This is a genomic window from Zhengella sp. (genome assembly GCF_041397485.1).
Taxonomy (GTDB): Bacteria; Pseudomonadota; Alphaproteobacteria; order Rhizobiales; family Rhizobiaceae; genus Zhengella.
In genome coordinates this window covers 1-230686 of record NZ_JAWKWO010000001.1, presented here as the reverse complement: position 1 = coordinate 230686, position 230686 = coordinate 1, and the positions used below count along the sequence as shown (strand labels likewise).

189 protein-coding genes, 3 tRNA genes and 2 pseudogenes (1 of these 194 cut by a window edge) are annotated in these 230686 nt (G+C 63.8%); 127 read left to right on the top strand and 67 right to left on the bottom strand.

Annotated features, from left to right (window positions below; all coding sequences use genetic code 11):
• Positions 1-2114: the 3' portion of a valine--tRNA ligase gene (locus tag R3D65_RS00970; RefSeq protein WP_371273360.1), read on the top strand. Its footprint begins 730 nt before the window's first position; 2114 of the gene's 2844 nt are visible here — the last part of the coding sequence; its start codon lies beyond the left edge, outside the window; its stop codon occupies positions 2112-2114.
• Positions 2115-2222: 108 nt separating this feature from the next.
• On the opposite strand, the gene ppk2 is transcribed toward R3D65_RS00970, so the two are convergent.
• The gene (gene ppk2 / locus R3D65_RS00965; protein WP_371273359.1) at positions 2223-3251 is read right to left on the bottom strand and encodes a polyphosphate kinase 2; all 1029 of its coding nucleotides are present in this window, start codon (positions 3249-3251) and stop codon (positions 2223-2225) included.
• 371 nt (positions 3252-3622) lie between these two features.
• Between ppk2 and R3D65_RS00960 the strand changes: the two genes are divergently transcribed.
• A complete protein-coding gene (locus tag R3D65_RS00960; protein WP_371273358.1) occupies positions 3623-4429 on the top strand; it encodes a tetratricopeptide repeat protein in 807 nt (268 codons plus the stop codon).
• Positions 4430-4519: 90 nt separating this feature from the next.
• Here R3D65_RS00960 and R3D65_RS00955 read toward each other — a convergent pair whose 3' ends face one another.
• Both R3D65_RS00955 and xth read right to left on the bottom strand, forming a co-directional pair.
• Entirely contained in the window at positions 4520-4891 is a 372-nt protein-coding gene (locus R3D65_RS00955) for a hypothetical protein (protein ID WP_371273357.1), read from the bottom strand.
• A gap of 31 nt (positions 4892-4922) precedes the next feature.
• Complete coding sequence (gene xth / locus R3D65_RS00950; protein WP_371273356.1) at positions 4923-5705, bottom strand: exodeoxyribonuclease III; 783 nt, start codon at positions 5703-5705, stop codon at positions 4923-4925.
• Between the two features lie 134 nt (positions 5706-5839).
• Here xth and R3D65_RS00945 point away from each other — a divergent pair, with 134 nt between their 5' ends.
• The gene (locus R3D65_RS00945) at positions 5840-7213 is read left to right on the top strand and encodes a uracil-xanthine permease family protein (RefSeq protein ID WP_371273355.1); all 1374 of its coding nucleotides are present in this window, start codon (positions 5840-5842) and stop codon (positions 7211-7213) included.
• Between the two features lie 80 nt (positions 7214-7293).
• On the opposite strand, the gene R3D65_RS00940 is transcribed toward R3D65_RS00945, so the two are convergent.
• Positions 7294-7644: a HesB/IscA family protein gene (locus R3D65_RS00940; RefSeq protein WP_371273354.1), complete on the bottom strand. Its 351-nt coding sequence runs from the start codon at positions 7642-7644 to the stop codon at positions 7294-7296.
• Positions 7645-7757: 113 nt separating this feature from the next.
• On the opposite strand from R3D65_RS00940, the gene R3D65_RS00935 reads away from it, so the two are divergent.
• The 14 genes from R3D65_RS00935 to R3D65_RS00870 all read left to right on the top strand — a co-directional run bounded on the left by R3D65_RS00935 (position 7758) and on the right by R3D65_RS00870 (position 24824).
• On the top strand, positions 7758-8966 hold the full coding sequence (locus tag R3D65_RS00935; RefSeq protein ID WP_371273353.1) for a deoxyguanosinetriphosphate triphosphohydrolase: 1209 nt from the start codon (positions 7758-7760) through the stop codon (positions 8964-8966).
• Between the two features lie 59 nt (positions 8967-9025).
• Positions 9026-10783 carry an arginine--tRNA ligase gene (gene argS, locus R3D65_RS00930; protein ID WP_371273352.1) on the top strand — a complete coding sequence of 586 codons (1758 nt, stop codon included), beginning with the start codon at positions 9026-9028 and terminating at the stop codon, positions 10781-10783.
• 102 nt (positions 10784-10885) lie between these two features.
• Positions 10886-14569 carry an SPOR domain-containing protein gene (locus R3D65_RS00925; RefSeq protein WP_371273351.1) on the top strand — a complete coding sequence of 1228 codons (3684 nt, stop codon included), beginning with the start codon at positions 10886-10888 and terminating at the stop codon, positions 14567-14569.
• A gap of 125 nt (positions 14570-14694) precedes the next feature.
• Entirely contained in the window at positions 14695-15711 is a 1017-nt protein-coding gene (gene nagZ / locus R3D65_RS00920; protein ID WP_371273350.1) for a beta-N-acetylhexosaminidase, read from the top strand.
• A 52-nt stretch (positions 15712-15763) separates the two neighbouring features.
• The gene (locus R3D65_RS00915; RefSeq protein WP_371274331.1) at positions 15764-16561 is read left to right on the top strand and encodes a ScpA family protein; all 798 of its coding nucleotides are present in this window, start codon (positions 15764-15766) and stop codon (positions 16559-16561) included.
• Positions 16554-17300 carry an SMC-Scp complex subunit ScpB gene (scpB, locus tag R3D65_RS00910; RefSeq protein WP_371273349.1) on the top strand — a complete coding sequence of 249 codons (747 nt, stop codon included), beginning with the start codon at positions 16554-16556 and terminating at the stop codon, positions 17298-17300. The genes R3D65_RS00915 and scpB overlap by 8 nt, the downstream gene beginning before the upstream one ends.
• A 50-nt stretch (positions 17301-17350) precedes the next feature.
• The gene (locus R3D65_RS00905) at positions 17351-18448 is read left to right on the top strand and encodes an ABC transporter ATP-binding protein (protein ID WP_371273348.1); all 1098 of its coding nucleotides are present in this window, start codon (positions 17351-17353) and stop codon (positions 18446-18448) included.
• A gap of 33 nt (positions 18449-18481) precedes the next feature.
• Positions 18482-18703, top strand: a complete 222-nt coding sequence (locus R3D65_RS00900; RefSeq protein ID WP_371273347.1) for a twin-arginine translocase TatA/TatE family subunit — start codon at positions 18482-18484, stop codon at positions 18701-18703.
• A gap of 77 nt (positions 18704-18780) precedes the next feature.
• Positions 18781-19236 (top strand): Sec-independent protein translocase protein TatB, encoded by a 456-nt coding sequence (gene tatB / locus R3D65_RS00895; RefSeq protein WP_371273346.1) that lies wholly within the window; start codon positions 18781-18783, stop codon positions 19234-19236.
• Positions 19233-20138, top strand: coding sequence for a twin-arginine translocase subunit TatC (tatC, locus tag R3D65_RS00890; protein WP_371273345.1), 906 nt, complete (start codon positions 19233-19235; stop codon positions 20136-20138). The genes tatB and tatC overlap by 4 nt, the downstream gene beginning before the upstream one ends.
• Positions 20139-20248: 110 nt before the next feature.
• The gene (gene serS / locus R3D65_RS00885) at positions 20249-21538 is read left to right on the top strand and encodes a serine--tRNA ligase (protein WP_371273344.1); all 1290 of its coding nucleotides are present in this window, start codon (positions 20249-20251) and stop codon (positions 21536-21538) included.
• A gap of 30 nt (positions 21539-21568) precedes the next feature.
• Positions 21569-22324, top strand: coding sequence for a 5'/3'-nucleotidase SurE (surE, locus tag R3D65_RS00880; protein ID WP_371273343.1), 756 nt, complete (start codon positions 21569-21571; stop codon positions 22322-22324).
• Complete coding sequence (locus tag R3D65_RS00875; protein WP_371273342.1) at positions 22324-22980, top strand: protein-L-isoaspartate(D-aspartate) O-methyltransferase; 657 nt, start codon at positions 22324-22326, stop codon at positions 22978-22980. The genes surE and R3D65_RS00875 overlap by 1 nt, the downstream gene beginning before the upstream one ends.
• Before the next feature lie 206 nt (positions 22981-23186).
• A complete protein-coding gene (locus tag R3D65_RS00870; RefSeq protein WP_371273341.1) occupies positions 23187-24824 on the top strand; it encodes a peptidoglycan DD-metalloendopeptidase family protein in 1638 nt (545 codons plus the stop codon).
• Between the two features lie 124 nt (positions 24825-24948).
• Here R3D65_RS00870 and R3D65_RS00865 read toward each other — a convergent pair whose 3' ends face one another.
• Positions 24949-25827 carry an ATP-binding protein gene (locus tag R3D65_RS00865; protein WP_371273339.1) on the bottom strand — a complete coding sequence of 293 codons (879 nt, stop codon included), beginning with the start codon at positions 25825-25827 and terminating at the stop codon, positions 24949-24951.
• Positions 25828-25991: 164 nt separating this feature from the next.
• On the opposite strand from R3D65_RS00865, the gene yajC reads away from it, so the two are divergent.
• The 7 genes from yajC to R3D65_RS00830 all read left to right on the top strand — a co-directional run bounded on the left by yajC (position 25992) and on the right by R3D65_RS00830 (position 32070).
• Positions 25992-26333, top strand: a complete 342-nt coding sequence (gene yajC, locus R3D65_RS00860) for a preprotein translocase subunit YajC (RefSeq protein ID WP_371273338.1) — start codon at positions 25992-25994, stop codon at positions 26331-26333.
• A 56-nt stretch (positions 26334-26389) separates the two neighbouring features.
• On the top strand, positions 26390-28945 hold the full coding sequence (secDF, locus tag R3D65_RS00855) for a protein translocase subunit SecDF (RefSeq protein WP_371273337.1): 2556 nt from the start codon (positions 26390-26392) through the stop codon (positions 28943-28945).
• 4 nt (positions 28946-28949) lie between these two features.
• Positions 28950-29336 carry an Mth938-like domain-containing protein gene (locus tag R3D65_RS00850; RefSeq protein WP_371273336.1) on the top strand — a complete coding sequence of 129 codons (387 nt, stop codon included), beginning with the start codon at positions 28950-28952 and terminating at the stop codon, positions 29334-29336.
• Positions 29336-30187, top strand: a complete 852-nt coding sequence (locus tag R3D65_RS00845; RefSeq protein ID WP_371273335.1) for a phytoene/squalene synthase family protein — start codon at positions 29336-29338, stop codon at positions 30185-30187. The genes R3D65_RS00850 and R3D65_RS00845 overlap by 1 nt, the downstream gene beginning before the upstream one ends.
• 99 nt (positions 30188-30286) lie before the next feature.
• Positions 30287-30691, top strand: a complete 405-nt coding sequence (locus tag R3D65_RS00840) for a hypothetical protein (protein ID WP_371273334.1) — start codon at positions 30287-30289, stop codon at positions 30689-30691.
• Positions 30692-30708: 17 nt separating this feature from the next.
• The gene (locus R3D65_RS00835) at positions 30709-31665 is read left to right on the top strand and encodes a sterol desaturase family protein (RefSeq protein ID WP_371273333.1); all 957 of its coding nucleotides are present in this window, start codon (positions 30709-30711) and stop codon (positions 31663-31665) included.
• 132 nt (positions 31666-31797) lie between these two features.
• Positions 31798-32070, top strand: coding sequence for an usg protein (locus tag R3D65_RS00830; protein WP_371273332.1), 273 nt, complete (start codon positions 31798-31800; stop codon positions 32068-32070).
• Positions 32071-32082: 12 nt separating this feature from the next.
• Here R3D65_RS00830 and R3D65_RS00825 read toward each other — a convergent pair whose 3' ends face one another.
• The 3 genes from R3D65_RS00825 to trmFO all read right to left on the bottom strand — a co-directional run bounded on the left by R3D65_RS00825 (position 32083) and on the right by trmFO (position 35069).
• Positions 32083-32916 (bottom strand): crotonase/enoyl-CoA hydratase family protein, encoded by an 834-nt coding sequence (locus R3D65_RS00825; RefSeq protein ID WP_371273331.1) that lies wholly within the window; start codon positions 32914-32916, stop codon positions 32083-32085.
• Positions 32917-32981: 65 nt separating this feature from the next.
• Positions 32982-33575: a hypothetical protein gene (locus R3D65_RS00820; RefSeq protein ID WP_371273330.1), complete on the bottom strand. Its 594-nt coding sequence runs from the start codon at positions 33573-33575 to the stop codon at positions 32982-32984.
• Positions 33576-33653: 78 nt separating this feature from the next.
• Positions 33654-35069: a methylenetetrahydrofolate--tRNA-(uracil(54)-C(5))-methyltransferase (FADH(2)-oxidizing) TrmFO gene (gene trmFO, locus R3D65_RS00815; protein ID WP_371273329.1), complete on the bottom strand. Its 1416-nt coding sequence runs from the start codon at positions 35067-35069 to the stop codon at positions 33654-33656.
• A gap of 140 nt (positions 35070-35209) precedes the next feature.
• Between trmFO and R3D65_RS00810 the strand changes: the two genes are divergently transcribed.
• On the top strand, positions 35210-35815 hold the full coding sequence (locus tag R3D65_RS00810) for a hypothetical protein (RefSeq protein ID WP_371273328.1): 606 nt from the start codon (positions 35210-35212) through the stop codon (positions 35813-35815).
• Positions 35816-35972: 157 nt separating this feature from the next.
• Here the strand turns inward: R3D65_RS00810 and R3D65_RS00805 are convergent, their stop codons facing one another.
• A complete protein-coding gene (locus R3D65_RS00805) occupies positions 35973-36113 on the bottom strand; it encodes a DUF1127 domain-containing protein (protein ID WP_371273327.1) in 141 nt (46 codons plus the stop codon).
• Positions 36114-36530: 417 nt separating this feature from the next.
• Between R3D65_RS00805 and R3D65_RS00800 the strand changes: the two genes are divergently transcribed.
• A tRNA-Leu gene (locus R3D65_RS00800) sits at positions 36531-36615 on the top strand.
• A gap of 93 nt (positions 36616-36708) precedes the next feature.
• A complete protein-coding gene (gene tig / locus R3D65_RS00795; RefSeq protein WP_371273326.1) occupies positions 36709-38145 on the top strand; it encodes a trigger factor in 1437 nt (478 codons plus the stop codon).
• Between the two features lie 72 nt (positions 38146-38217).
• Here tig and radC read toward each other — a convergent pair whose 3' ends face one another.
• From radC to sfsA, 3 genes are all read right to left on the bottom strand, one after another.
• On the bottom strand, positions 38218-38979 hold the full coding sequence (gene radC, locus R3D65_RS00790; RefSeq protein ID WP_371273325.1) for a DNA repair protein RadC: 762 nt from the start codon (positions 38977-38979) through the stop codon (positions 38218-38220).
• A gap of 147 nt (positions 38980-39126) precedes the next feature.
• On the bottom strand, positions 39127-39957 hold the full coding sequence (gene map, locus R3D65_RS00785) for a type I methionyl aminopeptidase (RefSeq protein WP_371273324.1): 831 nt from the start codon (positions 39955-39957) through the stop codon (positions 39127-39129).
• Between the two features lie 88 nt (positions 39958-40045).
• Positions 40046-40780 carry a DNA/RNA nuclease SfsA gene (sfsA, locus tag R3D65_RS00780; protein WP_371273323.1) on the bottom strand — a complete coding sequence of 245 codons (735 nt, stop codon included), beginning with the start codon at positions 40778-40780 and terminating at the stop codon, positions 40046-40048.
• Between the two features lie 247 nt (positions 40781-41027).
• On the opposite strand from sfsA, the gene R3D65_RS00775 reads away from it, so the two are divergent.
• The 8 genes from R3D65_RS00775 to R3D65_RS00740 are packed head-to-tail and all read left to right on the top strand — an operon-like array spanning position 41028 to position 48982.
• Entirely contained in the window at positions 41028-41384 is a 357-nt protein-coding gene (locus R3D65_RS00775; RefSeq protein ID WP_371273322.1) for an NADH-quinone oxidoreductase subunit A, read from the top strand.
• Positions 41375-42349: a hypothetical protein gene (locus R3D65_RS00770; protein ID WP_371273320.1), complete on the top strand. Its 975-nt coding sequence runs from the start codon at positions 41375-41377 to the stop codon at positions 42347-42349. The genes R3D65_RS00775 and R3D65_RS00770 overlap by 10 nt, the downstream gene beginning before the upstream one ends.
• Complete coding sequence (locus tag R3D65_RS00765) at positions 42346-43272, top strand: complex I subunit 1 family protein (protein ID WP_371273319.1); 927 nt, start codon at positions 42346-42348, stop codon at positions 43270-43272. Before R3D65_RS00770 ends, R3D65_RS00765 begins: the two co-directional genes overlap by 4 nt.
• Positions 43263-43859 carry an NADH-quinone oxidoreductase subunit J gene (locus tag R3D65_RS00760; protein ID WP_371273318.1) on the top strand — a complete coding sequence of 199 codons (597 nt, stop codon included), beginning with the start codon at positions 43263-43265 and terminating at the stop codon, positions 43857-43859. Before R3D65_RS00765 ends, R3D65_RS00760 begins: the two co-directional genes overlap by 10 nt.
• A 12-nt stretch (positions 43860-43871) precedes the next feature.
• Positions 43872-44177: an NADH-quinone oxidoreductase subunit NuoK gene (nuoK, locus tag R3D65_RS00755; protein WP_371273317.1), complete on the top strand. Its 306-nt coding sequence runs from the start codon at positions 43872-43874 to the stop codon at positions 44175-44177.
• Positions 44177-46081 (top strand): proton-conducting transporter membrane subunit, encoded by a 1905-nt coding sequence (locus R3D65_RS00750; protein WP_371273316.1) that lies wholly within the window; start codon positions 44177-44179, stop codon positions 46079-46081. The genes nuoK and R3D65_RS00750 overlap by 1 nt, the downstream gene beginning before the upstream one ends.
• Position 46082: 1 nt before the next feature.
• Positions 46083-47576, top strand: coding sequence for a NuoM family protein (locus R3D65_RS00745; protein ID WP_371273315.1), 1494 nt, complete (start codon positions 46083-46085; stop codon positions 47574-47576).
• A 32-nt stretch (positions 47577-47608) separates the two neighbouring features.
• A complete protein-coding gene (locus R3D65_RS00740) occupies positions 47609-48982 on the top strand; it encodes an NADH-quinone oxidoreductase subunit N (RefSeq protein ID WP_371273314.1) in 1374 nt (457 codons plus the stop codon).
• Positions 48983-49222: 240 nt separating this feature from the next.
• Here the strand turns inward: R3D65_RS00740 and R3D65_RS00735 are convergent, their stop codons facing one another.
• The 9 genes and pseudogenes from R3D65_RS00735 to R3D65_RS00695 form a co-directional block, all read right to left on the bottom strand.
• Complete coding sequence (locus R3D65_RS00735; RefSeq protein WP_371273313.1) at positions 49223-49978, bottom strand: TIGR04290 family methyltransferase; 756 nt, start codon at positions 49976-49978, stop codon at positions 49223-49225.
• On the bottom strand, positions 49956-51008 hold the full coding sequence (locus tag R3D65_RS00730) for a UDP-glucuronic acid decarboxylase family protein (protein ID WP_371273312.1): 1053 nt from the start codon (positions 51006-51008) through the stop codon (positions 49956-49958). Before R3D65_RS00730 ends, R3D65_RS00735 begins: the two co-directional genes overlap by 23 nt.
• Positions 51005-52117, bottom strand: a complete 1113-nt coding sequence (locus R3D65_RS00725) for a glycosyltransferase (protein ID WP_371273311.1) — start codon at positions 52115-52117, stop codon at positions 51005-51007. The genes R3D65_RS00730 and R3D65_RS00725 overlap by 4 nt, the downstream gene beginning before the upstream one ends.
• Positions 52114-53208, bottom strand: a complete 1095-nt coding sequence (locus tag R3D65_RS00720; protein ID WP_371273310.1) for a glycosyltransferase — start codon at positions 53206-53208, stop codon at positions 52114-52116. Before R3D65_RS00720 ends, R3D65_RS00725 begins: the two co-directional genes overlap by 4 nt.
• Positions 53205-54334 (bottom strand): annotated as a pseudogene (locus R3D65_RS00715) (glycosyltransferase). The gene R3D65_RS00720 and the pseudogene R3D65_RS00715 overlap by 4 nt, the downstream one beginning before the upstream one ends.
• Positions 54335-55483, bottom strand: coding sequence for a glycosyltransferase family 4 protein (locus R3D65_RS00710; RefSeq protein WP_371273309.1), 1149 nt, complete (start codon positions 55481-55483; stop codon positions 54335-54337).
• Positions 55480-57504: an NAD-dependent epimerase/dehydratase family protein gene (locus R3D65_RS00705; protein WP_371273308.1), complete on the bottom strand. Its 2025-nt coding sequence runs from the start codon at positions 57502-57504 to the stop codon at positions 55480-55482. Before R3D65_RS00705 ends, R3D65_RS00710 begins: the two co-directional genes overlap by 4 nt.
• Positions 57501-58604 (bottom strand): NAD-dependent epimerase/dehydratase family protein, encoded by a 1104-nt coding sequence (locus R3D65_RS00700; protein ID WP_371273307.1) that lies wholly within the window; start codon positions 58602-58604, stop codon positions 57501-57503. Before R3D65_RS00700 ends, R3D65_RS00705 begins: the two co-directional genes overlap by 4 nt.
• A gap of 123 nt (positions 58605-58727) precedes the next feature.
• Positions 58728-60077, bottom strand: coding sequence for a UDP-glucose/GDP-mannose dehydrogenase family protein (locus R3D65_RS00695; protein ID WP_371273306.1), 1350 nt, complete (start codon positions 60075-60077; stop codon positions 58728-58730).
• 267 nt (positions 60078-60344) lie between these two features.
• Between R3D65_RS00695 and R3D65_RS00690 the strand changes: the two genes are divergently transcribed.
• Positions 60345-61352 (top strand): zinc-binding dehydrogenase, encoded by a 1008-nt coding sequence (locus R3D65_RS00690; protein WP_371273305.1) that lies wholly within the window; start codon positions 60345-60347, stop codon positions 61350-61352.
• 14 nt (positions 61353-61366) lie between these two features.
• The gene (locus R3D65_RS00685) at positions 61367-62437 is read left to right on the top strand and encodes a Gfo/Idh/MocA family protein (protein WP_371273304.1); all 1071 of its coding nucleotides are present in this window, start codon (positions 61367-61369) and stop codon (positions 62435-62437) included.
• An 85-nt stretch (positions 62438-62522) separates the two neighbouring features.
• Here R3D65_RS00685 and R3D65_RS00680 read toward each other — a convergent pair.
• The 3 genes from R3D65_RS00680 to phaC all read right to left on the bottom strand — a co-directional run bounded on the left by R3D65_RS00680 (position 62523) and on the right by phaC (position 66099).
• Positions 62523-62598, bottom strand: a tRNA-Glu gene (locus R3D65_RS00680).
• A gap of 274 nt (positions 62599-62872) precedes the next feature.
• Positions 62873-63961, bottom strand: a complete 1089-nt coding sequence (locus tag R3D65_RS00675; RefSeq protein WP_371273303.1) for a D-Ala-D-Ala carboxypeptidase family metallohydrolase — start codon at positions 63959-63961, stop codon at positions 62873-62875.
• A 305-nt stretch (positions 63962-64266) separates the two neighbouring features.
• Positions 64267-66099 (bottom strand): class I poly(R)-hydroxyalkanoic acid synthase, encoded by a 1833-nt coding sequence (gene phaC / locus R3D65_RS00670; RefSeq protein WP_371273302.1) that lies wholly within the window; start codon positions 66097-66099, stop codon positions 64267-64269.
• Between the two features lie 152 nt (positions 66100-66251).
• Between phaC and R3D65_RS00665 the strand changes: the two genes are divergently transcribed.
• From R3D65_RS00665 to recJ, 6 genes are all read left to right on the top strand, one after another.
• Positions 66252-66713 (top strand): hypothetical protein, encoded by a 462-nt coding sequence (locus tag R3D65_RS00665; protein WP_371273301.1) that lies wholly within the window; start codon positions 66252-66254, stop codon positions 66711-66713.
• A gap of 101 nt (positions 66714-66814) precedes the next feature.
• On the top strand, positions 66815-68035 hold the full coding sequence (locus R3D65_RS00660; RefSeq protein WP_371273300.1) for an LL-diaminopimelate aminotransferase: 1221 nt from the start codon (positions 66815-66817) through the stop codon (positions 68033-68035).
• Positions 68036-68108: 73 nt separating this feature from the next.
• Positions 68109-69428 carry a homoserine dehydrogenase gene (locus R3D65_RS00655; protein ID WP_371273299.1) on the top strand — a complete coding sequence of 440 codons (1320 nt, stop codon included), beginning with the start codon at positions 68109-68111 and terminating at the stop codon, positions 69426-69428.
• A 186-nt stretch (positions 69429-69614) separates the two neighbouring features.
• The gene (gene glpX / locus R3D65_RS00650; protein WP_371273298.1) at positions 69615-70589 is read left to right on the top strand and encodes a class II fructose-bisphosphatase; all 975 of its coding nucleotides are present in this window, start codon (positions 69615-69617) and stop codon (positions 70587-70589) included.
• 120 nt (positions 70590-70709) lie between these two features.
• A complete protein-coding gene (locus R3D65_RS00645; protein ID WP_371273297.1) occupies positions 70710-72008 on the top strand; it encodes an MFS transporter in 1299 nt (432 codons plus the stop codon).
• Between the two features lie 87 nt (positions 72009-72095).
• A complete protein-coding gene (recJ, locus tag R3D65_RS00640; RefSeq protein ID WP_371273296.1) occupies positions 72096-73886 on the top strand; it encodes a single-stranded-DNA-specific exonuclease RecJ in 1791 nt (596 codons plus the stop codon).
• Positions 73887-73889: 3 nt separating this feature from the next.
• Here recJ and R3D65_RS00635 read toward each other — a convergent pair whose 3' ends face one another.
• The 3 genes from R3D65_RS00635 to folE all read right to left on the bottom strand — a co-directional run bounded on the left by R3D65_RS00635 (position 73890) and on the right by folE (position 76092).
• Complete coding sequence (locus R3D65_RS00635) at positions 73890-74813, bottom strand: patatin-like phospholipase family protein (protein WP_371274330.1); 924 nt, start codon at positions 74811-74813, stop codon at positions 73890-73892.
• 134 nt (positions 74814-74947) lie between these two features.
• A complete protein-coding gene (gene hisI, locus R3D65_RS00630) occupies positions 74948-75406 on the bottom strand; it encodes a phosphoribosyl-AMP cyclohydrolase (RefSeq protein ID WP_371273295.1) in 459 nt (152 codons plus the stop codon).
• 44 nt (positions 75407-75450) lie between these two features.
• Positions 75451-76092 carry a GTP cyclohydrolase I FolE gene (folE, locus tag R3D65_RS00625; RefSeq protein WP_371273294.1) on the bottom strand — a complete coding sequence of 214 codons (642 nt, stop codon included), beginning with the start codon at positions 76090-76092 and terminating at the stop codon, positions 75451-75453.
• Positions 76093-76343: 251 nt separating this feature from the next.
• Here folE and R3D65_RS00620 point away from each other — a divergent pair, with 251 nt between their 5' ends.
• Together R3D65_RS00620 and yidD are read left to right on the top strand one after the other, a co-directional pair.
• Positions 76344-76784, top strand: coding sequence for an iron-sulfur cluster assembly scaffold protein (locus R3D65_RS00620; protein WP_371274329.1), 441 nt, complete (start codon positions 76344-76346; stop codon positions 76782-76784).
• 2 nt (positions 76785-76786) lie between these two features.
• The gene (gene yidD, locus R3D65_RS00615) at positions 76787-77128 is read left to right on the top strand and encodes a membrane protein insertion efficiency factor YidD (RefSeq protein WP_371273293.1); all 342 of its coding nucleotides are present in this window, start codon (positions 76787-76789) and stop codon (positions 77126-77128) included.
• Positions 77129-77151: 23 nt separating this feature from the next.
• On the opposite strand, the gene R3D65_RS00610 is transcribed toward yidD, so the two are convergent.
• Positions 77152-77646: a LysM peptidoglycan-binding domain-containing protein gene (locus tag R3D65_RS00610; RefSeq protein ID WP_371273292.1), complete on the bottom strand. Its 495-nt coding sequence runs from the start codon at positions 77644-77646 to the stop codon at positions 77152-77154.
• Between the two features lie 186 nt (positions 77647-77832).
• Between R3D65_RS00610 and thrS the strand changes: the two genes are divergently transcribed.
• The 8 genes from thrS (at position 77833) to R3D65_RS00570 (ending at position 91433) form a co-directional block, all read left to right on the top strand.
• The gene (gene thrS, locus R3D65_RS00605) at positions 77833-79842 is read left to right on the top strand and encodes a threonine--tRNA ligase (RefSeq protein WP_371273291.1); all 2010 of its coding nucleotides are present in this window, start codon (positions 77833-77835) and stop codon (positions 79840-79842) included.
• A 283-nt stretch (positions 79843-80125) separates the two neighbouring features.
• Positions 80126-80836, top strand: coding sequence for a L,D-transpeptidase (locus R3D65_RS00600; RefSeq protein WP_371273290.1), 711 nt, complete (start codon positions 80126-80128; stop codon positions 80834-80836).
• A 146-nt stretch (positions 80837-80982) separates the two neighbouring features.
• On the top strand, positions 80983-82611 hold the full coding sequence (locus tag R3D65_RS00595) for a CTP synthase (protein WP_371273289.1): 1629 nt from the start codon (positions 80983-80985) through the stop codon (positions 82609-82611).
• Positions 82612-82682: 71 nt separating this feature from the next.
• On the top strand, positions 82683-83243 hold the full coding sequence (locus R3D65_RS00590) for a LemA family protein (RefSeq protein WP_371273288.1): 561 nt from the start codon (positions 82683-82685) through the stop codon (positions 83241-83243).
• Positions 83244-83245: 2 nt separating this feature from the next.
• Positions 83246-85204, top strand: a complete 1959-nt coding sequence (locus R3D65_RS00585; protein WP_371273287.1) for a DUF2207 domain-containing protein — start codon at positions 83246-83248, stop codon at positions 85202-85204.
• A gap of 101 nt (positions 85205-85305) precedes the next feature.
• Positions 85306-86127, top strand: coding sequence for a D-alanyl-D-alanine carboxypeptidase family protein (locus R3D65_RS00580; RefSeq protein WP_371273286.1), 822 nt, complete (start codon positions 85306-85308; stop codon positions 86125-86127).
• A gap of 127 nt (positions 86128-86254) precedes the next feature.
• Positions 86255-86330 (top strand) — tRNA-Lys (locus R3D65_RS00575).
• Positions 86331-86795: 465 nt separating this feature from the next.
• Entirely contained in the window at positions 86796-91433 is a 4638-nt protein-coding gene (locus tag R3D65_RS00570) for a DUF4214 domain-containing protein (RefSeq protein WP_371273285.1), read from the top strand.
• A 53-nt stretch (positions 91434-91486) separates the two neighbouring features.
• Here the strand turns inward: R3D65_RS00570 and R3D65_RS00565 are convergent, their stop codons facing one another.
• Positions 91487-92695: a pilus assembly protein TadG-related protein gene (locus R3D65_RS00565; protein WP_371273284.1), complete on the bottom strand. Its 1209-nt coding sequence runs from the start codon at positions 92693-92695 to the stop codon at positions 91487-91489.
• Between the two features lie 335 nt (positions 92696-93030).
• On the bottom strand, positions 93031-93978 hold the full coding sequence (locus R3D65_RS00560; protein WP_371273283.1) for a hypothetical protein: 948 nt from the start codon (positions 93976-93978) through the stop codon (positions 93031-93033).
• Positions 93979-94152: 174 nt separating this feature from the next.
• Between R3D65_RS00560 and R3D65_RS00555 the strand changes: the two genes are divergently transcribed.
• The 15 genes from R3D65_RS00555 (at position 94153) to lpxB (ending at position 108673) form a co-directional block, all read left to right on the top strand.
• Complete coding sequence (locus tag R3D65_RS00555) at positions 94153-94683, top strand: nitroreductase (protein WP_371274328.1); 531 nt, start codon at positions 94153-94155, stop codon at positions 94681-94683.
• Positions 94683-95285: a flavin reductase family protein gene (locus R3D65_RS00550; RefSeq protein WP_371273282.1), complete on the top strand. Its 603-nt coding sequence runs from the start codon at positions 94683-94685 to the stop codon at positions 95283-95285. The genes R3D65_RS00555 and R3D65_RS00550 overlap by 1 nt, the downstream gene beginning before the upstream one ends.
• Before the next feature lie 173 nt (positions 95286-95458).
• A complete protein-coding gene (rpsB, locus tag R3D65_RS00545) occupies positions 95459-96253 on the top strand; it encodes a 30S ribosomal protein S2 (RefSeq protein ID WP_371274327.1) in 795 nt (264 codons plus the stop codon).
• 157 nt (positions 96254-96410) lie between these two features.
• Positions 96411-97334: a translation elongation factor Ts gene (tsf, locus tag R3D65_RS00540; protein ID WP_371274326.1), complete on the top strand. Its 924-nt coding sequence runs from the start codon at positions 96411-96413 to the stop codon at positions 97332-97334.
• A gap of 111 nt (positions 97335-97445) precedes the next feature.
• Entirely contained in the window at positions 97446-98168 is a 723-nt protein-coding gene (gene pyrH, locus R3D65_RS00535) for a UMP kinase (protein ID WP_371273281.1), read from the top strand.
• Positions 98169-98210: 42 nt separating this feature from the next.
• A complete protein-coding gene (gene frr / locus R3D65_RS00530) occupies positions 98211-98771 on the top strand; it encodes a ribosome recycling factor (RefSeq protein WP_371273280.1) in 561 nt (186 codons plus the stop codon).
• A gap of 47 nt (positions 98772-98818) precedes the next feature.
• Entirely contained in the window at positions 98819-99538 is a 720-nt protein-coding gene (locus R3D65_RS00525) for an isoprenyl transferase (protein ID WP_371273279.1), read from the top strand.
• Positions 99535-100374 carry a phosphatidate cytidylyltransferase gene (locus tag R3D65_RS00520; protein ID WP_371273278.1) on the top strand — a complete coding sequence of 280 codons (840 nt, stop codon included), beginning with the start codon at positions 99535-99537 and terminating at the stop codon, positions 100372-100374. Before R3D65_RS00525 ends, R3D65_RS00520 begins: the two co-directional genes overlap by 4 nt.
• Positions 100375-100449: 75 nt before the next feature.
• A complete protein-coding gene (gene rseP / locus R3D65_RS00515) occupies positions 100450-101598 on the top strand; it encodes an RIP metalloprotease RseP (protein WP_371273277.1) in 1149 nt (382 codons plus the stop codon).
• A gap of 213 nt (positions 101599-101811) precedes the next feature.
• Entirely contained in the window at positions 101812-104241 is a 2430-nt protein-coding gene (gene bamA / locus R3D65_RS00510) for an outer membrane protein assembly factor BamA (protein WP_371273276.1), read from the top strand.
• A 51-nt stretch (positions 104242-104292) separates the two neighbouring features.
• Entirely contained in the window at positions 104293-105354 is a 1062-nt protein-coding gene (gene lpxD / locus R3D65_RS00505) for a UDP-3-O-(3-hydroxymyristoyl)glucosamine N-acyltransferase (protein WP_371273275.1), read from the top strand.
• Positions 105338-105820 carry a 3-hydroxyacyl-ACP dehydratase FabZ gene (gene fabZ, locus R3D65_RS00500; RefSeq protein ID WP_371273274.1) on the top strand — a complete coding sequence of 161 codons (483 nt, stop codon included), beginning with the start codon at positions 105338-105340 and terminating at the stop codon, positions 105818-105820. The genes lpxD and fabZ overlap by 17 nt, the downstream gene beginning before the upstream one ends.
• 9 nt (positions 105821-105829) lie before the next feature.
• Positions 105830-106663 carry an acyl-ACP--UDP-N-acetylglucosamine O-acyltransferase gene (gene lpxA, locus R3D65_RS00495; RefSeq protein ID WP_371273273.1) on the top strand — a complete coding sequence of 278 codons (834 nt, stop codon included), beginning with the start codon at positions 105830-105832 and terminating at the stop codon, positions 106661-106663.
• The gene (locus tag R3D65_RS00490) at positions 106650-107522 is read left to right on the top strand and encodes an LpxI family protein (RefSeq protein WP_371273272.1); all 873 of its coding nucleotides are present in this window, start codon (positions 106650-106652) and stop codon (positions 107520-107522) included. Before lpxA ends, R3D65_RS00490 begins: the two co-directional genes overlap by 14 nt.
• Positions 107519-108673, top strand: coding sequence for a lipid-A-disaccharide synthase (lpxB, locus tag R3D65_RS00485; RefSeq protein WP_371273271.1), 1155 nt, complete (start codon positions 107519-107521; stop codon positions 108671-108673). Before R3D65_RS00490 ends, lpxB begins: the two co-directional genes overlap by 4 nt.
• Positions 108674-108749: 76 nt before the next feature.
• Here the strand turns inward: lpxB and gltA are convergent, their stop codons facing one another.
• Both gltA and gltX read right to left on the bottom strand, forming a co-directional pair.
• Complete coding sequence (gltA, locus tag R3D65_RS00480; protein WP_371273270.1) at positions 108750-110039, bottom strand: citrate synthase; 1290 nt, start codon at positions 110037-110039, stop codon at positions 108750-108752.
• 188 nt (positions 110040-110227) lie between these two features.
• Positions 110228-111649: a glutamate--tRNA ligase gene (gene gltX, locus R3D65_RS00475; protein ID WP_371273269.1), complete on the bottom strand. Its 1422-nt coding sequence runs from the start codon at positions 111647-111649 to the stop codon at positions 110228-110230.
• Between the two features lie 146 nt (positions 111650-111795).
• Here gltX and R3D65_RS00470 point away from each other — a divergent pair, with 146 nt between their 5' ends.
• Positions 111796-114165 carry a ComEC/Rec2 family competence protein gene (locus tag R3D65_RS00470; RefSeq protein WP_371273268.1) on the top strand — a complete coding sequence of 790 codons (2370 nt, stop codon included), beginning with the start codon at positions 111796-111798 and terminating at the stop codon, positions 114163-114165.
• A 134-nt stretch (positions 114166-114299) separates the two neighbouring features.
• The gene (locus tag R3D65_RS00465) at positions 114300-115106 is read left to right on the top strand and encodes an FTR1 family protein (protein WP_371273267.1); all 807 of its coding nucleotides are present in this window, start codon (positions 114300-114302) and stop codon (positions 115104-115106) included.
• 115 nt (positions 115107-115221) lie between these two features.
• On the opposite strand, the gene lexA is transcribed toward R3D65_RS00465, so the two are convergent.
• The 6 genes from lexA to R3D65_RS00435 form a co-directional block, all read right to left on the bottom strand.
• Positions 115222-115926 (bottom strand): transcriptional repressor LexA, encoded by a 705-nt coding sequence (gene lexA / locus R3D65_RS00460; RefSeq protein ID WP_371273266.1) that lies wholly within the window; start codon positions 115924-115926, stop codon positions 115222-115224.
• Positions 115927-116039: 113 nt separating this feature from the next.
• Positions 116040-117260 (bottom strand): gephyrin-like molybdotransferase Glp, encoded by a 1221-nt coding sequence (gene glp, locus R3D65_RS00455; protein ID WP_371273265.1) that lies wholly within the window; start codon positions 117258-117260, stop codon positions 116040-116042.
• Between the two features lie 4 nt (positions 117261-117264).
• A complete protein-coding gene (gene moaC / locus R3D65_RS00450) occupies positions 117265-117747 on the bottom strand; it encodes a cyclic pyranopterin monophosphate synthase MoaC (RefSeq protein WP_371273264.1) in 483 nt (160 codons plus the stop codon).
• Positions 117748-117749: 2 nt separating this feature from the next.
• On the bottom strand, positions 117750-118565 hold the full coding sequence (trpC, locus tag R3D65_RS00445; RefSeq protein ID WP_371273263.1) for an indole-3-glycerol phosphate synthase TrpC: 816 nt from the start codon (positions 118563-118565) through the stop codon (positions 117750-117752).
• A 3-nt stretch (positions 118566-118568) separates the two neighbouring features.
• Positions 118569-119591, bottom strand: coding sequence for an anthranilate phosphoribosyltransferase (trpD, locus tag R3D65_RS00440; protein WP_371273262.1), 1023 nt, complete (start codon positions 119589-119591; stop codon positions 118569-118571).
• A 39-nt stretch (positions 119592-119630) separates the two neighbouring features.
• The gene (locus tag R3D65_RS00435) at positions 119631-121520 is read right to left on the bottom strand and encodes a SurA N-terminal domain-containing protein (protein WP_371273261.1); all 1890 of its coding nucleotides are present in this window, start codon (positions 121518-121520) and stop codon (positions 119631-119633) included.
• A gap of 148 nt (positions 121521-121668) precedes the next feature.
• Here R3D65_RS00435 and tpiA point away from each other — a divergent pair, with 148 nt between their 5' ends.
• The 3 genes from tpiA (at position 121669) to R3D65_RS00420 (ending at position 123861) form a co-directional block, all read left to right on the top strand.
• Entirely contained in the window at positions 121669-122433 is a 765-nt protein-coding gene (tpiA, locus tag R3D65_RS00430) for a triose-phosphate isomerase (protein WP_371273260.1), read from the top strand.
• Between the two features lie 146 nt (positions 122434-122579).
• The gene (gene secG, locus R3D65_RS00425; protein WP_371273259.1) at positions 122580-122990 is read left to right on the top strand and encodes a preprotein translocase subunit SecG; all 411 of its coding nucleotides are present in this window, start codon (positions 122580-122582) and stop codon (positions 122988-122990) included.
• Positions 122991-123126: 136 nt separating this feature from the next.
• Positions 123127-123861 carry a cytochrome c biogenesis CcdA family protein gene (locus R3D65_RS00420; protein WP_371273258.1) on the top strand — a complete coding sequence of 245 codons (735 nt, stop codon included), beginning with the start codon at positions 123127-123129 and terminating at the stop codon, positions 123859-123861.
• On the opposite strand, the gene R3D65_RS00415 is transcribed toward R3D65_RS00420, so the two are convergent.
• The gene (locus R3D65_RS00415; RefSeq protein WP_371273257.1) at positions 123858-124808 is read right to left on the bottom strand and encodes a DMT family transporter; all 951 of its coding nucleotides are present in this window, start codon (positions 124806-124808) and stop codon (positions 123858-123860) included. The two genes, R3D65_RS00420 and R3D65_RS00415, sit on opposite strands and share 4 nt — an antisense overlap.
• A gap of 203 nt (positions 124809-125011) precedes the next feature.
• On the opposite strand from R3D65_RS00415, the gene glmU reads away from it, so the two are divergent.
• The 3 genes from glmU to R3D65_RS00400 all read left to right on the top strand — a co-directional run bounded on the left by glmU (position 125012) and on the right by R3D65_RS00400 (position 129245).
• Positions 125012-126373 carry a bifunctional UDP-N-acetylglucosamine diphosphorylase/glucosamine-1-phosphate N-acetyltransferase GlmU gene (glmU, locus tag R3D65_RS00410; RefSeq protein ID WP_371273256.1) on the top strand — a complete coding sequence of 454 codons (1362 nt, stop codon included), beginning with the start codon at positions 125012-125014 and terminating at the stop codon, positions 126371-126373.
• Positions 126374-126584: 211 nt separating this feature from the next.
• Positions 126585-128408 (top strand): glutamine--fructose-6-phosphate transaminase (isomerizing), encoded by a 1824-nt coding sequence (gene glmS, locus R3D65_RS00405; RefSeq protein WP_371273255.1) that lies wholly within the window; start codon positions 126585-126587, stop codon positions 128406-128408.
• Between the two features lie 96 nt (positions 128409-128504).
• Complete coding sequence (locus tag R3D65_RS00400) at positions 128505-129245, top strand: DUF502 domain-containing protein (RefSeq protein ID WP_371273254.1); 741 nt, start codon at positions 128505-128507, stop codon at positions 129243-129245.
• 6 nt (positions 129246-129251) lie between these two features.
• Here R3D65_RS00400 and recG read toward each other — a convergent pair whose 3' ends face one another.
• Positions 129252-131354 carry an ATP-dependent DNA helicase RecG gene (recG, locus tag R3D65_RS00395; RefSeq protein WP_371273253.1) on the bottom strand — a complete coding sequence of 701 codons (2103 nt, stop codon included), beginning with the start codon at positions 131352-131354 and terminating at the stop codon, positions 129252-129254.
• 99 nt (positions 131355-131453) lie between these two features.
• Here recG and R3D65_RS00390 point away from each other — a divergent pair, with 99 nt between their 5' ends.
• From R3D65_RS00390 to R3D65_RS00380, 3 genes are all read left to right on the top strand, one after another.
• A complete protein-coding gene (locus tag R3D65_RS00390; protein ID WP_371273252.1) occupies positions 131454-131741 on the top strand; it encodes a succinate dehydrogenase assembly factor 2 in 288 nt (95 codons plus the stop codon).
• Between the two features lie 236 nt (positions 131742-131977).
• Positions 131978-135466 (top strand): transcription-repair coupling factor, encoded by a 3489-nt coding sequence (gene mfd / locus R3D65_RS00385; protein WP_371273251.1) that lies wholly within the window; start codon positions 131978-131980, stop codon positions 135464-135466.
• Positions 135467-135546: 80 nt separating this feature from the next.
• A complete protein-coding gene (locus R3D65_RS00380; RefSeq protein ID WP_371273250.1) occupies positions 135547-136722 on the top strand; it encodes a M20 aminoacylase family protein in 1176 nt (391 codons plus the stop codon).
• A gap of 16 nt (positions 136723-136738) precedes the next feature.
• Here R3D65_RS00380 and R3D65_RS00375 read toward each other — a convergent pair whose 3' ends face one another.
• From R3D65_RS00375 to R3D65_RS00365, 3 genes are read right to left on the bottom strand one after another with little or no spacing between them, the layout of a single operon-like run.
• Positions 136739-137080: a DUF423 domain-containing protein gene (locus R3D65_RS00375; RefSeq protein WP_371273249.1), complete on the bottom strand. Its 342-nt coding sequence runs from the start codon at positions 137078-137080 to the stop codon at positions 136739-136741.
• A 15-nt stretch (positions 137081-137095) separates the two neighbouring features.
• On the bottom strand, positions 137096-138292 hold the full coding sequence (locus tag R3D65_RS00370; protein ID WP_371273248.1) for a beta-ketoacyl synthase: 1197 nt from the start codon (positions 138290-138292) through the stop codon (positions 137096-137098).
• 2 nt (positions 138293-138294) lie between these two features.
• Complete coding sequence (locus R3D65_RS00365; protein WP_371273247.1) at positions 138295-138546, bottom strand: phosphopantetheine-binding protein; 252 nt, start codon at positions 138544-138546, stop codon at positions 138295-138297.
• Positions 138547-138698: 152 nt separating this feature from the next.
• Here R3D65_RS00365 and R3D65_RS00360 point away from each other — a divergent pair, with 152 nt between their 5' ends.
• The 11 genes from R3D65_RS00360 to R3D65_RS00310 all read left to right on the top strand — a co-directional run bounded on the left by R3D65_RS00360 (position 138699) and on the right by R3D65_RS00310 (position 149654).
• On the top strand, positions 138699-139409 hold the full coding sequence (locus R3D65_RS00360; protein ID WP_371273246.1) for a lysophospholipid acyltransferase family protein: 711 nt from the start codon (positions 138699-138701) through the stop codon (positions 139407-139409).
• Positions 139410-139553: 144 nt separating this feature from the next.
• Entirely contained in the window at positions 139554-141620 is a 2067-nt protein-coding gene (locus R3D65_RS00355; protein ID WP_371273245.1) for a VWA domain-containing protein, read from the top strand.
• Positions 141587-143002, top strand: coding sequence for a vWA domain-containing protein (locus R3D65_RS00350; RefSeq protein WP_371274325.1), 1416 nt, complete (start codon positions 141587-141589; stop codon positions 143000-143002). The genes R3D65_RS00355 and R3D65_RS00350 overlap by 34 nt, the downstream gene beginning before the upstream one ends.
• 56 nt (positions 143003-143058) lie before the next feature.
• Positions 143059-143124: a hypothetical protein gene (locus R3D65_RS00345; RefSeq protein WP_371274324.1), complete on the top strand. Its 66-nt coding sequence runs from the start codon at positions 143059-143061 to the stop codon at positions 143122-143124.
• A 263-nt stretch (positions 143125-143387) separates the two neighbouring features.
• Entirely contained in the window at positions 143388-143843 is a 456-nt protein-coding gene (locus tag R3D65_RS00340) for a hypothetical protein (RefSeq protein ID WP_371273244.1), read from the top strand.
• Positions 143844-144185: 342 nt separating this feature from the next.
• On the top strand, positions 144186-144326 hold the full coding sequence (locus R3D65_RS00335) for a hypothetical protein (protein ID WP_371273243.1): 141 nt from the start codon (positions 144186-144188) through the stop codon (positions 144324-144326).
• 289 nt (positions 144327-144615) lie between these two features.
• Entirely contained in the window at positions 144616-145161 is a 546-nt protein-coding gene (locus tag R3D65_RS00330) for a hypothetical protein (protein WP_371273242.1), read from the top strand.
• A gap of 483 nt (positions 145162-145644) precedes the next feature.
• On the top strand, positions 145645-145824 hold the full coding sequence (locus tag R3D65_RS00325; RefSeq protein ID WP_371273241.1) for a hypothetical protein: 180 nt from the start codon (positions 145645-145647) through the stop codon (positions 145822-145824).
• Between the two features lie 2 nt (positions 145825-145826).
• Positions 145827-146201, top strand: coding sequence for a hypothetical protein (locus R3D65_RS00320; RefSeq protein ID WP_371273240.1), 375 nt, complete (start codon positions 145827-145829; stop codon positions 146199-146201).
• Between the two features lie 236 nt (positions 146202-146437).
• Complete coding sequence (locus R3D65_RS00315; protein ID WP_371273239.1) at positions 146438-147655, top strand: DUF4214 domain-containing protein; 1218 nt, start codon at positions 146438-146440, stop codon at positions 147653-147655.
• A gap of 391 nt (positions 147656-148046) precedes the next feature.
• Positions 148047-149654, top strand: coding sequence for a DUF4214 domain-containing protein (locus tag R3D65_RS00310; RefSeq protein WP_371273238.1), 1608 nt, complete (start codon positions 148047-148049; stop codon positions 149652-149654).
• 80 nt (positions 149655-149734) lie between these two features.
• On the opposite strand, the pseudogene glpD reads toward R3D65_RS00310, so the two are convergent.
• Together glpD and R3D65_RS00300 are read right to left on the bottom strand one after the other, a co-directional pair.
• A pseudogene (gene glpD / locus R3D65_RS00305) lies at positions 149735-151317 on the bottom strand (glycerol-3-phosphate dehydrogenase).
• A gap of 23 nt (positions 151318-151340) precedes the next feature.
• Positions 151341-152324: a sugar-binding transcriptional regulator gene (locus R3D65_RS00300; RefSeq protein WP_371273237.1), complete on the bottom strand. Its 984-nt coding sequence runs from the start codon at positions 152322-152324 to the stop codon at positions 151341-151343.
• Positions 152325-152503: 179 nt separating this feature from the next.
• Between R3D65_RS00300 and R3D65_RS00295 the strand changes: the two genes are divergently transcribed.
• The 11 genes from R3D65_RS00295 (at position 152504) to R3D65_RS00245 (ending at position 168874) form a co-directional block, all read left to right on the top strand.
• Positions 152504-153379: a carbohydrate ABC transporter permease gene (locus R3D65_RS00295; RefSeq protein ID WP_371273236.1), complete on the top strand. Its 876-nt coding sequence runs from the start codon at positions 152504-152506 to the stop codon at positions 153377-153379.
• Positions 153379-154263 carry a carbohydrate ABC transporter permease gene (locus tag R3D65_RS00290; protein ID WP_371273235.1) on the top strand — a complete coding sequence of 295 codons (885 nt, stop codon included), beginning with the start codon at positions 153379-153381 and terminating at the stop codon, positions 154261-154263. Before R3D65_RS00295 ends, R3D65_RS00290 begins: the two co-directional genes overlap by 1 nt.
• Positions 154264-154291: 28 nt before the next feature.
• A complete protein-coding gene (locus R3D65_RS00285) occupies positions 154292-155782 on the top strand; it encodes an ABC transporter substrate-binding protein (protein WP_371273234.1) in 1491 nt (496 codons plus the stop codon).
• Between the two features lie 87 nt (positions 155783-155869).
• Complete coding sequence (locus tag R3D65_RS00280) at positions 155870-156595, top strand: SDR family oxidoreductase (RefSeq protein WP_371273233.1); 726 nt, start codon at positions 155870-155872, stop codon at positions 156593-156595.
• Positions 156596-156605: 10 nt separating this feature from the next.
• Positions 156606-157676, top strand: coding sequence for an ABC transporter ATP-binding protein (locus R3D65_RS00275; protein ID WP_371273232.1), 1071 nt, complete (start codon positions 156606-156608; stop codon positions 157674-157676).
• 14 nt (positions 157677-157690) lie between these two features.
• Complete coding sequence (locus R3D65_RS00270) at positions 157691-159028, top strand: iron-containing alcohol dehydrogenase (RefSeq protein ID WP_371273230.1); 1338 nt, start codon at positions 157691-157693, stop codon at positions 159026-159028.
• Positions 159029-159031: 3 nt separating this feature from the next.
• The gene (locus tag R3D65_RS00265; protein WP_371273229.1) at positions 159032-159856 is read left to right on the top strand and encodes an HAD-IIB family hydrolase; all 825 of its coding nucleotides are present in this window, start codon (positions 159032-159034) and stop codon (positions 159854-159856) included.
• Entirely contained in the window at positions 159853-161388 is a 1536-nt protein-coding gene (locus tag R3D65_RS00260) for an FGGY-family carbohydrate kinase (protein ID WP_371273228.1), read from the top strand. Before R3D65_RS00265 ends, R3D65_RS00260 begins: the two co-directional genes overlap by 4 nt.
• Positions 161388-162440 carry a glycerol-3-phosphate dehydrogenase gene (locus tag R3D65_RS00255; RefSeq protein ID WP_371273227.1) on the top strand — a complete coding sequence of 351 codons (1053 nt, stop codon included), beginning with the start codon at positions 161388-161390 and terminating at the stop codon, positions 162438-162440. The genes R3D65_RS00260 and R3D65_RS00255 overlap by 1 nt, the downstream gene beginning before the upstream one ends.
• A 59-nt stretch (positions 162441-162499) precedes the next feature.
• Positions 162500-163189 (top strand): class II aldolase/adducin family protein, encoded by a 690-nt coding sequence (locus R3D65_RS00250; RefSeq protein WP_371273226.1) that lies wholly within the window; start codon positions 162500-162502, stop codon positions 163187-163189.
• 285 nt (positions 163190-163474) lie between these two features.
• A complete protein-coding gene (locus R3D65_RS00245) occupies positions 163475-168874 on the top strand; it encodes a LamG-like jellyroll fold domain-containing protein (RefSeq protein ID WP_371273225.1) in 5400 nt (1799 codons plus the stop codon).
• 190 nt (positions 168875-169064) lie between these two features.
• Here R3D65_RS00245 and R3D65_RS00240 read toward each other — a convergent pair whose 3' ends face one another.
• The 9 genes from R3D65_RS00240 to R3D65_RS00200 form a co-directional block, all read right to left on the bottom strand.
• Positions 169065-172838 (bottom strand): vitamin B12-dependent ribonucleotide reductase, encoded by a 3774-nt coding sequence (locus tag R3D65_RS00240; protein ID WP_371273224.1) that lies wholly within the window; start codon positions 172836-172838, stop codon positions 169065-169067.
• A 656-nt stretch (positions 172839-173494) separates the two neighbouring features.
• A complete protein-coding gene (locus R3D65_RS00235) occupies positions 173495-175051 on the bottom strand; it encodes an inorganic phosphate transporter (protein ID WP_371273223.1) in 1557 nt (518 codons plus the stop codon).
• Positions 175052-175167: 116 nt separating this feature from the next.
• Positions 175168-175614 carry an NUDIX hydrolase gene (locus R3D65_RS00230; protein ID WP_371273222.1) on the bottom strand — a complete coding sequence of 149 codons (447 nt, stop codon included), beginning with the start codon at positions 175612-175614 and terminating at the stop codon, positions 175168-175170.
• Between the two features lie 202 nt (positions 175615-175816).
• Positions 175817-176314: a xanthine phosphoribosyltransferase gene (gene gpt, locus R3D65_RS00225; protein ID WP_371273221.1), complete on the bottom strand. Its 498-nt coding sequence runs from the start codon at positions 176312-176314 to the stop codon at positions 175817-175819.
• Between the two features lie 102 nt (positions 176315-176416).
• Positions 176417-177325, bottom strand: a complete 909-nt coding sequence (locus tag R3D65_RS00220; protein WP_371273220.1) for a histone deacetylase family protein — start codon at positions 177323-177325, stop codon at positions 176417-176419.
• Between the two features lie 44 nt (positions 177326-177369).
• Positions 177370-180051: a GNAT family N-acetyltransferase gene (locus R3D65_RS00215; protein WP_371273219.1), complete on the bottom strand. Its 2682-nt coding sequence runs from the start codon at positions 180049-180051 to the stop codon at positions 177370-177372.
• Between the two features lie 211 nt (positions 180052-180262).
• Positions 180263-181099 (bottom strand): universal stress protein, encoded by an 837-nt coding sequence (locus R3D65_RS00210; RefSeq protein ID WP_371273218.1) that lies wholly within the window; start codon positions 181097-181099, stop codon positions 180263-180265.
• 180 nt (positions 181100-181279) lie between these two features.
• A complete protein-coding gene (locus R3D65_RS00205) occupies positions 181280-182119 on the bottom strand; it encodes a universal stress protein (RefSeq protein WP_371273217.1) in 840 nt (279 codons plus the stop codon).
• 132 nt (positions 182120-182251) lie between these two features.
• Positions 182252-183004: a competence/damage-inducible protein A gene (locus R3D65_RS00200; protein ID WP_371273216.1), complete on the bottom strand. Its 753-nt coding sequence runs from the start codon at positions 183002-183004 to the stop codon at positions 182252-182254.
• A 171-nt stretch (positions 183005-183175) separates the two neighbouring features.
• Here R3D65_RS00200 and wrbA point away from each other — a divergent pair, with 171 nt between their 5' ends.
• The 3 genes from wrbA (at position 183176) to R3D65_RS00185 (ending at position 186708) form a co-directional block, all read left to right on the top strand.
• Positions 183176-183775, top strand: a complete 600-nt coding sequence (wrbA, locus tag R3D65_RS00195) for an NAD(P)H:quinone oxidoreductase (RefSeq protein WP_371273215.1) — start codon at positions 183176-183178, stop codon at positions 183773-183775.
• A gap of 123 nt (positions 183776-183898) precedes the next feature.
• Positions 183899-184864, top strand: coding sequence for an alpha/beta fold hydrolase (locus tag R3D65_RS00190; RefSeq protein ID WP_371273214.1), 966 nt, complete (start codon positions 183899-183901; stop codon positions 184862-184864).
• A gap of 722 nt (positions 184865-185586) precedes the next feature.
• Complete coding sequence (locus R3D65_RS00185) at positions 185587-186708, top strand: hypothetical protein (protein ID WP_371273213.1); 1122 nt, start codon at positions 185587-185589, stop codon at positions 186706-186708.
• Between the two features lie 89 nt (positions 186709-186797).
• On the opposite strand, the gene R3D65_RS00180 is transcribed toward R3D65_RS00185, so the two are convergent.
• Positions 186798-190034 carry a DUF4214 domain-containing protein gene (locus R3D65_RS00180; RefSeq protein WP_371273212.1) on the bottom strand — a complete coding sequence of 1079 codons (3237 nt, stop codon included), beginning with the start codon at positions 190032-190034 and terminating at the stop codon, positions 186798-186800.
• A gap of 732 nt (positions 190035-190766) precedes the next feature.
• On the opposite strand from R3D65_RS00180, the gene R3D65_RS00175 reads away from it, so the two are divergent.
• The 10 genes from R3D65_RS00175 to R3D65_RS00130 all read left to right on the top strand — a co-directional run bounded on the left by R3D65_RS00175 (position 190767) and on the right by R3D65_RS00130 (position 203117).
• Positions 190767-192380, top strand: a complete 1614-nt coding sequence (locus tag R3D65_RS00175; protein ID WP_371273211.1) for an ABC transporter substrate-binding protein — start codon at positions 190767-190769, stop codon at positions 192378-192380.
• 281 nt (positions 192381-192661) lie between these two features.
• Complete coding sequence (locus R3D65_RS00170; RefSeq protein ID WP_371273210.1) at positions 192662-193618, top strand: ABC transporter permease; 957 nt, start codon at positions 192662-192664, stop codon at positions 193616-193618.
• A gap of 12 nt (positions 193619-193630) precedes the next feature.
• Positions 193631-194692, top strand: coding sequence for an ABC transporter permease (locus R3D65_RS00165; RefSeq protein ID WP_371273209.1), 1062 nt, complete (start codon positions 193631-193633; stop codon positions 194690-194692).
• Positions 194693-194696: 4 nt separating this feature from the next.
• The gene (locus tag R3D65_RS00160) at positions 194697-196355 is read left to right on the top strand and encodes an ABC transporter ATP-binding protein (RefSeq protein WP_371273208.1); all 1659 of its coding nucleotides are present in this window, start codon (positions 194697-194699) and stop codon (positions 196353-196355) included.
• A 511-nt stretch (positions 196356-196866) separates the two neighbouring features.
• Entirely contained in the window at positions 196867-197817 is a 951-nt protein-coding gene (locus tag R3D65_RS00155) for an MBL fold metallo-hydrolase (protein WP_371273207.1), read from the top strand.
• An 81-nt stretch (positions 197818-197898) separates the two neighbouring features.
• On the top strand, positions 197899-199506 hold the full coding sequence (locus R3D65_RS00150; RefSeq protein ID WP_371273206.1) for an FAD-dependent oxidoreductase: 1608 nt from the start codon (positions 197899-197901) through the stop codon (positions 199504-199506).
• A gap of 11 nt (positions 199507-199517) precedes the next feature.
• Positions 199518-199721: a DUF2783 domain-containing protein gene (locus R3D65_RS00145; protein WP_371273205.1), complete on the top strand. Its 204-nt coding sequence runs from the start codon at positions 199518-199520 to the stop codon at positions 199719-199721.
• 35 nt (positions 199722-199756) lie between these two features.
• Positions 199757-201115, top strand: a complete 1359-nt coding sequence (gene hmgA, locus R3D65_RS00140) for a homogentisate 1,2-dioxygenase (RefSeq protein WP_371273204.1) — start codon at positions 199757-199759, stop codon at positions 201113-201115.
• 19 nt (positions 201116-201134) lie between these two features.
• The gene (gene fahA / locus R3D65_RS00135; RefSeq protein ID WP_371273203.1) at positions 201135-202379 is read left to right on the top strand and encodes a fumarylacetoacetase; all 1245 of its coding nucleotides are present in this window, start codon (positions 201135-201137) and stop codon (positions 202377-202379) included.
• Between the two features lie 183 nt (positions 202380-202562).
• Positions 202563-203117 (top strand): VOC family protein, encoded by a 555-nt coding sequence (locus tag R3D65_RS00130; RefSeq protein ID WP_371273202.1) that lies wholly within the window; start codon positions 202563-202565, stop codon positions 203115-203117.
• An 83-nt stretch (positions 203118-203200) separates the two neighbouring features.
• On the opposite strand, the gene R3D65_RS00125 is transcribed toward R3D65_RS00130, so the two are convergent.
• Both R3D65_RS00125 and R3D65_RS00120 read right to left on the bottom strand, forming a co-directional pair.
• On the bottom strand, positions 203201-204361 hold the full coding sequence (locus tag R3D65_RS00125) for an alpha/beta hydrolase (RefSeq protein ID WP_371273201.1): 1161 nt from the start codon (positions 204359-204361) through the stop codon (positions 203201-203203).
• A gap of 132 nt (positions 204362-204493) precedes the next feature.
• Entirely contained in the window at positions 204494-205948 is a 1455-nt protein-coding gene (locus R3D65_RS00120) for a TrkH family potassium uptake protein (protein ID WP_371273200.1), read from the bottom strand.
• A 197-nt stretch (positions 205949-206145) separates the two neighbouring features.
• Between R3D65_RS00120 and ilvA the strand changes: the two genes are divergently transcribed.
• From ilvA to R3D65_RS00100, 4 genes are all read left to right on the top strand, one after another.
• Positions 206146-207399, top strand: coding sequence for a threonine ammonia-lyase IlvA (ilvA, locus tag R3D65_RS00115; RefSeq protein ID WP_371273199.1), 1254 nt, complete (start codon positions 206146-206148; stop codon positions 207397-207399).
• 14 nt (positions 207400-207413) lie between these two features.
• Positions 207414-208442, top strand: coding sequence for an alpha/beta hydrolase (locus tag R3D65_RS00110; RefSeq protein ID WP_371273198.1), 1029 nt, complete (start codon positions 207414-207416; stop codon positions 208440-208442).
• 42 nt (positions 208443-208484) lie between these two features.
• Positions 208485-210068 (top strand): Na/Pi cotransporter family protein, encoded by a 1584-nt coding sequence (locus tag R3D65_RS00105; protein WP_371273197.1) that lies wholly within the window; start codon positions 208485-208487, stop codon positions 210066-210068.
• Between the two features lie 121 nt (positions 210069-210189).
• Positions 210190-211377, top strand: coding sequence for an MFS transporter (locus R3D65_RS00100; RefSeq protein WP_371273196.1), 1188 nt, complete (start codon positions 210190-210192; stop codon positions 211375-211377).
• A 4-nt stretch (positions 211378-211381) separates the two neighbouring features.
• On the opposite strand, the gene R3D65_RS00095 is transcribed toward R3D65_RS00100, so the two are convergent.
• A complete protein-coding gene (locus R3D65_RS00095; RefSeq protein ID WP_371273195.1) occupies positions 211382-212356 on the bottom strand; it encodes an alpha/beta hydrolase in 975 nt (324 codons plus the stop codon).
• A gap of 124 nt (positions 212357-212480) precedes the next feature.
• Between R3D65_RS00095 and R3D65_RS00090 the strand changes: the two genes are divergently transcribed.
• On the top strand, positions 212481-213815 hold the full coding sequence (locus R3D65_RS00090; protein WP_371273194.1) for an MFS transporter: 1335 nt from the start codon (positions 212481-212483) through the stop codon (positions 213813-213815).
• 13 nt (positions 213816-213828) lie between these two features.
• Here R3D65_RS00090 and R3D65_RS00085 read toward each other — a convergent pair whose 3' ends face one another.
• Entirely contained in the window at positions 213829-214629 is an 801-nt protein-coding gene (locus R3D65_RS00085) for an SDR family NAD(P)-dependent oxidoreductase (RefSeq protein ID WP_371273193.1), read from the bottom strand.
• 93 nt (positions 214630-214722) lie between these two features.
• Entirely contained in the window at positions 214723-215334 is a 612-nt protein-coding gene (locus tag R3D65_RS00080) for a ChrR family anti-sigma-E factor (RefSeq protein WP_371274323.1), read from the bottom strand.
• Between the two features lie 263 nt (positions 215335-215597).
• On the opposite strand from R3D65_RS00080, the gene R3D65_RS00075 reads away from it, so the two are divergent.
• The 5 genes from R3D65_RS00075 to R3D65_RS00055 are packed head-to-tail and all read left to right on the top strand — an operon-like array spanning position 215598 to position 219228.
• The gene (locus R3D65_RS00075; protein WP_371273192.1) at positions 215598-216635 is read left to right on the top strand and encodes a cysteine synthase A; all 1038 of its coding nucleotides are present in this window, start codon (positions 215598-215600) and stop codon (positions 216633-216635) included.
• A complete protein-coding gene (locus R3D65_RS00070; RefSeq protein WP_371273191.1) occupies positions 216632-217369 on the top strand; it encodes an alanyl-tRNA editing protein in 738 nt (245 codons plus the stop codon). The genes R3D65_RS00075 and R3D65_RS00070 overlap by 4 nt, the downstream gene beginning before the upstream one ends.
• A gap of 6 nt (positions 217370-217375) precedes the next feature.
• Positions 217376-217849 (top strand): GFA family protein, encoded by a 474-nt coding sequence (locus R3D65_RS00065; RefSeq protein WP_371274322.1) that lies wholly within the window; start codon positions 217376-217378, stop codon positions 217847-217849.
• A 6-nt stretch (positions 217850-217855) separates the two neighbouring features.
• Entirely contained in the window at positions 217856-218707 is an 852-nt protein-coding gene (gene sseA, locus R3D65_RS00060) for a 3-mercaptopyruvate sulfurtransferase (RefSeq protein WP_371273190.1), read from the top strand.
• Positions 218665-219228 carry a GNAT family N-acetyltransferase gene (locus tag R3D65_RS00055; RefSeq protein WP_371273189.1) on the top strand — a complete coding sequence of 188 codons (564 nt, stop codon included), beginning with the start codon at positions 218665-218667 and terminating at the stop codon, positions 219226-219228. Before sseA ends, R3D65_RS00055 begins: the two co-directional genes overlap by 43 nt.
• A 124-nt stretch (positions 219229-219352) precedes the next feature.
• Here R3D65_RS00055 and ald read toward each other — a convergent pair whose 3' ends face one another.
• Positions 219353-220471, bottom strand: coding sequence for an alanine dehydrogenase (gene ald, locus R3D65_RS00050; protein ID WP_371273188.1), 1119 nt, complete (start codon positions 220469-220471; stop codon positions 219353-219355).
• A gap of 144 nt (positions 220472-220615) precedes the next feature.
• On the opposite strand from ald, the gene R3D65_RS00045 reads away from it, so the two are divergent.
• Positions 220616-221089, top strand: coding sequence for an Lrp/AsnC family transcriptional regulator (locus R3D65_RS00045; RefSeq protein ID WP_371273187.1), 474 nt, complete (start codon positions 220616-220618; stop codon positions 221087-221089).
• A gap of 18 nt (positions 221090-221107) precedes the next feature.
• On the opposite strand, the gene R3D65_RS00040 is transcribed toward R3D65_RS00045, so the two are convergent.
• The 4 genes from R3D65_RS00040 to R3D65_RS00025 are packed head-to-tail and all read right to left on the bottom strand — an operon-like array spanning position 221108 to position 226079.
• Positions 221108-222361, bottom strand: a complete 1254-nt coding sequence (locus R3D65_RS00040; RefSeq protein ID WP_371273186.1) for a class I SAM-dependent methyltransferase — start codon at positions 222359-222361, stop codon at positions 221108-221110.
• 57 nt (positions 222362-222418) lie between these two features.
• Positions 222419-223261 (bottom strand): DUF1365 domain-containing protein, encoded by an 843-nt coding sequence (locus R3D65_RS00035; RefSeq protein ID WP_371274321.1) that lies wholly within the window; start codon positions 223259-223261, stop codon positions 222419-222421.
• A 17-nt stretch (positions 223262-223278) separates the two neighbouring features.
• Entirely contained in the window at positions 223279-224616 is a 1338-nt protein-coding gene (locus R3D65_RS00030; protein ID WP_371273185.1) for an NAD(P)/FAD-dependent oxidoreductase, read from the bottom strand.
• The gene (locus tag R3D65_RS00025) at positions 224613-226079 is read right to left on the bottom strand and encodes a deoxyribodipyrimidine photo-lyase (protein ID WP_371273184.1); all 1467 of its coding nucleotides are present in this window, start codon (positions 226077-226079) and stop codon (positions 224613-224615) included. The genes R3D65_RS00030 and R3D65_RS00025 overlap by 4 nt, the downstream gene beginning before the upstream one ends.
• A gap of 254 nt (positions 226080-226333) precedes the next feature.
• On the opposite strand from R3D65_RS00025, the gene R3D65_RS00020 reads away from it, so the two are divergent.
• Positions 226334-227245 carry a 3-keto-5-aminohexanoate cleavage protein gene (locus R3D65_RS00020; protein ID WP_371273183.1) on the top strand — a complete coding sequence of 304 codons (912 nt, stop codon included), beginning with the start codon at positions 226334-226336 and terminating at the stop codon, positions 227243-227245.
• Entirely contained in the window at positions 227242-228615 is a 1374-nt protein-coding gene (locus R3D65_RS00015) for a 3-hydroxyacyl-CoA dehydrogenase NAD-binding domain-containing protein (protein ID WP_371273182.1), read from the top strand. The genes R3D65_RS00020 and R3D65_RS00015 overlap by 4 nt, the downstream gene beginning before the upstream one ends.
• Positions 228616-228681: 66 nt before the next feature.
• Here the strand turns inward: R3D65_RS00015 and R3D65_RS00010 are convergent, their stop codons facing one another.
• On the bottom strand, positions 228682-230259 hold the full coding sequence (locus R3D65_RS00010) for an ABC transporter substrate-binding protein (protein WP_371273181.1): 1578 nt from the start codon (positions 230257-230259) through the stop codon (positions 228682-228684).
• A 64-nt stretch (positions 230260-230323) separates the two neighbouring features.
• Positions 230324-230686: hypothetical protein (locus R3D65_RS00005; protein WP_371273180.1), on the bottom strand; the 363-nt coding region annotated here is incomplete at its 5' end.

Sequence of the window (230686 nt, the reverse complement as noted above, 5' to 3'; positions counted from 1 at the left end):
TCGTTGTCGCCACAACGCGGCCCGAGACCATGCTCGGCGACACCGGCGTGGCGGTCCATCCCGACGATCCGCGTTACCGCGATCTGGTCGGCAAGCACGTCATCCTGCCGCTGGTCGGACGGCGCATCCCCATCGTGGCCGACGAATATCCGGACCCGGAAGCGGGCACCGGAGCGGTGAAGATGACGCCGGCCCACGATTTCAACGATTTCGACGTCGGCAAGCGTCACGACCTGCCGGCCATCAACATCATGACCATTGATGGCCGGATCACGCTCAAGGAGAATGATGCGTTTCTGGAAGGCTTGCGGCAGGAAGGCAAGCTGCTCCAGACGCTGGAGGATCTTGACGGAAAGGACCGTTTCGAGGCGCGCAGGCTCGTGGTCGCCAAGATGGACGAACTGGGTCTGCTGGCAGCCGTCGAGCCGCATGTCCACATGGTCCCCCATGGCGACCGTGGCGGTGTGCCGATCGAGCCCTACCTGACCGACCAATGGTATGTGAACGCGGCCGAACTCGCCAGGCCGGCCATCGCCGCCGTGCGGGAAGGGCGCACGAACTTCGTGCCGAAGAACTGGGAGAAGACCTATTTCGACTGGATGGAGAACATCCAGCCCTGGTGCATTTCCCGCCAGCTCTGGTGGGGACACCAGATCCCGGCCTGGTACGGCCCGGACGGCCAGGTTTTCGTGGAAAAGGACGAGGAAACGGCGCTCGAAGCGGCCATTCAGCACTATATCTCGCATGAAGGGCCGTGGAAGGCCTGGGTCGAGGAGAAGCTGGAGAACTTCCGTCCGGGCGAGATCCTGGAACGCGACGAGGACGTGCTCGACACGTGGTTCTCGTCCGCCCTTTGGCCGTTCTCCACGCTCGGCTGGCCCGACAAGACGCCCGAACTGAAGAAATACTACCAGACGGACGTGCTGGTCACCGGTTTCGACATCATCTTCTTCTGGGTCGCCCGGATGATGATGATGGGTCTGCATTTCATGGACGAGGAGCCGTTCCACACGGTCTATGTCCATGCGCTGGTTCGCGACAAGAACGGCGCCAAGATGTCGAAGTCGAAGGGAAACGTCATCGATCCGCTGGAACTGATCGACGACTATGGCGCCGACGCGCTGCGGTTCACGCTGGCGATCATGGCGGCCCAGGGCCGCGACGTGAAGCTGGATCCGGCCCGCATCGCCGGCTACCGCAATTTCGGCACCAAGCTGTGGAACGCGACCCGCTTCGCCGAGATGAACGGCGTCAGCCGCGATCCCGGTTTCGCGCCCGAAACGGCAGCCGACCCGGTGAACCGCTGGATCCTCTCCGAACTGACCCGCACGTCGCGCACCGTCACCCAGGCGATTGAAGCCTACCGGTTCAACGACGCGGCGGGCGCGGTTTACCGCTTCGTCTGGAACCAGGTCTGCGACTGGTACCTGGAACTGCTGAAACCCGTCTTCAACGGCGAGGACGAGACCGCCAAGGCGGAAGCGCGCGCCTGCGCAGCCCATGTCCTGGAGGAGACGTACAAGCTTCTCCACCCCTTCATGCCCTTCATGACGGAGGAGTTGTGGGACCACACCGCCGCCCGCGACGGATTGCTGTGCCATGCCGCATGGCCGCAACCCGCCTTCGAGGATGGCGAGGCGGCCGCCGACATCAACTGGCTGGTCGACCTGGTATCGGGCGTGCGCTCGGTTCGTGCCGAGATGAACGTGCCGGCCGGCGCGATGGCGCCGCTGGTCATCACCGGCGCCAATGCAGCGACCCGGGCCCGGCTGGAGCGCCATGACGCGGCCATCAGGCGGCTGGCGCGCATCGAGAGCATTGCCACGGCCGACGAGGCGCCGCGCGGTGCCGCCCAGATCGTTGTCGGCGAGGCGACCGTTTGCCTCCCGCTCGGCGACCTGATCGACCTCAAGGCCGAGACCGCCCGGCTGGAAAAGGCTCATGCCAAGGCCGCCGACGAGGCCGCACGCATCGAGAAGAAGCTGGCGAACGAGAAATTCGTTGCCAATGCCAAGCCGGAGGTCGTGGATGCCGAACGTGAAAAACTGACCGAGGCGAAGGAAACCGCCGCGCGGCTGGAAACGGCGCTTCAGCGCCTGCGCGAAGCCGGATAGGCGAGGGACGGGCGCAAGCCGCCCGGCACCCCGCATGATGGCCGTGCTGGACAGGAAATGGCCGGGCGCAGTGCGCCCGGCCATTGCGTTTTCTCAAAGCAGAACCGTTCAGCCGGCGTTTGCCGCCGCGCCATTGGCTTTCCGCAGATCCGGATGCAGCATCTTGCCGAGAATATGGTCGTCCTGGCCGATCACGTGATGCGTCGAGCCCACGATCAGCGGATCGGGCGCATGCACGACATGGCGGTTCTTGTTGGGATAGGGCAGGGAATAAAGGAAGTGGCGCATCGTGTTGAGCCGCGCCCGCTTCTTGCAATTGGACTTGATGATGGTCCAGGGGGCATCTGCGGTATCGGTATAGAAGAACATCGCCTCCTTGGCCTCGGTATAGTCGTCCCACTTGTCGAGCGAGGCCTTGTCTACCGGTGAGAGCTTCCACTGTTTCAGCGGGTCGGTCTCGCGCGCCTTGAAGCGCCGGTATTGCTCTTCCTGGGTAACCGAAAACCAGTACTTGTAGAGACGGATGCCCGAACGTGCGAGCATCTTTTCCACTTCCGGCGCCTCGCGCATGAATTCGAGATATTCGCTCGGCGTGCAGAAGCCCATCACCCGCTCGACGCCTGCGCGATTGTACCAGGATCGGTCGAACAGCACCATTTCGCCGGCTCCCGGAAGGTGCTGGATATAGCGCTGGAAAAACCACTGCGTCTTCTCGCGTTCCGTCGGCTTCGGCAGCGCCACCACGGTTGCCGCGCGCGGATTGAGATGCTCCATGAAGCGCTTGATCGTGCCGCCCTTGCCGGCCGCATCGCGCCCCTCGAACAGCATGACCACCTTCTGCCCGGTTTCCTCGATCCAGCGCTGCGCCTTCAGCAATTCCACCTGGAGTGCCGCCTTTTCCTTTTCATAGGCAGCGCGCTTCATCTTGGACTTGTAGGGATAGACGCCCTGCTCGAACAGCTTGGCGATCGCCTGGGGATCGTGGCGCATCTGGGCAGCAGTTGGCGCGGTGGACGCGACGGGCGCCTGTTCGGCCACTACGGCTGCATCCTGGGCGGCTGCCTCGGCATTGCCGTCATTGGCGATGGTGCTTGGCGAGGCATCCGCCGGCGCCGATCCGTTCGTATCTTCCATCATGCTGGTCCCTCCTGCCATTGCTTAAATACTACTTATGGTCGATTTTTCTGCTATCGCTGTCCTTGATACGTGTCAAATCGCACCAAATAAATTCTGATCCGGCTTCGGTTTCACGGCCGCAGGCGCATTCCCGGTTCGCGGGGCTTCCAGCACCCCGCAAGGGGCAGGAGGGTTCTTCTTGTTGCCCATCGGCAACAGATAATAAACGAGCCATCGTGTAGGAAAGGGCCGACCCTTCGATTGCCCAAGTCCCGCCACAAACCGGGAGCACGCCGGGATCAATCGAAAAAGGCGTCCCGCCATCGCGGGTCCCGGGCGAGCGGCGGCAGACAGACTGGCGCTGCGGGCAAGAAGAAAAACAGGGCCGGAACGTGCAGCGCACAGAAACCAGTTTGAGCGGACGGGTGGCGAGCGGACTTCTGGGTCTGGCGTTCGCGCTTGTTCTCCCGGTGACGCAGGCAGCCGCCTTCGATCCCGGTGCGGGGCAGAAGAGCAAAGACCCGTGGGCGGCGTTCCGCTTTGGCTTCGATGCCTATCGCAGCGGCGACAAGAAGGAAGCGATTGAGGCCTATCGCTATGCCGCCGACAAGGGCCATGCCGGCGCCCAATGGAAGCTGGCCCGCATGTATGCCGATGGCGACGGCGTCAGCCGCAACGATTACGAGGCCTTCAAGATTTTCCGCAACATCGTGCAGATGGGCGCGGAACCGGGCAGCCCCAACGAGAGCTATGTATCCGACGCGCTGGTCGCGCTTGCCGGCTATGTGCGCCGGGGCATCCCGAAATCGCCGATCCGCCCGGACCCGCGCCTGGCCCGCGATCTTTATCTTCAGGCAGCCTCCATGTTCGGCAATCCCGACGCCCAATATGAAATGGGCAAGATGCTTCTGGAAGGCGACGGCGGGCGCACCAATCGGAAGCAGGCGGCGCGCTGGCTGCGGCTGTCGGCGCGCAAGGGGCACTACCGGGCCGAGGCATTGCTGGGTGACCTGCTGGTGCAGGACGGCAAGATGGTTCGCGGTCTCGCCATGCTGACTGCGGCCCTGGAACGCGCCCGCCCGGTAGACCAGGCCTGGATCCGCGTGCGGCAGGAAGAAGCTTTCGGACTGGCCGCCGAGAGCGACCGGCGCACCGCGATGGTACTGGCCGAGCAGTTCCTCAGGGATGGCTACAAGTAATTCGTGTAACTATCTGTTTTTCAAAAAAAGTATAGCCGGAACATGTTTCGCTGAGGGTGGCGCGTCCCGTTCGCTTGGCTGCCGCCTTGTTCAGGAATTCGGCCGGGGCGTGCCCTTGCCGGACCAGCGCGCCGGTTCGCACAGCGCATCGGGTGGCGGTGACAGCGCGGGCATCTGCTGCGATTGCGCCGCCGCTGTTGTGGCCCTGGAGGATGTGCCGTTGCCTGGCGCGCCTGCCTGGGTGCAATCGCCGAGCCGCTGCCACGACGTGTTGTTGAGCACCATCACGCAGCGAGCGAGAAAGGGCGTACCGCCGGAAAGGATGCAGACCTCCGAGTTCAGCGGGTATTCGGTCCCGTTTGCCCGGCACATGCAATTCGCATCGGCGGCCGCGGTGCTGATGCTCGCGAGCAGGGTCAGGCATGCGCTGGCGATCGGTCCTTTCACCATGCCGGGCAGCATAGCATGGCCGCCGCCCAGGCGCGACCTTGCATCACAGCGCCAGGTGAACCACCGCGGGCACGTGATCGGACGGCTTTTCCCAACTGCGCACATGCTTTTCGATATCCGCTGATTCCAGCCGGCCGGCAGCCTCCGGCGAAAGCATCAGGTGATCGATGCGGATGCCGTTGTTCTTCTGCCAGGCTCCGCCCTGATAGTCCCAGAACGTGTAGAGCCCCGGCGCGTCGCTGACGGCGCGGATGGCATCGGTGAACCCCAAATTCTCCAGCCGCCGGAAAGCCTGCCGGCTCTCGGGCCTGAACAGCGCATCGCCCTCCCAGGCCTGCGGATCATGGCAATCCTCCGGTTCGGGGATCACGTTATAGTCGCCCGCGAGCACATAGGGTTCCTCCAGCGCCAGCCGGCTGCGCGCATGGGCTTCAAGCCGCGCCATCCAGGCCAGTTTGTAGGAAAACTTGTCCGTGTCCACCGGATTGCCATTGGGAAGATAGAGCGAGGCGACCCGCAGCACGCCGGACGGCGTCGACCAGACGCCTTCGATGAAACGCGCCTGTTCGTCGCTGTCGTCTCCGGGCAGGCCGCGCGTTACCTCGTCCGGCGAGGTTCTGGATAGCAGCGCCACGCCATTGAAACCCTTCTGGCCATGGGTTTCGACGTGAGAGCCGAGCGCCTCGATTTCGAGGCGTGGAAAGGTCTCGTCGACCGACTTGATTTCCTGCAGGCAGGCGATGTCGGGCGAACTGTCCTTCAGCCAGGTAAGCAGATTGTCGATGCGCGCCTTCACGCCGTTGATGTTCCAGGTGGCGATCTTCATGGGTGCTGACCCTGCGCAAAGCAAGTGTTTCAAGAAAAAATGGATGGTTCCATTAGCCGCTCTGCATGATCTTGTCGTGAGATGACGGCCGGTGGGGACCGGGCGCACTTAACAACAACAGAGGGGTCAATTCAATGAGCGACGCAGCTTCAATGCCGGGAGCGGCCGTATCCGACGACATGAAGGCAAGATTGCGCGATCCGGACTATACGCCGCCCATCGCGCAGGCCGTGCCCCTGGGCATCCAGCATGTCCTGGCCATGTTCGCCTCAAACGTAACGCCGGCGATCATCGTGGCCGGGGCAGCCGGCTTCGGCTTCGGGTCGAATTCGCCCGATTTCCCGAACCTGATCTACATGATCCAGATGTCGATGCTGTTTGCCGGCGTGGCGACGCTGTTCCAGACCATCGGCATGGGGCCGGTCGGCGCCCGCCTGCCCATCGTGCAGGGCACCAGCTTCGCGTTTCTGCCGATCATGATTCCCGCCGTCGCCGGACAGGGCGTGGCCGGCCTTGCCGGCCTGATGACCGGCGTGGTCATCGGCGGCATGTTCCATTTCTGCCTCGGCTTCGTCATCGGGCGCATCCGCTTTGCCTTGCCACCGCTGGTCACCGGCCTCATCGTGCTGATGATCGGCCTGGCCCTGGTGCGCGTAGGCATCCAGTATGCCGCCGGCGGTGTGCCGCTGATCGGCAAGCCGGCCTACGGCACCCTGGCATTCTGGGGGCCGGCGCTGGTCGTGGTTGTTGTCACGCTGGCCATCAAGTTCTTCACCAAGGGCTTCATGTCCATCGCCGCCGTGCTGCTCGGCCTGATCGCCGGCTATGTCGTGGCCCTGGTGATGGGGCAGGTCAGCTTTGACAATGTCGGCCGCGCCGCCGCATTCGCGCTGCCCGTGCCGTTCCAGTGGGGCATCGAGTTCAACTCCGCCATCATCATCGGCATGTGTTTCATGGCCGTTGTCTCGGCCATCGAGACAGTCGGCGACGTGTCGGGCATAACCAAGGGCGGCGCAGGCCGTGAGGCGACCGACAACGAAATCTCCGGTGCCACCTTTGCCGATGGTCTGGGAACGGCCGTGGCCGGCATATTCGGCGGCCTGCCGAACACCTCGTTCTCGCAGAATGTCGGCCTGATCTCGATTACCGGCGTCATGAGCCGTCATGTCGTCACCTTCGGCGCCATCTTCCTGATCATCTGCGGTTTCGTGCCGAAAGTGGGCGCCATCGTCTCCACGGTACCGATTCACGTGCTCGGTGGCGGCGTGATCGTCATGTTCGGCATGGTGGCTGCCGCCGGCATCAACATGCTGTCGGAGGTCAACTGGAACCGCCGCAACATGGTGATCTTCGCCGTCGCGCTCTCGGTTGGCCTTGGCCTGCAACTGGAACCGGATGCCCTCCAGCATCTGCCGGCCACGCTGAAGATCCTGCTGACCTCCGGCCTGCTGCCCGCGGCGCTGATCGCGATCGTGCTGAACCTTGCGCTGCCCGAGGAACTGGACTGACCTGTCCGCTCTTGCGGGCAGGCAAAAGGCCGCGGCGGTCATTCCGTCGCGGCCTTTCGCATTTTCGACGGTATTGGCGCTCAGACCGAGAAGCTGGTGCCGCAGCCGCAGCTTGCCACCGCGTTCGGGTTCTCGATCCGGAAGGCCTGCCCCATCAGTTCATCGATGAAATCAACTTTCGATCCGCCCATGTAGACCAGCGAAAGCTCGTCGATGAAAACCCTGGCGCCAGCCTTCTCGAAGACGACGTCGTCCTCGTTCTGTGCGTCGGTCAGGTCGATCGTGTAGGAGAAGCCGGAACAGCCGCCGCCTTCGACCGCGATCCTAAGCCCGATCTTGCCGGGCTCCCTTTCCAGCACCTTGAGGATGCGGCGCGCGGCCGCATCGGTAACTTCAACACCCTTCATCGTGCTTGCAGCGTCGTGACCCATCGTGTCCAGCCTTGCATTCGAACCTCTGCCATAGGTAAGTAGCCGCTGCGAACCCGTCAACCGCGGCATCACAGGCGGGCAGCGCTACGGTCACGGAAACGGACGGGACAGGCATGACCCTTGGCGACATCGGATTCGGCTATCGCGAACGCGCGGCCTGGGCCTGCGACCCGGCGAGGACGCGCGGCAGGCTGATTCCCGAACCCGAAAGCCGCACCCGCACACCCTTCCAGCGCGACCGCGACCGGATCATCCACTCCAACGCCTTCAGGCGTCTCAAGCACAAGACGCAGGTGTTCGTGGCCCATGAGGGCGATCATTTCCGCACCCGCCTGACCCATACCATCGAGGTCTCCCAGATCGCCCGCGCCATCGCGCGTTCGCTGAAGGTGGACGAGGATCTCGCCGAGGCCGTCGCGCTGGTGCATGATTTCGGCCACACGCCGTTCGGCCATACCGGCGAAGATGCGCTCAACGAAAAGATGGCCGGCTTCGGCGGTTTCGACCACAACGCCCAGTCGCTGCGCATCGTCACCCGGCTGGAACGGCGCTATGCGCAGTTCGACGGGCTGAACCTCTCCTGGGAAACGCTGGAAGGCCTCGTCAAGCACAACGGTCCGCTGACCGATGCCGATGGCAACGGACTGGACGGGCCGGTGCCGCGGGATATCCTCGATTTCGATGCCCGGTTTCCGCTCGGTCTCGCCCAGCACGCCTCTCTTGAGGCGCAGGCCGCGGCCATTGCCGACGACATCGCCTACAACACGCACGATATCGACGACGGCACGCGGGCCGGCCTGTTCACGCTGGAGGAGCTGGAAGCGGAGGTGCCTTTCGTGGCCGAGACGCTGGCCACGGTGCGCGCGGCATGGCCCGGTCTGGACCCGGTGCGCACCGGGCATGAATTCATGCGGCGCCAGATCACGGCCATGGTGGAGGATGTGATCGCCACCGCGCTTGGCCGGCTGGCCGGGGTGCAGCCGCGAAATGCCGATGATGTTCGCGCCGCCGGCATCACCATCGCCGGCTTTTCCGATGCCATGCAGGAGACCGACCGGGCGCTCAAGCGCTTTCTGTTCCGGCGGATGTACCGCCATCCCGACGTGGTCCGCTGGCGTGTGGAAGCGGATCGTGTCGTGCGTGAACTCTTCGACTGCTACATGGCCGACCCGGATGCCATGGCTGGCCATTGGGCCGCCGAGATGCCTGCCGGTGAAACGGCGCGCGCCCGCCATGTCGCCGATTTCCTGTCCGGCATGACCGACACCTATGCGCTGAAGGAATACCACCGCCTGTTTGACCGCAAGGTGGAGATGGGATAGGCGGAACGCGGCCGCTCCGGGCCGGAGTCCGGCAGTCTCTTTTCCAGTGGACAGTACCCATGAACATTTTCGCCGATTTCACGCAGCGGATTCTCAGCATTGTCGAAAGTCTCGGCCTTCAGACGAAGGACGGCGGCACACCCGACCTGTCGCGCATCGCCGTGGAACCGCCGCGCGATGCCTCGCATGGCGATCTGGCCTGCAATGTGGCCATGGTGCTGGCCAGGCAGGTGGGGCGCAATCCGCGGGAACTGGCGCAGGCCATTGCCGATGCGCTGGCCGGCGACAGCGATGTCGGCACGGCCGAGGTGGCCGGCCCCGGCTTCATCAATATGCGGCTCTCCGACAGCTATTGGCAGGCGCTGCTGAAGGACATCCTGACCACCGGGCCGGATTACGGCCGCTCCGCCATGGGGAAGGGCCACAAGGTCAATGTCGAATATGTTTCGGCCAATCCGACCGGCCCGATGCATGTCGGCCATTGCCGCGGCGCCGTCGTGGGCGATGCGCTGGCCAACCTGCTTGGTTTTGCCGGTTACGATGTGACCAAGGAATACTACATCAACGATGCCGGCGTGCAGATCGACGTACTGGGCCGCTCCGCCCTGTTGCGCTACCGCGAGGCACTGGGCGAGGACATCGGCGAAATTCCGGCCGGTCTTTATCCGGGGGACTACCTGGTGCCGGTCGGCGAGGCCCTGAAGGCCGAGCATGGCGAAGCTCTCAAGGCCATGGATGAGGATGCGGCTCTGGCAATCGCCAAGGACAAGTCGGTCGCCATGATGATGGACATGATCCGCGCCGATCTGGCCGCGCTCAATGTCACCCATGAGGTATTCTTTTCCGAGCGTCAGCTCCATGCAGACAATGCAAGCCTGATCCGCTCGGCCATCAATGACCTGACCATGAAGGGCCATGTCTATCGCGGCAAGCTGCCCCCGCCGAAGGGGCAGAAGCCGGAAGACTGGGAGGACCGCGACCAGACCCTTTTCCGCTCCACCGACGTGGGCGACGATATCGACCGGCCGCTCGTCAAGTCGGATGGCGCCTATACCTATTTCGCCGCCGATGTCGCCTACATGCTCGACAAGTACCGCCGCGGCTACGAAAAGCTGATCTTCGTTCTGGGTGCGGACCATGGCGGCTATGTCAAGCGGATGGAGGCGCTGGCACGCGCCATATCGGGCGGCCGGATCGACCTGACCATCGTCCTGACCCAGCTCGTCAAGCTCTATCGTGACGGCGAGCCCGTTCGCATGTCGAAGCGGGCAGGGGAGTTTGTGACCCTGCGCGACGTGGTCGAGGAGGTCGGCCGCGATCCGGTCCGCTTCATGATGCTCTACCGCAAGGCCGATGCGCCGCTGGACTTCGATTTCGCCAAGGTGACCGAGCAGTCCAAGGACAATCCGGTTTTCTATGTCCAGTATGCGTCGGCCCGCTGTCATTCGGTCTTCCGGCAGGCGGCCGAGATGTTCGGCGCGGACATCGCGCAAAGGCAGGGGCTGGAGGACGGCGTGTCGATGCTGACCGACGAGGGCGAGATCGCGCTCGTGCGCAAGCTGGCCGAATGGCCGCGCCTTGTCGAGCAGGCCGCCTCCGCGCTCGAACCCCATCGCATCGCGTTTTACCTCCATGACCTGGCCAGCGCGCTGCACGCCCACTGGAACCGTGGGACAGACAATCCCGGCTTACGCTTTGTTAAGGTTAACGATCCACAATTGACGCGCGCCAGGCTAGGGCTGGTGCAGGCAGTTCTGGATGTCCTGGTCGCCGGTCTTGGGCTGGTCGGCGCGGATGCGCCAGAGGAAATGCGCTAATAAAGCTTTCGCCTGCCTGTCACCTTTTGCCCACAATGGGCTGGTAACGCCGGTAATTTGGCGCCCGGCGGCGCCCGTTTTGTAAGGTGTACGGGACAGGACATGGCAGACCCCAAATCCGCGAAGCGGGATCACGATTTCGGCCTTTCGCCTGACGATCCCTTGTCGAAACTGGCGAATCTCTTCGACTTGACGGCCGGTCCCTCCGCGCCGGAGGCGGCGCACGAGCCCTCCATCGACATGGAGCAGGAATTGCTGCCCACGCCGGAACCGGTCCCGCAAGCCCCGGTGTCTGCCTGGCAGCAGCCGGCCTGGCCGCAAGGCGGTCAGGTGCCGAACAGTCCGGAACCTGCCTGGCCGCAGGAAGAGGCGCCGCCCGGTGTCGCCGATGTCCGGACAGGGGAACCTGTGCCATTGCCGTTCGAGCCTCGGGACGACGGTGCCGTGCAGGTGCCGGAAGCCCACGTTCCCGGACCGGAAGCCGACGCGCAGCCATTCCCGCCTGCCGGTCAATGGCAGGATGACGGCGGTGCCCTTGCCGGACCCGACAACGGTCCTGTCTCCGGCGCGGACGCGTCCGACAACATGTCGCCTGTTGTTGAAATGCCCGGAACCGGGCTCTCGCCATCGGATGACCATGTCGAACTGGACGTGGAATTGGCGGACGAGACATCGTCCCTCCCGCTGGACTGGCATCCGGAGCCCGTGAGCATTGACGAGCCGCTGAGCACGGTTCAGGCCATGGAAACGGCGCATGATGACATGGCCGGCGACATCGTGCCCCCGGCGTGGAATGAGGGCGGCAGCCCTGCCGGGGAACCGGCGGCTTTTGCCGGGCACGTCGCACTGGATCAGGAGCCATCCGGCCTGGACGATCCGCTTTCCTCCGGCAGCGCGATGACAGCGTCGCCGGCATCGCCTGTGGCGCAGGAGCCTGTGGCGCTTCCCGACAATGTGCTGGACGAGATGATGACGGCGGACCTGGGCCGCGATGCGCCCGCCGCCACGGATGATGCTTCGCAGGACCATCCGGTCGCCTATGGCGGAGCGCAATGGCGCGAAGCGGCGGCCCAGTCTGCGCCCGCTGTGGAACCGCTGTCGGCATTCGATGGCGATGACCATGCAGAGCCGGATGAGACGGCGTTCTCCGATCCGGAATTTGAAAGCGAAGTCGCTGCATTTCTGGCAGGCGAAACGGACGGCGGTGAGGACACGGAGCGGAGCGAAGATTGGGTGACCGAACCCGGCGCGCCCTCCCATGTGTCGCAGGGCATGAACGCTGGCTTGGGCGATGAGCGCGCGGAAGCTGCGCCAAACTCCTACTCGCCCTATGAAGCCTCCTACCGTGAAAAGAATGCGCCGCAACTGGGCCGGCAGACGAATTTCGGATGGACGGCGCCAGTTGCGCCGGTGATGCCGCCGTCACAGAGCGCCTGGAGCGCGGAACTGGAGGCCAGCGAAGCGGCTGGACCGGCGCCCGCGCCCGAAGCGCCGGAGACGGCATACGTGTCCCATCATGCGCCGGGCGGCGACCACGAGCCTGCCGCACATGGCCAGCCGCATCGTCCGGAGATGGAGAATGCCAGCGATACGGCCGGTTTCCACGCAGCACGCGCGCATTTCGCCCATGGCGATGCGCCCGAAGCGGAAGCCCCTGTCACGCCGCCGGCTTTCGAGCCGGCCGCGATCCAGCCGGAGGAAACGCCGGCAAGCGTTGCCGGCGACGATGAACAAGAGTTGGAACTGCCCGATTTCGACGAGTCGGCCTTCCTCGACCAGACATTCGTGGACGACGAACTGCGCGTGGAAAGTCACGATGCGCCGGAACCGCAGGATGCTTCGCCTGCGTCCCGCCAGGCCGATGACGATGTCGCCTTCGATCTTGACCCGGAATTGCTGGCCGAGATCGAGTCCATCCAGATGGATGAGCCAGGCGGGTACCCGGACGAGGAGCCGTACCAGGCATATTCCGGTCCCGACGACGTCTCCGCCGACACGCCCGCGAAGCCCGCACCGGTCGCGATGACCGGTGCCGGACTGGCAGGCGCCGCGGCTGCCGTGGGCGGCATGGCGTCCCGTTTCGGACTGGGCCGCAAGCAGCCTGTGGCGGAGCCCGCTCCGCCGGAGATCGACACGGTGGCTGTACCCGAAGGCAAGGTTGAACTGGCCGACGACCTCGACCTGCCGGATGTGCGCTACCAGGACGAACGCGCGCCGCTGGACGCTGCGCCGGACGATCTGGAAGACCTGTTTGCAGGCGAAGGCCTTTCGGATCGCGGCGCCGGGCCATCGCAGCCGCGCGAGGGCATGGACTTCGAATCCTATTTCGAGCGTGAGCTGGAAGATGCGGGCATCTCGTTCGGAGAACGCCCCGGCGCGCCGCCGCAGTCTTCGGTGCCGCTCCGGCCGCATCCATCCGGTGCTGGCGAACCGCCAGCCGCCATATCGGCTGCCCGGCCGGCCATGCCGGCTTTCGACGACGCCGTTTCCCTGCATGACGATGACCTTGAGCGGGAATTGTCGTTTGACGAATTCGAAAGGGACGTCGAGGAAAAGCGGGGTTCGAACCGGGGCCTGCTGATCGCCGCTGTTGTCGCCGGCGTGGCCCTTGTGGGCGGCATCGGCGCTTTTGCCCTCTCAGGCGGCGGCGATTCTGCCGGCACCACGCAGATCGTGCGCGCCGATCCCGAGCCTGTGAAGGTGAAACCGGAGAATCCCGGCGGGTCGAAAGTGCCGAACCAGAACCGCGCGGTCTATGATGAAGCCGCCGGCGCGCCTGCCGATACACCGCCCAGCCAGGAAAAGCTGGTCAGCAATGCCGAGACGCCGGTGGATGTGAAACGGCCGGTGCGCGTGGTCGCGCCCGGCCCGGTCGATGCCGCGCCGGGCGGTGAGGGGCGAGCGGCCGGAAATGCCAGCGCTCCCGTGGCCGGTGCCGCAACGCCAGCCGGCAAGTCGGAAGACCGGATCGATCCCGCCGAAGCGGCCGAGGAGCCGGGTCCGTCCCGCGAACTGGCTGCGGTCGCGCCACGGCGCGTACGCACCTATGTGGTCCGGCCGGATGGCACATTGGTGGCCAAGGAACCGGCGGCCGAGGCGCAAGCAGCCGAACCGGCGGCCACCAGCCCGGCGGTAACCGCCGCCGCTGCGGACGCGACGGAACCTGCCGCAGGCGAAAGTGCCGAACCCGCCGAACCGGTGGCCGGAACGGTGGCGAACGTGCCCGTGCCGCAGCCGCGCCCCGAGTTTACCCCGCCTGCCGGGTCCGGCCGGCCAGGCGGCGATGCACCCGTCGCGGTGGCCGCCGCCCCGGAGCAGGCACAAACCGGCGGTGGCGCTGCTGACGCGGCACGGGAACCTGCCTTGCAGCCCCGCCAGGTGCGCACCACGACGATCCGCCGCGATTCGGTGGCGCCGCCGCCTGTCGTGCCGGGGCGCCCGGCGGATCAGCCGGTCAACATTGTCGGAACGACCCGCCAGGATGGCCAGCAGACGGCACGCGCGGTACCGGCTCCCGCAGCCGAAGCCCCGGCCGCGGCCAGCCCGGCGGCCTGGGTTCAGATCGCCTCCCATCCGTCCCGGGAACTGGCGCAAGCCTCCTACCGCAACCTGTCGCAGCGCTATGGCGGGATCATCGGCGGACGCGGCGTGAACATCGTGCCGGCCGATATCCCCGGTCGCGGAACCTTCTACCGCGTCAACATTCCGGCCGGCAGTTTCAACGAGGCCGCCAGTCTTTGCCGCCAGATTAAGGCGGCCGGCGGCGACTGCCTCGCCAAACGCTGAGCAAGGGGCGCAGAACGCCAGTTGACCGGATGGGGCCGCCGCGTGCGGCCCCTTTGCCTGTGGGCAAAGGGCGCGGTTGGGCCTTGCACCGTGTCTTCCGGGGCGATTCGTGCCAGAATCGATCCATGAGCGAATCACGTGCGATGATTGCCGGCATTGCCGGGCCCGAACTGAATGCGGAAGAGGAAAGCTTCTTTCGCGGCGAACAGCCGTGGGGCTACATCCTCTTTGCGCGCAACGTCGTGAACGCCGCGCAACTGGCCGGCCTGACAGCGGCGCTGCGTGACCTTTCCGGCCGCGATGTGCCGGTTTTCATCGATCAGGAAGGCGGCCGCGTGCAGCGTATCAAGGCGCCGCTTGCGCCGGATTATCCGCCCGGCGCCGCCCTGGGCGCCTTGTATCGCGCCGACCGCGAGGCCGGCCTGCGGGCAGCCTGGGTCATGTCGCGCCTGCATGCCTTCGACCTGAAGCGTTTCGGCATCAATGCCGATTGCCTGCCGGTGCTGGATGTTCCCGTCGAGGGCGCCCACGACGTGATCGGCAACCGCGCCTATGGCTCCGACCCGGTGACGGTGGCGCAAATGGGCCGTGCCGCGGCAGAAGGCCTGCTGGCCGGCGGTGTCCTGCCGGTCATCAAGCACATCCCCGGTCATGGCCGCGCCTTTGCCGACAGCCATCTGGAACTGCCGGTGGTCGATGCGCCGCTGGAGGACCTGCGTGCCCACGATTTCCCGCCTTTCCAAGCGCTGGCGGACATCCCGATGGCGATGACGGCCCACGTCGTCTATACCGCGCTCGATCGCGACAATCCGGCCACCACGTCGCCGCGCGTCATCGGCGGGATCATTCGCGGCGAGATGGGCTTTGACGGCCTGTTGATGAGCGACGACGTTTCGATGAAGGCGCTGGCCGGCTCGTTCGAGGAAAGGACGGAGGCCATCTTCGCGGCCGGTTGCGACATGGTTCTCCATTGCAATGGACGGATGGACGAGATGCGGGCCGTGGCCGCCCGGACGCCGCTGCTTTCCGGCAAGGCATTGCAGCGCGCGCAGAGGGCCGTGGCCGATCTGGCGCGAGACGACGCCGCGGACGAGCAGGCGCTGCGCGCGGAATTCGCCGGCTGGTTCGAGGCGGCGGCGTGAGGGAGTCCGGACAGCGATGATGCCTGCACAGGACAAGCACGCAAGGACACCGATGGACCAGCTCTGGGCGGAACGCGAGACGCGCCCGGCCGGTCCGGAACTGGTGATCGACGTGGACGGCTTCGAGGGCCCGCTCGATCTGCTGCTGCATCTGGCGCGCAACCAGAAGGTCGATCTTTCGCGGATTTCGGTCCTTGCGCTGGCAGAACAGTATCTTGTCTTCATCGAGAAGGCGCGTGCGCTGAAACTTGAACTGGCCGCCGATTACCTGGTGATGGCCGCTTGGCTCGCCTTTCTCAAGTCAAGGCTCCTGATCCCGAAGCCGCCGCGCGACGACGAGCAGTCGGGCGAGGAAATGGCCGCGATCCTGCAGTTCCGGCTCAAGCGGCTCGAGGCCATGCGCGATGCGGCCGCCCGCCTGATCAACCGCAACCGGCTCGGCCGCGACGTGTTCGCGCGCGGAAATCCGGAAGCGGTCATCGTTGACCGGAAGAGCGAATATGCCGCCTCCCTCTACGACCTTCTCACAGCCTACGCCTCGCAGCGCCAGCGTCAGGCCATTTCGCGGGTGCAGATCGCGCGACGCGCGGTCTGGTCGCTGAAGGACGCACGCGCCGTGCTGGAGAGGCTTGTCGGCGCCGTTTCCGACTGGACGGCACTCGACCGGTTCCTGATCGACTATCTGGCCTCGCCCGAAGAGCGCAAGACAGCCATTGCCAGCACCTTTGTCGCCAGCCTTGAAATGGTGCGGGAAGGCGCTCTGGACATCAGGCAGGACGAGGCCTATGCGCCGGTCTTTCTCAGGCCGCGGGCAATCCCGCGCATGCGCGGGGAGGCCACCCATGGATGACCACGGACGCCACCCGATGCCCGGCGACGAGGAGAGGGATCACAGGGACACGCGGCAGGCGGCAGGCGCAGCACCTCTCGATGCGCGTGCGCTCGCCGAGGTGGCGCGGATGGCGGAGGCGCTTGTCTTTGCCTCGGCGGAACCGGTCTCCGAGAAGCTGCTCGCCGAACGCCTGCCACGGGGCACGCCGGTTGGCGCAGTCATGGAGAAACTGCGCGCCGATTATGCCGCACGGGGCATCAATCTCGTTCGCGTGGAGAATGCCTGGGCCTTCCGGACTGCCGGCGACCTGTCCTTCCTGATGAGCCGCGAGGCCGTGGACCAGAAAAAGCTGTCGCGGGCCGCCTTGGAGGTACTGGCGATCATCGCCTATCACCAGCCGGTGACGCGCGCGGAAATGGAGGAGATACGCGGCGTCGAGACGTCGAAAGGCACGCTGGACACGCTCATGGAGACAGGTTGGGTGCGCCTGCGCGGGCGAAGGCGCACGCCGGGCCGGCCGGTGACCTATGGCACCACGGTCGCCTTTCTCGATCATTTCGGCCTGGAGGAATTGCGCGACCTGCCCGGAATGGATGAACTGAAGGGTGCCGGACTGCTGTCCGCGCGCATGCCGGCCAGTTTCGCCATGCCCACGCCGCTGGCCTCGCCCGACGACCTCACGGAAGATGAAGATCCCCTGACGGATATCGACCTGGAGGAACTGGGCTTGTTGACACCGCGCGTCGAGGATGATTGACCCTCATGGCCCGCGCGCCGCGCGTGGGCCCGATGCGGACAACGGCACACATGGCTTTGATACAGAGAAAGATGGGTCGCATTCCGGCAGGAGTTTCCTTCGCCGCCGAACTCGCATTCGAGAACATTCATCACGCCTATGGCAGCAAGCCGACGCTGCAGGGCCTGTCGCTGGTTGCCGAAGCGGGCAAGGTGACCTGCCTGCTCGGGCCATCGGGCTCCGGCAAGACCACCTTGTTGCGGATCGCCGCCGGCATCGAGAGCCAGTCTGCCGGCAGGATCGTGCTCAATGGCCGCGAAATTGCCGGGCCTGATGTCTTCCTGCCGCCCGAGGAGCGGTCGGTGGGGCTGGTCTTTCAGGATTTTGCGCTCTTCCCGCATCTGACGATCCTGCAGAACGTGATGTTCGGCCTGACCGCCCTTTCGGCCGGCGAGGCGAAGGCCGAGGCCATGATCGCCCTGTCGCGGGTCGGTCTCGACCATTATGCCGAAGCCTATCCGCATGTCTTGTCCGGCGGCGAGCAGCAGCGGGTGGCGCTGGCGCGCGCCATCGCGCCGCGCCCGGCTGTGCTGCTGATGGATGAACCGTTTTCCGGCCTCGACTCGCGCCTCAAGGACGCCATCCGTTCCGAGACGCTCGCGATCCTGCGCCAAAGCCGCACAACCGCCATCGTTGTCACCCATGATGCCGAGGAGGCCATGCGCATGGGCGACCGCATCGCGCTGCTCAAGGATGGGCGCCTTGTGCAGACCGGAACGGGCGACGAGCTCTACTATGACCCGGTGGACCTGTTTGCCGCCGGGTTCTTCTCCGAGCTCAACCTGTTCGAATCCGTGGTGGGCGCCGGCATGGTGGAAACGCCCGTCGGCCGCTTTCCGGCCGGCGCGCTGGCCGATGGCGACAGGGCAACCGTCGCGATCCGCCTGGCCGGAATCGAGGTCGATCCGGATGGGCATGTGGAAGCGCGCGTGCTTTCACGGCGTTTTCTGGGGATCGCGGAGATGCTGGAACTGGCCGTTCCGGGGGCCGATGGCACGGTTCGCGCCCGCATCCGGCACGGCTCCCTGGAACCCGGCCGGCGCGATATTCGCATATCAGTGAGAAAAAGCGACGTACTTGTATTTGAATCCGGCGCCGAAAGCGCTTAAGTCACTCTCGAGAACGCACACACGAGGTTTGTCATGGGTACCTTTTCAATCTGGCACTGGATCATCGTTCTGGTGGTCGTGCTTCTGCTCTTCGGCCGCGGCAAGATCCCCGAGCTGATGGGCGATGTCGCCAAGGGCATCAAGAGCTTCAAGAAGGGCATGCAGGACGACGAGTCGTCCGAGAATGCCAGGACCGTTGAGCACCGCAAGGAAGAAGTGGTGTCGGAAAACAAGGAAAAGTCCGCCAATTCCTGATGCCGTCCGGCATGGGAGAGGTCGCCGCGCCCCGTGCGGGTGCGGCGTCGAGGTGTGTCTGACAGGGCTCTGGTAATATGCTGGATATTGGCTGGCCGGAACTGCTCGTAGTCGCGATCGTGATGATCATCGTCGTGGGTCCGAAGGATCTGCCGAAGATGCTGCGCACGTTCGGGCGTACGACAAACAAGCTGCGGTCCATGGCCGGCGATTTCCGTCGCCAGTTCGATGACGCGCTGAAGGAAGCGGAACTGGAGGATCTCAAGTCGATCGCCGACACGGCGCGGTCGATGAATCCGGCCAACGAGATCAAGAAGAACCTCAATCCGCTCAACAAGATCGGCGACGAGATCAAGAAGGATCTGTCCGACGCCACGCGGGCCAAGCCCGCCGCGCCGGCCAAGGGCGATGCCAGGGCCGACGCCGAAAGCCATGCCGCTGAGCCGGCCAAGGCGGGCGCGGCCGCGCTTCCCGGCGAAGGTGAGACGGGCATGTCGTCGAAAGACGGGGCAGAGACAGGAAAAGGCGCGTGAGCAAGAAGCAGGACGAAGTGGATATCGACGCGTCGTCGGCACCATTGATCGAACATCTCATCGAATTGCGCCAGCGCCTGATGTGGGCGGTGGGCGGTTTCTTCATCGCTTTCCTGTTCTGCTTCTTCTGGGCCAAGGATCTTTTCAATTTCCTGGTCCAGCCCTTCAAGTGGGCTGTCGAGTGGGCAGGGCTCGATCACCGCAAGGTGGCGCTGATCTACACCGCGCCCCAGGAATTCTTCTTCACGCAGATCAAGATCGCCATGTTCGGCGGCCTTGTGCTCGCATTTCCGTTGATTGCGGCACAGATCTACAAGTTTATCGCGCCAGGCCTCTATCGCAACGAAAGAAAGGCCTTCGTGCCGTTTCTGGTTGCCTCGCCGCTGCTGTTCCTGCTGGGCGCGACGCTGGTCTACAGCTTCTTCATGCCCATGGTGATGTGGTTCTTCCTCGCCATGGAACAGACCGGTGGCGAAGGTCAGGTCGATATTTCGCTCCTGCCGAAGGTTTCGGAATATCTCGGCCTGATCATGACGCTGATCTTCGCCTTCGGACTCGTCTTCCAGCTTCCCGTCGTCACCACGCTGCTGGCGCGCGCCGGCCTGGCGACGTCGGAGGGACTGAAGGAAAAGCGCAAATACGCCATCGTCTTTGCCTTCATTGCCGCCGCAGTCCTCACGCCGCCCGATCCGGTCAGCCAGATCGGTCTTGCCCTGCCGACCATCATTCTCTACGAGATTTCCATCTATACGGCTCGCATGGTGGAGCGCGAACGCGCGCAGGCATCCGAAACCGACGAGGATGAAACCGGGGCTGAGGCCGATGCGCCAGCCGAGGACAAGCCGGCCGGCGGGTCTGGTGAAGCCGAACTGGAAGAACAGGGTCGCGGTTCCATGCCGTGATCCGCTTGCCCGGGGATGCGTTGGCCGCCTGCGTCAAGCCGGCTCTCGCATCGTCAGGGCGACTCGTCTAAGAAGCGCCAGACGCAACTGGCCAGGTCCGGGACATTCCCATGCTCGATATCAAGTGGATCCGCGAAAATCCTGAAGCTCTGGACGAGGCGCTTGCCATGCGGGGTGCCGCCCCCGAGGCTGCCGCGCTGATCGCGCTTGACGAACAGCGCCGCTCCCATATCGCCCGCCTGCAAGCGCTTCAGGAGCGCCGCAATGCCGCGTCGAAGGAAATCGGCAAGGCCATGGGCCAGAAGGACCATGAAACGGCCGGGAAGCTGAAGGCCGAAGTGGCATCCATCAAGGATGAATTGCAGGCCGGTGAAGCTGTCGAGCGCGACCTCAATGCGAAATTCACCGATGCTATGGCTCGTATTCCCAACATTCCGCTCGCCGATGTGCCGGTGGGCGAGGACGAAAGTGGCAATGTGGAAGTGCGCAAGGTCGGCCGTCGTCCGGAATTCGCCTTTGCGGCGAAGGAGCATTGGGAACTGGGCGAGGCGCTGGGCCTGATGGACTTCGAGGCTGCCGCCAGGCTGTCGGGCGCCCGGTTCACGGTTTTGAAGGGTCCGCTTGCCCGCCTGGAGCGTGCGCTCGGGCAATTCATGCTCGACGTCCATACCGGCGAGAACGGTTATGTGGAGGTCAATCCTCCGCTTCTCGTCAAGGATGATGCCTATTTCGGAACGGGGCAATTGCCGAAATTCTCGGAAGACCTGTTCTTCACGCCGCACGGCGCCGGGCGGCTCGGCCTGATCCCGACGGCTGAAGTGCCGATGACGAACCTGGTTGCCGGCGAGATCGTGGAGGCTGAAAGCCTGCCGCTGCGCTTCACCGCTCTGACTCCATGCTTCCGCTCCGAAGCCGGTTCGGCGGGCCGTGACACGCGCGGCATGCTGCGCCAGCACCAGTTCAACAAGGTCGAACTGGTCTCCATAACCGACGCGGATACGTCCATCGATGAACATGAGCGCATGACCGCCTGTGCCGAGGACATTCTCAAGCGGCTGGGCCTGCCGTTCCGCACCGTCGTGCTGTGCACCGGCGACATGGGCTTTGGCGCACGCAAGACCTACGATATCGAGGTCTGGCTGCCGGGTCAGGATGCCTATCGCGAGATTTCGTCCTGTTCGGTCTGCGGCGATTTCCAGGCGCGGCGCATGAATGCCCGCTACCGTGCAGCGGGTGAGAAGCAGACGCGTTTCGTCCATACGCTGAACGGCTCGGGCATCGCGGTCGGCCGCGCGCTGATTGCGGTGATGGAGAACTATCAGAACGAGGACGGATCGATTGCCGTCCCTGAGGTTCTGCGCCCCTATATGGGCGGCTTGGAGATCATTGCACGCGCCTGACGGCGCGCCGGAACATGACGAGGAGAGAGCATGCGCATCCTGCTGACCAATGATGACGGCATTCATGACGAGGGGATCGCCGTTCTGGAGCGGATTGCGCGGCAATTGTCGGATGATGTCTGGGTGGTTGCGCCCGAGACGGACCAGTCGGGCCTGGCGCATTCGCTGACGCTGTCGCACCCCCTGCGTCTGCGCAAGCTCGATGACCGGCATTTCGCCGTTCGCGGCACACCGACCGATTGCGTCATCATGGCCGTGCGGCACATCATGCCGCAAGCGCCGGACCTCATCCTGTCCGGCGTCAATTCCGGCACCAACATCGCCGATGACGTCACCTATTCGGGAACCGTGGCCGGTGCCATGGAGGGCACCCTGGTCGGAATCCGGTCCATCGCGCTCAGCCAGGGTTACAATTTCTCCGACGAGGGCAGGGTGGTTCCCTACGAGGTGGCCGAGGCCCATGCCGTCGACGTGCTGAAGACCTGTATCGCCACCGACCTGCCGGAAGGTGTCCTGCTCAACGTCAACTTTCCCAATTGCCGGCCTGAAGAGGTCAAGGGCGTCGCTGTCACCACCCAGGGCCGGATCGTCCATGGCGTTGGCGTGGAAGAGCGCCGCGATGGCCGCAACTTCCCCTATTTCTGGATCCGGTTCGGCCGCAAGGAGTTCGACGCCGTGGAGGGAACGGATATCGCGGCTCTTCGTGACAACCGCATTTCCATCACGCCCTTGAAACTGAACCTGACGGCCCATGAAGCGCAGGATGCGCTGAGGGAAGCCTTCTGATGCCCGCCGCGCCGGCATCCGGAAACGAAGCGCTTGCCGCCTTCGTCTTGCGGATGCGGGCGCAGGGCATTGACGACAAGGGTCTGTTCGCGGCCATAGAGGCCACGCCGCGCCGCGCCTTCGTGCCTGCCGAATACCAGCTTGCCGCATATGGCGCGCGCTCCTGCCCCATTGCCTGCGGCGAAACCATCGAGGGACTGGACCTTCAGGCCCGCGTTCTTGCCGGGCTCGGTCTTCAGGCCAGTCACCGGGTGCTGGAAATCGGAACGGGCTCGGGCTACACCGCCGCGGTCATGGCCAGGCTGGCCGGCCGGGTGACGACGGTGGACCGCTTCAGGACGCTCATTGACCAGGCTGGCGAACGGTTCCGCACCCTTGGCCTGACCAACATCCTCCAGCGTCACGGCGATGCCGAACGCGCCATCGAGGGCGAGGGTCCCTTTGACAGGATCGTGGTCTGGGCGGCCTTTGACAGCCTTCCGCGTGCCTATGCCGATCTCCTTTCTTCCGGTGGCGTGATGTTCGCGGCCATCGGCGGCCCGGAAGATGTCCAGTCGCTCGCTCGCCTGACGAAGATCGGCAGCCGTTTCGAGCGCGACGATGTCGGCCAGGTGCGGTTTCAGGCCTTGGCGCGTGGAGTTGCTGCCGCGCTCTGAGCGCCCGGTTTTCCCTGCAATTCGGCCGTTCAGGGCACGCTCATGCGGTGACGCAAGGCACCTTTCAGCCCGTGCTTAACCCGTCAGTAACACTAACGCGCTTTAATGATCTTGTGCGAGTTAGCGAGTATGGCGGGTTTCAGAACATGCAGGTCACCATTTTCAAGGCATATGCACGACACCTCTCCAGAGGGGCGGCCATCGCCATGGTTGGTGGGCTCGCCGCCGGATGCAGTTCCGATGCCGTGCGCTTCACCGACAGTTTCTATACGGCTTCGGTGCCATCGCGGACATCGGCCGCCTCTGTGGACCAGCCCTATCCGGGTGACGTGGACACGACAGCAACCGGTTCCGTCGGCCGTGGCGCCGCCAACCTGATACCGGGCGGGCGCGTTGCGCCAAGCGCCGGTGTGGGCATGGCGGCAGCCGGCATGGCGCAGCCTGCGCCGCCGCCTGTTTCCTATCCTGCGCGCCCCCAGGCAGCCTATCGGGTCAACCCTTATCCCGGCAATGCGTCGCCTGCCGCTTTCCCGCCAGCACCTGCGCCGGTTCGCCAGGCTGTCACGGCGCCGTCCGTCGAGCGACAGACGCTGGCGGCACCGGCCGCAAGCCGTGTCGACACGATGGCCACCGGTTCCACGTCAGCGCGCAAGGTCGAGCCGGCGGCGGCGTCCAGGAATGCCGCCGCCGGGACCGCACCCGAAAGCAGGTCGGCCCAGGAACGCGGCGACGGACGCGGCTGGACGGCCTCGGGCGGCACGCAGATTACCTTGCGCGAAGGTGAAACGGTCTACAATCTGTCCAGACGTTTCGGCGTGCCTGCGCGTGAGATCATGCGCGTCAACGGCATTGCCGATCCCCGCGATGTCACGGCAGGCCAGCGCATCGTGATCCCGACCTATGTCTATTCGCAAAAGGCGCCGACTTCCGCGCCCGACGCCAACCCGCAGACCGCGGCGGCCAAATCGTCGCGCGGCACGAAATACGATGTGCCGGCAAACCGGGTTCCGGTGCCGCAGGATGCACCGCGCCGCGAGGTGGCGGTGGTCCGCGAAGCGCCGCGCCCGCCGGCGCCCCGCGCCGATGCCGTAACCACCGGAACGCCGAGCCGCGCGGAGCCGGGGCAGGCCAAGGCCACGCAGGCAGGCAATGTCCATACGGTCGTTGCAGGGGATTCGCTCTATGCCATCGCGCGCCGCAATGGTGTGACCGTCGCGGCGTTGAAGGCAGCCAACAACCTCCGCGACGGCACCATTCGTGTCGGTCAGAAACTCGTCATGCCGTCGGCCGGTCAACCGGTGCGGACGGCCAGCGCGAAGCCGGCGGTCGATCCGATCATCACGGGCGGCGCCGGGCCAAGCGTGAAATCCGGCAGTGATCTGCCGACCTACACGCCACCGCAGCGCAAGGACGAGAAGGTGATCCGCCAGGCAGAGAAGGTGGCGGCCGTCGCGCCGGCGACAACCGGCATCGGCAAGTTGCGCTGGCCGGTGCGCGGGCGCATCGTCTCATCGTTCGGCGCCAATTCAGGCGGCAAGGCCAATGATGGCATCGATATCGCGGTTCCGGCCGGCACGCCGGTCAAGGCCGCCGAAAATGGCGTCGTCATCTATGCCGGCAGCGGCCTGAAGGAGTTTGGCAACACCGTGCTGATCCGCCACGATGACGGTCTCGTCTCCGTCTATGGTCACAATTCCAGCCTCACCGTTTCGCGCGGCGACAAGGTGCGCCGCGGTCAGGAGATCGCGAAGGCCGGCAATTCAGGTTCCGCAAACCGGCCGAAACTGCATTTCGAGATCCGGAAGAATTCCAACCCGGTCAATCCGGTCGACTTCCTGGAGTAGGAATGGCGGAGGGCTGGTCTCCAGGGCAGCTCCGCTTCCAGGCAATACCCCGCCAGGCCCGGCGGGGTATTGTCTTTTGCGGCGGCGGCTCCGGCCTGCAAGCGCGCGCCGGCGTCTTGCTGCGTCAATCCAGCCTCTGGCCGAGCCGTCCCGCTAGGTCCTGGATGAATTGCCAGGCCACACGTCCGGACCGGCCGCCGCGCGTCACCGCCCATTCCAGCGCTTCCGCCTTCAGCGTTTCCGGCCCGGTCTTGAGGTTGAAGTGGCGGGCATAGCCGTTGACCATCTCCAGGTAGTCGTCCTGCGAGCACTTGTGGAACCCGAGCCAGAGACCGAACCTGTCCGACAGCGAGACCTTTTCTTCCACCGCTTCGCCCGGATTGATCGCCGTGGAGCGCTCGTTATCGATCATGTCGCGCGGCAGCAGGTGCCGCCGGTTCGACGTTGCATAGAAGATGATGTTGTCCGGCCTGCCTTCCACGCCGCCCTCCAGCGCCGCCTTGAGCGACTTGTAGGATGTGTCGTCATGGTCGAAGGACAGATCGTCGCAAAACAGGATGAAGCGCGCATCGGCGGCTTTCAGGAGCGTCATCAGGCGGGGCAGGGTGTCGATGTCCTCGCGATGGATTTCGACAAGTTTCAGCGCGGCGCGGCCGGCCTGCGCAGCCGATCGTGCCGCGACCGCGTGTGCTGCCTTGACGAGCGAGGACTTGCCCATGCCGCGCGCGCCCCACAGCAGCACGTTGTTGGCCGGCAATCCGCCGGCGAAGCGGTCGGTATTGGCAACCAGGATGTCACGCACCCGGTCGACGCCCCTGATCAGCGATATGTCGATACGGTTGACCTTTTCCACCGCCATCAGCTTGGCAGCCTCCGCATCCCAGACGAAGCAGTCCGCGGCATTGAAATCGGGCGCGGGAACCGGTTGCGGCCGGAGGCTTTCCACGGCCTCGGCGAGCCTGTCCAGGCGGGCGGCAATGTCATCGAGCGATATGCGGTTCATGGGTCCTCCAGTCGGTCACGAGCCCGTAGCATGAGCCGGCGCGCCGGAAAAGCGCCCGCGCACTTTCGCTCACAGTTGCAAAGGCGACCTGAACCACTATATTCCGCGCCAGTCTGTCATGCGGGATTCGCCCCGCCTTCTCTCGTCTTTGCAGGAGTTCGCTGATGTTCGTCACCCCGGCATTCGCCCAGTCCGCCGCGCCCGCCGGTGGCGCCGACATTTTCATGAGCATCCTGCCGTTCATACTGATCTTCGTGATCATGTATTTCCTCATCATCCGGCCGCAGCGCCAGCAGATGAAGAAGCGCGATGAAATGCTCTCGGCCGTTCGTCGCGGCGATACCGTCATCACGAGCGGCGGCATCGTCGGCAAGGTCGTCAAGGCAGACGACACCGAACTCGACGTCGAGATCGCTCAGGGCGTGAAGGTGCGTGTGCTGCGCGCCATGATTGCCGACGTGCGCGTCAAGGGCGAGCCGATCGCCAATCAGAACGAAAAAGCCTGACCAGGCGTGGCCCGGCGCAACGGGCCGGCCGTCCACAGCCGGAAACGGACTGATCCATGCTCTATTTCACGCGTTGGAAAACGATTCTCATCTGGCTGTCGGTGATCGCCGGCCTTCTCTTCGCCGCGCCCAACCTCGTCAACCAGTCGGCGCTGGACGCGCTGCCCGACTGGATGCCGAAGCAGAAGATGACGCTTGGCCTCGACCTGCAGGGCGGCTCGCACATCCTGCTGCAGATCGAACGCGCGGACATCGTCAAGGACAGGCTGGAGGCCACCAGGGACGAGGTTCGCCGCCTTTTGCGTGAGGAAAGCATCGGCTATACCGGCCTCAGCGGATCCGGCCGCACGGTGCAGGTGCGCATTCGCGACGCACAGCAGGTGACCCTGGCGAAGGAAACGCTGGCCTCGCTTACCGAGCCGATTTCCTCCGGCCTCTTCGGTGGCGGCACGATTTCGGAAGTCACGCTTGAAGAACCTGAACCGGGCCTCCTGCGCTTTACGCTGACCGAGGAAGGGCTCGATTACCGCACCTCGGCTGCGCTGACCCAGTCGATCGAGGTGGTGAGCCGACGTGTCAATGAACTGGGCACCACCGAACCGGTAATCCAGCGGCAAGGCGATGACCGCATTCTGGTCCAGGTGCCAGGGCTCGACGACCCGCAGCGTCTCAAGGACATTCTCGGCCAGACGGCCAAGCTCACCTTCCAGATGGTCGACCAGACGGTTCCCGTGCAGGAAGCCATCGAGGGGCGCCCGCCTGCCGGCACCACGGTCATGTATTCCAATGACGACCCGCCGGTTCCCTACGTGATCGAGGATCGCGTCATCGTTTCGGGCGAAAACCTGGTCGATGCGCAGCCGACCTTCGATCAGCGTACCTCCGAACCCGTCGTGTCCTTCCGTTTCGACACCAAGGGCGCACAGCGCTTCGGCCAGGCGACCCAGCAGAATGTCGGTCGCCTCTTCGCCATCATCCTGGATGGCCGGGTCATTTCCGCGCCCGTCATCCGCGAGCCGATTCTTGGCGGCTCGGGCCAGATTTCAGGCTCTTTCACTGCCCAGTCCGCCAATGATCTGGCCGTGCTGCTTCGCGCCGGTGCGCTGCCGGCCACGTTGACGATCATCGAGGAACGCACGGTCGGTCCGGGCCTTGGCGCGGATTCAGTCGCCGCCGGGCAGCTTGCCGCCCTGATCGGTGCCGTCCTCGTACTTGCCTTCATGGTACTCGCCTATGGCCTTCTCGGCGTCATCGCCAACATTGCCCTTGTGGCCAATATCGCGATGATCGTGGCGTTGCTCTCGGTCCTGGGAGCGACGCTGACCCTGCCGGGCATCGCCGGCATCGTGCTGACAGTCGGCATGGCGGTCGATTCCAACGTGCTGATCTACGAGCGCATACGGGAAGAGCGCCGCAACGGCCGTTCGGTCATCCAGGCCATAGACGCCGGCTTCTCGCGGGCCATGGCCACGATCATCGACGCCAACGTCACCACGCTGATCGCCGCCGTGATCCTGTTTTATCTGGGCACCGGCCCGGTGCGCGGCTTTGCCGTGACGCTGGCGATCGGCATCGTGACGACGGTCTTTACCGCCTTTACCTTCACCCGCTGGATGATCGCCGAATATGTCCGCCGCCAGCGGCCGAAGGAACTGCCGGGTGCGCCCATGCATCTCGTGCCCGCCGTCACGAAGATCCCGTTCATGTGGCTGCGCCGTGTGACCTTCAGCCTGTCGGCATTGGCCGCCATCGGCGCTCTCGCGCTGTTCGTCACCGTCAACATGAACTACGGCATCGACTTCAAGGGCGGATCGCTCATCGAGATCAAGGCCCGCCAGGGCGCTGCCGACGTGGCCGATATTCGCGACCGCCTTGGAAACCTCAATCTCGGCGACGTGCAGGTGCAGGAATTCGGCGATCCGTCCGAAGTGCTCATCCGCGTCGAGGCGCAGGGCGGCGGCGAGAATGCCGAGCAGAGCGTGATCGCCAAGGTGCGTGGCGAGCTGGAGGAAGCCTACGACTTCCGCCGCGTCGAGGTGGTCGGACCAACGGTCTCCGGCGAATTGGCCCGGGCAGGGACATTGGGCGTGCTGGCATCCCTTGCCGCTATCCTGCTTTACATCTGGGTGCGGTTCGAGTGGCAGTTCGCCGTCGGCGCGATCCTGGCGACCATGCACGATGTCATCATGACCATCGGCTTCTTTGTCATCACCGGCATCGAGTTCAACCTCTCATCCATCGCCGCCATCCTGACGATCGTCGGCTATTCGCTCAACGACACGGTGGTGGTCTACGACCGCGTGCGCGAGAACCTGCGGCGCTATCGCAAGATGCCATTGCCGCAATTGCTCGACATGAGCATGAACGACACGCTGTCGCGAACCGTCATGACGTCCGTGACCACGTTGCTGGCCCTGCTGGCCTTGTTCTTCTTCGGCGGCGAGGTGATCCAGTCCTTCACCGCGGCCATGATTTTCGGCGTGGTGATCGGCACCTATTCGTCCATCTTCATCGCTGCGCCGCTTCTCATCCTGTTCAATCTGCGTTCGAGCAAGGTTGCAGCGGAGGATGAGGAAAAGAGCGGTAGCGGCGTCGAGCCGGCAAAGGGCTGAGGCCATGGGCTCGGGCATCCAGATGCACCAGGCCCACTTTCCGGGCCGTGCGGCAATCGATGCCTATGGCAATGGTGGCTTTCGCTTTGCCGACATGTCGCATCGCGGCTCGCTGATGTGCCTGCCGTCAGGGATTTACGGCTGGCAGCCATCGGATCCGCAAAACCCGTCTGCCGATGATCTCCGGCGGGTTTTCGACGAAGCGGGCGAGATCGAAATCCTGCTCGCGGGCATGGGCGCCGATCTCAGGCGCCTTCGACCCGAGCTTGCCCGCAGCCTGCGCGAGGCGGGAATCGTCGCGGATGCCATGAGCACAGGCGCGGCGGTGCGCACCTACAATGTCCTCGTGGCCGAGGATCGGGCCGTCGCCGCGTTCTTCATCGCCGTCTGATGGCAAACGAAACGGCGCCATTGCTGGAAACGCTGCTTGCCGATCTGAAGGCCGCGGACCCGGACCGTTACCTGGCGACGCTCTACGCACCGGCCGGCAAGCGCGGCGATCTGGCGGTGCTCTATACCTTCAACCTGGAAGTGGCGCGAATCCGCGATGCCATCCGCGAACCTCTTGCCGGCGAAATCCGGCTGCAATGGTGGCGCGACGCCGTGGCGACGCCGGAGGCCGGAGCGGATTGCGGACATCCGGTTGCCGAGGCCTTCGCGCGGGTCGTCGACCGGCACCAGCTTCCGCCGGCTGCGCTGGAAGCCTATTTCGAGGCGCGGCTGTTCGATCTCTATGATGATCCGATGCCGTCCATGAACGACCTTGAAGGCTATTGTGGCGAGACGGCCGGCGCGATCCTGCAAATGGCCGCAACCATTCTGGATCGCGACGCCGCGCCAGGGACGGGCGAGGCGGCCGGTCATGCCGCCTGCGCCCAGGCGATGACGGGCCTCATCCGCTCCCTTCCGCTGCATCGCGCGCGCGGCCAGTGCTATGTTCCGGCCGAATTGCTGACAGCATGCGGACTGGATCGCGACAGCTACCTCGATACGCCGGATGACAGGAACGCCGCCGCTCTGGTATCGGCGCTTTGCGCGAAGGCCCGCGAGCATCTCGGCCTTGCGCGCAAGGCGTTGGAAGGATTGCCAAAAACGCTTCGGCCCGGCTATCTCGTGCTGGCCCCCGTGCCCGCCTATCTCGAACGCATCGAGCAAACAGGCGCGGCCTGCCTGGAGCGAACGCCGGAAATTTCGGCGCTGCGCCGTTCCTGGTCTTTCCTTCGCATGAGCCTGCGGTCCTGATTGCCTGCCTTACGCTGCGTGATGAATTGACCAAGGTGTTCCGCCTTGGCACAGTTGCCTCGCGGGCGCCATCGAACTGCGCCGGGGGAGGAACTGGCCATGAACCTGATGGTCCTTGTCGCCATCGTCGCGGTCGGTCTGGCCGCCGTCTTCCTGGCCTTGCGTCTTTCCGGGGCAGGGCAGGGCCGCAGCATTGACAGCGGTGCTGAAGCGCTTGCGGTCCTGCAAGACGAATACCCGCAGGCCGGCGAGGGGCCTGTCCTTGTGTCGGCAGACGGCTCGGCGGCCTTTGTCCTGCTGGAAGACGCCGCGATGGGCATTGTCCGGGTGACGGGGCGGCACATGGCAACCCGGCTGGTGCATCCGCGGGATCTGCGCCACATTCGCCATCAAGCGGACGGTGTCGTTTCGATAGGGTTTCGCGAACTTGGATGGAGCGCCATGACCATCCGCTTCGATGACAGCGAGACGGCCGCGAGGCTGGTCGCACACATGACGCCCTGAACAGTGAGGAACTGACAATGGATTCCTATGCTTTTCCCAAGGTCACGGAACTGGCCATTCCGCTGTTCATCGCGGCCATCCTGCTGGAAATGTTCCTCGTCTCCACCAGGCGGGCGAAGGGCAGTTTCAACACCGCCGACACGATGACAAGCCTTGCCATGGGGGTCGGCAACGTCGTTGCCGGTCTCCTTCTCGGCTTCATATCCTTCACCGTCCTCATGTGGGTCTGGCAATACCGCTTCTTCGATCAGGGGCTGGCGCTCTGGGTTTTCCTCGTGGCCTTCATCGTCGACGATCTGCGCTACTACTGGTACCACCGTATCGCCCACCGGGTGCGCTGGGTCTGGGCAGAGCATGTCAACCATCACTCCAGCCAGCATTACAACCTGTCCACCGCCCTGCGCCAGAGCTGGACCGGCCAGTTGACCGGCATGGTCATCCTGCAGGCGCCGCTGGTGCTGCTCGGTTTTCACCCGGCGCTCATCGCCTTCGTTTATGGCTTCAACCTGCTCTGGCAGTTCTGGATTCACACCGAGACCATTGGCAGGATGTGGCGGCCGGTCGAACTCGTCTTCAACACGCCCTCGCATCACCGCGTCCATCACGCCATCAACCCGCGCTATCTGGATTCCAACTATGCCGGCACGCTCATTGTCTGGGACAGGCTTTTCGGCACCTTTGTCGAGGAGGTGCCGGAAGACCCGCCGCGCTACGGCATCGTGAAGAACCTGGCCACATGGAACCCGGTTCGCGTGGCGTTCCACGAATGGGTCGCCATGTTCCGTGACGCCGTCCTGACACCGGGTCTGACGCTTCGCCAGCGGCTCGGCTATCTGTTCATGCCGCCGGGGTGGAGCCATGACGGCTCGCGCCAGGATTCCCATGCCATCAAGGCCGATTATGTGCGCCGCAATCCGCAGGAGGCGGGAAAGCCCGGCCTTCCCAGGACGCCCGAATTCGGTCCGGCCGAATGACGATTGTGGCAGCACTCCTGTTTGAATGCTGCTAACATATTGGTATTGTTGATTAAAGCAAGATTTGTCGCTTGACGCGCGTGCTTTTGCATGGCGCAATTGCCATGTCAACAACGGACGTGGAGGTTTCCCATGAAGGCCAGCGACGCATTCCGCAAGCAGATCGAGGGTTACGGGCTGACGACGGCAAAGATCGCCTATCGCATGCCGGACCACCATTCCCTCCTGCAGGAATACATCTGGCAGGACTATGACCTGTGGCCGGAGTTTCCGGTGCTCAAGAAGTTCCTGTCCTTCTGGGAAGAGAAGATCGAAGGCCCGCTCCATTCGGTCACGGTGGCCCATGCCCGGCTGATCCGCCCGGCCGAGGTGCGCGCTGTTGGGGAAGAGTTCCGGCTGCATTGAGCCGGAACAGTCTCAGGCCGGCTTGCCGAGGTCCTTGAAGACGGCGGCCCGCTTCTGTGCGCGTGCCTGAATGGCTTCCATCAGGTCCTCGGCCCGCAACATGCCGCCATTCCACGTGGCGATATAGTCCAGTCCGTCTGCCACGCTGTGATCGCGCGAATAGGCGAGATTGCGCTTGATCCCGGCAAGCGCCAGCGGCGACCGCGCTGCGAGCGATTGCGCCAGCAAACGCGCCTCGGCGAGCATGCTGTCGCGGTCCGGAAAGGTGCCGGTGACCAGCCCGATGCTGCGCGCTTCGGCGCTGTCGAACCGGCGGCCGGTCAGCGCAAGTTCGGCGGCTATGCCGGGCGCGATCAGTTTCGGCAGGCGCTGCAATGTGCCCACATCGGCTGCCATGCCGATATTGATCTCCTCGATGGCGAAAAAGGCATCCTGGCTGGCAAGGCGGATGTCGCAGGCCGTGATCATGTCGATCGCCCCGCCGATGCAGGCGCCGTGAATGGCGGCGATCACGGGGAAGGGCGCCCGTTCGATCGCGGTGAACGTGTCCTGAAGCTTCAGGATCAGCCCGCGCAGGCCATGGGCTGCCCGGCCGGGCTCCACCTTGAGCATGGCGGCGATGGAATCGAACGTCGCGAGGTCCATCCCTCCCGAGAAATGGCGGCCGGCGCCGCCAAGGATGGCGGCGCGCACCGTGCCCTGTTCGCTCAGGTCGCGGAGGATTCGCGGCAGGTCGTCCCAGAAATCCGGTGACATCGCATTCGCCGAATCAGGCCGGTTCATCGTGATTTCGGCGACCGGTCCGTTCTGTTCGACCGTGAAGAAAGGGCCTTCGGCCTTGCTCATCCATGCCTCCTGTCTGTCCAAGCGGGCGCAGTGTCGGGCGCGGGCGCGCACATGTAAAGCGTCCTTCAGCCTTCCGGATCGGGTACGCCCATGCCGGCAGGGGCAGGTTCATTGTCCTGTATGATCGTGTTGTGCGGACTGACCGTCTTGATGCGCCAGGGAAAACCGGTTTCCGCGTCGATCCAGTATTCGCCCTGCATCTCCATGCCCACGTTTTCCAGCACATAGTCCAGGCTGAAATGATGGACCTTTCGGCCCTCCAGTTCGGTATCGTAGGCACAGGTGATGTTTGTGGCCGCCGCAGCCCGGGCGCGCAATTGTTCCATCGCCTCGGCCTGCGCCTCTTCCGATGATTCGCTCATCAGTTTCCAGGTCTTGCCCTTGTCGGCCGTCGTGTAGAACCGGCCGCCAACCCACAGTGTCATCGGTGTTCCGTCCTCGCTCATCGACATGCCGCGATTGTCGGGCGTCGTCAGCGCCAGGCTGCGCATCGTGTTTTCGCCCATGATCGTGCTGACATGCTGGAGGATCGCAACGGGATGGCGCACGTCCACCATCGCGGCGCGGGCATCGGCCTCGCAATCGCGCGCCAGCGCCCCGGTGGAGACAAGAAGCGGCAGAAGGCAGGCGGAAACAAGGCTGGCAGGACGTCTGGGCATGGCATCTTCCCTCCGGGCATCACTGGATCCGGATCGAAGAATGGCATGAAAGAAACGTTTTTTCCTAGCCCCCGCGGCCTATTCCGCCGCCTGTGCGTCCTGCGGCAGGCCGAGCCATGCGCGGCAGTCCGCCAGCGCCCGCCCGGTCATGGCCCGCTTCCTGGCCACAGCCTTTTCCTTGCCCCGCAGCCGTTTCACCCCTTCCGGCTTGCGGATGGCGCCCGGTTCGAGCGGCGGAAACAGCCCGAAATTGATGTTCATCGGCTGGAATGAGCGCTTGCCGGGTTCCTCGTCCGATACGAGATGACCGCCGGTAATGTGGCCGAGCAGCGCGCCGAACGCGCTCGTGGCGGGCGGCGGTGCAAGCACTGCACCAAGGCGGCTGGCCGCAGCGAAGCGGCCGGCCAGAAGGCCCATGGCCGCAGATTCCACATAGCCCTCGCAGCCCGTCACCTGGCCTGCAAAGCGCAGGCCCGGCCGCGATTTCAGTTGCAGCGTGGCATCGAGCAGCAACGGCGAATTGATGTAGGTGTTGCGATGAAGGCCGCCGAGGCGGGCGAATTGCGCGTCCTCCAGCCCCGGTATCATGCGGAAGATGCGCACCTGTTCGGCATATTTCAGCTTGGTCTGGAAACCGACCATGTTGTAGAGCGTGCCCAGCGCATTGTCCTGGCGCAACTGCACCACCGCATAGGGCTTCACATCCGGATAGTGCCGGTTGGTCAGGCCCATGGGCTTCATTGGCCCGTGGCGAAGGGTCTCGCGCCCACGTTCGGCCATCACCTCGATGGGCAGGCAGCCGTCGAAATAGGGCACGCCCTCCCATTCGCGGAATTCGGTCTTCTCGCCGGCCAGGAGCGCATCGATGAAGGCATGATACCGGGCCTCGTCGAGCGGGCAGTTGATGTAATCCTTGCCTGTACCGCCGGGCCCGACCTTGTCATAGCGCGACTGGAACCAGGCCGTGTCGAGGTCAATCGATTCGAAATGGACGATGGGTGCGATGGCATCGAAGAAGGAGAGCGATTCCTCGCCCGTCTCCCGCGCGATCGCGGCCGCAAGGTCCGGCGCGGTCAGCGGACCGGTGGCGATGATCGCCTGGTCCCAGTCTTCCGGCGGCAGCCCCGTGATTTCCTCGCGCACGATGGAAATCAGCGGATGGGCTTCGAGCTTCGCGGTCACGGCTGCGGCAAAGCCGTCCCGGTCGACCGCCAGCGCCGATCCGGCAGGCACCTGGTGGGCATCGCCACACGCCATGATGAGTGAATTGGCAAGCCGCATTTCCGCGTGCAGCAGCCCGACCGCATTGGTCTGTGCATCGTCCGAACGGAACGAGTTGGAGCAGACGAGCTCGGCCAGATGATCTGTCTTGTGGGCGTCGGTGCCGCGCACCCCGCGCATTTCATGCAGGATGACGGGAACGCCGGCATTGGCGGCCTGCCATGCGGCTTCGGAACCGGCCAGACCGCCACCGATGATGTGAATGGGCTTCATGACGATCTCCGTTGAAAGCATTGGCGCGGGAAATAGGGCTTTTCGCTCTCCCGATCAATGGAGGGGCGCGGGATGTGGATGACAACCGAAAGTCGCCCCGGCACCATTGCCACGCGCCATTCCTTGGCAATAATGGCGCCATGCGTCAAATCCGTCTTCTCTCCCTGTCCCTGCTCTTGCCGCTTCTCGGTGCCTGCACTTCCGCGTCGAGCAACTACTCCGCCGCGCTCGAAAGCGTGGCTGCGTCACGGCTGACCGCTTGCCACGGCTACAATTGCTATTTCCGCACGCGTTTTGCACTCGATGACGGCGACATGGCGCGCATCCGCGCCATCATGGAAGGCGGCGCCGCATCGCCCGCGGCCGAGCGCGAGGCCGTCGGCCGCGCTGTCGCCTATTTCGAGGACAAGGCCGGCGATGCGATCGGCGTGCGCGACAGGGCCAAGTCTACACTGGATGAAGGTGGCACGAAGGGCCAGATGGACTGCATCGACGAATCCACGAACACGCGAACCTTCATGCTGTTGCTTCAGAAGAAGGGCCTGCTGAAACACCATGCGGTGCAGTCGAATGTTTCGCGCGGTTTTTTCCTCGATGCCCGTTATCCCCATTCCACCGCCGTTCTGAAGGAAAGGAAAAGCGGCAGGCTCTGGGCGGTCGACAGCTGGTATGAGCCCATGGGCGGGCGCCCGGACATCCTGGCATTGTCGGAGTGGAAGAAGCGCGGCGTCGGCGGCGAGCGCTGACCTTTCGCAGCCGGGCGGCAGACAAAAAAACACCCGCCGGGGGAGGAGGTCCGGCGGGTGTCTTTATGTCAGGTTCGCGATTGGGAGGAGGAGGTCGCGAACCCTCATCCGTCAGGGTTGGGAGGAGGTAACCCGGACGAAATCCGTGTATTTCTATTCAGCGGGCGCGCCGGGCGATGAACGGGATGTCAGCGCGGGCAATGCCCAGATCGGCCAGTTCGCGGTTTGAAAGGCGGTTCAGCTCGCTGATCGTCTCGCGTTCGCGGCGCCAGTTGCGGTAATTGCGGATGATGTTCATCTCTTCGGTCCTCGTCTCGGTTGGTCTTTCGTTTCCGTCCGACCGTTGAGTGGAAGATAGGCGCACCATGCCGCTTTGTGGAGTGCCAAATCTGCAAGACAGCCATGTATATTGTGCAATGCACAACATTTAACATATTGATAACGCGACGTAATGTCACAAAACTGTGCAATTGCAGCATGCTTTCGGCGTTTGGCGGCAGCGCCTTTGTCAAATCGGTTGAAGGAATTTCCGTCGGACCCCTGCGGCAAGACCGGTTCCCGCCGGGCCGGGACGTCGGCAGGGGCCGGGCGCGCGGCCATTTCCGGATCCGGGTGAAATGCCTCGAAAAAACCGGATTCTGCGCCATTTTTTCTTTGATCGCCTTGGGCGCGGTGATATAGAACGCGCGCTTCTGGCCGGTTCCCGCCGGCCGGGGCGGGTGTGGTGAAATTGGTAGACACGCCAGATTTAGGTTCTGGTGCCGCAAGGCGTGGGGGTTCAAGTCCCTCCACCCGCACCAGGCAGGCCAAACCGGGCTTGAGGACAGGATGGACGGACCGGGGGCCGGCGAGCGGCAACCCGGAGCGTCGACACGAAGAACAAAGGTTTTTTGATGCAGGTTACCGAAACGCTCAATGAAGGGCTCAAGCGCGAGATCAGGATCGTCGTGCCAGCCACCGACATGGAAGCGCGTCTCGCGGAGCGTCTCGAGGATGCCCGCTCGAAGGTGCGTATCAACGGTTTCCGTCCGGGCAAGGTTCCGGCCGCCCATCTGCGCAAGATGTATGGCAAGTCGCTGATGGCCGAGATCGTCAACGAGATCCTCGCCGATTCCTCCCGCAATGTCCTGCAGGAGCGCGGCGAGAAGGCCGCCATGCAGCCGCAAGTGGACATGACGGAAGACGAGGCCGAGGCCGGCAAGATCCTCGACGGCAAGGCCGACTTCGAATTCACGCTGTCCTACGAGATCATCCCGCCCATCGAGATCCAGGACCCGTCCTCGATCGCCGTGACCCGCCAGGTCGTCGACATTGCCGATGAGGAAGTCGAGGAGCAGGTCCGGCAGATCGCCGATTCCGCTCGCGAATACGAAACCAAGAAGGGCAAGGCTGCCGATGGCGATCGCGTCACCATCGATTATGTCGGCAAGCTCGACGGCGAGCCCTTCGATGGCGGTTCCGACACCGATGCAAATCTGGTGCTGGGCTCCAACCGCTTCATCCCCGGTTTCGAGGAGCAGCTGGTCGGCGTGAAGGCCGGTGACGAGAAGACCATCACCGTTACCTTCCCCGAAGATTACCAGGCCGCCCATCTGGCCGGCAAGGAAACCACCTTCGACATCACCGTCAAGGACGTGGCCGCGCCGGGCGAACTGGAGATCAATGACGAGCTTGCCCAGAAGCTGGGCCTGGAAAGCGCGGACAAGCTGCGCGAGATCGTCCGTCAGCAGATCGAGAGCCAGTATGGCCAGGCGACGCGCCAGAAGGTCAAGCGTCAGCTTCTCGATGCCCTCGACGAGGCCTACAAGTTCGAGGCGCCGTCGCGCCTGGTGGAAGCCGAATTCCGCAATATCTGGGGCGCGGTCGAAAACGACCTGCAGCGCGCCGGCAAGACCTTTGCCGATGAGGACACGACCGAGGAAGAGGCGCGCGAGGAATACATGCGCCTCGCCGAGCGCCGCGTGCGTCTAGGCCTGGTTCTCTCCGAGATCGGCGAGAAGGCCGGCGTCCAGGTGGCCGAGGAAGAGGTGCAGCGCGCCGTTTACGAGCAGGTGCGCCAGTATCCCGGCCAGGAACAGCAGGTCATCGACTATTTCCGCCAGAACCCGGAAGCCATCAATGCCATCCGCGCGCCCCTGTTCGAGGAGAAGGTCGTCGACCATCTTCTCACCCAGGTCAACGTGACCGACGAGACGGTCTCAAAGGAAGCGCTGCTGGCCGACGATGAGGACGAGCAGTCCGCAGCCGAGGCAAAGCCGGAAAAGAAGAAGGCCCCGGCCAAGAAGAAGGCCGCCGCCAAGAAGAAGGCGGACGACGCCGACGCCGAGTAAGGCGCGGGCTGTCCGCAAGGGAAAAGGAAAGGCCGCCGGCGATGCTCCGGCGGCCTTTTTTCTTCGCCGCTGTCAGAACAGGCGGTGCGCCTTCATGCTCAGATGCCCGTCCTTGCCGATGATGATGTGGTCATGCACGGTGATGCCGAGTGGCGCAGCGCTTTCCGCGATCGTGCGGGTCATGTCGATATCGGCCCGCGACGGCGTCGGATCGCCGGACGGATGGTTGTGAACCAGGATGATGGCGGTCGCACCCAGCGCCAGGGCTCGGTGAATGACCTCGCGGGTATAGACCGGGGTATGGTCCACCGTGCCCGTCTGTTGCACCTCGTCGGCGATCAGCACGTTCTTCTTGTCGAGAAACAGGATGCGGAACTGCTCGCGCGTCTCGTGGGCCATGGCCGCGGTGCAGTAGTTGATCACCGTGGACCATGATCCCATCACCTGCTTGTTGCGGATCTCCGACTTGAGCGATCGCTGGCCTACCGCGGCGACGAGTTTCAGTTCCGTGGCGACGATGGCACCGACCCCGCTGACCTCCCGCAGCAGATCCGCCGGTGCCCCGAGCACCCCCCCGATACTGCCGAAGCGGGCGATCAAGGCCTTGGCGATCGGTTTCGTATCCCGGCGGGGAATGAGCCGGTAGAGAAGCAGTTCCAGCAGTTCATAATCGGCAAGTGCACCTTCGCCCGCGCTCGCGAATTTCTCCCGGAGCCGGTCGCGATGTCCATGCCAGTGCGGCTTGGCTTCCATCGGGCGTGTCTTGGAGATGAAAGGAGAGGGAGCGTGCGCGGAATCAGCAAACATGCCGCGCTCGTCGGGTTCGTCAGCCATCGTGATTTCAGTCCGCCCCGTGCCGCCGCGAGGGAATCGCGAACCGGTACAAGCCCCACGCCTGCAAGACTAACCCAGCAACCGTTTCGTTGGAAGGCGGGCTGACACCACGACTGCTGCTATTGGAACCGCGGCACGAAGGCGGTATCAGCCGGTCGGCAGGCCGGGCTTGTCGAGCCCGCCAGGCGACAGCGTGAAGATCTCGCAGCCGTCGGCGGTGACTCCCACCGTATGCTCGTACTGGGCCGACAGCGAACGGTCACGGGTGACCGCTGTCCAGCCGTCCGACAGCACCTTCACATGCGGCCGCCCGAGATTGATCATCGGTTCGACGGTGAAGATCATGCCTTCCCGCATTTCCACGCCATCGGCCGGCGTCCCGTAGTGCAGGATATTGGGTGCGTCATGGAACAGCCGCCCGACGCCATGGCCGCAGAAATCGCGGACCACCGAGCAGCGCTCGGCCTCGGCATGGGCCTGGATGGCCGCGCCGATGGCGCCCGTTCTGATGCCCGGCCGGATGGCTGCAATGCCGCGCATCATCGATTCGTAGGTGACTTCCATCAGCCGCTCGGCCGCGCGCTTGATCTGGCCCACAGGATACATGCGGCTGGAATCGCCATGCCAGCCGTCCAGGATGTAGGTGACGTCGATATTCACGATGTCGCCTTCGCGCAGCGGCTTCTCGTTGGGAATGCCGTGGCAGACAACATGATTGACCGAGGTGCAACTGGATTTGGTATAGCCGCGGTAGTTCAGCGTCGCCGGTATGGCGCCGTGATCCGCGCCGAATTCATAGACGAAACGGTCTATTTCTTCCGTTTGCAAGCCGGGGCGAACCATGCCGGCCAGTTCGTCCAGGCAGCGGGCCGTCAACTGGCAGGCCTTGCGCATGCCTTCGAAATCCTCCGGCCCGTACAGGCGGATCTGGCCGGTGTTTTTCAGGGGCGCCGACGCCGCATCCACATATGTGACCATGGTTCAGTTCCCTTGTGCTGCCTGGAAATCGTACCTGATTGCCTTCCGCCCGCGCGTGGCTCTCAAATGGCATCATTCGCCGGGGCATTCAAGGCATGCCGGAACTGACGCCCTGTGGAACGGGATCGATGATCTCGATGAGCCGGTCGGCATTGATGCCCTCGGCCGTCAGCGTGCAGCCCAGCGCCCAGGCTTCCACGCCGGCATCCCGCGCCTCGCGGAAGGCTGCGGCATAGGTGGGGTCGAGGTCGCCGCACAGGCGAAACCGGTCGCAATCGCCACGCTGGACGAGATAGACCATCACCGCCTTGTGGCCCGCGCGTGCCATTGCCGCCAGTTCTCCCAGATGTTTGGCGCCGCGAGCTGTCACGGTATCGGGGAATTCCGCAAGGCCGCGCTCGCGCATCAGATGAACATTCTTCACCTCGACATAGGCACGGCCCTTTTCCGGATCTTCCAGAAGGATGTCGATGCGCGAATTCACCCCGTATCGCTGTTCGCGCCGCAAGTGTGCCCAGCCGCAGAGGCCGGGCAGCAGGCCACGTCCGATTGCCTCCTCGACCAGCCTGTTGGGCAGGCCGGTATTGATGCCCACAAGCGTTCCGTCCGCCTCGACCAGTTCCAGCGTATGGGCGTATTTGCGTTTCGGATTGTCCGATCGGGACAGCCATACGGCCATGCCGGGGTCGCTCAGGCCCAGCATCGATCCGGTATTGGGCACCGAAACCGTGATCTCCTGCCCGTCCGCGAGCGAAACATCGGCCAGGAAGCGCTTGTAGCGGCGGATCAGCGTGGCGGGCAGAAGCGGGGAGGGGTAGATCATGAAAACGTCCGGGCCGGTGCGGGGATTGGCGAGGCCGGGCAACCGGCTCCGTTCCCTCTTATGGGGTCATTCCGGAAGGGTTTCAATGGCTTGGGTGTGGCCTTTGCGCACTTGGCGGCAGCGCCGCTGCGCCTGTCCCAGCCGTCCGTTTCTCCTGCCGCATGCCATGTCCGTGTTGCCGCGTGGGGCGGCGGCGGGAACATTTTGCGCCTGAGCGGCTTCCTCATTGACAACAGGACGGGAGGATATGTTGGAAGCCCTGGCCGGAATGCTGGTTGTCGTCTTTCTTGCCGCAGTCTTTGCCGGCCTGCTCCAGCGTTCGTCCTCACTCCACGCGCCGTTCCCGATGACCGAACCGCAGAAGGTGCCTTGTCTCGGCGGCGCCACACCGCAGACCCACGCCTGGCAGCGCTACCATGTGCGCTATTATTCCATGACGCTTCTCTTCATCGCCTTCGAGATGGAGATGATGTTCATGTACCCTTGGGCTGTCGTCTTCATCGAGGAAGGCGCCAAGGCGATGGTCGAGATGGGCATGTTCCTGGCCATCCTCTCGGTCGGCATTCTCTATGGCTGGCGCGAGGGCATATTCCGATGGCAATGAACCTTCTTCACCGGCTTGGCCGTGCGGCGCCAGCGCCCGTCTATGCCGCGCTGGGAACCGGGGGAGCGGATCGCGCCGGGCCCTTGTCCGGCAGGCCCGGCCTTCGCCTTGTGCCATCGATCCGCCATGCGGCAATCCTGCTGGTTGCCGGTGCGATCCGTGACGGCGACCGGCAGCACCTGCGGCAGTTGCACGACCAGATGCCGCATCCGCGCAAGACCGTGTGGTGGGGCGCAAGGCCCTTCCATGAGATGACGGATCCGGTGATCGTCGAGCCGCAAGATGATCCGGCCGCTTGCATTGCCGGCCTCTGGCGCGGCCTCCTGTCCGGGGCTCTGGCGAGTGAAGCCGGCCTGCTGCCTGACAAGCCGGCACATGAGTGGCGCGGCAGGGGCGATCACGGCCAGGGCGGGGAGGGCATGATGGGCGGCACGCCCTATGGCCGTCCGATCGCCATGCCCGACGACGATCTGCGCGACGGGCTGGCGCTCGATTCGTTTACCTGTGCGTTCGGGCCGTTTCTCGCCATCCTGCCGCCAGGCATGCAGCTGGAAATCACCCTGCAGGGAGACGTGATCCAGTCGGCGAAGGTCCGGCGCCCGCCCTATGCCCCGGCCACCATCGACAGTAGCGCAAGCCTGCGTAAGGCCCTCATGCAACTCATGGGCGGCGCGAAGATGGGCGCCCGTCATGCCTTGCCGCCGGATCTGGGCCATATCTGCGGGACAAGCCTGCGCGACCGCTTCGACGGGCAGGTGCCAGGGCCCGCCAAGGGCGCATTGCCGAGGCTGGCCGATTTGCTTCCGGGCCTGGAATGGAACGAGGCAATCCTCTTGATCAACAGCATTCCGCACTCCCTCCTGCAACAGATGTGCCCGGTCGACGAAGACACTGACCACGCCGGCGGAAGCGGCAAGCGCGGCGCGCACGCGCAGGGGCAATCGAACAGGGGGGACGGTGGATGAAACAGGCGGTCGCCATCGTCTCGATTCCGCTGCTGCTCGTTGGTGGCGCCTGGGTCGCGGCGATCATCGACCGGCTCCATCGGGCAATGCGCGATGATGTACCCGCCGGCAATGTCCTCCTTGCGCCGCTGGCCGAGGGCGCCGCGCTCCTGTTGCGCCAGTCGGTGGTGACCGAACGGCCTGACCTGCTCAACTGGCGTCTGGCGCCGGTCTTCTATTTCGCACTGGCTGCCCTTGCCCTCAGCGTCGTGCCCCTTGCGCCTGGCCTGGTCGCGGCCGATTCCGATGCGGGGATCGTGCTGTGGGGGGCCTGCGAAGCGCTGACAGTCGTCGTGGTCTTCCTGCACGGCTGGTCATCCAATGCGCCGCTCGCGCTGATCGGCGCCTACCGCTATGTCGCGATCGCGTTGCCGGTCATGCTGGTCAGCATGTTCGTGCTGATCGCCGCGGCCCTGCCGGCCGAATCCCTGTCGGTTTCCGCGGTTGTCGCAGCGCAGAAGGATACGGTCTGGAACGTCGTGCGCCAGCCGCCGGGTTTTGTTCTGTTCATGCTCCTGGCGCTTTCCGTTTCGGTTCGCGGGCCGTTCGACTATGCCGATTCCCCCGATCTCGCCGGCGGCACGTCATCCGAGGCATCCGGGGCGCAATACGCGGCCTGGCAATTCGCACGGCTGGCCATGCTGGTGTCCGCTTCGGTCATGGCTGCCACGGTGTTTCTGGGCGGCTATCTTGGCCCCGTCCTTCCCGGGCCCGTGTGGCTTCTGCTCAAGTCGGTCGCGGTGCTCGCCGCCCTCGTCATGGCCGGCAACGCCTTCGCCCGGACAACGCCTGCGCGCATGCTGCACATCATCTGGACCGTGCTTCTGCCGCTGTCGTTTCTCGTTCTCGTCCTTGTCGGCCTTGAGGTGCTGCTATGGGCGTGAGCGACATCCTGTTCCTCGTCCTCTCGGCAATCGCGATCCTGTCCGGCTGGCGGGTCTTCGCCACCGATTCCATGGTGCGCGCATCCTTCCTTCTGATGGTTTCCTTCATCGCGACAGGCCTCGTCATGGTCATGCTCGCCGCGCCCTATATCGGCATCGCCACGATCTTCATGATGGCCGTGGAAATGATGGTGATGGCCGTGTTCATGGTCATGTTCATGATGAACCCGGCCGGCCTGAACCCGATGGCGATGGTGCATCAGCAGCGTTTTTCCCTCGCCGCCGGAGCCTTCGCGTTTGCCGGTCTCACCGCCGCGATCCTCACCACCGGACTTCCTGTCAACCGCGTCGCCGCCGCCCAGCCGGTCATCCGCGATCTCGGCATGGAATTGCTGGGCGATTCGATGCTGGTTTTCGAGACAGCCGGCGTGACGCTGCTGGCCACGATGATCGGCACCGTCGTCCTTTCAAGCCGCAGCGGCCGCTTCGGCCCTGCCGACCAGGGGGCCGTACCGCCGCCGCTTGAACCGGGCGGCAGCCCGGCAGGCCGCAGGCCGCAACGGGAAGGCGGTCATCACCATCACTGAAGCGAGACCACCATGACACTTGCCTCTGTTCTCATCATTGCCGCAGCACTTGTCGGGATCGGCCTCTATGGGGCGTTGTCGCAGCAGTCTTTCGTGATGCTGATGATGGGCCTCGAACTGATGCTGAACGGTGTCCTGCTCGCCACCATCGGCTTCTGGTCATACGCCCTGGGCGGTGCGCCGACCGGGCAATTGCTGGCAATCATCGTCATGGCCGTCATGGCCATCGACATGGCCGTCGGCTTCGCCCTGGTCACCGCTGTTTACAGGAAGCGGCAGGCTGACATGGTCGAAAGCCTGCAAACGTTGAAGAACTGATGATCTGGCTCTTGCCCATCGGCCCGGCCCTTGCCGGTCTCGCTTTGGCTGTCGCGGCACCGCGCCGGCGCGTGGCGACCGGGTTGGCAGGCTGCGCCGTTCTTCTTGCAACCGGCCTCTTCGCCGTCTTCGGCGCCGCCCGCGCATGGACCGGCACTGTCGCCTGGAGCGACACGCTCGTGCTCTCCGCCGCCTTTGTCCCTGCCGCCGCTGTGATGGCGGTTCTCGTGCCGCTGATCGCCTTGCCGGTCATGGCTTATGCCGCCGCGCATGAAGACGAACGGGGGCTGGCCAGGCTGGCGGCACTGCTTCTCCTCTTCGTCGCGGGCATGGAAGTGCTGGTGATCGCGGCCGATTTGCTGACACTCCTGATCGGCTGGGAAATCGTCGGCGCCTGCTCATGGGCGCTGATCGGACACACCTGGCGCGATGCGGGAAGCCCGGCGACAGGCCTCTACGCCTTCATCGCCACGCGCCTGGGCGATCTCGGGCTGTTTGCCGCCGCCATGGCTCTGTTTGCCGGCACCGGTTCGTTTGCCTTCGATGACATGGCCCGCCTGTCAGGAACGCCGCTCGCGGTCGCCGTATCCGGCATTCTTCTGTCTGCCGCGGCCAAATCCGGTCAGCTCCCCTTTTCGCCATGGCTGTTTCGGGCGATGGCTGGCCCGACCGCGGTTTCAGCATTGCTCCACGCCGCCACCATGGTCGCCGCCGGGGCTTTCCTGCTGATCCGGCTTCATTCCCATCTCGCTGCCGCGCCCGGCTTCGCCGCATCGGCCATGGCCATCGGAGCGGCTACCGCGCTGGCTGGCGGATTTGTCGCGATCGTGCAGCCCCATGCAAAGAAGCTGCTCGCGGCCTCCACTTCGGCTCATTTCGGCCTCATGTTCGTTGCTGCCGGCGCCGGCTTTCCCGGTGCGGCCCTTCTGCATCTTGCGGCTCATGCAGCCTTCAAGGCCCTGCTGTTCCTGGCCGCCGGAACGGCCGGCAGGCGCGGACGGTCCTTTCTCCTTCACCGGCTCGGTTTTGCCGGCACCATGCCGCTGGTTGCAGGCTGCGCGGTGCTTGGAGCAATCGCGCTTGCGGGCATTCCGCCATCAGGCGGCGGCTGGAGCAAGGAACTCGTCACGGCTGCGGCCATCCATGCCAGCCCGTGGGCCGGCATCGCGGTCATGGTCGCGGGTGCATTCACCGGGGCCTATGCCGCGCGCTGGCAATTGCTGGTCTTCGGCCTTGGCGACCGGTCCACGGGCAGCGGAAAGCCAAACGCCGCGGAGACGGCGGCCATCGCGGTTCTGGCCGCCTTCGTGCTCGCCATGAGCGTTTTCTGGATTCCCGGATTTCATGCCGCCGCAGCCGGATTTCTTGCCATGGAACTGCCTGTATCGACGACGGCGGGCAAGGCAGCCTCGCTTGCTTTTCTGGCGGTCGGCCTGGCGGCCGGAACGGGCCTTGCGCGCCAATGGCCAACGCTTGGAACCAGTGGACCGGCGGAACGGATGGCTGCCTGGCTGGGTCTTCCGGCGGTGATCGATGCGCTGGTTGTGCGGCCTTTCACGGGGCTTTGCCGGATTGCCTGTCGGGTCGACGACGGGATTCTGGATGCCCTGCCGCGCAGCCTTGCCAGGGCCGCGCATGCCGTTTCGCCAGCCCTGTCGCGCGCCGACCGGACCATGATCGACGGCTGCATCAAAGGCTTGGCGGCGGCAACCACCAGGCTTGCCCGGATTGGAAGGCGTTTCTGCGAGGGTCTCGCCGATGGCATTCCCCAGGGCTCCGCCCGTCTCGTCGGCATCGGCGGTAGCGATGCCCGGCGTCTGCAGACCGGGATGTCCCACCACTACTACGCCGCCATGGCCGCCGGTGTGCTGGCCGCCGTCGTCGTTCTTGCATGGACCGGATGACATGCTGACACTCGCCATTCTTCTCCCCCTCCTTGCCTCGGCCTTCCTCGCGCTCGCACCGCGCATGGGCGAGAAGGCCGCCCGCAGGTTCGCGACCGTTGTGGCAATCCTGCCGCTGGTCTTGCTCGTGGCCGTGTGGACCCGCTTCGATGCATCCGGCGGGGCTCCGGTCTTCCAGTCCGTTGCCGGCGTCCCATGGATCCCCGCGCTCGGCGTGTCATGGCGGGTCGGCGTCGATGGCATCTCGCTTTCGATCGCTTTGATGAGCGCCCTGCTGTTCCTTGCCGCCATCGCCTGGCCGGCCGATACGCTGGTCCGTGCGCGCCGGTATTACGCCTGGTTCCTGTTTCTCGAGGGGGCGTCGCTGGGCCTGCTGCTGACGCTCGACCTTCTTGTCTTCTATGTCTTCTTCGATCTCAGCCTCGTGGGAATGTATTTCTTGGTCGGCCGGTGGGGCCATGGCGACGCGCAGGCGGCGGCGCTCAAGTTCTTCGTCTACACGCTGGCCGGTTCGCTGGCGCTGCTGCTGGCCATACTCGGCCTGGTCCTGGCGAGCGACCCGCTGACCTTCGACATGCGTGAATTGATCGCGCGCCGCCCGCGCGACGGTGCAGATCTTGCGGCCACGCTGGTCCTGGCCGGGTTCATGCTCGGTTTCGCCATCAAGACGCCGCTGGTTCCCTTCCATACATGGCTGCCGCCGGCCCATGTCGATGCGCCCGGTCCGGCATCGGCAATCCTGGCCGGCGTGCTGCTCAAGATGGGTACCTACGGCATGGTGCGGATTCCGCTGTCGATGATGCCCGAAACCTTTGCCCGCCATTCCCTTTTGATCGGCGTGATCGCGCTGGTCTCGATCCTCTGGGGTGCGCTCGTCGCCTTCGCCCAGCCAAACCTGAAACGGCGGATAGCCTACACGTCGGTCAACCACATGGGATACACCGTGCTGGGCATTGCGGCGGCCGGAGCGCTGGCAGCCGAAAGTGCCGGGTCTGCCCGACAGCTCGCGCTGACCGGAGCGGTGACCGAGATGATCGCCCACGGTCTCATCACCGGCTCTCTGTTCCTGATCGCCGGCGGGTTCTGGCGGCGCACGCAGGACTACGAGATCGGCCACTATGGCGGGCTTGCTGCAATTGCGCCACGCTTGACCGGCACGATGATCCTCGCATCCTTCGCCAGCCTCGGTCTGCCGGCGCTTGCCGGTTTCGTGGCCGAGTTCCAGATTTTTGCTGGCACCTTCTCCGTCTATCCATGGCTCGCGGCCATCGCCCTTTCGGGGATCCTGATCACTGCCGCGCTGTTTCTCTCGATGATCCAGCAGATTTTCTTCGGCGCCCTGCCGAAGCGGCGAGCCGCGTTTCCCGACCTTGACCGGAGCGAAACCGCGATCCTTGGCGCCTTGCTCGCCCTGGTGGTGCTGATCGGTCTCTATCCGCGATGGCTGCTCGACCTGGTCAATGCGGGGGCTTCCGCCATCGTCGGTGCGCGTTGATGCCCGTCGGCGACATTCTTCCGGAATTGGCCGTGCTGCTGACGGCTGTGGGAATTGTCCTGCTTGCGTCGTTCTTGCCGCATGCAAGGCAATGGGTCTGCGCGCCCGTTGCCATCGCCGGTCTCGTCGTGGCCATGGCGCTGTGCGCGGCGCAGGCGGGGCGTGAGACGCTGACCTTCAGCGGCGTCTGGGCGCTCGACGGAGCAAGCGTCTGGGGGCGGCTGATGGTTCTTGGCACAGCGGCGGCTGTCTGCGCGTTCTCGCCGGACTGGATGCGGAGCGACCGCCGGCATGGCGAGTATTACGCGATCCTGCTGTTCTCCTGCCTCGGTGCCATGGCGATGGCGGCTGCGGCCGACCTGCTGCAACTTGTCATGGGCGCGCTGCTGTCCTCGGTCACCGGCTATACGCTGGCTGCCTATCACCGCGACTGGGCCGTCTCCGTCGAGGCGGGAATGAAATACTTCCTCATGGGAGCGCTTGCCAACACGGCGCTCGCCATCGGGGTGGTTCTGGTGTTCGGCATGCTGGGGACCACGGATTACCATGGCCTGGAGGCAACACTGGCATCCACGGAAAACAGCGCCCTGCTTTCAGCCGGGGTGGGGCTCGTGGCGATCGGGCTTGCATTCAAGCTTGGTGCGGTTCCTGCCCATGCCTGGATGCCGGACGTGGCGGAGGGGGCACCCGCGCCAGCCGCCGCCTTCCTGACCGTTGCGCCCAAAATCGGCGGGGCCATCGCGCTCGCCCGGTTCGTATCGCTGTTTCCCCCCGATGTCTTGGCCCTGCGGCCGGTCGTCGCCGCTCTGGCGGTCATCACGATGACGCTGGGCAATCTTGCCGCGCTGTGGCAGGACGATCTGCGCCGTTTGCTCGGCTGGTCATCGGTCTCGCAGTCCGGCTATGCCCTGATGGCTGTGGCTGTCATCGGCCTCGCTCCGGACGCGCTGCCCGCGCTGCTGTATTTCCTGCTCGGCTATACGGTGGCGAACCTGGCAGCCTTCGGTGCCGTCATCCACCTGCGGGGGCGCACGGCCGCCCGTGACTATGCCGGCCTTGTTCGCGACAGGCCATGGACGGCATTCATCCTGGTGGCCGCGCTCCTTTCGCTCGTGGGAATTCCGCCCCTTGCCGGCTTCATCGGAAAGATGCTGCTGTTCCTCGCCACCATCGATGGCGGATATGCCTGGCTTGCCGCTGCGGCGATCGCCAATACGGTGGTTTCGCTGTTCTATTACGCCCGCGTGATTGCCCCGGTCTGTTTTGGCACGTCGGCAGGGCAATCAGCCATTCTTGGCACCTGGTCGGGCACCGCGATGCTTGCCGCCGGTGCCCTCCTGTTCGTGTTCGGCATCGGCTCAGGGCCGCTGCTCGACATCATGGGCGGGCCATTGCTGCAGCCATAGTCAAACCATGTGTGATCTGCGGCGGCGCAGGCACCGTTTCGAAAAGGCAGGAACCGGTCACAGTCCGCCGATGCGCCAGAGCGCCGGATCGGCCAGTTCGCCGCCTTGTAGCAGCACGCCGAACAGGGCAGCCATGAACCTGTGCGTGATGCCGACGTCCACTTCGCCCAGCCTGCGGCAGGAAAGTTTCAGGGGCGGCAGCGTGTAACCCAGACAGGATGACGAGGACGCGCACCGCCTTCACAGCGGCGGGGCCTGCACGAAGGGCGGCCGGTCGCCAATGCGGCAGAGATAGACTTCGCGTTCGGGATGGGCGATCACGCCGAAGCCCGCGCTTCGCAGCATGGCCTCCACGCCGGCGCGGTTGGGCACGAACCAGTTGGTCGGATCACCGGCATAGCGGTTCTCGACAAAGGAAAGGCGCGGGAAACCCGGCTCCTCGAAAACCGACCAGTCATCGAATGGATGGTTCTCGCGCGGCGAGAAAACCGTTTCATCGCCGCGCTGGAGGGACTGAAACAGCAACAGGTCGTTCGCCACATGCTCGCGGATCAGGTCCAGCGCCAGAAGCGGATGGCGCAGGTGGTAGAGAACGCCCATGAAGATCACCAGGTCGAAGCGTTCGCCCAGGCGGGCAAGATCGTAGACCGACATCTCGTGCAGTTCGATATCGACGCCGGCATGGCGGGCGGCAAAGCGCGCCTGGCGCAGATAGTGCGGATCGCTGTCGATGCCCACGACACGGCCGGCATTGCGCCGTTTCATCTCGATGGAATAGAAGCCGGCATTGCAGCCGATATCGAGAACGGTGCGCCCTTCCAGATCGTCCGGCAGGACATGGGCGAAACCGCGCCACTTGAAGGCGGGATAGTCGCCCAGAAAATGGTCCGGGGCCGTTTCCTGGCCGCCGATCCGCAGGTTCTGGAACCACGGACCGAGCGCCTCGATTTCAGCGCGCAGGCCCGTCCCGGCATTACTGGACAATCTGCTGCTCATCGCGTTCCTGCTCGTCGTCCATGGGGTATGGCGGTTGTGGATTTTCGCCAGGCTTGTCTCCATAAAAGGCCGAAAACCATGCAATGGTCCGCTCCAGGCCGTCCTCGAACGCGATGCGGGGCTGCCAGCCGAGCAATTGCCCGGCAAGCGAAATATCGGGGCAGCGGCGTTGCGGATCGTCCTGGGGCAGGGGGCGAAAGACCGGATCGCCGGCATGCGGCATGCGCGCGAGGATCATGTCGGCCACGTCATGCACGGTGATTTCACCGGGATTGCCAAGATTCACCGGCACCATCGGGTTCGGTTCCACCCGCATCAGCGCGAGCAGGCCGGCAATGAGATCATCGACATAGCAGAACGAACGTGTCTGGCTGCCCGAACCGTGGACCGTCAGCGGCTGGCCGGCGCAGGCCTGCATGATGAGGTTCGAGATCACGCGGCCGTCCTCCGGGTCCATGCGCGGCCCATAAGTGTTGAAGATGCGCGCGACGCGCACATCCGCCCGTCCGGAACGCAGGAAATCGAAGCACAGCGCCTCGGCCGCCCGCTTGCCCTCGTCATAACAGGCGCGCGGTCCCGTGCAGTTGACATGGCCGCGATAGCTCTCCGGCTGCGGATGCACCTCAGGGTCTCCGTAGACTTCGCTGGTCGATGCCTGCAGGAATGTCGCCCCCTTGGCCTGGGCCATCGCCAGCAGGTTTGCCGTGCCTGCCACATTCGTCATCAAGGTGTGAACCGGCCGCGCCTGATAGCGCGGCGGCGAGGCGGCGGATGCAAGATTGTAGATCTCCGTCACCGGTTCCTCGATGCGCAGCGCCTTCATCACGTCATGGCGGATGAAGCGGAACCGCGGATGCTCGTCCAGCGCGGCGACATTGGCCTGCTGTCCGGTCACCAGGTTGTCGACGCAGATCACGCTTGCGCCTTCGCCCAGAAGCGCCTCGCACAGATGCGACCCGAGAAAGCCGGCTCCGCCGGCCACCAGCGCCGTGCGCTGACGGGCAGGTTCAGTTTGCACGCCGCCGGTCATGCCGTCCTCCTTTGATCGTCCTCGAAAGCGTCGGGCCGCCGCGCTGGCAGGGCGGAAAGGGCATCAACCAGTTCGCGGGCGCGGGCCGTGCCGGTGTGGCGCAGCAAGGCGATGCGCCGGGCCTCCCGCGCCATCTCCCCGGCATCCGTCCGGCTCCTGCCGGTCAGCATGCGAACCACCTCGCGCGGGCCGTCGGCAATGGCGATGGCGCTGCCTTCCGGAAAGAAGTCGCCAATGCCCCGCCAGCGGTCGCTGATCACAGGGGTGGCGCAAGCCGCCGCCTCGAACAGGCGGACGCTGGGGGACCAGCCGGCGGCCACCATGTCGGCCCGCGTCACGTTCAGGGTGAAGCGCTGGCGGTTGTAGAACCGGGCATGCTCGCCGGGCGGCAGGTGGGGAATGTGTTCCACATTGGCGGGCCAGCCGGACGTATCGGGATAGCCCGGACCCGCGACGACGAAGCGCATGTGCCCCAGTTGGCGGGCCGGCTTCAGCAGAAGCTGGTCGAGCACCGGCTGCCGGTCGGGGCTGTAGGTGCCGAGATAGCCCAGATCCCAGCATGGCTCCTCGTCGGTCGGAAAGTAACGGGTCTCGTCGACGCTGCAATACAGGGGCAGGGCGCGCCTTGCGCCGAAGGCCCGGCTCAACCGGTCCAGGATCTGCCCGCCGGAGAACGAGAAATAGATGTCGAATTGCGGCACCTGCCGGCGGGCCAGGAAGTGCTCGTCCCCGCTTTGCAGGCGTGCCAGCGTCACCGGCGTGTCGATATCGTAGAAGCACAGGCGCCGGGGCGACATGGCCGCGATACGGTCGATCACCGCCGCGCCATCGGGAACATAGGATCCGACGATCACGGCATCGGCCTCCTCGATGCGCGGCCGGAAGGCGTCGAGGCCGGCGGGATCGTCATACAGTTCCAGGGAGCAGAAGTCCGGGGCCGGCATGTCGCGGTTTTCCGCGTACCAGGGAACATCCCGTTCTAGGAACAGCACGTCATGGTTCCGGGCGGCGAGGCCGCGCAGCAGCGACCGGTATGTGGTTGCATGGCCGTTTCCCCAGGACGAGGACAGGGAAAGGCCGAGGAAGACAAGGCGCAGGGGCGTGTTCATTCGGCAGCCTCCATTCTGCGCGCCTTCAACAGGCGGCTGAAAAGCGAATCGACCGTCGCGGCGCGCCGGTCATAGGTGTGTTCGGCCAGGATCCGGCGGCGCGCCCGCTCGCCGATCACCTGGGCGTCGAGCGGGTCGAGCCGGCAGAGGATGGCGGCCACGTCTTGTCCGTCCCGGGCAACGAGCACTTCCTCTTCCGGTTTCAGAAACAGGTCCAGGCCGGCCCAGTCGTCCGTGATCAGGCAGGCGCCGGCGCCGGCTGCCTCGAATACGCGGGTGGCCGGTGAAAACCCGTTGGCTGCCATGCTGTCCCGGCTGACATTGAGGACCGCCAGCGGCGAGGTGTTGAAGGCATTGTGGTCGCCCGTGCCGACATGGCCGATCCATCGCACATTCGCCGGCAGCGCCCTGTCGTCCCAGCCGGAGCCGCCCAGCAGGAACCGCCTTTCCGGAAGCGCGTTCGCGGGGCCGAAGAAGAAATCGTCGATTCGCGCTTCGCGATCCGGCAGCCGGTTTGCCAGAAGCGAGAGGTCCGACCCGAAACGGACTTCTTCCGGCACCGAAAAATGCGTGGCGGGATCAAGCGCGTTGTAAATGGGTATGCACGTTTCCACGCCAAGGCTGCGATAGCCGTAGACGATCGGGTCGCCGCCCCCGTAGGTCAGCACGAGGTCGGCCCGCTTGAGATGGTTGTGCAAGGGATGGTCGCCGTCGCCGCGCAATCCGGCCAGCGTGGCGGGCGCGTCGACGTCCCAGAAGACCGTGATCGCATCCGGGCGCGCCGCCCGCAGGACTGCTTCGAAAAGCGCGTCGTCCTCGAAGCCGACACCGCTCGCCTTGACCACGATGTCGGCATCGCCGGCACGCGCCGCGATACGCTTCAGGTCGTCGGCGCGGGGCTCATAGACAACCACGTCGCACCACGCGGGCGGATCGATGTCGCGGTGCTGTTGCCTTTCATAGACATCCGGTTCGAAGAATGTGGTCCGGTAACCAAGCGCGGCGAGCGCCCGGATCATGCCGCGGTAATAGGTGGCTGCGCCGTTCCACCGCGATGAAAGCAGGCTGGAGCCATAGAAGGCGATTTTCATCTTGCGGCCTCCATTGCCGGTTGGGCGTTGCGGGCGGCGCGGCTGCCGAGGCGCCGGAGCACACTGAAAAGCTGATCGACGCGATGCGCGCAGGTGTGGTGCTGCCGGATCGTCTCCAGACCGGATTTTGCCAGCGCACCGGAAAGCTGCCGGTCATGCACCACATCGCGGACATAAGCTGACATCTGGCGGGGATCGGCGGCGGCGAGGTAGTCGCGGCCGGGACGGAACAGGCCCTCGGCATCCTCCCATGGCGCGCTGACCAGCGGAATGCCGCAGGCCATCGCCTCGAACATCCGGATCGTCGGAATGCCCGGCAGCGCCGTGGCATAGGGGCGCCTGGGCACATGCACCGCAACCTTGTGGCGGGCAAAGACCTGCGGAACCCTGGCATTGGCAACCCAGCCGCCGAAGGTCAGCCCGGCCTCCTTCACGCTAGCAAGCGCGTCCGGCGGATAGCGGACCCCGTGAACCGTGCCGTTCAGGCCGTTTTCCCGCACGGGATCGAGAAGATAATCCTCCAACTCCCGGCTTCGTTCGCCGTCACCCCAATTGCCGATCCACACCACGTCCCGGTTGCGTTCTTCCGTCCCGGAAGGATGGAACAGCCGTGTGTCTGCCGCCTCGTGCCAGGTTTCCACCCGGTTGCCCCAACCCCTTTCGAGGTAGTGCGCGCGCAGCGCCTCGCCGAATGCAAGCACGCAGTCGTAGCCGGAAAGATCAGCGCGGCGATGTCCTTTTCCGCCGAGACCGCGCGGTGATGGGTGTCATGGAACAGAAGCGTGAAGCGGCCGCCCCGGGCACGGCACCGGCCAAGGCGCGCCACGAGCGACGGGTCGGTCCATTCGTGCACAATGACGACATCGGCCTCGGCCACGACGTCTTCATGCGGGAAGCGCCGCCCATAGGTCATGGAGGTCAGCTCCGGAAAGTCGGATCTGAACCGCTCCAGCGCAATGGCGCCCTGTTCGGCCACCAGGTTGCCGCGGCTCCAGCCATCGGCCGGCTCCAGCGCCACCGCCTCATGTCCACGCGCAATCAGGTCGCGCATCACGCCACGCAGGAAGTGTGCATTGCCATGGTTCCAGTCGGACACCAGGGAATGGGTATAGAACAGGAAACGCATTCAGGCCTCCGTTTCAGACAATCCGGCAAAGGCCGGGCAAACACCGCCGTAAATGGCGAGCATGGCTTCCGCCTGGCGGCTGGGGGTGTATCGGCGCGAGGCGGCGAGGGCCCGGTCGCCCATGGCCTGCCGCAGTGCCGGATCGCCGGCAAGACGTGAAAGCGCCTCGCGAAGCGTTCTTGGATCGCGCGGATCGAAGTAGAGGACGGCATCGCGCCAGAGTTCGCGATAGGTGGGAATATTCGCCACCGCCACCGCCGCACCGGCCCGGGCCGCCTCCAGCACGGCAAGACCGAAGGGTTCATAGAGCGATGGCGAGACGACGACCGCGGCGCGGCGCATGAACTCCATCACCCGGTGATGAGGCATGTCGCCCAGGGTTTCGCCCGCATATCCGGCCGTCTCACCGGACGGCCCCACCTTGGCCCCGGCCAGGACCAGCGGCCAGCCCAGGGCATTGTCGATACCGTTGAAGATGCGGCCGTTCTTGCCCTCGTCCCACCAGCGCCCGGCCGCGAAGGCGAAGGATTCCTTTTCCTGCCCATGCAGGACCGCGCCGATCCCGTTGTGAACCACCTCAAGGCCGGCAATCCGTCCGTAGCATTCGGTGAGGATGTCGGCATGGGCCCCGCTGGGGACGATGGTCGCATTCGCGGCCTCGAAGCCCTGCCGATTCTCCCTTTGCCGCCATTCCCAGTCCTCGGGAAGCTGGCCGCCGCGCACGATGTACCACCAGCTTGGCATGCACGAATGGGAGACGACGATCCGGGGGAGATCCGTCTTGAGATGGGCCGCCTGCGCCGGTGCATTGAGATGCAGCAGGTCGATGTCATGTTCCTCGGTCACCCGGTCGATGCTTGCGCATGCCGCGACCGTCTCCGTCTTGTCCTGCGCCATCCAGTCGAGCCTGTGGTCGGAGCACAGCAGGGTGCCTGTCTCTTCGGCCTCGACGACCTGTAGGCGGGCGGGCTTCGGCCCAAGGCACAGAAAGATCACATCGACCCCGCGCGATGTCAGCGCGCGTGCAAGCTCCATGGCGTAACGCCAGACACCGCCGACGGCATCCACTGTCATCAGGAGACGCGGCCGGTAACCGGGCATGGCCCCCGGACGCGATAGCGTCATGCCGACATCCTGGATCGCCGTCATGCCAGCAACCTCCGGGCACCGGCATTGCTGTTTGCCTGCGGTATCCGATGGGTGCGCAGCCAGGCTTCCAGGTCGCGCAAGCCGGCCTGCCAGCCGGTGGCGGGCCTCCATCCTGTCTCGTCCTGAAGCTTGCGCGTATCGGCGACGAAATAGAGCTGGTCGCCGGCGCGCCACTCGGCGCTCCGGATGTCGGTTTCGCGGCCGGTCAGAAGCGATATCTCGGCCAGGACACGCCGCAGGCTCACTGCGTTGGAAGGCCCGCCGCCCAGGTTGAAGGCCCGGCCGGCAAGGGCATCGATCTTCTGCATGACGCGGCAATAGGCATCCACCGCATCCGCAACATGCAGAATGTCGCGCACCTGCCGTCCGTCGCCGTAGACGGTGATCGGCCGGCCGGCCAGCGCGCACAGCAGGAAATGGGCCACCCAGCCCTGGTCCTCGGTGCCGAACTGGCGCGGCCCGTAGATGCAACTCATGCGGATCGCGGCGGCCGGAATGCCGAACGACGCGCCGTAGTCCAGCACATACTGGTCCGCCACGCCCTTGGAACAGCCATAGGGCGTACGGAAATCCAGTGGAGCCCGCTCATCGATTCCTGCCTCGCGGATTTCCTTGACCGCCGGAACGTAGCGGTCCTCCAGCGCCACCATCTTGATATGGCCGAGATCGCCATAGACCTTGTTGGTGCTCGCAAGGACGACCGGCGCGCGACGACCGGCGCCGCGCACCGCCTCCAGCACATTGAGCGTACCGCGGGCATTCACCTCGAAGTCGTCGACGGGATCGTGAAGGCTCGTCGTCACGGCGGTCTGCGCCGCCAGGTGAAAGACCGCCTTGGCATCGGCAAACGCCGGCCGGATCGCCTGCGGATCCCGAACGTCGGCCAGGAACGGGTGCAGGCGGTCGGGATAGCGCTCCTTCAGCCAGGCAAGGTTCTGATCCACCCCGGCCCTGCACAGATTGTCCAGGATGATGACGTCCTCGCCGTCGGCCAGCAGCCGTTCGGCAAGATTTGAGCCGATGAATCCGCTCCCGCCAGTGATGACGACGGGGCGTGCCTTGCCGATGCGGGTAGGCGCCGCGATCTCCATGAGTTCGCGCACGCGGTTGACGCCGCCGTCCAGCAGGCAGCGCGCCAGCAGTTTCGGATTGCCGGAATCGTCGACTGCGCCCAGGTGATAATGGCGCGCATCGAACCAGAATCCTTCCTGCACGGCCACGTCATGTGGCACATCCCGCCACGAATACCAGTAGGTGCGCTCGGCCGGCACATCCAGTGCGGCAACGAAGCGGCGGGCCTGCTCGACCTCGTCCTTTCGCCAGGTGGAATAGCCGGTCTCGGTGATCCAGATCTCGGCATCGCTGTTGTAACGCTTCACGATGCTGCGCATTTCGCCCAGATGCAGGTCCCAACCGCCCCAATTGGCGGCTTCACTGTCCCATGTGCCGGGAAAGCCGTGGAAGCCGACGGCCGCGCACAGGTCCAGGAGGCCGCGTTGGCCCATCAGGTCCAGCCAGTAGGGATCGAACGGTGCGGGACCGCCGAGGACCACCTTCCAGCCACGTTCGTTGACCCAATGCGCGGCGTCGCCGATCATCTCGCAGAAAAGCTTGAAATCGACGTCTTCGCGCCAGTCCCAGTCCAGCAGGTTGTTCGGCTCGTTCCACAGTTCGACATGCGTGAAATGCTGGCCGTAGCGCGTCATCACCTGATCGACGAAATCGGCATAGTCACGCAATCGTCTGGGCGCGCCATTGGTGCGGCCCGTGCGTGACAGCGACGGCGGCGTGTAGAGAATGCAGGGCAGCAGGTCCAGCCTTCTGGCCAGCCTGGGCAGCAGCCAGTCGAACCATTCGGGCCCGCCGGGCGCAAGAAACTCGGCCCACGAGATATGCGTGCGCAACCAGGCGGCGCCGGAGGCTTCGATTTCCGGGAGCACGGCTTCGGTGCGTTCGTGCTCGCCCGGCCGGAACCATTCGACAAAACCGAAATCCTTGTCGCCGTGGGCCAGGGTGCTCATGCCACCAGCCCCCGCGCTTCCAGATGGCGTCGCATCTCGGCGTTCCGGTCGATGGCAGTGTTGCTGGCGACCCAGGTCACGAACGGTTCGAGCGCGTGTTCCAGGGTTTCGCGCGGTGCGTAGCCGAGCATGGCACGGGCTTTCGAAATGTCGGCGAAGCAGTGGCGGATGTCGCCTGAACGGGCCGTATCCAGAACCTCCGGTTCGAGATCGGGCCGGCCCATTGCATCTGCCAGCAGCCTTGCGATCTCCAGGATGCTGCGCGAAACGCCGCTGCCGATGTTGAAAACCTGCCCGGCTGCCCCGGGGCGTTCGAGCGCGAGACGAAAGGCGCGGGCCACATCGTCGACATGGACGAAATCGCGCCGCTGGTGGCCATCCTCGAAAATCGTCGGCGGCTGGCCGTTGGCGATGCGCGAGGCGAAATTGGCCAGTACGCCGGTATAGGGGTTGGAAAGCGACTGCCCGGCGCCATAGACATTGAACAGCCGCAGCGCGGCCGCCTCCATGCCGTAGGCTGCGGCGAAGATCAGCACGGCGCGCTCCTGCATGTACTTGTTGAGCGCATAGATCGAGGCGAGATCGACCGGCTTCTCCTCGTCGGTGGGTGCCGGTGTCAGGCGTTGTCCGTGCCCGTCGAGCGGGTCCCAATTGCCGGCTGTGCGGCGATGTCCCGGATCAGGCTGGCCGATTGCGCCGTCACGATCCCGGTAACGCCCTTCGCCATACACGCTCATGGAGGAGGCCACCACGATGCGCTGGATAGGCAGGCCGATCATGGCTTCCAGCAGCGTGGCCGTGCCAAATTCGTTCGCGCTCACATAGCGGGCGATCTCGTACATGGACTGGCCGACGCCGACTTCCGATGCCAGATGCACCACATCGTCAATGTCCTGCAACGCCGCTTTCATCGCCTCGCCGTCGCGAATGTCGGCGATGACATGGTCGGCGCGCGGGTCGCGTGGCGGTTGAGCCTCGCCATGCACCTGCTCCACAAGGCTGTCCAGAACCCTGACCCGATAGCCGTGTTCGAGCGATTCCCGGGTGACATGACGGCCGATGAAGCCACAGCCGCCGGTAATCAAGACGCTTCTTGCCACGATCCCTCCTGAAGATTTTCAAATTCCGGTTTCCGAACACGGCAGGGTTCACATTGTTCCGGCACCGCAAGACGATCCCTGCCTCCGGGCCATGCGGCCCGTCAGGCAGGGACCGGCCGGCGCCTATCCCGCTTTCCGCAGGGTTCGGGTCAGCAGTCGCGGAGCGCGCACGGCGGGACGGCCAATGCCGAAACAGTCCAGCCCGTGTGCGGCGACAGCCTCCGGGTCGAGCATGTTCCTCATGTCGAATACCGCGCGCCCGGTCATCGCGCTGGCGATGCGGCCGAAATCGACATCGAGGAATTCCTGCCAGTCAGTCAGGATCACCAGCGCATTGGCACCTTCGGCCGCGGTCACGGCATCGCGGCACCATTGAACATTGCCCAGGAGCGCGCCGGCAGTACCCATGGCGCGGGGATCATGGGCCCTGATCCTGCATCCGTAGGCTTGCAGCAGCGGGATGACGGTGAGCGCCGGAGATTCGCGCACATCGTCGGTCTCGCCCTTGAAGGCCACGCCGAGGATGGCGACCGTGTCGCCGGGCGCCAGTTCCCCTTGCGACAGGATGCGTCGGGCCATGGCCTCTTTCCTGCGGTCGTTGTTGCGGGCCACATCCTCCACCAGTGTCTGCCGCGCGCCGGTGCGGCGTCCTGCGGCAGCGAAGGCACGGGTGTCCTTGGGAAAGCAGGAGCCGCCAAAGCCCGGCCCCGCGCGCAGGAAATGCGGTCCGATCCGCTCGTCGAGACCGATGCCTTGCGCCACGGCGTCAATGTTCGCGCCTGTCCTTTCGCAAAGGTCGGCCACATCGTTGATGAAGGCGAGTTTCATGGCAAGGAAGGCATTCGCCCCGTGCTTGACCAGTTCCGCATCCTCCGGACCCGTCTCCAGCAGGCGCGTTTCGGATCGCTCCAGAAGCGGCTGGTAGAGCGCCTTCAGCGCGCGCAGGGCATCCGGGCAGTCGGAACCGATCACGATCCTGTCCGGATTGAGGAAGTCATCCACCGCTGAACCTTCACGCAGAAATTCCGGATTCACTGCCACCGCGATGTCGTCCCTGCCGCGCGCGCCACGGATGATCTGCGCGATCTGGCGGCTGGTGCCGACTGACACGGTCGACTTGATGACGACCTTGGTCAGCGGTTGCAGATGCGGGGCGAGCTGGCGCGCCGCTTCCTCCAGATGGCTCAGGTCGATGTCGCCATCCGCAAGCGACGGCGTGCCGACCGTCAGAAAGACGATCCGGGCATTCGAAACCGTCCCGGCCATGTCGTCGCTGAAGGCGAGGCGGCCCTGACCCATGCTCTGCGCCACGATATCGTCCAGCCGTGGTTCGTAGATGGGGATCCGGCCACGCTTCAATTGCCCGAGGCGGACGGGATCGGTGTCATGGCATGAGACATGATGCCCCAGAAGGGTCAGACACGCGCCGGTCGTCAAACCTACATATCCGGCTCCGACAATCGCTACTCGCATGTGTGGTTTCCCTGGTTTTGCGTTGAATCGGTCGCCTAACCAGCCGCTGCGGAAGTTGTTCCGGCAGAAGGCATTGATGTTGTTGAACAAGACGGGTCTGCTCCCGGAGCGGTGGTCTTGGGCGCACATGAGCGGGCAGGGGCGGCGGGCAGAGGGGGCAGGCCGGCGCGCGCGGGCGCGGTGCATGGCTTCCGGCAAGGCCTTCTTCTTTTGGAACATCAGCCGCCCTGACCTGTTCGGGTGCGCAGGCAAACGAGGGAGACAAGAATGGAAATGACGCTCCATGCGCCGCATCTTTCACGCAAGGCGGAAACCATGCAGGCTGCGGTCCTGACCGCGCCGCGGCAATTGCGGCTGGAAGAGGTGCCCCTGCCGCCGGTGCGCGACGGCCAGATCCGCGTGCGGCTGGAAGGATGCGGCGTATGCGCTTCGAACCTGACGCCGTGGCAGGGTGCCGACTGGATGCAATATCCCACCGGACCTGGCGCTTTGGGCCACGAGGGCTGGGGGATAGTGGAAAGCGTTGCGCCCGATGTGGCGCGCTTTTCGCCGGGTGACCGGGTGGCCACGCTGTTTGAAAACAGCTACGCCGAGTATGATGCCGGCGATGCGGACGCCGCCGTCCATCTGCCGCCGTCGCTCGACGGCATGCCTTTCCCCGGCGAACCCATCGGCTGCGCCATGAACATCTTCCGGCGCAGCGATATCCGGCCCGGTCAGTGGGTTGCCATCATCGGCGCCGGTTTCCTGGGCAATCTGCTGGCGCGTCTCGCCTCGCATGCGGGGGCTCAGGTCATCGCCATTTCAAGGCGTGGTTTCGCGCTGGAAACGGCGCGGCGATGCGGAGCCCATGCCACAATCGGCCTGGAGGACCGCGGGGCCATCGCCGGCCGCGTGGCCGAATTGACGGATGGCGCGCTGTGCGAGCGGGTAATCGAGGCGACAGGCAAGCCCGAACCGCTGGCCCTTGCAGGTGAGATCGTGTCCGAAGGCGGCCGCCTCGTCATCGCCGGTTATCATCAGGATGCACCGCGCCTCATCAACATGCAGCAATGGAACTGGAAGGGTATCGACGTCATCAACGCCCATGAACGGCAACTGGCCACCTGCCGGCAAGGCGTGATCGAAGGCATCCAGCGCGCCGAGACCGGCCTTCTTCCCATCGACGAGCTTCTGACCCACAGCTTTCCGCTGGCCCTTCTGGACAAGGCCCTGGACATCACGCACATGCGCCCCGAGGGCTTCATGAAGGCGCTGGTGACCTTTGACCAATGAGGAGCGCCCCCGTGATGCATGGCTGCAAGGCCGCAAGGCGTCCGGTTCTGGGCTTTGCAGGCCTTGGCTGGATCGGCCGCCAGCGCATGGAGGCACTGGCGCAGTCAGGCCTGGCCGGGATTGGCGCGATTTGCGACCCATCGCGCGAAGCCATGGACGAAGCCGTCAAGAGCGCAACCGGCGCCCAATGCGTCGCGGATTTCGAAGCCTTGCTGGACATGGAACTCGACGGCCTCGTTATCGCCACCCCGAGCGCCCTGCATGCGAAGCAATCCATTGCGGCGCTGGAAAGCGGCAAGGCGGTTTTTTGCCAGAAACCCTTGGGGCTCGACAGCGCGGAGGTTGCCGGCGTGGTGGATGCGGCATTGAGGGCAGATCGCCTGCTGGGCCTCGACATGTGCTACCGCAGGACGCAGGCCATGCAATCTGTCCGCAAGCAGCTTGAAAGCGGTGCCATCGGAAGGGTCTTTGCTGCGGATCTGGTGTTCCACAACGCATATGGTCCGGACAAGCCATGGTTCTACCAGCCGGAACTGTCGGGAGGCGGCTGTGTGACCGACCTCGGCGTCCATCTGGTCGATCTTCTGCTTTGGTGCCTCGATTTTCCGCGGGTCGAAGAGGTGCGTTCCCGGCTTTTTGCCCAGGGGCTCCCGCTTCGCGCGCGCCGCGAGACAGTCGAGGACTATGCGGTGGCCGGGATCGAACTGGAGACCGGTGTCTCCGCCCGCCTGGCCTGTTCATGGAACCTGAACGCGGGCCGCGATGCCGTCATTTCGGCTGTCTTTCACGGAACGGCAGGCGCACTGGCGATGGAAAACGTCGACGGATCATTCTACGACTTTCTCGTCGAATTGCGCCGCGGCACATCGGCTGAGGTCCTGGTGTCGCCCCCCGACGACTGGGGCGGTCGCGCACTGGTCCACTGGGCCGGTCAACTGGCGCAGGGTTCCCGCTTCGATACACGGGCCTGTGCCTTCGTACAGGTCGCCGATACGATTGATCGGATCTATGCGGACGCAGAGAGGAAGAGCTTGGCGCACCCGGAGACGGCAACCCGCCATGGCGCTGGTCTGGCACGCATCTGACTGCGCCTTGGCGTGTCCAACCTCGGAAAAAGGGTGGACATTCTTTCGCGCAACCCACTGAAAGAAAAGGGGAAATAAATGTCGATGGTACGCCCTACGGGACTCGAACCCGTGTTTCCGCCGTGAAAGGGCGGCGTCCTAGACCGCTAGACGAAGGGCGCGCTCAAGACGAGATGGCGTATAGAAAGATTCCCGGAGGTGGGCAACCCCCCTTGATGCGGTTTGTGAAAAAAAGTTTGCCGCATCCATCCGCGTTGGGAAAGGTGCGGTCCGGAATGACGCATGAAATGGCAAGCTTGTGCGCGGCAAGACCCGATCACGGGCCGCTTTCAGGCATTTGCCCGGCTTTGTTCAAGCAGATTCGAGTGTCGGAAAGCGCAGCCATCGTGCGGCCGCGCATGGCAATCCCGCAAGCCTGTGATTTCGGGAACAGGTCTACTTGCGCTTGCGTGAGGAACGGCGGCAGCGCCAGTTCCAGTCGCGCTCCGGTCCGATGTCGATATGAACGGATTTCGTGTGGCAATAGGTTCCGACGCCGCCACGACCAGGCATCGTCCGCAGGAACTTGGCCAGATCCCATTTGGAAACACCGGAAACCTGGATATCGGCGGCAGCACAATACATGTGAAGCGAGTTCTTGGCGCCGCGGGCACGGCGATTTCGTTTCGGGCTGCGATAGCCTGACGTGACCACGACCTTCTGTCCGTAATGCCGTTCCACCGTCTTGAGAACGCGGACAAGCTGTGGCTTGAGGCAAGCCACGTCGACGCTTGCGGTCTGCACGGCCAAGCCGTTTGGTGCCAGACGGGCAAGTCCCGTTACCGATGCCACCCGCACCGGCGCGTCATCCGCTTCGTTGATGTCAACGTCGCTGTCATCATAACCGCCGGATTTGCGCGTGATCTCGAACAGCGATTCGGCGCGAACGCCGGGCAGGGCAGTCAGGCTGCCGGTCGCGCCGGGCGGCAAATCAGACGACAGCGAGGCTGTCCGGACAGCCTTTCGGGCGGCGGGATTCGCCTTCGGCGCTGCCGCGGGGCTGCGCGTCCGCTCCGCCTTCTGCAAGGCCTGTGTCGGCCGTGGCGGCTGGGTGGAAAACAGCGATGACAGGAATCCGCGCTTTTCAAGCTGCGGTGTCGCCGAGGCCACCTGGACACGGCCGGTTTCCGGGCTGTTGCCCGCGCTGGCAGGCTGCCCGGCGCCATCCGGGCCCTGGCGTGGCGCTGCGCTGGGAACGGGAAGCGGACCGGCTGCCTGCGCCACGCGGGCCGTGGCGAGCGCGCTTTCAGCCGTTTGCGTTTCGTCGTTCACGGTTTCCATGGCGCCATTGCCCGGTGTCGCCGTGTCCGCCGCCGGTGTGACGTCGCCTTCTGCGGTTGCCGCCACGGCCGTGCCATCGGCAACTTGCGCGGAAAGATCGGCATCGCCCTGCGAGGCAGCCGATGGCGCAAAGCCGTCAGCGCTGCCTTCGTCGCCGGTCTCCATCGAAGCCTGTGAAGCCACGTCGGCCAGGGCTATTTCCATGGGTGGCACAGCCGATGTCGTGCAGCCGGCCAAGGCGAGAGAAATGGACGCGACGGCTACACAGCCTGCCAACGCGCTCCATCCGGGCAATCGCGCCTGTTTCAACAATCGTCCCCCTTGGCCGCCGTCCCGTAAGAGTGCCGGATCGGCCGGGCTTGCGGAAAAGATCACAGCGTCACACGAATCAAGTCCCCTGACGCGCGTTTGTGACTATAACACGGCGGTTAATCGTCAATTGAGGCGACAAGATGAACAAGTGATGGCAAACCGGTTGCGGCAACGCGACGCATCCGGCCCTGGCGGTCTCAGACACGTGCCAGCACATATTCGCCGGGCGCATTGCAGATCGGCTTGAGCTTGCGCCCGCCGACCTTGCGCGCCTTCACCCGCTCTCCCGTCTCCATGGATTCGATCCACGCATGCCAATGCGGCCACCACGAGCCGGGCGTCTCCGTGGCCGAGGCAACCCAGTCCTCGAAATCACCCTCGGGCTTGCCTCCCGTCCAGAACTGGTACTTGACCTTGTTCGGCGGATTGACCACCCCGGCAATATGGCCGGAGCCGGCCATGACGAACTGGACATCGCCGCCAAAGAACCGGCAGCCATGGAAAACCGACTTGGCCGGCGCGATATGGTCTTCGCGCGTCGCGAGGTTGTAGACCGGAACGGTGATGTCTTCCAGGTGGACCGGGGCGCCGCCAAGCGCCATCTTGCCCCTGGACAGATTGTTCTCCAGGTAGCAATTGCGCAGATAGAAGGAATGGTTCGCCGCTGTCATGCGCGTGGAATCGGAATTCCAGTACAACAGGTCGAAGGCCATGGGCGTCTTGCCGCGCATGTAGTTGTTCACGGCATAGTTCCAGATCAGTTCGCGCGACCGCAGCATGTTGAACGCCGTCGCCATCTTGCCGCCGTCAAGATAGCCCTTGGCTTCCATCTGGCGTTCGACGCCGCGCACCTGCTCCTCGTCAACGAAGACCTGAAGGTCCCCTGCATAGGTGAAATCGACCTGGGTGGTGAAGAATGTGGCGGAGCGGATCCGCGCCTCGCCGTCCCTTGCGAACATGGCGAGCGCGGCTGCCAGCAGCGTCCCGCCAACGCAATAGCCGATCGCATTGACCTCCCGCTCACCGGTGGCCGCTTCGATCGTGTCGAGTCCCAGCACGATGCCTTCCTCGATATAGGCTTCCCACGTCTTCTTGCGGTGGCGTTCGTCGGGATTGACCCAGGAGATCACGAAGACCGTGTGTCCCTGTTCCGTCAGCCAGCGGATGTAGGACTTCTCCTTGTTGAGATCGAGAATGTAGAACTTGTTGATCCATGGCGGAACGATGAGGAGAGGGCGCTTCAGAACGGTTTCCGTGGCCGGTTCGTACTGTATGATTTCCGCCGTCTCGGAGCGGGCGACCACCTTGCCCGGTGTGTTGGCCATGTTCTCGCCGACCTTGAAGGGGCTGGCGTCGACCTGCCGGATTTTCAGGTCACCCTGTCCCGCCTTGATGTCCTCGGCCAGCATCTGCATGCCGCGAACGATGTTCTCGCCATTGGAGGCAATGGTCTCGCGGTAGAGTTCCGGGTTGGTCAGAAGGAAATTGGATGGCGAGATCGCATTCGAAATCTGGTCGACATAGAATTCCGCCTTGTGGCGCGTCTTCGGATCGAGCCCGTCAGCCTCGGTCACCAGTTCCTGCGCCCAGCGGCTGGTCACCAGGTAGGCCTGCTTGAGGAAATCGAAGAAGGCGTTGTTTTCCCATTCGGGATCGGCGAAGCGCTTGTCGCCCTTGTCCGGCTGGACGGCATGGTCTTCCGCGTCCCCGGTCGCCCGGCGCACCGAATTCGTCCAGACCGTCATGTAGTTGGAAAACAGGCGGGTCTGCGCGTCCAGCGCGCGCGCTGGATCGGAAAGCCAGTATTCGCCGACGCGCGAAAAGGTCTTGACCATGTCCGCCATGGGTTCGGCGACCGGGTCCACCTTGCCTTCCTCGCGCGGAGCAATCCAGTTCGAGGCTGCCTGACCCGCCGCCTCGATGGCGCGGGCCATGTTCCGGGCAAAGGCTTCCGGATCCTTCACGACATAGGAATCCAGCTGCTCGGCTGACGGTCCTTGCGGCTTCTTGTCCTTGTCGTCCTTCGACATTGGTCTTGTTCCTCCCCGAAAGCTCGTGTACCGGCTTGTTCCTGACACAATAGGCTGCAATCGAGCCCCGGTACAAGCGCGACAAAGGTCGGTCCATCCACCCGCCGGCTCCGTCGCCTGATCTTGCAGCCTGCTGCTCACGGGATGAATCGATGAGGCTTTTCCTGCTCCAAGGTGTCAGCATGATGACGGCGATGCGCGCGCTTCTTGCCGCCTGCGTCCTGGCGGCGGCGGGATGCACGTCGGCAAGCCTGGAGGATGCCGCACCGCGCTCTCTCCTCCCGCCGCCTGCCGCGCCCGGGCCGGCTTCCGTGGCGGTTGCCGAACCGCCGGCCGCGGCGATGGATGGCGTGCAGGAAACGGCGGCGCCCGTGGCGCCGTCTGCCGGCAGGCCCCGCGACACCAGGCAATTCCCGAATATCAATGTCGTGCCGAAGGGCGAGACGGCGCAGATAAGCCCGGCCCAGAGGGCCGCGGCCGTGGCCGAACTGAATGCCGCCCGCCAGGTCCAGAAGGCAGCCGGCGCCACTGCCGGTGCCGGCAGCGCGGCGGAATTGAGGCAGCTTGGCCGGGACCATGCGCGCCGGGCGCTGAACGACATCGAAAGCGAGTGACGCTATCGACCGCGGCCCGGTGAGGGTGTATAGCGGTCGCTTGAAAAGGTGCCGGCCGGATCCGGCGCCCGGCGCCATCAGGGATTTCGACGGTCACGAACATGGAAGAATTTCACAAGGTCCGCAGGCTTCCGCCTTACGTCTTCGAGCAGGTCAACCGTCTCAAGGCCAGCGCCCGGGCCGCCGGGGCCGACATCATCGATCTCGGCATGGGCAATCCCGACCTGCCGACGCCCAAGTCCATCGTCGACAAGCTGGTCGATGTCGTGCGCGATCCGCGCACCCACCGTTATTCCTCCTCGCGGGGCATTCCAGGCCTGCGCAAGGCCCAGGCCAATTACTATGCCCGCCGCTTCGGCGTGAAGCTGAATCCCGACACCCAGGTCGTCGCGACGCTCGGTTCGAAGGAAGGCTTTGCCAACATGGCCCAGGCCATCACCGCGCCCGGTGACGTCATCCTGTGCCCGAATCCCACCTATCCCATCCATGCGTTCGGCTTCATCATGTCCGGTGGCGTCATCCGCGCGGTCCCGGTCGAGCCGAACGATGCGTTCATGCAGGCGCTGGACCGTGGCGTCCGCCATTCCATTCCCAAGCCGCTGGCGCTCATCCTGAATTACCCGTCGAACCCGACCGCCCATGTCGCTTCGCTCGACTTCTACAAGGAAGTCGTGGCCTATGCGCGCAAGCACGACATCATCCTGCTGTCGGACCTTGCCTATTCGGAAATCTATTTCGACGGCAATCCGCCGCCCTCCATTCTGGAGGTGCCGGGCGCGATGGATATCGCGGTGGAATTCACCTCCATGTCCAAGACGTTTTCCATGCCCGGCTGGCGCATGGGCTTTGCCGTCGGCAACGAGCGGCTGATCGCTGCCCTTGCGCGGGTGAAATCCTATCTCGATTACGGCGCCTTCACGCCGATCCAGGTGGCGGCCACCGCCGCACTCAATGGCGACGGCTCCGAGATCGAGGAAGTGCGCCAGATCTACAAGGCGCGCCGCGACGTGATGGTGGACAGCTTTGGCCGTGCCGGCTGGGACATTCCGCCGCCGCCCGCCACCATGTTTGCCTGGGCGCCGATCCCGGAGCCGTTCAAGGCTCTTGGCTCGCTGGAATTCTCCAAGCTTCTGGTGGAAAAGGCCCATGTCGCCGTGGCGCCGGGAATAGGCTTCGGCGAACATGGCGACGATTATGTGCGCCTTGCGCTGGTCGAGAACGAGCATCGCATCCGGCAGGCGGCGCGCAACATCAAGAAATTCCTGTCCTCGGCCGCGCCGGTGGACAATGGCAACGTCGTGTCGTTGACGGCGCGTCGCTGACATATCACCGGCCGGCGTCCTGCCGGCCCGGTTTTCTTGCGATACGGGATAGAGATTGGGGGACAAGGCGGCCATGGCTGAGGCGCTGCGGGTTGGAATTGCCGGATTGGGTACGGTTGGCGCATCGGTCATGCGCATTCTTGATGAGCACGCGGGCGTGCTGACACGCCAATGCGGGCGCACGATCGAGGTTGCGGCCGTCAGTGCGCGGGATCGCGGCAAGGATCGCGGCGTCGATCTGTCCGGTGTTGCCTGGTTCGACGATCCTGCGGAACTTGCCGCCTCGCCCGGCATTGATGTGTTCGTCGAGCTGATTGGCGGCGATTCCGGTCCTGCTCACGTATCGGTGCTCGCCGCGCTCGACGCCGGCCGCCATGTGGTGACGGCCAACAAGGCGCTGCTTGCCCGCCATGGCGTGGAACTGGCAAGGAAGGCCGAGGAAAAAGGCGTTCTCTTGAACTTCGAGGCGGCGGTCGCCGGCGGCATCCCGGTCATCAAGACCATGCGCGAGGCCCTGGCCGGCAATACCGTCAGCCGCGTTTTCGGCATCATGAACGGTACCTGCAATTACATCCTGACGCGGATGGAGGAAGAGGAAATTCCGTTTGCCGATGTCCTGGCCGATGCCCAGCGACTGGGCTATGCCGAAGCTGATCCCACCTTCGACATCGAGGGCAACGACACCGCCCACAAGCTTTCCATCCTCACCGCGATCGCCTTCGGATCGCAGATCGCGGCCGACGACATCTACCTGGAAGGCATCTCGAACATCTCGCTGGCCGACATCCGAGCGGCCGGCGAACTTGGCTATCGCATCAAGCTTCTGGGCGTGGCGCAGCAGACCGACAGCGGTATCGAGCAACGCGTCCACCCGACCATGGTGCCGAAAAGCTCCGTCATTGCACAGGTGCATGGCGTGACGAACGCGGTCGCCATCGAGACCGACCTGCTCGGCGAATTGCTGCTGTCTGGGCCCGGTGCCGGCGGAAATGCCACGGCCTCGGCCGTCATCGGCGACATCGCCGACATCGCCAAGAGCCGCCCGGGTTTCCAGCATGGCCCGGCGCTCGGCTGGCCTGCTGCCGAGTTGAAACCCTATGAGCGCGCGCGCATGCGCAGCCATGAGGGCGGCTATTTCATTCGCCTGACCGTTCAGGACCGCGCCGGCGTCTTTGCCGGCATTGCGCGCCGCATGGCCGACAACGGCATCTCGCTGGAATCCATCGTCCAGCGCTCCGACCCGGCCGAGAACGGCGGCGAGGAAGCCAAGACCGTCATCCTCGTCACCCACGAGACGACCGAGGCCGCGGTGCGCGAGGCAGTGGAGGGAATCACCGAGGACGGTTACCTGACGGACCGTCCCCAGGTTATCCGCATAGAACGGGCTGGCTGAGCCGGCCCGTTCCCTTCCGCTTGGCAAGTGGTTGACTTTCAATCGGTTTGAAATTTACCCAAGCGCCAGAAAGGCCCCGGCGGGCCTTGCAGCCCGCCCGTTGCTCTGACAAAAGATCGCGCCAGAGAGGGTGTGCCAGGGGGCCGCCCGGGGCTTCTATTCGGATCTTTCCAGTCAGGACGTGCCATGGCCAAGAACGCTTCTTCCGGTCTCGACCGTATCCTCACCCTCGAACTGGTGCGCGTCACCGAGGCTGCGGCTGTCGCGGCTGCGCGGTTGCGCGGGCGTGGCGATGAAAAAGCCGCCGACCAGGTGGCCGTCGATGCCATGCGCAACGAACTGAACCGCCTGCCGATCTCGGGTACGGTCGTCATCGGCGAGGGCGAGCGCGACGAGGCGCCGATGCTCTATATCGGCGAGGAAGTCGGCATGGGTGGCTCCGAGGTCGACATTGCCCTCGACCCGCTGGAAGGCACGACGATCTGCGCCAAGAACCTGCCGAACTCGCTGGCGGTCATCGCCATTGCCGAGAAGGGCAGCCTGCTTTACGCGCCGGACGTCTACATGGACAAGATCGCGGTCGGCCCCGGTTATCCCAAGGGCGTGGTCAGCCTGGAAGCCAGCGCGAGGGACAACATCAATGCACTAGCCAAGGCAAAGGGCGTTCCGGTCAACGAGATCACCGCATGCATTCTCGACCGCCCGCGTCATGCCCGCCTCATCGAGGATGTGCGCGAGACCGGGGCCGCGATCCGCCTGATCGGCGACGGCGACGTGGCCGGTGTCATCCACACGACCGACCCGGACGAGACCGGCATCGACATCTATCTGGGCATCGGTGGCGCTCCGGAAGGCGTGCTGGCTGCGGCCGCCCTGCGTTGCATCGGCGGGCAGATGGAAGGCCGGCTGCTGCTCAACTCCGACGAAAAGGTCGCCCGCGCCCGCTCGATGGGCATTCAGGATCCCGACAAGATCTATACCATGGAGGAAATGGCGCGCGGTGATGTCCTGTTCGCGGCAACCGGCGTGACCGACGGCAACCTGCTCGCTGGCGTCAAGTTCGCGCGTGACTATATCGGCACGCACACGATCGTCATGCGCTCCTCGTCCCAGACCGTGCGCGAGATCAAGGCCAAGCATCAGGACCAGAGCAAGTTCTGACCCTGTCCTGTCCGGCCGGGAAACAGGATCCCGGTCCCGGCGGCTTTGCCCGGTCGTGTCGTCACCGTTTCGCCATCATGCGCGCCGAGGGTCGTCAATGCGACAGTCAGGACACGCAACGTGCGGCACGAAAAGGAAGAAGACGCTCAGGCACCGAATCTGCGCCATCGCGTCATGGCGGGGTTCATCGGCAATGTGGTGGAGTGGTATGACTTCGCCCTCTACGGCTATCTCGCCGGCATCATCGCGCCGGTCTTCTTTCCGCCCGGCAACCCGACCGCAGGCCTGATCGCGACCTACGGCATTTTCGCCGCCGGCTTCATCATGCGGCCGCTCGGCGCGGCCGCCTTCGGCTGGTTCGGTGACCGCTACGGCCGCGCGCGGACCATGCAGATTTCGGTGGTCATGATGGCCATGCCGACCTTGTTGCTCGGCCTGCTTCCATCCTATCAGACAGTGGGCCTGCTGGCCCCGGCACTTCTGGTCCTGGTGCGCCTCGTGCAGGGCCTCTCCGTGGGCGGCGAGTTCTCGTCCTCGGTGACCTATCTCGTTGAAACCGCGCCTGAGGGCAAGCGCGGCCTGACGGGAAGCTGGGCCAATATAGGCTCCATGACCGGCTCGCTGCTCGGCGTGGGTGCCGCCGCGCTGGTAACCAGCATTTTCAGTCAGCAGGCGCTGGGCGACTGGGCCTGGCGGCTACCGTTCCTTGGCGGTGCGCTCCTGGGAACGGCCGCCATATGGCTGCGGCGCAACCTGCATGAATCCGACCATTTCCGGGACCACCACGCGGCACGTGCGGAAACGTCGCCCTTGCTTCAGGCCTTCACCACCAACCGGCGCGAGACGCTGCTGGCGCTGGCCTTCGCTGCGTCTTACGGAACCAGCTACTATATCGCGTTTGTCTATCTTCCCGAATGGCTTTCGGCGCAGGGGCTGATGGACCGTGCAAATGCCTTGACCGTGAATACGCTGATGACGCTGCTGATCATTCCGGCAATGCCCCTGCTCGCCATCGTCGGAGATCGCCTGCTGGCGCGCCGCACCTGGATTGCGATCGCCATGCTTGCACTGGCTTTGGCTGCATGGCCGCTTCACGCCTGGATGCTCGCCGCCGGCGGCTCGTGGCTGTCGGTGATAAGCGCCCACGCCATGACATTTCTGCTGCTCGCGGTCCCGCTGGGCTCCGGTCCCGCCCTTTTCGCGGAACTGTTTCCCGAATCCGATCGCCTTTCCGGCTATTCGGTTGCCTTCAACATCGGCCTCGGTGTCTTTGGCGGTCTGACGCCGATGATCGCGACCAGCCTGATCGCCGCGACCGGTCTGGCCACGGCGCCGGCATTCTACATGGCGCTGGCCGCAGCAATCGCCGTCGTGGCCCTTTTCCTGATGCCCGACCGCAGCCGCGCGCCACTGCGATGAGAGACGGAGCGGTGCCTTCCGCTTGCCATCGCGCCCTTGCGGCGGGCATCCTCGCGCCCTGAAGCGAATCACGGTCAGGCGTGGGTGATGGAAACGAATTACTTCCTCAATGTCCGGAAATCGGCATCGGGCATGGCGTGGCGTTCGCGTCTCGGACCGGTGGAGGAAAACGCGGCTCTCGCCATGGCGCAGACGCATGGCATGACCGATCTGGTGGCCCGCGTTCTGGCCGGCCGGGGCGTGACACTGGACGAGGCCGAACGGTTTCTGCAGCCGACAATCCGCGACCTGATGCCCGATCCCTCCAGCCTGACCGCCATGGACGAGGCGGCAGCCCGCATTGCCGCTGGTATCCTGGAAGGGGAACGGATCGCGGTTTTCGGCGATTATGACGTCGACGGCGCCGCATCGTCGGCCCTGATGAGCCGTTACCTGCGCCATTATGGCGTGCCGCATGAGATCTACATTCCTGACCGCATCTTCGAGGGTTACGGCCCCAATCCCGCGGCCATGCGTGATCTTTGCGCCCGCGGCGCCACGCTGATCGTCACCGTGGATTGCGGGTCCAACAGTGCCGAGGCCATTGCCGCGGCCCGCGATGCAGGCGCCGATGTCGTGGTGCTCGACCATCACCAGATTGTCGGCGACCTGCCGGAGGCAGCGCTCGCGGTCGTCAATCCCAACCGCGACGACGACCTGTCAGGCCAGGGCTATCTCTGTGCTGCCGGCGTCGTGTTCCTGGCGCTGGTCCGTGTGTCGGCCCTTTTACGCGCCAGGGAGGGTGTGAAGCGCCCGCCGGACCTGCTGTCAATGCTCGATCTGGTTGCCATGGCCACGGTTTGCGACGTTGTGCCGCTGAAAGGCATCAACCGGGCCTTTGTCGGCCGTGGCGTGCAGGTCGCAAGGCGCCTGGAGACACCTGGCCTGGCCGCGCTTGCCGAGGTTGCACGCATAGGTGAACCCGTCGCGCCGTGGCATTTCGGCTTTGCGCTTGGGCCGCGCATCAATGCGGGAGGGCGCATCGGCGACGCGGCGCTCGGCAGCCGGCTGCTGGCCGGTGACGACCCCTCCGAGGCACGCGAGATCGCGGCACGGCTCGATCAGTTGAACCGCGAGCGCCAGGCCATGGAACAGGCGATGCTGGAGGAGGCCCGCGCCCAGGTCGATGCCGAGCTCATGCACGGCAATGGCCCTGCGGTTCTGGTGACCGAGAGCAGCCACTGGCATCCGGGGATCGTCGGGCTGATCGCCTCGCGCCTGAAGGATTCAGCCCGCCGTCCGGCTTTCGCCATAGCCTTCGATGCCAATGGCAGGGGAACGGGGTCCGGCCGCTCCATTCCAGGGCTCGATCTTGGCCGCCTTGTCGGCGAAGCGGTGCGCGAGGGACTGCTCATCAAGGGCGGCGGCCACGCCATGGCGGCAGGCATTACCGTCGAGCGGGCGCGCCTGGGTGAATTGCGGGCCTTTTTCGAGGAACGCAGCCGGCAAGCCGTCGATGCGCTCATGGCCGGACAGTCGATCAAGGTCGATGCAGCCCTTTCCGCCGATGGCGCGAACCTGGCGCTGATGGATCAGCTTGAGCAGGCCGGCCCCTTCGGCGCGGGGCATCCCCAGCCGGTCTTCGCGATGCCGCGCCATACGGTCTCCGGTGTTCAGCCGGTGGGCAATGGCGGTGCGCATCTGCGCGTCACGCTGCAATCCCAGACCGGCCGGCGGATCGAGGCGATGGCCTTCCGCACCGCCGACACGCCGCTTGGCCGGTTCCTGATGCAAAATCGCGGCCGCATGATTCACACCGCCGGCACGCTCGGGCTCAACCACTGGAATGGCCAGGTGCGGGTGCAATATCGCCTGCTGGATGCAGCGGAGATCGTCTGAAGTTCAGCCGTGGACCGCTTGCAGGCGCTTGATGTCGGCCATGCGGTGCATGGTTTCCGCGTAGCCGAGTTCGATGGCCTCGGCAGCCCGGTGGAATTCGGTCAGGCCGATCTGGGACAGGGCCGGAAACAACGACAGGTCCGGCGGATCGCCGGCCAGGCGTGCCCGCGAAATGCGGTCCTGGATGATGTTGAAGGCCTCGACCATCACACCGGTAATGCCAAGCCGCATCGGGCGGGTTTCCGGCCGTTCGACGGGCTCTTCATCATTGTCGGCAGACTGGTCCATGGCCGAGTGCTTGACCACGGCGGCACGCCCGAAAAGATCGTAGTGAAGGTTCACGGCGATGACGAGCCGCTGTTCATAGGCCCGGCAGACCGAAACCGGCACCGGGTTCACCAGCGCGCCATCGACCAGCGTGCGGCCGTTCGACACCACCGGTTCGAACACCCCCGGCAGCGCATAGGATGCGCGCATGGCCGTGATCAGCGAGCCGCTGTGCAGCCATATCTCGTGACCGGTCATGATCTCGGTGGCCACGCAGACGAAGGGCGCCGGCAGATCCTTGAAGGTCAGGCCTTCCAGATGGTCGCGCAGGCGCGCATCCAGCCGCATGCCGCCCAGCAGGCCGTTGCCGCCGAAATTGAGATCGAGCAGGCCGAGCAGGCGCCGCCGGGTGAGGCTGCGGGCGAACTCTTCCAGTTCGTCAAGTTTTCCGGCCAGATAACAGCCGCCGACCAGAGCACCAATCGAGGTTCCGGCAATCATGCCCACCGGAACGTCGGCTTCTTCCAGCGCCCGGAGAACGCCGATATGCGCCCAGCCACGCGCCGCGCCGCCGCCAAGTGCGAGCGCGATGCCCTTTTTCCGGATCCGGGTTTCGGGAGGCGGGGCTTCGTCGGCCAAAACCGGAGGCGGCGCATTCATTTGCGCCTCGACCGTTTCCTTCCGGGTTATGGCCCAAAGCTGCATGGCAGCCTCCTTTCAGATCTTCACTATCGCTGATTTTATTCAACGATGCGTAAATTCGAAATAAAAGGCGACCGATTTGCGGCCCGAAGTCAGGTTCCGGGCTTGTAGACCGCATCTGCGTCAAAACGCGCCGGGCTGCCATCGTCGGCCAGCGCCGGTTCACCACCCTTGAGCGAGGCGATGCGATAGAAGCAGGAGCGCTTGCCGGTATGGCAGGTGGCATCGTGTCCGCCCACGCGCACCTTCAGCCAGACGGCATCCTGGTCGCAATCGGTGCGAAGCTCGACCACGCGCTGCATGTTTCCGGAGGTTTCGCCCTTCTTCCAGAGCCGGTTGCGCGAGCGCGACCAGTAATGGGCAAGGCCTGTCTCCAGCGTCAGGGCGAGTGCCTCGGCGTTCATGAATGCGACCATCAGCAATTCGCCGTCATCGGCATCGGTAACGACAGCGGTCACCAGTCCGTTGGCATCGAAACGGGGCGTGAAATCCGCGCCCGTTTCCAGCATCGTCTTGTCGGGGGAAGGGGCCTTGAAGGCGATATCGGTCATGTCCGGTTCCGGAACAACTTGGCCGGCCGGGACCGGAAGGGCCGTCAGCGGCGGCCCATGTCCCGTGCCAGGGTGAAGAAACGCACCTGCTCTTCCGGATTGTCCCGGAAGGCGCCGGTGAAGGTGGAGGTCGTGGTCGTCGATCCCTGCTGGCGAATGCCGCGCATGGCCATGCACATGTGCTCGGCCTCGATCATCACCGCGACACCGCGCGGATTTAGCACGTCCTGGATGGAGGTCGCAATCTGCGCGGTCATTGCCTCCTGCGTCTGCAGGCGGCGGGCGAAGACATGCACGAGACGCGCGATCTTCGACAGGCCCAGCACCTTTCCGTCAGGCAGGTAGGCGACATGCGCGCGGCCGATGATCGGCACCATGTGATGCTCGCAATGGGAATGGAAATGGATGTCGCGCACCAGGACGAGATCGTCATAGCCGGCAACCTCCTCGAAGGTGCGGCCCAGTTCCTCGGAAGGATCGGCGCCGTAGCCCGAGAACATCTCCTCATAGGCCTTGACCACGCGCGCCGGCGTGTCGACCAGGCCCTCGCGATCCGGATTGTCGCCAACCCAGCGCAACAGCGTCCGCACGGCCGCTTCGGCTTCATCGCGGCTCGGCCGCTCGATTGCAGGGCTTTCCATGGTGTTTTCGGTGAGCGAAGTAATATTGGTAGCGATGGCATCCATGACGAGGCGTCTCCCGTAGTTCCACGCTTCTTACGGAGGAACGAGTTGAACGGACCACTGCCTGCAACGGTTTTCCGGAAATTTCCGAAACCTGCCGACCTGCGGCGTTTCCAGCCAGCCAAAAGCGGACCTGTGCGATAGCACAGCTTGCCGCATGGCCTTGCCCGACCTTATATATGCACACGAGTGTGAAATCAAAGATGCGGCCGGCGGCATTTGCCGTTCCGGTTGCGCCACGGGGCGAGACGGCCATGATCGACGACGTCTACAATGCGAAAATCCTGAATTTTGCCGGCAATATCCCGCGCATGCCGCGGCTTGAAAACCCGGATGCCACGGCGACTGCTCATTCCAAGCTCTGCGGTTCCACCGTGACGGTGGATCTGAAGGTGGAAAACGGCGTGGTGACGGATTTCGCCCATGACGTGAAGGCCTGCGCGCTCGGTCAGGCGTCCGCCTCCATCATGGCGCAAAACATTGTCGGCGCGTCCGCCGGGGAGTTGCGCGCCGTGCGAGAAACCATGCGGCGCATGCTGAAGGAGAACGGGCCTGCGCCGGAAGGCCGTTTCTCGGATCTGAAGTATCTGGAGCCGGTGCGTGACTACAAGGCGCGCCATGCCTCCACCCTGCTGACCTTCGATGCAGTGGTCGATTGCCTCGACCAGATCGACCGGAAGGCGGCGGCCGCCTGACCATGGTTTCCGCCGGGCCCGGGGGGCGCAATTGGGCCGGCCCGTGGCCGAAGACGCCAGGACGCCTGTTCGGCACCGGCATCATTCGGCTTTACCAGCTCACCTTGTCCGGCTTTGTCGGCAATTCATGCCGCCACATGCCGACCTGTTCGGAATATGGCTATGAGGCCATTGCCCGCCACGGCTTGTGGAAAGGCGGCTGGCTGACCCTGTTTCGCGTCGGCCGTTGCGGTCCGGGCGGCACATGCGGCATCGACAACGTGCCGCAGACCCTGGCACACGACCAGCACTGGTGGACGCCCTGGCGCTTCTGGCGCAATGGCCGCCATGCCCACGGCCATTGACAGCGGCTTTTGCTGCCCGGCCGTCAGAATGCGCGCGGAATGCGCAGCACCTGACCGGCAGCCAGGGTATCCGGACTCGCAATGAGATGCTGGTTGGCCAGTTGAATGGCGCTGTGCATCGTTTCATCACCATCGAAATAGTGGCGCGCCAGCGAGAAAAGCGTGTCGCCGCGTTTCACCCTGTGTTCCCAATAACAGGAATAGCCCTCCAGGATCAGCGGCCCGTAAAGCACGGGTATCGTGACTGTCGGCGGCCTTGTCTCGCCGCCACGCGCCGAATCGTCCGAAACCGATAGCGAAAGGCGGCTGAGCCTGAAGCCAGAACCGGCTGGAATTGCAAGCGACGCCTGGAAAGGGCGGATGGCGGTTGAACCGGCGCGTGCAGCACCGGTGATCTCCGTGTGTCCATCCGAAACGCGGATCGACAGGTGCCCTTCGAAGCCGGCCGCATTGCCGCCGATCAGGATCGTTGAACCGACGAGGTCCCAGGGCTGTGGCTGGAGGATTTCGATATTCATCGCCTTGTCTCCCGTTCACCTGCCCGCATGCACATATAAGGGACAAATGGTCGCCGTCAGGGGGGCGTGCTTGTCTGCCCCTTTACGGCAGCGGTGGCGGAGTCTAGATAGGCCGCGAAATTCCGGCCCTTCGGGCCTTCAACCACCCGCGATCGTAGGCGGGACTGGACAACAGGAGACAGACCCATGGCTGACGCCGTTTCCCTGATATTTCCCGATGGCTCCAAACGCGAATATCCCGCCGGCGCGACCGGTCGCGATGTTGCCGAGAGCATTTCCAAATCCCTGGCCAAGAAGGCGGTCGCGATCGCCATCGACGGCGAATTGCGCGACCTCGCCGACCCAGTTGCCGGCGGCACGATCGAGATCGTGACCCGTGACGACGCGCGCGCGCTCGAACTGATCCGCCACGATGCCGCCCACGTGATGGCCGAAGCCGTGCAGGAATTGTGGCCCGGCACGCAGGTGACCATCGGCCCGGTGATCGAGAACGGCTTTTATTACGACTTCGCCCGCAACGAGCCCTTCACGCCGGACGATCTTCCGAAGATCGAGAAGAAGATGAAGGAGATCATTGCCCGCAACCGGCCCTTCACCAAGGAGGTCTGGTCGCGTGACAAGGCCAAGGATGTGTTTGCCGAAAAGGGCGAGCACTTCAAGGTGGAACTGGTCGATGCCATTCCGGAAGACCAGGACGTCAAGATCTATCATCAGGGCGACTGGTTCGACCTGTGCCGCGGGCCGCACATGGTCTCGACGGGCCAGATCGGCAATGCCTTCAAGTTGATGAAGGTGGCCGGCGCCTATTGGCGCGGTGATTCCAGCAATCCCATGCTGACGCGCATTTATGGCACCGCCTGGGCTGACCAGCAGCAGCTTGAGGATTATATCCACATGCTGGAGGAGGCGGAAAAGCGCGATCACCGCAAGCTCGGCCGTGAAATGGATCTGTTCCACTTCCAGGATGAGGGTCCGGGCGTCGTCTTCTGGCATGCCAAGGGCTGGCGCATGTTCCAGAACCTTGTTTCCTACATGCGCCGCCGCCTCAACGAGCAGGGCTATGACGAGGTCAACGCGCCGCAGATCCTCGACAAGAGCCTGTGGGAGACCTCCGGCCACTGGGGCTGGTACCAGGAAAACATGTTCGCCGTGAAATCGGCCCATGCCTTCACCAACCCGGATGACGAGGAGGCCGATCACCGCGTCTTCGCCATCAAGCCGATGAACTGTCCGGGCCACGTCCAGATCTTCAAGCATGGCCTCAAGTCCTACAAGGAACTGCCGATCAAGCTGGCCGAATTCGGCAATGTCCATCGCTACGAGCCTTCCGGCGCGCTGCACGGGCTGATGCGCGTGCGCGGCTTCACGCAGGACGATGCCCACATCTTCTGCACCGAGGAGCAGCTCGCATCCGAGTGCATGCGCATCAACGACCTGATCCTCTCCACCTATGCCGATTTCGGCTTCGAGGAAATCACGGTGCTTCTGTCCACGCGGCCGGAAAAGCGCGTCGGACCGGATGAGAACTGGGATCATGCCGAAGAGGTCATGACGGCGGTCCTCAAGCAGATCGAGGAGAAGTCGGGCGGGCGCATCAAGACCGGCATCAATCCGGGCGAGGGCGCTTTTTACGGTCCGAAATTCGAATATGTGCTGAAGGATGCCATCGGCCGGCAATGGCAATGCGGCACCACGCAGGTGGACTTCAACCTGCCGGAGCGTTTCGGCGCCTTCTACATCGACGACAAGTCGGAGAAGAAGCAGCCGGTGATGATCCACCGCGCCATCTGTGGCTCGATGGAGCGTTTCCTCGGCATCCTGCTGGAAAACTATGCCGGGCACATGCCGCTCTGGTTCGCGCCGATGCAGGTCGTGGTGGCGACCATCACGTCGGACGCCGACGACTATGCCCGCGAGGTCGCGGCGAAGCTGAAGGACGCCGGTCTCGTCGTTGAGTCGGATCTGCGCAACGAGAAGATCAATTACAAGGTGCGCGAGCACAGTCTGGCCAAGGTGCCCGTCATTCTCGTCTGCGGCAAGCGCGAGGCCGAAGAGGGCACGGTGAACCTGCGCCGTCTCGGCTCGCGTGACCAGGAATCCATGACTGTGGAACAGGCGCTGCATCGCCTTCTGGAAGAAGCAACGCCGCCCGACCGGCGGCGCCGGCAGCAGGCGCGCATCGCCAACGTCAACTGACGCACCCGCTCAGGCTGCGCAATGCACCGGCACGGGCGCTGTCCGTGCCGGTTTTTCTTTGCCCGCATACAAACCCGCTTCATGGTTAATGTTTCGTGAAGGGCTTGTTTTCGGTGGCAAGAAGAACCTGTGACATGGATCACGCAACAAAAGGAATTCCGCGCGGGACGACAGTATCCGCCCTGTGCATTGCTTGCCGGTTCCGTCGCGCCGGCATAAGGTGAACGCCTCCCGAAAACCGCGGCGGCAGAGTCCAGCGCCGCCTGACGCAACCGAGTCCGCCATGAAGCCGATCCGCACCGCCCTTGCCTTTGTCGCCGCCTTTGCCGCCCTTGCGCTGTCGCCCGCCTCCGCGGAGACCGATCTGCGCGTTTTCCAGCGCGACCAGGCCATGTCATCGAACCTGAACAGGAACCCGCAGGCCAGCCTGCGTTCCGGAAAGGAGCGGGCGAAAGCCGGGCAGCCGGTCCGCAAGACCATCGCGAGCGTGACCACGAAAAAGGCCAAGGCTTCGCCCGATGCCAGATACGCCGCGAAATTCGCGCCTGAATCTGTCCCGTTCAAGGGTTACAAGCCTGGCACCATCGTCATCAACTCCGCGACCAGGGAACTTTTCTACGTCGAGAGCTGGTTCCGGGCGACGCGCTATCGCGTGGCGGTGGGCAAGGAGGGGCTCGGCTTTACCGGCCGCGCCAAGGTGGGTGACATGCAGGAATGGCCGCGCTGGATTCCCACACCCGACATGATCAAGCGCGACCCGAAAAAATACGGCAGGTACAAGGATGGCATGGACGGTGGACCGGGCAATCCGCTGGGCGCGCGCGCCATCTATCTCTATCAGGGCAAGAACGACACGCGGATCCGGATCCACGGCACCAATGCGCCCCAGACGATCGGCACCGCGTCGTCAAACGGCTGTTTCCGCATGATCAACGATCATGTCATCGAGCTTTTCGACAAGGTCAGGATGGGCGCCGAAGTGGTCGTGCTCTGATCGTTTTCCGTCTGGCGCGGGCAGGGGCCGGCAAGGCAAGCCTGCCCTTTTTACCGCCGCAAGCATGCCGGCGGCGGTGGAAAAAATCGCCATGCGGGATTTTTGGACTGGCGGAATCGGCTCGGGCGCGATAACCCTCCAATCCCATGGCGCGATATGTTTTCATCACTGGCGGCGTGGTTTCCTCCCTCGGCAAAGGCATCGCTGCGGCAGCGCTTGGCGCTCTGCTTCAGGCGCGTGGCTACCGTGTTCGGATCAGGAAACTCGACCCCTATCTCAACGTTGATCCGGGCACGATGTCGCCCTATCAGCATGGCGAAGTCTTTGTGACCGACGACGGGGCGGAAACCGACCTCGATCTCGGCCACTACGAGCGGTTCACCGGCCGGTCTGCGAACCAGCAGGACAACATCACCACCGGCCGCATCTACAAGAATATCATCGACAAGGAACGGCGCGGCGACTACCTCGGCGCAACCGTTCAGGTCATTCCCCATGTCACCAATGAAATCAAGGATTTCGTCCTTGAGGGCAATGACGACTACGATTTCGTCCTGTGCGAGATCGGCGGTACGGTGGGCGACATCGAGGCCATGCCGTTCCTTGAGGCCATCCGCCAGCTTGGCAACGACCTGCCGCGCGGCCAGGCCATCTACATTCACCTCACCCTCATGCCCTATATCCCGGCGGCTGGCGAGCTGAAGACCAAGCCGACGCAGCATTCGGTCAAGGAATTGCGCTCCATCGGCATTGCGCCGGACATCCTTCTGGTGCGGGCCGACCGTACGATCCCGTCGGAGGAGCGGCGCAAGCTGTCGCTGTTCTGCAACGTTCGAGAAAGTGCGGTCATCCAGGCGCTGGATGTCGCCAACATCTATGACGTGCCGATCGCCTATCATGCCGAAGGTCTGGATGGCGAAGTGCTTTCCGCCTTTGGCATTGATCCGGCGCCCAAGCCGCGCATGGAGCGCTGGCAGGAGGTCTCCGACCGGATCCACAATCCGGAAGGCGAAGTCACCATTGCCGTGGTGGGCAAATATACCGGGCTCAAGGACGCCTACAAGTCGCTGATCGAGGCCCTGACCCATGGCGGCATGGCCAACCGGGTCCGGGTCAGGCTGGAATGGATCGAGGCGGAAATCTTCGAGAAGGAAGACCCGGCCCCATGGCTCGAAAAGGTTCATGGCATCCTCGTTCCCGGCGGCTTTGGCGAACGCGGCGCGGAGGGCAAGATCCTCGCGGCCAAGTTCGCCCGTGAGCGCAAGGTGCCCTATTTCGGTATCTGTTTCGGCATGCAGATGGCGTGCCTGGAAGCGGCGCGGTCGCTGGCCGGCATTGCCAATGCGTCATCCACGGAATTCGGCGAGACGGCGGAACCCGTCGTCGGCCTGATGACCGAATGGCTGAAAGGCAACATGCTGGAAAAGCGCAAGGCCTCGGGCGACCTTGGCGGTACGATGCGCCTTGGCGCCTATCCGTCCCAGTTGAAGGAAGGCACGCGAATCGCGGGAATTTATGGATCGACCGCCATTTCGGAGCGCCATCGCCACCGTTTCGAGGTCAATATCGATTACATGGACAGGCTCGAATCCTGCGGCCTTGTCTTTTCTGGCCTGTCGCCCGATGGCGTCCTGCCCGAAACCGTGGAATATGCCGATCATCCCTGGTTCATAGGCGTCCAGTACCACCCGGAGCTGAAATCGCGTCCATTCGAGCCGCATCCGCTTTTCGCCAGCTTCATTGCCGCAGCCGTGGAGCAAAGCCGGCTGGTGTGACGAAGGCCACGCGACATTGCCGCACTACGGTGTTACCGTCTCCCGTACGAATCTGAGCAAGGGGGACGGGCATGGATATCATCGGCATCGTCATTCTCGCGGCGCTCGCGCTCTACGCGATCGTCACCTATAACGGCCTGGTCAAGGCGCGCCAGATGGTGCGCGAGGCCTGGTCGGGCATCGACGTGCAGCTCAAGCGGCGCGCCGACCTCATTCCCAACATCGTCAACACGGTGAAGGGCTATGCCGACCATGAGCAGGAAACCCTGCAAAAGGTCACCGAAATGCGCACCCGCGCCCAGTCCGTTCCGGCCGACGACGTCGCGGGGCGTGCGGCGGTGGAAGGCATGCTGTCCCAGGCGCTTGGCCGGCTCATGGCTGTCGCCGAGGCCTATCCCGATCTCAAGGCCAACGAGAATTTCCGCGATCTTCAGGGCACGCTGGACAAGATCGAGGGCGAATTGCAGATGGCGCGCCGCTACTACAACGGCGCGGCCCGCGATCTGAACGTGCGTGTCGAGAGCTTCCCCTCCAATCTAGTCGCCAGCACGTTCAAGTTCTCGCAGGCCGACTATTTCGAGATCGAGAACGCATCGGATCGTGCCGTCCCGGAAGTCAGCTTCGGACAGTGACCATGCGCCGGGTTTTTCGTGAACCGCTGCGGGGTTTGCGCCGTGCCGCTGCCCTGCTTGCCATATTCGTCTTTCTTGGCACCTCCGCCTTGGCGCAGGAACGTATCCTCGCCTTCGATTCGCAAGTGGACATGGCGGACGACGGTAGCCTGGCGGTCACCGAGACCATCCGTGTCCGGGCAGAAGGGCGCGATATCCGGCGCGGTATCTATCGCGATTTTCCCCTGCAATTCGAGGATGCCGCGGGGCGGATGAGAACGGTCGGCTTCGACGTCCGGTCGGTGACCCGCGACGGCAAGCCGGAACCGTTCCGCGTTGAACGCAACAGGAAGGTTGCCCGTGTCTATGTCGGCGATGCCGGCGTCTTTCTCGCGCCCGGCGTCTATGAATACCGCATCGCCTACAGCACCGACCGGCAGGTCCGTTTCTTCGAGGATCATGACGAACTTTTCTGGAATGTCACGGGCAATGCGTGGATGTTCCCCATCGACCGCGCGACCGCCACGATCACCCTGCCGCAGGGCGGGCGCATCGGGGACACGGTATCCTTCACCGGCGCCTATGGATCGCGCGACAACAACGCGGTCTCTTCCATTTCCGATGACCGCAGGTCGGCCACGTTCGCCACGACCGGGCCGCTCGGCCCGCGCGAGGGACTGACCGTTGGTGTCAGGTTTGCCAAGGGGCTGATTGCCGAGCCGGACCAGGCCGACGAGATGCGCTACTGGCTGCGCGAAAACCGGGATCTGGTGGTGCTTGGCGCCGGCCTTCTGCTGGTTCTGGCCTATTACCTGTTTGCCTGGTCAAGGGTTGGGCGTGATCTTCCCGCTGGCGTGATTGTGCCGCGCTGGGATCCGCCGGAGGGCATATCGCCTGCGCTGACCAGCTATATCGACCGCAAGGGGCTTTCCGGTGGCGGCTGGGGTGCCATCGCCTCCGCCATCCTGAGCCTGGCGGTCAAGGGCCATGTGCGGCTTGAGGATGTGGGCAAGAAGACAGTCATCGTCATGGAAAAGGGCGCGCCGCCGCCACTTCGCCTGCCTGTCGGCGAGGCAGCGCTGGTCAAGGCCATAGGTCGCAACGGTGGGCGGCTTGAGCTTTCCAGGGCGGACGGACCGAAGGTGAAGGCCATGCAGGCTTCGTTCTCCCATGCGATGGAACGCGAGCACCGCAACGCCTTCTACATTCGCAATCTCGGCTGGGTGATTGGCGGCCTGGTACTCTCCATCCTGGTGCTCGTGGCAACGGTCGTGTTCGGAAATCTGGCCGAGGAAGAAATCGCGCTCATGGTGTTTCTGGGCATTGCCTGCGTCGTCGCAACGGTGGTGATCGGCAATGCGGCCCGCAATTTCAGTGCCGGCCTTGCCGGCAAGATCAACGCGGTGCTTGCCTCTGGCCTCATTCTCCTGATGTTGACTTCCATGGGGGGCGGAATCCTCTCGACCATCCTGGAAGACCGGCTACCGCTTCTCGGCGGCGGCTTGCTGGCGCTCGCCGTGCTCAATGGCGTCTTCTATGTGCTGATGGGCGCACCCACACCACTCGGGCGCCGGATGATGGACGGCATCGAAGGGCTGAAGACCTATATCCGCCTCGCCGAGGCCGATCGCATGAACCTCAAGGGTGCGCCGTCCATGTCGCCCGAGCACTACGAGGGCTTGCTCCCCTATGCGGTCGCCTTGCGGCTGGAGAAACCCTGGACGAGCGCCTTTCAGGCCTGGCTCATGTCGGCTGCGGCCGCCGGTACGGCTGCCGCCGTGGGATACCACGGTCCGAACTGGTACGGCGGCCACGCGTTCAGCGCTGATCGCTTTTCCGAATCCATTGGCGGCGTCACGTCCGGTCTGGAGAGCAGCCTTGCCGCCTCGATGCCCGCCCCGAAATCCTCCGGTTCGGGTTTTTCAGGCGGTGGCGGTTTTTCAGGTGGCGGCGGCGGTGGCGGCGGTGGCGGCGGCTGGTAGATGCCTTGAAGCGCAGGCGGACTGCAGATAGGGTTTTGAAAGGCTCCGGGGGCTGGAGCGGACAGTCGAACCGGGTACCTTTGGGGGAGCCCTTGCAGAACATGCTGAACAGTGCGCGGCGCGTGCCGGTAGTCCTGGCCCTGCTGATGACAATGGTGTTGTCGGCCTGCCAGAGCGTTGACGTGGTGGAACTCGCACCGCTGTCGGGGCGATATTCCGCGCTCGTTGTCGATGCCGACACCGGCGCTGAAATTCATGCGGAAAACGCCGATGCGGCGCGTTTTCCCGCTTCGCTGACAAAGATGATGACGCTTTTCATGCTTTTCGAAGCCATCGAGCAGGGCAGGATCGCCCGCGACGGCACGATACCGGTATCCGCCACTGCCGCCCGGCGTCCGCCCTCCAAGCTCGGCGTGCGTGCCGGCGAGCAATTGCCGGTGGACACGGCGATCCGCGCCCTGGCGGTCAAGTCGGCCAATGATGTCGCTGCGGCGGTCGGGGAACTGATTGCCGGGTCGGAAAGCCGGTTCGGCGACCTGATGACGCAAAGGGCCCGGTCGCTCGGGCTCAGCCGCACCCGTTTCCGCAATGCCTCGGGACTGCCAGACCAGGCACAGATGACAACGGCGCGCGACATGGCGCGCCTCGGCATCCTGCTGCGCAAGCGGTTTCCGCAATATTTCCATTATTTCGACCTGAAGGAATTCACCTATAACGGCCGCACCATACGTGGTCACAATCGCCTTCTGGGTGATCCCGGCGTGGACGGGATCAAGACAGGCTATATCCGCGCCTCCGGATTCAACATCGTCACATCGGTCACACGGCGGGGCAAGCACTTCATCGTGGTCGTGATGGGTGGCGATAGCGCACGTGAACGCGATGCGCGGGTCCGTCAGCTCATCGCGGCCTATGCGAAATAGACCGGCAATGAAAATGGCGGAAGAAAGGCCTGATTCCCGGGCAAAAACGGGATTTTGGTGTTGACCGGTCGGCAGGCCCTGAATATGGTCCGCCCACTTTCGCGGCGCCGCTTTGGCCGTCCGGCGGGAGCGCGTAGCTCAGCTGGTAGAGCAACTGACTTTTAATCAGTAGGTCCAGGGTTCGAACCCCTGCGCGCTCACCAAAAACAATCGGACAATCTGAACTTTTCCGGCTGGAAAATTCCCTTTTGATACGCCTGGAATATCGAAATGCGCGGGACGGGCAGCCGCTTTGCGGTTGCTTCAACTGGCCATTTCGCTGATCAAGTCGCGGTGAACACCAGCCGGCATCCAGGCCGGAAGCTTCACGAGGCAACAGAGCTGCAAACGCCTCTTGCGTTCAGCCTCCACGGTTCCGTGGTTCCGCTTTTTCGCGACCGTTTTCATGGAAGCGGAAAGCTGCCCCCAGGACAGGATGCAATCGCTGTCCTCGCATCAATTCGCAGCCCCGATTGACGACAGTCAATGCCGGCCGGCCGCGAAATGCCTCTCCTTTCAACAGCGCCATTGCGCGCCGGCCGATTGCCGGCGTCGCGGAGAGACACCGGACCGGGGGCGTGAGGCCGTTCGGAAAATCCCGCTGCTGGCTGCGTTGGGAGGATGAAGAAATGGCCGCCAGGAATTTGGTCGATCCGCCGTCAGGTGATGTGTTTCCGAGGGAAGGAACCCGGGATGCGCTGGGCGACGGGCAGGCGCCCGATTCTCCGTGGTGGCATGTCGATACGCAAAGCCCCGCGGATCGCGAGACGAAGAAGGCGCTCAAGACCATCGTCGATTCGATCCAGAAGATCGGCAACAATGCCAAGGAATCCTTTGGAAACTATGCCTATTGGGACAATGCCAGGAAAGCTGCCGTGGAAGCGGCGGTCGGCAAGGCGGTGCAGGAGACATCCAAGGCGATCGGCCTCAATTTCGTGCCGCCCAAGGACCCGCTTGAGGCCATCGACATCCTCATTTCAACGATGACGGCCTCTGCCCAGAAGCAGATGAAGAAATTCGATCCGCTCGTCTTTCGCCTCGATGGACAGGATCTGGCGCTGGGGCCATTCGCATATACCGACATCACCAATACGGGCCCCACCGATACCTATGTCTGGCTCGGTCCCGGCGACCATGCCCTGGCGGTCGACCTGGATCATGACGGGCAGATCGAGGGGTTGCAGGAACTGCTTTCACCGGCCTTTGCCGGGCGTGACTTCCGCTCCTCGCTCGATGCGCTAGCCAGCCTCGATGCCAACGGGGATGGCGTCTTCGACCAGGATGACCCGGCATTTGCCGATGTCGTCGCCGTCACGCTTGTCCCCGATGCCAATGGTGTGCCGGCGCAACATTTGAAATCGCTTGCCGAAATCGACCTCGTGTCGATCGACCTGACCATGCCCGTGATGGAGTCCGATCCGCCCATCGACACCTATGGCACGGACATCCGCGCATGGGTTCAGTTCATGCTGGGCAGCGGCGAAAGCGGGCGTCTCGGCCTCGTCGATATCGGCACCCCCGATTTGCGGTTCGATACGAAGGCGATAACGCTCGCGCCGGGCGAAACGCTGAACGGAACGGAAGGCCGCGACATCCTGATGGGGGTCTACGAGGGAGCGGCCCTGTATGCCCTTGGCGGCGACGACATACTGCTCAGCGTGGATGATTCCGCGCCCATGGATGGCGGGCCAGGTTCCGACGTCCTGTGGTTTGTCACCAGCGAGGATGTTCAGGCCGATGCGGCCGCGCTGAATGTCGAAGCGGTGATCGGCGGCCTGGGCAATGATACGCTGACAGCCGGCGATGGCGGACCGGTTGCGCTGGATGGCGGTCCGGGAAATGACAGTTTGACAGGCGGGCGGGAGCCCGATGTGCTGACCGGTGGCCCCGGCGACGACTCGATTGAAGGCGGCGAGGGGATCGACTTCGCGTTTTACGCGGGACAGTCCACGGATTTCCGGGTGACGCCGGCCGGCGACAATTTCGTGATCGAGGATCTTCAGGCCGGCGACGGTGATCTGGGAACCGATACGCTTCACGCGGTGGAGCGTGTTGTCTTCGACGACATGGTCTTGCATCTCGATGGCACGAATGGTGCGCCCTGGGCCATCGATGACCGCTTCGAATCGCGTGATCAGTCGTTCGTGATCGATATTGACCAGTTGCTGCAGAACGACCGGGATCCCGATCTCGACCCGCTCGGCATCGTCTCGGTGACGGCCCTGGCGGGAGCGGATGTCGGTCTCGACGGCCAGACGATTACCGTGAACGCGTCCGGCGCGCCGCTCGATACGGCCCTGTTTGCCTATGCCGTCGACGATGGTCACGGCGGACAGGATACGGCGCTGGCCCGCATCGATTTCAATATCCTGCCGGACGACAGCCTCTTCGATACGCAATGGCAGCTCGAATCGGTCAATGTCGCGTCCGTCTGGCCCGACTATACCGGGGCCGGCATCCATATCGCCATCAACGAAGTGAACGCCTTTCCCACCGACCATCCCGACATTTCGGCGGCACGCATTGCCAATGCCGGCACCACGGCCGGCACCGACGCCCACGGCGTCGCCGTGACGGCGCTTGCGCTTGGCGCGCGCGCCAACGGAGGCATTGTCGGCACCGCCTACGACGCCCGCTACAGCGTCTGGTACCAGGGTGACATCTTTCTGGACCCGGGCCACGATTTCTTCACCAACTGGCGCACCGACCCGGCGGCGGCCGACGTCCGGATCGTCAACAACAGCTGGTCCCTTCCCGAACTGTTCTATGGCGGGCTGTTCGGCGATGAGCGGATCCGCCTGGCCGGCATGATCGACTTCGCCGAGAATGCCCGCGATGGCCTGGGCGGAATCGTGGTCTTCGCTGCCGGCAATGCCAGCGACGAGGAGCGGCGGGCCGATCACAAGCTGATGACGAACGATCGCCACGCCATCGCGGTCGGCGCGGTGGATTATTCCGGACAGGCCGAGGGCAGCGTGCCGGGAACATGCGTGCTCGTTGTCGCGCCGGGCGAAGATGTCACGACGGCGGATGCGCTGGGTGACGCGGGTTATTTCGATGCGGCCGATGTGCTCGGTTCAGATTACGGCACGCTGACGGGCACATCCCTTGCCGCGCCTGTCGTCTCGGGCGTGATCGCGCTGATGCTTCAAGCCAATCCCGGTCTTGGCGCGCGCGATGTGCAGCAGATCCTCGCCTACAGCGCCTCATGGAACGACCGCCTCGACGAGCGCTGGCAGTGGAATGGAGCGGGCGACTGGAATGGCGGGGCGCTGCACACAAGCGACCAGTATGGCTTTGGCCTTGTCGATGCCCGGGCTGCTGTCCGTTTGGCCGAGACCTGGGACCGGCAATCGACCTATGCCAATCTGTCGACCCAGGACCTTGGCAAGCCCGCAGCCCCCGTGTCGATCGCCGGCGGCGAAGCGGTGGCTTCCACGATTGTCGCGCCGGCCGGCGGCCTTGTGATCGAGCATGTCGAACTGACGTTCGACAGTTCGTTTCTTGCCCTGACGAGCCAGGTGACCATTTCGCTGACATCCCCGTCGGGCACGACAGCGCTGATCAATCCGCTCGCCCCGATCCAGCAGACACGCGACTACCCCGCCGGATGGACATTTTCCTCCAACGAGTTCTGGGGTGAGGACGGGGAGGGCACTTGGACGCTTTCGGTCGAGCACTTTGGTTCGCAGTGGGACAGCGCGACGATCGACTGGTCGCTCGAACTGTTCGGGCGACCAGAAAACGGCGACGATATCTATATCTACACGGATGAATTCGGCCTGTTCGATCCGCTTGCCGAGACCGGCCGGTTCACGCTTTCCGACAGCGGCGGCACCGATACGATCAACGCCGCCGCGGTGACGACGGATACCGGGATCGACCTGGTTGCCGGTTCAGGCAGTTTCATCGCCGGCCAGGTGCTGACCATCGATCCGGGCACTGCGATTGAAAATGCCTGGGGCGGCGATGGCGATGATGTGATTGCCGGAAACGCGCTCGGCAACCGGTTGGGCGGCGGGCGCGGCAACGATCTTCTCGCCGGCCGCGAGGGGCGTGACGTCTTCGTCTTCAGGCCGGGCGACGGTGCTGACCTGATCGCCGATTTCGAGATCGGCCAGGACCTGCTCGATCTGACTGCCTTCGACGCGTCGCATGCGGCAAGCGCCATTGCCAACGCGCGTGCCGGCAGCGTGATCATCGACTTCGGTGCCGGCGATGTCCTCGTGCTCGACGGGCTTGATCCGTCCGGTTTTGGCTTGGAGGACGTCCTGCTGGCGCCCGGGCCTCCGTCAGACATCGTGAACGTGCTGCCGCTGACCATCGAGGAGAATGCCGCCGCCGGCACCCTTCTGACGACGTTTCTTGCCGTGGATCCGAACATCGCCGATACCCATGTCTTCTCTCTTGTCGATGACGCCGGCGGCCGGTTCGTGATCGATGGCAACGCGTTGAAGGTCGCCCCCGGTGCAAGCATCGACTACGAGGCAGCAACGGTTCACATGATCCGCGTTGCCGCCGTGGACAATACCGGGCTGCGGTTCGAAAAGGACTTCGGCGTTGCGGTGACGGATCTTTCCGGACTGGTGATCATGGGAACGCCGGAACCCGACAATCTGCAGGGCACGCCGGAAGATGACACGATCTATGCCCTGGGGTCGGACGATCTGGTTTTCGAAACCACGGGGCCTGACGTGATCGATGGGGCGGACGGGCATGACACGGTCGTTTATGGCGGTTCACGGGCCGATTACGCGCAGGATCTGCAGGCTGACGGCTCGATCCTCGTCGACAAGCCGGACGGCTCCACCGACACGCTGATTTCCATCGAGCGCATCGACCTGCTGGATGGCGACTATGTCTACGATATCGGTTCGGACAATCTCGGTTTCGGCTATCGCATCTATCAGGCCTCATTCGGGCGCACGCCGGACGAGGGCGGGGTACGGTTCTGGATAGACGTTCTGGATATCCTCGATTCGTGGGGCTACAGCACATATGCGAAGCAGCAATATGTGGCCTCTGAGTTCATCGGCTCGGACGAGTTTCAGGCGCTTTACGGCGCCAATCCCAGCAATTACGACTACATCGACGCGATGTATCAGAATGTGCTGTACCGCCTGCCCGACCAGGAGGGCTACGACTTCTGGGTCGGCGGCATGGAGGCCGGCCTCACCCGCGAGGACATCCTGATCGCTTTCACCGAATGCGACGAGAACTTCAACAACAACATCGCGAATATCGACGACGGCGTGTGGGTACTGTGACCGGGAAGGTCCGGTCGTTCCTCCATCGCATCGTGCCCGGACGCGTGCCGCCGCTATTGGGTCAGGCGGAGGCGCGTCAGGTTGCTGGCGATCTCCTGGAACACCTCGTCGAGCTTGGCAGTGCTGGCCGCGTCGAAGAAGTTCGCCGGGCCGCTGGCGCAGCGTTTCATCAGGTTCTTCGCTGAAATCGGCACCTGGGTTCCGTAGGTGACCGTGAACACCTCCACGCCCTGTTTGCGGCTGTAGTTGCAAGCCTGCTGGGTCCAGCTGTCTGCTCGCGACTGGCTGGTGCCATTGTGATTTGGCGAATGGGGGAAATTCGGCGCACGCGTGTTCTCGCCATCGGTCATCACGACCATGATCTTGCGAACGACGGCCTCGGTGCTTGCCGGGTCCACGGCTTCGGTCAGCGGCGCCTGTGGCGAGAGCATGCGAAGGCCCCACATGACGCCATCGGCAATATAGGTCATGCCGCTTGCCTTCATGTTGTCGACCTTGTCCAGCACATCGATCCGGCTGCTGGAAAGCGGCATGATCGGTTCGGGACAGGCGGCATTCATGATGCCGGGAAACGGGACGGAGGGATTGTCATCGGTCAGTGCCAGCTTGTCCGATGCATCGCCCCGCGAGCCCACGCAACCGTACCAGCGCTCGCTTTTCGTGTCGGCGGGGACGTTCATCCAGGACGCATTGCGATTGCCCATGCCGACATTGACATATTGCGCGAAGGGAACCACGCCGATGCGCACGTCAACGGTCGGTTTCACAGCGTCAAAAAGCGTGTTGGTGAAATTGGCAGCAGCCACCTTCAGGCCGCCGATCTTTCCATGGGCAGCCATCGAACCGGTATTGTCCAGCACGAGCGCGACCTCGACCCTCGTGTCGGGCGAAACGAATGCCGCCGATTGCACCGACAGCGTGTAATCCTGTGTCGCCACCGCGCCCATGATCAAAGGATTGTAGGAAATCCGGGTGTTCAGCTTCACCTCGTTGTTCTCGTAGGCATAGCCGGTCACCGTCAGGCCCTGGTAATCGCCATTGGCCGCCAGAAAGGCATTGATGTCCGAAACGGCGGGCAGGCTCTTGTGCAACTCGTAATACCGTGCCGCATAGAGGGTGGCAGCATCGGTCGAGTTCTGCAAACCGTTGCGCATGCGCAGCATGTTGTTGTAGTCGACCGAAAATGCCACCGCCGCGAGCAGGGGCAGGACCAGGACGGCGAAGATTATCGAGAAATTGCCCCTCTCGCAGTCGCGGAACATTTGGGCGAGGTTTCCTGGAAACGCGGACATGGCGGGTCTTTCTTTCGATAAAGCGAAGCGCATTCTGAAAAACTAAATTCCAAATATCTAAATCTTACTAATGCCGGTGGTTTAGCGCCCATTGAGCGCACATGTCTAAATTAAGAAGAATTGGAAATAACAGGTGGAGACGCCGCCAGGCGGGCGCGCAGGCGGGCGATGAGAGGCGCCACAGGCAGGCGCGAATCGCGGCTTTCGGGCGCTCCTGTGGACGGCGCTCCTTTGGACGGCGCTTCTGCGGATTGAACGGCATCCGGAGAATGGCAATTAAATCCGCCGCAGCCGCAGCCGCAGCATCATTCCGCCGTCATCACCTCGACATCCCGGTTCTGGCCGGCCACCACCGTGAAATCGCGCTGATAGATCCGGTCGCGGTTTTTCGCCACGATGACATACTTGCCTTCCGCCAGCACCATGGAGGCAAATGCGCCGACATTTTCGCGAACGATGTCGCCGGCCTCGGTCATGACCACCCAGGATGTATCGGCAATGGCCTCTCCGCCGCGCTCGCGCACCAGCTTCAGGGTCAATTGCGCGGCACGGTGCTCCACCACGGCCTCGGTCAGCTTGCCCGCCTCGACCCGGATATCGGACCGGATGACGGCATTGACCGCCCCATAGGTCGAGACGACATGATAGGTGCCCGCGTTGAGCCGCACGACCGTTCCCGGCTTGACGTCGGGGATGATCAGCGCGCGCTCGCCATTGGCGTCTTCCTTGACGTCATAGATGGAGAATTTCAGCTTCTGTGCCGGTATGCGGACCCCGCCCGACAGCAATGCGTTGAGCTTCAGCCCGCCGGCATCGAGCACCATCGTCTCGGCGCGCGTCTCGCCGGCATTGATTGTCACGCGTTTCGTCACGCCGGCGCGCCCGAATGCGGCATGAACGAGATAGGAGCCGGGCCCCAGGTCGAAACGCGCCGTGCCGCCCTCGGCACTGGCCAGCAGCGGCAATTGGCCGTCATCGCCGGGCGTGGGAAGAAACACGCGCCAGACGATGCCGCGCGGAATCGGGTCCGAGCCTTCGATCAGCGTGGCCACCAGCGTCAGCCGGCCGTCGCGCTGAGCCTGCGGTCCGTTGTCCTGCGCCGGTGCATAGGCCCGGATGCCGGGCAGGTTGATCGGCGGCAAATCCGTGGCGGCGGCATCCTGCGCCATGCCCGCGTCGAGGGGCCATGCCACGGCCAGCACGGCCGCAAGGCCGGCGCGAATCCATGTCAGACGGTGTGTCCATGCGCTCATGGCTTGCCATGAAGCCCAAGGCAGTGGCAATTTCAAGGCCGAAATCCTTCCGCGCAGTCGCGGCCACCGCCGTCTCGGCGGCTTGTGCCGGCGACCCGTCATCCGAACAAGGGACCGACCGACTTGAATGCTCTCGCAGACTACCTTCTGACGCGCCAGTCTCCGGCCATCCCGATGCTCAAGGAGCCGGGCCCGGACGGAAACGAAATCGAAACGATGATCCGCATCGCCGCGCGGGTTCCTGATCACGGCAAGCTGCAGCCGTGGCGGTTCATTCTCTATCGCGGCGACATGCGCCACCGGGTCGGTGAACTGCTTGCCGGGCGGCTGGAAGAGCGCGACGGGCCGCTGACGCCGGGCGCGCGCGAAAAGGAACTGGAGCGGTTCACGCGCGCGCCGCTGGTCATCGGCGTCATTTCCTGTCCGCGCGAGAGCGACAAGATCCCGCAATGGGAAATGTTCCTTTCGGCGGGCGCTGCCTGCATGAACCTCGTGCACGCCGCCCATGCGCTTGGCTTTGGCGCCAACTGGATCACCAACTGGTATTCGGAGGATGCCGAGGCGCGCCGCCTGCTGGGCCTGAAACCGGAGGAACGGGTTGCAGGCTTCGTTCATGTCGGCACGGTGGAGGGCACCCGGCCCGACCGGCCACGGCCCGAGCCGGCAGACGTGATGAGCGATTATTCCGGTCCGGAGGAAGCGTGATGTTCTACCAGCCGGCAAAAGGGCACGGCCTGCCGCATGATCCCTTCAAGGCCATCGTCGCGCCCCGGCCGATCGGATGGATCTCGACCCGGTCGAAGGATGGCAGCCTCAACCTGGCGCCCTATTCCTTCTTCAATGCCATCTCCACTCACCCGCATATGCTTTTCTTCTCGTCGGAAGGCGAAAAGGACAGCGTGCGCAATGCGCGTGAAACCGGCGAGTTCGTTTGCAATCTGGTGTCCGCGGACCTGTTCGAACAGATGAACAAGAGCTCGGTGGATGCGCCCCGCGGCACGTCGGAATTCGATTATGCCGGGTTGACGCCCACCGATTGCCGCCTCGTGCGCACGCCCCGCGTGGCCGAAGCCCATGCCGCGCTCGAATGCCGCGTCACGGACATCCAGGAGCCGCGCGGACTGGAGGGCCGGGTGGCCGGCGTCTTCCTGGTTTTCGGCGAGGTGGTCGGCGTCCATATCGACGAGGCGATCATGACCGGCGGCCTGGTCGATGTCGTCAAGGCAGGCTCCCTGTCACGGCTCGGCTACATGGATTACGCGAAGGTGACCGGAACTTTTTCGGCCCGCCGTCCGCGCTGGGAGTGAGGGCCGGGGCCAGACCGGCGCCGCCGGGCTTGCGTTCCGCGCTGCAATGCAGTAAGGCGCGGTCATTCCACACACGGGCTTCGGGCCTGACCGGGAGAAATCCGGTCCGGTCCTCCGGTGCCGGCATCCGCCGTCATTGCCCGTGGAGGTTCAACCGGAAAGGATAGATGCAGATGTCTCTGCCTGATTTCTCCATGCGCCAGCTCCTCGAAGCCGGTGTTCATTTTGGTCACCAGACCCACCGCTGGAACCCGAAGATGTCGAGCTACATCTTTGGCGCCCGCAACAACATCCACATCATTGACCTGTCGCAGACCGTTCCGCTGCTGCATCAGGCGCTGAAGGCCGTGTCCGACACCGTGGCCGGTGGTGGCCGCGTGCTGTTTGTTGGCACCAAGCGCCAGGCATCCGATCTGGTTGCCGACGCGGCGCGCCGCTCCGCCCAGTATTATGTCAATTCCCGCTGGCTCGGCGGCATGCTGACCAACTGGAAGACCATCTCCAATTCGATCCAGCGCCTGCGCAAGCTCGAGGAGCTGATGGCTGGCGAGGCCCAGGGCTTCACCAAGAAGGAGCGCCTGAATCTGGAGCGTGAGCGCGACAAGCTCGACCGCGCGCTCGGCGGCATCAAGGACATGGGCTCCACCCCGGACCTGATGTTCGTGATCGACACCAACAAGGAAGCGATCGCGATCCAGGAAGCCAAGCGTCTTGGCATTCCGGTTGTCGCCATCCTCGACTCCAACTGCGACCCGGACCTCGTCGACTACCCGATCCCCGGCAATGACGACGCTGCCCGCGCCATCTCGCTGTATTGCGACCTGGTGGCCCGTGCCGCCATCGACGGCATTGCCCGCCAGCAGGGCTCCATGGGCGTCGATCTGGGCGAATCCGCCGAGGCCCCGGCCGAGCCGGCCCTTGACGAAACGGCTGCCGAGGCTGCTCCGGGCGCCGAAGGCGAAGCCTGAGTGGCGGGCGTGTGACGGGCGGCTGTCATGCCGCTGTCACGCGCCGCACCGTATTCCAGCCGGACGCGGATCCTGTCCGTGTCCATTTACCGGCGCATCGCGGCGGCTTTCCGGCCGGTGTGATGCGCCCTCGCATTTCGACATGACGAGGCGACTTATGACGATTACCGCTGCAATGGTGAAGGAACTGCGCGAGAAGACCGGCGCAGGCATGATGGACTGCAAGAACGCGCTCAACGAGACCTCCGGCGACATGGAAGCCGCCGTGGACTGGCTGCGCGCCAAGGGCATTGCCAAGGCTGACAAGAAGGCCGGCCGTACCGCTGCCGAGGGCCTTGTTGCCGTCGCGGCTGAAGGACCGGCGGCAGTCGTCGTCGAGCTGAATTCCGAGACCGACTTCGTCGCCCGCAACGATGCGTTCCAGGAGCTTGTTGCCGGCATCGCGAAGACCGCTCTTGCGACCGACGGCTCGCTCGATGCCGTTGCCGCCGCGACCTATCCGGCCACCGGCAAGTCGGTTGCCGATACGGTCAAGGATGCCGTCGGCACGATTGGTGAGAACCTCACGCTGCGCCGTTCCGCGAAGCTCTCCGTCGGCAAGGGTGCGGTCGCCACCTATGTGCACAATTCCGTGGCTGACGGCCTTGGCAAGCTCGGCGTGCTGGTCGGCATCGAGACCGATGGCGACGTCGAGAAGGCCGTGGCATTTGCCCGCCAGGTGGCCATGCACGTTGCCGCCACCAACCCGCTCGCCCTGACCGATGCGGAAGTGGACGCCGATGTGGCCGCCCGTGAAAAGGCGATCTTCATCGAGCAGGCCCGCGAATCGGGCAAGCCGGAGAACATCATCGAGAAGATGGTCGAAGGCCGCATGCGCAAGTTCTATGAAGAAGTCGTGCTGCTCAAGCAGGCCTTCGTTATGAACCCCGATGTGACGGTGGAAAAGGCCCTGGAAGAGGCCGCAAAGGACATCGGCGCGGCCGCGAAGCTGACCGGCTTCGTGCGTTTTGCCGTGGGCGAGGGCGTCGAGAAGGAAGAATCCGATTTCGCCGCCGAAGTGGCCGCCGCAGCCAAGGGCTGATCCTTCATCGGCCGCAAGGCCCTGAAAATTGCGTTGGGGCGCCGCGTGACAATGCGGCGCCCTTCGTGTATCCGCATGCCCGATCCGCCTGTGCCTGATAAAGGAGAACCCATGACGTCCGCGCCCATCTATCGCCGTGTTCTTCTCAAGGCTTCTGGCGAAGCGCTGATGGGCGGGCAGGGATTTGGAATCGACGTCTCGGTCGCCGACCGGATTGCCGCGGATATCGCGGAGGCCCGTGCCATGGGCGTCGAGGTCGGCGTGGTGATCGGCGGCGGCAATATCTTCCGCGGCGTGGCCGTGGCCTCGAAGGGTGGCGACCGTGTCACCGGCGACCACATGGGCATGCTCGCCACCGTGATCAATTCGCTGGCTCTCAGGACATCCCTGGTCAAGCTTGGCATCGATGCCGTTGTCCTTTCGGCCATTGCCATGCCTGAACTGTGTGAAAGCTTCTCGCAACGCCAGGCAACCGCCTACATGAACGCCGGCAAGGTCGTGATCTTCGCCGGCGGAACAGGCAACCCGTTCTTTACAACCGATTCCGCCGCAGCCCTGCGCGCCGCCGAGATCGGCGCCGACGCGCTTTTCAAGGGCACCCAGGTCGACGGCATCTATTCCGCCGATCCGAAAAAGGTGCCTGATGCCGAGCGCTTCGACAACATCACCCATGACGAGGTGATTTCGCGTGGCCTGAATGTGATGGATACGGCCGCGATTGCGCTTGCGCGCGAAAACAACATTCCGATAATCGTCTATTCAATTCACGAAAAAGGCGGATTCGGCGAAATTCTGCGTGGAAATGGCCGTTGTACGGTCGTTCGCGATTCTTGAAGCGGGCGCTTGGCCCCTGGCCGGACTGGAGGAACTGACAGCATGAGCAACGGCATCGACATGAAAGATCTTGAGCGCCGGATGGACGGCGCCATCAACGCCTTCAAGAACGATCTGGCCTCGATCCGCACGGGCCGGGCCTCGGCAAACCTGCTCGACGCCATCAACGTGGAAGCCTACGGATCGCCCATGCCGATCAACCAGGTTGCCACCGTGTCCGTGCCCGAACCGCGCATGATTTCGGTTTCGGTCTGGGACAAGTCCATGGTCGGCGCCGTGGACAAGGCCATCCGCGAATCGAACCTCGGGTTCAATCCGATCATGGATGGCGCTACCTTGCGCATTCCGATTCCCGAACTCAACGAGGAGCGCCGCAAGGAACTGGTAAAGATTTCGCATCAATATGCCGAGCAGGCGCGTATCGCCGCCAGGCATGTCCGCCGCGATGGCATGGACCATCTCAAGAAGGCGGAAAAGGACGGCGACATCAGCCAGGATGAACATCGCGCATTGTCTGAACGGGTTCAGAAACTCACCGACGACACGATTGCGCGCATCGACAAGCTCGGCCAGGAAAAGGAAGCCGAGATCATGCAGGTTTGAGCCGCGCCATCATGCGCGGCCCCAGATCGCGAGGACCGGGGCACGACATGTCACAACCCGCCCATGTGGCGATCATCATGGATGGCAATGGCCGCTGGGCCAAACAGCGGCACCTGCCGCGCAGCGCCGGCCACAAGGCCGGCGTCGATGCGCTTCGCCAGACCGTTCGCGCGGCCGGGAACCTCGGTCTGGACTACCTGACGGTTTACGCCTTCTCTTCGGAAAACTGGTCGCGGCCTGCTGGCGAAGTCTCTGATCTGCTGGGCTTGTTCCGGCTTTTCGTGCGCCGCGACCTGGCCGAACTTCATGCCAGCAATGTGCGTGTGCGGATGATCGGCGACCGTGACGGCCTTGCACGCGATATTGCCGGGCTGGTCGATGAGGCGGAAGCCCTGACGCGGGCGAATACCGGCCTGACCTTCATCATCGCCTTCAATTACGGCTCCCGCGACGAGATCACCCGGGCCGTGCAGCGCATAGCCGCCCGGGTTGAGCGCGGTGAGATCGCCGCAGCGGATGTCTGTGCGCAAATGGTTTCTGACAATCTCGATACGGCCGGCATTCCGGACCCGGACCTGATCATCCGCACGAGCGGGGAGTTGCGCCTGTCCAATTTCCTGCTCTGGCAGGCCGCCTATGCTGAATTCCTTTTCCCCGACTGCTACTGGCCCGATTTCTCCGAGCGCCATCTTCGCGAAGCCGTCGAGGCGTTCGCCACGCGCGATCGCCGCTTTGGCGGCATAGGTCAGCAGGATATCGCCTTGTGAGCAATCTGCGCCAGCGAATCCTCTCCGCCCTTGTCCTGGCCGCCGTTGTCCTGACGCTGACCTGGCTGGGCGGCGTGTGGTTTCGCCTCGTCGCGGCGGTCATCGGCCTGGCGGTGATGCACGAATGGCTGGCCATGCATCGCAGCCGGATTTTGCCGTCCGTGCGCCTGGTCGCCTGGGCCGCCATGGCCGGTGTTGCCGCTGCCGTCATGGCGGATGTGCCGGCGGCTTGGTCGGGTCTCTTCATCGGTGTGGCGGGCGTGCTGCTTCTCGCGCTGGGTATTCTGCGCGGGCAGGGCGGTCTGGCGGCCCTCGGCTTCGTCTATGCGGCGATCCCGGCCCTTGTCCTGGCAAAGCTGCGCGGTGATGATGCGGCCGGCCTCACCGCGATGGTCTTCCTGTTCGCCGTCGTATGGGGCACGGACATCGCCGCCTATTTCTGCGGGCGTGCGCTGGGCGGGCCGAAACTGGCGCCGTCCATATCGCCGGGAAAGACGGTCTCCGGTGCGATTGGCGGACTTGCCGGCGGTGTTGCCGCGGGCATTGGCGTGATCGCCGCCGCATCCGGTGCCGCAACCGGCAGCGCCACCTGGCTCTTCCCGCTGCTGGCCTTTGCCATGTCGGTCGTCTCCCAGGCCGGCGATCTGTTCGAATCGGCAGTCAAGCGAAAGGCCGGCGTCAAGGACAGTTCGCACCTCATCCCGGGGCATGGCGGCGTGATGGACCGCGTTGACGCCCTTGTGATCGCGGCTATCCTTCTCTACCTGTTTGGTGCCGTGTCCGGTGGCGCGGATTCTCCGGCGGCAGCGCTTTTCCCCGCCTTTGGCTGGCGATAGCACCGTCGCCATCCTGTCGCCTCGCTTTCGGTCGAGCCTGCATGATCCGAAACTGTCCAGCTTGAGGAATACAACGTGCCGGACTTTCTGACTTCACTTGCCGGGACGGATGGCATTCTGCTCGGCGTGATCCTGCCCTTCCTTTTCGTGCTCATCATCGTCGTGTTCGTTCACGAGATGGGCCATTATCTTGTCGGGCGCTGGTGCGGCATAGCCGCCCAGTCCTTCTCCATCGGTTTCGGGCCGGAAATCGTCGGCTTCGACGATCGCCATGGAACGCGCTGGAAGCTCTCCCTCATTCCGTTGGGGGGCTATGTGAAATTCCTGGGTGACATGACGGTGACCAGCAGCACCTCGGACGCGGAGCAATTGGCAACCCTGTCCGCCTTCGATCGCAGCCGGGCGTTTCATGTCCAGCCCGTCTGGAAGCGGTTTCTGACCGTATTGGCCGGGCCTGTCTTCAATTTCATCCTCACGATCATTGTTTTCGCGGTCATGTTCGCCACAAACGGGCGCTATGAAATGGATCCGCTGGTCGGCGAGGTGATGCCCGGCGGCGCGGCCATGGAGGCCGGCTTCCAGCCCGGCGACAAGTTCGTCTCAATGAATGGCGTGCCGATATCCGAATTCGCCGATGTGCAGCGTTTCGTGGCAACACAGGGCGGCGATCCGATTCGCTTTGTCGTGCAGCGCAACGGCCAGGACGTGCCGTTGACGGTGACCCCGCAGCGCGTGGAGACGACCGATCCGCTGGGCAGCAAGGTGACCCGCTACCAGATCGGGATCAGGGCCGACATTTCGCAGGATTCGGCCCGGCGCATCGAGCTCGGTCCGGTCGAATCGCTCGGCCTCGCGGTCAGCGAAACGGGCTACATGATCGCCGCAACCGGTCAATTCATGAAACGTCTTGTCATGGGCCGTGAAGACCGCTGCCAGCTTGGCGGGCCGGTCAAGATCGCCGACATGGCCGGCAAGGCGGCCGCCAAGGGCTTTGTCTGGGTTGTTCAACTTGTCGCGATGTTGTCGGTCGGGATCGGGATTCTGAACCTGTTGCCCATTCCGCCCCTTGATGGCGGGCACCTGATGTTCTACGCAATCGAGGCGGTCAAGGGGCGGCCGGTCTCGGAAGCTGCCTTGGAGTCTGTCTACAAGGCCGGTTTTCTGGTCGTGCTTTTGTTCATGGGGTTCGTTTTCTGGAACGACCTCGTCGCGTGCAGGATGTAAGAGGGGAGTTTCCGGTCGGGGGGCGATTAATGGCGCGTTTACCATGGTTGCAGCCGAACGTGGCGTTAAAGCCACGGTGGCGGACTTAGTAAACGGAAATTAACCGCCAGCCTTGCTTGTGTGGAAAATCCGGGTATTACGGTGTGGATCAAGCACCGGTAATTGCCCGGTATTCTCGCCCGGGGACTACGAGAAACAAGGTAATTGAACCTGATGAAGGCATCATCCAAATTCATGAGCGCCGTTTCCGCGGTTGCGCTGTCCGCTGGTCTCGCAGCGACCGGTTCTGTCGCGCTGCAGCTTGCCACGGTTGCCGAGGTTCATGCCGCGGTTGTTCGTTCGGTCGATGTGCGTGGAAACACCCGCGTCGATGACGACACGATTCGCTCCTATATCGACATCAAGCCCGGCCGCAGTTTCAATGCCGCCGATATCGACGCGGCGGTGAAGCGGCTCTTCTCCACCGGCCTGTTTTCCGACGTTCGCATCAATCAGGTGGGTTCCACCCTTGTTGTCGAGGTGGCGGAATACCAGGTGGTCAACCAGGTGCTTTTCCAGGGCAACAAGAAGATCAAGGACGAGCAGCTCGCTGCCCGTGTGCAGACCCAGCCGCGCAGCGGCTTCTCGCCGTCGGCGCTGGAGATCGACGCCGACACCGTGCGCGAAGCCTACAACCGCATTGGCCGCTCCGACGCGATCGTCACCACCGAGGTGATTGATGTCGGCCAGAACCGCGTGAACGTCGTCTTCAACATCCAGGAAGGCGGCCGCACGAAGATCGCCAATATCGATTTCGTCGGCAACAATGCCTATTCGGACCGCCGTCTGCGCGATGTGATTTCCATCAAGCGTTCGACATTCCTGTCCTTCCTCATGCGCGATGACGTCTATGACGAGAACAAGTTGCGCGCCGACGAGGAAGCGCTGCGCCGGTTCTACTACAATCGCGGCTATGCCGATTTCCGCGTGGTTTCGGCCGATGCGACGCTGGACGAAACGGAAAACGAGTACACGATCACCTTCACCATTGACGAGGGCGAGCGCTATACGTTTGGCGATGTCGAGGTCGAGAGCACGATCCCCGGCGTCAATGCCGAGCAGCTCAAGCGTGCCGTCGAAACGGATCAGGGTGATGTCTACAGCGCCAAGGATGTCGAGGACAGCATTGTCGGCCTGACCGAAAGCGTGGCCGGCGAGGGCTATGCCTTCGCGCAGGTCACGCCGCGTGGCGACCGCGACTTCACCAACCGCACCATTTCGGTCGTCTATACCATCGACCAGGGGCCGCGGACCTATGTCGAGCGTATCGAGATCCGTGGCAATGACCGCACCCGCGACTATGTGATCCGCCGCGAATTCGATATTGCGGAAGGCGATGCCTTCAACCAGGTTCTGCTGCAGCGCGCCAAGCGCCGCCTGGAGGATCTGGATTTCTTTGAGACGGTCAACATCTCGACCCAGCAGGGTTCGGAAGGCGACCAGGTCGTCATCATCGTCGACGTCAAGGAGAAGTCCACGGGCGAATTCTCCGTCGGTGGCGGCTATGTTACCGGCGGTGAAAATCCCGGTCCGAAGGTCGAATTGTCCATTGCCGAGCGCAACTTCCTTGGACGCGGCCAGTTCATCCGTTTCTCCGCTGGTGGCGGGCAGGATTCACGCGATTATTCGGTCTCCTTCACGGAGCCCTATTTCCTTGGCCGCCGTATCGCTGCCGGTTTCGATTTTGCCCGGGAGACCACGGACGGCACCTATTACGATACCGAGGTGAACAAGGGCACGGTGCGTTTCGGTCTGCCAATTACCAACGCGCTGACCACGCAGCTCGCCTATAATCTGTCAAGCGAGAAGTACTCGCTCGACAAGCGGGCAAGGACCGCCAGCCTTCCTGCCGGAGATCCGCTGGCCGGTTTCAACCAGTACAACAACATGCCAACGGATTGTGACACGGCTGCATTGAACTGCCCGCTTCCGTCGGCCACGCTTGATGCCATCGACAACAGCCCCTGGGTCAAGTCGTCCGTCAGTGCCGCGCTGCTCTACAACACCATCGACGACATGAAGAACCCGCGCAACGGCATCTATGCCAAGTTCACTGCGGAATATGCCGGTCTCGGTGGCGACGCCCATTACCTGCAGTTCACCGGCCGGGGCCAGTATTACAAGCAGTTGAACGAGGAGCTGGACCTCGTCGGCCTGTTGACCGCCGGCGGTGGCCATACCGTTCAGATCAGCAACGAACCATTGCGCCAGTTCGATCTGTTCAAGAACTCCGACCGCATGATCCGTGGTTTCGCCTATAATGGCTTCGGGCCCTATCAGGGCATCGGTGGTGGCCTGATCGACCATATCGGCGGCACCACCTATTTCCACGGCTCCGCGGAACTCCAGTTCCCGATGCCGATCCTGCCGGAATCGCTTGGCATTCGCGGTGCCGTCTTCGCAGACGCGGCAACGCTCTATGGTGTCCCGTCCAACTTCACGGGCGTGAACGGCTCCAGCATGGAATGGCGTGCGTCTGCCGGTGCCTCGCTCATCTGGCAGTCGCCTTTCGGGCCGCTGCGCGTCGATTACGCGGTGCCCTTGAAAAAGGAAGCCACCGACGAGATCGAGAATTTCAACTTCGGCATTTCGGGCCGCTTCTGACGCGGCCCGGCCTGTCGGTTCCTGCCTGAATCCGGCGCGGGTGCCATTGGCATGACAGATCTGGCCTTTTTCCATATGGCCCGCAGGCTGACCGTCGCGGACATTGCTTCGCTCTGCGGTGCGGAAGTTCATGCCAATGAAGGCGACGAATCGGCGCTGATTGGCGCGCTTTCGCCAGCCGGCCGCAGCACCGCCGGTCACCTAGCCTTTGTGGAAGGCAAGCGTAATCGCCAGCTTCTGGACGGGATTTCGGCCACCGCCGTCCTCGTGACAGCGGACCTGCTTGCCCACGTGCCCGCCGGCGTCGTTGCTCTTGTCGTGAAGCGCCCGCAGGCGGCATTTGCAAAATGCGCGCGCGCCCTCTATCCCGCCGCCATGCGTCCGGCGCCCGTAACGGGTGAGAACGGCATTTCAGAAAAGGCATTCGTCCACGCCCAGGCTGTGCTTGAGCCGGGCGTCGTCGTGGAGGCTGGCGCTGTCGTCGGAGCGGGTGCGCAAATCGGGTCCGGATCGGTCATCGGTCCCGGTGCCGTGGTTGGCCCCGGCTGCCGCATCGGGCGCGATTGCCACATCGCCGCGCATGTTTCGCTGATCGCCACGCTGGCCGGCAACCGGGTTGTCATTCATCCGGGCGCACGCATCGGCCAGGATGGCTTCGGCTATGTGCCCGGTGCCGCCGGTCTGGAAAAGGTTCCGCAGCTTGGCCGCGTCGTGCTGCAGGATGACGTGGAGATCGGCGCCAATACGACCATTGACCGCGGCGCACTGGGCGACACGGTCATCGGCGAGGGCACGAAGATCGACAATCTCGTCCAGGTGGGGCACAACGTGACGATCGGCCGGCACTGCGCCATTGCTGCGCAATGCGGCATCTCCGGTTCCGTCACCATTGGCAACTTTGTCATGCTCGGCGGCAATGCCGGGATTGCAGACCACCTGACGGTTGGTGACGGCGCGCAACTGGGCGCGGCCTCCGGCCTGATGCATGATTTGCCCGCTGGCGAGAAATGGGTCGGGGCACCGGCCATGCCGGTCAGGAAATTCTTCCGGCAGACCGCCGCCTTGAGGGCGCTGTCGGAGGGAACGCGCAAGAAGGATGGCGACAATGACTGAAAAGACGACGCTTGAGACGCTGGACATCATGCGCGTGATGGAATTGCTGCCGCACCGCTACCCGTTCCTGCTCATCGACCGCGTCATCGAGGTCGATGGCGACCGTTCCGCTATCGGCATCAAGAACGTGACCGCCAACGAGCCGCACTTCCAGGGCCATTTCCCGGCCGCGCCCGTCATGCCCGGCGTGCTGATCATCGAGGCCATGGCGCAGACCGCCGGCGCGATCTGCATCAACTCGGCCACCGGTGAGGATGGCGATGCACCGAGCGTCGTCTACTTCCTGACGATCGACAATGCCAAGTTCCGCAAACCGGTCGTTCCCGGTGACCGCCTGGAAATTCACGTTCTCAAGCAGAAGCAGCGCGGTTCGATCTGGAAATTCGCATGCGAGGCCAAGGTCGATGGCGCCAAGGTGGCTGAAGCCGTCATATCTGCCATGATGACCGTGCCGGAACGGGCTTGAGTTCCTGTCGTGGGTGAAACGTCAATCCATCCCTCCGCGGTCGTCGAGAAAGGCGCGCGTCTTGGTGCCGGGGTTAGCATCGGGCCCTTCTGTCATGTCGGGCCGGATGTGACGCTGGGCGATGGCGTTGAACTCATTGGCAGCGTCACCATCCTCGGGCAGACGTCACTGGGGCAGGGCGGCAGGGTCTTTCCCGGTGCCGTGCTGGGATGCGAGCCGCAGAATCATGCCCACAAGGGCGGCCCGACCACGCTGGAAATCGGGAAGAACGCCTCGATCCGCGAAGGCGTGACCATGCATACGGGCACGGATACGGCCCGTGGCCGCACCACGATCGGTGATGACTGCCATTTCCTCGCCTTTTCGCATGTCGCCCATGATTGCGACATCGGCAACCGGGTCACGCTCACCCAGGGCGCGGTGCTTGGGGGACATTGCGTGGTCGGCGATGCCGCCATTCTCGGCGGGCTCGCGGCCGTGCACCAGTTCGTCCGGATCGGCCATCACGCCTTTGTCGGCGGCATGACCGGCGTCGAGCGCGATCTGATCCCCTACGGCATGGTGACAGGCAATCGCGCCCGCCTGCGCGGGCTCAATCTTGTCGGCATGCGCCGCGCTGGCATGGCGCGCCAGGACATCCATGCGGTTCGCGCGGCCTACAAGCTCATTTTCGAAACCGCCGGGCCGCTACCGGACAGAATCGAGCGTGCTCGCGAGGCTTTTGGCAATTGCGATCCTGTCATGGATATCATCGCGTTCATGACGAGCGATGCCCGCCGCAAATTCGTCATGCCGCCGGTTGCCGGGCGCAACCGTCCGGATGACGGCGATGACGAGGCCTGACCGGCAAGCGCCAGTGGCCGGACATCCGGTTGCCATCGTCGCCGGAAGCGGCGCCTTGCCGGAGGCCTTGGCCGATGAACTCGAACGTGAAGGCCAGAGCCCTGTCATCATCGCCATCAGGGGCGAGGCGGACCGCTCCATTCCGGCCCGCGCCCGTGCCACTCTGGATATCGAGGCGCTTGGCAAGCTTCCCGGCCTTCTCAAGGCGCATGGAGTTCGCCACGTGGTTTTTGCGGGCGGCGTTTCCCGCCGGCCGAGGTGGCACCGGTTCCGCCTGACATTCGGCATCGTTCGCATGCTTCCGCGCGGCATCCGTGCGCTTGGCGCGGGCGATGATGCGCTGCTGCGTGTCGTCGCCGCCTTCATGGAACAGGAAGGGATCGTTGTTCTCGGCGCCCATGAAATCATGCCCCGGCTCCTGGCGCCCGAAGGGGTGATCGGTGCGCTTTCGCCAACGCGCGACGACTGGCCCGCCATCAGGGCCGGATACGAGGCGGCACGCGCCATCGGTGCGCTCGACATCGGCCAGGCGGCTGTCGCCTTCGGCCGCCGGGCCATTGCGCTCGAAGGGATCGAGGGCACGGAAGGGCTGTTGGCGCGCACCCGCGACATGCGCCATCACGGGCGCCTCACGTCCACCCGGCGCGGCGTCCTGGTCAAATGCGCCAAGCCGGGGCAGGATGAGCGCGCCGACCTGCCCACCATCGGGCCGCAAACGGTGATCAGTGCCCATGCCGCCGGCCTGTCCGGCATCGCGGTCGAGGCCGGCCGGTCGATCCTGCTCGAAGCCGATAGCATCCGCGCGCAAGCGGACAGGCTCGGGTTGTTCGTCATCGGCTTGCGGGAGGACATGCTGTGAGCCCGCCGATCAGGCTTGGCGTCGTCGCGGGCGAGGAATCGGGCGATCTGCTCGCCGCGGACCTTGTCGATGCCTTGCAGCGCAAAACTGGCCGGCCGGTCGAACTGACCGGCGTCGGCGGAGAGCATCTTGCCGCGCGCGGCCTCAAGAGCCTGTTCGATCCGGGCGAAATTGCCCTCATGGGCATTTCTGCCGTGCTTGCCCGCCTGCCCATGCTCCTGAAGCGTATCCGGCAGACATCCGCGCATATCGCTGCCGAACGGCCGGACCTCCTGCTCATCGTCGACAGCCCCGATTTTACCCATCGCGTGGCGCGCAAGGTGCGTGCCGCCTGTCCCGGTCTTGCCATCGTGGATTATGTCTGCCCGTCGGTCTGGGCATGGCGTCCGGGCCGGGCAAGGGCAATGACAGCCTATGTCGACCATGTCCTCTGCCTTCTGCCCTTCGAGCCTGAAGCACTGGAAAGGCTGGGCGGGCCGGCAGCGACCTATGTCGGCCACAAGCTGGTCCGCGAGCCGGCGCTGGAAGCGGCCTGGCAGACGCAAATGGAACGCGGGATTGATCCGCGCAGCCCTGTCCTATGCCTGTTGCCGGGCTCGCGCCGCTCCGAGGTGGCGTCTCTGCTGCCCTTCTTCGGCGCCACGATCCGCGAACTGGCAAGACTCGGACCTGCACCCGATCTGCTCCTGCCAACGGTTCCCCATGTTGAACCCTTGGTCCGGAAGCTGACCGAAACATGGGAAATCCGCCCGCAGATCGCGACGGGCGAAGACGCGCGCCGCGCGATGTTTGCCCGCTCCGATGCCGCCCTGGCCGCCTCGGGAACGGTGACGCTGGAACTGGCGCTGGCCGGTGTCCCACTCGTTTCGTGCTACCGAACGGACATGATCGCCCGTCTCCTGCGCCATCTGATCACGGCCTGGTCGGCATCCCTGCCAAACCTCATCGCCGGATACCCGGTTGTACCGGAACTATACGACTTCATGCTCCGGCCCAATTACACGGCCCGTCACCTGAAGGCGTTGATGGCCGAAACGCCTTCGCGCAATGCGCAGATCGCCGGGTTCGAGACAATCCGCGACCGCATGGCAACGGAGCGGCCTGCCGGAGACATGGCAGCCGAAGCGGTGGTCGCGCTGTTGGGCGCGTGAGGCTTTCCCGGCAGTCCGGCCTATGAAAAAAGCGCCCCGGAAGGCGCTTTTTCGTTTGGTGTCGCAGAGCGAAAGCTCAGCGGTCGCCTACCGGAATATAGTCCCGCTGCGCCGCACCCGTGTAGAGCTGGCGCGGACGGCCGATCTTCTGGCGCGGATCCTCGATCATTTCCTTCCACTGGGCAATCCAGCCGACAGTGCGGGCGAGGGCGAACAGCACGGTGAACATGTTGGTCGGGAAGCCGAGCGCCTTCAGCGTGATGCCGGAATAGAAGTCGATGTTCGGATACAGCTTCTTCTCGATGAAATATTCGTCCGTCAGCGCAATGCGCTCCAGTTCCATCGCCACGTCGAGCAGCGGGTCGTCCGTGATGCCGAGCGTCTGAAGCACCTCGTGGCAGGTCTTCTGCATGATCTTGGCGCGCGGATCGTAGTTCTTGTAGACGCGGTGGCCGAAGCCCATGAGGCGGAACGGATCGTTCTTGTCCTTCGCGCGCGCAATGAACTCGGGAATGCGGTCCACGGAACCGATTTCCGAAAGCATGTTGAGCGCGGCTTCATTGGCGCCGCCATGTGCCGGACCCCACAGGCAGGCAATGCCGGCGGCGATGCAGGCGAAGGGATTGGCGCCCGACGAGCCGGCGAGGCGGACAGTCGAGGTGGAGGCGTTCTGCTCATGGTCGGCATGGAGGATGAAAATCCGGTCCATGGCGCGCGCGAGAACAGGATCGACCTTGTATTCCTCGCATGGCACCGCAAAGCACATGTGCAGGAAGTTGGAGGCGTAATCCAGGTCGTTGCGCGGATACACGAAGGGCTGGCCGATGTGGTACTTGTAGGCCATGGCCGCGATCGTCGGCATTTTCGCGATCATGCGCATGGAGGCGACCATGCGCTGGTGCGGATCGGAAATGTCGGTGGAGTCGTGGTAGAAAGCCGACATTGCGCCAATGACACCGCACATGATGGCCATCGGATGGGCATCGCGGCGGAAACCGGTGAAGAAGCGGCTCATCTGCTCATGCACCATGGTGTGGCGCGTGATGCGGTAGTGGAAATCGTCGTTCTGCTCCTTGGTCGGCAGTTCGCCGTAGAGAAGCAGGTAGCAGGTTTCCATGAAGTCGCCATGCTCGGCGAGTTGCTCGATCGGATAGCCGCGATGCAGCAGGATGCCCTCGTCACCGTCGATATAGGTGATCTTGGATTCGCAGCTTCCCGTCGACGTGTAGCCCGGATCGTAGGTGAAATTGCCGGTCTTCGCATAGAGCGCGGTAATGTCGATGACATCCGGACCGATTGTACCTGAATGGACCGGCAATTCGATCGTTTCGCCGCCCACTTCGAGTTTTGCGGTTTTCTCGTTCATTCAGGTCTCCTTTCGTGACGATTGACGCCAACGGTCGATTTTGCATTGCAAAAATGATGGCTGAGTAGCTAGCCTATTTAAGCCCTTCTGCCAAGCGCATGCCCCGGCTTTCCAGCCCTCCCGGCGTAAGCCTTTTGTCTTGCGGCCTGACCGCTTGAACTGCGTCAAACCGCTGAAAAAAGGGAATTTCAGCGCGTTTGGTCGGCGATTCGTGCCAGGCTCTCCTCCCGTCCCAGAACCGCGAGCACATCGAAAACGCCGGGAGATGTGGCCCGCCCCGTCAGCGCGGCGCGCAGCGGCTGGGCGACCTTGCCAAGCTTGAGTTCCTTTTCCTCTGCAAAGCCGCGTACGGCCGCCTCTGTGGTCTCCGCCGACCAGTCCCCTGCCTGCTCCAGCCGCGGAAGGATGTCCGCGAGCAGCGCCCGCGCCGCGTCATCGAGGATCCCTGCCGCCTTTTCATCCAGCGGCAGCGGGCGTTCGTCGAAAATGAAGCCGGCGCCCTCGGCCAGTTCATTGAGGGTGCGCGCGCGTTCCTTCAGGCCGGGCATGGCGGCCAGCAATTGCGCCTTGCGCGCCTCGCTCATCTTCTCCAGCAGGGCAGGGCCGGCGGGCAGATACGGCAGCGTCTCCAGGAACACCGCCGTGAGATCGCCCGCGTCCATGTTGCGCATGTGCACGCCGTTGAGTGCTTCCAGTTTCTTGAAGTCGAAGCGGGCCGCGCCCTTGTTGATATCCTCGATCTCGAACCATGCGATCATGTCTTCAAGGCTCATCACCTCGTCGTCCCCATGGCTCCAGCCCAGCCGGACGAGATAATTGCGCATGGCCGATGGCAGGTAGCCCATCTCGCGATAGGCCTCCACGCCCAGTGCGCCGTGGCGCTTGGAGAGTTTCGCCCCGTCCGGGCCGTGGATGAGCGGGATATGCGCCATCACCGGAACGTCCCAGCCCATCGCCTCGTAGATGATGGTCTGCCGCGCGGCATTGGTCAGGTGGTCGTCGCCACGGATGATATGCGTGACGCCCATGTCGTGATCGTCCACCACCACGGCCAGCATGTAGGTCGGCGTGCCGTCGGAACGCAGGATAATGAAATCATCGAGGTCCTTGTTGGGAAAGCGCACGTCGCCCTGGACCTTGTCGGCGACCAGCGTCTCGCCGGACAGCGGCGCCTTGATGCGCACGACCGGTGCGATGCCCTCCGGCGCTTGCGATGCATCGCGGTCGCGCCATGTGCCGTCATAGCGCGGTGGGCGGCCTTCCGCCTTTGCCTTCTCGCGCATCTCCGTCAGTTCGGCCTGGGAGCAATAGCAGTAATAGGCCTTGCCCGCCTTCACCAGGGCGTGCGCCACTTCGGCGTGGCGGTCGGCGCGTGCGGCCTGCGAATAGGGCTCGCCGTCCCAGCCGAGGCCCAGCCAGTCGAGGCCTTCGAGAATGGCGGCCGTGGCGGCCTCGGTCGAGCGTTCGCGATCTGTGTCTTCGATGCGAAGCAGCATTTTTCCGCCGGTATGGCGCGCATAGAGCCAGTTGAACAGCGCGGTACGGGCGCCGCCGATATGCAGGTAGCCGGTGGGCGAGGGTGCAAAGCGGGTGACGACGGCTTTTGTCATGACGAATCGGTCCGTTGGAATGGGTGAGCCCGGACGTGGGGGAACATGCGGGCTGGAAAAAGCGTGCGCCCCATGTAGCATAGGAACCGTGGGGTGCAAGTGCTGGCCGGAAGGCGCTGGCTTTGGCCACGGGGGCGGAAAAGGGGGTGAGTGACGAGCGGGCCATGTTTGCGGCCCGAACGGCTCACCGTGAGCCGGCCGGACCGGAAATCCGCCATGCCGACGACATTCGATCCGTGCCCATGCCTGCCCCGGTACACTTGCCCGTGCGGCCGCCGCCCGGCCGCGACCGGCTGCAGCGGATAGCCGCCGCGCTCTCGCCATCGGCCGTCATGCGCGGCCTTCGCCGCGATCTGGCGTTGGAAATGGAGCGCGGTCTGCTTTTCCTGATGCTGCCCTTGATGATCGGTGCCGGCGCGGCGGGCTATTTCGCCCTTTCCACCGAGCCGGACCTTTCGGCCCTCCTGGCCGGCTCCTTTGCGTTCGCCGGCCTGCTTTGGCTGGCGCGCCGCAGGCATGGCACCAGTCTGCTTCTGGCAGGCTGCCTTTGCATCCTTTGCGGCATGGTGGCGGCAAGACTGGAAACCGGTCGGGGCGCCGCGGTCACGACGGGCAGTGCGGTCACGACCACGCTCACGGGAAGGATTGCGGCCGCCGAGCTTCTGGAAGGCGGGCGCATGCGTCTCATCGTGGAGACGAGCGGCTCTGCCCGTCCGGCCTTGCGCTATCTGCCGGAAAGGGTCCGCATCACCACGCGGATGCAGGCGCGGCTGCCCCGCGCAGGCGATGGCTTCACGGGCCGCGTCCGGCTGATGCCCCCGCCCGGTCCGGTCCGCCCCGGAGGATACGATTTCTCGTTTGAGAGCCATTTCGACGGAACGGGCGCGATCGGTTTCGTCTTCGGCACGCCGCGGATAGAGGCGTCGCCAAACCCTGACGGGCTGTCGGCTGCCATAGAGCGCATCCGCCATGCCCTGGCAGAACGCATCCGCGCCCGCATCCAGGGGCAGAATGGTGAGATCGCGGCTGCGCTCGTGACAGGCTACAAGGGCAGCATCAGCGACAGCAATGCCGAGGCGCTGCGAACCAGCGGGCTGGCTCATATCCTGGCCATTTCCGGGCTGCACATGGCGCTTGTGGCCGGAACCGTGGCCGGGGGGCTGCGCGCCATCTTCGCCGCCTTTCCGGCATTTGCCGCCCGCCATCCCGTGAGGAAGCATGCCGCGCTGGCCGCCCTGCTGGCCGTCAGCGCCTATCTCATGTTGTCCGGCGGCGCCATCGCCACACAACGCAGCTACATCATGCTCGCCGTGATGCTGCTGGCGCTTCACGCCGACCGGATGGCGCTGACCATGCGCAACATTGCGATTGCCGCCGTGCTGATCCTGCTCTGGAGTCCGCACGAGATCACAGGGCCGGGGTTCCAGATGTCCTTTGCCGCCACGGCCGCGCTCGTCGCCGCTTATGCGGCAGTGCAGCAGCATCGCATGGCAAAAGGGAAGGGCATGGCCGGTGGGTGGGCCGGCTCCGTGCTGCGCCCCGTTGCGGCGCTGCTCTTCACCTCCATCATTGCCGGTGCCGCGACCGGCATATATGGCGCGTTCCACTTCCAGCGCTATGCCCCGCTCGGGCCCGTGGCAAACCTCGCCGCAATGCCGATCGTGTCGCTGGTCGTCATGCCCGCGGCCCTTGTCGCGCATCTGATGATCCTGTTCGACCTTGATGCACCCTTCTTCTGGCTCATGGGGCAGGGCATCGGACTGGTGCTGCGGATCGCCCACGAAACCGCGAGCCGGTCCGGCCATGACCAGACCGGGCTCGTGCCGCTGCCGGCGATGATGCTGGCCACGATCGCGCTCATTGCGGCAACGGTCCTGACGACCCGCCTGCGCCTGCTCGCCTTGCCGTTCATACTGGCCGCCGGCCTGGCCTGGCGCGGTGCCGACATTCCCGATGGCTGGATATCCGATGACGGAAAGACGCTGGCCATCCGCATCGCTGAGGGCAGCCTTGCCTTCAATCGCACCCGGATTTCCAGCTTCACACGCCAGAACTGGACACGGGCAGCGGGAACCGGCGAGGTCAGACGCGCCGCCGCATTGAAACGCGGCAGCCTGGCGGCCTTGCTGGCCCGGGAAGCGACAGGCAAGGCGGCAAGACCCCTGGCCGGGGGATTTGCCTGCGACGATCAACTCTGCCTGGCAAAGGCCCCGCGCGGCTGGATCGTCCAGACGGACGATCCGGAAACAGTCCGTGCCGCATGCCGGACCGCCATCCTCATTCTCTACAGCAAGCCTTCCGAAGCGCCCCGCTGCGGTGGACGGCACATGGCCGTCATCGTCACAGCCCGGCAATTGGCGCTCGAAGGATCGGCTGCCTTTCGCCTGAACCCGCACGGCAAGGGCGTTTCGATCCGCCATGCCATCAACCGGCCATACCGCCCGTGGCACAGGCATCGGAAATGGTCGCGCGCCGCCCGCGGCCTGGAAGAGTGGAAGCCGGAGGCCAGGGATTGACACTTGGCCGTGCCGCCAGCGTCCCACCTGCAGGCATCCAGTTTGGAAACGTTACAAACTGGGCAAAGGCTGCTTGCGGCCGCCGGGCACATCTGGCTTCCTGCGGACGATCTTGAACAATGAGAGAAAACGAGATGCCAATTCTGTCGGCGGCTCTTGAGTCCGGACTTGTCCTTTTTCGCGAGGGCCTTGAGGCCCTTCTGGTCATATCGGCTCTTGCCGCGTTCCTCCATCGCGCCGGCATGGGCGAGCGCACGCGTTACCTCTATATCGGCGTGGCCATGGCGGTTCTTGCTAGCGTGGCCGCCGCGCTTGCCTTCGAGGTGTTCCTCGGTGGCGCCCATGACGACCGACTTGAAGCAGTTGTCATGATGGTTGCGGCCGGCCTGATGTTCTACATGTCCGGTTGGCTCTTTCTGAAGCAGGATCCGAAGGCATGGCAGGCGACCTTGCGTGCCGTGGCAGACCGCGCAGTCAGCGCGGGAACGACATTGTCGCTCGCCCTGATTGCCTTTCTCGCAGTCTTTCGCGAAGGCGCTGAAACAATCCTGTTTCTCCATGCGAGCGCTGCGGCGAGTGGTGGATGGCATGTCGGCTTCTGGATCGGCATTGCTGCCGCCACCGGCGTGCTGGCCGTTGTCTGGTTTGCGGTCAATGCTTTCGCCGCGCGGTTGCCCCTGCGTTTCATCTTTCTGGCAACCTCGGCCTTCCTCTTTGTCATGGGCCTGAAATTCGTTGGCGGTTCGGTTCAGGAACTGCAGGAACTGCAACTGTTGGCCTACGATCCGATGGACTTGCCGTCATCGCTCGTCGATGCCGGGTTGAACCCGACCTGGGAAGCCATCGTCCCGCAAGCCGCGATCGTCATCCTCGCGGTGATCGGCGCCGCCCTGGCATCGACGCGCCGGCGCAAGCAGCCTGCCGGTATTGCCGCTGAGTGAATGGCGGCGCCGGCCTCCACGAAGGCCGGGGATACGGAGTGAACGAAAAAAAAGGCGCCGAGCCAGTCCGGCGCCCCCTTTTCATGATCGATCGATCCAAATCCTGTTTCAGGCTTCAATACCGCCGGATCAGCCCGACCAGACGCCCTTGCACCTTCACGCGGTGGGGCGGGAAAATGCGCGTCTCGAAGGCCGGATTGGCCGCTTCCAGCGCAATGGAAGCCCCCTTGCGCCGGAAGCGCTTCAACGTCGCTTCCTCGTCATCGACCAGCGCGACGACGATGTCGCCGGGATTGGCCGTCTGGCCGTCGCGGATGATCACGGTGTCGCCGTCGAAAATACCGGCCTCGATCATCGAATCCCCGCGAACCTCCAGCGCGTAATGCTCGCCACCGCCCAGCATGTCCGGCGGCACGGCGATCGTGTGGGTCTGATGCTGGATGGCATCGATCGGCACGCCGGCGGCGATTCGCCCCATGACCGGAATGGCAATGGACTGTCCGGATTCCTTCTCGGCCGGCGGCGCCTTCGTGCCGCCTGGCTGCCCGCGTCCGCCCTCGATCACGCTGGGTGAAAACTTGCGCGCCTGAGGTGCGCCCGCAACCCCCTCGGGCATGCGGATCACCTCCAGCGCCCGTGCCCGGTTTGGCAGGCGGCGAATGAACCCGCGTTCCTCAAGTGCCGTGATCAGCCTGTGAATGCCGGACTTGGACGCCAGTTCCAGCGCATCCTTCATCTCGTCGAAGGAAGGCGGTATCCCGGTTTCTTTCAGCCGCTCATGAATGAAAAGCAGAAGTTCATGCTGTTTGCGGGTGAGCACGGGCCACCTCCTGACGAGTCGCAATACAAAACCGGAACAAACATATCTGTTCCCGTCCTGTTCCGCAAGTGGCATCGCAATGGTGCCGCACGCACGGCACGCCTGCGGGTCGGTCAGTCGCCGAGGCTGCGCAGGATCAGGCAGGGCACGTTGTCGCCTTCGTTGACGGCCGGTGCGTGCGCGGGCCGGATCACCAGGCAATTGGCCTCGGCCAGCGTGGACAGCATGGACGAATCCTGGCGCTTGAAAGGCGTCACCTGCAGGCCGCCCGTGCCATCGCTTGTGCAAACCGCACGCACGTGGTCCTGGCGGTCGCCATTTGCATTCATCGGCGTGGTCAGCCGGGCCGTGCGGATGTCATGCACATGGCGTGCCCCGCAAAGCGCCTTGATGAGCGGCTTCAGGAACAGATGGGCACAGACGAGGCTCGATACGGGATTGCCCGGCAGGCCCAGCACACGCGTTTCGCCAAAGCGCCCGACCATGAGCGGCTTGCCCGGCCGCATCGCGATCTTCCAGAAGTCGAGTTCCATCCCGGCATCGGCAAGGACCGACTGGACGAGATCATGATCGCCGACGGACGCGCCGCCCAGCGTGACGATGATATCGGCGCCTGCATCCCGAGCCCGCCCGACAGCGGCGCCGATGATGCCGTGATCGTCGCGGGCAATGCCCAGATCGATGACGGTGGCGCCGCATTCGGTCGCCAGTGCCGCAACGCCGAACGAATTGGAGGCGATGATCTGGTCCGGGCCGGGCAGGGCGCCAGGCGGAACCAGTTCGTCGCCGGTGGCGAGAATGGCGACGAGTGGCTTGCGTGCCACCGTGAGGCGGTCGTGATTGGCGGCGGCGGCGAGCGACAGCGCCGCGGCATCGAGTTGCCGGCCGGCCTTCAGGATGGTGCTGCCCTGGCGAAAGTCCAGCCCTTCGACGCGGATATTGCGGCCTTTCGGCTCGCCTTCGTTCACCTGGACGCGACCGTCGCCGAGCACGCCGACATTTTCCTGGATGATCACGGTATCGGCGCCGGAGGGGACGGGCGCGCCGGTGAAGATGCGCACGCATTCTCCGCCCTCCACCTTGCCCGAAAAGCGGTGGCCCGCTGCCGATTCGCCGATCACCGTCAGCGCGGCAGGCACGTTGGCGATGTCATCGGCCCGCACGGCATAGCCATCCATGGCGGCGGCCGGGAAGGGAGGTTGCGTGCGCCGGGCCGCCAGGTCGCTGGCCAGGAAGCGGCCTGCCGCATCCGCGATGTGAACCTCTTGCGCGCCCAGCAGGCCCGCATCGTCCAGCAGTCTGGAGAGCGCCTCGTCAACGGGAAGCAATGCCATTTCTTCAGTCCTCTGCGCGCCAGTGGCCGGATTTCCCGCCTTCCTTTTCGACAAGGCGGATATCGGTCAGCACCATGCCCCGGTCCACGGCCTTGGCCATGTCATAGATCGTGAGGCAGGTGACGGACACGGCCGACAGCGCTTCCATCTCCACACCGGTCTGGCCGTTCACCCGTGCCAGTGCGCGCACACGCAGGCCGGGCAGGGTTTCGTCGGGCGTGATGTCCACGGTCACCTTGGTGAGCAGCAGCGGGTGACAGAGCGGAACCAGCTCATGGGTCTTCTTGGCGGCCATGATGCCCGCAATCCGCGCCGTGGCGATGACATCGCCCTTCTTGGCATTGCCCGCAAGGATCATCGCCAGCGTTTCGGCCCGCATGCGCACCGCGCCCTCGGCAATGGCCGTGCGGCTCGTGGCGGCCTTGTCGCCGACATCCACCATGTGGGCCTCGCCGTTTTCCGCGATATGGGTCAGATGCTCAGCCATGGTCAGCCTGCCGCAAGCCGCGCGCCATCGCCTTCGAGCAGGGTCCGTGTGGCGGCTGTCACGTCATCCTGGCGCATCAGGCTTTCCCCGACCAGGAAGGAAGTCACGCCGTGGCCTGCAAGCCGTTGGCAATCGGCATGGGTGAAAATGCCGCTCTCGCCAACCAGAAGGCGGTCGCCAGGTGCCATGGCGGCAAGGCGTTCGGTCGTTTCCAGGCTGACGTCGAACGTGCGCAGGTTGCGGTTGTTGACGCCCAGCAGGCGTGAGGACAGCATGAGAGCCCGTTCCATCTCGGCCTCGTCATGCACCTCGATGAGCGCGTCCATGCCGGCCTCGAAGGCGCATTCTTCCAGCGCACGGGCTTCGTCGTCCGAGAGGCTCGCCATGATGATGAGGATGCAATCGGCGCCCCAGGCCCTGGCTTCCCAGACCTGGTAGGGCTCGAACATGAAATCCTTGCGCAGGGCCGGCAGCCCGGCCGCCTGGCGCGCAGCCGTCAGGAATTCCGGTGCGCCCTGGAAGCTCGGTCCATCCGTCAGCACCGAAAGACAGGCCGCGCCGCCGGTCTCATAGGCGCGCGCCAGCGCCGGCGGGTCGAAATCGGCCCGGATCAGCCCCTTGGAGGGGCTGGCCTTCTTGATTTCGGCGATCAGTCCGAACCGGCCTTCGGCCTTGCGGTCTTCCAGCGCCCTCAGGAAGCCGCGCGGCGCATCGCCATCCAAAGCGCGGGCGCGCACTTCGGCCAGCGGAAGTGCTGCTTTCGCCGCGGCAATCTCGTCACGCTTGTAGGCCTCGATCTTCTTGAGGATATCGGCCATCGCTCAGGCGACCTTTCCGCTGTTGGAGACCGCGATCAGCCGCTCCAGCGCCGCGAAGGCGCGCCCTTCGTCAATGGCGTCGGCCGCCATGGCCACGCCTTCGGCGACCGTATCGGCCTTGCCCGCCACCACCAGCGAAGCGCCGGCATTCAGCAGCGCTATGTCGCGATAGGCGTTCTTCTCACCCTGAAGCACAGCACGCAGCGCCCGTGCATTGTGCGCACCGTCGCCGCCTTTCAGATCTTCAAGCCGTGCGCGCGGCAGGCCGGCCTCTTCCGGCGTCAGCTCGAAGCCGCGGATCGTGCCGTCCTTCAGTTCCACGACCTGCGTCGTGCCGGTGGTGGTCATTTCATCCAGTCCGTCGCCATGCACCAGCCAGACGTGCTCTGACCCCAGGTCCTTGAGGACATGGGCCAGCGGCTCCAGCCATTGCGGCGCGAACACGCCGACAAGCTGCTTGCGTACACCGGCCGGATTGGAAAGCGGCCCGAGCAGGTTGAAGATCGTCCGTGTTCCCAGTTCCACGCGGGTCGGGCCGACAAACCGCATCGCCGAATGGTGCGCCGGCGCGAACATGAAGCCGAGCCCGGCCTCCCGGATGCAGCGGGCGATGGCGTCGGGAGCGAGTTCCAGGTTGATGCCAAGAGCCGAAAGCGCGTCCGCCGCGCCGGATTTGGAGGAAAGGGCGCGATTGCCGTGTTTGGCGACAGGCACACCGCAGCCGGCCACGATGAAGGCGGCACAGGTGGACACGTTGTATGTGCCGGATGCATCCCCGCCGGTGCCCACGATGTCGATGGCATCCTCTGGCGCGGCAACCGGGATCATCTTCGCCCGCATGGTCGACACCGCGCCGGAAATCTCGTCCACGGTTTCGCCGCGCACGCGCAGCGCCATCAGGAAGGCACCCATCTGGCTGGGTGTCGCATTGCCCGACATCATGATGTCAAACGCATTGCGTGCTTCCTCGAAGCTGAGCGGGGTCCCGTCCGCCACCTTCGCAATCGCGCTCTTCAGTTCACTCATCGCCCCCTCCGCGAATTGGGTTTGCGCCGGTTGGCCGGATCAGAAGGAAAGCGCCCGGCCAATGGCGTTGCGGTCCATCGTCACGGCGTATTTGTCGCGAAGATCGGCCACGAGTTGCTCCAGGAGATCGTCCGAGAACGCACCGGTCAACTGCCGACGCTCTGCCTCCGGAATCGACTGCGCTGAGGCGCCTGCCGGCTCGAAAACCTCTGTCACCCGGAACAGGATCTGCTCCTGGCCCGAGGGCCCTGGCACAAGCCCGGTCTCACCCTGCTTCACCGAGAACGCGGCGTTGACCCCGGCCTTGCCGATATCGGCATCGTCGGCACCACGCTTCAGACCGCGCTTGACCTGCTTTTCGAGTTCCAGTTCCCGGGCAATTTCATCCAGCGTGGTGCCGGATTCCAGCCGCTTCTCCAGTTCGCCGGCCTTCTGCGCCAGCCGGTCGGTGCGTTCCCGCGTTGTCCAGGCAGCCACCACGGCGTCACGCACTTCATCGAGCGTGCGGTCGCGCGCTGGAGTCACGCCTTCGACCTCGTACCAGACGAATCCGGAGCGGCCATGGTTGAGCGGCGGGTTTTCCACGCCCGCTTCCGTCTCGAAGGCCGCGGCAAGCAGTTCGGCCTGTTCCGGAATGCCCGGAACCTGCTGGCCATCAGGGCCGAGCCCGGCGCGGTCGACGGCATCGACAGTGGTCATCGGCAGACCGAGCTGGCGCGCGGCCTCCGCCATCGTGGAACCGCCGGCGCGGGCATCCTCGTAGGAATCGTGGACATCGAGCAGGATACGATCGGCCTCGGCCAGGGCCAGTTCCCGGCGGATTTCACCGGCAACCGCATCCAGCGGCCTTGTCTCGGACGGATTGATTTCCCGCACCCGGAGCAGGACAGGGCCGAAGGCGCCGTCGATGACGTCGGAAACCTGGTTCTGGCCAAGGGAAAACGCGGCCTCGGCGATGGTCGCGTCGGGTATGGCCGAGCGCTCCACCGTTCCAAGACTGGTGTCCTCCGGCGTCTTGCCTTCCGAAGCGGCCACCTCGTCGAAGGTGGCGCCACCGGTGATGCGCTTGCGCGCGGCCTCCGCCTCGTCCCGGCTCTTGAAGACAAGCTGGTCGATCAGCCGGGTTTCGGCGGATGTATACCGCTCCTTGCGCGCTTCGTAATCGGCCCGGACCTGTTCGTCGGAGATGGCATCCGGATCGGCGATCGACTCGGGTTCCAGAACGACAAGGTTGATCTTGCGATATTCCGGCGCCCGCCAATCGGCCTTGTTGTCTTCGAAATAGGCTTGCAGCGCGGTATCGTCCGGCGGTTCGATCGGCTCTACAAGACGGCCCGGAAGCTTGATGAACTCCACCGTCCGGTCCTCGCCGCGATAGAGCGCGGCCGCCTTGAGGAAGGTGTCGGGCACGCTCAGTCCGTCGGACACGGCTTCCACGATCTGCTGGCGCACGGCCACCTGCTGGCGGTTGCGAAGGTAGTCCTCCGGCCGCATGCCCACTTCACGCAGCACATAATCGAAGGCGCGGCGGTCGAATCGGCCGTCCGGCCCCCTGAAAGCCGGGTCTTCGCCCGTCAGGGCGGCAAGGCGGTCCTTCGACAGGCCCAGGTCCATTTCGCGCGCCTGTTCGTCGAGCACGGCGCCCGCGACCAATTGCGACAGCACCTGCTGGTCCAGCCCCAGCGCCTGCGCCTGCTCGCGGGTGATCCGCTGGCCGAAACGCTGCGAAAGCAGCCGCAACTCCCGATCATAGGCCAGGCGGTATTCGGTTACCGAAACCTCTGTGTCTCCGGCCTGGACGACGGCATTGGAGTTGAATCCATTGGTGATCTGCCCGGAAATGCCCCAGACCGCGAAGCTGAGCACGAGAAGCACGAGCAGAGCCTTTGCGACCCATGTGCCGGCGGCGTTGCGAAGGGAGTCGAGCATGTCCTGGTCCGTATTCCTTGGTTGCGGTTCGCGCGCATTGGTTTTAGGTGAGGCTGATAGCCCTGATCAAGGGCGCTGTATAGGGCGAATGCGGCTGTTGCCGGAATTCCGGCGCCCCTGGCCGCATGATGAGGAGGATATCGGAACCATGACCCCGGGGATCAAGCCGCTCGTTGCGGGCAACTGGAAAATGAATGGCACCAGCGGCGACCTGCCCGAGATTTCAGCGATAGCGGCGGGGTTCGCGTCGTCGCTGGATTCCGAATGCGACGGCCTGCTCTGCGTTCCGGCCACCCTGCTTTCGCGCGCCGCCGCATGCCTTTCCTCCTCCTCCGTGAGGGCCGGGGCAGAGGATTGCCACCCCAGGGCATCGGGTGCCCATACCGGCGACATCTCGGCGGAAATGGTCAGGGATGCCGGCGGCAGCTTCGTGATTGTCGGCCATTCCGAGCGGCGCACGGACCATGGCGAAAGCGACCAGCTTGTCGCCGCCAAGGCACTTGCCGCCTGGCGCGCCGGCCTGACCGCGATCATCTGCATCGGCGAGACCGAGGAGCAGCGACGGTCCGGCGAGACGCTCGCGGTGCTGACGCGCCAGATCGAGGGATCGGTACCTGCTGCCGCGACGGCGGCCAACACCGTCATTGCCTACGAACCGGTCTGGGCGATCGGCACCGGCCTGACGCCCACGGTACAGGATGTGGAAGACGCCCACGCCCATATTCGCGAACGTCTCCGCGTTCTCCTCGGTGACGGTGCGGCGGCGATGCGCATCCTGTATGGCGGTTCGGTGAAGCCCGCCAATGCGCGCGAATTGCTGGCAGTCGCCAATGTGGATGGTGCCCTTGTCGGCGGTGCCAGCCTGAAGTCGTCCGATTTCCTCGGCATCGCGGACGCCTACCGGTCGATCTGAAAGACCTTGCAAACGGCACTTGCGGTGCCGATATGGCATTTGAACCGGCCTGACCCTTTCCTTGCGGCGCAATCCCGTGTATTGAGCCGCAAAATTTCAATGCAGAACCATGAAGAGCCCGCTGTGATGCGGGCCGGAAATCCCCGATGGAAACCGTCCTCATCGTCATTCATCTCATCATCGTGCTCGCGCTTGTCGGCGTCGTGCTGCTTCAGCGTTCCGAAGGCGGTGGCCTCGGCATCGGCGGGGGCTCCGGCTTCATGACCGCCCGCGGGGCAGCCAATGCGCTGACCCGGACCACGGCCATTCTCGCAGCCGCCTTTTTCGCTACCTCGCTTGGGCTTTCGCTTCTGGCGCGCTACGGCGAGCGCCCGACCGACATTCTCGACCGCGTTCCGCAGCAGACGCAGCAGGGCGAGCAGGGCGAAGGCAACGGGATCCTGGATCAACTGGGCGGCGCGCTCGACTCCGCGCCTGCCGGCCAGCAGCCGGAAGCCGGCGGCCAGGCCGAAGGTGGCGCTGCACCCGAGCCTTCGCAGGTTCCCACCGGCCAGTAGCCGCGCGGCATGAATCAACGGGCAGGCGGTTCCGCAAGGGCCGCCTGTTTCATTTCGTCTCGCGTTTTGGTCATTGGCGCGTGAAGGCCCGCGGGTCTATAGAGGCCGCAACGGGTAACGAACGGGGCAAAGCCAGATGGACTATGGTTATATCAGTGCCTTGGGCGCGGGCGCGCTGTCATTTCTCTCGCCCTGTGTCCTGCCGCTGGTGCCGCCTTATCTTTGCTACATGGCCGGCGTCTCGGTGGATGATTTCCGGGCCGATGGGGCAGCCGCGGCCCGTCCGCGCCGGGCGCTGATCGCCGCCTCGCTGGCCTTCGTGGCCGGTTTCTCCACCGTCTTCATCGCGCTTGGCGCCTCCGCCTATGCCATCGGACGCCTGCTCAGGCTCTGGCAGGAACCGCTGGCGATTGCCGCGGGCGTGTTGATCATCATCATGGGGCTGAATTTCCTTGGCCTGATCCGCATTCCCTTCCTGTCGCGCGAAGCACGCTTCCAGGCCGAGGGCAAGCCTGCCAGCTTGGCGGCGGCCTATGTGATGGGTTTGGCTTTCGCATTCGGATGGACGCCCTGCATCGGTCCGGTGCTGGGATCGATCCTCACGCTTGCCGGCGCGCGGGACACGGCGGGCGAGGGCGCTGTCATGCTGGCGGTCTATTCTGCCGGCCTGGGTATCCCCTTCCTGCTGGCCGCGGTCTTTTCCGGCGCCTTCATGCGTTTCCTGTCGCGGTTCCGCGTGCATCTCGGCAAGGTGGAGAAGGCCATGGGTGCTCTCCTGGTTGCCGCTGGCCTCCTGTTCATGACAGGCGGCATGCAGGCCATGAGCTTCTGGCTGCTCGAAACCTTCCCTGTCTTCCAGCAGATCGGCTAGCTTGCCGGGCGTCTTGTCCGGCTGGAAACCTTTCCCGCAAGCCAGCGTGCCGGAAACGTTGCGAGAATGATTCCGCCCATCACCAGCACGATCCCGGCTGCGTGGAAGGACTGGAAGCTCTCGCCCAGCAACAGCACAGCCAGCGTCACCCCGTAGGGCGGCAGCAGATACATGAACACGGCGGCAACCGAGGGACCGAGCACCCGGACGCCGAACTGGAAGCCGCCAAAGGCGATCAGTGACGAAAACAGCACGATGCCGGCAATGCTGCCCCAGGCCGTCTGCGTGACCGGCATCACCGCGCCGGACAGGAATTCGGCCAGCGCAAAGGGCGCCAGGCAGAGCGCACCGAAGGCCGCGACAATCCCCAGCGAGGCGATATTGCCGATGGTCTTGAATTCCGCCCGGCGCATCAGCACCGAATAGATGGCCCAGGCAATCGCCGCCAGGATGAACAGGATGTCGCCGGGATTGAAGGTCAGCGTGGCCAGCGTCGCCGGGTCGCCCTTCAGCACGATGACGGCAACGCCGGCGAATGCGGTCAGGCTGCCCAGCGCTTCGCGCCAGCCGATGGCCCGGCCGAAGAAGATCGCTTCAAGGATGATGATGATGACCGGCGAGGTGGTGTAGATCAGCGTGCCATTGGTCGCCGTGGTCATGGTCAGCGCCACATAGACGATGGCACCGCAAATCCACATGCCGAGAAAGCCTTCGACGAGAAGCAGCGGTGAATGCGACCGCAGCATGGCCCGCACCGCGCGGCTCTGGGCGAAAAGCACCGGCAGCAATGCCATCGCCACGAACAGCCAGCGCAGGAAGGCAAGCGTGAACGGCGCGACCTCACCGATCACGCCGCGCCCGAAAATCAGGTTGGACGAAAAGAACAGCGGCGTGACGATCATCACGGCAAAGGCGATGGCCGTGCGGGCGGGAGAGGGGGCATCCAAGGCTGGGCATTCCTGTTTGGACCGCCGGGATGGCGGCCATGTTGCTGGTGCGTCTTGTCTGAACGGATTGTTGACCGTCGGCGTATAACCTTGCAGGTATCCGTTTTCTGATCGGTGCGGATCACTTAAAACCACGCGCGGGCGAACCATGCAACGGGGCATGCGCCGGCTTTGTGAAGGGGCGGCCCAATGAGGAATGAGACATGAGCAATCGAACCTGCCTTTCGGTGATCCTTGCCGCAGGCGAAGGCACGCGCATGAAGAGCAGCCGTTCCAAGGTGCTGCACGAGATCGCCGGCCTCCCCATGGCCGCCCATGTGGTGCGGGCCGCCGCCGAATCGGGGTCTGATGACGTGGCGCTGGTGGTCGGGCGCGACGCTGAAACCGTTCGCGAAGCCGTCGCGCCTTTCGCGCCGCAGGCCGCGACGTTTGAACAGACGGAGCGGCTCGGCACCGCCCATGCCGTTCTGGCCGCGCGTCCGGCGCTGGCGAAGGGCCATGACGACATCCTCGTCATGTTCGGCGACACACCCCTCATCGATCCGGCGGATCTGACCGCCGCGCGCGGGAAACTGGCCGATGGCGCGCATGTGGTCGTCATGGGTTTCCGCGCCACCGATCCCACGGGGTATGGCCGGCTGATCGTGGAGGGCGGAGACCTGGTGGCCATTCGCGAGCACCGCGACGCCAGCGAGGCGGAACGCGCCATCGATTTCTGCAATGGCGGACTCATGGCGATTTCCGGCGCGCATGCGCTCGACCTGCTCGATGCGGTCGGAAACGACAATGCCAAGGGCGAATATTACCTCACCGACATCGTCGCCATCGCGCGCGGGCGCGGCCTCTCGGTCGTGGCGAGCGAAGTGGCCTTCGAATCGGTGCTCGGCATCAACAACCGCGTTGAACTGGCGCAGGCCGAGGCAATCTGGCAGCGCCGCCGCCGCCGTCAGGCCATGCTCGATGGCGTTACCCTTCAGGCGCCCGAAACCGTGTTCTTTTCCTGGGATACGAAGGTCGCCGCCGAAACGGTAATCGAGCCGAACGTGGTCTTCGGACCGGGCGTCGTCATTGCGGAACCGGCCGTGATCCATGCCTTCAGCCATCTGGAAGGTGCCCATGTCGGTGCGGGAGCGTCTGTCGGGCCCTTCGCGCGGCTACGTCCCGGTGCGCAACTTCAGGCCAGGTCCAGGGTCGGCAATTTCTGCGAGGTGAAAAAGGCCGTCGTGGGCGAGGGCGCCAAGGTCAATCACCTGACCTATGTCGGCGATGCGGAGATCGGCGCGAACGCCAATATCGGCGCGGGCACGATCACATGCAATTACGATGGCTTCAACAAGCATCTTACCCGTATCGGCCCTGGCGCCTTCATCGGCTCGAATTCGGCGCTCGTTGCTCCGGTCAGTATCGGCCGCAATGCCTATGTGGCGTCGGGTTCGGTAGTCACCGACGAAGTGCCCGACGACGCCGTCGCCTTTGGCCGCGCGCGCCAGCAGAACAAGCCGGCCATGGCGACAATGCTGCGCGAACGCTTCGCGGCCGAGAAGGCGGCAAGAAAGAAAACGTGATTCCTGCCCCTCGGGCATCCGCGTGCTGGCAGGGCACAGGCCGGCGCGTTGTCCATTTGGTAATGGGAATCGTGTTCAACTGCGGTGATTACCGGCGTCTCGGCGGCTGACACCTGTTGAAACGCATTGTGATTTTGGTTGTGGAGATGCGTCCTGCTATCGCTTGCGCGGATTTGGCGGGTCAATCTTCCGGAAAAGGCGTGGAATCGGCATGTGCGGAATCGTGGGCATTGTGGGCAGGGAACCGGTGGCGCCGCTTCTGGTGGATGCGCTCAAGCGGCTGGAATATCGCGGCTATGACTCCGCCGGGGTCGCCACGCTGGAGCACGGGCTGCTTCAGCGCCGCCGTGCCGAAGGCAAACTGGTCAATCTGGAAAAGCGGCTGAAGTCGCAACCGCTGACTGGCCATATCGGCATCGGGCATACGCGCTGGGCCACCCATGGAGCGCCGAACGAGACGAATGCCCATCCCCATGCCACCGCGCGCGTTGCCGTGGTTCACAACGGCATCATCGAGAATTTCTGGGAGCTGCGCAACGAACTGGAAGCCGACGGCTACCGTTTCGAGACCGAAACCGACACGGAGGCGGTTGCGCAGATCATCACCCGGGCACTGGATCGCGGCCTGGCGCCGGTCGATGCGGTGCGTGAATGCCTGCCGCGGCTGCGCGGCGCCTTCGCCCTGGCCATCATGTTCAATGGCGAGAACGATCTGCTCGTCGCGGCCCGCCGCGGCTCGCCTCTGGCCATCGGCTTTGGCGACGGCGACATGTTCATTGGTTCGGACGCCATCGCTCTGGCGCCGTTCACCGACGTGATCACATATCTGGAGGACGGCGACTGGGCGGTGCTCACCTCGCGTACGCTGGAGATTTTCGATGAAAGCGGCGCGAAGGTCGAGCGCTCGCGGCAGAAATCCGTCGGAACGGCCTTTCTGGTCGACAAGGGCAATCACCGCCATTTCATGCAGAAGGAGATCTACGAACAGCCGGAAGTGGTGGCGCATACGCTTTCCAATTACATCGATTTCTCAACAAATTCTGCCAAGCCATTGAATTCCGCCATTGATTTTGCCAAGATTGATCGGCTGACGATTTCGGCTTGCGGCACCGCCTTCTATGCCGGCCTGATCGCCAAATACTGGTTCGAGCGCCATGCCCGCCTGCCGGTGGACATCGATATCGCCTCGGAATTCCGCTATCGTGAAATGCCGCTTGCAGCCGGTGACGCTGCGCTTTTCGTCTCGCAATCTGGCGAGACAGCCGATACCCTGGCATCGTTGCGTTATTGCAGGGCCCAGGGCATGACCATCGGCTCGGTGGTCAATGTTCGCGAATCGACGATCGCGCGCGAATCCGACGCGATTTTCCCCACCTTTGCCGGACCGGAAATCGGCGTCGCATCCACCAAGGCCTTCACCTGCCAGCTTTCGGTGCTCGCGGCCCTGGTTGTCCGCGCGGCCGCCAAGCGCGGCGCGATCACCGCCGAGCGCGAAGCGGCTTTGGTGCGCGAACTGGCCGAGGCGCCCCGGCTGGCCTCCCAGGTGCTGCATCTGGAAAGCCAGATCGAGGCCGTGGCGCGCGATCTGGCCGGCTACAAGCACGTCCTCTATCTTGGCCGGGACACGAACTTCCCCCTTGCCATGGAAGGCGCGCTCAAGCTCAAGGAAATTTCCTATATTCATGCCGAAGGCTATGCCGCCGGCGAGTTGAAGCACGGCCCCATCGCGTTGATCGACGAGGACATGCCCGTCATCGTCATTGCGCCGCATGACCGCATATTCGAGAAAACCGTCTCCAACATGCAGGAGGTCGCCGCGCGCGGCGGCAAGATCATCCTGATCACCGACAGGAAAGGCGCGGCCGCTTCCACCGTCCGCACGATGGACACGATCGTCCTTCCCGACGTGCCGGAATTCATCGAGCCGATCATCTATGCGCTGCCCATCCAGATGCTGGCCTATCACACCGCCGTCTTCATGGGCACGGATGTGGACCAGCCGCGCAACCTGGCCAAATCCGTCACGGTGGAGTAGCCGAAAGCGGCAGGAGCGGCGCGGTTCGCTCTTTCAATCGATGTTGCGGCGCACTAGATTAGTCGCGTCGTTTGCATCCATCGAGCGGAAACACGAATGAGCGAAACACCGCACAAGCGGTCGGCCATGATGCGGCTGAGAAACTATTTCCTGACCGGCTTCGTGGTGCTTGCCCCGCTTGCGGTGACGGCGTGGCTGGCCTGGACATTCATCGGTTGGGTGGATGGCTGGGTGAAGCCTTATATTCCCGCCCGCTACAATCCGGATTTCTACCTGCCCTTTCCGGTGCCAGGCTTTGGCCTGATCGTTGCCCTGGTCTCGATCACGCTGATCGGCTTCCTGACCGCGAATTTCATCGGCCGCTCCATTGTCGGCTTCGGCGAACGCCTGCTGGGCCAGATGCCACTGGTGCGCTCCATCTACCGCGGTCTCAAGCAGATCATCGAGACCGTTCTGTCGGACAAGTCGAACACGTTCAAGCAGGTGGCACTGGTCGAATATCCCCGCAAGGGTTTGTGGGCGCTCGTCTTCATCGCCACCGAAGCGCAAGGCGAGGTCAAGCAGATCCTGGAGCGTGAGAGCGGCGACACGGTGGCCGTCTTCCTGCCGACCACGCCTAACCCGACCTCGGGCTTCCTGCTGTTTGTTCCCCGCAAGGATGTGCATGTGCTGGACATGACGGTGGAAGAGGCTGCCAAGCTGATCATCTCGGCCGGTCTTGTCTCTCCCGAATACCAGGCGAAGACGCAACAGATCGCCGAGGACGAAGGGCTTGTGACGCCATCGGGAACCCCCTCGGAACAGACGGCCGAAAGGCGCAAGCCCGCGGCGGAATAGCCTGGCCTAACCCGCGCGCAACAGCCGGATCGCTTCGTCCCGCCCGAACAGGTAGAGCAGGATGCGCAACGCTTGGCCCCGTTCCGATTGCAGGTCGGGATCGGTCGTAAGGATCAGCCTAGCATCGTCGCGCGCGATGGCGAGAAGGTCGCCATGCGCATCGATGCGCGCCACACGGAAGCCGGGTGTCCCCGATTGGCGCGTTCCCAGCAATTCGCCTTCTCCGCGCAGTTTGAGATCTTCTTCCGCGATCACGAACCCGTCTTCGGTCTCGCGCATCACCTCCAGGCGGCGATGCGCCGTTTCGCCGAGCGGCCCCTTGTAGACCAGCACACAGGAGGAATCGGCCGACCCGCGCCCGACACGCCCGCGCAACTGGTGCAATTGCGCCAGTCCGAACCGTTCTGCATGTTCGATCACCATGATCGTCGCATCCGGAACGTCAACACCCACCTCGATGACCGTCGTCCCGACCAGGAGGCGCGTGCGCCCCTCCTTGAAGGCGCTCATGGCGGCGTCCTTCTCCGAGCCGGTCATGCGCCCGTGCACGAGCCCCACGCGCTCTCCGAAAACCGGCTGCAAGGAGCGGAACCGGTCCTCCGCGGCGGTCAGTTCCACCTCTTCCGATTCTTCCACGAGAGGGCAGATCCAGTAGACCTTCTGACCCTCGGCCACCGCCGCGCGCATCCGCTCGACAAGCGCGTCGAGCCGTTCGGCGGGGAGGGTCACGGTACGGATCGGCTTGCGTCCGGCCGGCTTCTCGTCGAGGCGCGACACATCCATGTCGCCAAAGGCCGAGAGCACGAGCGTGCGCGGAATGGGCGTTGCTGTCATCACCAGCATGTCCGGCGCCTTGCCCTTGGCGGTCAGCGCGAGGCGTTGGTGGACGCCGAAGCGGTGTTGCTCGTCGACAATGGCCAGACCGAGATCATGGAAGACCACGCCCTCCTGGAAAAGTGCATGGGTGCCGACGGCCAGATGGATGGAACCATCCGCCAGCCCGGCCAGAATGGCCGCGCGGTCGCGCCCTTTCTCCCGGCCGGTGAGGATGGCGGCTTTCAGACCGACCGCCTCGGCCAGTGGCGAAATGGTCTCAAAATGCTGGCGCGCGAGAATCTCGGTCGGCGCCAGCAAGGCCGATTGCGCCCCCGATTCGGCTGCCTGCATCATGGCCATCAGGCCGACCACCGTCTTGCCGGCGCCCACGTCGCCTTGCAACAGGCGAAGCATCCTGTCGGGTGCGGCCAGATCGGCGGAAATGTCGGCGATGGCACGTTCCTGCGCGCCTGTCAGCGCATAGGGCAGGGCCGCGCGCAATTGCGCCATCAATGCGCCCGTGCCGGGCAGCGGCCGGCCGGAAAGCCGCTTCATCTTCGCGCGCACCATGGCCAGCGACAATTGTCCGGCAAGGAATTCGTCATAGGCGAGCCGCCTGCGTGCAACCGATTCGGCGGCGATGTCGAGTGCATCGCGCGGATCGTGAAGCCGGCCTAGTGCGTCGGCGAAGGATGGAAAGGTTTGCCGGCGCATGATCTCGCCATCGAGCCATTCCGGCAGATCGGGAATGCGGGCGAGCGCACCGAGCACGGCCTTGCGCAGCACCCGTGCGGACAGGCCGGCGGTCAGCGGATAGACCGGCTCGATTTCGGGCAAGGTTTCGCCTGGCCGTGCGATATGGTCGGGATGGACCATGGAAGGCCGTCCGTTGAACCATTCGATCTTGCCGGACACCGTCACCTGTTCGCCTTCGGGCAGCAGCTTTTCCAGCCAGGCAGCCTTGGCATGGAAGAAGGTGAGCGCAATCTCGCCCGTCGCGTCGTGGGCGAAGACCCGGTAGGGCAGGTTGGAGCGCCCGCGCGCAGGCGGCTGGTGCTGGTCCACCGTCAGGTCCAGCGTCACGATGGTCGCCTCCGGCGCATTGGCGACACCGGGCCGGTAGCGACGGTCGATCACCGAATGGGGCAGGGTGAAGATCAGGTCGCCGATCCGCGCCTCGCGCTCGGCAAGGTCGCCGGGCACGATCCTGGCGATCAGCGTGGCCAGTTTCGGGCCGACGCCGTCGATCGACGTGACGGGAGCGAACAGGGGATCGAGCAGGGATGGTCTCATGGGGCAAGATTACGTGGAGGCTTGCGCGCGCGAAAGGCTGACAGGAACGCTTTTCACCTCTATATGCATCCCCAGACAATCGGAAACCATGGCAAGGCGATGACCGGAACCACCCACACCTCCGCTGACCTCGACACGCGCCGGCGCAAGATCATGTTTCGTGCGTGGCATCGCGGCATGCGGGAGATGGATCTGGTCTTCGGCGGATTCTGCGATGCCATGATTCGCGACCTTGATGATGAGGAGCTCGATCAGCTTGAAACGCTGATGGCCGAGAACGATCAGGATCTGTTCAAGTGGATCATGGGCGAGAAGCCGGTGCCGCCGGAGCATGATACGGCAATCTATCGAAAGATCCTGTCCCATCGGGACCGGATGACGTTCTGATCCCGAGCAATTCCAGCGAAAGTGTGAAGCGGTTTCGCGTCCGGGATTGCGGTGAGAGGAAAAGCAATTCCAGCGAAAGTGTGAAGCGGTTTCGCGTCCGGGATTGCGGTGAAAGGAAGAGCAATTCCAGCGAAAGTGTGAAGCGGTTTCGCGTCCGGGATTGCGTGAAGACAACGAGACAAGGCATTGCAGCGACTCATTGAAAAGCGGACATACTCTTTCCGGACGGACCTGCCATGACCTTGCTTGCACCGATCGGCGTGAGGCCCGATCTCCATCGTGCCGTCATCGTCGATGGCGTGGCCGACGGATACGAGGCCTTTACCCTGGCCCGTCTCTCGCAGGAGGCGGCGGCAAGCCGCCCGCTTGTCTTCGTGGCTAGGGACGGCGCGCGCATTCCGCAACTGGCCCAGGCACTCGCCTATGCCGCGCCGGGCGTGCCCGTGCTGGAATTGCCGGCCTGGGATTGCCTTCCCTATGATCGCGTTTCGCCGGGCGCGGATGCCGCGGCACGGCGCCTCGATGCACTGGCCGGCTTGATTGCGCTGGCGGAAAGGCCGCATCGGGCGATCGTTCTGATGTCGGCCAACGCGCTTTTGCAGCGCATGCCCCCGCGCGATGTCATCGCGGCCCAGAGCCTGACCCTGAAGCCCGGTAACCAGATTGCCATGGAAATGCTGATCCGGCGTCTGGAAACCAGCGGTTTCGAGCGCACCGGCACCGTGCGCGATGTCGGCGAATATGCCGTGCGCGGTGGTATTCTCGACCTGTTCGTGCCCGGTTCCGAAGAGCCGCTGCGCCTCGATTTCTTCGGTGACACGCTGGAATCGATTCGCGCCTTCGATCCCGCCACCCAGCGCACCACAGGCCAGCACAGGCAGATGCGGCTGGAAGCGATGAGCGAGGTTGCGCTGACACCGGAGACGATCAGCCGCTTCCGCCGCGCCTATATCGAAACCTTCGGTGCCCCCCAGCGCGATGACGCGCTGTACCAGTCGGTGACGGAAGGCCGGCGCTTCGCCGGCATGGAGCACTGGCTGCCGCTGTTCTACGACGGGCTCGAAACCGTTTTCGATCTTCTCCCGCATGCACCCTTTGTTTTCGATCACCTCGCCCATGAAGCCCTGGACGGGCGTGTGGCGCAGATTCGCGAGCATTACGAGGCGCGCCGCAACCAGGGCGACTTCGCCGGCGGCGTGCCCTATCGCCCCGTCCTGCCCGAAAGCCTTTACCTGACGCGCGAGGAAGCGGAGCGCCGGGCCGGCGAGCGGCTGAACATCACGCTCACACCGTTTGACCAGCCCTTCACCGAAGGGCGCTACATCCTGCATGCCGGTGCGCAGCAGGGGCGCAATTTCGCCGAGGAACGCGCCGACCCGAATGCCAATGTGTTCGACCACGTTGTCAGGCATGTTTCCGGCTTGAGGACGGCGGGAAACCGGGTCGTCATCGCCGGCTGGACGGAAGGATCGCTGGACCGCCTGTCGCAGATCCTGACCGAACACGGTCTCGGCGGCATGGAGCCTGCGGCCACGCTGGACGATGCGGCCCGGCTGAAGGGGCAGGCGATCGCGCTGTCGGTCCTGCCCGTCGAGCACGGTTTCACCGCGCCGGGTCTGGCGGTGATCGCCGAGCAGGACATGCTGGGCGACCGTCTCGTCCGGCGCTCGAAACGGCGCGGCAAGGGCGCCGACTTCATTTCCGAAGTGTCCTCGCTCGCCGCCGGCGATGTGGTCGTCCACGCCGAACACGGCATTGGCCGTTTCATGGGGCTGCGTACCATCGAGGCTGCCGGCGCACCGCATGACTGCCTCGAATTGCATTATGCCAGCGACGGCAAGCTCTTCCTGCCGGTCGAGAATATCGATCTTCTGTCGCGCTACGGCTCGGATGCCTCCGAGGCGGTGCTGGACCGGCTTGGCGGCGTGGCCTGGCAGGCGCGCAAGGCCAAGCTGAAGAAGAAGCTGCTGGAAATGGCCGGCCAGCTAATCCGGATCGCCGCAGAGCGTGAAATGCGCGGCGCGCCGAAGCTGGCGCCAGCCGATGGGCTGTATGGCGAATTCGCTGCCCGCTTCCCCTATGAGGAAACCGAGGACCAGCAGGCCGCCATCGACGCCATCATCGAGGATCTGGGCAAGGGCAAGCCGATGGACCGGCTGGTCTGCGGCGATGTCGGCTTCGGCAAGACGGAAGTGGCCCTTCGCGCCGCCTTCGTGGCGGCCATGGAAGGCTTGCAGGTTGCCGTCGTCGTGCCCACCACGCTGCTTGCCCGCCAGCATTTCAAGACCTTCTCGCAGCGCTTCGCCGGCCTGCCGGTCACCGTGCGCCAGGCATCGCGTTTCGTCGGTGCCAAAGATCTGGCCGAAACCAAGAAGGGCATTTCAGACGGTACGGTCGATATCGTTGTCGGAACCCATGCACTGCTCGGCACGAGCGTGCGTTTCGAAAGGCTTGGCCTTCTCATCATCGACGAGGAGCAGCATTTCGGCGTCAAGCACAAGGAGCGGCTGAAGGAACTGAAAAGCGATGTGCATGTGCTCACGCTCTCGGCTACGCCCATCCCGCGAACGCTGCAACTGTCATTGTCGGGCGTGCGGGAATTGTCCCTCATCACCACCCCGCCGGTCGACCGCATGGCCGTGCGCACCTTCATTTCGCCGTTCGACCCGGTTGTGATCCGCGAGACGCTGCTGCGCGAGCGCTATCGCGGCGGACAGAGCTTCTATGTCGTGCCGCGCATTGCCGACCTGGACGAGGTCAAGTCCTTTCTGGCCGAACATGTGCCGGAACTAAAGGTGGCCGTCGCCCATGGCCAGATTGCCGCCGGCGAGCTCGATGACATCATGAACGCCTTCTATGACGGCCAGTATGATGTGCTCTTGTCGACCACCATTGTCGAATCCGGCCTCGACATTCCCACCGCCAACACGATGATCGTGCATCGCGCAGACATGTTCGGCCTGGCCCAGCTCTACCAGTTGCGCGGCCGCGTGGGCCGGTCGAAACTGCGCGCCTATGCGCTGTTCACGCTGCCCGCCCGCAAGACGCTGACAGCGACCGCCGAGCGCCGCCTCAAAGTGCTGCAATCGCTCGACACGCTGGGCGCGGGCTTCCAGCTTGCCAGCCATGACCTCGACATTCGCGGCGCCGGCAACCTGCTGGGCGAGGAGCAATCGGGCCATATCCGCGAGGTGGGATATGAACTCTACCAGCAGATGCTGGAGGAAGCCGTGCAGGAAATCCGCGGCGAGGAGATCGCCAGCGATACCGGATGGTCGCCGCAGATTTCGGTCGGCACGTCGGTCATGATTCCGGAAAGTTATGTGCCGGACCTGCAATTGCGCATGGGCCTCTATCGCCGTCTGGCCGACCTCGCGACACCGCAGGAGATCGACGGCTTTGGTGCCGAACTCATCGACCGGTTCGGTCCGCTGCCCGACGAGGTGCAGCACCTGCTCAAGATCGTCTATATCAAGGCGCTGTGCCGCAAGGCCAATGTGGAAAAGCTCGACGCGGGACCGAAAGGCGTCGTCGTCCAGTTCCGCGACCGGCAGTTCCCCAATCCCGCCGCGCTCGTGCAATATATCGCGGGGCAGGGGTCGCTGGCCAAGATCCGGCCGGATCAGAGCGTGTTCCTCATGCGCGACCTGCCGAACCAGGAAAAGCGCCTGGCCGGTGCGGCCGTGGTCATGACGCAACTGGCCAGGCTGGCCGAGGCAGCGTGACCGGCCGCGGCTGGCGCCGCGCCGCCAGCCGGCCTATGTAGTATGAGAAAGCCCAAACTGCCCACCATTCAGGACATCGCATGGCTCCCATCGACGAAATCGCCCGCAACGTAACCCACCTGACCGATTGGCGGCGCGCCCTGCATGCCCATCCCGAACTGCTTTATGACGTTCACCGCACCGCCGGTTTCGTGGCCGACCGGCTGCGCGATTTCGGCTGCGACGAGGTGGTGACCGGGATCGGGCGCACCGGCGTCGTCGGCGTGGTGAAGGGGCGGAGCGACACGAAGGGCCAGGTGATCGGCCTGCGCGCCGACATGGACGCCTTGCCCATCGTCGAGATCACCGGCAAGGCCTGGGCTTCCACGACGTCCGGCAAGATGCATGCCTGCGGCCATGACGGGCATACGACCATGCTGCTGGGCGCGGCCGAATGGCTTGCCAGGACGCGGCAGTTCGACGGCACGGTTGTCTTCATCTTTCAGCCGGCCGAGGAAGGCGGGGCGGGCGGCAAGGCCATGGTGGACGATGGCCTGATGGAGCGGTTCGCCATTCAGCGGGTCTTCGGCATGCATAACCTGCCGGGTCTTCCTGTCGGCCAGTTCGCCATGCGGGTCGGCCCCATCATGGCGGCAGCCGATCACTTCTCGATTCAACTGGAAGGGAAGGGTGGCCACGCGGCCCTGCCGCACACCACGGTGGACACCACGCTTGTCGCCGCCCACCTCATCACCAGCCTGCAATCCATCGTGTCGCGCACGGTCGATCCGGTGGAAAGCGCCGTCCTGTCGGTAACCTCCATGCGCACCGACACCGATGCACACAATGTCATCCCGCAGAATGTTGCCCTCAAGGGCACGGTGCGCACCCTGTCCGAGACGGTGCGTGATGAAGTGCGCGCCCGGATGGCCGCGATGATCGAGACCGTACCGGCCGCCTTCGGCGCAAAGGCGGCGCTGTCCTATCGCACCGGCTATCCGGTCACGGTCAACCACGCCCAGGAAACCGGGCTGGCCCTTGAAGCCGCTCGCGAGATCGCGGGGTTCGACAAGGTCGTGCCCGACTGCGCGCCGATGATGGGGGCGGAAGATTTCTCCTTCATGCTCAACGCCCGGCCCGGCGCCTTCATCTTCCTGGGCAATGGCGACAGCGCATCGCTTCACCATCCGGCCTATGATTTCGACGATGCCGCCATTCCCCATGGCGTCAGCTACTGGGTACGCCTGACCGAACGGCTTTTGCCCCTGACCAATTGAATCGTCTTGATACCTGTCACCCGCGCCGGGCGAAAACCCCGGCGGCGGTGACTGCCAGCCAACCACCAATCATCATCAGGCCGCCTGTTGGCGCCGCCATCGGGAACAGGCGGGTGCCGGTGAACGCGCGCGCCAGCAGGTCGCCCGCAAACAGCATGAGCCCGGCGGCGAGACGTGCGATTGCAAGGCCGCGCAGCCATCCGGCCGGGAACAGGCCCAGCGCCAGGAAGGCGGGCGCATGGAAAAGCATCATCTGCGCGGCGGTGCCGATGTGTTCGCCGCCCGCATGGGCCGCATAGGCCGACAGCGCGACGCCGCCCGCGCCGCAAAGTCCGCCGATCAGGAATGCCGGACGCATGATCGGCCCCTCTCCCTATTCGGCCTTTTGCAAGATGAGCGCCACATTGTGACCGCCAAAGGCAAACGAGTTGGAAAGCGCGAATTCTGCGGAAACTGGCCGGCTGGCATTGGGCACCACGTCGAGCGGGCACTCCGGATCCGGCTCCTCGAAATTCATTGTCGGCGGCGCGAACTGGCCTTCGAGCGCCAGCAGCGTGGCGATGCCCTCGATGGCACCGGCTGCGGCGATCGTGTGGCCATGGATCGATTTGGTGCTGGAGACCGGCGGCGGATTTGCGCCAAAGATCGCGCGGATCGTCGCTGCCTCGACAATGTCATTCTGTCGCGTACCGGTGCCATGCGCGTTGACATAGCCGATGTCTTGCGGGCCGATGCCGGCCCGCTTCAGCGCCCTGCGGATCGCCTCGACCTGCCCTTCCTGGCTGGGCTTGACCAGGTCGGCGGCATCCGAACTGGCACCGGTTCCGGCAACATAGCCCAGAATCCGTGCGCCTCGGGCGCGGGCATGGCCTTCGCTCTCCAGGATGACCACCGCCGCACCTTCACCCAGAACCATGCCCTTGCGGGTGGCGCTGAACGGGCGGCACGTGTCGGAACTGACCACCTTGAGCTGATCCCAGCCCAGGAGGATGGTTTCTGTCAGCGCCGATTCCGTGCCCCCGGATACGACCACTTCGGCCTCACCCGAAAGGATGGCGCTGCAGCCCGCCGCAATGGCGGCCGACGAAGATGAGCAGGCACTGGAGACCGTGCTGGACGGACCCTTGATGCCCCAGGCAATCGACAGCGCGGCCGCCGGCGCGCTTGGCATGATCTTCGGGACCGAGAAGGGGTGCGGCTTGCGCCCGTCGCGGAAATAGCGGCGATAGCCTTCCTCTAGCGTATTGCCGCCGCCAAGCGCTGTGCCGAACAGGATGGTTGCGTCCGCCAGTTCGGCTGAACCCTTTTCAAGGCCCGCCATTTCCATGGCTTCCCTGGCGGCGACAAGCGCCAGATGCGACAGCCGGTCAAACCGCGAAGACAGGTCCACGCCACTGGCCGCCAGCACATTGTCATCGATTCGCGCCAGCGGCATGTCGCGCGCCACGAGGCCGCCGATCGGACAGGGCGCGATTGCGACGCGACCCTGCACCAGGGTGTCGCGGAACTCGGCAATGGTCGAGGCATTCGCCGTGAGTACGCCGAGGCCGGTGACTGCTACGCGCGTCATGGTTACGGATGTTCTTTGATCAGGGTGTAGATCTGGCCGATGGTGACGTCGTCATCGATGTTCAATTCGTTGATATCGAGACTGTATTCGGCGCCGAACTTGTCCTCCATCTTGAAGACGATGTCGGCAAGATCGAGCGAATCGATCCCCGTTTCGGCAACTTTCGTGTCTGCATGGATGCCCTTGTCGGGAAATTCCTCGTTCAGGAGCTGCAGGAAACTGTCGAGACTGACCTTCATGCGAAATCGATCCACCCTGATGACTGCTGTATTTGACCCGGATTTTGAACTCCCATATATCAGCGCCCGTAATTTTGATAGCCCACCGGCTCGAATCGGTTCTTCGGGACATGCCTTTCCGGCCGGGCCGGCCTTCGCCATACCTTTGCGGGATTGCTGAAAACCGGATGTCCAAGCTTCGCAGTTTCAAGAAGCGCGTGCTCAGGTCGCGCCCTGTCACGGCCATTCTTGTCGCGCTGGCGCATGCCTGGCTCGCCTTCGTCTTCCGGACGAACCGTCTTGTCCCGTCGTCCGACCGGCTCGAAACGCCGGACGGAATCGATTTCCCCGTGATCGTGGCGCTGTGGCATGGCCAGCACTTCATGGTGCCCTTCCTGCGCCCCAGTGGCATGCCTTTCGCGACCATGCTTTCCACCAGCGCCGATGCCGAACTGAACGCGATGCTGGTCGAACGCATGGGCATGCATGTGATACGCGGTTCGGGCGGGCGCGATGGTGATGGCATCCGGCTTGAAAAGCGCGGGGCCCAGGCGCTGATCGACCTCGTCCGCTGCCTCCGCAAGGGCATGAACGTTGCGACCATCGCCGATATTTCCAAAGGGCAAGCGAGGGAAGCGGGCGAAGGCATCGTCCGGCTGGCAATGGCATCCGGCCGCCCTGTCGTGCCGCTCGCCTATGCCACCAGCCGCCATGTCCGCTTCGAAAAGGCCTGGGACAAGGCGGTCATGAACCTGCCTTTCGGCCGGGCCTGTATCAGGATCGGCGAACCGGTATTCGTCGACAGGAAGGCTGATGCCGCTGCGATCGAGGCGGCGCGCCGCCACATTACCGGCGAATTGAACCGCGTCACCGACGCGGCCTATGCAGCCGTTGGCTGAATCCGGTTCCTGCCGCAATACCTGCAAGCGCGCCGCCCATCCGGCCGGTGCTGTCCCATTGACAGCCGTCAATGAACTACGGCCCGCCACGGCCTCAGATACAAGAAATTGTATGTGTTGTCCGGCAGGAAAGGCGACAGCGTCATGGCGATCGATGGCACACTTGGAAACGACATCCTCCTTGGAACACCGCTCCCGGACGAAATCCTGGCAGATGCGGGAGACGATATCGTAAAAGGCGGCGCAGGCGCGGACATCATTTTCGGCCATGATGGCGACGACATCATCGATGGTGAGGATGGCGACGACGAGCTGCATGGTGACGGATCGGCTTGCGAGGATGGCAGCGACGACGTTGACCGGACGCCGGTCACCACGTTCAACATAGGCACCATTCCCTCCACCGGCCAGAGCCTGTCGATCAGCCTGACCGCGCCGGACGAAAGCTGCCAGACATCCGAGAACGTTTACGGTTTCGTGAGCCAGACCGGTTTGCAGCAGGTCGTGAACATCGCCTTCGTGCTGGACATATCAGAAAGCACGGTGCCAGACGCAATTGGTGGCGCATTCCCCCTGCCGGACGTGAATGGCGACGGCTTCGCCGATACGATCCTGGATGCCGAGATCGCGGCGTTTGAGGCGCTTGTCAATTCGATGATCGCGACGCCGGAACTGTCCAACGCAAATGTGGCGCTGATCCCGTTTCAGACGACAGCGACAACCGCGCTCCAGACGACGGCGAGCGCCGACATTGACAATGACGGAATTCCGGACCTGACGGAGGCGGCACGGGCCCTGCGGGCTTCGGGCGGAACCGATTTCGAATCCGGCTTGCAGCAGGCGGAGACATTCTTCCTCGGCGCGCCGGCCGGCACCGACATCCTGTTCTTCATCTCCGATGGGCAGGATTTCAGCCCGACCTTCAACGACGAGGTGCAGCGCCTTCTGGCTGCCGGCGTCGACATCCGCGCCTTCGGCGTCGGCCAGAATGCCAACGCGCCGCAGCTCGACCTTGTCGACGACGGACTCCTCAACAGTTCCCAGACCATCGTGCTCGATCCCAGCCAACTGTCCGATGCGCTGATCGACATCGCACTCGATCCGGCCGACATTGCCCGCGTCGAGCTTCTGGTCGATGGCGCCGTCGTCGCCACGCTTCTGCCGGGCCAATTGACCGCCACGCCCTTCGGCCTGCGCTACGATGCCACGCTGACCGGCCTGTCCGTCGGTGCCGACGAGACGGTCACGGCCCGCGTGATCGCCACCGACGGCGCGTCCACCACCGTTTCGACGACGCAGGTTCTGGAAGGTGATTGCGGTGACGATTGCTGCGGCGAGCCGGGCGATGACATGATCCGCGGCGGGGCGGGTAACGACACCATCTACGGCAATGGCGGCGACGACATCATCGACGGCGAGGATGGCGACGATGTCATCTATGGCGATGACGACTGGCGCGCCGTGACCGACAATGCGGATCGGACACCGATCACCACCTTCAATGTGGGCACGATTCCCTCGACCGGCCAGGGCCTGTCAATCAGCCTGACCGCGCCCGATGAGTCTTGCCAGACCAGCGAGGACGTCCATGGCTTCGTCAGCCGTGGCCCGGTCGGCTCGGTTCAGGACATCCTGTTCGTCATCGACACCTCCGGCAGCACCAACGCCACCTTTGTCGGCCAGTCGACCGTCGGTGATCTCAATGGCGATGGACTGTCCAACACCATCCTCGATGCCGAGATCGCCGGCTTCGAGGCGCTCCTGGACGAGATCATCAGCGCTGGTGAGAGCAATGCCCGCATCGGTGTGGCGGAATTCTACGATATCGGCCGCATGGTGATCGACACGACGGCAACCGCCGATGTGGACAGCAATGGCGTCTACGATGTCGTCGATGCACTTCGCAGCCTGCTTTATGGCGGAAACACGAACTTCGAAGCCGGCCTCCAGCAGGCGGAGACCTTCTTCGCCGGGACGGCCGCCGGGGCGGGCACGCTGCTCCTTGTCGACTCCGTCAGCACAACACGCCGACCACCGACCCGGCCGATTATGCCGACGAGGTGCAGCGGCTTCTGGCCGCCGGCATCGACATCCGCGCCTTCGGCGTCGGCCAGAATGCCAGCGCACCGCAGCTCGACCTCGTCGATGACGGGCTGTCGAACAATTCCCAGACCATCGTGCTCGATCCCAGCCAGTTGTCGACCGCACTGATCGACACCGGCATCGATCCGGCCGACATTGCCCGCGTCGAGCTTCTGGTCGATGGTGCCGTCGTCGCCACGCTTCTGCCGGGGCAATTGACCGCCACGCCCTTCGGCCTGCGCTACGATGCCACGCTGACCGGCCTGTCGGTGGGTGCCGACGAGACGGTCACGGCCCGCGTGATCGCCACCGACGGCGCGTCCACCACCGTATCGACGACGCAGGTTCTGGAAGGCGATTGCGGTGACGATTGCTGCGGCGAGCCGGGCGATGACATGATCCGCGGCGGGGCGGGCAACGACACCATCTATGGCAATGGCGGCGACGACATCATCGACGGCGAGGATGGCGACGACATCATCTACGGCGACGACGAGTGCTGCGACGACGCCACGGGCGGCACGGACAATGCCGACCGCACGCCGGTGACGACCTATTCGGTCGGCACCATTCCTTCGACCGGCCAGGACCTGTCGATCAGCCTGACCGCGCCCGATGAAAGCTGCCAGACCAGCGAGGACGTCTATGGCTTCGTCAGCCGTGGCCCGGTCGGCTCGGTTCAGGACATCCTGTTCGTCATCGACACCTCCGGCAGCACCAATTCGACCTTTGTCGGCCAGTCGACGGTGGGTGACCTGAACAATGACGGCGTTTCCAACACCATCCTGGATGCCGAGATCGCCGGCTTCGAGGCCCTGTACAACGCCATTGTCGGCAGCGCCGGCCTGACGGGCAGCCGCATCGGCATTGTCGAGTTCAACACCGGCGCCAGCATCGTGCTGGACACCACCGCCACTGCCGATCTGGATGCCAACGGCATTGCCGATGTGCTGGATGCGCTGCGCGGGCTCAACGATACCGGCGTGACCAATTTCGAAGCCGCTTTGCAGCAGGCGGAGACCTTCTTCGCCGGCACGGCCGCCGGGGCGGGCACGCTGTTCTTCCTGTCGGACGGCCAGCACAACACGCCGACCACCGACCCGGCCGATTATGCCGACGAGGTGCAGCGGCTTCTGGCCGCCGGCATCGACATCCGCGCCTTCGGCGTCGGCCAGAATGCCAGCGCGCCGCAGCTCGACCTCGTCGATGACGGGCTGTCGAACAATTCCCAGACCATCGTGCTCGATCCCAGCCAGTTGTCGACCGCACTGATCGACACCGGCATCGATCCGGCCGACATTGCCCGCGTCGAGCTTCTGGTCGATGGCGCCAAGCCGCCATCAGCTTCTGCCGGGCAATTACCGCCACGCCCTTCGGCCTCGCGCTACGATGCCACGCTGACCGGCCTATCCGTCGTCGGTGCTGACGACGGCCGACGGCCCGGATTCTGCCACCGACGGCGCGTCCACCACCGTAGGTCAGACGACGCAGGTTCTGGAAGGCGATTGTGATGATTGCTGTGCGAGCCGGGCGATGACATGATCCGCGGCGGGCGGGCAACGACACCATCTACGGCAATGGCGGCGACGACATCATCGACGGCGAGGATGGGCGACGATGTCATCTACGGTGACGACGGCGAGTGCTGCGACGACACCACGGGCGGCACGGACAATGTCATCGCACGCTGGTGACGACCTATTCGTCGGCAGGCACCATTCCTTCGACTCATCGGCCAGGACCTGTCGATCAGCCTGACCGCCTGATGAAAGCTGCCAGACCAGCGAGGACGTCTATGGCTTCGTCAGCCGTGGCCCGGTCGGCTCGGTTCAGGACATCCTGTTCGTCATCGACACCTCCGGCAGCACCAATTCGACCTTTGTCGGCCAGTCGACGGTGGGTATTCCGAACAATGACGGCGTTTCCAACACCATCCTGGATGCCGAGATCGCCGGCTTCGAGGCCCGTACAACGCCATTGTCGGCAGCGCGCCCGACAGGCAGCCGCATCATTGCTGTCGAGTTCAACACCGGCGCCAGCATCGTGCCGACACCACCGCCACTCGCCGATCTTGATGCCAACGGCATTGCCGATAAGCATATTGCGCTGCGTGGGCTCAACGATACCGGCGTGACCACCTTCGAAGCCGCTTTGCAGCAGGCGGAGACTTTCTTCGCCGGCACGGCCGCCGGCTGGGGTGGCACGCTGTTCTTCCTGTCGGACGGCCAGCACAACACGCCGACCACCAGACCCGGCCGATTATGCCGACGAGGCGCGGCTCTGGCCGGTATCGACATCCGCGCTTCGGCGTCGGCCAGAATGCCAGCGCGTCGCAGCTCGACCCGTCGATGATGGCTGTCGAACAATTCCTAGACCATCGTGCTCGATCCCAGCCAGTTGTCGACCGCACTGATCGACACCGGCATCGATCCGGCCGACATTGCCCGCGTCGAGCTTCTGGTCGATGGCGCCGTCGTCGCCACGCCTCGCCAGTACTGACGGCCACGCCTCTTCGGCCTGCGCTACGATGCCACGCTGACCGGCCTGTCCGCCGGTGCTGACGAGCCGACACGGCCTGCGTACCGCTACTCGACGGCGCGTCCACCACCGTATCGACGACGCAGGTTCTGGAAGACGATTGCGGCGTGACGATTGCTGCGGCGAGCCGGGCGATGACATGATCTCCGCGGCGGGGTGGGCAACGACACCATCTATGGCAATGGCGGCGACGACATCATCGACGGCGAAGATGGCGACGATGTCATCTACGGCGACGACGAGCGCGCTGCGACGACGCCACGGGCGGCACGGACAATGCCGACCGCACGCCGGTGACGACGATAAGCCCGCACCACCTCGACCGGCCAGGACCCGTCGTCGATCAGCCTGACCGCGCCCGATGAAAGCTGCCAGACCAGCGAGGACGTTCATGGCTTCGTCAGCCGCGGCCCGGTCGGCTCGGTTCAGGATATCCTGTTCGTCATCGACACTCCAGCACCACCGACCTTATTGGCCGGGCGACGTGGGCGACTGAACAATGACGGCGTTTCCAACACCATCCTGATACGCCGAGATCGCCGGCTTGAGGCCCTGTACAACGCCATCGTCGAAGGCGCGGCTCTGAATGGGCAGCCGCCGCATCGGCATTGTCGAGTTCAACACCGGCGACAGCATCAAAAGCTGGACACCGCCACTGCCGATTCGATGCCAACGGCATTGCCGATGCTGGACAGATGGTGCGGCTCAACATACCGGCGTGACCACTTCGAGGCCGCTTGCAGCAGCAGGCGTGAGACCTTCGCCGGGCACGCGCCGCCGCCGGGCGGGTATCGCTGTTTTTCCTGTTTGGACGGCCACAACACGCCGACCACCGACCCGGCCGATATGCCGACGAGGTGCAGCGCTTCTGGCCGCCGGCATCGACATCCGCGCCTTCGGCGTCGGCCAGAATGGCGCAGCTGCAGCTCGACTCGTCGATGACGGGCTGTCGAACAATTCCCGCACCATCGTGCTCGATCCCAGCTGGGCTGGTCGACCGCACCGACTTACACCGGCATCGATCCGGCCGACATTGCCCGCGTCGAGCTTCTGGTCGATGGCGCCGTCGTCGCCACGCTTCGCCGGGGCAATTGACCGCCACGCCCTTCGGCCTGCGCTGGCGATACGCTGACCGGCCTTGTCCGTCGGTGCCGACGATGGTCACGGCCCGCGTGATCGCCATTACCGACGGCGCGTCGACCACCGTATCGAGACGCAGGTTCTGGAAGGCGACGGGACGATTGCTGCGGCGAGCCTGGCGATGACATGATCCGCGGCGGGGCGGGCAACGATTGTTCGGTCGCGAGCGGCACGGCGGCGACGACATCATCGACGGCAGAGACAGACGACATCATCTACGGCGACGACGAGTGCTGCGACGACGCTCACGGGCGGCACGGACAATGCCGACCGTACGCCGGTGATTCGGTCGGCACTATTCCCATTCCGCCAGGACCTGTCGATCAGCCTGACCGCGTCTGGGATAAAGCCGCCAGACCAGCGAAGATGCGCCCATGGCTTCGTCAGCCGGACAGGTTTGCAGCAGGTCGTCAACATTGCGTTTGTCATCGATATTTCGGAAGCACGATCCCTAACCCGATCGGCGTCGTAGACCGTGCCGGACGTCAATGGCGACGGCTTTGCCGACACCATCCTCGATGCGGATATTGTTTTCCTCGAGGCCCTGGTCAATGCCATGGCCAATGATCCGGGGTTTGCAAATGCGCTCATTCCGTTCGAGGACAATGCCTCCATCGTGCGGTTGCAGGCGCCGGCCAATGCCGACATCAGATAATGATGGCGTTTTCGACCTTGTCGGCTGTGCGGGCGCTGAGGCATCTCGGGCGGCACCGATTTCGAGGCCGGCTTGCAGCAGGTCAGGAAACCTTTTTCCAGACCTTGCCGGCGGGAACCGATATCCTGTTCTTCCTTGTCGAGCGACAGATCCAGCCTGACCTTCGAGATGAGGTCCAGCGCTCAAGCCTGATGGCGTCGATATTCGTGCTCGTCGGCAACAGCGTGGACTCGGCACAGCTCGACCTGCTGGACGACCGATCGAACAATTCCCAGACGGTTGTCAGTGACTCCGAGCCAGCCGCAGCCGATGCGGTCATCGACATCTCCTCAACCTGGCCGAGATCGCACGTGTCGAGATCCTGGTCGATGGCTTGATTGTCGCGACATTGCAGCCGGCCCAGCTGACCGCCACGCCTTCCTTCGGCCTGCGCCAGATGCCACGCTGACCGGCTTGTCGGTGGGTGCCGACGAGACGGTCACGCGCGGGTGATCGCCACCGACGGGTCTGCGACCATGGCTTCCGGCTCGCCACGCAGGTCCTGGAAGGCAATTGCGAGACACCTTTGCGCTGAAACGCAGGGCAATGACGTGATCTACGGCGGGCAGGCAACATGACCATCTTCGGCAATGGCGGTGGCGAGGACTTCATCGCTCCCGGCACGGGCACCAACGTGGTGGATGGCGGGCTCGGCGTGGACACCGTCATGTTCGACGAAAGGTCGGGCGATTACGCCATTTCCTATGCCGGGGGCGTGGTCACGGTCCGGCATCTCGTGACCGGCGAGACCAACACGTTGAGAAACGTGGAGCGCCTGCAGTTCACCGAGCGCGACGGGCTGATGCACACCGCCCCGAGCTTCGCGAACGCCGCGCCACTGTCGGTTCACGAAAACCGGGCGGCCGGCGAAAGCGTCGGGGTCGTCTCGGCCTTCGATCCCGATCCGGGTGATTCCGTTATCTACCGGATCGCCGCGGACAGCGCCGGTGCATTCGCCATCGATCCGCTCACCGGAGAACTGACGATTACCCGCAGCCTGTCCTACGCCTCGTCCAGCGAACTGGATGTGGTGGTCGAGGCGCAGGACGTGTTCGGCAACCGCGCTTATGCGGACCTGTCGGTTTCTGTGGTCCAGAACCCGGTCATACCGGTCAACGGTACGAACGATGCCGATATCGTGTATTCCACGAATGCCGACGAGCAATTTTTCCTGCAGGGTGGAAACGACACCGCTTATGCGGGCGGCGGTTCCGACAAGTATGACGGCGGCGAGGGGACAGACCAGGTCAAGTACCAGTTCTATCGCTCCCAGGTGATTGTCGACAAGATGGGCGATGGTTCCGTCACCGTCGACAAGTACCTGCTAAAGGGTCAGGATGAGCTCACGTCCATCGAGCGCATCGATCTGCTGGATGGCGATTACGTCTTCGACATCGACTCCGACAACCTCGGATTCGGCTACCGTATCTATCAAGCCTCCTTCGGCCGCACGCCGGACGAGGGCGGCGTACGGTTCTGGATCGGTGTGCTCGATACGCTGGACGATCAGGGCTTTTCGGAATTGGGCAAGCAGCAATATGTGGCCAATGCCTTCATCAACTCCCTGGAATTCCAGAGCCTTTATGGGACCAACCCGTCGAACTTCGAATATATCGATGCGATGTACCAGAACGTGCTGTTCCGGCTCCCCGATCAGGAAGGGTATGATTTCTGGGTCGGCGGCATGGAAGCCGGCCTGAGCCGCGAGGATATCCTGATTGCCTTCACCCAGAGCCAGGAAAACATAAACAACAACATCGCCAACCTCGATGACGGGGTCTGGGTGGTCTGAACCGGTCAAAAGGAAAAGTGCGGCTGCATCTTCGCTGAACCATTGTGCGGTTGCCGCGCAGGTGCAGCCGGCGCGAAAGGTTTACAATTCGGAGCATGTAAGGAATAGTATAAAATTAGACACATCTTAAATAGATGACCCGAGGGAGGGTGCCATGGCCTATGTTCATGTGCCGGATAATCTGGTTCAGACGACGGCGACTGGCGATCCCAAAATGGACGGCCTGCTGTGGGGCTGGCACTGGGGTGAGACATTCTGGGGCTAGTCGTTTCCGCCGAGCCCGGCTGAGTACCTCACTCCCAATCCGTTCAACTATAATGGCTATCTCGGCTATGCTTATGAATCGATTGGCGGTTTCCAGCCATTCAACAGCCTTCAGCAGCAGCAGATCGTGTCGGCTGTCTCCAATATCGAGACTTTTCTGCCGGTCGAGTTTGTCTCCAATGCGGTCCTCGGACAAAGCGCACCGGTGGTCTTCCGGTTCGCCATAGCCGACAGCATCGACTACGGTTACGGTTTCAACGGGATCGGGCAACCCTATGATCCGCATGGTCCTGGCGGTGGACGATCAGCCGAGGCCGCGGTCCCGGATCCGTTCCAGATGAATTGGCGGGCGACTGGGGACACCTGGTATATCGCAAATGCCTATGATGCTCCGGTGCCCGGCGGATTCTCCAATGCAGCCGGGCTTTTGCACGAGTTCGGCCATGCCCTGGGTCTGAAGCATGGCCATGGCGAGCAGCCGGTCTTCAACATGACGAACGTCATCACCGATCAGTTCGGAAATGTCTTTGCCGAACCTGCCTTCGTCGGGACGGCGCCGAAACTGCCCGACCCGTTCGATACCCAGGAATATTCGATCATGACCTACCGGGTCTATGAAGGCGATGATCCGTTCGATTTCGTGTCGCCGGATCTTCCGTCCAACATGGTCGATTATCCGTGGACGTTCATGATGCTGGATATTGCGGCCCTGCAATATCTTTACGGAGCCAATTTCGGGGCCGGATCGAATCCGGGAGACACGGTCTACAGTTTCGATCCCGTCACCGGCGCCATGACGACGGTTGACACCGTCGACGGGAGCGAAACGACCGCGCAGTCCCTCAGGGGCAGGATATTCCTCACGGTTTGGGATGGCGACGGAAACGACACGTTCGATTTCGGCAATTACTCCGGCGACATGGATATCAGTCTTCTTCCAGGCGAATTTTCCACATTCTCGCCCGACCAGGTCGCCCATCTCGGGGAAGGGCTGTTTGCAAAGGGAAATGTGGCAAACCCGCTTCTTTACAACAACGACACGCGCTCCCTGATCGAGAATGTGAATACCGGCGGCGGAAATGACAGGGTTTTCGGCAACCTTGCCGACAATACGATCAGGACGGGCGCAGGTGACGACGAGGTCCGGGGGTCGTCCGGTTCCGACATGATTTTCGGCGGATCCGGTTTCGACCGCGTCCTGTATGATTCCCAGCGAAGCGAGAATGCCGTCGATCTCGTCACGGCCAACCGGGTCACGGTTGCAAGCCAGGGCGATACCGACACTCTGGAGGACATCGAGAAAATCATCTTCAGTGACGGTTCTCTGATCTTCGATGTCACATCCGGCAATCTCGGCTTCGGCTACCGCATCTATCAGGCCGCCTTCGGGCGAACGCCGGACGAGGGCGGTCTGCGCTTCTGGATCGACGTGCTGGATACGCTCGATTCATGGGGCTACAGCAACTATCAGAAGCAGCAATATGTCGCCCGGGAATTCAATGAATCCCAGGAATTCCAGAGCCTCTACGGCGCCAATCCAAGCCATTTCGACTATATCGATGCGATGTATCAGAACGTCCTTTACCGGCTTCCGGACCAGCAGGGCTACGACTTCTGGGTCGGTGGCATGAACCAGGGACTGACCGAGGAGGACATCCTGATCGCCTTTTCGGAAAGTGTTGAAAACAAGAACAACAATATCGACAACCTGGATGATGGCGTCTGGGTTGTCTGACATCCGCAAAATGCCATGCCGTCCGGTTTCCTCTAGGCCGCGCCTGTGGTTGCGCGCGGCCTCATCGGAGCCAGCCGGTATCAGGCGCTCTTCAACGCGGGGACCCGTGACGACAAGTGCCGGTCGATGGCTGCGAGATCCTTCGCGCTCAGGCGCAAACCCAGCTTGGAGCGCCGCCAGACGAAATCCTCGGCGCAGTGAACCCATTCGTTTTCGGCCGCCCAGTCCAGTTCGCGTGCGCTGACGCCGGGTGCGATCTCGCCTCCAAGATCATCCCAGCCGGACGCTCCGGCAAAGATCGCAAGGCACTCGGTGCCGTACTGGCGGAACAGGCGGCGCACGGTCGCTGCATCCATGAAGGGCAACAGGGCCTGAAGGTCGCCAAGCAAACGGCTGCGGTCCGCGACTGCGAAATCGCCGCCGGCCAGAGGTGCGGCATGCGTCCAGCCTTCGGTGGTGCGACCGAAGGCGGTATCGATCGTTTCCAGCGCGCTTTCGGCCAGCTTGCGATAGGTTGTGATCTTGCCGCCGAAAATGTTGAGATAGGGCGCGTCGCCAACGCTGCCGCCTTTGAGAACATAGTCGCGCGTGGCCGCCGTGGCCGAACTGGCGCCGTCATCATAGAGCGGGCGAACGCCGGAGTAGGACCACACGATATCCGACCGGGTGACCGGCTTGCGGAAATACCTGGAGGCGAACGCGCACAGGTAATCGGCTTCCGCATCGGAACAGGCCGGCCTTGCCGAGGGCGATTCATGCTCGGCATCGGTGGTTCCGATCAGGGTGAAGTCGTCCTCATAGGGAATTGCAAAGATGATGCGCCCGTCGCTGCCCTGGAAGAAGTAGGCCTTGTCATGGTCGTAGAGCCTGCGCGTCACGATATGGCTGCCGCGCACCAGCCGCACCTTTTCCGTCAGGTCGAGATGCATGCGCCCGCGCGCCACGTCGCCGACCCAGGGCCCTGCCGCGTTGACCAGCATGCGGGCGCGGATGGTGCGGCGTCCTCGGGCGTATCCAGGGTGACATGCCAGACGCCATCCACCGGCGATGCGGCCACCACGTTGCTGCGCGTCATGACCGCCGCACCGCGCGCCGCGGCGTCACGGGCATTGAGCACCACAAGGCGGGCATCCTCCACCCAGCAATCGGAATATTCGTAGGCGCTCGCGAACCGGTCGTCCAGCGGTTCGCCGGCCGCGTCGCGCGTCAGGTCCAGCCGGCGCGTGCCGGGCAGGATCCTGCGCCCGCCCAGATGGTCGTAGAGGAAGAGGCCAAGCCGGATCAGCCATGCCGGCCGCCGGCCCTTCATCCATGGCATGATCGCGGTCAGCAGCCGCGATGTCGGTGTCGTGCTCTCGAACCGCATGGCGGAATGCAACGGCAGCACGAAGCGCATCGGCCATGAGATGTGCGGCATGTTGGCAAGCAGCACTTCACGCTCCACCAATGCTTCGCGCACCAGCCGGAACTCGAAATATTCCAGGTAGCGCAAACCGCCATGAAACAGTTTGGTCGAGGCCGAGGATGTGGCCGACGCCAGGTCACCCCGCTCGGCCAGGGCCACGCGATAGCCTCTGCCTTGCGCGTCCCTGGCGATGCCGCACCCGTTGATGCCGCCGCCCACGATGAAGAGATCGAAAATCCCGTCCTGTTGCCCTGTCATCATCCTGCCGGTTCCGTTCCGTGTCAGTCCGGCCTTGCGGCCGGAGGTTTCAGGAGTGTGCGCGCGGTTTCCTCGTCCGTGATCGCGATCGTGGCGAAACCACGGTCGAGCACCGCGCGAATGGCCTCCACTTTCTGTTGTCCGCCGGCCGCCAGCACGCGGCGCGGTATGCCGAGAATGTTCTGCGGGCCGATGCCGACGCAGCGGGCGTTCAGCGGATGGTCGAGCGGCAGCCCGTCGGCTCCGATGAAGCGGCCGATGAAATTGCCGATGGCGCCGGCCTCGCGTGCCTGCATGTAATCGGCGTCGGTCAGCATGGATGCCTCGCGAAGGCTGCTCATCCCGGTTCCGCCGATGCTCAGCAGGGCAAGGTCCGCGGCCTTGGCGCGCACCATGGCGTCCTGGGCCGCCTGCTGCGAATTGATCGCGACCGTCGCTTCCTCCGTGTCGCAGAGGATCGGTGCGGGAATGAAGAAGCACTCCGCCCCCAGCCGCTCGGCCAGAACGGCTGCCGCCTCGTACTTGTCCTGGGTCGAGCGGGTGGCAAGCGTTCCGATCATGGACACGACCGAAAGATGCTCCGCGGCGCCGGGTTCGATTGCCATGGCCATGGCCCGGAGCGTGGAACCCCACGACGTGGCCACCGTCATGCCGTTCTCCAGCAGGTCGGACACCATGCTGCCGGCATAGTGGCCGATGACATCCGACAGCGACACGTCCTCGCTGGTGTCGGACGGGCAGACAAAGGCCGCCTCCAGTCCGAACCGGCGGATGAGATGGCTTTCCAGGTCGAGCCGCTCGGCAAAGGGCACGTCGATGGCAATGCGCACCATGCCCTGTTCGCGGGCCTGGGCCAGCATCCTGTGCACCTTGAACCGGGTGATGTTGAGCCGTTTGGCGATCTCGTTCTGGGTGAGTCCGAGAATGTAATAGAGATGCGCCACCCGGGCGATGGTCTCGCTTGCCGCAGCCGTCCGGACGGCCGATCTGTTCCAAGGCGTGTTCATGTCGCTGACCCCTTTCTGGTGGCCCCTTGTGCCATGAACGGGCTTTCCTGTCGCTTGCGCATCATTTCCGCCGATAAGCGAATTTGCACAAATGTTCAACTACCAAAAAAATGTTGCACAAATGTATGATCGGTGCAACAAATTGAAAAATCGCAAGCTGGACCGAGGGAGGAGAGCCAGTGAAGCTCGGCGTCTTGTCAGCCGATCGCCCGTGGGTGTGGATGTTGCCGCTGGTGGCCATGCTCGTGGCCTTCACCATCGTGCCGTTGTTCTACAACATCTGGCTCAGCTTCCACGAATATGCCCCCTTCAAGCGCCAGCTCGTCTATGTCGGCATGCAGAACTGGCAGCAGCTTCTTGCCGATCCGCGCATGTGGGAATCCTTCGGCACGACCATGTTCTATTTCGCGATCGTGCTCAGCGTCGAAGTGGTGCTGGGCATGGCCATCGCACTGCTTCTGGACGAGGAGGAATTCGGTTTCGGCGTCCTGCGCTCGGTGCTCACGCTCACGCTCGTGGTCCCGCCCGCCATCGTCGGAATGATGTATCTGCTGATCGAGGATCCCGAATTCGGCGTGCTCACCTGGGTCCTGTCATTGCTTGGCATCATGGACAAGTCGACGCCGATCCTGGCCACGTCCTCGACCGCGCTCTGGGGCGTCATGCTCGCGGACATCTGGCAGTGGACGCCGTTCATGGTGCTGATCTTCCTGGCCGGCCTGCGCTCGCTGCCGCCCGAGCCCTACGAAGCGGCGATGCTGGACGGCGCGTCGGCCTGGATGACGTTCCGCCGCATCACGCTGCCCCTGATGAACAAGGTCATCGCCGTGGCGGTCCTGATCCGCGGGATCGATATCTTCCGCATGTTCGACTACGTCTTCGTGATGACCAGTGGCGGACCCGGCACGTCCACCTACACGCTTTCGCTCTATTCCTGGCAGCAGACGTTCAGCTTCATCAAGTGGGGCTATGGCGCCACGCTTTCGCTCTTCGCCCTGGCCGTGATCCTGCTGATCGCCAATCTCTTCATCTGGATAGCAAAGGTGCGCTGGTAATGGTTGTCCGCTCCAGGTCATCGCGCATCCTGCGCACCGTAGCCGGTTGGGCTGTGGTCGCCCTGTTTGCCTTTCCGCTCTACTACTGGCTGACCGTGGCCTTCAAGGACGGCAACGAGATCTTCAACTGGCCGCCCAAGATCTTCTCGTTTTCGCCGACGGTGAAGAATTTCGAGGAAGTGTTCGGCATTTCGCTGGGGTTCGGTTTCGGCGAACAGCGCGAGGTTCTGCCGGGAGGCGGCAACTGGCGCATGGGGCCGCGCCTCTGGGATTCCATCGTCATCGCGGTGCTGTCCACGGCACTGGCCGTCACCATTGCCACGCTGGCCTCCTATGCGCTCAGCCGCATGCATTTCCGCGGGCGCCACCATTTCGTGTCCTGGGTCCTGTCCACGCGCATGATGCCGCCGGTCGCGGTCGCGATCCCCGTCTTCTTCATCTACAAGGACCTGTCGCTGCTCGACACCTATACCGGCGTCATTCTCATCCATGCCCTGATGAACCTGCCGCTGGCCGTCCTGCTGATGAAGAGCTTTTTCGACGACATTCCCCGCGAGATCGACGAAAGCGCCATGGTGGACGGCGCGTCGCGCTGGCTGATCTTCCGGCGCATCGTGCTGCCCATGGTCAAGGGCGGCATCGCGGCCACCGCCGTGCTCTGCTTCATCTTCTCCTGGACCGAATTCCAATTCGTCCTGACGCTGACGCAGACCGGGCTGAAGACCGTGCCCGTGGTCTCGTCCACCTTCGTCACATCCACCGGCACCGCCTGGGGCAACATGGCGGCGCTGGGAGCCGCGGCCATGATCCCGGCATTCCTGTTCATCCTTCTCGTGCAGAAGCACCTCGTGCGGGGTCTGACGCTCGGGTCGGTGAAACAATGATCCATCTGACTGTTCAAAGGAGGAAACCATGAACGACAGTGATCGCAAAATCTATCGCGCCAAGCTGGTGGACGATTTCGTCCAGGGGCGCATCAGCCGTCGCGCATTCCTGCGCAATGCCGGCATGTTCGGCCTCGGCGCCGCCGCGCTGGGTTCCGGCATGGTGCGGCCGAGCCGCGTCATGGCGGCAGGCGGGGACCTGACCCCGTCCAAGGACGTGCTCGACTGGGTGCGCGAAGTCTCCAAGCCCTTTGCCGGCACCACGCTTCGCCTGGCCACCGAGTCGACGCCGCCGTCCAATGCCATCAACAGCCAGCTCAAGCAGTTCTTCGAGGAAGCCTCCGGCATGAAGGTGGAGATCGAGGTCCTGCCGCTGGAGCAGGTGCTCCAGAAGCTGACCCTCGACATTGCCTCCCAGCTCGGCACCTATGACCTCTACTACATCGACCAGTCCTGGGCCGCTTCGGTCAGCCGCGACGTGTTCGATCCGCGCGAGCAGATCGCCGACAAGCCCGACCTGGCCATGCCGGACTACAATATCGACGACTTCCTGCCGGCCCTCGTCGACGGCATCTCCAAATACGAGGATCGCTGGGTGGGCGTGCCCTACGACATCCCGATCTTCATCATGCAGTACCGCAAGGACATCTACGACAAGATGGGCTTCAAGGCGCCCGAAACGCTGGAGGAATATTACGAGCAGGCCAAGGCCATCACCGATGAGATGGGCCCGGACATGTACGGCGCCACCGGCCAGATGAAGTCCGGCCACTATTCGCTGGAATGCGACTGGACGGCCTGGCTCTGGGGTCATGGCGGCTCGATCTTCAACGCCGACGGCAAGTTCTCCGGCAATGACGAGCGTGGCCTTGAGGCGATGGAATACTGGACCCGCCTCTACAAGACCATGCCGCCCGGCGTGAACGGCTGGACCTGGGACGGCCAGGGCCAGTCCGTTGCGCAGGGCGTGGCTGCCTCGATGATGAGCTGGGGCGAATTCTTCCCCTATTTCGACGATCCGAGCGCCACAAAGGTGTCGGGCCTCATGGAAGCGGCGCGTTGCCCCAAGCCGAAGCACGCCCTTCGCACGGTCAACGAGACCGGCTTCGGCGAAATCCCCGGCGTCGGCCACCAGGGCGGTTCCTCGCTTGCCGTTTCGCGCAACTCCAAGAACCCCGACGCGGCATGGATCTTCATGCAGTGGGCAACCTGCTACGACACCCAGGTGCTGATCACGGCGCTGGGCGGCGGCACCGGCCCGACGCGCGAAAGCGTCTATGACGACGAGCGCATCAAGGCCAATGCGCGCGTCGGTGCGGGCACGACCCGTCACCTCGACGTGGTGCGCGAGACCATCGCCAAGGACATGGGGTCCGAGCCGGATCTGCCGCAATGGGCGGAACTGTCGAACGACACCATTCCGGTGCGCCTCGGCAAGTATTTCGCCGGCGACTACGGTTCGGCCAAGGAAGCGATGGACGACATCGCCCAGGCGGTCGACAAGATCGTCCAGGGCTGAGGAACAGACCCGAACACGAACCGGAGCGGCGGCGCCTTGCCGCCGCTCCCCTGACCGGAAGAAACGCAAGCGAGGGAATACGGGATCATGGCCGACAAACCGCTCATAGCGATCACAGGCGCCAGTTCGGGCATAGGCGAGGCAACCGCACGGGCGTTTTCGGCGGCCGGGCACCCGGTGCTGATGATGGCACGCCGCGTGGACCGCATGGAAGCAATGAACCTGCCGGATTCCGTGATAGCGCAAGTGGATGTACGTGACCGCGCGCAGATTGCCGATGCGGTGGCCAGGGCGGAAGCGCAATACGGCCCGGTGGACATGATGTTCGCCAATGCCGGCCTTGCCCGTCTCGCCGATATCGGCCGCCAGCCGCCGGAAGAATGGGACGAGATGATCGACATCAACACCAAGGGTGTGATGAACACGGTCCATGCGGTCATGAACGCCATGATGGAGCGCCGGCACGGCACGCTGGTGATGATGAGTTCGATTGCCGGACGCAAGGTCTATCCCGACCATACCGTCTATTGCGGCACCAAGTTCTTCGTCCACGCGGTTTCGGAATCCTTGCGGGAATACCTGTCGGATTACAACGTCAGGGTACTTGTCGTCTCGCCGGGCGTGATCGAGACGGAGGTTCTGACCGGCGTTCTCGATGAGAAGACGCTTCGCGAATACAAGGAAAACAAGGTCAGGATGGGCGGCGGCATCGGTCCGGAAATCGTTGCGGACCTGATCCTCAATGCCTACCGGCTTCCCCAGGAAGCCCTTGTCCAGGAAATCTGCCTGACGCCGACGCGTCAGAAATACTGAGGCGCCCTGAATGGCCAATGTCGAATACCGAAAAGTCGGAAAATCCTTCGGCTCCGTACAGGTTCTCAACGACCTCTCGCTGGACATCGAGGATGGAACATTCGTCGTCCTGCTCGGGGCTTCGGGTTGCGGAAAGACCACCCTGCTGCGCATGACGGCGGGGCTGGAAACGGTGACCGCCGGCGAAATCGCAATTGACGGGCGCGTGGTCAACGACATGCATCCGCGCGACCGTGACATCGCCATGGTGTTCCAGAACTACGCGCTCTATCCGACCATGAAGGTACGCGACAATATCGGCTTCAGCCTGGAGGTTGCGAAGAAATCGGCCGAGGAAATCCGGCAGAAGGTGGATGAGGCGGCCCGTGTCCTCAACCTCACCGAATTGCTGGACCGCAAGCCCTCGGAACTCTCGGGCGGCCAGCGCCAGCGCGTGGCCATGGGCCGCGCCATGGTGCGCGATGCCAAGGTGTTCCTCTTCGATGAACCGCTTTCCAACCTGGATGCCAAGCTGCGCGCCCACATGCGGGTGGAAATCCGCCAGCTCCATGATCGCCTGAAGGCGACCACGATCTATGTGACGCATGACCAGATCGAAGCCATGACGATGGCCGACAAGATCGTGCTGATGAAGGACGGCAAGATCGTCCAGGAAGGTTCGCCCGACGATCTCTACGACCGGCCCAACAGCCTTTTTGTCGCCGAGTTCATCGGTTCGCCGCAGATCAATTGCATCGACGGGGAGATCGAGGCCGACGGCAACGCGGTTCGCTTCCGCGCGCGTCATCTCGCGCTCGATCTGCCGTCGGGCTATGCCGCCCATGCCGGCAAGGCAGTGACATGCGGCGTCCGGCCCAATGATGTCACGTTCGATCCCGATGGCGCGATCATGGGCACGCTGCAGATTGCCGAGAAGACCGGTGCGGACGTGCAATTCCACCTTGATGTGGAGGGCACCGAATTTGTCGCCGTGGCGCCGCGTTCGGCCTATCGCCATGCAGGCGAACGCATGTCCTTCGCCATCGATCCGGGCAAGCTCCATGTCTTTGACCGGGCAAGCGGCGAGCGAATTTCACTTTGAGCGAACAGGAAGCCATGAATCCCGCCGCCGGCACCCCGAAAAACTGGACCGCCCTGATCGACGACATCTGCGACGGGCGATGGATCAATCCGCTCAATGGCAAGCGCTACCCCGCTCCGCCCTATGACAGCATCGTCTTCGCCGAGAGCCTGAAGGGGCGGGAAGCCGATCTCGTCGCCGCGCTGGGTTTCAAGCCGCCCTTCGCCGTGGTGTCCGACAGCAATACCCACAAGGCGATGGGCGAGCGCATCGCCCGCGCGCTCCGGCCGCTGGGCGACGTCACCGAGATCGTCCTCGATCATCCTCACGCGGACATGGCGACGGTGCGCGACCTGACCGAACGCCTCAAGCCTTTCGCCTCCGCCGTCGCGGTGGGGTCGGGCACGATCAACGATCTGACGAAATACGCCACGCTGCAAAATGGCACGCGTTATTGCGTCTTCGCGACCGCCGGCTCGATGAACGGTTACACCTCCACCACGGCCTCCATCACGCTGGACAGCGGATTGAAGGTTTCGCTGCCTGCCCAGGCGCCGGCAGGCTTCTTCGTGGATCTGGAGACCTGTGCCGAAGCGCCTGCCTGGCTCAACGCCGCCGGCTTCGGCGATTGTCTGTGCCGGTCGGTGGCCCAGATCGATTGGTGGATGTCGCACCGCCTGTTGGGCACGGCCTATCACCATGTCCCCTATCTTCTCGAAATCCCCGACGAGATCGTGCTGATGGAACAGGCCACCGGCATCGCCAGGGGTAATGTCGAGGCCGTGGGTACCCTGTTCCGGGTTCTCACGCTGTGCGGGCTGGGCGTCAGTTTCACCGGCGTTTCCAACCACGGCTCCATGGGCGAGCACCAGATTTCCCATTACATCGACTGCTTTGCCGGCGACCGGCATCCGGGGTCCGTTCATGGCCAGCAGGTTGGCGTGGCGACGCTGACGATGGCGCGCATCCAGCACGACTTCCTACAAAGCGAAACGGCACCGCAGGTGCGCCCCACCGGTATCGATGCGGACGACATGGCGCGCCGCATGGGGCCGGAAGTGGCCGCCCAATGCGAGGCGCTCTATCGCAAGAAGGCATTCGACGAGGCCGGCGCCGAGGCATTCAATCGACGCATCGAACGCATCTGGCCGGAATTGCGTGCCGAATGCCTCGACATGGCGGTCGCCCCGGATGTGCTTCGCCAGCACCTTGCAGATGCTGGCGGACCGACATCCGCCCAGTCGCTCGGCGTGCCGGTGGATTTCTACCGCGAGGCGGTGACCCATGCCCATGAAATGCGCGACCGCTTCTCCTTCGCTGACATTGCCTGCGACAGTGGCGTGCTCGGCGAGATGGCGGCACGGGAGGTCTGAACGATGCGGCCCGTCGCGGACATGCCCGATGATGTCGCCGCCGGCATCACGGTGCTTTTCACCGATATCGACGACACGGTGACCACGGAAGGCCGTCTCCTGGCCACGGCATATCAGGCGCTTGAAGACCTGCACGAGGCAGGGATCGCCATTGCCCCGATCACCGGCCGACCGGCGGGCTGGTGCGACATGGTCGCCCGCTTCTGGCCGGTTGCCGGCGTGGTGGGCGAGAATGGCGCCTTCTATTATGCTTATGACCACGCAGCCCGGAAGATGATCCGCAAGGCCCATCCCGCCGTCGAGGCCCATCTGGCCGATCCGGGCAGGTTCGATCGCATCCGGCAGCGCATCGCCGCAGAGGTTCCCGGCGCCGCCATTTCCGCCGATCAGCCCTTCCGGCTGGCCGACCTGGCAATCGACTTCTGCGAGGACGTGGACCCTCTGCCCGAGACCGACGTGGCGCGCATCAAGTCGATTTTCGAGGAGGAGGGGGCCGTGGCCAAGGTTTCCTCCATTCACGTCAACGGCTGGTTCGGGGACTACGACAAGCTGACCATGTCGCGCACCTTCGCCCAGGACATCCTGGGCATCGACATTGCCGCCCGGAACGCCGAAATCGCCTTTGTCGGCGACAGCCCGAACGACCAGCCCATGTTCGGCTTCTTCGACAATGCCTGTGGCGTGGCCAATGTACTTGATTTCAGGACCCAGATTGCCACGCCGCCCAAATGGCTGACTAAGGGCAGGGGCGGCACCGGCTTTCGTGAAATCGCGGACCGGCTTCTTGCGGCGCGCAAGTCCGGGGGAAGGGAAGGGACGGCACCATGAGCGATCTTGTCATCGGCATCGATTCCTCGACCACGGCCACCAAGGCCATTGCCTGGACACCGGAGGGGCATGCGGTGGCGGAGGGGCGGGCGGAAATCCCGCTTTCGAGCCCGGAGCCGAACCTGTACGAACAGGATCCGGAAGACTGGTGGGCCTCCACGCGCACGGCGCTGGCGCAGGTTACCGCCGCTGTCGATCCCGGCCGCATCCGGGCGGTGTCGATCAGCAACCAGCGCGAGACACTCGGCATCTTTCGCCGTGACGGTTCCGCTGTCCGCCCCGCCATGGTCTGGCTGGATGATCGCGCCCGGCCCGTGGTGGACGAACTGGCAAACGCCGTCGGCACCGATCCCGACGGCACGCCCTCCATCCATCGCATTTCCGGCAAGCCGGTCGATGTCATTCCTGCAGTCAACCGCATTTACTGGATGCGCCGCCACGAGCCGGAACGCCATGACGCGACGGACTTCTTTTCCGATGTCCATGGCTATCTGACGTTTCGGCTGACCGGCCGCTGGGCAACGAGCTGGGCGAGCGCCGATCCGCTCGGCCTGTTCGACCAGGAGGCCAAGCGCTGGTCGCCGCAGATCATGGCCGCGGCCGGCATTGATGCCACCCGCCTGCCGGAGCCCGAACGGCCCGGCACGGTTCTGGGAACGCTGTCCGCCGCCGTTGCGTCCGAAACCGGCCTTCCCGAGGGCACGCCGGTGGTGGCCGGCGGCGGCGACGGCCAGCTTGCCGGCCTCGGCTGTGCCGCGCTGACGCCGCAGACGGCCTATCTCAACATCGGCACCGCGCTCGTCTCCGGCATTTACGGCACGGCCTACCTCAACCAGCTTGCATGGCGCACGATGGGCGGGCCGACGGGCGAGGGCTATTACTACGAGGCCTGCGTGCGCGCCGGCACATTCACAGTCAACTGGTTCCTGGAAACCATGTGCGCGGGCGAACCCGGAACGCCGGGCGAAATCCTGGCGCGTCTGGAACGCGAAAGCGCCGGCGTGCCGATCGGCTCGCAGGGCCTGCTGATGGTGCCCTACTGGCAGGGCGTGATGTCACCCTACTGGGATTCATCGGCGCGCGGCGCCTTTGTCGGCCTGTCGGGGGCGCATTCGCGCGCCCACATGTTCAGGGCGCTGATGGAGGGACTGGCACTGGAACTGCGCCTGTCGGCCTCCGCGGCAGAAGCGGCGCTTGGCCAGTCGGTCGAGCGCTACGTCGCCATCGGCGGGGGCGCGGCATCGCAGGTCTGGCGGCAGATTTTCGCCGATGTGACCGGCAAGACCGTGCAACGGTCGGAGACCGTGGAAGCATCGTCGCTGGGCGCCGCCGTCTGCGCGGCGGTCGCCGCGGGCTGGTATCCGGGGTTTGAAGAGGCAGCTTCGGCGATGACAGGGAAGATCGTGGCCGTTTCCGAGCCTGATCCTTTGGCAAGGGCGCGTTATGACGAACTCTACGCCGTCTATGAAGGGCTCTATGACCGGTTGAAACCCGTCTATGCCGGCCTTGACCGTTTCGTGGGAGGCCGCTGATGCCAAGGGTCGTCATACTGGGTGCGGGCGTCATGGGCACGGCCTTCGCCACGCCGCTGTCCGACAACGGCATGACGGTGGACCTCGTGGGCACGCATCTTGACGGCGATCTTGTCGCCGCGATGCAGGCCGGCCGCATCCATCCACGGCTGAAGGCGGAGATCGGCGCGAATGTCACGCCGCTGCCGGTCAGCGAACTGGCCGCGACGCTGGCACGGCCCGCCGACCTGATCGTTGTCGGCGTCTCGACACCCGGCATCGGCTGGGCCATCGACCGGCTGACGGAATGCGCCACGGGTGAGGCGCCGATCGTGCTTCTTACGAAGGGCATAGCGGAAACCCGCGACAGGGTCGAAACCCTGCCTGAATTCGTGCAGCGTGAACTGGCAAGGCGAGGGGTGGCACATGGCCCTATCGGCGCGGTCGGCGGGCCATGCATAGCCGGGGAATTGGCCGTTCGCCGGCAGACGTCAGCCATCCTCGGCTTCACGGAACAGACGCTGGCGGCGAAATGGGCTGCGGTCCTGTCCACGGACTACTATCATCTCGCCCATACCGATGACCTGACCGGGCTGGAGATCTGCGCGGCCCTGAAGAATTTCTACGCCATCGGCGTGTCCGTTCCGTCCGGCCGGGCGCCGTCGCAACCCGCTGTCAACGGGGCAGGCCTCAACAACGAAACTGCCAGTCTTTTCAACCAGGCTGTCACGGAACTGGCGCGCATTGTCGCCGCCTCGGGCGGCAATCCGTCGACGGCCTACGGACTTGCCGGTCTCGGCGACCTCCACGTGACCACCCAGGCCGGCCGCAACAGCCGTCTCGGCCGGCTTCTGGGTGAAGGCCTGACCTATGCGCAGGCCATGGAGGGACCACTGAAGGGAGAGACGGTGGAAGGCACGCTGGTCGCAGCCTCGCTCGAGGCGCCGCTTGCGGCCATGGCAGCAGCACAAGCGCTGCCGGCGGACCAGGTGCCGCTGGCCAATGCCATTGTCGCTGCCGTGACATGCGGCGACGCGCTGCGGGTCGCCCTTGAGAACTATCACACCGCATGAGGCAGCCGGCGCGCAAGCGCTCACGCCCGCCATTCAGGCGGGATGCGAAGAAATCCGCAATGATGGAACAGACCATGACAGACAATGCCGAAGAAACCGCCATCCGCCAGTCGATCATCGACCATTGCCTTGGCATGAATGCCAGTGGCCTCAATCACGGCACGGCGGGCAACATCTCCGTTCGCCGGGAGGATCACATGCTGATCACGCCGAGCGCCACGCCCTATGAGGCGCTGACACCGGACATGATCGCCGCCATGCCGCTGGAGCGCGACTATGGCTCCTGGGATGGCCCGCTGAAACCATCCACGGAATGGCGCTTCCATCTCGACATCATGCGCGCCCGGCCGGACGTCAACGCCATCGTGCACACGCATGCGCCCTATTGCACGACGCTGGCTCTGGCGCGCAGGGAGATCCCCGCCGGCCACTACATGATCGCCGCCTTTGGCGGACCGACCATCCGCTGCTCCGGCTATGCCCGCTACGGCACGAAGGAACTGTCGGAAGAGGCGGTCAAGGCGCTTGAAGGGCGCAATGGCTGCCTTCTGGCCAATCATGGCATGATCGCCGTCGGCCCGTCGCTGGAAAAGGCCATGTGGCTGGCGGTGGAACTGGAAATGCTGGCCCGGCTCTACTGGCAGGCGCTGCAGATCGGCGGCCCGGTCGTTCTGTCGGACGAACAGATCGCCGAGACCATGGCGGGCTTCTCCAGCTACGGCCTGCAGGACAAGGACGTGAAGCACTGAGCAAGCCTGCCGGAGCGAGTAGCGGCGTGCCGGGACGGGGCCGCTGACAACAGGACAAGGCATCGATAAACCAAGAAAAGATGGCTTGAAGATGCATTAAAAAAAGGAATTTCACTGGAATATCATCAGTATTCGAGATCTTGCACTTAAGTTTACACAATTTACCATCAACCCGATTCATGCTTCGTTTCTGATATTGGGCGCAAGAGGTTGCCGTGGCGTCTTTGAGGCGCCTAGGCTTTCCCTGCCGGGGCCAAGTGATGCGGAAACAGGGAAGCAGGCGCGATGGTACTTGCAGCAGCCGGAATTCATCCGACGACCGGAACCGGCCTTGACCGGCTTGTCACGATCATTCTCCAGGACGACGGCCTTCGCGCCAGGATCGACCCGGCCGAGATTCATGGCGGCGCCGCGGCGGCCAATGCAATGAACGAGATCATTGTCGAGGGCATTCGCGCCCTTGGCATCGGCAATGATGGGCTGATCACCGCGGCTGACGTCCGCGATGTGTCAGACCACATCCGGACCCACCATGCCGACAAGTTCATCCAGCTTCACGGGGATGACGAGGATGGCGTGGAGACGGGTTTCCATCTGGTGCAGGGCGACGGTGCATCCGGCATTCTTTTCGGCAGCAACGCGGTCAATCAGGTCGCCGACGGGCTTTACCATCTCGTCTTCGGCTATGACGGCAACAACATCATCAATGAGGACGGCAACCGGAATGCCTCGCTGGCAAAGCTGGCCTGGTGGTTGAACGAACTCCTCGAAGACGACCTTGCACAGGCCGCCAAGGGCAGCGGGGCTCTGGCCTCCGATGCCGATCCGCTCGCCGTGTCACGCACCGGAACCGGCCTCGATCAACTCATCGACATCATCGTGCAGGATCCCGGCCTTTCGCATCGCATATCGACATCGCAAATCCGGGACGGCGCGCAAGCCGCATCGGATATCAATGCGATCATCATCGATATCATCCGCGACAGGGGGCTGGCCAATGACGGCAGGATCAGCGCCGCGGATGTCTACGAGATCAATGCCGCGATTCGCTCCGATGCGGTCCTGCTGCAAAAATTCATGGCGCTGCATGGCGACGACGATGGCGATACGGAAAGCGGTTTCCATCTTGTGCAAGGGGATGGCGCGAGCGCGCGGCTGTATGCCGCCAACGCCGTGAACACGGTTGCCGACGGTCTCTACCACATCGGTTTCGGGATCGAGAAAGGCCGCTTTCTCAACGAGGACGGCGACAGGAATGCCTCCGTGACGACGGTGGCCGCGTGGCTCGACAATCTGCTTGATCCGGATCTGGCGCAGGGCGCTCTGGTCAACCTGTCTGTCGATCCGCTGCCAGGCGGCGCGACCGGCACCGGGCTTGATGTGCTGGTGGATATCATCGAGACCGATATCGGCCTGGACCGGAAGATCGCGGTCAGCGACATCGCAGGCGGTGCGCAGGCCGCCAACATCCTGAACCAGCTTCTGCTCGACGGCCTTTTTGCGACCGGTGCTGCCAATGACGGCCGAATCACGGCAGCCGACATGCGTGATGTGAACACCTGGCTGCGCTCGGATGCCGGGCGCCTGGCGGAATTCATCGATGCCCATGGCGATGACGAGGACGGTGTTGAGACCGGTTTCCACCTCGTTCAGGACGACGGGGCGGTTGCACGGCTCTACGGAGAGAATGCCGTCAACACGGTTGCCGACGGCATCTATCACTTCGGCTTCGATATCGATGGCGGGCGTTTCCTCAATGAGGACGGTGCCAGGAACCAGACGGTCGAGGATGTGGCGGCATGGATCGACGGGCTGCTGAGCGACAGTGACATGGGCGCGCTTGCAAATGGCGCTGTCATGTCGTTCGTGACGGGCACGACCGGAACCGGTCTCGACGCGCTGGTCGACATCGTCAATGCCGATCCGGGCCTTGAACTGCGCATCGCCACGTCGCAGATCGCCGGTGGAGCGGCGGCAGCCGATGGCCTCAACGCGCTGGTCCTGGAGGGCATCAGGGCCGTCGGCGCTGCCGATGACGGTGTCATAACCGGGATCGATCTGCATGACGTCAATCAGTGGATCCGCGCCGACGCCGCGCGCCTGGCAAGCTTTGTCGCGTTGCATGGAAACGATGAGGCCGGTGTGGAAACCGGTTTTCACCTGATTCAGGACGACGGCAGCCGGACCACGCTTTTCGGGCGCAGTGCCATCGACACGGTGATGGACGGCATTTACCACATCGGCTTCGAGATCGAAGGCGGCCGGTTCCTGAACGAGGATGGCAACAGGAACGCCTCGGTGGACCAGGTCGCCTTCTGGCTCAATGAATTGCTGAAGGACGATCTTGTCAGTGGGGTCTTGCGCAATCCGGATGCCGATCCGTTGAATGTCGATCTCGACGCCCTTGCCGCGCATATCGTGTTTGTGCACGAGGGTGACGTTGATGTGGACAATGGTACGGGCTACGTCGTCACCGGTCACCAGGACCAACTGCAACTGGAGGCCGGAACGCTCGTTTTCGACTTCACTGCCGACACGCCGGAGGATGGCGGACGCGACGTCCTTTTTTCCAAGGACGGCAGCGGTTTTGGCGCCGGCGGCGACACCACCATCTGGGTCGAGCGCAATGACATCCACATCCGCTTCCAGACGGACAGCGAATCCGTCTACCTGAAAGCCAGGGATGTGGTGGAGCCGGGGAGCACCCATGCGCTGGCCTTCTCCTTCGATGGCAAGGAGGCAACGCTCTATCTCGACGGCGTCCGTCTTGACGCCGAGGCTGCTTCCGCGACCTGGGAGGGCAATGACCGGGAGATCGGCATTGGCGTGAACATCTGGGCGCGCAGCGCCAGTCGCCCGGACTGGACCGCCGATCCCCATGATGGACGGGTTTCAAACGTCACCGTCTTCGACAAGGCGCTTTCCAGTGCCGAAATTCAGGCGTTTACCGGCGCCGTGCCGCAGGCTACCGCCTTGGCTGGTGCGCCGGCCGCGTCCGCCAGCCTGCCGGCAGGCTCGACGGGAACCGGCCTCGACGCGGTCATCGATGTCATCGTCCATGACGTCGGCCTTGCAAGGCGGTTGCCGCCGGAAGAAGTGGCCGGCGGAGCCGCCGCCGCCGACGGCATGAACCACATCATTGTCGAGGCGATCCGGGCCACCGGACTTGGCAATGACGGCCGCCTGACGGCCGATGACGTTCGGGACCTGTCGGACTGGATCGCCGACAATCGGGCAGACGCCTTCATCGCCTTCCATGGCGACGATGAGGAAGGAATCGAGACCGGCTTCCATCGGGTGCAGAGCGACGGGGCGCAGACCCGGATGTATGGCGACAATGCCGTCAATACGGTCTTTGACGGCATCTATCATCTCGTCTTCGGTTACGAAGGCAGGAACATCATCAATGAAGACGGCAACCGCAATGCCTCCCTGGAAGACATTGCCTGGTGGCTCGACTCCCTGCTTTCGGAGGATCTCGACGCCGCGGCCAACGGCACCGGCGCGCTGTTCAACGCTGATGCGGATCCGCTCGCCGTCGCGACAACCGGCACCGGGCTTGACCTCCTGGCCGGCATCGTGTTCGACGATCCGGGCATCGAGCGCAACGTCGCGACATCAGGGCAGGTCGAGGGCATCGATGCCGGCATGGCGATCAGCCGGTTGATCCTCGATGGCATCGCGACATACGGGCTGGCCGATGACGGCACCATCACGGCCTCCGATGTCCTGGCCATCAACCAGTGGATCCGCTCCGATCCCACCCGCATTGATGCCTTCGTCGCCGCGCATGGTGATGACGAGGATGGCGTGGAAACAGGCTATCACCTGTTGCAGAACGATGGCGGCCAGACCCTTCTGTTCGGCGAAAACGCCCTCGACACGGTGTTCGACGGCATTTTCCATATCGGGTTCGAAGTGGAGAACGGCCGGTTCCTGAACGAGGATGGCAACCGCAATGCCTCCGTCCAGACAGTCGCCTACTGGCTCGATGAACTGCTCGCCGCCGATCTTCAGGCCGGGACGCTGGCCACCGGAAACGCACCATCCCCGGGCGGCACGGGTACCGGCCTCGATCACCTGGTTTCCGTCATTATGGACGATCCCGGTCTCGAGGCGCGGATATCCGAATTCGATATCCGTGGCGGCGCCGAAGCAGCAAATGAACTCAACGCGTTGATCGTGGAGGCGATCATCGGGACCGGGGTGGCCGTCAACGGCACCATCCGGACCGCCGACATTCATGAGATCAACCGCTATATTCGCGAGGACGCGGCCCGGTTCGATGCCTTCATGGCAGCCCATGGCGATGACGCCAACGACGTGGAAACGGGCTTCCACCTCGTCCGGAAGGACGGGGCGACGACCCTGCTATACGGTTCGAACGCCATCGATTCCGTTGCCGACGGCCTGTACCATATCGGGTTCGAGATTCGCGGCGACCGGCTTCTGAACGAGGACGGCAATGCCAATGCATCCCTGCAGACCGTCGCCGGGTGGCTCGACAGCCTCTTGTCGGAAACCGACATGGCCGCGCTGGCGGCCGCGTCCACCGTCAACCCCTATGTCCATGGCAGCAGCGGAACCGGGCTCGACATCCTGGTGGACACGATCACGGACGACGATCGCTTGCAGCAGCGCATTTCCACATCCGATATCCGCGCCGGCGCCGAGGCTGCCGATGGTCTCAACGCCATCATCCTGACGGCCATAAAAGCCACCGGCGCGGCCAATGATGGCACGATTTCCACCTTCGACATCTACGACATCAACCAGTATATCCGGTCCGACACGCAGACGCTGGCGCTGTTCACCGGATTGCACGGGGATGACGAGGAGGGCGCGGAAACCGGGTTTCACCTCGTCCAGGGCGATGGCGCGGTCTCCGAACTGTTCGGCAGGAATGCCGTCAACACGGTTGCCGACGGCATCTATCATATCGGGTTCGAGATCGATCGCGGCCGCTTCCTCAACGAGGACGGCGACAGGAATGCATCGGTTTCCACCGTCGCCGACTGGCTGAACGGTCTCTTGGGCCAGGACTTGCAGGACGGGGTGTTGCGCAACGAAGCGCTGACAGTCGGGAATGTCGATCTTGCCGCGCTGAAGGCGGGACAGGTGTTTGCGCTCGATGGACCGCTCACCGTCTCGCGTTCAGGCGGATACCATGAGGAAGTGTCGGCGCCGGCATTCGCGCTGGCCGAAGCCAGCGTGCTGGTCCGCTTCACGCCCGACGATACCGATGGCGACCGCGACACCCTGTTCTCGCGTGACGGATACGGCTACCAGGATGGCGGCCACCTGACGATGTATGTGCAGGGAGACGATCTTGTCGTCCGTTTCCAGACCACGGACAGGTCACACACCCTGGTCGCGCGCGACAGCATCGCTGCGGGTGAAACCCATGAGGCAGCCTTTACCTTCGGTGGCGGCGTGGCCCGCCTCTATCTCGACGGTGAGATCGCCGATCTGGAGGAAACCGGAGCGAACTGGCTGAACGCGGATGAAAACCTGGTTTTCGGTGGCAGTACCATGAACCGGACGGAGGACAACGATCGCATTGACAGCCTGTTTGACGGCAGGATCGAAGCCGGGCTGATCTTCGACAGCGTGCTCGACGGTGTTGCGATCCAGGCGGCATTTACAGATGATTATGCCGCCCTTTCCGATTTCGGAATCGTGTGAGAACAGCCGCCGGCCCCTCCAGATCCACGGTCGCGCGTCGCTGCCTTTTCTGGAAGCGGCGGATTTGCGCGGCGTTCGGCGCGGCTTGGGCTACCGGCATTGACAGACGGGGCAAACGATTTCGGGGGCAAACATGCCCCCGAACTCTGGACGACAGGTGTGTGGCATACCGCTCAGAGGCGGGTTCGGGTCAACTGCAGCCCGACGTAGAGCCGCAGGTGTCGCACTTCTCGCAGGTGCCGTTGCGCACCATGGTGAAGTTCTGGCATTCCGGGCAGGAATTGCCCGTATAGCCCTGCATGATCGCCTTGGCGCGCCGGTCGTTCTCCACCTTCTTCGCCTCCGCCTTGGCGGCTTCCGCCTCGTTCTGGGCGTCGTCGGAGAACAGTTCCTCCATCTCCGCCTCGTCCTCGAACTCCTTCGCGCGTTCTTCGTAGTCGCGCTTGAAGGCGGTCGATTCCTCGCGCAGTTCCAGCACGTTCGACTTCGCCGCCACCGCGACGGCCGCCGCGCCGGAGACGGCGCGCATCGGCGCCGAACCCGGTGCCTTCGGGGCAGGGGTGGTCGCCGAGCCCTTCGGCGTTTCCGTACCGGTCACCACTTTCAGCGAGGCGCCGCGGGTCAGGCCCTTGGAGACCGGCTGAAGCTTGCCCTCGGTGATGCCCTTGCCGAGTGCGGTGTTGGTGAAGTCCGAGGTGTCGACATGGGCGAGATCATGCCGGCCGAGATAGGACACGGCCAGTTCACGGAAGGTGTAGTCGAGAATGGACGTGGCGTTCTTGATGGCATCGTTGCCGATGACCATGCCGGCCGGCTCGAACTTGGTGAAGGTGAAGGCCTCGACATATTCCTCCAACGGCACGCCATATTGCAGGCCGAGCGAGATGGCGATGGCGAAGTTGTTCATCATCGCGCGGAAGGCAGCACCTTCCTTGTGCATGTCGATGAAGATTTCGCCCAAGCGTCCGTCATCGAATTCGCCGGTGCGCAGATAGACCTTGTGGCCGCCGACCACGGCCTTCTGGGTATAGCCCTTGCGCCGGTTCGGCAATTTCTCGCGTTCGCGCGATACCTTCTCGACGATGCGCTCGACGATCTTTTCCGTGACGGCTGCCGCCGCGGCTGCCTTCGGCGCCTCGACGATGGCTTCCAGCGTGTCCTCCTCATCCTCCTCGTCCTCGATCAGCGAGGCATTGAGCGGCTGCGACAGCTTGGAGCCGTCCCGGTAGAGCGCGTTGGCCTTCAACGCCTTTTTCCAGGAGCGCAAGTAGGCGCTCTTGCAATCCTCGACGGTCGCATCGTTGGGCATGTTGATCGTCTTGGAGATCGCGCCGGAAATGAAGGGCTGGGCCGCCGCCATCATGTCGATATGGCTTTCCACCGACAGATAGCGCTTGCCGATCTTGCCGCACGGATTGGCGCAATCGAAGACCGGCAGATGCGCTTCCTTCAGGAATGGCGCCCCTTCCAGCGTCATGGCGCCACAAACGTGGATGTTGGCGGCCTCGATCTCCTTCTTCGTGAAGCCCAGCGCCGGCAGCATCTCGAAGGAGAAGTCATCGAGCTGCTCATTGGTGAAGCCCAGCGTGTGCAGGCAGAAATCCTCGCCCAGCGTCCACTTGTTGAAGGCGAACTTGATGTCGAACGCGCTCTTGAGCGCCGTGTTCAGGGCTTCGATCTTGTCATCGGTGAAGCCCTTGGCCCTCAGGGCGGACGGGTTGATCCCCGGCGCCTGGTTCATGTTGCCATGGCCGACCGCATAGGCCTCGATCTCGGCGATCTGGCTCTCGCTGTAGCCGAGCGTGCGCAAGGCAGCCGGAACGGCGCGGTTGATGATCTTGAAATAGCCGCCGCCGGCCAGTTTCTTGAATTTCACCAGCGCGAAATCCGGCTCGATGCCCGTCGTGTCGCAGTCCATGACCAGGCCGATCGTGCCGGTGGGCGCGATGACCGTTGCCTGCGCATTGCGGTAGCCGTTCTTTTCGCCCAGCTCCAGCGCCTTGTCCCAGGCGCCGGTGGCATGCTCGATCAGTGCGGCATCGGGGCAATTGGCATGATCCAGCGGCACCGGCGCGACGGCCAGATCCTCATAGCCCTCACCAAGGCCGTGTGCGGCCCGGCGGTGGTTGCGGATGACGCGCAGCATGTGATCGCGGTTCGGCTTGTAGGCGGGGAAAGTGCCCAGTTCGCCGGCCATTTCCGCTGAAGTGGCATAGGCCACGCCGGTCATGATGGCCGTCAGCGCGCCGCAGATGGCGCGGCCTTGCGGGCTGTCATAGGGAATGCCGGAGGTCATCAGCAGGCCGCCGATATTGGCGAAGCCGAGACCCAGCGTGCGGTATTCGTAGGACAGCTTGGCAATCTGCTTCGACGGGAACTGCGCCATCATGACGGAGATTTCCAGCACGACCGTCCAGAGGCGCACGGCATGCTCGTAGTCGTCGATGCGGATGCGGCCCGTGTCCGCGTCCTTGAATTGCAGCAGGTTCAGCGAGGCCAGGTTGCAGGCCGTGTCGTCCAGGAACATGTATTCCGAGCACGGATTGGAGGCGCGGATGGGGCCGGCCGCCTTGCAGGTGTGCCAGTCGTTCATGGTCGTGTTGAAATGCAGGCCCGGATCGGCGGAAGCCCATGCGGCATGGCCGATCTTCTCCCACAGGTCGCGCGCCTTCAGCGTCTTCGCCACCTTGCCGTCGATGCGGTTGACGAGGTTCCAGTCGCCATCCTCTTCCACGGCACGCAGGAAATCGTCCTTCAGCGAGACCGAATTGTTCGAGTTCTGGCCGGAGACGGTCAGATAGGCTTCCGAATCCCAGTCCGTGTCATAGGTCTTGAACTCGATCGAAGTGTAGCCCTGGCGCGCGAACTGGATGACGCGCTTGACATAGTTCTCCGGCACCTGGTCGCGCTTGGCGTCCTTGATGGCGCGCTTGAGGGCCGAATTGAGCTTCGGGTCGTAGCAGTCGTCGTCATGGCCTGCGCAATTGACACAGGCCTTCATGATGGCGGCCAGATGCTTCTTGACGATCTTGGAGCCGGTGACGAGAGCGGCGACCTTCTGCTCCTCTTTCACCTTCCAGTCGATATAGGCCTCGATGTCGGGATGATCGATATCGACCACCACCATCTTGGCGGCGCGGCGCGTGGTGCCACCCGACTTGATGGCGCCGGCAGCCCGGTCGCCGATCTTCAGGAAGCTCATCAGGCCGGATGACTTGCCGCCGCCCGACAGTTTCTCGCCTTCACCGCGCAGGTGGGAGAAATTGGAACCCGTGCCCGACCCGTATTTGAACAGGCGCGCCTCGCGAACCCAGAGATCCATGATGCCGCCGTCATTGACGAGATCGTCGCCGACCGACTGGATGAAGCAGGCATGGGGCTGCGGATGCTCATAGGCGGAATCCGACTGCTTCAGCTTGCCCGTGAAGGGGTCGACATAGAAGTGGCCCTGGCCAGGGCCGTCGATGCCATAGGCCCAGTGCAGGCCGGTATTGAACCATTGCGGCGAATTGGGTGCGACCATCTGCGCGGCCAGCATGTAGGCCAGTTCGTCCATGAAGGCGGCGGCGTCTTCTTCCCCGTCGAAATAGCCACCCTTCCAGCCCCAATAGGTCCATGTGCCGGCCAGACGCGTGAAGACCTGCCGCGCATCGGTCTCGGATCCGTAGCGCTCCTCTTCCGGCAGGGCCGCCAGTGCCTTCTCATCGGCCACGGAACGCCACAGGAAGGACGGGACGTCGTTTTCCTCGACCTTTTTCAGGCGCGCCGGCACGCCGGCCTTGCGGAAATATTTCTGCGCCAGGATGTCGGCGGCGACCTGGGAAAAGCGGGCCGGCACGTCGATGTTTTCCAGCCGGAAAACGACAGAGCCGTCCGGATTGCGGATCTCGCTGGTCGCCTTGCGGAATTCCAGTCCGCCATAAGCTCCGCTTTCCGTCGTGGTGAACCGCCGTTCAATGCGCATCTGTCATGATCCCCTTGGTTTTCCGGTCCTCGCACCGGAGAAGCTAGATGTTGTGGCCCGTCCCGGCCGCTGCGACCAATGCCGGGCACATGGTGTACCGGCATCCGCCCGTTTCCCGTCCGGCGGTTTCCGCCGCTGGCCCAGACAGCCCCGCTTGCCTGCCCGCACCGGCGTTCCCGCCGCATATCCCCCACCTGATTTCATGATTCCCCCGATCAGGGAGCTTCACTCTATCTTGTGTGCAGTTTTGGCGCAAACACTAAATATAGTGTTAACGCCCCGTTTACGATTGACCGGTGGCCGCATGGTGGCACGCCGGACACAGCTTCGCCGTCACCGGAAAGCCGATTGACTCCCGAACTGACAGCACGCGTTACCTGATGGAAGACAGCACGCTTGACATGGCGCGCCCACGCCCGAACTCCGAACTTGAGGTTTATAAAAAGTGACTCGCCGGGACCGGTCAAGCACTCGTTCCTTGAAACTTGTGTGACGCTACATCTTGTATGTGGGAGGGTGTGGATAACGGGGAGGGCGCCGGAAATTATCCACCGCTTCGCGGTTCTGATCGATGCGCGCCGTTTCATTGCCCATGGCCGCCGCTGGCCTGGACCACGCGGCGGCAGGTCGCGCTTTGGCATGCCAGGGCCGCAACCTCAGGAGAACAGTCGCAGCACCGTGAAGATAAGGGCCGCCAGCACGGCAGCCGCCGGAACGGTGATGACCCAGGCAGCGGCGATCGTGGTCGCATGGGTCCTGCGGACCAGCCGCCGGCGCATGATCTCGTCGCGCGCGACCGGATTTTCCTCGCTTTCCTCGGCCGCTTCCCAGGCCTCTTCGAACACGCCTGCAGCGGCCTTGCGTTCGGCCCTGAGCTTGCCCTGCTTGCGCTCCAGATAGGCGCGGCGGCGCTTGGATTTTGCCGTGTACCATTCGCGGAAGAAGCCCACGCCGAACACCGCGCCGACCGCGATATGCGTGGAGGAAACCGGCAGGCCGAGCCAGGAGGCGATGATCACGGTGATGGCCGCCGACAGCGCCACGCAATAGGCCCGCATCGGGTTCAGCTTGGTGATCTGTTCACCGACCATGCGAATGAGCTTCGGGCCGTAGAGCAGCAGGCCCATGGAAATGCCGATCGCGCCGATGACCATGACCCAGAGCGGGATGCCGACCTTGGCGGCCACATCCCCCTCCATCGCCGTGTGCACCACCGCAGCCAGCGGTCCCACGGCATTGGCCACATCGTTGGCGCCATGGGCGAAGGAGAGCAGGGCTGCCGAGAAGATGAGCGGCAGGCGGAAGAGCTTGCGCAGAGACTGGTTGCGGTTTTCCAGTCCTTCCGATTGCTGGCGGATCAGCGGATTGACCACCGCCCAGGCAAGGATGGCAACCGCCAGGCCCAGAAACAGGATGGAGGAACCGGGCAGGTGGACGATCTTCTTCAAGCCCTTCATCGCCAGATAGGCAGCGAAGGCACCGGCCATGATCGCGATGAGGACGGGCACCCAGCGGCGCGCGGCTGCGATCTTGTCGTCCTGATAGATGATGAACGATTTGATGAAGGCGAGAAAGGCGGCCGCAATGACGCCGCCCAGCAGGGGGGAGACGACCCAGCTCGCGGCGATCGCGCCCATCGTCGGCCAGTTGACGGAAGCCATCCCGGCCGCGGCAATGCCCGCGCCCATGACACCGCCAACCACGGAATGGGTGGTCGAGACGGGGGCGCCGATCCATGTGGCCAGATTGACCCAAAGCGCCGAAGAGATGAGCGCCGCCATCATGGCGGCAACGAAGATGTCCGGATTGGCAACGGTTGCCGGATCGATGATACCCTTGGAAATGGTCGAGACCACGTCCCCGCCGGCAATCAATGCGCCGGCGCTCTCGCAGACCGCTGCAAGCACCAGCGCCCCGCCCATGGTCATGGCGCGCGAGCCGACGGCAGGGCCGACATTGTTGGCCACGTCGTTGGCGCCGATGTTGAGCGCCATGTAGGCGCCTATGGCGGCCGCGGCGATGACGGTCAGCGCGCCGGCCCCAGAACCCGCATAGAGGGCTGCAAAGACAGCCGACAGTGCAAGAAAGGCGAGCGCCACGCCGGGCGCCACGAGCCCGCGCGAAAGCGTGACGGTGGCTTCCTCGATCCGGGAAAGCTTGCCGAGATCCTTGTCGAGCGTATGTTTGCGAAGCGGCGGCTTATCCCCGGCCATGATGGCTCCCGGTTCTGGTTCGGTATCGATCCCGGTCGCCTTAGCGCGCCCCTGCGCCTTGCCGCAAGGGGGCTTGTCACAAAACTGTCACATACCGCTGTCCGCGGCTGCGCCCGTCAGGGATTTCCCGAGAATCCCGCGATCAGTTCGGCGAGATCGGGTTCGTCCACAAGCTTGGCCGCCTTGGCCGGCGGAAACCACTTGCGCTCGCGTTGCCCGAATTCAGGCCACACCTTTGCCAGTCTCCGCACACGGATCGGGAAAACGTGAACCTCGCAGCGGCGCATGACGCCGTTGCGCAATACCTTGTCATAGTAATAGACGCCGGCCTTGTCGTCTTCCGGCCGGCCTTCGACCCCCGCTTCCTCGGCAGCCTCGCGAGCCGCGGATTCGCTCAGCGTCTCGCCTTTTTCCGGCCAGCCCTTGGGCAGAACCCATCGTCCCGTCCCGCGGCTTGTGACCAGCATGATCTCGATCCCCTTGCCGGACTTTCGCCACGGCAGGGCAGCAGATTGCAGGGCAGCCTCCGGACCGCCGAGAATGCGTCGAACACCCTCAAGCATTTGTACACGCGTCTGGTTTGTAATCATGCATCGAAGATAGGCGGGTTCTTTGAAGATTCCAGCGAAGAACGACCTTCTAGCCGATTCCCGTGACGTTTCCATGACAAAAACAATTCAGGGTTGCTGAAATACCCGCGCGAACGGCATGCCTGGCAGCATGATCCGGACCGGGAAGGTCGAATCACCTTTTCCGGCGCCATTGTCAGCCCTTGTGGCCGTCGGATATGGGCTGCTGGTAGGTAAAGCCCATGTCCCAGGGGAAGTAGATCCAGGTATCCTGGCTGACCTCGGTGACGAAGGTATCCACCAGCGGCACGCCTTTCGGCTTGGCATAGACGGTGGCGAAATGGGCGCGCGGCATCATGGCGCGCACGATCGCGGCCGTCTTGCCGGTGTCGGTCAGGTCGTCGACGATGAGCACGCCTTCGCCCTCGTTTTCCATGATCGCCGGCGAAACGTCCTTCAGCACCTTTAACTCACCCTGTTCGGTATAGTCGTGGTAGGACGCGATGGAGACGGTCTCGATCACCCGGATATTCAGCTCGCGCGAGATGATGGCGGCCGGAACCAGTCCGCCACGGGTGATACAGACGATGGCGTGATATTTTTCCGCCTTGCCCGACAGCCGCCAGGCCAGCGCCCGGGCGTCGCGGTGGAACTGGTCCCAGGATACGGGAAATGCTTTTTCGGGCAGAGACATTGCCTGGCCTCTTCATGCTTTGAACAACGGGTCGCAGGCAGATAGCCCGAAAGCGGCCCGGCGGGCAAGGCGCATCGCCCGCCCGCCGCGCCACGAGGGGCGTCAGCCGAGAAGCGCCTTGAGATGCGCCACGACCGAGCGCGCCAGCGCCCCCGGTTCATAGCCGCCCTCCAGCATCGAGAGCAGCCGGCCCTGCGCATGGGTCCGGGCGATGGCCGCCAGTTCCTCGGTTATCCAGCCATAATCGGCCTCGGTCAGCTTGAGGCCGGACATGTCATCGAGGACATGCGCGTCGAAACCGGCGGAGACGAAGACGAATTGCGGCCGGAAATCCTCCAGTGCCGGCAGCCAGTGCTGGCGGATCTGCTTGCGGAATTCCGTGCCGTCCGCACCCGCGGAAAGCGGCACGTCGACGAGGTTTCGCGTATCGGATTCATGCCCTGTATACGGATAGAAGGGGTGCTGGAAGGAAGAGCAGAACAGGACCCGTTCGTCATTCTTGAAAATATCTTCCGTTCCGTTGCCGTGATGGACGTCGAAATCCACGATGGCCACGCGCTCCAGGCCATGGGTTTCCAGCGCATGGGCCGCCGCCACGGCAATGTTGTCGAACAGGCAGAAGCCCATCGCCTTGGCATATTCTGCATGATGGCCTGGCGGCCGGACGGCGCAGAAGACCGGGTTCGATTCGCCACGCATGATCAGGTCGACGCCCATGACACCGGCGCCGGCGGCCCTGAGCGCGGCCTGCAGCGTGTCCTTCGACATCACCGTGTCGCCGTCGATCTCCACCGAGCCTTCGCTGGGGGCCATGTCGAAGACGCGGTCCACATAGGCCGGATCGTGTGCCCGCCCCAATTGCTCGCGTGTGGCCAGCGGCGCATCGTAGTGGCGCAGCACGAAGTCGAGGCCCGACATGATGATCTGGTTGTTGATCGCGTAAAGCCTGTCGGCATGATCGGGATGATGGGATCCCGGATCATGCAGCAGGCAGTCGTTGTGTGAAATCATTCCGAGCATTTGTGTCCCCCCGGTTTGTGCCGGCCCGCACGTATCTACAGCCAGCGTTCCACAATCATGATGTCCCGCTCGTCCGGCGAGCGGCGCATGGTGAAGCCCAGTCCTTCCATCAGCCGCAACATGCCGCGGTTTTCCGCCAGCACGGTGCCTTCCATGATCGACAGGCCGCGTTCGCGCGCCTCGTCCATCAGCGCCTGCATGAGGCGTGTGCCGATGCCCTGACCCTGCACCTTGTCGGAAACGACAATGGCGAATTCGCAGGTCTTGCCATCCGGATTGACCGCATGGCGCGCGACGCCCACCTGGGTCGGTTCGCCGTTCAGTTCCGTGATCGCGATGAGCGCCATTTCGCGCGCATAGTCGATATGGGTGAAACGGGCGAGCATGGTCGGAGTCAGGTCGTTGAGCGCATGCATGAAGCGGAACTTGCGCGCCTGATCCGACAGGTTGTGCACGAATTCGCGTTCGCTCTCGGCGTCTTCGGGCCGGATTGGACGGATCAGCAAGGTCCGGCCGTCGGGCAGCAGGTCCTCGCGTTCCAGGTGCCGCGGATAGGGCGCGATGGCGACATGCTCGTAGCGGCCCTGGGTGGCCGGCGGCCGCGAGACGCGGATGCGCGCATCGACCGCGACGACGCCTTCGGGGCCGGCAAACAGCGGATTGATGTCGAGTTCCTCGATTTCCGGTATCTCGCAGACCATGTCGGATATGCGCATGAGAACCTGGATGACGGCTTCGCTGTCGGCAGCCGGAGCGTCGCGATAGGCTTCCAGAAGGCGCGAGACACGGGTCCGGCGGATCAGCCTGCGGGCGAGCACGGCGTTCAGCGGCGGCAGCGTCACGGCGCTGTCCTCAAGGATTTCGACCATCTTGCCGCCCGCGCCGAAAACGATGGTCGGCCCGAACACCGGGTCGCGGCTGGCCCCGGCAATGAGTTCCCGCCCATGCGGCATGTCGACCATGGCTTCCACGGTCACGCCCCTGATCTCGGCATCGGGACGGGCCGCCTTTGCGTTTTCCATGATGGTGCGGACCACGGTATGCAGCGTGCCGGCGCTGTTCACATTGGTGCGCACGCCGCCGACATCGGACTTGTGCGAGATCTGCGGCGAATTGATCTTCACGGCCACGGGAAAGCCGACGGTCTGGGCAGCCACCAGCGCCTTGGCCGGCGTCTCCGCCTCGATGGTGGTGTTCACCGGAATGCGGAAGGCCCGCAGCACGGCCTTCGATTCGAGATCCGACAGCATGTCGCGCCCTTCGGCCAGCACCTGCTGGATGATCATGCGCGCGCCCTGCAGATCCGGCGGCTCCAGATCCGACAGGGGGCTTGCCAGTTCCAGCGCCATGCGCCGGTTCAGTTCGTGACGCGAGAGATAGAAGAAGCCCTCGATGGCGCGCTCCGGCGTCATGAAATCGGGAATGCCGTTGGATGAAAGGAGTTTGCGCGCCTCGCTGACCGTCGTTTCTCCCATCCAGCAGGCCAGGATCGGCTTGCGGTTGCGTGGCGGAATGGCATCGAGAACCGCCTGCGCCGCCTCCACCGGCCCCGTCATCGCCTGCGGCGTCAGCAGGACGAGAACGCCGTCGAAAGCCCTGTCGGCAAGGGCCGCCTTCACGGCCGCTCCATAGGCCTCCGGGCCGGCATCGCCGAGAATGTCGATCGGGTTGGCCTTGGACCAGTATGGCGAAAGCACCTTGTCGAGCGCGTCGATGGTTTCGGCAGAAGGCGAGGGCACGTTGATCCGCATGTCGCCGGATCGGTCTGCGGCCAGCACGCCCGCGCCGCCGCCATTGGTGATGATGCCGAGATTGTTGCCCGCCGCCCGTTTTCCGGCCGACAGGATTTCGGCCGCCGCGAACAATTGGCCGTAGGTATGGGCACGAACCGCGCCGGTGCGTTCCAGCGCCGCGTTGAACACGGCATCCGAGCCGATGAGCGCGCCGGTATGCGTGTGGGCAGCCCTGGAGGACTGGTTGTGCCGTCCGGCCTTGAGCACGATGACCGGCTTGATCTGGGCGGCCACGCGAAGCGCGGAGACGAAGGAGCGGGCATGGCGCACACCCTCGACATAGAGCAGGATTGCATCGGTCCTGGGGTCGGTGGCCAGGAAGTTCAGCACGTCGCCGAAGTCGATGTCGACCGAATTGCCAAGCGACACCATGGCCGAGAAGCCGAGATCCTGTGGCGCTGCCCAGTCGGCGATCGCCGAACACAGCGCGCCCGATTGCGAGACGAGCGCCAGGCGGCCTCTTGGCGGAGCGGACTTGAGAAATGTCGCATTCAGGTTGAGCCAGGGCCGTACGATGCCTACGCAATTGGGACCGACAAAGCGGATACCATAGCGCCGCGCGATCTGTGCGAGTTCGGTTTCGCTGGCATGGCCGGCATCGCCGGTCTCGCCAAACCCGGCAGAAAGGATAACGACGTGGCGGATGCCCGCTTCGCCGCACTGGCGCAGGATCGTCGCCACCGTCTTGCCCGGCGTCGCGATGACGGCGAGATCGATTTCGCGCTCGGCGGCGGCGATCGTGGCAAAGCACGGCTTGCCGAGCACCGTGTCGTGTTTCGGATTGATGGCGATCAGGTCGCCTTCGAAACCGCCGTCCACGAGGTTGGCGAAGACCTTGGCGCCAACGGAATCGCTTGATTCCGAGGCGCCGAAAACGGCCACCGATTCCGGATTGAAGAGGGGGGAAAGCTGTGTTGGGCCCATGACTGGATATCTTGCCGGTGCCTTGCCCGGCCTTTCATTCGCGCGCAGGTTTGTGGGCGAATGCCGATCGGCCCCGCCCGGTTCCCTGCCATTATCGGTTTTTGTCATGACAGCCTGATCTCCCCCCGGACGATCATGAGAAACGGAAGACAAACAAGGGATACCGGCGCCTGCGCCTTGGCAAGCGCCGGTATCCGCTTTCATGTCGGCATCAGCGCGACATCAGCGTGATGCAGGGCATGGATTCCAGCACGGTGCGGGTAACGCCGCCGAAGAGGCGTTCCGTCCAGCGCGCATGCGAATAGGCTCCCATGACCAGAAGGTCGGCCTGCGTGTCGGCCAGCCTGTTCTCGATGATGGCGGAAACCGGGATGCCGTCGGAAATCTGCGTTTCCGTCTTCACGTTTGCGCCATGGCGGGCGAGCACGGAAGCAATCTCGGCCCCGGCGAGCGCCGGCGTCTGGTCCTCGCGCTTCGGATCGACGGTGAACACCTCCACCTCGTTGGCGCCCATGATGAAGGGCAGTGCGTCGAAAGTGGCGCGGGCCGCTTCGCGCGTGCCGTTCCAGGCCACCACCACGCGATCGATCCGCGAGGGAATTTTCGCCGCATAGGGAACGGCCAGCACCGGACGTCCGCTCTCGAAGATCACGCGCTCGACCTCGGCGTTCAGCTTGGAGGACCCCTTGCCGTCCGCCTGGCCGGCGATCACGAGATCGGCGCAGCGGGCACTGTCGATGACGGCGCCCGATGTGTCCATGCCGCGGGTGGAGGCCGAGCGCCATTCGCTCAGCACATCCTCGCGCGCGGCACGGTCGCGAAAGCGCGCCGCCATCGTGTCCATGCGCTCCTCGAACCGGTCAGCCTGCTGCACCGCCTGGTTCATTTGCGCGTAATAGGCCGGGGCGGCAACGGCCGCGCGATCGGGCTCTGCGTGAAATCCGATCAGATGGGCGCCGAACAGACGGGCGATCGGAAAGGCCGCATCGAGAACACGGTCTTCGTCAGCAGGGGTTTGCAGGAATGCCAGGATTGTCTTGTAGCTCATCGTGTTCTCCTTTGCGCCGCGACCCTTTCCCCACGAATGTCTGTCAGGTCCGGCTCTTCGGCGGCAGAATGGATGCCGCACTGCACAATTGCCTTGATGTCGGTCAAGACCCGCAGGCAATCCGCAACAAAAAACCCGCCGCATGGCGCGGCGGGCTTGAGGATCGTCAGCGGCGCCGGATCAACGCGACATCAGCGTGATGGCGGGCATCGACTTGAGCACGGTGCGCGTCACGCCGCCGAAAAGGCGCTCGGAAAGACGCGAGTGGGAATAGGCGCCCATCACCAGCATGTCGGCCTGTGTATCGGCCAGACGGTTCTCGATGATGGCGGAAGCCGGCACGCCGTCCGAAATCTGCGATTCGACCGAAACCTCGACACCGTGGCGCGCCAGCACCGCGGCAATCTCGGCGCCGGCGACGGCGCTGCTCTGGTCGGCATTGTTCGGCGGGTCGACGGTGAATACTTCCACCTTGTCCGCCTCGCGCAGGAAGGGCAGGGCATCGAAGGTCGCACGCGCCGCCTCGCGTGTTCCGTTCCAGGCAACCAGCACACGGCCGATATTGGAGGGCATGCGCGCGGCGTAAGGCACGAAAAGCACGGGACGGCCGCCTTCGAACAGCAGGGCTTCCACATCGTCGGCAGGCGCTGCCGCATTGCCGGGCTCGGGCTGGCCGGCGATCACCAGGTCAGCGCAATAGGCCGAGGAAAGCGCCGCCACGGCGCTGTCGCCGATGAAGCTCTCCATGTCGCGCCACTCCAGCGAGACGCCGGCGGCACGGGCCTTTTCGGTCATTTTTTCCTTCAGTTCGCGGGCGCGTTCGCGACCTTCCTCGATATTGGTTTCCAGGACGCCGGCATCGGGAAAGCCGATCGGCGTGGCATAGGCGGCCGCGCTCGGCTCGGCATGAACGGCAATGATGTGGCTGTCGTTCTTGCTGCCGACGAGGATGGCCGTATCGAGCACCCGGGCGCCGGTTTCCGCATCGGGAATGATCGTGACGATTGTCTTGTAGGTCATGGGGGCGGTCCTCTCCCTTAATCGGACCCGGCAACGTCCCGTTCGGGCGGTCCGGTGTCCCTCGTTCGAGGGTAACCATGCTTGGCCGGTCTTCCAAGCGCCTTGATCGGCGTCAATTGCCCGGTATCGACACTACATGTTCGGGGCGCCCGCCTCGATGCGTCCCTGAACCATGGCCTCGACCGCCGCGACCGCCGGCGCGAGCATGTCTTCCGACCGTGCCCGCACGACGATATCGGTCCAGAAGCGCGTGCCTTCGTATTTGGGGTAAGAGCCGATGATCGTGCCGGGATGGTCCTTCTGGATGGCGGCCAGGCGGTCGCCGATCGTGCCCTCGCCAAACGGGCAATGAACAGACCGCGAAATCAGCCGCGTGCCGGTCTTCAGCGTCGGCATGACGTTGTCGAGCATGGCCTGGAAGATGGACGGAACCCCGGCCATGACATGCACGTTGCCGATGACGAATCCCGGCGCCACCGAAACCGGATTGTCGATATGGGCTGCACCGCGCGGCATTCGCGCCATCCGCTGGCGTGCCGGCGTGAAGTCCATTTCCCGGCGCGCATAGTGGGCTGCCAGCAAGGCATGGGCTTTCGCATCGGTCTCGCATGGCACACCGAAGGCCGCAGCGATGGCGTCGGCGGTGATGTCGTCATGGGTGGGGCCGATGCCGCCGGAGGTGAAGGTGTAGGTATGGCGGTGACGCAGCGCGTTGACGGCCTCCACGATGGCGTCCTGTTCGTCGGCAACGACGCGGATTTCCTTCAGGTCGATCCCGGCGGCCGTAAGCATGTCGGCCAGATGACCGGCATTCCGGTCCTTGGTTCGCCCGGAAAGGATTTCGTCGCCGATCACCACCATGCCGGCCGTTACAATGTCGCCCATGCCCATCACTCCTCTGGAAGGCGGGGAAAATCGGCGATAGCGCCCTGCGAGGCAAGTGCCAATTCCGGTGAACGATGCGTTGTCTGTCGTTCACCTTCTCCTTTTGCCGGTCAGGCGTATCTGTAGCCCGATTGCGGGCGGAATGCCCGCGCGAGATGAAAGGATTACGGAATGACCAAGGTTCTGGTTCTCTACTATTCGAGCTGGGGACATATGGAAGCCATGGCGCAGGCTGCGGCAAAGGGCGCGCGCGAAGCCGGCGCGGATGTGACAGTCAAGCGTGTGCCGGAACTGGTGCCCGAGGATGTGGCAAAGGCGGCCCACTACAAGCTTGACCAGGATGCGCCGGTCGCCGACCCGCTGGAACTGGCCGACTATGACGCGATCATCTTCGGCGTGTCGACGCGCTTCGGAATGATGGCGGCGCAATTGAAGAATTTTCTCGACCAGACCGGGCCGCTCTGGGCCAAGGGGGCACTGGTCGACAAGGTTGCCTCCGTCATGTCGTCAACCGCCACGCAGCACGGCGGCGCCGAACTGGCGCTGATCTCGACCCAGGCCGCGTTGCAGCATCACGGGATGATCGTCGTGCCGCTGTCCTATGCCTATCAGGGCCAATCCGGCAATGACACGGTGCGCGGCGGCGCTCCCTATGGCATGACGACAACGAGCAACAGCGACGGTTCGCGCATGCCGAGCAAACAGGAACTGGAAGGCGCCGAATTCCAGGGCCGGCGCGTCGCCACCATTGCCGCGCGGCTGACGGCCTGACCATGCCATGGCGCAAAGCCGGGATGAATTCTCCCGGCTTTTCGTGTCTTCATGCATTGCAGGGCGGGCGATCATGGGCCACATTTCCGGCAAACGCATCCGGAGACAGGGAAACCGGTTTTCATGGCCTCTCCCCTCTTTCTTTCCACCATGCTCGGGCTCCTGGCCGTGGCGCTGCATGTCTGGTGGTATGCACGCAAGACCCGCGGCATTGCGCAATTCGCTGAAACGATGGTGCCGCCGACCGGCAGGTTGATCACGGTTGGTGGGCGTGAATTTCATGTCGAGGACCGGGGGCAGGGGCGGCCCGTTGTCTTCATTCATGGCCTTGGCGGAAACCTGCACCATTTCGACATACCGCTCTGGCCATCCATGGGACAGGGCTACCGCCTGATCGCCATCGACCGGCGCGGTTCGGGCTATTCGCAGCAGGACTGGGGCAACGACGGCGCAATCACCACCCATGCGAGGGACATAGCCGCCATTCTGGACGAACTCGGCGTCGGGAATGCGCTTTATGTCGGCCACTCGCTCGGCGGGGCGGTGGCGCTTGCGGCCGCGCTCACGACACCTGAGAAGGTGGCAGGGCTGGCCCTGATCGCGCCGCTCACCGTCTTTTCACCGCAAATCGCACCGGAGTTCCGCCCGCTTTACATCCGCTCGCCCCGCCTGCGGAAATTCATGGCGCGAACCTATGCCATTCCCGCAGCGGTCAAGGCGACGGAACAGACCCTCGATTTCGTCTTCGGTCCGCAAAAGCCACCGGATGATTATGCGGTCGGCGGCGCGGCCTTGACGGGCGTCCGGCCGTCCCACTTCTACGCAACATCCACGGATCTCGTCAGTCTCGAACAGGACATGCCGTCCGTCGAGGCCCGTGTGGGGGAAATCCGTGTGCCCGCCGCCGTCCTGTTCGGCACATCCGATCGTGTGCTGGACTACAAGCGCCATGGCCTTTCCATGGAAAAGCGCCTGCCGGGCTGCGAAGTGCGCCTTCTCGATGGCGTCGGCCACATGGTGCAATATTCCGCCCCCGAGGCCACGGCGAATTTCATCAAGTCACTGGCGGCACGCGCGCTCCACGCTTGATGGTATCGCCAGGGCGCGCGGCACGCGTGCGACGACGGGACGAGCGCGGGCAGCAAAGCCGCGCGATGTCGTCTCCGGATTGCAACGTCATGGAAAATGGTGCGGACGGCGGGACTCGAACCCGCATGGCCAAAGCCGAGGGATTTTCATACCAGCTACGGCTTTCGCCGCCGCCCTGGGGGCGTTTGTGGTCTGGACTATACCTTCACCGTAGCGCATGGCCTTAGGTGCTGCCCGTCTAGTCTCTACACCTTCCGGATGGCCGGCTTGGCTCGGGATCGCCATCTGACAGGTTTCCCCGAATTTGAGCAGTTCTGCATCCGGCGTTTCCGCCGAAGCACTCAATTTGCGTTCAAGTCCCTTGTGTCTACCGGTTCCACCACGTCCGCTCGCGAATATCTGCTAGCAGATTGATACCGCCCGCTCAATTGCAGACTTCGCGGCAATCACACATTGTGACATGGCTCCAGCCCGGCCCGCCATCGCCAAGCGACTCATATCGTGGGTTGCTTGTCAAGCGTGCAATGGTGCCAATGCCAAATGATTGTTTTTCCTAACAATAACGACACTTGTCGAAGGCGGGTTTCATGAACCATGAACGGGTTTGATCTGGAGGCGTGAAGACGTTTAAACCGGGGCACGGTGGTGGCCGGTCTGCATGACCTGCGACCGGATCAAAACTGAAGACTGTCTCGAATTGAAGTGATGGGCGGCAAATTGACATGAAACGAACGATTATCGGGAACCTCGCTGCGCTCGGCCTCGTCGCCGCGTCACCTCACACCGCGTCAGCACAGTCGGTCCTGGAACGCGTCCTGGGGCAGATAGACAATGCGACCAATCTGGCTCCCGTGAATGGTACCTATGCCAATATCGCGGAGAATCTTGGCGGCACTGGCGTCGTCGAGGCGTCCGTTCCCGGTCAGGTCGAGCAGAACAACACACTGGATCAGAGCGAGCTGGTCCTGATCGGCTACATCTATCTGCAGGACACGAACGACGCTGTCGAGATCACCGGCTCAACCGGTGTCGGCCCGGACATCCGTTTCGGTGACGGCGATGCCGTCTACGGGGTCGCTGGCGCAGACGGGGTGAAGCTGACGAATGTTGCCTATATCGATGATGGCGTCGGCCCGGGATCAGGGTATGTCATCTCGACTGTGCCGGGCAGCGATTACAGCACTGAAAATGCAGGCACCAACAAGATCGCAACGGGCTCCGGTGCCATTGTGGATATCGGAATCAGCATCCCTCTGGGCGCCAACCTGTTTTCTGTCAGCGGTGATTCCTTTGGTGCGACACTGACGAACCAGCCCATCCTGGACAACGTTTCGCTCGACGTCGCTGTCGAGTTGGTGGACGGAATGGTGCCCGCATTGGTCGAGGTCAAGGGCCTTTATGGCATTGACGGTTCGATCAGCAACACCGTCACCGGCGTCACCGAAACCACCGCCGTGGCTCTTGCCGGTGTGGCTTCGGCAACGGAATCGCTGATGCCGACCCTGGATTTCGGCAACATGGCGACAACGGCGCTCGGCGCCGTGAATACCGGAGAGATCACGCTCGGCGTCAACTCGACCGTGGATGAGGCCAAGAGCACCACCGCGAAAGCGATATCGGCGGCGCTGGAGCAGGTTGGCAGCTCGGTGGATACCGGTGCAGTCGTCGTCAATGTGGCATCCAACATGAGTGCTGTCGACGGATCCATCAGGAACGCGATGGTCCAGGTGAACGGAACCATCGGAAACCTGTCCACCACCGCGCTTGGTGCCGTGAATACGGGAACCATCGTTTCCGGGGTGAATGCAGCGGTGTCGGGCATTGTGGGGAAAGCCGGCCAGTAGCCGTTGTCTGCCCGCCGCAAGAGGCCGCCGCGCCAGGGCGCAAGGGGCCAGCGTCCGGAAAGCGCGCTGGCCCTGCCGCGTTCGTGACGTCAGAGAATGTGATGCTCGTCGGCATTGAACATCAGGTCCTGCTGGCCCATGTCTGCCACAAGCCCGATGTCGGTGCCGTCATAGGCATACCACTCCGACCCGAGTTCGCGGGTCGTGGCCTTGAAATACAGATAGCCGCCCTGCACGAAAAGGTCGCTTGGTCCCGATGAACCGTCGCCTTTCAGGATGTCCGCGACGAGTTCGGCCTCCTGCCCGTCAAAGGCGTAAAGCTCGGCTCCGGTTTCTTCGGTGAACGCGGAAAAGTAGATCTTGCCGCCGAATTCCACGAAACCGCTGTTTTCCCCGGCATCGGACGAGCCGCTACCCGAATTGATATCAGCGGCCACAGTGACGTTCGTTCCGTCATAGACCAGCAGTTCGAAATTGCTGGCCGTGTCAACGCGGCCGGAGAAATACAGCTTTCCACCATATTCGATCGCGCCACCGCTAAAGAGATTGCTGCTGCCGCCACCGGCGAAGACGTCGATCACTTCCAGGGACGTACCGTCGAAGACAACGACCTCCTGCCCGAAATCCGTTCGTGCGGAAAACAGGATGCGATCTTCGAACGTGAAAAACCCGTTCTGTCCGGCACGCGACGAACCGGTGGCATAGATGTCGAACTGCTCGACATCGGTTCCGTCATAGGTCCACAATTCGCTGTCACCGGTCTCGTCGGTAGCGCCGAAGATCAGGAGACCGTCGAGGATGGCGTACTGGAAGCCATTGAAGGCGAAGGCGTCGCCGGAACCGGCATTGATGTCCGCCACGAGTTCCACGTCGGTCCCGTCATAGGCATAGAGTTCATTGCCAAGACCGTCGATATCCAGATCGAAAATCAGCTTGTCGCCCAGCGAGATCAACCCGGTATTCCTGCCAGGCGCAGCCCCTGTGGTGTCGGGTGTCTGCTCGAACACCATCTCCACGCTGGTGCCGTCATAGGAGAAAAGCTCATAGCCCGAACTCGTGCTGATGGCGGAAAAGAAGAGCTTGCCGTCATGGTTGGCAAAGCCGCTGCCGAACCCGACATTGGGATCGGCGCCGCCACTGCGGATGTTTTCGACAAGCGTGACATCCGTGCCGTCATAGCGGTACAATTCGTAGCCGACGCCGGAGCCCTCCATGCCGAAATAGAGATCGCCATCGTAGACGGCGTGCCCATAGGTGAAGGGGCGGCTGGAACCGGTTCCGGGAATGAAGTCGCCGATCAGTTGCAGGCCGCCGGGGGTCATCAGGTAGGGCTCGTAGCCCAGGGCAGGGGTCGCGATTCCAACCAGGGTCATGCCATCGTAAGCCACAGGGTTGCTGCTCTCGACGCTGCCGTTCACATTCCCGAACAAGCCGATATTGGTGAGGTTCGTACCGTCATAGGCAAACAGCTTCGTGTAGCCGTCTTCCCAGGCATCGAAGATCAGCCGACCATCCACGACCTCGAAAATCGATGTCGAGGATGTGCTCCAGCTCGCACCGGGCGATATGTCGAATGCCAGCGAAGCGACGCTGCCATTGTACTGGTAAATCTCGTAGCCGGTGACGGGCCGGTATGCCGAGAAATAGAGGATGTCGTCGAGCACCGCAAAACCGGTCGGTTTGCCAGCAAATGAATCCGGCGAATTGGGCTCTATGTCGCTGACCAGTTCGACGGTCCCGTTGCTGTAGCGGAAGAGTTCGGCGCCGGTCGACGCCGTCCGTGCCGAGAAATACAGGTCGCCGGCATAGTCACCCCATGCCTGTTCGATGTTGTCGAACGCACCGGCCGCACCGGGTTCAAGATCGTATGTGACGATATCCGTGCCATCGTAGCGGCGCAGTTCCAGCCCATTGACGGGATCGTGGGCGGTGAAGAAAAGGTAGCCGTCATGCGTGGTGAGAATTCCGTCCTCATTGGGCAAGCCATTCCCGGGGCCGGCGTCGATGTCGGCAACCATGGTGGCGGTCTGGCCATCGAAAGACCACAATTCGCGGCCGCTGCTGCCGTCGTCGGCTGAGAAGAAGAGCTTGTTGTCGTAGAGGATGTAGCCACTATAGGCGCCGATATTGGCCGAACCCGTCCCGGGATTGATATCGGTGACGCGTTCTATTGTATTGCCGTCGAAGCGGTACAGTTCCTTGCCATGCGTGCCCGTGACTCCTTCGAAATAGACAGCCCCCTGAAACTCCACAAAGCCGCTCAAACCTCTGATTTCATAGTCGGTTTGCATGCCGGCGGCAGGTCCGGGCGCGATTTCGCCCACCAGTTCCATGGTGCTGCCGTCATAGCTGTAGAGTTCCGGACCGGTGACGCCATTGTAGCCGACGAAGTAGAGTGTGCCTTCATACTCGATATAGCCGTAGAGGGTTCCAGGCGTATAGATGGCCGGCAGTCCGGCACCCGGGGTCACGGGATCGAACGACTTGCCGAGGAACTCGGCAAGGTAGGTGGCGGCGCCCGTTTCCGCATAGGTGTAGAAACCGCCATCAAGCATGGCAAAGCCGAATTCCCCGGCCTGGCCGGAATCCGTACCCGGCTGGATATTGCCGACGGGAACCAGTTCATCGCCAACCAGCGTGGCCAGTTCCTGCCCCATGCCCGGTTGATCGACGGCAATGACAAGCTGGCCTTCGGCCGGGGAGGGATTGGGCGGCAGCAGACTGCCTTCGAAATCCTCGGCACCCAGAAAGCCATTATACGCAAACTGCACGATGGCGTCGTTGCTTCTCGAAATGAATTCAACGGATTCAGTGAACTCGATCACGAGCTGTTCCCGGGTCAGAACGGCAAGCTGCCCGACCCAGTAGTTCAGGCCGCCCGGATCGGGTTCCCGGCCCAGGATGTTCCTGTACAGATTGGTCGTGAATTCCAGGTCTGTCGGATTGGTGCCGTAGCGTTCGGCGAATTCGTCGGTTCGTGTCGGGTCGAGCCAGTCTTGAATGCTCGTGATGAGATTGTTCTTGTCCGTCTCCAGCGGATTCGACTCCAGCACGTGACGATAGACGTCACTCCAATAGGTCAGACCTCCGTGGTCGGGCTTCCTGCCGAAAACGCCCTCATACAATCGCACCACGCGGAAGACGACACCCGTCATTTCGTCGCTGGACAATAGCGCGTTGAAAATACTCTCATAACTGCTGCCGGCCGTGCGCATTTCAAGCGCATCGAGCACTTCCTGGCCAGTTGCCGGCCGGTGCAGTGTATATTCGTAAAGCCGCTGAATGTTTTCTTCCGGGCTATGAGAAAAAATATTATGAGCCGCCATCGTCCCATCCCTCTTAAGCCCCACCTAATGTTAATATGACAGGAAATACATTGGCAATGGGACTGACCATAAACTTCGCACCATCTCTGATCCGAACCGCGAAGGGGTCTCGGAAGCCGAGGCGGATGGCAGTGCCTTTGCCCATGCGGCCGGTTCCGCGTGTCTTTGCCCGACATGAAGGGCTGAGCGGTTTGCGCCGGGCACGCAACCTTGGAATTTGCAACCGGGAGTAGTTTCCATGCGCCGATTCGGCTATCCGGAGATGAAGAAAATGCGTTGCATCAAAAATGCAGTTGAGCGCGTCGCGACTTTTCGTATCTCAGGTTGAACACTTGCAAGAACTTGCAGTCCGCGGGACAGGCAGCCCCATTCCCCTCCGTCAGCGGATACGGCATGGGCCCTTCAAGCCATGGACGATGAAAGAAAAGAAATAAGGCAAAATAATTGACCTGTCGACATCGCAATCAAAAGGAGAATATATTTGTTGAGAGGCTTTTTATAAGTAAAACTACGGCATGTTATTCTTGTGAATCTGGAATGCAAAATCGGTGCCATGCGAATTTCCGGTGGCGAATTATAGTGTTGCACTGGACGTTTGATCTCTCACATGCTTCCATCGGGTCAGCACGAATTCATTCCGGGGCCATGGTGCGTCATGGGCCGGACCGCTTCAACGTGCACCATGCGGCCGCCTGGCCGGCCGCCAAGCCAAAGGGAACCGAAGGAGGAACCATGTCAAAGGGATCCGATCAGCAACTTATCGACCGCATTGCGCAGGAGGCGCGGCTGGGCCGCGTGTCGCGCCGCGAGTTCATGTCCTGGACGATGGCCGCCGGCCTGACTGCATCCACGGCCAGCGGCCTGTGGACGACCACGGCCCATGCCCAGGCGCCCAAGCGCGGCGGAACGTTCCGCTGGGGTGTTCATGACGGCAACACGTCCGATACCCACGATCCTGGCACCTATGTGACCCGCCAGATGATCTTCCTGGCGCATCAGTATCGTAGCTATCTGACGATGATCAATCCGGACAATTCGCTCGGACCGGATCTCGCCACCGAATGGTCGGCGACGCCGGATGCCGCCGAATGGACCTTCAAGCTCAACGAGAATGCGACCTTCGCCAAGAGTGGCAACAAGGTTACGGCGAAGGATGTCGTGGCATCCATCAACCATCATCGCGGCGACAAGACGACGTCCGCGGCCAAGGCCCTGCTGACCGACGTGACCGACGTGAAGGCCGATGGCGATCATGCTGTCGTCGTCACCCTGGCGCGCGGCATTGCCGACCTGCCGTGGCTGATGACCGACTACCATCTGGCCATCTGCCCGGCCAATGACGACGGCACGATCGACTGGCAGTCGGGCGACGGTTGCGGCCCCTACAAGATCGACAATGGCGAATTCGGCGTCAGCTGGTCGCTCAGCCGCAACGAAGGCTGGCACGGCGAGGGCGCCTATTTCGACAAGGTCGAGATGATTATCCTCAACGATCCGAATGCGCGCCAGACGGCGCTCGTCACCGGTGATGTGGACTGTATCTCGCTGGTGGAGCTCAAGACGCTGAGCCTTCTGGAGCGCAATCCGAACATCAAGGTGGACAATGTGCCCTCGGGCGCGGCGATCACCATGCCGATGTTCTGCGACACCGCGCCTTTCGACAATGTCGACGTGCGCAACGCGCTCAAGCTCGCCATGAACCGCGACGAGATCGTCGAGAAGATCGCGTTCGGCGCCGCCACCAAGGGCAACGATTTCCATCTGTCGCCCGTGCAGCCCTACTGGCCTGAAGACATCCCGCAGCGCGAGTACGATCCGGATCAGGCCAGGTCGCTTCTCAAGAAGGCCGGTGCGGAAAACCTCTCCGTCAGCCTCTCGACCGCCGACAGCGTCTTCTCCGGCGCCGTGGACATGTGCGTCCTTTATGCAGAGCAGGCCAAGCAGGCCGGCATCAACATCAAGGTCGTGCGTGAGCCCAACGATGGCTATTATTCCGACGTCTGGTTGAAGAAGCCGTTCACCGCCGTTTCCTGGGGCGCGCGTCCGACGCCGGATGTCATGTTCACGCTCGCCTACAGCAAGGATGCAGCCTGGAACGAGAGCCATTGGAAGAATCCCCGGTTCAACGAACTGCTGCTGATGGCCAAGTCGGAGCTGGACGATACGAAGCGCGCCGAGATGTACCACGAAATGTGCATGCTCATGCGTGACGATGGTGGAACGATCATTCCGTTCTTCAACAACTTCGTCTTCGCCCGCCGCTCCAACGTCATGCATGGCGACCAGCTGGCCGCAAGCTGGGCCTGTGACGGCGCACGCGCGCCGAGCCGCTGGTGGTTCAGCTGACAATGACCCGCGGGCAGGGGGCATGCACCCCTGCCGCGCAAGCCGATACGCCCTGGCCGCAACACGCGGCCGGGGCATTCCCGTGGCGGCCAAGCAGCCTGTGCCTTCGGGCGGCGGGCTTGCCGTGACGCAGGGAAAGGGGCAGTCTTTCCGGGGTTCACAACGCAATCCCAGTGAAAGTGGACACCGGACCCGCGCCTGCAGGCGCGGGAAACAAGAAAATGGAGCGCCTGCCGGCCTGGCCTGGCAAGGGACGCTCCGGAAAGAAGGGACACTCGGTCATGGGGGACATCGTATCTCTTGTCGCCAAGCGGCTCGGGCTCGGCCTGCTGACGCTTTTCGTTGTTTCAATCCTGATCTTCTTCGCCGTCGAACTGTTGCCCGGCGACATTGCCGAGGCGGTCCTGGGGCAGAGTGCGACACCTGAAACGGTCGCTGCGCTGCGCGAACAGATGGGGCTGAACCAGCCTGCGGTCGTGCGCTACCTGCAATGGCTCGGGGGAGCCGTGACAGGAGATTTCGGCACATCGCTCGTCTCGGGAGAGCGCGTGAGCGCGGCCATCGGGCCACGTTTCATGAACACGCTTTTCCTGGCAACCTATGCGGCCGTCATCGCCGTACCGTTCGCCATCATTCTCGGCGTCATCGTCGCCCTGTGGCGCAACACGGCCTTTGACCGCGTCGCCAACGTGCTCACGCTGACGTCCATCTCGTCGCCGGAATTTTTCCTCGGCTACGTCCTCATCCTCTATCTGGCGGTGCGTACCAATGCATTCCCGGCCATCGCCAGCCTGCAACCGGGCATGAGCTTCATCGACATCCTGCACCGCACCTTCCTTCCGGCCCTGACCCTCGTTCTGGTGGTGACGGCGCACATGATGCGCATGACGCGTGCCGCCATCATCAACCTCCTGTCATCGCCCTATATCGAGATGGCAAGGCTGAAGGGCGCGCCGGCCTGGAAGGTGATCACGCACCACGCCTTGCCGAATGCCTGGGCGCCGATCATCAACGTCGTTGCCCTGAACCTGGCCTACCTGATCACCGGCGTCGTCCTGGTCGAGGTCGTGTTCGTCTATCCGGGCGTCGGCCAGCTTCTGGTCGATGCGGTCTCGAAGCGGGATTTCCCGGTTGTGCAGGCCTGCTGCCTGATCTTCGCCGCGACATTCATCCTGTTGAACCTGCTGGCGGATGTCGGGGCGATCCTGACGAACCCCCGTCTGCGGCATCCGAAATAAGGGAGGGCAGCCATGAACATGTTTGTCATCGGCTATTACAGCCTTCTCATCGCCGCATCCTGCGTCGCGGCCTATTACAAGCGGCGCGAACCGTTCCTGATCCTGTTCGGGCTGACGCTGATTTCCATCGTCGTCGGCATTGTCGGCGGCATCGGCGGCTTACGTGCCATCACCATTGGTGTCGGCGCCCTGGCGCTGGCCGCGGGCATGGCCTACGCGTTCAAGGAATTCCTCGTCATCCTCACCCCTGAACGCATTTCGAAGGAATTGCGGACAGCACCGCTGACCGCCAGCTTCGGCATGTTCGTCATCTTCATCTATGCGGTTGCTGGGATTTTCGCCCCGGTCATCGCGCCCCATGGCGAGGCCGAAGTGATCGCATCTTCCTTCGCGCCGCCGGACCAGAACATGCTGCTCGGCGCCGACCAGCTCGGCCGCGACATGTTCAGCCGCATCATCTTCGGTGCGCGCAACTCGGTCGGCCTGGCCCTCGTTGCAACCGGCCTTGCCTTCTTCATGGGCGCGCTGGCCGGCCTTCTGGCAGCCACCAGGGGTGGCTGGTTCGACCAGGTCATGGGCCGTGTTGCGGACATCGTGATGTCGGTGCCGTCGCTCATCTTCGCGCTGCTCATGCTGTCGATCTTCGGCACCAACCTGCTGGTGATCGTCATCGTCGTCGGCGTGATCTATTCGCCGCGCGTCTTCCGTCTCACCCGCGCCGTGGCCGGCAATGTCGTGGTCATGGACTATATCGAGGCGGCAAAGCTGCGCGGGGAGGGAACGTGGTATCTCATACGACGCGAAATCCTGCCCAATTCGACCGCACCGCTGATCGCCGAATTCGGCCTGGAATTCTGCTTCGTCTTCCTGCTGATCGCCGGCCTGTCCTTCCTCGGTCTCGGCATCCAGCCGCCGACCGCCGACTGGGGCTCCATGGTGCGCGAGAACGCAACGCTGATCTCGTTCGGTGAAATCACGCCGCTCATCCCGGCCGCGGCCATCGCGCTGCTCACCGTCGCGGTGAACTTCGTGGTCGACTGGATGCTCTATCGCTCCTCCGGCTTGAAGGAATGATCCAATGGCAAGTGAAAAGAAAAAAGACGTCCTGCTGAAAATCCAGGATCTGCGCATCGAGGCCTATGCCGACGAGAAATGGTTCGAGATCGTCCACGGCGTCGACCTCACGCTCCATCGCGGCGAAGTTCTGGGCCTCATCGGCGAGTCGGGGGCGGGCAAGTCCACCATCGGGCTTGCCGCCATGGGCTTCGCACGCGATGGCTGCCGGATATCGGGTGGTTCCATCGAGTTCGATGGCATGGAATTGACCACGACGCCGAAATCGGCGCTGCGGGCCCTGCGCGGATCGCGCATTGCCTATGTGGCGCAGTCGGCGGCGGCATCCTTCAATCCGGCGCACAAGATCATCGACCAGCACACCGAAGCGCCGCTCCATTATCGCATCCAGAAACGCGTGGAAGCGCAAGAGGATGCGATGGAACTCTATGAGCGCCTGCGCCTGCCCAATCCCGGTGAGATCGGCTTCCGCTATCCGCACCAGGTGTCCGGCGGCCAGCTTCAACGGGCCATGACTGCCATGGCCATGGCTTGCCGCCCGGATCTCATCATCTTCGACGAGCCGACCACGGCGCTCGACGTGACGACCCAGATCGAGGTTCTGGCCGCCATTCGCGACATCGTGGACCAGTTCAACACCGCCGCGATCTACATCACTCACGATCTGGCGGTCGTTGCCCAGATGGCCGACACCATCAAGGTTCTGCTGAAGGGCGAGGAGGTCGAGGAGGCGCCGACCGCCGAGATGCTGGAAAACCCGCAGGAGGAATATACCAAGAGCCTGTGGGCGGTGCGCAGCTTCAAGCGCGAGCAGAAGGCGCGCCCGACCGATCCGAATGTCGCGCCGGTCATCTCCGTGCAGCATGTGGACGCCGCCTATGGCGACACCAAGGTGCTGGATGATGTTTCCTTCGATGTCTACGAGGGCATGACGGTAGCCGTGGTCGGCGAGTCGGGTTCCGGCAAGTCAACCACCGCACGCTGCATCACCGGCTTGTTGCCGCCGCTCAAGGGCCAGATCCTGTCTCGTGGCGAACCGCTGCCCCCCAGCTACAAGGACCGCACCAAGGACCAGTTGCGGCAGTGCCAGATGATCTACCAGATGGCCGACACCGCACTCAATCCGAAGGTTCGCATCAGCGAGATCATCGGGCGCCCGGCGCAGTTCTACATGGGTCTGCAGGGCGGCGACCTGAAGAACCGCGTTGACGAATTGCTCGACCTGATCGAGCTGGAGCCGTCGAAATACTACAACCGTTACCCGACCGAACTGTCAGGTGGCCAGAAACAGCGGATCGGCATCGCCCGCGCCCTTGCGGCCGAGCCCTCGTTCATCATTTGCGACGAGGTGACGAGCGCGCTCGACCAGCTTGTCGCGGAGGGAATCCTCAAACTGCTCGACAAGCTCCAGCGCGAGTTGAACCTGTCTTACATGTTCATCACGCATGACCTGGCCACCGTCCGCTCGATCGCGGACGAGGTGGTGGTGATGCAGCATGGCAAGGTCGTGGAGCAGGGGCCGAAGGACGAGATGTTCACGCCGCCGCATCATCCCTATACCGACCTGTTGCTGTCGTCGGTGCCTGAGATGGATCCGAACTGGCTATCCACGCTGCTGGAAGAGCGCGGCGTCGATAATATCGGGGAAGCGGCGGATACCTGAGCGAAACGATGAGACGGCGGGCCGGCGGCCCGCCGTTTCACCATGCAATCACGTCATCGACATACCGGTCAGCACCATCGTGGCGACGATCGCCACGTAAATACCGGCCAGGGCATGCCAAGTTGCTGCGCGCGTGCTGATTTCGCGGATCCACTGGTCCCTGGTCATTTCTGCACCTGTTCGGTCAAGAGATTGTGCGTCCGGGTGCAATGCATCCGAACGCCTGATGTTCCTTATGTAATCATCTCTCATTGTGCAGTGCGATACCATTTGCGTCATCGCATGTTCCATTTGTGCCGTTTCGCGACATTTTCCGGATCGGATCATGGTCAAAAGCGACGTCGCAAACGGCTGGCGCCGGCTCCCGGCTGCCCCCCGGCAAGGCGGATTTTCACCGCCCGGAATCGAGCCGCCCCTTGTTAGTTACAAAATAGACTGTCACATACGTAACCAACGAAAAGGTGGCTCAAGCTGCCTCAGATGCGATCACGCAAACAAGAGGGATGAAACGATGGCAAAAGCCTTCGCGTCGCAGGGCGACACGTCAGAAAAAAAGATCAGTTTCACGGAAGTGGGCAAGGGGCTTTGGGCCTTCACCGCCGAGGGCGATCCCAATTCCGGTGTCATCATCGGTGATGACAGCGTCATGATCGTCGAGGCGCAAGCCACGCCGCGCCTTGCCAACAAGGTGATTGAAAAGGTCCGCGAAGTGACCGACAAGCCGATCACCCATGTCGTGCTGACCCACTATCATGCGGTGCGCGTGCTTGGGGCGTCCGCTTTCGGTGCGCAGCAGATCATCATGTCGGATACCGCCCGCGCCATGGTGGTCGAGCGGGGCCAGGAAGACTGGGACAGCGAGTTCCAGCGCTTTCCACGGCTGTTCGAAGGCCATGAAAGCATTCCGGGCCTGACCTGGCCCACCACGACATTCTCCGATTCGATGACTGTCTATCTCGGCAATCGCCGCGTCGACATCATGCATCTCGGCCGCGCCCATACCGCCGGCGATGCGGTCATCCATGTGCCCGATGAAAACGTCATGTTCACCGGCGACATCGTGGAATACCACTCCGCCTGCTATTGCGGCGACGGACATTTCAATGACTGGGGCTTCACGCTGGATGCCATCAAGTCATTCGATGTGGACGCCATTGCGCCGGGCCGTGGCGATGCGCTGGTTGGCCGGGAGATGGTGGGAACCGCCATCGAGAACACACGCGACTTCGTGGAAAGCACCTACCGTCCGGCGGCCCGCGTTGCCGCGCGAGGCGGCTCCCTGAAGGAAGCCTGGGATGCGGTGCGCGCCGAATGCGATCCCAAGTTCGCAGACTACGCCATCTATGAGCATTGCCTGCCGTTCAACGTCGCGCGCGCCTATGACGAGGCACGCGGCATCGACACGCCACGTATCTGGACGGCGGAGCGCGACGTGGAAATGTGGCAACAGTTGCAGGGTTGATCGCCGGAGGCGGGGAAGCAGACAGGGGTGCCTTGCGCCCGGTCCTTGCCCGCGCCGGTTGTTTCTGTCCGGGAGGAAGAGATGAGCAGGATTTTCGAGACCCCCCTATATCCCTATACCCGCTCGTCGGATCAGGATGCGCCGCAACCCGTGCGTCATCCCGTCATCGTTGTCGGCGCGGGGCCCATTGGCCTGGCCGCGGCCATCGATCTGGCGCAACACAATGTTCCGGTTGTGGTGCTGGATGAGAACGACAAGGTGTCTTGGGGATCGCGCGCCATCTGCTTTGCCAAGCGTCCGCTGGAAATTCTCGACAGGCTGGGATGCGGCGACCCGATGGTGGACAAGGGCGTGACCTGGAACACGGGCAAGGTGTTCTTCGACGAGCGCCAGGTCTACGCCTTCGACCTTCTGCCGGAGGATGGCCACAAGCGGCCCGCCTTTATCAATTTGCAGCAATACCATTTCGAAAAGTACATGGTCGACAGGGTCTTCGCCCTGCAAGGCGAAGGCAGGCCGGTGGAAATTCGCGGCGGCTCGAAGGTGGCCTCGGTCGAGACGCTGGACGATGGCGTCCGGCTGACCGTGGAGACGCCGGACGGGCCGTATGTGCTGGAGGCCGATTGGCTGATTGCGTGCGACGGGGCCGGTTCGCCCATCCGCGCCATGATGGGCCTCGACTTTGTCGGCCGCGTCTTCGAGGATAATTTTCTCATCGCCGACGTCATCATGGAGGCCGATTTCCCGACCGAGCGCTGGTTCTGGTTCGATCCGCCCTTCAATCGGGGCCAGTCGGCGCTTCTGCACAAGCAGCCCGACGGTGTCTGGCGCATCGATCTCCAGCTTGGCTGGGACATCGACAAGGAAGAGGAAAAGAAACCGGAGAACGTCATTCCGCGCCTCAAGGCCATGCTTGGCGAGGATGCGAAATTCGAGCTGGAATGGGTCTCGATCTACACGTTCCAATGCCGCCGGATGGAAAAGTTCCGCCACGGCCACGTGATCTTCGCCGGTGACGCGGCCCATCAGGTGTCCCCCTTCGGCGCACGCGGAGCCAATTCCGGGCTGCAGGACACGGACAACCTGATCTGGAAGCTGAAACTGGTGATGGACGGCATGGCGCCCGACAGCCTGCTCGACAGTTATGATGCCGAGCGCATTCACGGCGCCGACGAGAATATCCTGAACTCCTCGCGCTCGACCGATTTCATCACGCCGAAATCGCAGGTCAGCACCATCTTCCGCAATGCCGTCCTCGACCTGTCGGAGCGCTATGAATTCGCCCGGCCCCTGGTCAATTCCGGCCGCCTTTCGGTGCCCTGCACCTATGACGGCTCCCCGCTCAACGGACCGGATTGCGATTCCATGCCGAAGCGCACGCGCCCCGGTTCGCCAGCACCGGATGCACCGCTGCCCGACGGCGCCTGGCTGATCGACCGGCTGGGTGACGAATTCCGGATTCTCGCCATCGATGCCGATGCACCGGAATCGCTGTGCGAAGGCGGCATTTGCGCCACGCGTCTGGCCTTGTCCGCGAAAGACAATCCCGCGCTCGCCGAACGCTACCTCGGTGCGGCCACATCGGCGGTGTATCTCATGCGGCCTGACCAGCATGTCGCCGCGCGCTGGGAGAGCTATGACGAAGCCGCCATGCGCGCCGCCATCAACAAGGCTGCCGGGCGGAGCTGAGGAGACGACCGATGAATGCACTGAACACCGCCCCCAACATCGCCCGGCCGGACGACTTCTACGCCCGGCTGCTGTCCGCTCATGAGGGGCTGAGCAAGGAGGAGAGCGATGCCTTGAATGCCCGCCTGATCCTCATTCTCGCCAATCACGTGGGCGACATGGCCGTTCTCGACGCAGCCCTTGAGGCTGCCGCAGAGGCCGGTGGAAACGGGTAGGCCGGAGACATGCCGTTTGACAGGGAGTTGACCCCATGAACATCCAGACCAAGCGCAAATACATCCAGCAGGATCAGGCCGGCGCCATCACGCCCGGCTACATGCCGGGCTTCGGAAACGATTTCGAGACCGAGGCGCTGCCCGGCGCGCTGCCGCAAGGCATGAACAGCCCGCAGAAATGCGCCTACGGCCTCTATGCCGAACAGCTTTCGGGCACCGCCTTCACCGCGCCGAGCCACCAGAACGAACGCACCTGGTGCTACCGCATCCGCCCGTCGGTCAAGCATTCGGCGCGCTATCGCAAGATCGAACTGCCCTACTGGAAGACGGCGCCGCATGTCAGCGACGACATCATCTCGCTCGGCCAGTACCGCTGGAACCCGGTGCCCCATGCCGATGCGCCGCTGACCTGGCTGACCGGCATGCGCACCATGACGACGGCCGGCGACGTGAACACGCAGGTTGGCATGGCCAGTCACATCTATCTGGTCAACCAGTCGATGGAGGACGACTATTTCTACTCCGCCGACAGCGAACTTCTCGTCGTGCCACAGGCCGGCCGGCTTCGCTTCTGGACCGAATTGGGCATCATCGACCTCCAGCCCCAGGAAATCGCGGTCATTCCGCGCGGCCTTGTCTACCGGGTCGAGGTCGTGGAAGGACCGGCGCGCGGTTTTGTCTGCGAAAACTACGGCCAGAAGTTCGAGCTGCCGGGCAGGGGACCGATCGGCGCCAATTGCCTGGCCAATCCGCGCGACTTCAAGGCGCCGGTCGCCGCCTTCGAGGATCGCGAGGTGCCATCCACGCTGACGATCAAGTGGTGCGGCCAGTTTCACGTCACCGAGATCGCGCAGTCGCCGCTCGATGTCGTCGCTTGGCATGGCAATTATGCTCCGGTGAAATACGATCTCACCGCCTATTGCCCGGTCGGGGCGATCCTGTTCGATCATCCGGACCCGTCCATCTTTACCGTGCTGACCGCACCGTCGGGCCAGCCGGGCACCGCGAATATCGATTTCGTGCTGTTCCGCGAGCGCTGGATGGTGGCCGAGAACACCTTTCGCCCGCCCTGGTACCACAAGAACGTGATGTCGGAACTGATGGGCAATATCTACGGCATCTACGACGCCAAGCCGGAGGGCTTCGTGCCCGGCGGCATGAGCCTGCACAACATGATGCTGCCGCACGGGCCGGACAAGCAGGCCTTCGAAGGCGCCTCGAATGCCGGTCTGAAGGCGGAGAAGCTGGACAATACCATGTCCTTCATGTTCGAAACCCGTTTCCCGCAGCACCTGACGGAATTTGCCGCGAAGGAAGCGCCGCTGCAGGACAATTATATCGATTGCTGGGCAGATCTCGTGAAGCACTATGACGGATCGCCGGACGGCAAGTGAACGGACCGGAGAGAAAAGCATGACCGCATTGAAGCGATCCTGGGTGGAGAGCGCCAATTCGCCTGAATCGGAATTTCCACTCAACAACCTGCCTTACGGGGTGTTCTCGACCGGTAACGGCAAGCCGCGCTGCGGGGTGGCGATCGGCGACATGATCCTTGATGTCGCCGCGCTGGAGGCGGAGGGCCGGCTGAACTACGAGGGCGCTCTGGAAACCGGCGCCTGGAATGCGTTCATGGCCATGGGCCGCGTGGCCTGGGACAAGCTGCGCGGCGAACTGACTTCCATGCTTGCCGAAGGGTCCGCCTCCCGCGCCGGCGTCGAGCCGCATCTGGTTCCCATGACGACCGCGACCATGCACATGCCCTTCGCGGTGACCGAATATACCGACTTCTATGCTGGCCGGAATCACGCCTACAATGTCGGTGTCATGTTTCGCGGCCCTGAAAACGCACTGCCGCCGAACTGGCTTCATATTCCCATCGGCTACAATGGCCGCGCGTCCTCGGTCGTCGTCTCGGGCACGCCCGTTGTCCGGCCCAATGGTCAGTTGAAGGGCCCGAACGACGCGGCGCCGCGTTTCGGGCCGTCGCAACGGTTCGATCTCGAACTGGAAATGGGCGCCATTGTCGGCCAGCCGTCGAACGGGCCGATATCGGTGTCGCAAGCCTTCGAAAACATCTTCGGCTATGTCTTGCTGAACGACTGGTCGGCGCGCGACATCCAGGCCTGGGAATATCAGCCGCTCGGTCCCTTCCAGGCCAAGGCGACGGCTACGACGATCAGCCCGTGGATCGTCACGTCCGCCGCGCTGGCGCCGTTCCGCACCTCCACGCCGGAACGCGAAAAGCCCTTGCTGCCTTATCTCGCGGAACCGGGTCCGATGCTCTACGACATCGACCTCGAGGTGGCGTTGACGCCGGAAGGCGGAGAGGAAACCGTTCTCTCGCGCACCAATTACCGCGAGATGTATTATTCCTCCGCGCAGCAGCTTGCCCACCACACCACCTCAGGCTGCCCGATGCGCGTTGGCGACCTGCTCGGATCCGGCACGATCTCCGGCACCGAAAAGGAGTCGCGCGGCTCGCTGCTGGAGCTTTCCTGGGGCGGCAAGGAACCGGTCGCCATCAAGGGCGGTGGCACGCGCAGCTTCATCGAGGACGGCGACACCGTGACGCTGAGGGGCCATGCGCGCGGTGATGGCTACCGCATCGGCTTTGGCGATTGTTCGGGCACGATCATGCCGGCACGCAAGATCGACTGACAGAACCGGTCACGACCATCCTTGACGGCGGCGGGCCTTCCGGTCCGCCGTTTTTCTTTGTCCGGATCGTATGGTCGCCGTTGATGGTTACAAAAACAACCGTTACATCCGTAACCATATTGATTGAAGGCCGTGACGGAGCCGGAAGCCCGTACCGTCCGGGCCGGACAAGGGAGAAGGCCGATGACTGCCACACCGAAACTGGATCGCATTCACCACGTTGCCTACCGCTGCAAGGACGCCAAGCAAACGGTTGAGTGGTATGTAAAAAACCTCAACATGGATTTCGTTCTGGCCATTGCGGAGGATCATGTTCCGTCCACGCATGAACCCGATCCCTACATGCACGTGTTCCTGAATGCCGGTGGCGGCAATGTGCTTGCCTTCTTCGAGCTGCCGACCAAGCCGGACATGGGCCGCGACGAGAATACGCCTGCCTGGGTTCAGCATATCGCCTTCAAGGTGAAGGACCGCGACACGCTCATTGCCTTCAAGGACCAGCTCGAGGCCAATGGTATCGACGTGCTTGGCGTCACCGACCACTCCATTTTTCACTCGATCTATTTCTTCGACCCCAATGGTCACCGCGTCGAACTCGCCTGTGACGATCCGGAAGAAGAGGCGATGAAACGGAAACTCGACGAGGTGAAGTGGGAGATGCTGGAGGAATGGGCGCGCACGAAAAAGGCGCCGAAGCATGCTGACTGGCTGCATGCCAGGGAACTTTCCAACGTGTGATTGATTTGCCGCCCCCGGCAAGACGCCTCCGGCAGGAGGCGCGGCGCGGCCTTTTGGCCGCGCCGGATCGTCTTGCTTCCGGCCTATTGCGGCAAGGCCGTCTGGAACACCGCCTGCGGCGTCGTCACGATGACGCGGGCGGTCGATTCCAGCACTGTCCCGACACCGACACCGAGCGTCGCCAGGCTGGTTCCGAGCTTGTTGCGCTCCGGATTGAACTTCTCGCCGCTGCGCAGCCGCTCGCCGAGCAAGGCAACCAGTTGCGGGTTCTGGGCGAACTTGGTGTGGTTGATGCCGCTGCTGCCTGCTTCGGTCAGGTTGACAACGACGACACCGAGTTCCGCGATTTCCTTGTCGTCGGTATAGGCGCCGAGCCGAGGCTTGTTGCCGGCGAGCACCTGACTGAGTTGCAGCGCGCGGTCATCCCGCGAGAGCAGGACGAAAAACGGCGTCCTTGGCTTGCCGTAGCGTTGCATCTGGGCCTTGAAGACATCGGCGGAAATGTCGGGCGAGGCCAGGATGACATCGCCCAGCCGGCCACCGAGTGTCGGATCGCCCGAGATCTTCAACTGGCGCAGGGCTTCCATGGTGACCCAGGTACCCATTGAATGGGCCATGATGTCGATCCGGCGCGGATTTGCCCGGGCGGCGTTGCGCAACGTGTATTCCAGCGCATCGCGGGCCGCCGTGGCGCTGTCGCGGTCGTAGATATAGTCCAGCGTGCTGCCTCGTGACGCCCAGCTGAACAGGATCGCCGTTCCCTGGAATCCGGTATCGTGAACGATCTGCGTGATCCGGAACAGGGCATCGGCGAACGTGTTGCGATAGCCATGAACGAAGACCAGGACATCCTGGCTGCTGCCGGCGCGGGCGGTCTGGGTGAAGGCGTTCGAATTTGCGACCGGCCGGATGTCCGTGGCCACGAAATGGCGCGACGGATCGGGCAGGCCGCGCGACACGCGTTCGGTCTCGCCGGTCTCGTGATCGGGCGGCACGGAAACCGTGATCTCGGCGAAACTGACACCGTCGCCGCGCTCTCCGCTGAAGAGGATTTCCGGGTTGTCGTCCGGCGCACGCGTGGTCGCTACGAGAATCCGGTGTTGTGTTGCGCCCTGCGGCACGCCGGCGGCAATCGCCTCCGGTGACGTGATACGGCGCATGGCCAGGTCGCTTGCGCAGCCGCCAAGCGGAATGAGCAGGGCCATGAAGGCCACGAGGGACATTCGGAACTGGTAAACAGGCATGGAAGTGTCTTTTTGAATCCGAATCCGACCATAACGCCCCGCATGCTGCAATGCAAAGTGGCAGCGGTCACGTTCCCGTCAACCAGAGGGGAGAGCCGGCCACGCGTTGCAGTGGCGCCACAGTGGGGCGGTTCAGCGCCGCCAGAAGGCTGGCGTGAACAGGATCAGGACCGCCAGGATTTCCAGGCGGCCAAGCAGCATGCCGACCGCCATGATGTATTTTGCCACGTCGGACAGGCTGGAAAAATTGCCTGTCGGCCCGATCACGTCGCCCAGGCCCGGGCCGACATTCGTGATCGCCGAGAGCGCACCTGTGACCGCCGTCTCGAAATCCAGTCCGGTCGCCGACAGCAGCACGATGAGCACGCCCCAGATGACGAAGAAGGCGGCGATGAAAAGGACCACGGCGCGTTGTGTCTGCTCATCCACCGGCCTGGTGCCATATTTCACCGGCAGGATGGTTGACGGGTAGATCAGGCGCTTCAGGCCGTTCGAAAAGACCTGGAAAAGAATGTAGAACCGGTAGGCCTTGATCCCGCCTGTCGTCGATCCGGAGCAGCCGCCCAGGAACATCGCCACGAAGATGGTGGCCACGGTATAGGGGCCCCAGGCGCCATAGTCGGTGGAGGAGTAGCCGGTCGTGGTGATGATCGAGACGAAATTGAAGGTGGAATGGGTGAGTGCGAAGAAGAAGGGAATGCGGTCCGTAACCGTGATCCAGATCGCGTTCGTCAGCGAGAACAGCACGATCAGCCCGAGATAGAGGCGGATCTGGGGGTCGAGGTAGACATCCCTGCGGCCGCGGATCGCAAACAGGATGAGAACGGCGAAGGGCAGGCCGCCGATCGTCATGAAGACCGTGCTGGTCCAGATGATGTGAGGCGACGTGTAGAAGCCCATGGATGCGTCGTGGGTGGAAAAACCGCCTGTGGCCATGGTGGTCATGGCATGGTTCACGGCATCGAAGAGCGGCATGCCTGCAACGGCATAGGCCACGGCGCAGACCAGCGTCAGCAGCGCATAGATGGAGATGATCGAGACGGCATAGGTGGAGAAGCGGGCGAAGGGCTTGTCATCCGTATCGGAGGACTCGATGCGGAAGAAGGACACGCCGCCCAGTTTCAGGAAGGGCAGCAGGAAGACACCGAGCGCGATGACGCCGAGCCCGCCGATCCATTGCAGGATCGAACGCCACAGCAGCAGGCCCGGCGGCATGTCGTCCAGCCCCGTCAGCACCGTCGCACCGGTGGCCGTGATCGCCGAAACCGTTTCGAACACCGTGTCGGCAAAGCCGATTTCCAGCGACGAGGCGAAGAAGGGAAAGGCGCCGGCGACGATCATCGAAAGCCACAGGAGATTGACCAGCAGAAAGCCGAAGCGGCTGTTGATGGCCGGCGTGGGCACGCGCGTTGCCATCGCCGAAGCGGATGACAGGCCGGACAGGAAGAAGGCAGACAATGCGAAAGCCTTCCAGTCGGGATTGTTGAAATAGAGATCGACGGCAGCCGGAATCAGCATGGCAACCGCCATGTAAAGCGCAAATATGGAGGCGACGAAGACTGCCGCGCGAGCCGTGTTTGCGTTCAAACCGTTCACCCAGTGCTAGCGCGACCCGCACCTTGCGCCGTCGCTGTCATCGTTTAAAAACAGCCGTCTTGCAGAATGGATTCCGACACTGCAACCGTCGGCTTTCCTTAGCGCATGTTTCCCCGCCGGTCACCGGCCAGATCGGCACGGGCGATTTTTTTCCCGGTACCGGCAGCCCCGGATTGGAAGGTATCACCATGAGCGGATTTCCCCAGCGCGTCGACAGCACCATGCATGCGGTGCGCGCCCTCTTCGCGCCCACGCCGCTGCAGCGCAACGACTACCTTTCGCGCAAATACCATGCGGATATCTGGCTCAAGCGCGAGGATTTGACGCCCGTTCGCTCCTATAAGCTGCGCGGGGCCTACAACTTCATGCGCAAGTCCGTCGAGCGTGGCGGCGACCGCATCTTCGTATGTGCGTCCGCCGGCAATCACGCCCAGGGCTTCGCCTTCACCTGCCGCCATTTCGGCCGCAAGGGCGTTGTCTTCATGCCGGTGACCACGCCGCAACAGAAGATCGAGAAGACCAGGGCCTTTGGCGGCAAGCATGTCGAAATCGAACTGGTCGGCGACATTTTCGACGCCTGCTACAAGGCCGCCATCGCCTATGCGAAGGCACAGGGCGGCGAACTGGTCCCACCCTTCGACCACAAGGACATCATCGAGGGCCAGGCCACGGTGGCGCTGGAGATCGCCGGGCAGTTGCCTGAAGGGGTGGCTGCGGACATGTGCATCCTGCCGGTGGGCGGCGGCGGCCTGTCGTCCGGGGCCCTGCGCTACTGGCACGAGGCCGGAGCGGCGCCGCGCTTCATCCTGTGCGAACCGGAAGGCGCACCCAGCCTGAAGCGAAGCCTGGAGGCCGGCCGGCGCGTCCGCCTCGACCATGTCGACAATTTCGTCGATGGCGCGGCCGTGGCCGAGATCGGCGCCGAGCCGTTTCGCCATCTCTCCCGCCTTTCCGCCGATGACGTTTGCCTGATCCCGGAAAACCGCCTGTGCTCGACCATTCTTGACATGCTGAACGTGGAGGGCATCGTGCTGGAACCGGCCGGTGCATTGGCCGTCGACGCGCTCAAGGACATCCCGGCCGACGAGATACGCGGCAAGACCATCGTCTGCGTCACGTCGGGCGGCAATTTTGACTTCGAGCGGCTGCCTGACGTCAAGGAGCGTTCCCTGCGATTCGAGGGCCTGAAGAAATATTTCATCTTCCGCTTCCCGCAACGCCCTGGCGCCCTGCGCGACTTCCTGGAATTGCTGGGACCGCAGGACGATATTGTCCGGTTCGAATATCTCAAGAAGTCGGCACGCAATTTCGGCTCTGTCGTGATCGGTATCGAGACGAGGGACCCGCGCAATTTCGCCCGGCTGACAAAGCGCTTTGACAAGGGCGGCTGGGGATATCAGGACATTACCGAGAACGAGATTCTCGCCAACCTCATCATATGAAACCGGGGGCAAGCATGTTCCAGAAGATTGCCGTCGCGACCGGCATTTCCATTGCGGTCTTCTTTTCCATCGCCGTGGCGCTGGTGTTGAGCGACAGTCCCCCGCCGGTTGGCAACAGGACCGGGGATGGCGGCACGCTCGACTTTGCCGGGGCCATTGAGGCGGACTATTCCGGCATGCCGGATGTGACCCTTTTCAAGGCCCGTGACGGCACGGATCTCGCCTACAGGCGCTATGATTCGACCAGGCCCGGCGCGCCCTGGCTCTTCCTCGTTCACGGTTCCGGCTGGAACTCGATGCAATGGCACCCGCTGGCGCAATGGCTGTCCCGGCAGGGGCTGGCAAGCGTGATCGCGCCGGACATGCGCGGCCATGGCGCCAATCCCGGCCCCCGCGGCGATGTCGGGCACATCGGCCAGCTCGAAGAGGACATGGCCGACCTCATCGCGGTCATCAGGCGCCCGGGCGATCCGCGCAAGGTCATCCTGGGCGGGCACTCCTCCGGCGGCGGATTTGTCATCCGCTATGCCGGCGGCAAGCCCGCCGTGCCGGTCGACGGCTATGTTTTGCTGGCGCCCTTCCTGAAATATGACGCACCCACGGTGCGGCCCAATTCCGGCGGCTGGGCGCAGCCGGCGACAAGACGCATCATCGGCCTTGTCATGCTGAACACGATCCGGTTCCCGGCTCTCAATCACCTGCCGGTCATCTCCTTCAACATGCCCGCATCCGTTCTGGAAGGGCCGTATGGCGACCTTGCAACGACTGAATACACCTACCGCATGAATGTCAGTTTCGCGCCACGCGACGACTACGAAGCCGATCTGGCATCCATCGACAAGCCATTGCTGGTGGTTGCCGGCGCCGATGACGAAGCCTTTCATGCAGACCGGTTCGAACCGGTCATTTCCGCGCAAACGGACATGGGCACATATGCCCTCTTGCCTGGCGTTTCGCATCTGGGCGTCGTCCTGGGCGAAGCGGTACGCCCGGTTCTGGCAGGCTGGCTGAAAGAGCACTTCCCCGCGGCGGACGGAACCTGACATGCGCCGCGCCGGCCAGCCAGCGTCAACGGGGCGTCCCGGATGATGGACGACATCCTCCTGTCGGTCGGCGGTGTCGGCCTGTTCATCCTCGGCATTCGCATGCTCACCAACGGGTTGCGCAGCCTGGCGGGCGGCATGTTGCGCCGGTTCCTGGCCCGTTTTACCACCAATGCCGCGTCCGGCGCGGTGACCGGTGCGCTGCTGACGGCGGTCATCCAGTCGTCGGGCGCCACAACGATCACGACCGTCGGGCTTGTCGGCGCCGGCATCCTTTCCTTCAATCAGGCTCTGGGTGTCATCCTGGGTGCCAATATCGGCACCACGGTGACGGGGTGGATCATCGCTGCGGTGGGTTTCAAGCTGCAACTGGGCACGGTGGCCATGCCGCTGCTGCTGCTGGGTGTCCTGACGAGCATGTTCGCTCCGGGCCGCTGGGCGCGTGCCGGCGACGCCCTGACCGGCTTCAGCCTCCTGTTCATCGGCATCGACGCCATGCAACGCGGCATGGCCGCCTTCGAAGGGCTGGTGACACCGGAAACCTTCCCCGCGGACAGCCTTTCCGGGCGGCTCGAACTGGTCGCGGTCGGGATCGCCATCACCTTGATAACGCATTCCTCATCGGCGGGCGTGGCGACCGCGCTGGCGGCACTTTCGGTGGGAACGATCAATCTGCCGCAGGCCGCCACCATGGTCATCGGCATGAATGTCGGCACGACCTTCAGCGCCGCGCTCGCCACCATCGGGGGATCGGCTGCGGTTCGCCGGACCGGCTTCGCGCACGTCATCTTCAATGTCATGACGGGCGTGATTGCCTTCGGGCTGCTCGATCTGTTCGCCAAGCTTGCCTTGCCCCGTGTTCAGGTGCCAGGCGACGCACAATTCGCGCTCGTGGCCTTTCATACGGTTTTCAACGTTCTCGGCGTCGTTCTTGTGCTGCCCTTTGCCGGCGCCTTTTCACGACTGATGGCGGTTCTCGTTCCCGATCATCTCCCATCCCTGACCGGCATGCTGGACAGGCGACTGCTGGCCGATGGCGAAGCGGCAGCCGATGCGGCGGCAGCCTGTGCCCGGCTGCTTGTGGCCGAAATCGAGCACCATGTCGCCTGGCGCCTGCGTCCGGCCTCGTCGCCGGGCGGTGGCGGCCTCGTGCGCCTGCGGCTGGCCAAGGAAGAACTGACGGACTATGTGGCAGCGATGCCCAACAGCGGCTGGAATCGCAAGCGGGTCAGCGCGCTGCTGCATGTTCTCGACCACATGGAACGGCTGCTTCGCCGTTGCGAGGACGATGAAAGGCTTGCCATCGTGCCGCATGATCGCAGGCTCGCGCGGCTTGCGCGTGTTTTCGCCGGCGTGATCGCAACATCGGCGTCACTCGACGAGGGAGGGCGGTCGGTCCGCTTTACCCGGCTCGAGGCGATGATTCGCGCCATGGAGGAGCGCTATCGCATCGATGTCATCGGACATGCCGCGCCGGTGCCGGCGACGATGCGCGAGATCGCCACGCGCCTCGATGCCATGCGCTGGCTTCATCGTTCGGCCAACCATCTTTCGCGCATCCATCAGCATCTTGTCGATGCGGCGGACAGACCGACCCCGCCTGCCGGTTCCGTTGCAGGCGTTTGATCCGACAGATCGAAAAGCTTGTCCCGGCGGCGGCTTGCCATGGCAGCGCTTTCAGTGCGATTGGATTGCGCGCCGGATGTACGGACGAGGCGTCGACGGCAGGATCGGAGGAGGGGTTTTCATGGCCGGCATCGCCGTGCTTGCATTCGCGTATGTGCTCTCGCAGTTCTACCGTTCCTTTCTTGCCGTCCTGACGCCGGCGCTGAGCGCGGATCTGGGCGCAACGAAAGCCGATCTTTCCGAAGCCTCCGGCGCCTGGTTCGTTTCCTTCGCCCTGATGCAGTTCCTTGTCGGCGTATCGCTGGACCGGTTCGGCCCGCGAATCACGGCCGCCATCATGCTTGGCGTGGCCGGCGGTGGCGGCGCATTGCTGTTTGCCGCTGCCAGCGCGCCATGGATGATAACGCTGGCCATGGTGCTGATCGGCATCGGGTGCGCACCGGTGCTGATGGCGGCCTTCTTCATCTTCGCGCGCGTCTATTCACCGGGCCGCTTCGCCATGTATGCCTCATGGATGGTGGCCTTCGGCTCGGCCGGCAATGTCATCGGGGCAACGCCATTGGCCGCCGCCGGCGAGGCGTTCGGCTGGCGCCCGGTCATGGCGGGCCTTGCTGCGGTCACGGTCATTGTCGCCGTCCTGCTTTTCCTCGTCCTGCGCGATCCGCCGCGTCCGGAAGGTGAGGGCAGATCCAGCGGCTTTGCAGGCTATGGCGAGTTGATGCGGATGCGGGTTCTGTGGCCGATCATCCCGCTTGTCGCGATCAACTATGCCGCGGCCGCAGGCATTCGCGGCCTGTGGGCCGGTCCCTATCTGGCCGATGTCCATGGCGCGGACGCGATCGTCATCGGAAACGTGACGCTGGCCATGGCCATGGTCGCCGGCAGTTTTCTCTACGGGCCGCTGGACCGATTGTTCGGCACGCGCAAATGGGTCGCCGCCGGCGGCAATGCCATCGTGCTCGGCGCCATCGTCTGGCTGTGGCTGTCGCCCTCGGCTGCGCTTGTCGGTGTCACGGCCGCACTCGTCGTCATCGGCCTGGCCGGCATGAGCTATGGCATGCTGATGGCGCATTCGCGCGCCTTCCTTCCTGCTCATCTGACAGGCCGCGGCGTGACGCTGATGAATTTCTTCTCCATCGGCGGTGTCGGGCTCTTGCAGTTCCTCACCGGATGGGTCGTGACCGCGTGGGCTGTCCCGGGTGAACCGCAGGCTGCCTATGGCGCGCTCTGGCTTTTCTATGCCGTAACGCTCGGTGCCGGATTGCTGGTCTATCTCGCCTCGCGCGATGCGCGCCCGGAAGAAAGCTGAACGCCTACAGGGCGAGGCCGCGAATCCACGCCACGGTCCTGTCCGCCAGCCGCTGTGTCGTGTTGGGGGACAGGATGTCACCGGCAATCACGTGCTGCGACGGGTTGACGCTGTCGGTAACTTCCACCACCGCGTGCGGCCCTGCCCATTTCGCCGCCTTGGCCGCCGTGGCCGTCTGGTCAACCACGGCATCGCCCGGCGCATAGATGAAGAGCGCGGGCAGGTCGATCATCTCGGGGAAGACGCTGTTGGCCAGATCCACCGAAGCGGCCATGGGCATCAGCGCGCGGGTCGGGTAACGCGTCGTCCAATGCCTGGCATGCGCTTCGTTCCTTGGCTCGAACGACCGTTCCGGTCCGACGATCATGTCCGCCATCTGCATGCCCCAGGGCTGTGTCAGGAGGAAGGAGCCGGGCGCCTTGAGTTGGTAATTCGGTGAAATCAGCACCACGGCGTCCATGTTGCGGGCAAGGTCCGGCTGGGCCGCGGCCCAGGTGACCAGCGATCCCCCGGTTGACGTGGCCATGACGACGACCTTGCCGCCCAGCGCCTTGCCCACGGCCAGAGCCTCGGCCAGGTCGTTGATCCAGTCGTTGACGGTGGCGCGGGCCAGCGCCTCGCCGTTCTGGCCATGGCCTGTCAGGCGGGTGAAGAAAAGGTTCGCGCCCAGCGCCCGCGCCACCAGGTCGGGCAAGGGACGGACTTCCTGCGCGCTGGCCGAGAAGCCGTGCACATACACGATTGCAAGCGGCGTGCGGGCTCTCGATTGCGGAAATGCCCAGACAATCTGCTTTTCCGCGCCTTCCCGGATGCCCGGAACATTGGCCTCGCTGCGCGCGATGGCAGCTTCCGGATCGGCACCGATGGACCGCGTATCCACGGATATCTCCGTATCAACCGGCGTGCGCGGACCGACGGCGTAGAGCACGGCGAACCCGGCAATCAGAACAATCAGTGTCCACATGATCTTGCGCAGCATTGGTGCCTCCCGGTGTGTGGCCAAGGTTTAGCGCCAAGCGCCAGCCGGCACAATCGGCGCCTCCCGGACAAGAACCGAACCGGCCTGGCTTTCGTAGAGTGTCTGGCCAGAAGGAACCGACTTGATGCCGCTCCCGCGCCTGCCGATAACCGTGGTCATTGCCTACGGGTTGCCCGCCATGCCGATCGCGGCTCTGACACTGCCGCTCTACGTCATCGTTCCGACCTTCTACAGCGAGACCGTCGGCGTGCCGCTGGGCGCCATCGGCGGCATACTCGTTGCCGTACGCCTGTTCGACGCCCTCAACGATCCGGTGCTCGGCTGGCTCGGGGACCGCTGGAACAGCGCCTTCGGGCGGCGCCGCGCGATGGTGGCCCTGGCGATGCCCGCCACGGCCTTTGCCGCCTGGATGCTCTTTGCACCGCCGCTGGATGCCACCGGCGCCTACCTGGCGCTCTGGATGACCGTGCTGACCGCAGGTTTCAGCGCCCTTCTCTTGTCCTGGTCGGCATGGGGCGCGGAACTGGCCGGCGGCTATCGCGAACGCAGCCGGATTACCGGATGGCGCGAGTTCTTCACCGTTTGCGGCACATTGGCTGCAATCGCCATCCCGTTTGCCGTCGCCGGCGGCGGGTCGGGCGAACGTGGCGGCCTGGCCGCCCTCGGTCTTGCCGTGGCAGGCGGCCTGCTCGTTCTTGGCGCGGCCGCGCTTGCCATCGTGCCGGAGCCGAGAGACCACTCCGTGGCGCGTCTTTCGCTAAGGCGGAGCCTGGCCGCAATGGGCGCCAACACGCCGTTTCTGCGCCTGATCGGCGCCTATTTCGTCAATGGCCTGGCCAATGGCATTCCTGCCACGCTTTTTCTCTATTTCGTGTCCGCCCGGCTTGCTGAACCGGACATGCGCGGCCCGCTGCTGTTTCTCTACTTCCTCTGCGGCCTGGCTGGCGTTCCGGCGGCGACGCTTCTTGCTTCCCGCCTTGGCAAGCATCGCGCCTGGTCGCTGGCCATGCTGCTGGCCTGTGCCGTGTTCGCGCTGGTGCCGCTGATTGGCGCCGGCGACATCGCCGCCTTCGCCGCTGTCTGCATCGTGACCGGTTTCGTGCTCGGCTTCGATCTGGCGCTGCCCCCGTCGATCCAGGCCGATGTGATCGATGCCGACACGGCTGTCTCGGGCGCGCAGCGGTCCGGCTTCTATTTCGCCGCCTGGAGCCTGGCGACCAAGCTGTCGCTGGCGGCCGGCGCGGGCGTGGCCTTTCCATTGCTCGCACTGGCCGGGTTCGATCCGCAAGCCGGCGCGGACAATTCGCCCTTTGCCCTCTTCACCCTTGCAGCGCTCTATGCCTGGGCGCCGGTTGTCCTGAAACTGGTCGCCGTCGCGCTGATGTGGTCCTTCCCCCTCGACGAGGCGGCACAGATGGCGGCGCGTGAGCGGATCGAGGCCAGAAGCCGGGCGCGATGACCACCGGAAAGGATCAGTCGCGAAGCGGGCGACGGTTCCATCCCATGGCACGGCTCATGACGGGGAAGTACAGGCTCCACGGCAACAGGTTCACCAGCTTGAGAAGGAAGGCGAAACGGCGCGGAAACGCCGTTTCGAACCCGCCACGCCCAAGTCCGTCGACGATCCGCGCGGCCGCATCGCCGGTTTTCATCAGGAAAGGCATGGGAAACTTGTTCTGTTCCGTCAGCGGCGTATCCACGAAACCCGGGTTGAACACCTGCAAGCGGATGTTCATCTTGTCGAAGTCGAACTTCAGCGATTGCGCCAGGTAGTTCACGGCCGCCTTGGAGCCGCCATAGGCTGATGCCAGCGGCAGACCGCCATAGGCCGAAACCGATCCGACGATGCCGATATGGCCGCGCCCGCGGCTGCGCATGGCCTGTGCCACGGGCACAAGCCCGTTCAGCACACCGAAGAGGTTGATGTCATAGGTCTTGCGGAATTTCTCGAGGTCGGGGCTCTCGCCATGCACCGGCCAGTAGTTTCCCGCCACGAACAGGGCCAGCGAGATCGGGCCGTGCTCCTCTTCCAGCGAACGGACGAGGCGAACCATTGCGGTCTCTTCGGTGGCGTCGCCCGGTGCAGGAATGATCTCTCCCTTGAACCCCGTTGCCGAGCGCGCCATGTCGTCGAGCTTTTCGGCGCTGCGGGCCGTCACCGCAACCCGCCAGCCGTCCTTGGCGAGCCTCAGCGCCACTTCGCGCCCGATTCCGCTTGAAGCCCCGGTGATCCAGGCGACGCCGTGTTCCGGGCGTGCGCGATAAAGACTCATGGCTGACTCCGGCGCGTTGTTCCTGACCTGTCATACGAAAAAAAGAACCCGCCGGTTCCCCGGCGGGTCAAGGTTGCGGTTGGCTGTGTATCCTCAGGCCAGCAGGATGTCGGATAACCGCTGCCCGATGGAGCCTGTCAGGCGCAGCGGGCCGTCGGTCACCGCCATGCCGATACATGGCTTGGTCTTCTCCGCGATGGGCCGGTGATCCACCGTCTCATCGTTCACGGAGATGTCGCCACGGGCATAGCGTCCCGTGTCGTCATTGAAGGCGCCGTCGAGCACGAGGGAAAGCTCCATCCCCTCGTGGGTGTGCTTCGGAATGGCGCGGCCGGGCTTGATCCAGAACAGCTCCACATGGCAGCCGTCGATCTCGCCCAGTTCGTAGTCGCGAAAACCGGGCATCTTCATTTTCCAGGGGATCTCGTCCTCGTCCATCCCGATGAACGCCGCGATCGCACGCGGAAGAAGCGAGCCGGGGCGGGGCCTGGATGGAAGGCGTATCTGTGGGGCCGGCGACGAGAAGATCTTTTCAAGGCAGGCATCGGCCGCATGCAGGGGCGCTGGCTGTATATGCTCCAGCGCATCGCCTGCAAGCGTTTCAAGGCCGGTGACGATACCACGATTGGCCGGCGACAGTTCCAGATGGGCATCGACAAGCACGCGCGCGGGCTCCGGCAAGAGCCCGGACACGTAACGCGCCATGAGCGCGTCAATGCGTTCTTGTGTATCCGTGTTGTTCAAATCTCGTTTCCCCTGGCCGCAACCGCGCCATTGTCTGCGTTGAACCATTTGTCCCGGTTTACGGCAGGCGAGACAATCCGGATCACAGGCAAAACAAGCTGGCTTTTTTGCCCGAACGAGACAAAAACTGCACAAAAGCGCGACGGTAGCGCAAAAAGGCCGCTTGCAAGCCCGGGCATGGGTCCATACCCTTTCGGGCAACGAGAGAGTCATACGGGAAAAACATGATCGCGTCAGTACTTGAGTGTATCGGAAACACGCCGCTCATCCGCCTGCGCAAGGCATCGGAAGCAACCGGTTGCGAAATTTACGGCAAGGCCGAGTTCATGAATCCGGGCCAGTCGGTCAAGGACCGCGCCGGACTGTTCATCATTCGCGATGCGGAAAAGCGCGGCTTGCTGGAACCCGGCGGCCTGATCGTCGAAGGCACGGCTGGCAATACCGGCATCGGCCTGACGGTGGTCGCCAAGGCGCTGGGATACCGTACGGTCATCGTGATTCCGGAAACCCAGAGCCAGGAGAAAAAGGACGCGCTCCGGGTTCTTGGCGCTGAACTGATCGAGGTTCCCGCTGTTCCCTACCGCAATCCCAACAACTACGTGAAGGTGTCCGGACGGCTGGCGGAAAAGCTGGCCGCCACCAGCCCGCATGGCGCGATCTGGGCCAACCAGTTCGACAACATCGCCAATCGCGATGGCCATGTCGCCACCACCGCGGAGGAAATATGGTCGCAGACCGGCGGCAAGGTGGACGGTTTCGTCGCCGCCGTCGGAACCGGCGGAACGCTTGCGGGTGTCGCCGCCGGCCTGAAGGCGCACCGGCCGGACGTGAAGGTGGCGCTGGCCGATCCGCTGGGTGCCGCCTTGTACAGCCACTATACGACCGGCGAGATGAAATCGGAGGGATCCTCCATCACCGAAGGCATCGGCCAGGGGCGCATCACCGGCAACCTTGAGGGGTTCACCCCGGATTTCGCCTATCAGATCCCCGATTCCGAGGCGCTGCCGATCATCTTCGATCTCGTGCAGGAAGAAGGGCTTTGCCTCGGCGGCTCATCGGGCATCAACATTGCCGGCGCCATGCGGCTGGCCCGCGAGCTCGGCCCGGGCCACACCATCGTCACCATCCTGTGCGACTACGGCACGCGCTATCAGTCGAAACTGTTCAATCCGGATTTCCTGCGCTCCAGGGACCTGCCGTACCCGGCGTGGATGGAAGCGGCAAGCGATATCGCGGTTCCCTTCGAGGATGCCGGCGAATGAGCGCGACCGATTGCCTGTTCCGGGCCGACGCCTATCTTTCCACGGCAGAGGCCAGGGTCGCCGCCGTCAACGAACGCGGCGGCATCATCCTCGACAAGACTGTCTTCTACGCCACATCGGGCGGCCAGCCGGGCGATACGGGGCGCCTTGAACGGGCCGACGGGTCGATGATCGAGATCGCCGCCACGGTGACGGGCGAGACGAAGGAAGAGATCATCCACGTGCCGGCCAACGGCCAGCCGGTGCCGGATCCGGGTGAGGCGCTGGTTCTCCACATCGACTGGGATCGCCGGTACAAGCTGATGCGCATGCATACGGCCTGCCACCTGCTCACCGTGGTCTGTCCCTATCCGATCACCGGCGCTTCTGTGGGCGAGGAGGAAAGCCGCGTCGATTTCGACATTCCCGACGCCGCCCTGACCAAGGAAGAGGTCAGCGCGAGGCTGATGGAACTCGTCAACGGCAAGCATCCTGTCTTCACAAGGTTGATCTCGGAAGACGACCTGGCTGCCAATCCCGGCCTGGTGAAGTCGAAGAACGTGCGCCCGCCGTCCGGCTCGGGCACCATCCGCCTCGTCTGTATCGGCGAAGACGCCACGGTGGACAGCCAGCCCTGCGGCGGTACGCATGTGTCGACCACAGAGGAGGTTGGCGCCATCCATATCGGCAAGATCGAAAAGAAGGGGCGTGAAAACCGCCGGTTCCGGATCCGGTTCGGCGATGCGCCGGGGTAGGGTATGATGAGGCTGGAAGGCTCCTGTCACTGCGGTCGCGTGCGCTTTAGCTGTGAAAGCCATACGCCGGTGCCCTACCAGCGCTGCTATTGCTCGATCTGCCGCAAGACGCAGGGCGGCGGCGGATATGCCATCAATCTCAAGGGCGATGCAGCGACGCTTTCGGTCGAGGGCGGCGAAGCAATAACCGTCTACCATGCCAGGATCGATGGCGAGGAAAGCCCGGCGGAACGGCATTTCTGCAGCGGGTGCGGGTCAGCGCTGTGGCTGCACGATCCGCGCTGGCCGGACCTGGTTCATCCGTTCGCCTCGGCCATCGACACGCCCTTGCCGAAAGCGTCGGAAACGACGCATATCATGCTGGCCTTCAAGCCCGCATGGGTGGATGAGCCGGGATCCAATCCGACGCGCTGCCACGACGGCTATCCCGACGAATCGATTGAAGAATGGCATGCGCGGACCGCAAACAGGACGGATTGACCCAAGATGAGCAATGACGCAGCCCCCGTGATCGTGACCGCAGACTGGCTTCAGCAAAGGTTGGGCCAGCCAGGCCTCTCCATCATCGACGGCTCCTGGTACCTGCCGGCGCAGAACCGCGATCCCAAGGCCGAATATGCCGAGGCGCACATACCCGGCGCCGTCTTTTTCGACCAGGATCTGGTTGTCGAGCCGGGGGTTGATTTGCCCCACGCGCTGCCCTCGCCGCTGGAATTCGAGCGACATGCCAGTTCCATGGGCATCACCGTCCATGACACGATCGTGGTCTATGATGGCCCCGGTTTCTTCTCCGCGCCGCGCGTGTGGTGGCTGTTCCGCACGTTTGGCGCCCGCGACGTGCATGTCCTGGAGGGAGGGCTGGATGGCTGGAAGCGCGAGGGACGGCCGGTGACCGCGGAGCAGACCCATTGTGCAGGCGCCTTCTTCAAGCCGCAATTCGACCCGGCGGCAGTGGTCTTCTTCGACGAGATGCGTGAAATCGTGGATACGGGCAGCGCGCAGGTCGTCGACGCACGGCCGGCCGGCCGCTTCGCCGGCACCGATCCGGAGCCAAGGGCCGGCATTCGCTCCGGCCACATGCCTGGCGCCATCAACGTGCCCACGCTCGATCTTTCCCGCGACGGCAAGTTGCTCGCACCCGATGCGCTGAAGGCACGGTTCGAGGCGGCAGGCGTCGACCTGTCCCGTCCCGTCGTCACGTCCTGCGGCTCGGGCGTCACCGCCGCGGTGCTGATCCTGGCGCTGGAACAGGCCGGCCACGACGATCACCGGCTTTACGACGGATCCTGGACCGAATGGGGCGGACGCAGCGATACGCCGGTGGAAACGGGAAGCTGACCACCGTGCCGATGCTGGAAACACGGGTCACGCATCTGGAAATGCGGCGGCGGCCACCACGCGTTGCCATGCCAACCGGCCCGCGTCTGGCGCTGATGCGCGCGCCCGGCATTCCGCCCGCCTTCTATCGCTGGCTCTATGAACAGGTCGGGCGGCCACATCACTGGCAGATGCGCCGCGGGCTGGACGATGCCGCGCTCGGCGCAGCGATCCATGACAAGGCCGTGGAGATCACCGTGCTCTATTGCGATGGCGCGCCGGCGGGGTTCTTCGAAATCGGGCGCGCGCACATGCCGGCGGCCGCGGAGATCGTCTATTTCGGTCTCCTGCCGGATTTCCAGGGCAGGGGACTTGCCCGCTACTTCCTGTCGGAGGCGGTCCATGCCGCATTCGCTCACGAGCCTGAAAAGATCACGCTGCAGACCAATACGCTGGACAGCCCGCACGCGCTGCTCCTTTACCAGAAAGCCGGGTTTCAACCCGTCGGATGGTCGGTGGAACGTATCGAGGCCTGGGAGTGACAGGCCGAAAGAAAAGGCCCGCCGGGATTGAATCGGCGGGCCTTTGTTTGTCCGGCCCGAAGCCGGGGCCTGCAACGCAGACCGGTTCCACCGGTCGAGGTGAAGGGCCGGACGGGAGGAACCGTCAGGCCACCTTGAGCGCCAGTTCAGGCGCTGCCATTTCAAGGCCCAGTGCTTCGGCCACCGGGGCGTTGGTCACGCGCCCGCGATGCACGTTCAGTCCGTTGCGAAGGTGCGGATTGTCCGCCAGCGCCTTCAGACCCTTGTCGGCAAGCTGCAAACCATAATGCAGCGTGGCATTGTTGAGGGCATGGGCCGAGGTGACCGGCACCGCGCCGGGCATGTTGGCCACGCAATAGTGAATGATGCCGTCGACCTCGTAGGTCGGTTCCGCATGGGTGGTGGCCTTCGAGGTCTCGAAGCAACCGCCCTGGTCGATCGCCACATCCACCAGCACCGCGCCCTTCTTCATGCCTGAAAGCATTTCACGGCTGACAAGCTTGGGCGCAGCCGCGCCGGGAATGAGAACCGCACCCACCACGCAGTCGGCGGAGAAGCACTCTTCCTCAAGAGCCTCGACGGTGGAATAGCGCGTATGGACGCGGCCGTTGAAGATGTCGTCGAGCTGGCGCAGGCGGGGAATCGACCGGTCGATGATGGTCACGTCCGCGCCCAGGCCGACCGCCATCTTGGCCGCATTGAGGCCGACAACGCCGCCGCCGATCACCGCGACCTTGCCCGGCAGCACGCCCGGCACGCCGCCCAGCAGCACGCCGCGGCCGCCATGGGCCTTCTGCAAGGCCGTGGCACCGGCCTGGATGGCAAGACGCCCTGCCACTTCCGACATCGGCGCCAGCAGCGGCAGGCCGCCGCGGTCGTCCGTTACCGTTTCATAGGCCACGGCGGTGACACCGCTTTCCAGAAGCCCCCTGGTCTGCTCCGGATCGGGCGCAAGGTGAAGATAGGTATAGAGGATCTGGCCTTCGCGAAGCTGCACCCATTCCGACGGCTGCGGTTCCTTGACCTTGACGATCATGTCGGCCTTCTCGAACACTTCGGAAGCCGTCTTGGCAATTGCCGCGCCAGCGCTGCGATAGGCATTGTCGTCAGCCCCGATACCTGCGCCCGCGCCGCTTTCGACGATGACCTCGTGGCCATGGGCAATATATTCGCGGACCGAGCCGGGCGTCAGCCCGACACGATATTCATGGTTCTTGATTTCCTTGGGACAACCGATGCGCATGGCGCTCTCCTCAACGGCGAATTCACATGCGGCTTATTGTCCCTGAACAGACGCCGAATGGGTTTGCATTGTTCCGGGTGAGAGCTTGAAAAATTGGTGGATTCTTGTTCTAAACACGCGAAACAACGCAAATGGTTTGCGCAAATGAATTTAGACAAGATTGATATTGCCATCCTGTCCACGCTCCAGGCGGAAGGGCGCATCAGCAATGCCTCGCTGGCCGACAAGGTCGGCCTGTCTCAATCCGCCTGCTCGCGCCGGCTGGATGCGCTTGAGAAGACCGGCGCGATCCGTGGCTATCACGCCCGCCTGCACAACAAGGTGCTGGGTTTCGGGCTGACCGCCATCGTTCACATCTCGCTGTCCGGCCAGTTCGAGAAGACGCTCAACGATTTCGAGGCCGCCATCAAGAGAGTGCCGAACGTGATGGCCTGCTTTCTTGTCGCCGGCGAGTATGACTACATCCTGCGCATCGCGGCCAGGGATTTGCAGGATTACGAACGCATCCACCGCGACTGGCTGACGGCGCTGCCCCATGTCACGAAGATCAACTCGACGTTTGCCCTGCGCGAAGTGGTGGACAGGGCAGGGCGCGGAATCGATCCGCAATTGCTTTGAGCGCGCCGCCCGGCAATGTCACGACCGGTAGACCACCTGGCGTACATCGATATATTCGCTGCGGAAACCGGCCTCGCAATAGTGCAGATAGAATTCCCATAACCGGCGGAAGCGGGTGTCGAATCCCAGCGGCGCGACACGTTCCCAGGCGCCGTGGAAACGCTCGCGCCACTCCGCGAGCGTGCGGGCGTAATCCTGCGGAAACAGACGCTCGTTGATATAGGAAAGGCCGGCATTCCGGCCCTGGCGTACCAGTTCCGAAGGCGAGGGAAGCATGCCGCCGGGAAAGACGTAGCGCTGTATGAAGTCCGGCCGCTTGCGGTAGAGAGGAAACGCCTCGTCATTGATCGTGATGATCTGCATGCCTGCGGTGCCGCCCGGTTTCAGCGTTTCCTTCACCTTGGAAAAGAAGACCGGCCAGTATTCCTCGCCCACCGCCTCGAACATCTCGATCGAGGCGATTCTGTCATAGCGGCCGGTCTCGTCGCGGTAATCCTGGAAACGGATCTCGACCTGCTCGCCAAGGCCGGCTTCCTGGATGCGCCGGGCCGCGAAATCATGCTGTTCCCGGCTGATGGTAAGCGCCGTCACGCGGGCACCGGCCTTTCCGGCATACTCGGCAAAACCGCCCCAGCCGCAGCCGATCTCCAGCACATGGTCGCCGGGCCGGATGCCGGTATCGTCGATCAGCGCCTGGTACTTTGCGCGCTGTGCCGACGCCAGGTCGTTTGCCCCCGTGGCATAGAGCGCCGAGGAATAGGTCATCGTCTCGTCGAGCCATTCCCGGTAGAAGGCGTTGCCGAGATCGTAGTGAGCGGAAATGTTGCGCCGCGATCCGGTGCGTGAATTCCGGTTGAACCAGTGGCGCAGGCGCTGCAACGCGGTCAGCAGCGGCGAGCCTCCGGCAAGTTTCTCGCCCTCCTCGGTGTTGACGATGAACAATTCGAGGAATGTGGTGACGTCCGGGCTCTCCCAGTCTCCGGCCATGTAGGTTTCAGCCACGCCGATCGTGCCGCCGGTGATGGCGCGCATGGGCAGGTTCCAGTTGTGCAGGATGACCTGGGCGTCGGGGCCGGGGCCGTTGCCGCCAACCCGGACAGCGCGTCCGTCCGGCATGCGGATGGCAAGCGACCCGCAGGGCAGGCTGGTCAGTGTCTTGAGGATTGCCTTTATGCGCGCCGGCACACCGCGAGCCGCCGCCGCCACATCTGCCGGCCCGGTCAGGCGCAACGCGCCGTCGAAACTGCCATCGGCTGTTTGCTCATGCCCCATCTGTCGCTCCCGATGTTGGAAAGCCGCATCCGGACAATGCAGCTTTAGAATATCCTGTCATTCGCCCGGTTCAAGGGCCCGGCCGCCCTGCCAGCTTGCCATGGCCCCGGGCGGCTGCGGACTGGTATGAAACCGGGCACCCTTCAGCCAGAGTTTCAGCGCTTCCCAGTGGATACCCGCGATCACCTTCGCCGTCATGAACGGCTGGCGCAAAAGCAGGCCGGAAAGCGTGGCGGTGGTCACGGGCAACGCGCATCCATTGAACGTTGCGGCAAGCACCGGGGTTCCCTGCTCCGTCTCGTGGATGCGCAGGCGCGCCTCCCGTCCCGGCGGCAGAACGCGGAAATGATAGCGCGCATCCATGGATATGAACGGCGAGACGTGAAACAGCTTGTCCCGGCTCTGGCGCAATCCCGCAGGCGAAAGCTCCCCCTCCGAGACGGGCGCTACATAGGTGTGACGCTCGCCGAACGTGTTGCTGACGGCATAGAGAACGGCAATCAGGCGGCCATCGGCGCCATGGCAGAACCAGGTTGATATCGGGTTGAAGACATAGCCGAACATGCGCGGATAGGTCATCAGCAGGATGCGCGCCGCGGGTTCCGCGACGCCGGCGCGCGCCAGCAGCGAATCGGCCTGCTCGCGCAGGGTTGCGAATCCCTCCGCCAGATGATCGCTTGCCCGGAAGGACAGCGGCGCGGCGCGGTCGACACCGAAGAGCGGCGACAGGCGGCCAGCCTCTTCGAGCCGGTCGATATCGATGACCAGACTGGCCACCGAATAGGTGAAGCGGTGGCCGAAGGGCTTGAGCCGGTGATGCATGACCTGCCCGGTATAGAGCGTCGCCGCGGCGTCCGGCGGCGGCCCGTTCTCCAGAAGGTTTCTCACGCGCTGCCGCATTGCCTTCGACCGTTCGTTCATTCGGCTGCCACGAGGTCTTCATGCACCGGCAGCGCAGGCTCGCGCCACGGGATGACCGCGCCAAGCTGTTCGGCGGCTGCAAGGCCGGATTTCAGTCCATCCTCGTGAAACCCGAACCCCGTCCATGCGCCGGCAAACCAGGTGTTGCGCGCACCCTGGATCGACGGAAGCGCCCTTTGCGCGGCAAGGGCGGCAGCGTCGAACTGGGGATGGGCATAGCTGTATTCGCCAAAGACCGTTCCGGCACGCGGTTCACGCGGGGGATTGAGCGACACGAACAGCGGCTTTGATGCGTCGATGGCCTGCAACTTGTTCATCCAGTAGGTCACCGCCACCTCCGCGGTGCCGTCGTCGCGGCTGTCGCGCAGGTAGTTCCAGGCCGCCCAGGCCTGGCGGCGGCGCGGCATCAGGCTTTCATCGCGATGCAGGATGACGCGGTTTTCGCGGTAGCCGACGGCCGAAAGGATCGATGTTTCGGCCGGCGACGGATCGGCCAGCATGGCAAGGGCCTGATCGGAATGCGCGGCGATGATGACGGCATCATAGCGCGCTGCCCCCCTGGCGGTGGCGACCCGCACGCCATCGCCCTCGCGATGAACGGCCGTGACAGGCTCGCGAAGACGCACACGCTCGCCCAGCGGCGCCAGCAGTTTGTCGAGATAGGTCCGCGCCCCGCCCTTGACGGTGCGCCAGACCGGCCGCTCGAAATCGATCAGGCGGTGATTCTCGAAAAAGGTGACAAAGGTTTCCGCCGGGAAATCCATCATGCGGATTCGCGGGGTGGACCATATCGCGGCCGCCATCGGTATGAGGTAATCGTCGATGAAGCGTTGAGAAAAATCACGCAGTTTCAGATAATTGCCGATGCTGATGCCAGCCAGCAAGCCGTCCGCCTTGTCCGCGCGGCACTGCCGGTTGAAGCGAAGGATCTCGCGAAGCATCCACAGGAAGGGCATCGATACGACGTTGCGGCGCTGCGCGAATACCTGCGCAAGCGAGGACCCGCACCATTCAAGGCGGCCATTGTCGAGCGACAGCGCGAAACCCATGTCGCTCTCCACCGTCTCGACATCGAGATGGCGGAACAGCGCGGTCAGGTTCGGATAATTCAGTTCGTTGTAGACGATGAAGCCCGTATCCACGCTGATCGGCGTGCCGTCATAGTCGATATCCACGGTCGCGGTATGGCCGCCGGCACGGCTGCCGGCCTCGTAGAGGCTGACATCGGCAATGGCCGAAAGCGCCCATGCGGCCGAAGCGCCGGAAATGCCCGAACCGATGACGGCGATGCGCTGTCCCCGCGGCAACGTGAAGTCGGGTTTGTGAATGGTCATGCTTCTCCCCGCATGGTTTTGTAGGCTTCAAGGGCGCTGTCCCGGGCCTGCTGGTGATCGACCAGCGGTTCGGGATAGGTCTTGCCGAGCGTGACGCCGGCACTGTCGAGTATGGAATGGCGGGCTTCCCACGGCTTGTGGATCTTTTCGGCCGGCAGGTTCTTCAGTTCCGGAACGAAGCGGCGGACATAGTCGCCCCTCGTGTCGAACTTCTCGCCCTGGAGGATCGGATTGAAGATGCGGAAATAGGGGGCGGCATCGGCTCCCGAGCCTGCCACCCATTGCCAGCTTGCCGCGTTGTTGGCCGGGTCTGCGTCCACCAGCGTGTCCCAGAACCATTCTTCGCCATGGCGCCAATGCACGCGCAGGTGCTTGATGAGAAACGACGCGGCAGCCATGCGCACCCGGTTGTGCATCCAGCCTGTCTGCCACAATTGGCGCATGCCGGCGTCGATGATCGGGTATCCGGTCTCGCCCTTCTGCCATTTCTCCAGCCGGTCGCCGATCGGTCCCCACGGGAAGGAATCGAAATCACTGTTGAAGTTTCGGGTCGCAAGGTCGGGATTGTGAAAGAGGAGGTGGTAGCTGAACTCGCGCCACCCCACTTCCTTGCGGAAATGCTCGATATCCTTCGGACGCGCGTCGATGGATGTCCGGTTCTCGATGGCCTGAAAAATCTGCCAGGGCGAGATTTCACCATGGGCGAGATAGGGCGAGAGGCGCGATGTGCTCTCAATGTCCGGGCGGTCGCGTTCGTCGCGATAGCCCTTGATCGCGCCGTCGAGGAACGCATCCAGCAGGCGGTGGGCATTGTCTTCGCCCGGCTTCCATGTCTCGCGCAGGCCGCCGGCCCAATCCGGGCTTGTGGGCAGAAGCCGCCATTCATCCAGCGCTTCGCTTGTCACCTTTCCGTCGAACCGGCGCAAGGCGCGCGGGGCTACCGCCGGCGCCTGGAGCTCGAAACCGGCGCTGAAGGCACGCCAGAAAGGGGAGTAGACCTTGTAATAGCCGCCTGAACCCGTCTTCACCTGCCAAGGTTCATGCAGAAGCGCGCCGGCAAAGCTCTCGGCATGCAGGCCGCACTCCTTCATGGCGGACTTGATCTCTGCGTCGGCCTCCATGCCTGCCGGGTCGTAGCGCCTGTTCCAGAGAACCATGTCGGCGCCCGTTTCCTCCACAAGCGATTCCACGATGTCACGCTGGATGCCGGAGCGAAACGACAGGCGCACGCCGGTCTCTTCCAGCGCGGCCGCCAGTTTTTCGAGCGAATGATGCAGCCACCACAGCCACGCTGCGCCCGGAGCGCGAAAACGCGGCCCGCCCGTCTCGCGGATATAGACCGGCACCACGGGTTTGCCGCTGGCCGCGGCCGCATCCAGGGCGCCATTCCCGGACATCCGCAGATCGTGACGGAACAGAAGAAGGACGGGTCTTGCAGGGTCGGTTTCGTGCTTGAAGGCCATGAATGCAGTCGATTGAAGTGGCGGGCGCCCGCACCCGGATGAACGTGGGCTGTCAAGGTTTCGTTACGAGACGCGGCGCTCTCCGGTTTCGTCTACCGGGAAAAAATTCAGCCGTTTTGTGCATTTGCCGGACCGCCCGGATGGGCTGGCCGCAACAATGACGCCACCGGAAGGCCAGGCGGACATTGACACGAGGGGTGCAGGACGTTTCACCCTGCAAGGGAAGGTCAGGACCGAATGGGAGGATTGCGGGCATGCCGCTTGCCATGAACAGGGACGTTTTCATCACATGTGCCGTCACGGGCTCGGGCGCCACACAGGACCGCTCACCGCATGTGCCGCGTTCGCCGGAACAGATCGCCGCCAGCGCCATCGATGCGGCCAAGGCCGGTGCGGCGATCGTGCATTGCCATGTGCGCGATCCGGAAAGCGGCGCGCCGTCACGCCGTGGCGATCTCTACCGCGAGGTGACCGAACGCATACGTGCGGCGGATGTCGACGTCGTGCTGAACCTGACCGCCGGCATGGGCGGCGACATCGTTTTCGGCTCCACCGAAGCGCCGTTTCCGGTCAACGAAGCGGGAACCGACATGATCGGCGCTGGCGCGCGCGTGGCGCATGTGGCCGACTGCCTGCCGGAAATCTGCACGCTGGATTGCGGCACGATGAATTTCGCCGAAGCCGACTATGTGATGACCAACACGCCGGGCATGTTGCGCGCCATGGGTGCCATGATGACGGAACTGGGCGTGAAGCCGGAAATCGAGGCTTTCGACACGGGCCATCTCTGGTTCGCCAGGCAACTGGTCGCGGAAGGAACGCTGGCGTCGCCCGCCCTGGTGCAACTGTGCATGGGCGTGCCCTGGGGGGCGCCGAACGATCTCAACACGTTCATGGCCATGGTCAATGCGGTGCCGGACGACTGGGCATGGTCGGCCTTCAGCCTGGGCCGCGACCAGATGGCCTATGTGGCGGCGGCGGTTCTGGCGGGTGGCAATGTGCGCGTCGGGCTGGAGGACAATCTGTGGCTGGAGAAGGGCGTGCTCGCCACCAATGCGCAATTGGTGGAGCGGGCGGTGACCATCGTGGAGAACATGGGGGCGAGGATCATGGGGCCGCAGGCCGTGCGTGAAAGACTGGGTCTTGTGAAGAGGGCACCGCGATGACCGGAAAGGCGGCGATTGTCGGCGGCGGGGTTATCGGCGGCGGATGGGCCGCGCGCTTCCTGCTCAATGGCTGGGATGTGGCGGTTTTCGATCCCGATCCGCAGGCCGAACGCAAGATCGGCGCGGTCATGGCCCATGCGCGCGCCAGCCTGCCCGCGCTCTACGACAGCGCGCTGCCGCGGGAGGGACGTCTGTCTTTCCATTCAGCCCTTGCCGCCGCCGTGGAAGGCGCCGATTGGGTTCAGGAAAGCGTGCCGGAACGGCTTGATCTCAAGCACCGGATCCTGGCCGAGATCAAGGCCCATTGCCCGCCAGGCGCCATAACCGGGTCATCGACCTCCGGCTTCAAGCCATCCGAACTCAATGCGCGTGGCGCGCGCGCCATTGTCGCCCATCCGTTCAACCCGGTCTATCTTCTGCCGCTTGTGGAACTGGTGGGCGAGGCTGGGCAGACCGGACGCGCCGCGGAGGTGTTGCGCAGCATCGGCATGTTTCCGCTCGTCATCAACAGGGAAATCGACGCGCATATCGCCGATCGCCTGCTGGAGGCGGTCTGGCGCGAAAGCCTGTGGCTGGTGAAGGATGGCATTGCCACGACAGGCGAGATCGACGAGGCCATCCGAATGGGATTCGGCCTGCGCTGGGCACAGATGGGCCTGTTCGAGACCTATCGTATTGCCGGTGGCGAAGCGGGCATGAAACACTTCATGGCGCAATTCGGCCCGGCGCTTTCCTGGCCATGGACACGGCTGACGGATGTCCCGGAGTTCAACGATGCACTTGTGGACCTGATCGCGGAGCAATCCGACGCCCAGTCAGGCCACATGGAAATCCGGGATCTGGAGCGCCTGCGCGACGACAATCTGGTCGCCATTCTCCGGGCCCTGAAGCGGACCGGCAGCGGGGCAGGCGGTGTCATCCGGCAGCATGAGGCCGGCCTGGCAGAAACTGCTCGTGGCGGCGCAACGCCAATGCTGGAGCGCCAGGTGCCCGCCTCATGGACCGGTGAAGACGGCGTAATGCGCGAGATTCATTTCATGGAAGCCGGTATGGCCGCGTCGCGGGCTTATATCGACCGGCTCGCAAAAGCGGCGGGATGCGCCAGGGACGAGGTGCGTTTCGTCGTCAGCGAATGCCGTATCCGCCTGCTGGGCACGGCGCATGCCGCCGACCGCCTGCGCATGGAGACACGGCTTGTGGAATCCGCTCCGGACAGCGTGTGCCTGGAAATCGAGATCACGCGCGGCGATGGCGCGGCCCTGGCAGCAGTGGAAACGATCCTTTGCCATGTGGATGGCGAGGGAGCCGCGTCGCCCTGGCCGTTCGCTCTGGGAGCGGCGGCGGACCTGGCGTCGTCCGTCGGGCCATGACGCCAGGAGGGCAGGGAAGGGCACCGCGCGAAACCGCGCGGCGCCACGCTCCGGCAGCAGGGCCGGTCAGGCGAAGGACCAGCGCTCCATCCAGCGTTCGCCATCCATGTCCCAGACGGACGAGAACTCGTCGCCTGTCACCACTTCCGGCCCCGTGGCAAAGACCCAGTTGGCGAACATCGGGATGATGGCGCCGCCATCCTCGTTGAGGATGACCTGCATTTCGTAATACATCGCCCGGCGCTTGTCCTCGTCCAGTTCGGCCCGCGCCTTCACCAGAAGCTCGTTGAAGCGTTCATTGTCCCAGAAGGTGTCGTTCCAGGCCACGCCCGAGGCATAGGCGGTGGACAACATGGCATCTTCCACGGCGCGGCCGCTCCAGTAGACCGCACTGAACGGATGCTTCATCCAGACATCCGCCCAATAGCCGTCATTGGGCATCCGGTTGACCTTGAGGTTGATCCCGGCGGCCTTTGCGGAGTTCTGGTACAGGACCGCGGCATCCACGGCGCCGGCAAAGGCGGCGTCGGCTGCCGAAAGCGTGACGTCGAGACTGTCGAGGCCGGCCTGCTTGAGATGGAATTTCGCCTTGTCGGGATCGTAGGACGTCTGCTCCATCTCGTCGTTGAAATAGCGCTGGCCGCGCCCGATGGGATGGTCGTTGCCGACCGAGCCGTAGCCGAACAGGATCTTCTCGACCAGTTCCTCGCGATTGACGGCATATTTCATCGCGCGGCGCACGTGGACATCCTTGAACGGATCCTTGTTGGTCGACATGGCGAACGTGTAGTGCTGGTTGCCGGCCACGGAATGAATGGTCAGCTTGGGATTGCGCTCCAGAAGGCTGATGGTCTTCAGGTCCAGCTTGTCGGCGGCATGGACATCGCCGGAAATCAGCGCCGTCGTGCGTGCATTCACGTCCACGATGGACAGCAGCTCGATATTGTCGAAGAAGCCGCGATCCTGGTTCCAGTCGTCCCGGTTGCGCTCGAACCGGGCCGAGACGCCCGCATCGAAGTTCATCAGCTTGTAGGGACCGCAGCCGACGCCGGACTTCCAGTCCACGCCGCGATCATCGCCCGGCGGCAGGATGGCAAGGTGATAATCCGTGAAGACGGCGGGGAAGTCGGCGCTGCCGGCATCCAGCGTGAAGACCACGATATCGCCTTCCGCCTTCACGTCCGTGATCGCGCTGAGCAGCGGCTTGGCGGCGGAGGTCGACTTCTCGCCACGGTGATAGTTGATCGACGTGACCACGTCATCGGGTGTCACGGTCTTGCCATTGTGGAACGTGACGCCCTTGCGAATGGTAAAGCGCCAGACCCTGGCGTCAGGCGTGGCCTCCCAGCTTTCGGCGATCTGCGGCTCGATGGAGCCATCGCGGGCGAAGCCGGTCAGGAAACCGTTGATGCCATAGGAGAGCGCGGTCATGAAACCGTTTTCGAAGGTCGCCGGATCCAGCTTGTCGGTGGTCTGGCCATGGCCCTTGGCCACCCGCAGCGTGCCACCCCTGTTGGGCGCGGCCCGCGAAATGCCCGGCAGCAGGGCGGCTCCACCCATTGCCAGGCCGGCGGCGGCGGCCGTTGAACCGAGGAAGCGGCGGCGGTTCGGATAAAGCAGGCCCGATTGTCGTTGCGTCTTCATTGTCTCTCCTTCGCTTTTCCAGATGAAACCCTTGCCGGCGGACGCCTTGGCGGAAAGACGAAGGTTAGACCATTGTTTTGCCGATTGCGAATCCATGCGGCGAATCATCGAGCAAAATCACCGGCCTGAATGGACGCGCAGCGCCTTTCGACCGTTGGTTTCCGGTTCGTCCGCAAGCGGTTCCGTTTTGATGTGGCGATAAATCAGCCGGCAAATCATCGCCTTGCAAGCGTGCTTCCGGCAGCGTCCCGAAGGCGCCGCCGGGTGGGACGGATGAACCGGCAAGCACGGCGATCCGCAAATGCCGAAAGGGCGCTTCCGTTCGGTTATCGGAAGGACGATTGCTTTTGTCGCCGGAATGGGTTTCCCTGCGACTATCGTTGCACGGCACTCGTGCAACCGTTCCCGCATGACCAGAAGACGGGAA

Bases quoted from the DNA above. Each gene is read 5' to 3' on its own strand.
- R3D65_RS00200 (WP_371273216.1), bottom strand. From the start codon at position 183,004: ATGGGCGACATTGTAACGGCCGGCATGGTGGTGATCGGCGACGAAATC.
- R3D65_RS00100 (WP_371273196.1), top strand. From the start codon at position 210,190: ATGGCCGGCATCGCCGTGCTTGCATTCGCGTATGTGCTCTCGCAGTTC.
- R3D65_RS00585 (WP_371273287.1), top strand. From the start codon at position 83,246: ATGCGCCGGGTTTTTCGTGAACCGCTGCGGGGTTTGCGCCGTGCCGCT.
- R3D65_RS00045 (WP_371273187.1), top strand. From the start codon at position 220,616: ATGAATTTAGACAAGATTGATATTGCCATCCTGTCCACGCTCCAGGCG.
- R3D65_RS00760 (WP_371273318.1), top strand. From the start codon at position 43,263: ATGGGCGTGAGCGACATCCTGTTCCTCGTCCTCTCGGCAATCGCGATC.
- R3D65_RS00675 (WP_371273303.1), bottom strand. From the start codon at position 63,961: ATGGAAATAGCCCTGGCCGACGTGGCTTCACAGGCTTCGATGGAGACC.
- R3D65_RS00180 (WP_371273212.1), bottom strand. From the start codon at position 190,034: ATGGCGGCTCATAATATTTTTTCTCATAGCCCGGAAGAAAACATTCAG.
- R3D65_RS00330 (WP_371273242.1), top strand. From the start codon at position 144,616: ATGGGCAGCCGCCGCATCGGCATTGTCGAGTTCAACACCGGCGACAGC.
- nuoK (WP_371273317.1), top strand. From the start codon at position 43,872: ATGACACTTGCCTCTGTTCTCATCATTGCCGCAGCACTTGTCGGGATC.
- ppk2 (WP_371273359.1), bottom strand. From the start codon at position 3,251: ATGATGGAAGATACGAACGGATCGGCGCCGGCGGATGCCTCGCCAAGC.
- R3D65_RS00825 (WP_371273331.1), bottom strand. From the start codon at position 32,916: ATGAGCAAGGCCGAAGGCCCTTTCTTCACGGTCGAACAGAACGGACCG.
- R3D65_RS00595 (WP_371273289.1), top strand. From the start codon at position 80,983: ATGGCGCGATATGTTTTCATCACTGGCGGCGTGGTTTCCTCCCTCGGC.
- fabZ (WP_371273274.1), top strand. From the start codon at position 105,338: ATGGCGACAATGACTGAAAAGACGACGCTTGAGACGCTGGACATCATG.
- trmFO (WP_371273329.1), bottom strand. From the start codon at position 35,069: ATGAAGCCCATTCACATCATCGGTGGCGGTCTGGCCGGTTCCGAAGCC.
- R3D65_RS00010 (WP_371273181.1), bottom strand. From the start codon at position 230,259: ATGAAGACGCAACGACAATCGGGCCTGCTTTATCCGAACCGCCGCCGC.
- serS (WP_371273344.1), top strand. From the start codon at position 20,249: ATGCTCGATATCAAGTGGATCCGCGAAAATCCTGAAGCTCTGGACGAG.
- R3D65_RS00190 (WP_371273214.1), top strand. From the start codon at position 183,899: ATGGCCTCTCCCCTCTTTCTTTCCACCATGCTCGGGCTCCTGGCCGTG.
- R3D65_RS00570 (WP_371273285.1), top strand. From the start codon at position 86,796: ATGGCCGCCAGGAATTTGGTCGATCCGCCGTCAGGTGATGTGTTTCCG.
- R3D65_RS00420 (WP_371273258.1), top strand. From the start codon at position 123,127: ATGGACTATGGTTATATCAGTGCCTTGGGCGCGGGCGCGCTGTCATTT.
- R3D65_RS00830 (WP_371273332.1), top strand. From the start codon at position 31,798: ATGAAGGCCAGCGACGCATTCCGCAAGCAGATCGAGGGTTACGGGCTG.
- sseA (WP_371273190.1), top strand. From the start codon at position 217,856: ATGAGCAATGACGCAGCCCCCGTGATCGTGACCGCAGACTGGCTTCAG.
- radC (WP_371273325.1), bottom strand. From the start codon at position 38,979: ATGGCTGACGAACCCGACGAGCGCGGCATGTTTGCTGATTCCGCGCAC.
- R3D65_RS00805 (WP_371273327.1), bottom strand. From the start codon at position 36,113: ATGAACATCATCCGCAATTACCGCAACTGGCGCCGCGAACGCGAGACG.
- argS (WP_371273352.1), top strand. From the start codon at position 9,026: ATGAACATTTTCGCCGATTTCACGCAGCGGATTCTCAGCATTGTCGAA.
- wrbA (WP_371273215.1), top strand. From the start codon at position 183,176: ATGACCAAGGTTCTGGTTCTCTACTATTCGAGCTGGGGACATATGGAA.
- R3D65_RS00245 (WP_371273225.1), top strand. From the start codon at position 163,475: ATGGTACTTGCAGCAGCCGGAATTCATCCGACGACCGGAACCGGCCTT.
- R3D65_RS00945 (WP_371273355.1), top strand. From the start codon at position 5,840: ATGAGCGACGCAGCTTCAATGCCGGGAGCGGCCGTATCCGACGACATG.
- R3D65_RS00710 (WP_371273309.1), bottom strand. From the start codon at position 55,483: ATGACGGCGATCCAGGATGTCGGCATGACGCTATCGCGTCCGGGGGCC.
- frr (WP_371273280.1), top strand. From the start codon at position 98,211: ATGAGCAACGGCATCGACATGAAAGATCTTGAGCGCCGGATGGACGGC.
- R3D65_RS00370 (WP_371273248.1), bottom strand. From the start codon at position 138,292: ATGACGCGCGTAGCAGTCACCGGCCTCGGCGTACTCACGGCGAATGCC.
- R3D65_RS00905 (WP_371273348.1), top strand. From the start codon at position 17,351: ATGGCTTTGATACAGAGAAAGATGGGTCGCATTCCGGCAGGAGTTTCC.
- R3D65_RS00250 (WP_371273226.1), top strand. From the start codon at position 162,500: ATGATGGAACAGACCATGACAGACAATGCCGAAGAAACCGCCATCCGC.
- glmS (WP_371273255.1), top strand. From the start codon at position 126,585: ATGTGCGGAATCGTGGGCATTGTGGGCAGGGAACCGGTGGCGCCGCTT.
- ald (WP_371273188.1), bottom strand. From the start codon at position 220,471: ATGCGCATCGGTTGTCCCAAGGAAATCAAGAACCATGAATATCGTGTC.
- R3D65_RS00035 (WP_371274321.1), bottom strand. From the start codon at position 223,261: ATGCGGCAGCGCGTGAGAAACCTTCTGGAGAACGGGCCGCCGCCGGAC.
- R3D65_RS00750 (WP_371273316.1), top strand. From the start codon at position 44,177: ATGATCTGGCTCTTGCCCATCGGCCCGGCCCTTGCCGGTCTCGCTTTG.
- R3D65_RS00280 (WP_371273233.1), top strand. From the start codon at position 155,870: ATGGCCGACAAACCGCTCATAGCGATCACAGGCGCCAGTTCGGGCATA.
- R3D65_RS00150 (WP_371273206.1), top strand. From the start codon at position 197,899: ATGAGCAGGATTTTCGAGACCCCCCTATATCCCTATACCCGCTCGTCG.
- R3D65_RS00685 (WP_371273304.1), top strand. From the start codon at position 61,367: ATGCATGGCTGCAAGGCCGCAAGGCGTCCGGTTCTGGGCTTTGCAGGC.
- R3D65_RS00690 (WP_371273305.1), top strand. From the start codon at position 60,345: ATGGAAATGACGCTCCATGCGCCGCATCTTTCACGCAAGGCGGAAACC.
- R3D65_RS00075 (WP_371273192.1), top strand. From the start codon at position 215,598: ATGATCGCGTCAGTACTTGAGTGTATCGGAAACACGCCGCTCATCCGC.
- tpiA (WP_371273260.1), top strand. From the start codon at position 121,669: ATGACCCCGGGGATCAAGCCGCTCGTTGCGGGCAACTGGAAAATGAAT.
- R3D65_RS00065 (WP_371274322.1), top strand. From the start codon at position 217,376: ATGAGGCTGGAAGGCTCCTGTCACTGCGGTCGCGTGCGCTTTAGCTGT.
- R3D65_RS00610 (WP_371273292.1), bottom strand. From the start codon at position 77,646: ATGAATATCGAAATCCTCCAGCCACAGCCCTGGGACCTCGTCGGTTCA.
- R3D65_RS00635 (WP_371274330.1), bottom strand. From the start codon at position 74,813: ATGAATGCGCCGCCTCCGGTTTTGGCCGACGAAGCCCCGCCTCCCGAA.
- ilvA (WP_371273199.1), top strand. From the start codon at position 206,146: ATGAGCGGATTTCCCCAGCGCGTCGACAGCACCATGCATGCGGTGCGC.
- R3D65_RS00620 (WP_371274329.1), top strand. From the start codon at position 76,344: ATGATCGACGACGTCTACAATGCGAAAATCCTGAATTTTGCCGGCAAT.
- gpt (WP_371273221.1), bottom strand. From the start codon at position 176,314: ATGTCTCTGCCCGAAAAAGCATTTCCCGTATCCTGGGACCAGTTCCAC.
- R3D65_RS00380 (WP_371273250.1), top strand. From the start codon at position 135,547: ATGGCTCCCATCGACGAAATCGCCCGCAACGTAACCCACCTGACCGAT.
- R3D65_RS00040 (WP_371273186.1), bottom strand. From the start codon at position 222,361: ATGGGGCATGAGCAAACAGCCGATGGCAGTTTCGACGGCGCGTTGCGC.
- R3D65_RS00770 (WP_371273320.1), top strand. From the start codon at position 41,375: ATGGCAATGAACCTTCTTCACCGGCTTGGCCGTGCGGCGCCAGCGCCC.
- R3D65_RS00525 (WP_371273279.1), top strand. From the start codon at position 98,819: ATGTCACAACCCGCCCATGTGGCGATCATCATGGATGGCAATGGCCGC.
- yidD (WP_371273293.1), top strand. From the start codon at position 76,787: ATGGTTTCCGCCGGGCCCGGGGGGCGCAATTGGGCCGGCCCGTGGCCG.
- hmgA (WP_371273204.1), top strand. From the start codon at position 199,757: ATGAACATCCAGACCAAGCGCAAATACATCCAGCAGGATCAGGCCGGC.
- R3D65_RS00720 (WP_371273310.1), bottom strand. From the start codon at position 53,208: ATGAAAATCGCCTTCTATGGCTCCAGCCTGCTTTCATCGCGGTGGAAC.
- R3D65_RS00465 (WP_371273267.1), top strand. From the start codon at position 114,300: ATGCCAATTCTGTCGGCGGCTCTTGAGTCCGGACTTGTCCTTTTTCGC.
- R3D65_RS00810 (WP_371273328.1), top strand. From the start codon at position 35,210: ATGCGTCAAATCCGTCTTCTCTCCCTGTCCCTGCTCTTGCCGCTTCTC.
- R3D65_RS00145 (WP_371273205.1), top strand. From the start codon at position 199,518: ATGAATGCACTGAACACCGCCCCCAACATCGCCCGGCCGGACGACTTC.
- R3D65_RS00130 (WP_371273202.1), top strand. From the start codon at position 202,563: ATGACTGCCACACCGAAACTGGATCGCATTCACCACGTTGCCTACCGC.
- R3D65_RS00845 (WP_371273335.1), top strand. From the start codon at position 29,336: ATGGCAAACGAAACGGCGCCATTGCTGGAAACGCTGCTTGCCGATCTG.
- scpB (WP_371273349.1), top strand. From the start codon at position 16,554: ATGGATGACCACGGACGCCACCCGATGCCCGGCGACGAGGAGAGGGAT.
- R3D65_RS00110 (WP_371273198.1), top strand. From the start codon at position 207,414: ATGTTCCAGAAGATTGCCGTCGCGACCGGCATTTCCATTGCGGTCTTC.
- R3D65_RS00915 (WP_371274331.1), top strand. From the start codon at position 15,764: ATGGACCAGCTCTGGGCGGAACGCGAGACGCGCCCGGCCGGTCCGGAA.
- R3D65_RS00160 (WP_371273208.1), top strand. From the start codon at position 194,697: ATGGCAAGTGAAAAGAAAAAAGACGTCCTGCTGAAAATCCAGGATCTG.
- phaC (WP_371273302.1), bottom strand. From the start codon at position 66,099: ATGTCGAAGGACGACAAGGACAAGAAGCCGCAAGGACCGTCAGCCGAG.
- R3D65_RS00155 (WP_371273207.1), top strand. From the start codon at position 196,867: ATGGCAAAAGCCTTCGCGTCGCAGGGCGACACGTCAGAAAAAAAGATC.
- rpsB (WP_371274327.1), top strand. From the start codon at position 95,459: ATGTCTCTGCCTGATTTCTCCATGCGCCAGCTCCTCGAAGCCGGTGTT.
- R3D65_RS00265 (WP_371273229.1), top strand. From the start codon at position 159,032: ATGCGGCCCGTCGCGGACATGCCCGATGATGTCGCCGCCGGCATCACG.
- R3D65_RS00070 (WP_371273191.1), top strand. From the start codon at position 216,632: ATGAGCGCGACCGATTGCCTGTTCCGGGCCGACGCCTATCTTTCCACG.
- R3D65_RS00210 (WP_371273218.1), bottom strand. From the start codon at position 181,099: ATGAGCTACAAGACAATCCTGGCATTCCTGCAAACCCCTGCTGACGAA.
- R3D65_RS00935 (WP_371273353.1), top strand. From the start codon at position 7,758: ATGACCCTTGGCGACATCGGATTCGGCTATCGCGAACGCGCGGCCTGG.
- R3D65_RS00020 (WP_371273183.1), top strand. From the start codon at position 226,334: ATGCCGCTTGCCATGAACAGGGACGTTTTCATCACATGTGCCGTCACG.
- R3D65_RS00730 (WP_371273312.1), bottom strand. From the start codon at position 51,008: ATGACCGGCGGCGTGCAAACTGAACCTGCCCGTCAGCGCACGGCGCTG.
- R3D65_RS00745 (WP_371273315.1), top strand. From the start codon at position 46,083: ATGCTGACACTCGCCATTCTTCTCCCCCTCCTTGCCTCGGCCTTCCTC.
- secDF (WP_371273337.1), top strand. From the start codon at position 26,390: ATGCTCTATTTCACGCGTTGGAAAACGATTCTCATCTGGCTGTCGGTG.
- R3D65_RS00090 (WP_371273194.1), top strand. From the start codon at position 212,481: ATGCCGCTCCCGCGCCTGCCGATAACCGTGGTCATTGCCTACGGGTTG.
- R3D65_RS00205 (WP_371273217.1), bottom strand. From the start codon at position 182,119: ATGACCTACAAGACAATCGTCACGATCATTCCCGATGCGGAAACCGGC.
- R3D65_RS00560 (WP_371273283.1), bottom strand. From the start codon at position 93,978: ATGAGCGCATGGACACACCGTCTGACATGGATTCGCGCCGGCCTTGCG.
- tsf (WP_371274326.1), top strand. From the start codon at position 96,411: ATGACGATTACCGCTGCAATGGTGAAGGAACTGCGCGAGAAGACCGGC.
- R3D65_RS00725 (WP_371273311.1), bottom strand. From the start codon at position 52,117: ATGAACACGCCCCTGCGCCTTGTCTTCCTCGGCCTTTCCCTGTCCTCG.
- trpC (WP_371273263.1), bottom strand. From the start codon at position 118,565: ATGGCCGATATCCTCAAGAAGATCGAGGCCTACAAGCGTGACGAGATT.
- thrS (WP_371273291.1), top strand. From the start codon at position 77,833: ATGGCTGACGCCGTTTCCCTGATATTTCCCGATGGCTCCAAACGCGAA.
- R3D65_RS00220 (WP_371273220.1), bottom strand. From the start codon at position 177,325: ATGATTTCACACAACGACTGCCTGCTGCATGATCCGGGATCCCATCAT.
- R3D65_RS00925 (WP_371273351.1), top strand. From the start codon at position 10,886: ATGGCAGACCCCAAATCCGCGAAGCGGGATCACGATTTCGGCCTTTCG.
- R3D65_RS00015 (WP_371273182.1), top strand. From the start codon at position 227,242: ATGACCGGAAAGGCGGCGATTGTCGGCGGCGGGGTTATCGGCGGCGGA.
- glpX (WP_371273298.1), top strand. From the start codon at position 69,615: ATGGCCAAGAACGCTTCTTCCGGTCTCGACCGTATCCTCACCCTCGAA.
- mfd (WP_371273251.1), top strand. From the start codon at position 131,978: ATGACCTTGCTTGCACCGATCGGCGTGAGGCCCGATCTCCATCGTGCC.
- R3D65_RS00940 (WP_371273354.1), bottom strand. From the start codon at position 7,644: ATGGGTCACGACGCTGCAAGCACGATGAAGGGTGTTGAAGTTACCGAT.
- R3D65_RS00375 (WP_371273249.1), bottom strand. From the start codon at position 137,080: ATGCGTCCGGCATTCCTGATCGGCGGACTTTGCGGCGCGGGCGGCGTC.
- R3D65_RS00300 (WP_371273237.1), bottom strand. From the start codon at position 152,324: ATGAACACGCCTTGGAACAGATCGGCCGTCCGGACGGCTGCGGCAAGC.
- R3D65_RS00865 (WP_371273339.1), bottom strand. From the start codon at position 25,827: ATGAACCGCATATCGCTCGATGACATTGCCGCCCGCCTGGACAGGCTC.
- trpD (WP_371273262.1), bottom strand. From the start codon at position 119,591: ATGAGTGAACTGAAGAGCGCGATTGCGAAGGTGGCGGACGGGACCCCG.
- glp (WP_371273265.1), bottom strand. From the start codon at position 117,260: ATGGCATTGCTTCCCGTTGACGAGGCGCTCTCCAGACTGCTGGACGAT.
- R3D65_RS00025 (WP_371273184.1), bottom strand. From the start codon at position 226,079: ATGGCCTTCAAGCACGAAACCGACCCTGCAAGACCCGTCCTTCTTCTG.
- R3D65_RS00565 (WP_371273284.1), bottom strand. From the start codon at position 92,695: ATGTTCCGCGACTGCGAGAGGGGCAATTTCTCGATAATCTTCGCCGTC.
- R3D65_RS00775 (WP_371273322.1), top strand. From the start codon at position 41,028: ATGTTGGAAGCCCTGGCCGGAATGCTGGTTGTCGTCTTTCTTGCCGCA.
- R3D65_RS00030 (WP_371273185.1), bottom strand. From the start codon at position 224,616: ATGACCATTCACAAACCCGACTTCACGTTGCCGCGGGGACAGCGCATC.
- R3D65_RS00655 (WP_371273299.1), top strand. From the start codon at position 68,109: ATGGCTGAGGCGCTGCGGGTTGGAATTGCCGGATTGGGTACGGTTGGC.
- moaC (WP_371273264.1), bottom strand. From the start codon at position 117,747: ATGGCTGAGCATCTGACCCATATCGCGGAAAACGGCGAGGCCCACATG.
- R3D65_RS00435 (WP_371273261.1), bottom strand. From the start codon at position 121,520: ATGCTCGACTCCCTTCGCAACGCCGCCGGCACATGGGTCGCAAAGGCT.
- bamA (WP_371273276.1), top strand. From the start codon at position 101,812: ATGAAGGCATCATCCAAATTCATGAGCGCCGTTTCCGCGGTTGCGCTG.
- R3D65_RS00900 (WP_371273347.1), top strand. From the start codon at position 18,482: ATGGGTACCTTTTCAATCTGGCACTGGATCATCGTTCTGGTGGTCGTG.
- yajC (WP_371273338.1), top strand. From the start codon at position 25,992: ATGTTCGTCACCCCGGCATTCGCCCAGTCCGCCGCGCCCGCCGGTGGC.
- R3D65_RS00765 (WP_371273319.1), top strand. From the start codon at position 42,346: ATGAAACAGGCGGTCGCCATCGTCTCGATTCCGCTGCTGCTCGTTGGT.
- R3D65_RS00290 (WP_371273235.1), top strand. From the start codon at position 153,379: ATGGTTGTCCGCTCCAGGTCATCGCGCATCCTGCGCACCGTAGCCGGT.
- R3D65_RS00275 (WP_371273232.1), top strand. From the start codon at position 156,606: ATGGCCAATGTCGAATACCGAAAAGTCGGAAAATCCTTCGGCTCCGTA.
- R3D65_RS00490 (WP_371273272.1), top strand. From the start codon at position 106,650: ATGACGAGGCCTGACCGGCAAGCGCCAGTGGCCGGACATCCGGTTGCC.
- hisI (WP_371273295.1), bottom strand. From the start codon at position 75,406: ATGACCGATATCGCCTTCAAGGCCCCTTCCCCCGACAAGACGATGCTG.
- lpxD (WP_371273275.1), top strand. From the start codon at position 104,293: ATGACAGATCTGGCCTTTTTCCATATGGCCCGCAGGCTGACCGTCGCG.
- R3D65_RS00840 (WP_371273334.1), top strand. From the start codon at position 30,287: ATGAACCTGATGGTCCTTGTCGCCATCGTCGCGGTCGGTCTGGCCGCC.
- R3D65_RS00125 (WP_371273201.1), bottom strand. From the start codon at position 204,361: ATGCCTGTTTACCAGTTCCGAATGTCCCTCGTGGCCTTCATGGCCCTG.
- R3D65_RS00735 (WP_371273313.1), bottom strand. From the start codon at position 49,978: ATGAGCAGCAGATTGTCCAGTAATGCCGGGACGGGCCTGCGCGCTGAA.
- secG (WP_371273259.1), top strand. From the start codon at position 122,580: ATGGAAACCGTCCTCATCGTCATTCATCTCATCATCGTGCTCGCGCTT.
- R3D65_RS00235 (WP_371273223.1), bottom strand. From the start codon at position 175,051: ATGGCCGGGGATAAGCCGCCGCTTCGCAAACATACGCTCGACAAGGAT.
- surE (WP_371273343.1), top strand. From the start codon at position 21,569: ATGCGCATCCTGCTGACCAATGATGACGGCATTCATGACGAGGGGATC.
- R3D65_RS00850 (WP_371273336.1), top strand. From the start codon at position 28,950: ATGGGCTCGGGCATCCAGATGCACCAGGCCCACTTTCCGGGCCGTGCG.
- R3D65_RS00590 (WP_371273288.1), top strand. From the start codon at position 82,683: ATGGATATCATCGGCATCGTCATTCTCGCGGCGCTCGCGCTCTACGCG.
- R3D65_RS00695 (WP_371273306.1), bottom strand. From the start codon at position 60,077: ATGCGAGTAGCGATTGTCGGAGCCGGATATGTAGGTTTGACGACCGGC.
- gltX (WP_371273269.1), bottom strand. From the start codon at position 111,649: ATGACAAAAGCCGTCGTCACCCGCTTTGCACCCTCGCCCACCGGCTAC.
- R3D65_RS00705 (WP_371273308.1), bottom strand. From the start codon at position 57,504: ATGAGCACCCTGGCCCACGGCGACAAGGATTTCGGTTTTGTCGAATGG.
- R3D65_RS00400 (WP_371273254.1), top strand. From the start codon at position 128,505: ATGAGCGAAACACCGCACAAGCGGTCGGCCATGATGCGGCTGAGAAAC.
- R3D65_RS00320 (WP_371273240.1), top strand. From the start codon at position 145,827: ATGGCGTTTTCGACCTTGTCGGCTGTGCGGGCGCTGAGGCATCTCGGG.
- pyrH (WP_371273281.1), top strand. From the start codon at position 97,446: ATGACGTCCGCGCCCATCTATCGCCGTGTTCTTCTCAAGGCTTCTGGC.
- R3D65_RS00260 (WP_371273228.1), top strand. From the start codon at position 159,853: ATGAGCGATCTTGTCATCGGCATCGATTCCTCGACCACGGCCACCAAG.
- R3D65_RS00875 (WP_371273342.1), top strand. From the start codon at position 22,324: ATGCCCGCCGCGCCGGCATCCGGAAACGAAGCGCTTGCCGCCTTCGTC.
- R3D65_RS00095 (WP_371273195.1), bottom strand. From the start codon at position 212,356: ATGCTGCGCAAGATCATGTGGACACTGATTGTTCTGATTGCCGGGTTC.
- nagZ (WP_371273350.1), top strand. From the start codon at position 14,695: ATGAGCGAATCACGTGCGATGATTGCCGGCATTGCCGGGCCCGAACTG.
- R3D65_RS00175 (WP_371273211.1), top strand. From the start codon at position 190,767: ATGTCAAAGGGATCCGATCAGCAACTTATCGACCGCATTGCGCAGGAG.
- folE (WP_371273294.1), bottom strand. From the start codon at position 76,092: ATGGATGCCATCGCTACCAATATTACTTCGCTCACCGAAAACACCATG.
- map (WP_371273324.1), bottom strand. From the start codon at position 39,957: ATGGTCACATATGTGGATGCGGCGTCGGCGCCCCTGAAAAACACCGGC.
- R3D65_RS00820 (WP_371273330.1), bottom strand. From the start codon at position 33,575: ATGCCCAGACGTCCTGCCAGCCTTGTTTCCGCCTGCCTTCTGCCGCTT.
- xth (WP_371273356.1), bottom strand. From the start codon at position 5,705: ATGAAGATCGCCACCTGGAACATCAACGGCGTGAAGGCGCGCATCGAC.
- tatB (WP_371273346.1), top strand. From the start codon at position 18,781: ATGCTGGATATTGGCTGGCCGGAACTGCTCGTAGTCGCGATCGTGATG.
- R3D65_RS00600 (WP_371273290.1), top strand. From the start codon at position 80,126: ATGAAGCCGATCCGCACCGCCCTTGCCTTTGTCGCCGCCTTTGCCGCC.
- R3D65_RS00105 (WP_371273197.1), top strand. From the start codon at position 208,485: ATGATGGACGACATCCTCCTGTCGGTCGGCGGTGTCGGCCTGTTCATC.
- recJ (WP_371273296.1), top strand. From the start codon at position 72,096: ATGGAAACGAATTACTTCCTCAATGTCCGGAAATCGGCATCGGGCATG.
- R3D65_RS00665 (WP_371273301.1), top strand. From the start codon at position 66,252: ATGAGGCTTTTCCTGCTCCAAGGTGTCAGCATGATGACGGCGATGCGC.
- glmU (WP_371273256.1), top strand. From the start codon at position 125,012: ATGAGCAATCGAACCTGCCTTTCGGTGATCCTTGCCGCAGGCGAAGGC.
- R3D65_RS00270 (WP_371273230.1), top strand. From the start codon at position 157,691: ATGAATCCCGCCGCCGGCACCCCGAAAAACTGGACCGCCCTGATCGAC.
- R3D65_RS00080 (WP_371274323.1), bottom strand. From the start codon at position 215,334: ATGGCGCGTTACGTGTCCGGGCTCTTGCCGGAGCCCGCGCGCGTGCTT.
- R3D65_RS00355 (WP_371273245.1), top strand. From the start codon at position 139,554: ATGGCGATCGATGGCACACTTGGAAACGACATCCTCCTTGGAACACCG.
- tig (WP_371273326.1), top strand. From the start codon at position 36,709: ATGCAGGTTACCGAAACGCTCAATGAAGGGCTCAAGCGCGAGATCAGG.
- R3D65_RS00085 (WP_371273193.1), bottom strand. From the start codon at position 214,629: ATGAGTCTTTATCGCGCACGCCCGGAACACGGCGTCGCCTGGATCACC.
- R3D65_RS00555 (WP_371274328.1), top strand. From the start codon at position 94,153: ATGCTCAAGGAGCCGGGCCCGGACGGAAACGAAATCGAAACGATGATC.
- R3D65_RS00185 (WP_371273213.1), top strand. From the start codon at position 185,587: ATGAAACGAACGATTATCGGGAACCTCGCTGCGCTCGGCCTCGTCGCC.
- R3D65_RS00390 (WP_371273252.1), top strand. From the start codon at position 131,454: ATGACCGGAACCACCCACACCTCCGCTGACCTCGACACGCGCCGGCGC.
- recG (WP_371273253.1), bottom strand. From the start codon at position 131,354: ATGAGACCATCCCTGCTCGATCCCCTGTTCGCTCCCGTCACGTCGATC.
- R3D65_RS00550 (WP_371273282.1), top strand. From the start codon at position 94,683: ATGTTCTACCAGCCGGCAAAAGGGCACGGCCTGCCGCATGATCCCTTC.
- R3D65_RS00360 (WP_371273246.1), top strand. From the start codon at position 138,699: ATGTCCAAGCTTCGCAGTTTCAAGAAGCGCGTGCTCAGGTCGCGCCCT.
- fahA (WP_371273203.1), top strand. From the start codon at position 201,135: ATGACCGCATTGAAGCGATCCTGGGTGGAGAGCGCCAATTCGCCTGAA.
- R3D65_RS00215 (WP_371273219.1), bottom strand. From the start codon at position 180,051: ATGGGCCCAACACAGCTTTCCCCCCTCTTCAATCCGGAATCGGTGGCC.
- R3D65_RS00660 (WP_371273300.1), top strand. From the start codon at position 66,815: ATGGAAGAATTTCACAAGGTCCGCAGGCTTCCGCCTTACGTCTTCGAG.
- R3D65_RS00835 (WP_371273333.1), top strand. From the start codon at position 30,709: ATGGATTCCTATGCTTTTCCCAAGGTCACGGAACTGGCCATTCCGCTG.
- R3D65_RS00580 (WP_371273286.1), top strand. From the start codon at position 85,306: ATGCTGAACAGTGCGCGGCGCGTGCCGGTAGTCCTGGCCCTGCTGATG.
- R3D65_RS00955 (WP_371273357.1), bottom strand. From the start codon at position 4,891: ATGCTGCCCGGCATGGTGAAAGGACCGATCGCCAGCGCATGCCTGACC.
- gltA (WP_371273270.1), bottom strand. From the start codon at position 110,039: ATGAACGAGAAAACCGCAAAACTCGAAGTGGGCGGCGAAACGATCGAA.
- R3D65_RS00315 (WP_371273239.1), top strand. From the start codon at position 146,438: ATGACCATCTTCGGCAATGGCGGTGGCGAGGACTTCATCGCTCCCGGC.
- R3D65_RS00285 (WP_371273234.1), top strand. From the start codon at position 154,292: ATGAACGACAGTGATCGCAAAATCTATCGCGCCAAGCTGGTGGACGAT.
- R3D65_RS00230 (WP_371273222.1), bottom strand. From the start codon at position 175,614: ATGCTTGAGGGTGTTCGACGCATTCTCGGCGGTCCGGAGGCTGCCCTG.
- R3D65_RS00165 (WP_371273209.1), top strand. From the start codon at position 193,631: ATGAACATGTTTGTCATCGGCTATTACAGCCTTCTCATCGCCGCATCC.
- R3D65_RS00170 (WP_371273210.1), top strand. From the start codon at position 192,662: ATGGGGGACATCGTATCTCTTGTCGCCAAGCGGCTCGGGCTCGGCCTG.
- R3D65_RS00255 (WP_371273227.1), top strand. From the start codon at position 161,388: ATGCCAAGGGTCGTCATACTGGGTGCGGGCGTCATGGGCACGGCCTTC.
- R3D65_RS00870 (WP_371273341.1), top strand. From the start codon at position 23,187: ATGGTTGGTGGGCTCGCCGCCGGATGCAGTTCCGATGCCGTGCGCTTC.
- sfsA (WP_371273323.1), bottom strand. From the start codon at position 40,780: ATGATCTACCCCTCCCCGCTTCTGCCCGCCACGCTGATCCGCCGCTAC.
- R3D65_RS00055 (WP_371273189.1), top strand. From the start codon at position 218,665: ATGGGGCGGACGCAGCGATACGCCGGTGGAAACGGGAAGCTGACCACC.
- R3D65_RS00240 (WP_371273224.1), bottom strand. From the start codon at position 172,838: ATGCGCATTGAACGGCGGTTCACCACGACGGAAAGCGGAGCTTATGGC.